Here is a 230,686-nt window from a genome sequence, read left to right on the forward strand (position 1 = left end):
GCCGTATAATGGACCTTTGAATTAAGTGAATGCTAGTTGATTCTAGTGGCTCTAAAAGCCAGATGATAGGCCTATTGCCACACAGTTTTTATTCCAGTGTTGGGATCGCGTACCTGTTTTAAAGCTAATTTTTCTGGGGGATGTCAGGGCCTCGCTCTCTATATTATCTAACAGTAGTCGTTCGGCATCTGAGTCAGACATATATTTGCTACTGTAGATAAAACCATTTCCTACCCTATGTTGTAGGGGGATTTTCCACTGCCAGCCACTTTTATGGGCGATCGACCGTGTGTAGGGCTTAGGATCTTCAGTGGACTTAGTTTGTACGGCAATTGCACTATCGTTAATTAACCATTGTGACCAATCTTGATAAGGCGTTTTTAATGCCTCTCCAATTAACAGTCCTCTTTGCCCTGTACAATCTATGTATAAGTCACCCGTGATCTCTTGACCTGATGTTAAGTGTAAACTGTCTATATTACCCGTTGTTTGAGAGACTTTTACATCAGATATCTTGCCTTCAATGCGCGAAAAGCTCGCATTTTTTTCACATAGCTTTCTTAGATATCGAGCATATTTTGTTGCGTCTAAATGATAAGCGTAATTAATACCTTTGTTCTTAACCCGAGCGAACTTACCCATTTTAGCTGCAACTTGTTCTACACAAAAATCGCCAAACTCATAACCAAACCCGAGTTGTTCGCCTCTAACCCAAAAGTGTTGGAAGTCTGCTGCCCAGCAGCCTTTGCCGGTTTCACCAAAAGCGTGGATGTACTTGTGGTTTGGTTTTCTCCAATTTTCAAAACTTATTCCTAGTTTAAAGGTGCCACAAGTTTCCCTTAGAAATTCAGCTTCGTTGATATTTAATATTTCGTGAAAAAATTGCAAGGTGGGAATGGTGGCTTCACCTACACCCACTGTCGCAATATCATCAGATTCTACTAACAATACTTGGGTGTTCTTAATTAATCGAGACATAGCTATTGCCGTCATCCAACCAGCTGTGCCACCTCCTGCGATTATTACTTTTGTTATTTTTTCTTGCACCATCTTCTCTACAAAACGAATGAATATTAGATTATTGTATAGACTATTTTTGTTAACAAAAAGGCCTAGTGAAAATCACTAGGCCTTTAATTTTATACTCTACAGCAAATGTTGTTTACTGAGGTACTGGGAACAACTTAACGTTGTCTATATAAAATGTTTGGTCACCTGGAATATCAATTTCCACGCGAACTTTTGCATTTTCCCAATCGAACTCAACATCGCTAGCATACTTGATACCGTTCCAATCAGTACCCAGAGATTGCGTATTTAAGTGGTAAGTATAGGTGTTCCATGCAGTTGTAGTTGGCTCCGCAAATGCTCCTTTGCGTACCCAGTTACCAGACTCTTCATCTACAATTCTTGCTAGCAGTGGAGAAGGGTCAGCTCCATTTGTTCCCGCATAAGTTGGGTTGCGTAAATCAAATTGCAAGATATAACGCATGCCTTTTTTGATCCCGCCTTGAATAAGGTTGTCGGAATCCAAATACAGCACCCCACCGGCGGCTCCACCTTCAGCGGCTAATCCATATTGTAAGTCATCAGTATTTTGCAAGCGGTTTGCATCTTCTGTAACAGCTAAAGTAACGTCACCAGATACTGCCCATCCACCTGCATTACCAGAAGTAAATACACCATCGGGGATCAAATCTCGTGATTTAGTATACTCGTACTTAACTAACGAGAAGTTATCATAGGTACCCGTACCTAAACGGAAGGTTACATCAAAGGTTGAGTCTTTCTGGAAAAACTCGTCAGCGTTCAAATAGGTTAAGGTATGTTCTACCCAATCTGTTGTACCGTTATTTGGTGACTCTTCAATTTGGAAGCTATCATTGGTGTCGCCACTTTTATTGAAAGTAACACGCACACCACCCCAAGCATTGCTTTGTTTACCGTAGAAGTTAATGTAATAATCATCACCTTCTTCTATTTTTCCTTGGTCAATACCGGTTTGATCAATTTCAAAGAAAGTACTGTCTGCAGAAACGTTGAGACCGTATCCACCGATCGCCGCAGCTTCAGATGCTACGCTTGCTGCACCATCTCCACCCATCCAAGCACTACCGTCAAGGCTACCCGTTTCAAATCCATTGTGGGCAGGTTCAGATTTATGTAAAAGGTTGTGGTTGGCACCCGTTAACGTAATGTTTAAGGTATGCTCGTCCGAAGTTAACGAGCCATCTGTCAACTTATAAGTGTAACTTAATACCTGTTCTTCACCTGGTGCTAAGTCTAAGAACCCGTATGGGTCAATTCTAACTACGTTAGGATTAGACAAATCGACACCATAACCATCACTACCAGCAGCGGCTACAAAATCAACCACTTCCATATTATCGCCATCAAGGTCAATTGCTCCAGATTTTAAATTAAATACAGTAGTAAATGCTGACGTTGACATTGAAAACTCTGTCGTGGGCTCATCGAACTCCGGAGGATTAACTAAATCTGCCCCTTTTATGTTGACAAAGAAACTACGGTCAACAGTGTTGTTTCCATCTGTAACTTGAAAAGTAAATTCTAAATCTACTTCTTCTCCACGACTTAACAAATCAGCGTAAGGCGCAGGATCTATTTCTACAGTATACTCCGTCACACCACGTTCTTCTGTCCATTTGGAAACTGAATTTACGTCGTTAAACACACCTGCAGGCATATCAGCTGGTCCCGTAACACCAATAATGCTTAGACGTTCTGCAGAATAGTGACCCGACTGATAGATTTCAGTTAAATCGCCTTTCTCAGCTATGAGTTCCTGAATATCTTCAATATCCTGATCATAGATACCGTGTGCAATATTGAATCGAACAGGTGCTGATTTTTCTGAAAGCGATATCGAAACTTCGCTTTGTGGGATGCTTTCTCCAGTATCTGGATCAATTACTACTTCGTCGCTGTCTATAAACCTTTGAAGGAATACAGGCGCAGCATCTTCACCGTCAATAACAACTTTAATACGTCTATCAATAGTGGATACGCCATCTGTCACTTTATAAATTAGATGAAGTTGAGATGTTTGTCCGTTCACCAAAATAGGCGCAAAAGCAGAAGGTGTTACCATTAATGAGGTTTCTTTGATTTGAAAACCATATATCACTTCGTTAGTAATAGGTAAGTTTTGATACTCACGTATTTCTTCTTCGTCTTCAAAAATGGTATTAACAATATTCCCGTCTGCATCAATAAAGCCCAATGCATCCAAAATAGGATTACAAATCTCAGGGTATTCTGGGGCTGTTGCAACGGTATTTGAACAATCTGGACCTTCCCATACGAATTGCACTTGTTTAATCGTCAAGTTAGAACCATTATCAGCATCGGTAATACCCGTTAATAAATCAATCTCGATATGGTCAACGGGTTCCGGGTTTCTTTGGTCATTACTTGGGAACTCTCTTGCGCTTTCTTTAAAACGGTATTCCCACTCCATTTTGCCATCGGCATTATCATAGGTAGAAGTCATCCAGCTTATTACACCATCTGCGTATGCGACAGCATCACTATTGCCTTCTACCAAAAGAGCTGATGTATCTAGCACTGGGGCTACTTTGTTTTCTATTTTTACGATGTCGTTATCACTCGAGCCGCTACCACAACCATAGAGTGCGGTCATTACAGCTGGAACCAATAGATTTTTATATTTAAATTTCATTTTAATCATCCTTCACTCTAGAAGTTAACACGTAGGTCTAAACGGTAAGTTCGGCCGCTAAACTGTAATAGCGAAGTTCTACTTGTATCTGCATTACCTTCAAGGGCATTACCTTCATCAAATAGAATTGGATTGCCTTGCGCATCTACATCACCTAAATCATGTTCGCGACTAGTGTAGTAACGTCTTACTTCTTCGTTAGTCAAGTTAATAGCTTGGAAAGAAACACGGATATCACTGGATATCTGATAACTTGCAGATAAATCAAACGTGCCTCGGCCCTCTTGCCATACAGAACCTTCACGGTTGAATCGCTGCACTAGCTCATCAGACTTTCCTCGATAAGCCAATCGAATTTGGTGGCCATCTTGCTCCCAAAATACCGTTGCATTGTAGCTATGCTTCGGTGTCCATGCTTGCGGGAATTCCGGTAAGATTTTACCTTCTTCTAGAGTAGATTCTTGTTCGTCTGACTTAGACTCTTGGTAGGTGTAGTTCATGGTTGTACCTAAACCACTCCATATCCCCGGTAAGAAATCATAAACTTGTGAATAAGAAAGTTCGATACCGGTAATGGTGGCACCCACACCGTTAATTTGCCTACGGGCATCATATCTAGCACAGTAGTTGATTAGGTCTGAGTCATCATAAAACCAATCATTACTCACTTGGTTTACCGCCGCCCTTGCTGGCATACAAGCAGCTTGCCCAATGTCTGTAAAACCTGTTGGGTTAGCGGCAAAGTATTCGCGGATCTGTGCTTCACTCAATATTAGCTGTCCCGCGTCATAATCGGTTAGATCTTTATCACGTAAATCATCCACGTAAACTACTGACGATTCTTGTTCAATAAAATCAGACATGTCCTTATTGAATATGGCCATCGATACCATACTGCTTGGGTTAAAGTACCATTCTATTGAAAGATCTAAATTGACGGATTCTTGTGGTAATAACTTAGGATTGTTTAGTGTGATATTAGAACCACGTGTGGTTAGACTAGGATCGCCCCAAATACCTTCGTTCAATTGGAAACCTGGTTTTAAACTGTCTATTGGTGGACGTGACATGGTTTTAGATACAGCAAAACGTGTAATTAAATCCTCACCTACTTGGTAATTTAAGTTTAAGCTAGGTAAATATAAGTCATAAACGTTAGTACCACGGGTTTTGAAAGTACGTAAACTGTTGTCTATGTTTGCATCTGGGTCATCGGTAAATATATCGTTTACTAATGTCGATGGATCACTATGACGCCAGTTCCACCACCAGCCGCCTTCGCTAGCGTTTTGAGTAGTACGCCAATCAAAACATGGGTATCCTGCAGGATCTTGAGGAATTCGTACTGGGTTATCAGGATCTGACCTATCCCAGCCTGTACCATCAATTCGGTTTTCGCGCCCTAATGCTTGACCATTGTAGTCAAACAAGTTGTCTGTGTTGCAACTTTCTAAATTTTCGTTACGTAACTGTTTCCAAACAAATGGGTCGAAGTAACGGTTTAAGTTGGTACTAGCAAACTTTGCCCCTGAGCTACCAAACGTTTCAAGCTCTGTTTTTACATAACGCAGACCAACATCACCAGTTAACTTACCATCTAAGTATGCAAAGTTAGCTTTAAAATACGCAGCGCTGTTCTCTAAAATTGCTTGGCGAGTAGCGGAGTCATTTACTTCAAGGTTATTGCCACTTAAACCATAAGCCATATCAATAAGCTTTTGGTCATCAACTAATGTCCAACCATCAGTGATATTGTTACGTGAAATCCCAAATGAAGACATGAAGTTATCTACTGGGAACTCTTCGTCTGATATGAAGTTAGCTGCGCTAATGGTATTGATACCGTCGCCAGAGACGATTCCTTTTACCCCTATTGCGTTACCTTCTGCATCATAACGAATTACTACAACAGGGTCTACTGTCGTACGGAATTGACCATTTTGATCATCGACATACTTATCACGTTCTGACCATTTCGCGCCAAATTCTAATTTAGTGATACCAGCGAAATCCACTTCATAGTCAAAATCAACAAAAGCTGTTTTTTGTGTGTCTTTAACTTCGCGTTCACTTAGCCCCATCCAATTTACTGATTGTGCAGCAATATCGTCTGGGTTAAAAGCTGAACGACCCATGTTATCGCCATTGGATTCAGGATCCATCAAAGATACAAAACCGTCACCAAATATCAATTCACAGACACCCGATGTACAATCGTAACCAGCTGGCTGGATGCCAGTATGTGGTGTACCGTATGCATCAGCTCGCGCTTTGACTTGCGATTGAACACCATAACCATTTAACAAATTCATTGATACTGTGTTGGTAGGCTCCAAGTGAGTTTCAGAATAATTTAGCCCTACTTCAACTTTTAAGTCTTCGGTTAGGTACTGCTCTATGTTTAAATTAGCAACTTTGTTGACAGTTGTGCCACCACCATTACGACGTTGCATTCCACCGTCACCGAAACGGTTGGCGTTTTTAACAAAGGTTCTTGATTGCGGGTCTATTACCCACCAATCTTCCTGCGGGTCAGTGTAAGTGGGATAGTTGTCAGTACCAGGGATCGCTGAACTAGGATTGTATACACCTTCTTCGTAGTTAAAAAGGTGATTATTGGCGCGAATGTTTACCCCATGATTGGTATCCACTACGTCTTGTTTGGCCCAGTTTAGACTTAACACTACATTTGTATCTTCCGTAGGTTGATATTGAATAGTTGTATCTAAGCCTTGACGGTTTCTTTCGTTAGTAAATAAAGAATATTCTACCGAGTTAGGGACCAAGCCCGTAACATCGTTTACTATATTGCCTTCTAGATCTCTTGCAATACGGCCATTTATCACATCATAACGGTTAATACTCATTTGATCACGACGAATAGATGAGGTTTCGTCAACTGCTGTGATCAATATTCCAAATGTTTCATCTAAGAATTTGTGTGAAAATGTACCGGACAGTTTGTGATCCGCTTCTTCTGAAAAGTCATTGTAACGACCTTGTAAGGTTAAACGGCGAACATTATTACTAATGTCTAAAGGCTTAACGGTGTTTAGCTGTATAGATGCACCCAGTGAGCCTTCATCGTGGTCGGCACTAGGAGTCTTAACAACATTGATACTTGATAATACGTCAGAAGAAAACGCACTCAAATCAACTGATTGGTTAAAATCAGCAGTTGTTAATGTAACACCATTTAAGCTAATAACGTTTTGGTTCGGGTTGGCACCACGAACCGTTACCATAGTTCCTTCACCATCGGTGCTTTGTACCGAAACACCGGTTACACGTGAAAGTGCGTCAGCTATGTTTTGGTCGGTAGATTTACCAATATCTTCAGCAAAAATTGAGTCAGAGACGTTTCCGCTTAACCGTTTTTGAGCCATTGACTTTAGCAGACTGCCTTTAAAGCCAGTTACTTCTATGATTTCTAGTTCATCGTCTTCACCTTTTGGTTTATCACTTTCGACCTGACTAGTATTAACACCTGCTACTTCAGTCTCTTGAGCTTGGGCGTTAGCTGTATAGGCTATTGAACTACTAGCTAACATAGCTATTGTCAAAGCGCTTAGCTTGAACTTTATTCGTGTATCATTCATGTATGCCTCCGATAGGACGGTTTTAACTCCGCTAGCAACTGACTATCTACTTGCTATTTTGGAGTTTCTCTTTGCTTTGTGTTTTTGTGATTATGTTTTTATATTTAAACCTAATAAGTCACATATAGATCATTGGGTAGGTGTTTTTTTTGCGAAAATGAAACGCCACCAATGATTGTTGACAATATACACCAGTGTTAACAAAGTCAACAATTCTTTTACAAAGTGTGTCTGTGTTAATATCTATTTCGGCAGGGAAAACAATGTTTATAACGTATTTTATCGGGGTTGTGTTGTTGTTAATTAAATGTTTTTAATGTGGTTTTTGGTATGTGCTAATCAGCAGGATTAACATTGTTAAAAACTAATGCTTTAGTAAGTTGAATTATATGAATATGTGTCCAGTATGATATTTCCTTATAAGGAAATGTTTGGATAACCTCAATCAAATGTGCTAATTAATATTTAAGACTAAAGTCTAGGTTGTGAAGCTGTTGACTTATTTGTATTTTATTGAGCTTCAAAGGTGTTAGGAGTACGCACTCTAATATTGAGTAGTCGCTCCCGCTGTGTATGCTTTACACAGTATTAATTTTACGTATTAAACATTTCGTTATTTAAGTTGAGAAAAGAACGGGGTAATGTTTTTAGGGCTAAATCCATTACATAAATTTAGGCGTGGTGTTATGGAACAAGTAAATTCTTCTCAAAGAAGCATTCTCATTGTTGGTGGTGGCACCGCAGGGTGGATGGCAGCTAACCTTTTTTCAAAATCACTCAGTCATTTAGGCTTTGATATTGCGTTATTGGAGTCAGCTAATATTCCTACTGTGGGGGTAGGGGAAGGCTCAACGCCTTATATTAGGCATTTGTTTTCAGCATTAGATCTTACTGAAGATGAATGGATGCCTGCATGTAGTGCCACTTATAAAGGAGGAATTACATTTGCAGATTGGTCGACAAAGAAAGGTTTCAATCAATATTTTCATCCTTTTTCAAGTTCTCTTGATCAACAAAGCTTTGACGTATTTAGGCAAGTTACTATGCTTAGGCATGGAAATTATCAAGTTGATGCTCACCCCAATAGTTACTTTTTACAGTCAGAGTTAGTTAAGCAAGGCCGTATACCAAAATCCAATGATACTAGTGTTGTAGATTCAATCTATGCGTATCACTTCGACGCTACAAAACTTGGACTATTTCTAAAGAGTCATGCAGAGCAGCTAGGTGTGCGGCATATTGTTGACGAGGTAATCGATGTCAAACTTTCCCATTCCGGAGATATTAGCTCGGTGCTGACTACATCCGGTCGAACTTTAACGGCAGATATTTTTGTTGATTGCACCGGTTTTAAAGCGTTGTTAATGGAAAAAACCTTGGGTGTGAAGTTTTGTTCTTTTAAAGATAACTTATTTAATGATTCGGCAGTGGCCATCCCTACGGCGAAAAAAGAGGGGTATGTACCGCAAACGATATCTACCGCGTTATCTAATGGTTGGAAGTGGGATATACCGCTGTCTTCGCGCACAGGTAATGGTTATGTCTATAGTAGTGATTTTTTAAGTGCGGACTTAGCCGAGAGAGAATTGAGACAGGCTATCAATGCTAATGACCCAAATATTGAGGCACGACATATAAAAATGAAAGTGGGGCGGTTGGAGAAACATTGGTATAAAAACTGTGTTGCCATTGGTTTGTCACAGGGATTTATTGAGCCTCTTGAAGCAACAGCCTTACATATTGTACAACTTAGCATTGAGCAGTTTGTAGAGCAGGTTAAGAGGGGAGACTACACTAATAAATACCAAGATTTTTATAATCATGGCGTCAATCACCTCTTTGAACATATTCGCGATTATATTGTGTTGCATTATTTAACGAATAGTAGAAGTGATACAGATTATTGGAAAGCGTGCCGTAATGACATAAAAATATCTGATCGTCTACAAGCCGTGATGGAAGTGTGGTGTAGTGGACAAGATTTAGAAAAAGAGTTAAATAGGCAACAAGTCACTCAGTATTATTCTTCAATGTCATGGCATGTTTTATTGGCAGGTATGGGCGTTTTTCCACAGATAAACTCTGCAGAATTAACCGAACATCAGCAGGCTCAACAAGCATTGAATCAAATAACACAATACATTGCTAAGCATACTAAATACTTTCCCATGAGTTAAGAGGCTTACTTGTTAAGGTTATTTATAAATATTCTGTGTTCTGGTAATTTGTCCACTTCACGTTTAATCGCATTGTGTACGTTAGTTAAAAACTGTACTGCTCCATTGGCTGGGATATCTGGTTGAGAAAACTTTTCATAACTCTTCAAGTATTTTTGACCAATTAATACTTGTATCCAACTTTCGTAACTAAACAATTCTCTTGAATCAATTTTTATAAAGCCTGTGTCACTGTATTCTTGCAGCCTTTGTTTTAGCGTTTCAGGTAAAATCATATTTTTGGCAATCTAGCCAAAATTTGCCGTCATCTCTTTGATTGATATGATAGTGTAATATTAAAAATCTCTAATTCTTTTGGTTTCGAAGGCAAATGTTTCATTAAAAAACGAGTTGTCTTGCCAATTATTATCATCTAATTGTTTACGCAATAACAAAGCAAATCGATAAATTAAATGAATACTTGTAGACTCCATGGGTCCCATAAATCCGCTTGATAAACCTATAGCAACACAGTTTTTGTGCCAAGGTGTAGTTAAGCAACCTGTGGTAAATGGTATGATTTTAGGTTCAGTGATAGGCTTGCCATCTAGGCTGGCCAAAAGCTCTTGTTTAGCCTCTTCATCAGAAATATATTTACTGCAATATACATAACCATTACCCGTTCTACTTTTTAGTGGAATTTGCCAACGCCAGCCGGCTTGCATGGCAATTGCTTTAGTATAGGAAGGAATGGAGTCTGAGACGTTTTCGGTTTGAATTGCTATTGCTTTGTCGCAAGGTAAGTACTTGCTCCACTCTTCAACTTCTTGGTTTAGCTCTTGTTTAATTAATCGTCCTACACTACCTGAGCAATCAATAAATAGGTCTCCGTCTACCTGTTGATTATTATCTAGTGTTAGGCTCGAAATATTGCCTGATTCCGCTAGTTGAACATGGGTGACTGTCGCCGTAATATGCTCGATGCCGTTCTTAACACTAAATTCACTTAGGTATTTTGCCATCAGACTCGCATCAAAATGCAGAGCAAAAGATAAACTGCATAGTGGATAAAAGTCTGTGGGCTTAGAGCCTTTAGGTCTTGGGGCTTGAGGGACAAATTTATGGTTATAGGCGGCCACAGCGGACGGGAAAAAAGGCGTAATACTCGTTGCGCCTGTTTGATGAGCCGTTTTAAACCAAAAATCTAAAAAGGGGATATTGTTAATCTCTGTACCTAGTTTACCGAAAGCATGCATGTACTGCTCACCAGTTTTAGACCAGTTTTCGAAATGAATGCCGTATTTAAATGTACCATCTACATTTGCCACTAAATCACTATCGTTTAATTCTAAGTATTCAATTAACGAATAAATAGGTGGAATGCTAGCTTCACCTACGCCAACAGGCTGAATGGTTTCAGATTCAATTAATGTGACGGTATAATTAGTTTGCGCTAAGTTTTTTGACAATATTGAGGCTGTCACCCAGCCCGCTGTACCGCCACCTAATATAACTATCTTTTTCTTTGTTCTAGCCAAGATTATTCCTTATTAATTCAATACCTTGTTGCTGATATTTAACTACTGTTGAATTTTAATTAGTGATTAATCGTTCAAAATTACTCATAAGCACTCATACTGCTTCAAATATCTGTTAGCTATAGAAAGCTTAGTTCAAGATAGAATAATTTAATTTTCATTAAATTAACTATTGAATAATAACGTTTTGTATTTATTTACTAAGCCAGTTTCTTTGTTTTTATATATGCTACCGATGTTTCGCATTTAATGGTTGTGGAGCGTTGTTGTTTTGTATTAATAAATTAGTGATGCTTTTTGGTTCATTTATTTTAAAAGTTAATACTTAGTAAATTATAAGAGATGATTAATTGTAAACAAAATGTCATAAACAAACCAATTTAAATATTTTCAAGTTTTAATCTCGTTCTAGTTGGTAATCTTTTGTTTAAAATCATATTTTATTTCTAATTGCAAATATTTGGGATAGAAAATGACTAACTGTAAAAATTATGACGATAGATAGACATTGATAACTGACCAATTCTATTGGAAAACTGTTCTCTTAAAAATCTGAAACTCTATGTTATAGACAATGGTTGTTTATATTTAAACTTCGTTTTTTCTTTGTGAAAACAAAGGTTGTTTTTTGGTAAGTGTACGTTTTTAATGATAATTTTTAATTTTGTTTTGTGCCAATTGTTAACAATGTTGTGTTGACAGTTAAAATTTTGAGGGGTAAAGTGTAAAAATCGAGTTATAGATTTTAGCTTATGCATTACGAAATCTTATTTTCGGTGACTCTCAACAACACAAAATCTGGGACAATGAAATGACACAGACCAAACACAATTTTAAACTAAGTACTATATGCGTAGCGGTTCTAGCCGCTACGAGTATTAGTGCTTTCGCTCAGCAAGAAGAAGATAAAGAAGATGGGCTTGAAGTAATTGAAATTACTGGTATCAAAAGTAGTTTGAAAAAGTCTATTAATGATAAACGTTTCGCTTCTGGTATTCGCGATACCATTAACGCTGAAGATATCGGTAAGTCTACAGATCAGAATATTGCCGATGCTCTAGGACGTGTGACAGGTGTAACAGTAGTTAGTGCCGATGGTGAAGGGACTCAAATCACTGTGCGTGGCGCCGATGCTAACCAAAATGCTATTACTCTTAATGGTCAAACCCTTACTTCTACCGATTTTTCACAAGCCGTTGATTTAAGTTCTTTTTCTGCAGATACCCTTTCTAAACTAGAAGTGGTTAAAACTGCGAGTGCTGATCATGATGAAGGGTCGTTAGGTGCGTCGGTTAACTTGGTGACGGTTAGGCCTTTGGATGTCAGTAAAGACGTTCGTTCGGCAACGGTGCAAGGGCGCTACAGTGATTTCTCTGAAAAAGCTAACCACAAAATTCAATTTTCAGTCAGTGAAAAATTCTTAGATGAAACGTTAGGTGTAGCATTGACCGTAGTCGATGAAACTAATGCCTATCGCCGAGATCAATATAGTGCAAATAATTATCAAGCGACGCCGACCTTAAGACAAGGGCTGGATCAAAACGGTAATGTTATTTCTAATTTTAGGGCAATTGAGCCTGCAAATACTCAATATGAATTGCATGAAAATGAAAGTAACCGTCAAGGTGTAAGTTTAGGTGTGCAATATTTGCCCACAGATAAATCTGAATTAATGTTTGATGTGAATTTTAGTAAGCAAGACTTAGTTCGTACATATGATTCTATTCAAGCCCGTGCAAATGCGGGAAAATTAAATCAAATTGAAGGCTTACCTTCTGCAGATAACCGTCCAGTTGCTCCGCAAACTGACCCATATGATTGGTATCAAGTAGATACCAGCACTAGTACTATGATGAAACGTCAGAATCGTTATGGCGCGGGCAACATGGCTCGTTCTGATGGTGGTACTGATAATGAAAACTTTAGTGCAACTTTGAACTTTAAAACTGAGTTGACTGATACCTTACGTATGTCTGCCTTAGTAGGTATGTCAAAAAGTACCTCTAATAGTAAACCAAGGTAATGCTTATACTGTTATGCAAAACTGGGCTCAAGTGACGCAGGGCATGTTATATGATGCGGGTGATGATGTTCAGCCTGTTGGTTACGATTGTACAACAGGTGTAACCTGCACCATGATCCATGGTGAAGATATTATAGACTTTGGTGATAACCTCGAAGATTACTATGATGAAGAAAATGTGCTTAGACCTGCTAATTGGGACAACACAGGTTTAACGGGATTTAATCCAGCGGATACAAAAAGCTTTTTCTTAGGTTATATTCGTGAAACAGATGTAACCGTTGAAGATGAAATTAAAAACGCACAAATCGATTTCGATTACGATTTAGATGCCTTTGGTATCACTTCGGTTGAGTTCGGTGTAAAAACATCTACCCGTACTAAGTTTGTTGATAATCAAGCGTATAATTATACGTCCGTAGCAGAAGGTTCGGTAGTTGAGCAACCTGATGGTACATTAGTGACCATTGTTAGCGGTACTATGATGGATATTACTGGTGACCTAATTGCCGGTGAGCCTATGGAATATGATAACTTCATGGAGTCTTTAGGGTACGCGGCTAGCAGTGCTACCAGTGGTTGGGCACCGATTGACATTAAAAAGGCGAGAGAATCATTATTAGGCGCAGATGACCTAGTCCGAGACGTCGACAATACAGAAACCCGTTCAGCTGACATAGATACTTCTGCAGCGTATCTAAAGTTTAATTTTGAAGCTTTAGATGGTGCATTAACCGGTGACATAGGTCTACGTTATGTGAAAACAGAAGTTGAAGCTAATGGTTACAATGGTTTCAGTTTTTATGGCGATCCTAACCGTCCTCAATTTGAGTTTGATTTTAACCGCGTAACGTTAAGAGATTTACGTAACACTGATTTGCCAGAATGTCGTCCATTTACGCCTAGTATGGAAGGAGGTGGATATAACAATAAATATCAACGTGTTGATGGCTTAGGCTGGGATACTAGCGCTGGTCCTGATCCTTCTACATGGGTACGAATTCCTGATCAAGGTGCTTGTCACGACCCTGAATATGCAACTTTTGCTCAAGCTTATGATGATTTCCTAAATGATGAAACAAACACGTTAACAAGGCCTGCTAACGCTGATTATGGTATCAATTGGTTTAACATGTGGATGTATACAGATGTTAGAGGAAGTCGTTTTTATGCCTATGATGAATTACCTACTTGGGATGGTGGTTTTGCACCAAATGATACAACACCATATGATACCACTCCGGTTAACAAGTCATTAAAGTCTACTCCTACTTCTGGTACGCATAGTTATTCGAATGTATTACCTAGCTTAAACCTAAATTATGCTTTTTCTGATGAGATGATTGGTCGTTTTGCTATTTCTAAGACAATGACTCGACCTGAAATTGACTTGCTTCGTCCTTATTATAAAGTGACAGAAGGCGGATATTGGGGGTCAGGTAATCCAAATGTGGGTTCCGTTAGGTCATATAATACTCAGTTAGAACCGCTTACATCGAATAACTTAGATCTATCCTTTGAATGGTATTTTTCTGAAACGGGTATGTTAAGTGTCGCTTTATATCGTAAAGACATGTCTAACTTTACTGATTTACAAACTTCCAATGAGTATATCTTAGACGTACGTGATGACAGTGTTAACCCTGCAAGTGTCAATGACCTTAGTGATGACAGTAGATGAAACTGATACTGCGTCAGAAAACTACGGTCTAGAAGGATGTCTTGGTTTAATGACCACCACTGATTTTGCTTGGTGGGCAACCGACCCAACTATCATGAGTAACGATTTACGTGATCTTTGTGCCAAGCCTAGTGTGACTAAAACAGTTAACGCTGAAGACGCAACAATTACCGGTCTTGAGATTGGTTATGTGCAAACTTATGATTTCTTAGCAGAAGAGTTTGGCTTGCCTGAGTGGACAAACGGTTTTGGTTTATCTGCCAACTATACATATCAAGATAGTAGTTACGATTCAGAGATTGATGACGCCAATCCATTTGCTTATCCGGTCGCCGATACGCCTGAACATAGTTATAACGCTTCGTTTTTCTGGGAGCAAGGCGGCCATTCTGTGAATTTAAGTTTCCGTGGTAGTTCAGACTCACTAGTAGGACGAGACTGGAATACTAACCAAGGGGGACGTTATTGGAATAATGGTTCGATCTGGAATGAAGGTAGACAAACCCTAGACTTGTCAGCGAATTGGCGGGTTATGGACAATGTGTCTGTTAGTTTCCAAGCTATCAACTTGACAGATGAGGCTTATCGAACCTATTTCACTAGTCGAACTTTACAAGTTGTATCAGATGGAAACGGAGGTTTTACTAATCTAGTGGAAGGTAATCCGTTAGAGGGGAGGCTCCTCAACATCGTACGTATACACGTTATAAAGTAGGTACCACATACCGCCTTGGTCTCCGTGTAAACTTCTAAGAATACTACGATATGTGCGGGCTACGGTCCGTGCATGGAATTGACAGATATTGGTAAATATAATTATGAAAAACATTTAAAAAATCTCATGCTTTATTAGCCGGCTCGGTGTTACTAGCTTTAACTGGTTGTAATACCCCTGATTATGAATATGAAGCAAAACCGAATACTAGTGCCCCTACTCATGGTGGTGATATTTACGTATCTTTACCTGAAAAATGGGAATTAAAAGTTGTTGATTTACTAGGTACAACCACTTCAGGTAATACAACCAACGATACTGTGGCTAAAGACGCAGATAAGGATTACTTGACGGTTAAAGACGTTGTATTGACTGCATCTATTAAAGATGCATCAGGAAATGTCATCACCAGTGATGTGGAACTGGCAGCGGGTGCGGCGGTTATTGATGGTAATTTTATCAATTATCGTCCTGTATTAGCTGAAGCTCAGGTTGATAGTGATCAAGTGTTATCAATTGTCGCAGAGTATAATATTTCTGATGGTGAACATAGTATTCCACGCAAAGTAACTGTTGAATTGGTAGGTGAAGACTTTGCGCCACAATTTGATGGTGGACTATCGGCTGGCGGCACGTTAGATAATGACACCGTTCGCTTGGAGTTATTAACCGGAGTGACAGATCAAGATGCGCAAGACGCGGTATTGTCTGCATCAAATATGGTTGCCAATACAGATAATCCATTTGAGCTAGCTTTTTCGATTGTGGATATTGAAAAAGTAAATGATATGGGGACACCTGACGATACAGAAGATGATGTGACATATACGACACAACAAGTGGAGTTTGACGTTACGTCAATTTCTGACGAATTAACCCGCGGGTTGAGTTATCAGTTTAATTACACATATGATGTTAACGACCATAATCATGCTATTCAACGTGATTTGTCATTTACTCTTTTAGCAGTTAAAGACATACCTGGTTCACCTAAAGTAGATGAATACTTCACAGATGAAATTGTTCCTGAAACTTCAGGCATTACTGTTGTTGATTTAAAACAGGGCATTGTTGAACGTGAAGGAGATGCAATTGTCATTAGTGATGTCAAAGTCAATGACAAAACTTCTGATTTAGACTTTGGCATTTTAGATATTGATGAAGCAGACGGTACTGTGACAATCGATTCTCATGCTTTTTTCACAGAAGCTAAAGTGGGTAAAACCTTCAAAGCCGCTGAGGTAACTTATACCGTTGCCGATGACAAAGGTAACGTAACGGATGGTAAGCGTACTTTATCTATCATGGTTCAAGGTGAACAAGTTAACTTAGGAGCGGTAGTCGCCCCCAATGTTGATTTGGAAGACCCTCTTTACGTTGGTCAGTTTACTCAAGCCAATCTTGCAACTTTTACATTTGGTTATGCTCACAATTGGAACTGTGGTGGCGATCAAGGGATCTTTATTTCTGAAGACGCCGCGCGTACAGGTAATTATGGCTTATTGTTGGATGGAGCAATTTGTTACATAGGGCTTGATGACATTGCCACGCTAGAAACGGGCCAGAAATACGCATTTTCTTATGGTTTAAGAAACCCGGAAGACTTGCCTAGTTCAGCTAATCCATTTTCACCGGTGTGGGTGACCAACACTACATTAAACAATAAGTTTTGGAGTGCATCGCGTCCTGCAGTACAACCTGCTGGTGAGTGGAAGGAAATAGTGACTTTGGTAGGAACCCATATGAGTGCTTGGGCTGGTTATGAAGGTTCAATGTTGCAATGGGATATTGGTCAGTACGATCCAAGAGCGGTACATCACTTCGATGACATTTCGGTGGTTGAATATGGGGCTATCGACACGTCTGTACATGACCTTTTAGTTGATAATGTTGGTTTGTTTGAAAATAACGAAGCGATTGCATCTAATGCAGGTTTAGTTGAAATTCGTGATGATGCAGGCGATAAAAAGCTATTTGTTGATGTTGGTGCTGAGTCATCTGTTACAGTGAGTTTACCTATTAAAGCGGGGGCGATTAAACCTAATGCGCGTTACGCTCTATCCATAGAAGGTCAACTGATCAATCATGCTGCTTTGGGTTTAGCTGATTCTGTTGGTTATAGCGTGAGTTTATCGAATGGTGTAGACAGTATTGCTGCTAGTAATAATCCAATTACTTGGGCTGCTAACGTAATGCCACAAGATGTGATTATTTCTGAGAACTACGGTAGAAGTGCAGAAATCGATTGGTCGCAAGAAACTATGACCCTTGATATCACTTTTACTCAAGTAAATGCTCAATATTACATTAATAATCTACGTTTGATTGCTATTCCAAACTAGATAATAATGAATACAATAAAAGCCCGATGATTCATTTCACCGGGCTTTTTTATTGGGTTTAGAATAGTGTCTTTAAATTTTAGTTTAATTCAGGTTATCTGCTAATAGACTTTAAATACTCACCATGAGTGGGGAGTTGTTGCACTTTTGTTTGAATATCACTTTCTATTTGTGTTAAAAAGCTTTGTAATTCACCTTCTGTTAATTCATCGGCTAAAGAATGATGTACATCTGGCACTAGACCTTGCCCTATCATTACTTGCAGCCAAGAGTCGACAAATATCTCATTTCTTTTTTGCACAAATCGGCCGGTGTTTTTAAATAACTCCATACGGGCTTTTAGCGTATCCGGTATATCCATACTTTTACAAAATTTCCAAAAGGTGAGTCTTCTCTTTCAGTTTGGCAATAGTGCAAAATAATAAAGTCTTTAATTTCATTGTAGTCTCGGCACATGTAATCATTGTATTCAGCCACTTCCAATTCGTTGATACCATTGCTTGGGAAGTACTGAATTAATTGCATGATCCCTTGTTGGATAATATGGATTGCAGTGGACTCCAAAGGTTCAATAAAGCCTCCAGCTAAGCCCATGGCAATACAGTTTTTGTTCCAAAGCTGTGTTCTATGTCCGGTTTTAAATTTGATGACTCTTGGCTCAGTCAGAGTTTCGCCTTCGATACTAGATAACAGTATACTTTGGGCTTCATCATCATTCATAAACTGACTAGAATAGACGATGCCATTGCCCATTCGGTGCTGTAAGGGGATGCGCCATTGCCAACCTGCATGATGAGCAATTGAGCGGGTGAAAGGCTCTGGGGATTGAGTTAATTTTGTTTGCACTGCTATGGCTCTATTCATAGGTAGCCAGTGCGACCAGTCAGTGAAAGGGGTATTTAAGGTTTCATCGATAAGTAGGCCCTTAAATCCAGAGCAATCAATAAATAAATCCCCTGCAATTATTTGACCGTCCTTTAATTCAAGACGGGTAATATTGCCGTTTATTGGTGCAGTGTGAACTTTACTGACCATACCCTCTATACGTGTTACACCATTTCTTAAGGATTCTTGCTTTAACATTTTAGCGTAAAGGCCAGCATCTAAATGATAAGCAAAATTTACCCCGTTTTCTTGATGGGCAAACTTATTGGAAAGTGCGGCCTGAGCTTCGAAATTATAATAACTAAAAGGTTTTGACATGCCTAAATCAAGGCCTCGTTTCCAGTATTCATGAAAACCTGCGGCCCACATTCCCAAACCAGTTGAACCAAAGCCATGGAAATAGCTTTCGCCTTGTTTATGCCAATTTTCAAACTGAATGCCTAGCTTAAAACTGCCAGACGTCTGTTCTACAAATTCGCTCGAGCGAATGCCCAAAATATCATTAAAAAAATGCAAGCTTGGGATGGTGGCTTCGCCGACACCTATTGTGCCAATTTGGTCTGACTCCACTAAGCTTATATCGAGTTTAGTCATTGTTTTAGAAAGCATTGCAGCCGTCATCCAACCAGCTGTTCCACCACCAAGAATTACCACTTTTTGTACTTTTGAGTTCATTTTGCTCTCACTCTTTCTAACGCATTATTCTCTCACTAGTTGTTAACAGAGAAGGTTATCACTAAATGCTATGTGAATTGTTAACAATACCTGAAGGTGTATGAAATTAGAATATCTAACGTTGGCTAAGTTGCGGCCTTACTTATCATTTGTTGTTAATTCTTTGAAAACGCTTTTATAGCGCAAGCCCTAACTATTTTTAGGTAAATCAATTGTTAACAATTGGTTTGGTTGGTGTTCTGCGATAAGATCTGTGTACAAGGTTATACGTTTTTCTTTGAGTACTCAAAGCATGCGTATGGCTAAAGCTTACAATAATAAAGCCCGTTATGGCAAAGCACATTTTAGAGAGGAATAAATGACAGGATCTACCAAGAGCACGATGGAGCTTTTAGATGGCAGAGTGCATAAAGATATCAAAATAGACACGAGTATTGTTGATACCTTGCAAAATAGAGTGAACGTGGCGACTGTGATAGCACAAGAGCTGAGCACCTTAGTGCATGAGTACAGTATTTTTATTACAAAGAGTCCCACATCCGGTGAATTCCAATTAACTGCTATTTTAGGGTTTAGCGACAAGCAGAATTTGTATCTAAGAGATAATAAGTGGCAAGCGACGTATATGCCTTTGGATATCATAAGACGACCATTTCAAGCTTATATGCCTGATAAAGACAATATGAATAAAGGTCACATTGCTATTGATGTTGCGGCAGAGCAGGTTAATAAGAAACAGGGCGCTGCATTATTTGATGAGGAAGGAAAAAAGACTGACTATTTAACAAAAATTGAAAGTACTTTTTCACAACTAATGGGGGCGTCAGTTATACCGCTAACTTACTCAAACAAGCCGATGAACTTAACCTGATTGAGCCAATCACTTTGGGGGTTGAAATTCCAAATAAAGGCAAAATTGAGTTAAATGGTTTATATGGATTCGATAAAAAAGCGGTCGATAAGTTGAGTGGGAAGTCGCTAAAACAAGCTCATGAATCGGGTATTTTACAAGTTATCCATTTGGTATTGAGTTCTAGTTTACATCTTCAAAAGTTAATTAATTGGGCGGCTGGGGGCAAGTCGTAGAAATTATATTGGGGTAACCTTTGTTACCCATAATTTGCTTTGCTTAATGGGCAAATTAGTTTATAGTTTTATCTATTGCACTAGTCGATATAAAAGCTAGGCAGGGGATCTAAAGAGGCGAACGCTAGTTCGTCTTTTTTTGTATCTATATAAAAAACATTTTTATTTTTATTTAGATCTGGCCAAACAAAGGGTTCTTTTGCGGCGGCAGATTTAGTTTTTTGTGGCTGTTGTTGGCTGTCGTCAGTGATTAATGAAATATACAGTTGCTCAACTTTTTCTCGTGCCCAAGGGGTTTTACGTAGAAATTTCAAGCTAGATTTAATCGACGGATCTTTAGTGAATGAGTTAATTTTAATGCGTTTCCCTAGTTCTTCCCAACCAAGGCTAGCTTCTAAATATTCGAGTATTTTTGCAAAGACATGCCGTGCAGTGGATCAGTACTTTGTGATTGATGCATTTAATTCGTTCTTATCTGTAACTTTGTCCTAAGATTACCAGAAAGTGGGATTATACCAACACCAGTATACAATTCGCGATGCAGGAAGTAGTGATTGGAATGGTTATTGGTTTATTTCTGGTTAATCAATGATCAAAAAAAGCCCCGACAAGCAGGGCTTCTAAAGGGTCTTTATACCGTCAGCGATTAAGCGAAGTTTGCAGATGCAAATTCCCAGTTAACCAAAGCCCAAAAACCTTCTAGGTATTTAGGACGAAGGTTACGATAATCGATGTAATAAGCATGTTCCCAAAGGTCTACAGTTAGTACTGGAGTTAGGCTTGCGTCGGTCAATGGAGTGGCAGCATTGCTTGTATTAACAATGTCTAGGCTACCGTCTGCAGTTTTAACTAACCAAGTCCAGCTAGAACCAAAGTTGTTTACCGCTTTGTCATTTAGTGCCACTTTGAAGTCTGCAAAAGAGCCCCATTTAGCATTAATGGCGTCAGCTAGTGCGCCTGTTGGCTCACCGCCGCCATTCGGGCTTAAGCTGTTCCAGTAGAAAGTGTGGTTCCAGATTTGTGCCGCGTTGTTAAATACGCCACCTTCAGAATTCTTAACGATTTCTTCAAGGCTTTTGCTCGCTAAGTCAGTACCTTCAACTAAACCGTTTAACTTAGTTACGTAAGTTGCGTGGTGTTTGCCGTAATGGTATTCCAATGTCTCTGCTGAGATATGTGGTTCTAAAGCGTTCTTTTCATAAGGAAGTGCTGGTAATTCAAAAGCCATGATGTTTCTCCATTAGATAGTTAAATGTGTGACACTACTCAAAACGAACTAAATGCTAATACTTTATGCTGCAATGTAAAAGTACTGACGAGTTAATTGTTTTGTTTTTTCAAACTAGAATAACTAAATTGAGTCATATTTGAATTTTTCAAGGCTAAGATTGGTATTCGTACTTGAAAAAGTTAAACTTGCCGCCAGATCAGCAGCAATTCAAATTTGAAAATGAGAGCCACTATGGAAACTATTGATAAAATTAAACAGCAAATCGAAGAGAACCCAATTCTTTTGTATATGAAGGGATCACCTAAGCTACCAAATTGTGGTTTTTCATCGCAGGCTTCACAAGCACTTATGCAGTGTGGCGAACAGTTTGCCTATGTAGACATTCTACAAAATCCTGATATTCGTGCAGAGCTACCTAAATATGCTAATTGGCCAACTTTTCCACAATTATGGGTTGATGGTGAACTTGTTGGTGGTTGCGATATTATCATGGAAATGTCTCAACAAGGTGAGTTGCAAGAATTGATTAAAGAGTCGGTAGCTAAACGCGCCGATGATGCTGCAGAGTAATATCGGTAGGTCGCTATAAGTGACACTGTTAATATGCAGACAAAAAAATAGAGCGTTAAACGTTCTATTTTTTTGTCTGTCTTTTTATCGCAATGGCTTTAATTTTACAACGCAGGGGCGGCACTCTTGCTGCCTGAGTTTATCGCAGTTTGTTTTTCGTTGGCTTTTAGGCGAGTGTCTAAGTCATCGATACGATTGGTTAAACTGTTATTGGCTAAAGCGGTAGAGATTAATTTTTCACGTAAGTTTGCTAATTGCTGTTCAACTTCTACGTCGCCCGCACTTATTTGTGTCAACTGATCTTGCATTTGTGTGATGACACTTTTTTGAGAACCTAACTGTTCTTTCATAAGGCCAATTTCAGTATCGTTCACTGAAGTAACTTCTTGGAGCGACTTAATGTCTACAGCATTCGAATTTTTAACTGATGCTAAAGAGGTGTTTAATGTTTTGATATCAGCTTGGTTACGCCGCCACGCTGAGGCCCAAAGTTTATCCATTTGGTCCCAAAGCTCTTTGGTTTTAGCGCTTAACTCTTTGACTTGTACGCCAAGAGCGACTGTCGATTGATCCATTTCTTCACCGGTAGCCGACAAGCGATTTTCAAGCTCGGTGATACGATCCTGAGCTTGTAGCAATACTTTGTGCTGTTCCATCGACCAATACACGCCGGCGCCAGCTATTAGGGCAATAAATAATAAAAATACAAACCAAGATGGTCCTTTAGCCGGTGCTACGGGGTCTTTGGGGGCGGGATTTTTTTATCGCCCGTTTTATTGGCTTGTGCTCGTGTACGCTGAAATGATTCAAGGTCATCTTTTTCTAAGGTGATCTTAGGCATGTCATCAAAAGGGTCGTTTGCCATTGTTACTTTTACTAATTATGAGGAGATATGACATTGATTATACATAGCTATTTTAATAATGGGATAGGGGGAACAAGGTTCAGGCAAAAAAATGAAGGATAAAGTCGCAGTTTACTCGCTTAGGGTAACGTTAATACATTTTATGTTTTAGAAATCATTGGAAAGGTTCGGTGAGAATAAGTCGACGTAGCTTAAGAACCTGCGTTTGAAAATGAAGGGCTCAAGCTAAAGCTCTTTTTAGCTGTTCTGTGTTGCTTAATAAAATAACGTGAAATTATGGTTATGGTTCAGTGAAAATGCCTAGGTTTGTTATTTAGTTCTTCTAGCAAGTGGCTTAGGTCGACTAATTTTCCGGCGATAACATGGATAACACCGCCATCTCCCTTTTCTAGTATGCCTTTTACCAGCAATATGGTTGATTTTAAATAGGCTTGCTTTTGTGCTCTGGAAGTGGCTAACCAAACCACAACGTTGATATTGCCTGTGTCATCTTCAAGCGTGATAAAGGTAACGCCTTTTGAGGTGCCGGGTCGTTGCCTGCCAGTTACCACGCCGACGACACTAACGGGACTTTGGTGGTGTTTTTCTTGTAACTCTGTCGCTAGAGTGTATTTAGGTAGTAGATTGGCTTCTTTTAATAAACGAATGGGATGGCTAGTCAAACTTAAGCTAGTGGCGTTGTAGTCTTCTATGAGTGTTTCGGTCTGGCTGGGGCTAGGAATATTAATCGTTGGATCGATAGGCTGGTGTTGTAATAGAGCGAGTTCACTTTGCTTATCCATTAGCTGCCAACGGCTTTCGAACCTATTGTCGCTAAGCGTATTAAACGCATTGGCACTGGCGAGGGCCTCTAAAAAGTGATGGCTGAGTGTGAGTTGTTTAACTTGCGCAATATTGGCAAAACCTAACTTGGGGCGTTGTTCCATTAATCTTTTCGTATCAGATCTGTTGATACCTTTCACTAGGCGAAGCCCTAGTCTGATGGCCCAATTTTTATTGTGATATTGTAAGCGGTGCTCATAAGTTGATTGGTTAATACAAATAGGCATAATCTCAATGTGGTGCCTCTGAGCATCTTGAATAAGCTGATTAGCCGAATAAAATCCCATGGGTAAGCTATTTAATAACCCTACATAAAACGCCGCGGGATAGTAGTATTTTAACCAACTTGATACATAAGCGAGTACAGCAAATGAAGCTGAATGAGATTCGGGAAAACCGTATTCACCAAAACCACAAATTTGTTGATAGATACGCTCGGCATAATCTAATGGGTAGTTTCTAGCGAGCATGCCTGATATTAACTTATCTTTAAAAAGGGTGAGTTCGCCATTTTTCTTCCAACTGCCCATAGCTCTGCGGAGTTGATCTGCTTCGCCACCGCTGAATCCCGCTGCGACCATGGCAATTTTGATTACTTGCTCTTGAAAAATAGGTACCCCAGATGTGCGTGATAAGACTGCTTTTAACTCTGCCGATGGGTACTGGATGAGTTGAGGGTTAGCCCTATGCTTTAGAAAAGGGTGTACCATCCCACCTTGGATTGGCCCTGGGCGTACAATGGCTATTTGGATCACTAAATCATAAAACGTAGAGGGCTTAAGCCTAGGTAGCATGCTCATTTGTGCTCTTGATTCTATTTGAAATACGCCTACTGTGTCGGCGGCTTGGATCATTTTGTATACTTGTGGATCATCCCCAAGGTAGGTGATGCCAGCCACACTATATTGTTGTTGATAATGTTGCTGGATTAAAGCAAATGTTTTACGGATAGCGGTTAACATGCCTAGGGCGAGTACGTCTACTTTGAGTAATCCTAAGCTTTCTAAATCGTCTTTGTCCCATTGGATCACACTTCGTTCTGCCATGGCTGCATTCTCTACTGGCACTAAATGGTAAAGGGGGCCTTGTGAGATAACAAAGCCGCCCACATGTTGCGATAAATGCCGAGGAAAGCCTCTAATTTCATCTACTAAAGCAGCAAACAATTGCCCTTGGTGAGAATGCGGGTCAAAACCCAATTCGCTAATTTGGCTACGCCAGCCTAATTCTCTGTCTCTGTGGTTCATGTTTTTAATAAAAAAATCGAGTTGGTGCTCACTCACTCCTAACGCTTTACCTACATCTCGAATAGCACTTTTATGGCGATAGGTGATGACAGTTGCGGCTATAGCGGTGCGTTCTCGGCCATATTTTTGATAGATGTACTGAATGATTTCTTCACGCCTTTCATGTTCAAAGTCTACGTCGATATCCGGCTCTTCTTGACGCTCTTTAGAAATAAAACGTTCAAACAATACCGATATTTGCCTAGGATCAACCGCTGTGATCTGTAAGCAATAGCATACAATCGAATTCGCTGCCGAGCCTCTGCCTTGATACAAAATTTGTTCTTGTTGAGCAAACTTCACTAGGTCGTGGATGGTCAGAAAAAAGTACTCGTACCCTAACTCTTTGATTAAAAATAGTTCTTTTATAATGATCCGCTTGATTGCGAAAGTTAACGCTTTACCTGTGGAAAAACGAATTGCCATACCTGCGATGACTAATTCTCGTAAATGTTGTGAGGGGGGTTTTCCTTTGGGGACCAGTTCACTTGGGTATTCGTAACGTAAACTACCCATATCGAATGTACATAGTTGCGCTATTTTGACTGACTCGACTAGTGTGGGTGTAGGGTATAGGGTTGATAATTTATGCAAAGGCCTAAGGTAACGTTCGCTGTTGGGTTGCAGTTGGCGACCCAACGCGGCCACTGTTTGTCCTTTGCGAATGGCGGTTAGTGTATGTTGTAACGGTAAACGTTGCGCAATATGCATGAGTACGCCACCACAAGCGCATAGGCTTATTTGATGCTGTGCTGCGAGGTGTTCTAGGTGGCGAAGATAGCGATGCTCGTTGGCGGTTAGGTGGCGCTGGTAACCTAACCATAGTTTATTTTTGTACTGTTTTTTTAGCCACGGGGCCCAGTGTTGGTCATGTTTGTTGTCACCATTGGGTAACCATATGACGATACAATGTTGAATACTGCGTAGATCCCATAAGTTTAGTTCATATTCTCCTTTAGGCGCGCGTTTGCGGGCGTTGGTAATGACGCGGCATAATTCTGCGTATGCTTGTCTGTTGGGGCACAGTAGTACTAGTTTTAACTCCTGCTGAAAACACAATAAGCTACCTACTATTAACTTAATATTGAGCTGCTGGTTTTTAATTGCGCTGTAGGCTCTAGCCACACCTGCCACTGAACACTCATCGGTAATGGCAATGGCCTGATAACCCAAAAAATCAGCTTGTTTGACTATTTCTTGGGGATGAGACGCGCCATATAAAAAGCTGAAGTTGGTCTGACAAAATAGTTCGGCGTATTGCAAAGAAACAGACATTAACTGAACACACCATGTAAAAACCATTCATTAGCTGGCGTTTTAAATACCCAATACCACTGGCCTTGTGCGTTGTGTGCAATAAAGTAGTCGCGAGTGATTTTATTCACTTCCCACCATGCGGTTTCTATTCGTTCGGGGCCATATATGATGTTGACTTTTTCTTTCAATGACTCAGGGTGGTGAAGTAACAGGCTAGGGCGCATTGCTTGTAATTTGACATTTTTTAATGATTTATGAGTACTTTGATTGACTTGGAGCATTGATTCAGGGCGAAAGTCATTTTGAATACTAGGAGTAAATACGGCCTGATCGCCTAGTTTGGCTTGTAATAGTGATAATAATTGTAAGCGTGAAAGGGTACCTTGCTTGGGGCTGAATAAGTCTTGTTTGTCGGGAGAGCGAACATAGGTATTGTGTACGCGCACGCCTATCGCAAATACGGGAGCGATTAGTCGAGTATTCTCAAATTGTAAACGTAGTAAGGCTAACCAACGTTGTGCTAAATATTCACCTTGGCGCGAATGCACCTCTAAGGCTAAAGGGGCCTGTTCTCGTTGATAAAGTTCAATATTCAAGGTTTGTGTGAGTAAATCACGGTTTTTTAAAAACCGCTCGACTAAGTCTAATATCTGGCCTAATGCTGGAAGCAATGCCTGTATATTTTCGAGGTCGTATAACAATTCAACATATCGCTCAAAGTTCTTCTTAGGATGAAAAAATTGAATAGGATGAGGGATTTGGTTTGTTAGTTTTCCAATGTAATTGGCTACGTCGGCATCAAAACGCTTGGCTAAATCGGCAAGGGGAATATTGAGCAGGCTTTGTACATCATAAATACCCACCCGCTCTAGCTTTTTAATTACTTGGGAAGAAAGTTCGGTATAGCTTAGCTTGATAGGTAAAATGGCTTGTTCAATCACTTGTGTGTTGTCAGTTATTTTATTCCAAGATGTGGCCGCAAGTATTTTAGCGGCGAAAGGCGAGTGCCCTGTTCCATAACTGAACGAGAGTCCTTGGTTATATAAACCATGACACAATTGCTGCTTAATTGTTTGCCAGTATGGCTTTATTCCCCCGTACATACTGAGCATGTTTTGTATTTGTAATAACAGCCCATGGGGTTTGTGAATGCTGATATCGCTGGTGAGTAAATATAAACTATTAGCAATATCGTGTAAGATTTCTTGGTTAATCCTTGTTTGATAAACGATGACCTGTAAATCACTTTTAAGCATCGCTGCTGTGCCTAACCCCATGCCCAAACGTATGCCCGCTTGGTAAGCGTTATGATCTAACTGGCATATTTGATTAGTACGCTCATCCAAAATGACATAGGCTTGATGAGCCGTTTTATTAGGCACATTTTGTTGCAGTAACGCGTCTAACTGTAATTGAGGAAAACATAAATATAGCCAAAGTTTTTGCATAACAGACCGGCTGACTATCCCGTTAAGCCATTACGAGCCGGAAAATACACAACTGTATTTGGACGGTGATGATATTGATTTTGCACGCTTAATTCAGGCCAATAGTGTACCATATTGATAGTAAGAGCTTGACTTGGCCATGCACCTTTACGCTTACTGATTTGTACTTGAATGCCCGCGTCGGCATGAGAAAGTGTTAACGCTAAAGTGACAGGTAAAGGAATATAATGTTGAGATCGAGCGCGAATAATAAATAGCAAAGCTCCGCCTTTTTCTGCCGCTAATTGCAGGCGCTTAACTTGGCATATAGTTAAGTTATTGCACCACAGTACCACGCTATGACAGCCTCCACTTTTCAAACTTTGCTCGGCGCTCCATAAAGCAAGGGCTGGTGCTTTGGGCTGTACCACAATTATTTGTTCTAAAGCAAACCCCAGCTCAGCGAGCATTTCGCTATTGATAGCTATAGGTGGGGCAATAAAGGCACTAATGTCTGCAGGTTTCTGCTGGTGGCGAGCCAAAATACTAGGCAATATTAAACGTAACTCTCCAATACCAATAGGGCTACGAAGCTCGATAACTCCATGCTCAGGAAACCCTCCTTGTAAGGCGTCATCTAATTCTTTGAAACCTGTTTGTTGTCTTGAGTGACATACTTGTGGCGATGTATTCCCCCGCCAGAGTAGGTTTTTGTTTTCTAGATAATGAATTGTTGGATGCATAATGAGATAAAATACACTGTGTTTTTATACAGTATATTTATCATGTAAATAGATGCAAGTGTTGTTTGATCTAGCTTGATCTGAAAAGTGCACTTATTGACATAAAAAAGCCGCTCCAATTAGAGCGGCTAGTTTGATTAATAGTTGATTACTAAGGTAATCAGTTAACTTTGTTTACGGACCCGTACCAAGCTTAACAGGCCAATAGCTAATAAGCTTAATGTTGCAGGAGCAGGTACGTCTTTAACAGTATCTACAATTTTGATATCAAATGAAGTATCAATGTTTGTGTCTAGCGTGAAATCCCAGAATAACAAGCCATTGAACGCGCTGGCATCACCAAATAGGGAAATGGTATCAGTGCCCACTGCATCTGCTGAAAAGGTTAAACTCGCGAGTTGTATACTTCCATTAACGACATCGAAAATGTCAAATAGGCTGCCGTCTACGTCATTGAGACCATCTTCAGCAAAAGATGAGTGAATAGTTGCGCTCAAAAAGAGCTGTTATTGGTTAGGCTTGTCAGGTCAAAACCAAAGCCAAATAAGTCATTAGCACCCAAATCAGTCATGACATTTACGGTAAAATTTCCACCCACAGTGACAGTGTCAGTGTAATCAAATGTGATAACTGAAGCCGAAACGTTTGCAGCTTGTAACAATAAGCTTAGGCTGGCAATAGCGATGGATAATGTTTTAAATAATTTTTTCATTTTATTACTTCTCATATTTTAAATAAATGATTAGGCGCCGATTAAACAGCGCCTAATTTTTAGTGATTAAGGTTGGTTTCTGTAAGCGATAGAGAGCAACCTGTAATCATTACGTGTGATACTGCCGTCGTTATCCATGTCAGCTGCAGCATTAAAGTTGTCGTCACCTGTCGTGCTACCTAAGATTGTTCTGAACTGTGTTACGTCATTTTCTCCTAATATTCCGTCACCATCTAAGTCACCCATAATAGTTTCTACAGGTTGCTCTGTGTTCGCGTCTGTAACGAGTAAATTAATAACTGAAAATTCACCATTAACCGGAGTTGAGCTTTTTACGATAACTTCTAATGAGTTACCTACTGCATCTGGTATTGATATTGATACTGGGTCAAATGGCCAAGTATTACGCTCTAATAGCACTGTGGCACCGTCAACTTTAAAGTACACATCTAGTCTAATACCATCAGTCAATGATGCATCACCTTGAGCCGCAGCTGTAATATTCACTTTATCTGCACATGAAATATCAATAGCGCCAGTTGTCCAGCGTCCACCAATTAGGTTGATTAACGGATTTTTGTACAATTCGCCACAGTTGGTATTGCTGCCGCCAGTATCACCACCAGTGTCTCCACCAGTGTCTCCGCCAGTATCACCGCCGCCTAATTCACCACTATAGCTACTGTCAGTAATAGCAACATTAGTGAATGCCATTGCGCCACCAGTATTTCCTGCCTTAATAATTACTACAAGGCTATCACCTACTACGTTATCAAACGTAATGGCGTTTGATGAAATAGGAGTGGTTAACTGTTCGTATCCGATACGAGTGCCATCTACATCAAAATATATTTCTAAAGCAGTGCCATCAGGTAATGATGCATCAGCAAAAGGTGTGTAACTAATATTTACTGAATCAGCACAAGTTAAGTCGTGTGTTTGCTCAGTACGAGCAGCTGTTAATGTTAGGTTTGTATTTTCGTATAATATGCCGCAGTTAGTATCGCCGCCATTATCACCACCAGTATCGCCACCGCCAGTATCACCACCGTCAATAGGTTGATAGTAACGAACATAATCAATCTTCATGCTAGTGCCATCGATTGCATCAGTTACTTGACCGGCAATATTCCATTTTAAAATAGCCTGACTTAGTAAAATGTTTGTTTCAGAGTGATTTAAGTCGTTCTCTTCGACACGGATTAATTCACCATCTAAATAGAATTCGTGTTTGTCTTCTGTCCATAGCAGTCCAAAGGTGTGATATTCAGTTGAGAAGTCATATTCAGGGAATTGACGTGGTTGAGGTGATTGAGGATGAGTTACTTTTCCTTCTTCATCGGTAAAAGTATCTGTCCAGTTATGAATGTTAGTGTTGATCTCATTCGGATAGTGACCTTCGTTAATATCTAATTCAAAGGCTTTTTCACCGGCAGGTACACCTGTTTTAGGCCATAACCAAAATGAGTTATTCGTCCCGGTTGCCCCTGAATATTTGTATTTTGCTTCATAGTAGCCGTATTTAAACTTTTCTTTTGTCCATACATTGCCACATGTCCAATCTTGTCCATCGCGAGTTTCTTTTTTCGCGGTTAATTCTAAAATACCATTATGAACAAATGCATTGTCTCTCCAGCGGCTACATAAAACAAACTCATTGCCCGTAGCACCATTTTGTGACACCCATTTATCTTCTAATTGGCTATCAGGGTAATCAAACTCGTCTTGCCAAACTAAATTATAGTTTTCTAAGTCTATGGTTTTATCGTATATAGGGAAGTCAGGTGCAGTAACGACTATAGTTGCATCAGCTTTGAATTGTCCTTCTGCCGTGACAGTTGAAATAGTTGCTGTACCTGGTCCGATAGCCGTTACCACACCACTACTATTTACTGTAGCGACAGAAGTATCGCTTGAGGTAAACCACACACCTTTGTTTGCCGAGTTTAATGGCAACACGCCACCAGTAACGTATTTGTCCTCACCTACTTTTGCAGATATCTCTTTAGGCGTAATTGTTGCTCCTGTAACTGCAGCATCTTGTGGACCACCAGTACCAACAATTAACGTCGCATCATCAGTAAAAAAGCCTTCAGCAGTCACGACAGAAATAGTGACTGTACCATCAGCAATTCCAGTTACTTCGCCATTTGATTTCACTGTCGCAATATTTGTATCGCTTGATGTAAACCACACACCTTTGTTCATGGCATTACTTGGTAGTGCTTTGCCAGTTACAAAAGTTTTTGCACCTACTTCTAGGTTTATATCTTTAGGTGTGATCGTAGCACCAGTTACTGCAGCATCTTGGGGCCCGCCATTACCAACAGTTAAGGTTGCTTCATCGGTAAAGAATCCTTCTGCCGTCACGACAGAAATAGTGACAGTGCCATCAGCCACCCCAGTCACTTCACCATTTGATTTTACTGTAGCAATATTTGTATCGCTTGATGTAAACCATAAACCTTTATTGTCGGCATCACTTGGTAATACACTACCCGTTACAAACGTTGTTCCGCCAACAGCAACATTTATAATTTTGGGTGTAATGGTCGCTCCTGTCACGGCACCATAAGTACAGGAGCTTCATCTTGCTCATTTTCACCTGCTATGATGTTGATCGGATGCACACCTGTAATTGGATAATTGTTTCCATCCGTAGATTCAAAGGTTGCATACAAAAAGTAAAAATTACCTTCCGGTAAATCAGCGGTTGGTGTTATTGATGCTAAAGAAATATTGGCAGTTGCTGTGCCAGATTCTGTTCCGATAACGCTGGAGTCTTCAGCAAACGTATCTTTAACTACTGCTCCCCAACCTGCGGTCATTTCGCGTAAAAAGAAACGAACGCCACCATAAGTATCAGTAACCGTATGTCCTGTACCTGCGTTGTAATCAGCGGTGACAACTATTTCGTTATCGGTAGAATAAGTTTGAGTGTAAATATTGACATCATCAAGCGCTAATGATGCTTCATCAGCTTGTGCGTATGAGCTGCTTGTAGACATGAACAACAAGCAGACGAGCGACGCCGCCATTTTTTTGTGATTTATTATTTTCATTCTATTTTTAACCCTTAGAGTAAAATATTTTTAACTGCTATTTATGCTTTATGTGCAAAGTTACCTTTGTAAACTCGATGTATGTATTTTGTAAACAATCAACATCTGGCGGCTAAGCTACATGAAATAAAAGTTGAAGTGAACGTTGTAAATAGATAAAGATAATATTGAAAACTTAGCTGATATGTATATTTGAAATATACAAGTGAAGTGAATTTAAATTAAATAATATACTATTAAAACAATGGTTTATGATTTATTTGTTCATGGGTTTATAATTATTAATTCATTTTTAATGATTTACTCTTCACATTATTTGAGGTTTTTGTTCGTGAATTTTGAGGTGGATTTTTCTGTTTTTTCAATAATTAAATATGCAATCTGTAAGGCGTGTTTGGGATATTTTTGCGAATGTGGTGGCAGGCTATGACAATTACATGTCATTTCTATTTTTAGATTTTTAAATGCTCTGAGTTAATGAAACCATAAAATTTAACCTGTAGACTTATATTGTTTACATTTTTTAATTTACAAATTAGTGGTTGTATAAAATGATTTCAATCCCATTAGACACGATACTGTATTTTATAGTGCCTATGATAACTGGGCAGTTATTATTACTAATATTGATATATTTTACTGTCGTCAGACGACGGATGATTGCCGAGTTTCCGTTACATGCTTGTTTTATTTTAAGCTTTGTAATTTATTTGTTAGCTGGTCCACTACAGTTTTATAGCTATCACGATACCGCTTCTCTTATTATTTATTCTCGATTTGCCATTTTATTTTCCATTGGTATTCCGTCAATGCTGATTGCTAACTTGCTCCGTTGCCGTGTTACAATAAGCCGATTGAGTTATGTTTTGCCCTATTTCATTGGGAGTGTGGGAGCGACTGTCTATGTGGTGGTGCGCGATGGGGCAACGGATCAAATTTTGGTTAGTGAAAAATATGGTCAAATTTTACCGACCATAATAAGTGATGCATCTTTCAGAGACGTACTTATCTTGGTGACTGCAATTTTATTAGTTTTGCCCAGCATCTATCTGATAGCTCGACAGGTTAAAAATAACGCCCGATCTCAAACTACTTTATTATTTTTATCTAGTTCTTTGCTCTTAGGATTGGCATTTATAGTGGGTGAAATTACTAATCAGTTTTGGTTATTGAATGCTGGTTCTTTTATTACTGTATTGTGTTGGTGTTGGGCCGTCTACCAAGATATTCAGGCCATGCAAATACAAGCCTGTAGTTTGAAAGAAGAGCTACAAGAATTGATTGATAGTGATGAGCAAAATATTCAGCCTGATGTGATTAAACTCATAGATAAGCTAGAAGTGAATCAAGACTGTGATATCGACGACTATAAACGTAAAATCAAAGACCTTTTGATATTACTTACTCAGTCTACTATTGAGCAGGGAAGAGATAATGAACAGTTGTTGCGTAATAGTTCTGACAAACTAAAAGTCATTCAATTGAGTGACAACAGCCATGACATTAAACAACTTGCTAAAGATGAAGCGATAGAATTGTCACGACTTTTAGCTAATCGCCCAACTAAAGGGAATCAAGAGTTAGTGGATAATGCCATAAATTATATAACTAAGAATTATAGTCGTGACATAGAGCTTATCGATATTGCTCAAAATTGTAATGTGAGTGATTCATATTTGAGCCGAATTTTCAAAAAAGTAACAGGCGAAACACCTAATCAATTTATTACTGATTATCGTATTCGGCAAGCTAAGCTCATACTAAAACAATATTCAGTGAATGAAACATCTGCAGCCGTTGGTTTTAAAAACCCTAGCTATTTTAGTACTGTATTCAAAAAAGTGACAGGTTTGAGTCCACTGCAGTATCAAAAACAGTTTATGAAAGCTAATACTAACCCTTAATAATAACACGCATATAGAAGTGGTCACTCAGCGATAGTTAAATGAATTTAATCAAGGCACTTGAATGAAAGAATAGTCGCGCTCATTTTAGTTCGAGCACCACGGCGTATTTGCAGTTGAAATAGATGCAAGTGTTGTTTGATCTAGCTTGATCTGAAAAGTGCACTTATTGACATAAAAAAGCCGCTCCAATTAGAGCGGCTAGTTTGATTAATAGTTGATTACTAAGGTAATCAGTTAACTTTGTTTACGCAGATGTACTAATGCCAATAAACCTAAAGCCAATAAGCTTAGCGCGGCTGGGGAGGGGACATCTTTGACAGCATCAATGATTTTGATGTCAAATGAGACATCTATGCTTGTGTCGTAAAACATATTCCAGAACACTAAACCTTCGAAGTTACTGGAGTCGCCAAATAAAGAAATAGTATCCGTACCCACATTATCTGCAGAAAAGGTTAATTCAGCCAGTTGTACATTACCATTAACCGCATCGAAAATGTCAACTAGGGAGCCGCCTACATCATTGATAAAGTCATCAGCAAAAGCAGAGTGAATGGTACCGCTAACAAAAGAGGTATTGTTGGTAAGGCTGGCTAAATCAAAACCAAAACCGAGCAAATCATTCGCTCCTAAATCAGCCATAACATTGACGGTAAAGCTATCGCCTACAGTAACAGTGTCGGTGTAATCAAAGGTAATCACTGATGCAGAAGCGCTAAACACTTGTAGGAACAAGCTTAAGCTAACAAGGGGAATAGATAATGTTTTTAATAATTTTTTCATAATATTACTTCTCATATTTATACAAAGGGTTAGGCGCTGAATGACAGCGCCAATTTTATTGATTATTGATTTCTGTAAGCGATAGCGAATAATCGATAATCGTTACGGGTGATACTGCCGTCGTTATCCAAATCGGCAGCGGTGTTGTAATTATCGTCACCTTGTGAGCTGCCTAAGGTCGCTCTAAACAATGACATATCCTCTTGGCTTAATATGCCATCTCCATCTAAGTCACCAATAACAGGCTCTGCGGCGGCAACTATGCTAATTGGTTGAACTCCACCAATTTTGTAAGTTGTGCCGTCTGTTGAATCAAAGACAGCGTAAAGGAAGTAAAAATTACCATCAGGTAAATCAGCGCTAGGAGTTAATCCAGTTAAAGATAAATTAGCTGAGGCCGTGCCTGATTCTTGACCAGTAGCACTAGGATCGTAAGCTAATACATCACTAACCACGGCTGACCAATCAGCCTTCATTTCGCGGAGGAAGAACTTCACCCCTCCTTGAGCACCTGTCACAGTGTGATTTGTTCCAGCATGGTAATTCGCTGTAACCGCAATACTCTCACCTACTGTATAGCTAGTAGATAAGTACTTACTGGCGTCATCTAAAGTGAGAGAGCCAAGCACTTCTACTTCTTCATCAGCCGTTTTAATGAGTGTGTATGAATCCGCGTTCCACTGCCAATATCCATCAGCTCCAACACTCTCGATGCGTAGGGTATAAAGCCCTGTTTCTGTGATCTCAATATCGTTGCCGATATTAAGAGGCGCGTAAGTCTCCCAGCCACCTGTAGCAGGGGCACTAATTGATTTGCTATACACAACTTGCTCACTTGCATCACGTAATGATACTTGTATACCCGCTGCATCACCTATAGTACGCCAAGTAAAGTTACTAATTGGTATGTACCTTTTGCTGCAAAATTCACTGGGTAATCTGCCCAATCACCGGTTTGGTTAAAGTTAATGCCGGTTTCAGTGGTTTGGAAACCATCATGGGGGCCGCCAGTTTCGGTAAAGCTTTCGGCCTCAATTACAACGGAATTATTTAGCATAGTTGGCGCTTGGTTGGCATTTGCTGGATCAATAGGATCGACAGGATCTGTTGGGTCTGTAGGATCTACTGCTGGCGCGAGTTCAGATAACAGCACAAAGCTCAGTTTGTCAGCATTCCATTGCCATTTACCTTCTTCCCCAATACTCATAACACGAATCGTATGAGTACCTGACGTAGGCACCAAAAGGTTATTGGTGATAACTGTACTTTGCATAACATCCCAATCACCAGTTGTTGGAATATTGGCACGACCGGCAGAGACACCGTTGATAAATATTTCAACACCGTTTACAGGATCTGTAGGTGTGCCGGCATCTATAGTTGCGCGATACACTCCGGCCTCAGCAAAATCAATACTAAAGTCAGCCCAGTCGCCAGATTGATTGTTATTAACTCCTTCAAGTCCAGTATCAAAACCACCAAAAGCACCACCTGTAGCAACCACAGTTTCAGCTTCAATATCCACAGGTGTCGCAGTGATCGCCGATTCTTGGATAACACTCACTACCATGGTTTTTGTAAAACCTCCGTCAGCAGAGGAAACGGTAATGGATGTATTACCTGCTGACACACCTGTGACTAAGCCTGTACTACTAACAGTGGCAATACTAGGAGCCGCAGAAACCCAAGTGACATTCTGGTTAGTTGCATTGCTAGGGGTAAAACTCACGTTAGCTTGATAGCTACCGGGTAATACAATAACAGCAGTGGACGCTAATTTTATATCGGTTAAAGGGATATTGGTGACATTAACAGTCACTGTATCACTGGCACCACCATCTACAGCAGCGGCTGTTATAATGGCACTACCGTCACCCACCGCAGTCACTAAACCACTAGTACTCACTGTCGCCACAGCTTCGTTTGAAGAGGACCAAGACAATGATTTGATGGTTGCGTTGAATGGTTCAATACTAGCGTTGAGTATTACTTCATCATTCACACCTAAATCAACATAATTTATACCTAATTCAACATTAGTTGGTTGAATCGTGGTGACTGTTACTTGTTGCTCTGCACTTACTTCGCCATCAGCTGTTGTTGCTGTGATAGTCACGGTGCCAGAACCCGTACCTGTGACCAAACCATTTTGATCTACCGCAGCAATAGTCACGTCTGAGCTTGACCAATTCACTAGTTTGTTATCTGCATTTAGTGGTGAAATATTAGCTACTAACGCGATAGACTCTTTAATGTTAACAGCACTTTCACCGGAAAGCGTAAGACCGTTTATTGCCGTACAAGGATCGCAATCGGCCCCTGAACTACGGCCTGGAGCTTGACTCATATCCCACACTGAAATACTGACAGTAGTAAACGCTTGAGCTAGATTAATACGAGCATTAATTTCGTTATTTTCTTGTAAATATTCTAATGGAATAGGTATTTCAATTAGATTTAATGCAACCCCTGACGCATCCACGTCTGGGCCCATAAAATCTAAATGTTCTACAGGCGTGCCACTTGCATTAGGGTTGGTTTCTTTACGCACAGACAACTTGTGACCGTTAATGGTAAAATTATTTAGCTCTTCTCGTACATTTGATGCATGGAATGGATACATTTTAGCGGCAATACGTAACGTCGCTTCACCAGTGGTCGGCACGTTTACACCATTTACATGGGCGGTGACTGTGTTACCCGTAACCCGGTGAATTTGACCTTTCGCTGCTGCACCTGTACCAGCGCCAGATAAACTTTCACTGTAGTATTTGTCTTCTTTAGAGGTTTCAGTGATCGCTACTTCATCATTAAACTCAATATCTAAGACTATCGTTGAAGCCAGGTTCTAGGGTGACAGCATCAGGTAGGTTATCTAACATGGCTTCGGCCAATACTCCGCGACCTAAATTAGTCGGGCTTAAACCTTCAGCTAGATATGAGTGTTTCATATTGACGCTGTTAACTGTGTTGCCATTTATCCCCATAAAAGATAAATCTACAGGAATGTCATACCATTCAAGATTATTTAATATTAGATAGGTGTGGTTGCCGTCAACATAGGCATCGACTTGGATGTCTGGATCATTTGAGTGAGTATCTACCCGCGTTCCCTTTACGTCAGACCATAGTGCATACCATTGAATTTTATCTGTCACATACCATTCTGATTCTTCAGTAAAAAATGTACTTGCATCCGCTTCAGAGTGCATTAAAGCCGGTTCATAACGTACCACCTCATCATTATGAGCGTAGGCCCCCATTTGGCTTTAATTGGCGCAAATGGCATAGACTTTTCAATTTGGTTGGGGCGTGTCAGAAGTTGCATAAACATTTGGTTAAAGCTGCGTACCTTTAGCCAATCTGCATAACGATAGTCTTCTTGTAAAAATGGAACGGTAGAATGGCCAGATGCAATGGCTCCGTATTCTGAAATCACCCAAGGTTTAACCTTGTCACGGCCATTAACTAAGGTGTCATAATGTTCCACCATGTCTAAAATGGCTTCGGTAGTCATACCACGGCGGAATGTGCCACCTTGTTTAGGATCGTTGCCCATGGGGGACCAGTCGTACAAATGAATTGAATAAAAATCCATATTCTCGCCAGCAGCATCCATGAAGCCTTTCCACAAGTAATCCCATTGATAGAAGTCATCAGTGCGAGCATCCCAATGTGTGGATGCGGCTATTTGTTGTAAAAAGTTTTCTAGATCACCTTCTTCGTATGAGTAACGTGCTCTAATAGCGCCTTCTTGATCTTTAAAGCGAGTAGATAAATCTCCTTTATCTAGGTCATGCAAACCCCAAGTCATGCCTCCAATAAGTGGGCGTTGATCTTCTGGAAGTTTATCTTTAATCTGTTCTGCCACTAAATTATGGTATTCAAAAACCTGCTCAAAACTTGATAGAACGAAATCGTGACCAACATTCAGGTCCATATCTGGCTCATTGATCACTTCCCAGTATTTAGGCATTAACACACCACTGGTTTCCCCTTCTTTACGCATAAATTTATCCAGATATTCACCCACCCATTCGGCACCATCTTCGATGTGACGCAACACATATTTACCTGCATCATCGTCTTTGCCGGCAAGGTGAGCTGGCCAATAAGACTGAGAGGGAAAGGGGCCATGTGGAGTAATCCCCATGATCATTTCATCACTGCGCGCTTCATAAGCTCGTAAAGACTCCGGCAAGCTGTCATACATATTGTCTTTATGCCATTGGCCAAAATTGGCTAGGTCATCTATGTCAGGTTTGCCAGGATTTTCTGGATCTTGCGCGGTGGCTTTAAATATCCATGAAGCCATACCATTGTCACGACCAAAATAAACATCTAAGTCGTTCATCAGATAATTCATGGTTTCAGCTTCACCATTCCAGTCACTCTCAGTAAGACTGGAGTGCACTGTGATATGCTTTTTACGGTTAAAGTCAGATACACCTTTCACTTCATGTTTCATATTTAAGTTGATGTCTACTTTTGCAGTGGCTGATAAGTAAGCTGGTTCAGTACTCCCTCCGCCAGTGTCGCCGCCTGTACTCCCTCCACCAGTGTCACCGCCTGTACTTGAGCCGTCAGGCTTACCATCCACTATGGCAGGCCCTTCATCAAATTCTTCTCCGCTGGAAGTTAAGGCGGTAAAAGTGACTGTATCTGCAGCCCAAGTCCAGTTGTTGCCCTCTGACTCTAAACGTACATTGTGCTCACCTGCTTCAATATAAATACCGTCTGTTATAGTAAGGTCGTGCCAGCCATTGTGACCAAATGTTTGTTCCGCAAGTTTGTTTTTACCTATATAAAGTAAGACTTTTGAAGTCGGGTTATTGTGGTGGTTGATTTGAGTTTCTACTCGGTAGTAACCTGTCGTTGGAAAGTTAATTGTGTAGTCAACCCAGTCCCCACCTTGATTATGGTAGGTAACGCCATCCCTACCAGCCCAAGCTTGGTTTATCATGCCTTGTAGGTGCACTTGTGGGACGATACCGCCCGTATCTTCGAAATTTTCTGCTTCAAAAGTAAATGCATCGCCATCGATAGCCAATGAAGGATCAAAAGGTACAGCATTGGCTGCACCTAAAGGTAGGCCTAATGTAATAGCTAGCGCTAGTTTCCTTAGTTTAAATTTGTTCATATAACACCATTTTTCTTAATGTAAACCTAATGTAGGGAAGGCAATACTTTGTTATGTACAATAAACAAATAGCGCTTTTGCCACTATGAGCATGCCAACCAAATTGTTGTCATTTGTTAACAATTTGTTGGATTGGGTTTAAATTACATGAATAAATTGGCGAAAGAAATAAGCCTCCTAGACGAAAATAATATCTAGTTATTGGCTGTTTTTTCATTTGGTTATATTTGCTGTCAAAAAAGCTGACACTGAAAATATCTATATAAAAAATAGTTAGTTACGGTATGCTTGCTCTATTCTTAGGTTCATTATTTTAAATGGTGATGTTCGATTTGATTTATAGCTGGTTCGTTTTATTGGATGCTTACTTCACTTTATTGCGAGTCGCATTCGGGATGTGTTTGTTTATTCTTTGTTAATGTTTTGGGTGTTTGAATAAGTTGAAGGGAAATTAATTAATTCATAAATAGGATGAATATGTAGACCTTTTATAATATTCTATTGTTAATTGTTTTCAATCTGAAGGTTTGGTCGTTTAGCGAGACGATATAATCTAAACGGTAATATATGTTTTTAATTCCATTTGAAACCATTTTTTATCACATTATTCCTACTATCACCGCCTTATTTTTATTCTTGGGTTTGGCTTATTTGATTGTTATTAAACAATATAAAAGCACCTATTTTTCTTATTACGTTTGTTTCTTAATTTGCTTTACTATTTTTCTTCTTGGTAGACCATTACAATTTTACAGCGGCCATATACTTGCTCATCTCATATTATATATTCGATTTTTAATATTGTTTTCTATTGGATTCCCATCTTTACTCATTGCAAATAAAATGCGCTGCGGCCTGACATTGAATCGTTGGGGGTATGTGCTTCCATACATTATGGGGGAGCTGGAGCGGTGGTTTTTGTGATGGTTCGCGACGGTTGTACCTATCAAATTCTCTTTGCTGAAGAGTTTGGGTACATATTGCCATTAATGTTTACTGAAGCTACGTACAGCGATATGTTGATTATTACCACTGCTATTTTAGTGGTGCTTCCTAGCTTGTATTTGGTTTTCTATCATCTGCGGCATAACTTACAGTTCGACACTTTATTCATACTAATTAGCTCTTTCAGTTTGGGCACCTCTTATATTGTCGGTGAATTTGTTGATGAGTATTGGTTGTTTTATTTTTGCGCATTTTTAATCTCTTCTATTTGGTTACGAATAGGCTATGAAGACATTCGGTCTTCAAATACTCAGTCACTGAAGTTGAAACAAGAATTAAAAGATATATCAATGACTTATATTAATGATGTATCCGGCAATGAGCGGTTTGCTGAAAGTGATCAGGCATTGGCTCCTTTGCTAGATAGTGAGTTGGAGCAAACTAAATCCTTGGCTATAGGTGGAGATAGCGATTCATTGGAAGGCAAACCTAGTAAACCGACAGTTAAAAATAGGGAATTGGTAGATAGAGCTATTAGCTTTATTAAAGCTAATTTTAATAGTGAGATTGAAATTGCAGAAATTGCAAACTACACAGGGGTGAGTGATTCATATTTAATTCGAACCTTTAAAAAAGTAAAAGGTAAAACCATTAATCAATATGTTACTTGTTACCGTGTTCAGCGTGCACAAAAACTATTAAAGAATCACACTGTAGTCGAAACTTCTCGCGCTGTAGGTTTTAAGAATCCAAGTTATTTTAGTACCGTTTTTAAGAAGCAAATTGGCATGAGTCCCTTGCATTATCAACAACAGTTATATGATTGATAGATAGGAAGTTATCATTGTTCTCAAAAGGGGAAATAGTATGAAAGTGCCTAAAATATTAACTCTGATCTAGGCACTTAGTTTTATCGCAGGAATTTAGTGAGTATGGCCGCAACCGTCTTCGCTGTGTGGGTGGCCGTGCTCTAATTCAGACTCTGTGGCCGCTCTTACTTCAAGTACTTCGACATCAAAGTTTAGGGTCAAGCCCGACAGAGGGTGGTTACCGTCGACTATTACTTCATCTTCCGTTACGTCTACTATCATGACTGACTGTTCGCCGTCGTCGGTGGTGGCTCTAAATGTCATGCCTGGATTGACTTCCATGTCTTCGAACATAGATTTAGGTACAGTTTGCACCAGTTCATCATGACGTTCACCATAGGCTTGTTCTGGTGGAATATCGATAACAAATTTGTCTCCTACTGCTTTGCCTTCTAGCTCATTTTCTAAACCTTGGATCAGATAATGGCTGCCTTGGAGAAACACCATAGGCTCACGTTCTTTTGATGAGTCAATTTGGGTGCCGTCTTCAGAACAAACGGTAAAGTGTATGGTAGCAACGGTTTTGTTAGTTATATTCATAGTGTTCCAAAATATTTAAAGTAATAGTATTGTTAAGTTAACCTGAGTTCTGGATAAGCAGTATCGTTTAAGCTAAACAATCCAACGCCGCTAGACACTAAACGAGGGCTATCGAGAGGTTCGGCTTATCCAGGATCCAGCTTAAGTTAGTGCATAGGGTAAAGCTTGGACGGTAAATAATACGTTAGTATTGGACTTGAGTCTAAATTCTGCGCGAGTTTCTGTGTCGTTGCTTAAAACAGCCAAGGCCCAGGTTAAGTCGTTATTTGTTGCGCTGCGTAGTATTTTTCCATCATGGCGCCAATTTCCATCAATTTGATATTCAAGTAGTTCGCCTTCAACTTGCGTGTTAGCTGTGCTTGACTGGAGCATAAAAGCCGCTTTTTTGTTACGTCCTAAGTACTTAGTTCGAGCAATCACTTCTTGGCCCATATAACAGCCTTTTTCAAAGTCAATTGCACCAAGTGTTTGTAAATTAAGCATTTGTGGCACAAATTCGTTTGAGCTTTGCGCTCGTACGTCAGCGAGCCCTGATTTTATTTCGTCGATTTCCCATAACTCTGCGCTATCACTAGCGTTAATTTCAATGGAGTGTGCGGCGTCTTTTGGTTGTAGCACTAAATACCGCTTGGCGAGTTTATCAACACATAACGCTAAACCATGTTCATTTGCAATGGTCGACATATTTTTGCTGGGAAGGGCGTCAAGCACATTGGAGATGTGTTGTTCAAATTCAACACCACAACCTGCGATGATATTCCAGTTATTCGTTTGGTCGTCAATATCCACTTTGGCAAATACACCGTATTTGTTTAGCTCGCTCAACGATTTTTCTAATACTGAATGGTGGGGTAGCAATAAAATTGAATCTTGCCAATCTAGCATATAAAACACACTCCACACCTTGCCTTTAAAATCACAATGGCAAGCAAGTAAAGCCTGTTCTTGACTGAGCTTGGTTACGTCAGCGGTGATTTGGCCCTGCAGGTATTTTACGCGTTCGTCACCACGCAATTGAATTACCCCTTTATTAGTTAACTGGGTTACGTATTCATGATTTGACGAGGACATATTGGTATCTCTAATTTGGGTTCAAGCAATACTTATTGATATGGGGTAATAGTTTGTTTTCCCAAGGAAAGAACTGAAAAGAACTGATTATACCTGCTATCATATTGGCATATAAAATATCTGAGACCTGATCCGTATCTCAGTTTGTTAATGTTTTGGGGTGTATGATGTTCGATAAGAAAAAGTATGGGCGGCTAAAATGGGCGTGTCGCCGTGGGATGTTAGAGCTAGATGTACTGTTTATACCTTTTGCTGAAACAGGTTTCTTAGAGCTTTCGGATGAAGAGCAGTTAGTTTTTGAACGTTTGTTAACCTTTGATGATCCCGATTTATACGCTTGGTTTATGGGGCATCAAGCCTGTGAAGATAGTGAAATTAGAGGCATGATTGAGCATATATTGAGTCGTGTCAAAGTATAGAGTTGTATTTAAACGATCACGTATCGAGCTGGCCATAGGCTGTATTATTGCTGGCTTGTTTGTGTTGTCTTTTTGGTGTTGGAAGGCGCAGATTTTACCTTTTCAATGGTTGATACAAAGTGTTTTATCTATTCTCGTGTGTGTTCATTTTTTTAAGTGGCTAAAGCAACAGCAAGCTCAGAAAGTTTCTCCCGTTATTTTTACTGTTGATGGTCAGTGGACCGAGTTAGAGCATGATAGCTGGTTGATTACGCAGCAGTCTCGGATCAGTCGTTTTGTCCTATTTATAAATTTATCGTCAGTGCTTAATGCTGCTCATTCAAAATGGTTTGTTGTGTATCATGATCAGGTGTCTGAACAGGAGTATCGACGGTTGTGTAGAGCGATTATTTTTCAACAACAAAAAACGGATGGTTAATGCCAAGTGGAGTCGACGACTAAGCAAACTTCGGAGCTAAAAAAAGTACCAAACATTAAAATGTTGATGTTTAAGTCCTTGTTTAAAAGAGCCTCAAAACAAAGCCCAAGCACTTTACCTCGTAGCGAATTCCGAATTACCAATATAGCAGGTAATCAACAGAGTAAAAAAATAGCGTTGTTTCATCAAGTCGTTGATTGGCCTGGTGAGTATTTACACCCTTGTTATATTCATAGCTTGGCTTTTCCTTTACATATGAAACTATTATTAACGCCAAGTTTTCCTTTTCCGCTATTGGGTTTAGTGCATATTGAAAACAAAATTTGTCAATATCGACCCATTTATAGAACAGAGAATTTAACGTTAACTTGTCGTTTGGCTGACTTAGTGGCTCATCCCAAAGGATGGTTGTTTTCGGTTATCACAGAATGTACAACCCAAGGTGAGTTGATTTGGTGTAGTGAGAGCATTAATTTATATCGCGTTAAGCATTCATTTGAAGTAGCGAGTCAAGCTAAACCGCCTGCAGTAAGTTTTAGCGAACATTCACGCTCAGTGCATTGGCGCTTAGCGTCCAACTTAGGGCGTTTATATGCTAACGCCTCTGGTGACTACAATCCGATACATTTAGCTAAATGGTCAGCAAGGTTATTTGGTTTTAAACGGCAGATTATTCATGGAATGTGGACTAAATCTCGTAGCTTGTCTGAATTGCAAAAGCAATATCCTGCTGCATTTGACCATGAATTTACCGTGCAAACTGCCTTTAAACTGCCACTATATTTACCGAGTAATGTGGTTATGTTGTCACAGCCGTTTGTTACAACGCCAGCCGTACCAGAAATAAAGGATAGAGTGAAGGCTTCTAACACGATAGCTTTCAAAGTAGAGACTCAACTAAATGACAGTGAAGTGAGCCCACATTTATTAGGCTCGTTTAGCTTTACTTAACATTGTTTAGTTTCTTTACTTTATTTTTCAAAATAGTGGGTTGTGAGTCTTCAATTTGATTAGGGTGATCAACGTTAAAGTGCAAACCTCTGCTTTCTTTACGTTTACGAGCGCACTTTACGATTAGTTCAGCCACAGTCAGTAAGTTACGTAGTTCTAGTAAGTTATTACTGACTTTAAAGTTAGAATAGTATTCGTTGACTTCTTGCTTGAGAAGTTTAATGCGGTGATGAGCTCGCTCTAATCTTTTGTTCGTGCGGACAATACCCACATAGTCCCACATGAATAATCTCAATTCGTGCCAATTATGTTGAATAATGACTTCCTCATCGGAATCACTTACCTATGCTTTCATCCCATTCATCAATCGGCTCTAGCTCATTATCTGCTGCGAGATTTTCTTTTATGTACTCTGCGGCTGAATGGGCATACACAATACATTCTAATAATGAGTTACTGGCCATCCTATTGGCGCCATGGAGGCCAGTGTATGCCACTTCACCAATTGCAAACATATTCTTCAAGTCGGTTTTCGCATGTTTGTCTGTCACTACTCCGCCACAGCTATAGTGTGCAGCGGGTACAACCGGGATTGGATCACGGGTGATGTCGATTCCCAAGGCGCGACATTTTCGATAAATATTTGGGAAGTGCTTAACAATAAAGTCGCTTGGTTTATGGCTAATGTCTAAATACATGCAATCTGCACCTAAACGTTTCATCTCAAAATCGATAGCTCTAGCGACAATATCACGAGGGGCTAAATCGCCTCTTTCATCAAATTTGTGCATGAAAGGGGTACCATCAGGGTGACAAAGTTTCGCGCCTTCACCTCTTAACGCTTCTGATATGAGAAAGTTTCTGGCTTCTGGGTGGTATAAACAAGTAGGATGGAACTGGTTAAATTCCATATTGCCTACTCTACAACCTGCTCGCCAAGCCATGGCAATACCATCGCCACTAGACACATCAGGGTTTGAAGTATACTGGTAAACTTTACTCGCGCCACCTGTGGCTAGGGTCAAAAATTGGCTGCGAATGATCTCGACTCTTTCTTTTTTTCTATTCCAAACGTAGGCACCGAGTAATACGTCTTTGTGGACTTTGCTCTTAATTAAATCGATGGCGTTGTAACGTTGAAACAAGTGAATATTCGGGTGCTGTTTAACGGCTTCAATTAGTGTTACTTGCACCGCAGCACCTGTGGCATCTGCCGAATGTAGTATGCGTCTGTGGCTGTGACCACCTTCTCGCGTCAGATGAAATCTAGGCTCGCCGCTATCATCTCGTTCTTGATCAAAAGGCATTCCAAAATCAATTAACCACTCCATGCAAGCTTTGGCTTGAGATGCGGTAAATCTAACCGCTTCTTCATCACACAAACCTGCCCCGGCTAATAGTGTGTCTGATACATGATATTCAATGGAGTCATTTTCATCAAAAACGGCGGCAATACCGCCTTGGGCATATTTGGTTGAGCCTTCGGAGAGTTCGCTCTTACTTAATACTATGACTTGGCAGTTATCGGCGATTTTCAGCGCATGGCTGAGTCCAGCAGCGCCGCTGCCAATGATAAGGACGTCACATTGGTGTTCAATAGTGGAATGCATAATGTAAACTAGCAAAATTATAAGTCGATTGTTTGGCCATACTAATTTACGCTACGCAAATATCAATGATTTTAATTGCTTATAATATGCGAAAAGCGATTGGGTTAGGGTGGTTAATTAACCGAATGATGGTTTTAGCTGAAAAAGATCGTATTTTTTGCGAACTTTTTTGAATATGGTTAGTCAATATTAGTGCTTGCATGAGCTGTAGTATATTTTCGTAAAGGAGTAGAAGCTCGAATGAGCGAGCAGATAACAGATCAACAAATTGTTGAAAGAGTACAAAGAGGTGATAAAAACGCATACGGGCTGTTAGTTACTAAGTATCAACATAAAGTAGCGTATTTAGTCTCTCGATATGTAAAAAACTCCGGCGATGTAGCCGATGTAGCGCAAGAAGCGTTTATCAAAGCATATAAAGCGTTACCTAATTTTAGAGGCGATAGTGCATTTTATACTTGGCTTTATAGAATTGCGGTAAATAGTGCAAAGAATTATTTGGTTTCTCAGGGGAGGAAACCACCGGCAAACGATATTGATGCCGATGAAGCGGATTTTTATGATGGTAGTGATGCCTTAAAAGAAAATAATTCGCCAGAAAAAAGTTTAATGTCAGAGCAGATGGAAAAGTTACTGTTTGAAGCAATGGATAGGCTCCCCGAAGACTTACGTATGGCTATTAGTCTACGAGAGTTGGAAGGCTTAAGTTATGAAGAGATTGCAGAAGTAATGGATTGCCCTGTAGGCACCGTTCGTTCAAGAATTTTTAGAGCGAGAGATGCGTTAGATAAAGTTATTCAACCTTTACTTATGAACGATTAAGTAAAAATGAGTGACAAATATTATTTTTGAATAAAAACTAAATTAGCGGGAACCATATTGTATGTCGCAAAAATTTGAAAATTTATCAGCTTTTATAGACGGTGAAACTGCTTCATCTGATAATGTTGTAGATGCTGTTAAACGTGATGCCGATTTGATGCAAAAATGGAAAAATTACCATCTTATCCGTGATGGCTTACGTCAAGAATTACCAACAGAGTTGAATTTTGATATTGCTGCAAAAGTGACTCAAGCTCTTGAGTCTGAACCTGCTATTTTAGCTCCGAAGAAAACATGGCGCGACATTCCTTTAGTGGGAAGTGTTATACCGTTTGCTAAGCAAGGTGGTCAAATGGCTGTGGCGGCTTCGGTTGCTGTTGCTATGATTTTAGGTGTACAACAAATGAACCAGACTGATGTTGAGCAACCTTATAGTCCTGCTAGCCCTATTTTAGGTGTTAACGGTGGTTTATCACCCGTTAGCTTTGATGTGACACGTACGTTACCTCAGGCTGATACAGGAGAGCAAAAGCGCCGTATTCATGCTTATTTACTTGATCACAAACAGCAAATGCGTTTTAAAGTCTTTCAAGTAGCAGAACCGATAAATGAAATTACCGTTAGTGAACAGCCTGAGTCAGAAATTGTTGAAAATATTCCAGAGTAAAAGAAGTAGCATAGCCTTACAGGCTGTGCTTTTTAGCCTGTTTTTTTCTGGTGTTTCCTTCGCTCAACAAGATCATCTTGACCCTGAGTCGCAATCCGAGCCAGCACAGTCATACCCTGCAGATAGCGCAAAAGCATGGCTCAGTAAAATGTCCCATGCGGTTCATTCTCTTAATTATTCCATATCCTTTGTATTGCTAAAACCATAGGTGTAGATTCTCAGCCTTATTTGTGGCGACACGCTAGGGACGATAATGGTCTGGAGATGGAGCAGCTAAATTTATTAAATGGGCCGGGTAAAGAGATTGTACGTATAGGTAATAGAGTAAGCTACTTCGAGCCTAACATGCCTCCTTATAGTTTGATTTCGTCGGCTATTAACGGTCCTTTTCCTAGTGAGTTTTTCCAAAATCCTGAGAAGCTATTTGCTGGCTATGATTTTGTCATGGTGGGCAGAAGCCGTGTTTCTGGACGAGCAGCGCAGCAAATTAGAATTATCAGTAAAGATCAAACTCGGTATGGGTTAAATGTGTGGTTAGACCAAGAAACAGGGTTGCTACTAAAATTAAACATGTTCAATCTTAATAATCAGTTGCTAGAGCAAATTCAGGTCACGGGATTTGAAGTCACTGAGCAGGCCGACCCGTTTTTTGCAAAGATTGAAACATCAATGTTGCCTGCTGTAGTGAGCATTGATCACAATAGCTTGAGCCGTTCACCTTGGGTGATTAATTATATTCCTTTAGGTATGACAATAGTTAAACGCGAACTCAGGCGGTTATCTATCACGGGGCAACTGGTCGAATATTTATTGTTAAGTGATGGCTTAGTCGATGTGTCCGTTTATTTAGAAGAGCGCGGTAACGATAACCCTATCGATAATTTAGTGGGTAAGAGCCATTCAGATACATTTTTCACTTTAAATAAAGGCCCATTAAATATTACCGTTATCGGAAAACTACCGGCGTCGACGGCTACTTCTATTGCCACCTCAATTCAAAGGGTAAACTAGTTTAACTATGCTCGAAGAAATGGGAACAGTGAAAGCTGTTGATAATAACGCTGGCAAACAAGTCATTTGGGTCGAAACTCAAATTAAGTCTACCTGTGGTAGTTGTGAAGCTCGCTCTAATTGTGGCACAGGTGCTATTGCTAAGGTGTTTGCAAATAAACGTGAATCGATCAAGTTTCAATACGACGGATTAGTAACCATCGGCCAACAAGTTAAATTAGGTATTGCTGAAGAGAGTGTACTTAAAGCCTCTATTATTGTTTATATATTACCTTTGCTGGTGTTGATACTTTCAGCGCTTATGGCTCAATCTATTTTTCCTTTATTTGGCTTAAATGCTGAAATTTGGATTATCCTTTTTGCATTTTGTGCTGCGGCAGCCGCTTATAAATTCATTCATCGATACTTGAATAAACAAAGTTGTGAGCATTTTACGCCCAAAATTCTTTCGGTTTACCCTGTTGAGCAGCAGAATATTCGTTTTAAACAACTGTAAATTTAAGTTTCTTTAAGAAAACCCGCAATCATTTGTATTGTATGTCGCAAAGTGATTGATAAAACTGTAAAATCGCCGCCTATTTAATCATTTTGTTCCCCGAGTTATTTGATCAGTAGGCGTTATTGGTTTCAGTTGTGGGAAAGCAAACATACTTGGTAATTTTCTAAAACTTTATGCAACATAAGCACATTCGAAATTTTTCTATCATTGCTCATATTGACCATGGTAAATCCACTCTTTCAGATCGACTAATACAACATTGTGGCGGCCTTGCCGACAGAGAAATGGCTGAGCAAGTTCTCGACTCTATGGATATAGAAAGAGAGCGTGGGATCACAATCAAAGCGCAAAGTGTCACCTTAGATTATAAAGCTAAAGATGGCGAAACTTACCAACTGAATTTTATCGATACCCCAGGACATGTCGATTTTACCTATGAGGTATCTAGATCGCTGGCTGCCTGTGAAGGTGCTCTGTTAGTGGTGGATGCTGGACAGGGAGTTGAAGCGCAAACCTTAGCAAACTGTTACACCGCCATTGATATGGACATGGAAGTGGTCCCCATTTTAAATAAAATTGATTTGCCTCAAGCTGAGCCCGACAGAGTCGCGGAAGAAATTGAAGACATTGTGGGAATTGATGCCATGGACGCTGTTCGATGTTCGGCTAAGACCGGTATTGGTATTGAAGACGTATTAGAAGTGATCGTACGCCAAGTTCCACCACCTGAAGGTGAGATTGATGCGCCGCTAAAAGCGCTTATCGTTGATTCTTGGTTTGATAATTATCAAGGGGTCGTGTCATTAGTACGTATCGTACAAGGCGAATTACGTAAGAACGATAAAATTAAAATCATGTCAACGGGCGTTGTTCACCAAGCAGATAACGTGGGTATTTTTACACCTAAAGTAAAAGATACAGGTGTTTTAAGAGCAGGTGAAGTAGGCTTTGTCATTGCTGGGATCAAAGAGATTCACGGCGCACCAGTAGGTGACACTATCACCTTGGCAAAAGATTCTGCAGTAGAGCCTCTACCAGGATTTAAGAAAGTCAAACCTCAAGTGTACGCTGGTATGTTCCCTATTAGTTCTGATGATTACGAAGATTTTCGTGATGCATTAGCTAAATTAAGTTTGAATGATGCATCATTGTTTTTTGAGCCAGAAAGTTCATCTGCATTAGGCTTTGGCTTTCGAATTGGTTTCTTAGGTATGTTACATATGGAAATCATTCAAGAACGTTTAGAGCGGGAATATGATTTAGACCTTATCACCACAGCCCCCACGGTTGTATATGAAGTAGAAACCAAAGCCGGTGAAGTGATATACGTGGATAATCCATCTAAATTACCAGCAGTCAATGATATCGAAGAAATTCGTGAACCTATTGTAGAAGCGCATATTTTGGTTCCTCAAGAGTTCTTAGGTAATGTCATTACCTTGTGCGTTGAAAAACGTGGCGTGCAAACCAACATGACATACCATGGTAAACAAGTGGCTGTCGTTTATGACATACCTATGGCTGAAGTGGTAATGGACTTCTTTGACCGATTAAAATCGACTAGTCGTGGTTTTGCATCTTTGGATTACAACTTCAAACGTTTTCAAGGGGCGGAAATGTCCCGTTTAGATATTTTGATTAATACTGAACGTGTAGACGCATTGGCAATGATCACTCATAAAGACAATGCCGTGACTCGTGGCCGACAATTAGTTGAAAAGTTGAAAGAACTTATTCCAAGACAAATGTTTGATATTGCAATTCAAGCAGCTATTGGTAATCAAATTATTGCCCGTAGCACCATCAAGCAGTTGCGTAAAAATGTAATCGCTAAGTGTTATGGTGGTGATATTAGCCGTAAGAAAAAGCTCTTACAGAAACAAAAGGATGGTAAAAAACGTATGAAATCTGTTGGTAATGTGGAGCTACCACAAGAAGCATTTTTAGCATTGCTGAAGGTAGGTAAATAAGTATGGCGAATTATTTTTCGATATTTTTAGTTATTTTAACGGTTGCTTCTGGTCTTATTTGGCTGATTGATAGTCTATTGTTCGCACAAAAACGCCGTGACCGAATGGCAATCGCGAGTGGCGATTCTGGGGCAACATCGACTTTAGAGCAAGACGCTGAACTACCATGGTTGGTTGATACCGCACAACAGATATTCCCTGTTATTGCATTTGTTTTAGTGCTGCGTTCATTTTTATACGAACCATTTCAAATTCCATCAGGATCTATGATGCCTACTTTACTAGTTGGCGACTTTATTTTGGTTGAAAAATACGCCTACGGTTTGAAAGATCCCGTTATGCGTAAGAAATTTGTGGATTTGGGGGCGCCAGAACGTGGCGATGTAGTAGTATTTAAATACCCAGTGAATCCAACTCTTGATTATATTAAACGTGTGGTGGGGTTGCTAGGTGACACTATCGTTTATCGTAACAAACAATTAAGTATTAAGCCTGCTTGTGATGCAGCCGAAGACTGCTTACCAATGAAAAAGGTTGATTTGAAATTCGAGAATAGCGGCGAAGTGTTTCAACAGTTTGAGCCACTAGAAAAATACACAGAGCAATTAGGTGAGGTAACTCATCAAATCTATAGAACAGCCAGCAGAGGTAATCATAGCAGTCGTTATTATCAGCAACCCGGTACTAAAATTGACGAATGGATTGTTCCTGAAGGGCATTATTTTGTTATGGGTGATAACCGTGATAACAGTGAAGACGGCCGTTTTTGGGGGTTCGTATCGGATGAGCATCTAGTAGGTAAAGCTGTGGCTATTTGGATCAGTTTCGAATTTGAGCGCGAGCAAGATAGTTGGTTACCGAGTTGGGTGCCTACAGGTGTACGTTTTGAACGAGTTGGCGGCATAGTGTAAATGCAAGTAATTGACCCTTATTTATCTTTATACAAGCGATTAGGTTATACCTTTGAACAAACTTCGAATTTAGTTCAAGCATTAACCCATAGAAGCGCCAATAAAGTACATAATGAGCGATTGGAGTTTTTGGGGGACGCCATTTTGGGAATGGTGATTGCTAAAGCGTTATATCAGCGTTTTCCTAAACAACCTGAAGGTAAGCTTACACGAATGCGCTCGAGTTTAGTCAAAGGCGATACGCTAGCCGAGGTTGCTCGCGAATTTGAACTCGGTGAGTTGTTGTTACTCGGCCCAGGAGAATTGAAGAGTGGCGGCTTCAGACGGGACTCTATTCTTGCCGATGCAGTAGAAGCCATAATTGGTGCTATTTACCTAGAAGCAGGAATGGAAACCAGCGAAGAACTCATTTTAGATTGGTTTGCGCAACGTATAGAAGCGTTAGATCCTGATGCCGTATCTAAAGATGATAAAACTCGCCTCCAAGAATTTTTACAAGGCAAAAAGCAACCTTTGCCCATTTATGAAGTAACTGACATTAAAGGTAAATCTCATGATCAAACTTTCTATGTTAGTTGCACAGCGCATGGCCTAAAAGAACCAATTACAGGTGTTGGCAATAGCCGCCGTAAAGCCGAACAGAAAGCGGCAAGACAAGCATATAAGAGACTAGCAAATGGAAAATAACACTCGCTGTGGCATGATTGCCATTGTTGGTCGCCCAAACGTTGGTAAATCAACGTTATTAAATAAATTGCTCGGACAAAAAGTGAGTATTACTTCTCGTAAGCCACAAACTACCCGTCACAGAATTATGGGCATCGACACAGAAGAACACCGTCAAGCAATTTATGTCGATACTCCGGGCTTACACATTGACGAAAAACGTGCAATTAATCGCTTTATGAATCGAGCCGCATCCAGTTCAATAGGTGATGTAGGTTTAGTTTTGTTTTTGGTTGAAGGTACCAAGTGGACCGAAGATGACCAAATGGTGTTGACTAAAATTCAGCAATCTGGGGTACCTTGCTGGTTGATCGTAAACAAGTCAGACAACGTAAAAGACAAAGAAACCATGCTACCCCACCTAAGATGGTTAGGTGAACAACATGATTTCCAACAAATCATGCCGATTTCGGCTAAAACAGGTAAAAACGTAGAAGAACTGCGCTCACTTGTATTAGGCACCTTGCCTGAGAGCGAGTTTTACTTTCCTGAAGATTACATTACCGATCGCTCAAGTCGATTTATGGCAGCAGAAATTGTACGTGAAAAACTGATGCGTTTTACAGGTGATGAGTTACCTTATTCTGTCACTGTTGAAATCGAACAATTCTTATTGGCTGAAAATGGCATTTATAGAATTAATGGCTTGATTTTAGTTGAGCGAGATACCCAGAAAAGTATGGTCATTGGTAAAGGGGGGCAACGCCTAAAGACCATTGGTGCCGAAGCTCGTAAAGATATGGAAGCTTTATTTGAAACCAAAGTGTATTTAGAACTTTGGGTCAAGGTTAAGTCTGGCTGGGCTGATGACGAACGCGCTTTGCGCAGTTTAGGTTACGGGTTAGATAATTAGTCGAAATGTGACTGAGTACATACATAGGAGAACGAAGTTTGTCATCTATTCGCGATATTCGTCGTCAATATTCAAGAGCAGGACTCAGTTCTTCTGACCTGACCGCAGAACCTTTTGCCCTATTTGAGCAGTGGCTACAAAACGCAGTGGATGCTGGTTTAACTGATCCTACTGCTATGACAGTGGCAACTGTGGACGCAAGTGGTCAACCATCTCAACGTATTGTGTTGCTTAAAGACTTTTCTACTAAGGGCTTTGTGTTTTACACCAATACCGAAAGTAAGAAAGCCGAAGACTTAAAGCATAATGCTAAAATTTCACTGCATTTTCCTTGGCATTCATTAGAAAGACAAGTCAAAGTGTGTGGTGTCGCGCAGTCTTTGGCCGCTTCTGAAGTGGCTAAATATTTTATGTCACGGCCCAAAGCTAGTCAATTGGCAGCTTGGGCGTCAGCACAAAGTCGACCCATCAACAGTCGACAATTACTGTTAGAAAAATTTGCTCAAGTTAAAGATAAGTTTGCCAAAGGTGAAATTCCACTTCCATCTTTTTGGGGGGATATCTTGTGGTTCCTCATAAAATTGAATTTTGGCAGGGCGGGGATGATCGATTGCATGATCGGTTTATGTACAGCAAAGACGGCCAAGGTGATTGGCATACAGAACGCCTGATGCCTTAATGGATAAAGTTCAGCCTGTTATAATCGATAGCCACTGTCATTTAGATTTTAGCTGTTTTGATCAAGACAGGTTAGCACTAATGCAAAGATGTCGACAATTGGCGATTACTCAATTTGTGATACCATGGTACTCAAGCTTCAGGTTGGCAAAAACAAATAGAATTGGCGCAGCAATACCCATCAATTAAATTCGCATTAGGTATCCACCCATACTTCTTAGCAGCCTACCAGAGCGCACATCTAGAACAATTAAAGCGACTTATCGAAATACATAACAACGATGTCGTCGCGGTAGGAGAGATTGGTCTCGACGCTGCTATTACTATAGATTGGCAGCTTCAAACTGAGGTATTTAGCAAACAGCTAAATTTAGCTAAAGAATTTGCTTTGCCAGTGATCTTGCACCATAGAAAAACTCATAATGAGTTACTGCGTATACTTAAAACTGAGCAGTTTCCAAATGGCGGGATTATTCATGCTTTTAGCGGCAGTTTACAACAGGCTGAAAGCTACATTCAGCTAGGATTTAAAATTGGTGTAGGTGGCAGTATTACTTATCCTAGAGCAAGTAAAACACGGCACACCATAAGTCAGATACCTTTATCTAGTTTAGTGCTAGAAACCGATGCCCCCGATATGCCTATTTCCGGCAGACAAGGGCAAAGAAACAGCCCTGAATACTTACCTGATATTGTCCAAAGCCTACAGCAAATAAGAGTTGAATCTGCAACTGAGTTAACTACTGCGTGCTTACAAAATACCATAGACATACTACCTAATGTCAAAGCTTAGGCATTACTTAACCTCTGCTAAAATGGAGTGTTATGGCAACCTCGGCCTACATCGTCCAGCAGCTTAAACGGCAACTGAGTGCGGCTAGCACGCCAGAAAAAGCCCAATCTGCAAGACGATACTTCCCTCGGGGTATTCACTGTCTTGGCGCTAACGCCTTGGACATTAAGCACGTTATTAGACAGTTTCATCTGGATAACCCTATGTTAAACCCTGAGCAAGTCTTAGCCATCAGTGAAGCTTTGTTGCGACAGGCTAAATATAGCGAAGAAGTAATGGTGGGCTATGGATTGATTAATAAGTTTGTCAGCAAATACTATGATGATGACTTATTGTTTAGGTTTGAATATTGGTTGGAGCATTATGCCAATAACTGGGCGTTAGTTGATGATTTGTGTATGAAGACCTTATACAAGTTCTTATTGGCTAGGCCTCATTTGATTGAGCACACAAAAAAGTGGGCTTATTCAAATGTGTCATGGTGTCGACGTGGCAGTAACGTAGCTTGGGTTAAGTTTATAAAGCGACCTATGGGCAAGTCCGTCTATTATTTAGATAAAAATTTAGTATTTAACAATTGTGATGTATTGATTGTTGATGCAGATGAATTTGTGCAAAAAAGTGTTGGTTGGTTACTGAAAGTGACGGCTGTTTATTATCCAGAGGATGTTGTCAATTATTTACAATTGAACCATCAAAATATGCAAAAGTCGACAATTCGTTACGCCCTAGAAAAAGTCGCACAACCCCAACGGAAAAGGTTACTAAAGGAGTTTAAGTGAACGCAAAATACGAATTTAGATTGGCTACTTTAGGTGACGCCGTTGTGATCGCAGAGTTGGTTTGTGCGCTTACCCAAGAGATCACGTCGGCAACGGGAGCTGATCTGGTGGATCAGCTGCCACAAACTAGTGAATTATGTAAAAGACTAATGGGGCAGGGGGAATATGCGGCTTTCTTAGCAATAGCTGAGCAAGAGGTGGTGGCGATTGCTACTTTTACTGAAACCTACGCTTTATATGCCGGCGGTAAAATGGGCGTGATCCAAGAATGTTATGTCCGACCTGAACATCGCGGCGAAAAAATTGGAGCTCGGCTTTTAGCCCACGTTAAACAATATGGTAAACATCAATCTTGGGCTTGTATTGAGTTATGTACCCCACCTTTACCGGCATATTCACGCACCTTAAATTTCTATCAGCAGAATGGCTTAGTACCGGTAGGTGGCCGAAAAATGCGAGAAATGCTCACTTAGCCCTTCAATCACCAAGGCTAAAGCATAGCTGCATACAATATGCCGTGATAATACGAGTCCATATTGATAAGTGGTCTTTTTGAATGTAACCAGTGGTTTTGGGGTCAGGCGGGGAAGGAATAGTTGTTCCCTTTCAAATACCAAGCGCGCAGGGCAAAAGCCGCTGGGCCATTCCTGTTAAGGGCGTTTTATATACACTTACTCTGTGTTGCTCGAACTCTAAAAATGTCAATAACGAGTTATTAATTCAAACAGCTTAGCCTTGATTCAGCGCTTGGAAACTCTGGCTGAACGGCTAATTAGCATATTATTAACGGTCAGCTTCTTTGCTTAAATGGGGAGTTATTATAGTTCGCCGCTTTGTTCGGGGGTTTTGTTTACTAATTTATATCTAAATTTGTAAAACACCCTAGCCACTAATATACCAGCGACTCCCGCTAATACCATTAACACGATTAATTGTTGATATAATTGCACTTGATATTCACTGTGATATTGCATGACTTTATCTTCTTTTAGCATAATGCGTAAGTAGCCAATAATGTTGCCTTGATATTGAATGCTTTGTACAAATACTAAAGGTGCATCATCATCCAATTTATAAGTCGCGACTACCGAAGCGCCAACCTTGTTGCCAGCTAATATTTTGCCTTTCTCATCATATACAGAGGCCGCTAGTACATGTTTATCTGCCAATATAAACGTTAACTGTTGATTCAATTTTTCGTTATTTTTATTTCTAATCGGATCGATTAAGGTATTGCCAGCAAAAGAAGTTAGACTCTTGCCTAATTGATTAGCCTGTTTTTATGCCAGTTGTTTGCCTGTTCAGAATTGATAAGCCAAAGGTTTGTACAAATTATGATGCCTAATAAGACTAACGACAAATTCGCTATTCTTTTAAACACAGAATACTTACTCTGTGCTTTTAAAGGGCTGATAAATAATGACGTTTTAATATTTTCCATAGGCCAACAATATGACAGAACTTAGGTTTTTCCAAGTAACAAATAGTCTTATCAGATTTTTATAAAGATTCTTGCTGACTTTTGATGCAAACTTAAACTGGACTGTGTTGAAAATAGTACGACTAACACCATATATTAACGGCGTGAATTTTGGTCATTATAGGATTGTCATGATCTCAGTAAAAAATTTATTTAAATCTTTTGGCGATTATACCGCCGTACAAGACCTTTCATTCGAAATAAGTCCCGGTGACGTTGTGGGCTTTTTAGGCCCCAATGGTGCGGGTAAATCTACCACTATGAAAATGTTGACGGGATTCCTTCCTCCCTCTCAAGGTGATATTCGAATATTCGAGCAAACCTTTGAAAAATCTGCAATTGAAATTAAGAAGAAAATTGGTTATTTACCTGAAGGAGCACCAGCGTATGGTGATATGACTCCGCTGCAGTTTTTGACGTTTATCGCACAGGTGCGTGGTTTTAAAGGTAAAGAAAAGGACTCAAAAATTGAGGCAGTGGTAAGTCAGGTAGAATTGCAAGAGGTATTAGATAAGCCTATTGATAATTTATCGAAAGGGTTTAAACGTAGGGTAGGGTTAGCCCAAGCCTTACTTCATGACCCTCAAATTCTAATTTTGGACGAACCTACCGATGGGCTGGATCCGAATCAAAAACATCAAGTGCGTGAATTAATCAAAAATCTCGCAAAAGATAAAATTGTCATCATTTCTACCCATATTTTAGAAGAAGTGGCAGCGGTATGTAATCGAGTGATGATCATTGCAAAGGGTAAATTGTTGTTCAATGATACGCCGGATGCCTTGAACAAATTGTCAAAATTCTACGGTGCCGTTACCTTGCATTTTAGTTACCCCGCTGATGCATCTGAACTGGGTGAATTGGAAGGTGTTGCTGAAATGGAGGAAGACTTTAAAACCGGTCGGGTCACTCTTTTTCCTAAACCCGGTGCAGAGATTTTACATTTAGTCACAGCCCACGCACAAAGATGCAAATTGCCTGTTGATAGCTTATTTGTAGAGCAAGGGCGATTAGATGAAGTGTTTAGACAAATTACTCAAGAGGTAGAAGTGTAATGGGCAATATTAGCATTTTATATAGGCGAGAATTCTCTAGTTTTTTTGCCTCCCCAGTCGCATACGTTTTCATTGGTATATTTTTAGTGCTGTCAGGTGTATTTGCGTTTTTTATCGGCGGATTTTATGAACGTGGTCAGGCAGACTTATTGCCATTTTTTAACTTTCATCCGTGGTTGTATCTATTTTTGGTTCCAGCGATAGCCATGCGTAGTTGGTCGGAAGAACGTAAAAGCGGTAGCATTGAATTGTTGATGACGTTACCTATTAGTACTTGGCAAGCGATGCTGGCTAAGCATTTAGCAGCATGGTCAGTATTAGGATTGTCATTACTGCTTACCTTTCCTTTGTGGGTAACAGTAAATTATTTAGGAGATCCCGATAATGGTATTATTGTTGCTGCGTACATCGGCAGTTGGTTAATGGCTGGCGCGTTTTTGTCTATCGGCTTATGTATGTCGGCTTTAACTAAAAATCAGGTTGTTGCCTTTATTTTATCGGTAGTGGTGTGCTTCTTATTTGTGGTAAGTGGCAGCAATATTGTATTAGACGCATTTAAAGCTTGGTCGCCTGCCTTGGTCATAGATACTGTAGCGTCATTTAGTTTTTTGACGCACTTTCAAGCAATGGCTAAAGGGGTCATTGCGCTGGACGATGTAGGTTACTTTTTGTTGGTCACAGTGTGCTGGTTATTTGCCGGCTTAGTGTTAATTGAACAAAAGAAGGCTGACTAGTTATGCACAATACTATGCAATCCAAACTCACTTCTTCACTGAGTTTATTTTTGGTAGCGGTTGTTTTTTTGTATTTGTTTTTATCAACAATCAGTTGCTATCGTCAGTGAGACTAGATCTTACTGAAAATCAGGTTTATTCATTGTCTGAGGGCAGTAAGCAAGTATTAAAAGAAATCGACGAGCCAATAAATCTGTATTTTTTCTTTTCTGATAAAGCCTCAAAAAACATTACAAGTATACGTAATTATGCCAATCGAGTAGAAAGTCTGTTGACCGAATATGAAACTTTGGCCGAAGGCAAATTGAAGTTGCAGGTACTAGACCCAGAAGCCTTTTCTGAGCAAGAAGATCAAGCCAATCAGTTTGGCTTAACAGCGGCAAATATTGGTACCGCTGGTGAGGCTATTTACATGGGCTTAGCAGCGACCAATGCGCTCGACGAGCAAGAGATTATTGCCTTTTTTGACCCGCAAAAGAGAGCTTTCTAGAATATGAAATTAGCAAAGTTATCCATCAACTGAGTAAGCCCGAGTCTGTTAAGGTAACCCTAATTACCGACTTACCAATTGCAGGGGGCAGAATCCTATGACCGGCCAGCCTCAACCCGCCTGGACGTTTTATAGCCAATTGCAGCAGCTTTATGCTGTGGAATATCTTGGAAGTGATACCCAGCATTTGCCAGAAAATACCGGCGTGTTGGTTTTGATTCATCCGCAAAATTACAATGAAAACTTGTTATACGAAATTGATCAATACGCATTACAGGGTGGAAAAGTCTTGCTGTTTGTTGACCCTCATAATGAATCAGATCAAATGGCCATGATGGCGGGCGCTATGTCTGGGGGAAATAGCTCTAGCTTAGAAAGGCTAACAGCTGCTTGGGGAATAGAGTTTGATACGAGTAAGGTGTTACTCGACGCTATGGCTGGATTGGATATTCGCACACAAACGGGGGATGTGGCTAGGCATTTTGGCTTTGTTGGTTTTAACGCTGAGCAATTAGATCGCGATGATATAGTCACGGCTAATTTAGAGCTGATTAACGGTGCATCTTTTGGTGTGTTAAGCAAAGCAAAAGGTAGCCGCTCAAATTGGCTACCAATTATTAAATCTACGGTGAATACCGATCTGCTTGATGTGGTTAGTTACGCCCAAACTACAGATCCCTTAACACTCTCCGGAAATATCAAAGTGATAATCAATCATATGTATTGGCTGCGCGAGTTTTAGGTAAGGCTAGTAGCGCATTCGATAAGGCGCCTGAAGGCAGTGAAGCTAGCTCTCATTTAAGTTCAACAGATAAATTGAATGTCATGGTTGTAGCGGATACGGATATGCTAGCCGATAGATTTTGGGTTCAACAATCCAATTTTTTGGTGAAATTATTACTACACCTTTTGCTAATAACGGTGACTTTGTGACTAATATCGTCGAGAACATGGGAGGAAGCGAGGCATTAATCAGTGTCAGAAGTAGAGGTACATTTGCTCGACCATTTACAAAGGTTGATGAGCTGACAGTGGTTGCAGAGCAAAAGTTTCGAGAACAAGAGCAATTGCTTGAGCATCAGCTAGCGCAGACTGAGCAACAATTAACCGAACTTCAAGGGCAGCATGGTGAAGATGGATCGTTGGCTATTAGTCCTCAACAACAAGCGGCAGTTGAAGAATTTATGCAAAAAAGACTATCTATACGTAAATCCTTACGTGAAGTAAGGCATCAATTAGACAAAGATATTGAACAGTTAGGAAATCGATTAAAAATATTGAATATTGCGGTCGCACCTTTGTGTCTGATTGTGGTTTTAGCTGGGCTGCGTGCTTTATTTAGAACTCGTCCGAAAAAGCTTAAGGCACATAATAAGGGGGCGAATGCATGAATAAGCAACTGGTAACATTGATGACTTTGCTTGTTGTGGGCATAGGTGTATGTGTTTGGATAATCCAAAAACCGTCACAAAGTGAGTTTGAACCTATAGGATTATTTGAAGACCTAAACTCAGTGGCAAGCCAGATTGACAGTGTGACAATTGAAAATAGTAGTGGAACACTATTCAAAGGTAAAAAGCACGGTGAACAATGGTTAGCTGAAGTGGGACATACTGGTAAAACTTACCCAATTGAAAAGAGTAAAGTAGCCAACTTAATTAACAGTCTCTTGCAAGGGAAGTTAATTGAAGCGAAGACAAGTAGAAAAGCCAACCTTGAACGTTTGGGATTGAAGGCTATCGATCAAGAAGATAGCTTAGCGCGGTTAATTACAATTACCGTGGGAAATAAAGCTTGGCAAGTGTTGGTGGGTAATCAAGCGAGTGTTGGTGAAGGGAGTTATGTGCGTTTTGTCAAACAACCTCAAAGTTGGCGCCTTGATAGAAGGATTGAATTGCCGGTGGGGCATTTTAGTTGGTTGCAACATCCTATTTTGCCTTTTGAGGTGAAAGACATTTTAACCGTCACTCGGGTAGGAAATGATAATTGGAGTATGACTAAATACACCGATGAGATTGATTTCGCAATGGAAAATATGCCTGAAGACCGTCTACTGGCGTATGATGGGGTGTTAACGGGATTTGTCGAAAATTTAGTAGCGTTGGATTATGAGGAGCTGATTTCGATAGATGATAATGTTGTTAATTCTCTAAACCTAGTGACCAAGCTAAATGTTGTGACGCAACAGTATCAAGAGTTTACGGTTATACTGTCGCAAGCAAATGGTGCTTACTATGTTAATTTTAATATCAATGGTGCAGAGCAATATTGGCAAAATTGGTATTATCAAATTTCAGGTTTTACCGCACAACAGCTAAACAAAGTTACGGAAGATTTTTTGCAGAAAATTGATGAGGAGGAAAAATCTACGTTCAAACCCATTAGCAACGAGGAGAGTTCTTAAACTTATGAAACGTTAGTGGGCAGCTAAAGTGAACGATAACCACCTATCTTAGGTGGTTTTTTTCTGTAGCATGCTTTTCAATTTTTCAGAGCCCATTGCTCGTGCTTTAGCGATATTGTTGTCAGGAATGTTTTGTGGATCTGGATAACGCTTTAACACCTGTTCAATGCTTGATTCACGTAAAATATGTAAAATCGGATAAGGGGAGCGGTTGGTGTAGTTAGCTGGATCGTCTTGTGCTTCGCCAGCAAAGCAATAATCTGGATGAAATGTTGCCAGTTGGTATATGCCTGAATACCCGCCTTGTTCAATGATGCCACTCGCGTATTCGACTAACTCTAAATATTCTTCAAATGCAATAAAGCCTTTTGAAAAAATTAATAAGCTGGTTTGAATTTCAGTATGTTGATCTAACACACACAACTGTTCGATTAGTTGCTCTAATGATTCATTGATATTTAGGTTATGGCTAACGAGATAAGAGACCGTTTCTTGCTGCATCTCTTTTTTGGCGAAGGGACAAAAATTAAGGCCGATAACTACATTGTCGATCCAGTCTTTAACTGAATCGATAATGTGCTGATCATTGGTTACTAAGTCAGTCGTCATGATTGAAACGGTTGCTTCGTTGCAGGCATTTTTATATTGGCTAATTTCATCAGCGCTATAGGCAAGTTAAGAGTGATACTTGACGTAAGCTTCTAAGGTATTTTCGATTAAGCTTGCCACTGTCATCGGGCCAACACCTCCGGGAACAGGCGTGATCCAGCCTGCGCGTTGTGAAGCCGTTTCAAAGTCTACATCGCCACTTAGCGTGCCATCACTATTTCGGTTGATACCTACATCGATTACTATAGCCCCGTCTTTTATCCATTCACTAGGAATAAAGTTTGCTTTACCAACAGCAACGACTAATAACTCAGCTCGTCCAACGTGAGCCTTTAAATCTTGTGTAAATTTGTGGCAATTAGTCACTGTGCAGCCGGCCAGTAATAATTCTAAAAACATAGGACGCCCAACAATATTTGAAGCGCCCACTATTACTGCATCTAAACCTTTTATCGGACGTTTACTCGACTCGATAAGTGTCATGATACCTTTAGGAGTACAGGGACGCAGTGCTGGGATGCGCTGTGCCAAACGGCCAATGTTATAAGGATGGAAACCGTCAACATCTTTTTTAGGGTCTATTTTTTCAAGTATTTCTTCTTTGTCCAATCCAGCGGGTAATGGAAGTTGAACCAAAATGCCGTCTACCTCGTTGTCGGCATTGAGTTCTTCTATCACTGATAGCAATGCTTGTTGTGTGGTGTGGGCGGGCAAATCAAAAGACTTAGATACAAACCCTACTTCTTCGCAAGCTTTACGTTTTTTATTTACATAAACATGTGACGCTGCATCGCTGCCCACTAATACCACAGCTAACCCCGGCGCTCTTTTTCCTGAAGAAACGATGGCATTTACCTGAGAAGCCACATTTTGTCGAATTTGTTTAGCGACTAAAGCGCCGTCAATAATCTGTGCTGGCATGAACTTATAAACCTGAATTTGAATAGTGACATTGTCCCATAAGCGAGGGACTTATCGCAATTAAGGAAACGCAAAAATTGTCCTATCAATAATAATTCTTAAGCCATTTCATTCACTTAATGTTATAAGGTAGATAATCAATTAACTTTTCTTCTAAGTTGATTGAATGAAGTGACTATCATAACAAACGTAATTTAGAGGGAGTCATAAATTGAAGAAACTGGCAAATGAAACGCAATTGCTTAAAAAAGCATTGGTAGTTGGTGAAGCCTATGCAAAAAACCGTGGATTTAAAACATTTTCAGCAACAGACTCATCAAAACAAAAAGTAGAATGTATCTATCGATTGTTGGTGAATGACAAATTAATCACGCCTTTACCTGCTGACGCTGAAGATTTGTTGAGCATGAAGCATAAATTAGCCGTTTGGCTTAAAAACAAATTACCCAAAGATCATGCTCTACTTAAGTAAGTACTGGTGAATTTATCATCTATTTGATTCGATAATGCACAGATTGTTTTATAAATGAGCAAGCAAAACATTTTTTTAAAAAAGTATTTGACGAGGTGGGGGGGCAACTGTAATATGCGCATCCTCGAAACGCGATAGAGAAAAACGTTTCGGGTTAAGTCGGTGAGTAGCGCAGCTTGGTAGCGCACTTGGTTTGGGTCCAAGGGGTCGTAGGTTCGAATCCTATCTCACCGACCATTTTCTCTACTAATACCTTAGGTTCCATAGCTCAGCTGGATAGAGCAACGCCCTTCTAAGGCGTGGGTCGAAGGTTCGAATCCTTCTGGGACCACCACTTAGTTCGTATGTTGTCGAGTTGAATGTGTGAACTATGGGATGAGAAACTTGGGTAGAGAAAGTAAAGTTTAAGTGTTACTGCAGTTTACTGTGGTGAGCGTAGCTCAGTTGGTAGAGCCCCGGATTGTGATTCCGGTTGTCGTGGGTTCGAGCCCCATCGTTCACCCCACTCGCGGGAGTGGTGGAATTGGTAGACACGCTGGATTTAGGTTCCAGTGCTTCACGGCGTGAGAGTTCGAGTCTCTCCTTCCGCACCATTATTTAATATCTTTTAGTATTCATAACCTCTATTTTTATATTCTTACTCTAGGTAGAAATATTTATTTAGATTACTTGTGCTCATATCATTCATATGGCCATCAGTGTGTTACTGATACAACTTTGCCTTTCCCCTTCTAATAAAGACACCCATAATAAAACTATGCAAACTTCAGCAGTATTTGAAGGCGCTTGGATCACTTAAGTGCTCAGCTTTTTTATTCTACTAATAACGCCAAAACAACAAGTTCTATGTCTGTCGTATAAGTATGGTGGCTAATCTCTTTTTTGGGGGGAGTCTCAATATACTGATTTTCGATTCAAATGTGGTTAAGTAGCATTAACTCTCCGGGGTAGGGAGACATGTAATACGATTGGGTAATATAGTCGTTTGGGTGTTTTCTAAAGTGATGTCTTAACAATGTAATAGGAACAATCAAGGGCAGCAATCCATTTTTATAATCAGTAAATGTACTGCACAACTCGGCTTTATCATCCTTATCTATATCATTTTTTAAGTAGCCTTGAATATGTTGTAGAGTATTGGCGTGGTTTTCCCTAGTTGCGATTTTCTTTAGGGTAGCCATCATTTTTTCTAGGTAAATCTCAGTGAGTTGAGAAATGGATAGATTTTGGCTTTGAGCTAATAACCCACCTAGGTTTTTAACTTGTTTTTGATCGTGACTCATTAATATGTATTTGTGCTGAGCATGAAATTTTTGCAGCTCTTTGAGTGAATTACCTTGGCTAACCATCTCTTGCCACCGTTTATATATATAGACTCGCTGAATAAAGTTCTCTCTCAATTTTGCGTCGAGTAAGCGGCCTTCTTCTTCAATAGGAAGGTGTGGAAAGTTCTCCATTAGTTTGTTGGCATAAATGCCAACACCTATACGATCTGCAGCATTTTTTCTATAGACTTTTACCCTCTCCATACCACAACTAGGAGAGTCTTTTTTAGAATGTAACCAGAGAGCTGTCGATGCCAATGGCTTTGTTCATCTGCAGCAATGGTTAATTTATCAGTGACATCTAACAATGAGTTTTTTGTACCAACACAGCGGATTTTGTCATCAACGAGTGTTAACCGTATTGTCTCTCGAGGCACACCAAGGCCTATATGAATTTCTGGACAAAACGGTAAAAATTTAAAATAGTCTTTTAACACTCCAGTGATAAATGCATTTCTTTTATGACCTGCGTCAAAACGCACATTTTCACCTAATAAACAACTACTTACGCCAATTATAATGTCTGCTGATGTCTTTGAATTCATGGGAAGTTGGCTCATTCATTGTTACGGATAAAAATCTTGGTATGTAAGTAAGGCACGCGCTTTATGGTAGGTGTTACTGCCTCGCTAATACCGATAATATATGAGTTACACAATTAATCCATTAAAACTAGTTCGTATCAACAACTCCCTCAATCAAGACACCCATAACCAATCCACCCATGACAAAATCGAGCTTTAAACCATCTTAGCTCCCGCTTTTCTAATCCATTCGGTTTAAATTATGCGCCAGACAACCCAATTGACGATGTTAGCGGGCATGATGACGTGATTTTGTGGTGTGTGGTGAATGCTAGGCGTGCTAATTCTCAACAGTCATGTTGATGCTTGCAAAGTTAGAAAAAGGGCTAAGCGTGTTTGAGTAGGGTTTTGGCTTTACCTATGCCTCGTATTTTTTGATGTTGGGTGTGTAGGCTGAAGTTTCGCATTAAATGTTCACTGCCTACAGCGTAACAAAAGTGCTTTTCGAATTCGGTGGTTAAGGTCAACCATTGTTCGTTGTTTAGGCCTAGCCTTTGTAGAATGTGCTGTTGCTGTGTATCGATTAATCCTGACTTATCATCTCTGATAACACGACCTGTGGTGTCGATGAGGTCGCAGTAATCTTTTAGTGAAAAAGCGATGCCTCTCGGCATGTTTTGCCTGAGGTTGCCAACAAATGGCATTAAACCTCTGGGTTGCTGGTGGTGTCTCAAAGCTTGTATCCGTGTTTGAATACTGGTGTGGTCAGAGTCCTCAGGTGTGTTGGCCATATTGGCGCGAATGGGGTTTAAGTCCACGTAAGCCATGCAGGCCAGTAGGGCTGATTTATCGAGTAGTGCTTGAGACTTAAACCGCCCTTCCCAGAATCTGCCAGTGCAGGCATCTTCTTTGTTGGCTTCTCGGGCTATGTACTCATTGAGATTACGCATCAACCAACTGATGTCATACAAACGCAGCCGGTAAATTTCAACGGTTTCTAGAAGGGTGTGCCGCTCACTCTTGCTCAACGTGTCATCTCGCATAAACCGCTGCGACAACAAGGTGCCTTTATGCAGTTGATGCCAGCGAACGAGCACTTGTTTCACCGTCCAGCGCTCAGCCAAAGGTTTGTTCACGCACAGCACCACATGAGTGTGATTGCTCATCACCGCATAGGCGCAAATGTCGATAGCAAAGATGCGGCTTAAATGAAGCAAGCGTGTTTCAACCCAAGCCCGCCTATGTTCATAGCTCTGGCCTGTCAACGTATCTTCACCACACAAAAATGAACGGCGAACACAGCGTGAAACACAATGATAATAAGGGGTGTCGACTAAACTGATTTGGCTTTTACGAGACTGAGGCATCATGGCCATCCTTGGTTGAATCACTACCATTAGTCTAGTTCAAATTGCGGATTCGTCGAATTTAATTATGGGTGTCTTGATTGGGGGATTATTTAATTGGTATAACTGGTGGCGTGTGCATAAGTGTATGCTTTTTGCACCTATTTATATTTCAATGAGCTACTGATTATTTTTATATCAATATTTTGCGGGTTTATTCTCGACTTGAGCTATTGCTATCGCTATACTACTGCGTCTTTTTTAACAGGTAATTCTGATGTGGCTTGCTAAATTAAAGTTCACAGAGGTCGTCTGGCGTAAATTAAGTGTTGTTATTTTAATCTGTTTACGTCCTTTATTTACCTATTAGTAATCATAAAATAAGCGCAAGTTAGCGCATAGTTGAGGTAGAAGAATGCAAGTTTCCGTTGAGACGTCTACAGGTTTAGAACGCCGTCTTACAATTACCGTTCCTGCAGAGTCAATTGACACAGCAGTAAAGTCTCGTTTACAGCAACTGGCTAAAACCCAGAGAATTAATGGTTTCCGTCCAGGTAAAGTGCCTGTTACCGTAATCAAAAAACGTTATGGTCAGGCTGTACGTCAGGAAATTGCTGGTGAAGTGATGCAACAGAACTTCTATCAAGCTATTACTCAAGAGAAAATTACCCCAGCAGGTATGCCTTCTTTTGAAATGAAAACGGATGAAGACGGTAAAGATTTAGAATTCGTTGCAGCTTTCGAGGTTTATCCTGAAGTGGAAGTGCAAGGTATTGAAAAAATTGAAGTAGAACAGCCAGTTGTAGAAATCACAGATGCTGATTTAAGCGACATGATAGATACATTGCGCAAACAACATGCTGACTATAAAGAAGTAAAGCGTAAAATTAAGAAAGACGACAAAGTTACTATGGATTTTGTCGGTACCATTGATGGTGAAGAATTCGAAGGTGGAAAAGCTGAAGATTTCGAACTAGAAATGGGTAAAGATCGGATGATCCCTAGATTTGAAAAGCCTATAGTTGGCGCGAAAACAGGTGAAGAAGTGATTGCTGACGTGACCTTCCCTGAAGACTATCATGCAGAAGCGTTGAAAGGAAAAGCAGCGCAGTTCACTATTAAAATTAAGAAAACTGAGCAACTTAATCTACCTAAAGTAGATGAAGAATTTGCTAAGTTGTTCGGAATCGAAGATGGTGACATCGACGCTTTAAACGCTGAAGTACGTAAAAATATGCAGCGCGAACTTGATCAAACTCTTAAAGCATCAGTGAAAGAGCAAGTTATTAATGGTTTACTTGAGAATAACCAAATTGATTTGCCTAAAGCGTTGGTAGAGCAAGAAGTGAATGTACTTCGAGAACAAGCAAAACAACGTTTTAGTCAACAACAAGGTGGTAAGGTAGATAATATGCCTGAACTGCCAGCTAACTTGTTTGAAGAGAATGCGCGTAAGCGTGTGAGCATTGGCTTGTTGTTAGGAGAAGTGATTAAGTCGAATGATTTAAAAGTAGACCCTGCTAAAGTAGATGCGTTGATCGAAACGGCTGCTTCAGCTTACGAAGATCCGCAAGAAGTGATTGAGTATTACAAGTCTAATGATGAGTTAACTCAACAAATGAATAATGTAGCTTTAGAAGAACAAGCTGTTGAAGTATTGCTTAAACAGGCTGTTGTTAAAGAAGTTAACAAGAAATTTGATGAGATCATGAACAAACAGGCGTAATTTGCCTTTTGTTAATTGACTTAACTAGTCTGCAACTGCTTAAATGCTCGGTAAATACCGAGCATTTTTATTTGTGAAGAAATTATTATTATGATGAATACCCCATTTGACCCGACAAGCGCTTTAGTTCCAATGGTAGTTGAACAGACTGCAAAAGGTGAGCGCTCTTATGACATATACTCTCGTTTATTAAAAGAAAACGTAATTTTCTTAGTTGGCCAAGTTGAAGATCATATGGCTAATCTAATTGTGGCCCAAATGCTTTTCTTAGAAGCTGAAAACCCAGAGAAAGATATATTTTTGTATATCAATTCTCCAGGTGGTTCAGTGACTGCAGGCATGGCTATTTACGATACCATGAACTTTATTAAACCCAATGTTAGCACCGTGTGTATTGGCCAAGCGGCTAGTATGGGGGCTTTTCTATTGTCTGCTGGAGAAAAAGGAAAACGTTATTGTTTACCTAATTCTCGAGTGATGATCCACCAACCTTTAGGTGGTTTCCAAGGTCAAGCGTCAGATTTTGAAATTCATGCGAAGGAAATCCTGTCTATTAAAGAGAAGATGAATCGTTTGATGGCTGATCACACTGGGCAAGAGTATGAAAAGGTAGCTAAAGATACCGATAGAGATAACTTTTTAAGTGCTACAGAAGCAATGGAATATGGTTTAATTGACCAAGTCTTATCGAGTAGACCTGATACCGCAAACGATAAGTGATAAGTAAATTACTCTAAGGTTTTTCTGAGATAACGCGCAATTAATCAATATTTCGCTAAACTAAGAGTCGGTAGAAAAAAAGGAAAAGTGCGTAAATGAGTGATGATAAAAACAGTGATGGCGATAATAAACTTTTGTATTGTTCGTTTTGTGGAAAAAGCCAACACGAAGTAAGAAAGCTGATAGCGGGTCCTTCAGTTTTTATATGCGATGAATGTGTTGATTTATGTAACGATATTATTCGTGAAGAAATAAAAGAAATTTCACCGCAGAAAAAACAAGACGCGTTGCCCACTCCTAAAGAAATTCATAACCATTTAGATGATTATGTAATTGGCCAAGAGCACGCTAAAAAGGTGTTGTCTGTGGCTGTGTATAACCATTATAAACGTTTAAGAAATGGTGACACACATGAAGGTGTAGAATTAGGTAAGAGTAACATTTTACTTATGGGCCCTACTGGTAGCGGTAAAACCCTATTGGCTGAAACCCTTGCCCGTTTACTTGATGTGCCTTTTACTATGGCTGACGCGACTACGTTGACCGAAGCGGGTTATGTTGGGGAAGATGTAGAAAACATTATCCAAAAGCTTTTGCAAAAGTGTGATTACGACGTAGAAAAAGCTCAACGAGGTATAGTCTATATCGATGAGATAGATAAAATTTCACGTAAATCAGATAATCCATCTATTACCCGAGATGTATCAGGTGAAGGAGTGCAACAGGCATTGCTTAAGTTGATTGAAGGAACCATTGCTTCGGTTCCACCACAAGGTGGTCGTAAACACCCTCAGCAAGAGTTTTTACAAGTTGATACTTCCAAGATCCTGTTTATCTGTGGAGGAGCGTTTGCTGGCTTGGACAAGGTGATTGAACAAAGAGCCCACACTGGAACAGGTATAGGTTTTGGGTCTGCCATTAAGAATACTGAGAGCAAAGCGAAAGAAGGTGAGTTGCTTAAGAAAGTTGAGCCAGAAGATTTAGTGAAATATGGTCTTATCCCCGAATTTATCGGTCGTTTACCAGTGTTGACTAGCTTAGAAGAACTCAGTGAAGATGCATTAATTGAAATATTACGCGAACCTAAGAATGCGATAACCAAGCAGTATTCAGCGTTATTTGACATGGAAGACACAGAACTAGAGTTTCGAGAAGATGCGTTGCAAGCCATTGCCAAAAAAGCCATGCAACGTAAAACTGGCGCGCGAGGTCTACGTTCAATTGTTGAAGCGGTACTACTTGATACTATGTATGATTTACCGTCTATGACTGATGTGAGTAAAGTTGTTATTGATGAAGCTGTTATAAGAGGTGAGTCTAAGCCCATCTTAATTTATGACAATAATGTCGACAAAAAGGCCGTGTCAGAATAAAAATTATGAGTTTTTAAAAAGGTTCTTTTAAGAACCTTTTTTTATGCCTGTAGGTTTTTGAATGTTTATGCATCAATTAACCCCCAATCTAATATTTATTTAGGTAGTTTTAGCGTTTTTGTTTGAACTTTCCTTGCGTAGCCCCATATAGTTTGACATGAGAATATAATAATTGACCGAGTACGAGACTGAGTATGACTGAAGAGCGAGAAAATCACGTAGAAATTCCAGTGTTGGCATTACGTGATGTGGTGGTTTATCCACATATGGTAATTCCATTGTTTGTCGGCAGAGAGAAATCAATTCGTTGTTTAGAAGCATCAATGGAAAAGGATAAGCAAATATTTTTAGTTGCACAAAAGGATGCGAGTATCGATGAACCTTCTTCTGAAGATGTATTTTCGGTTGGTACACTTGCTACTATTTTACAGCTCCTCAAATTGCCAGACGGTACAGTTAAAGTATTAGTCGAAGGCAACAAGCGTGGATCGATCATAGACTTTGTTAATACAGAAGACTTTTTTATTGCTAATGTTGAAAGTACTGAAGATAAAGAGTTACCGGAAGCTGAGCAAGAAATACTAATTCGCTCTGCGATTTCTCAGTTTGAAGGGTATGTAAAATTAAATAAAAAGATACCGCCAGAAGTATTAACATCACTGAATGGTATAGATGATGCTGCCCGTCTAGCAGATACTATGGCTGCACATATGCCATTAAAACTTGCAGAAAAGCAAAAAGTATTAGAGATGCTCAGTATTAATGAGCGTTTAGAATATTTGATGGCATTGATGGAAAGTGAAATCGACTTATTGCAAGTTGAAAAGAAAATTCGTACTCGTGTTAAAAAGCAAATGGAAAAGAGCCAACGAGAGTACTATTTGAATGAGCAAATGAAGGCCATTCAAAAAGAGTTAGGTGATGGTGAAGATGCGAGTGATGAGTTTGAAGGATTAAACCAGAAAATTATTGATGCCAAGATGCCCGAAGAGGCAGCAAAGAAAGCCACGGCCGAACTGAATAAATTAAAGATGATGTCACCCATGTCTGCAGAGGCCACTGTGGTGCGCAGTTATATTGATTGGCTAACCAATGTTCCTTGGGTAAAACGCAGTGCAGTGAAGAAAAACCTAGCGTTGGCAGACGAAATACTTAACTCCGATCATTATGGTTTGGACAAAGTAAAAGAGCGTATTATTGAATATCTTGCTGTTCAACAAAGAGTTAAAAAATTAAAAGGACCTATCCTATGTCTTGTGGGTCCTCCTGGTGTGGGGAAAACATCTTTAGGTCAATCTATTGCTAAAGCTACGGGTAGAAAATATGTAAGAATGGCTTTAGGTGGGGTTAGGGACGAAGCTGAGATCAGAGGACATAGGCGTACATATATTGGTTCTATGCTAAAGGTAAAATGATCCAAAAAATGGCCAAAGTAGGGGTGAAAAATCCACTATTTTTATTAGACGAAATAGACAAAATGTCTTCGGATATGCGCGGTGACCCATCATCTGCATTATTAGAAGTGCTAGATCCTGAACAGAATAGTAGCTTTAGTGACCATTATCTTGAAGTTGACTATGACCTGTCAGATGTCATGTTTGTTGCCACATCTAACAGTATGGACATTCCCGGTCCGCTGCTAGACAGAATGGAAGTTATTCGTTTATCTGGATATACCGAAGACGAAAAGTTGAACATAGCGACTCAGCATCTAATGGACAAGCAAATGTCCCGTAATGGCTTAAAAGATGGGGAGTTGATCATCGAAGAAAGTGCTGTTATTGGGATTATCCGTTATTACACGAGAGAAGCGGGTGTTCGGAGTCTTGAGCGAGAAATATCAAAAATTTGTCGTAAAGCGGTGAAGAATATTTTATTAGACAAGTCGTTAAAACAAGTCATCGTGGATCAAGATAACTTAAAAGAGTACTTAGGTGTACAACGTTTTGATTATGGTAAAGCCGATAAGCAAAACCAAGTGGGACAAGTTACAGGTCTTGCTTGGACGCAGGTAGGTGGAGAGTTATTAACCATAGAAGCAACGTCCGTAGTAGGGAAAGGTAAAACAACCTTTACCGGGTCTCTTGGCGATGTAATGCAAGAATCTATTCAGACCGCATTAACAGTGGTTCGCAGTAGGGCAGAAAAGTTACGCATAAATGAAGATTTCCATGAAAAACGTGATATTCATGTGCACGTACCAGAAGGAGCGACACCGAAGGATGGTCCTAGTGCTGGAATTGGCATGTGTACAGCGCTTATTTCAGCTTTAACAGGTAACGCTGTTAACTGTGAAGTAGCCATGACTGGAGAAATTACCCTAAGAGGTGAAGTGTTACCTATTGGCGGTTTAAAAGAAAAATTGTTAGCTGCGCACAGAGGGGGTATCAAAACTGTTATCATTCCAAAAGATAATGAAAGAGACTTAGAAGAGATCCCTGAAAACGTAAAACAGGATTTAAGTATTCATCCGGTTCAATGGATTGATGAGGTTTTAGAGTTGGCTTTAGCTGAACATCCGGAGAAATTTACTCCAATTTCGATTGAAAAGGCGAAAAATTAGACTGTTTTGGTTTTTTTTTATGTTTTTTCAATTTTAGGGCTTCCCAATGTAAAAAGATATGGTAGCCTTTGTACTCAGAATCGCTTAAGGCCTTGTCGCAAAAGGGATTTAGACGACTCATTAATGTTTCATTTAAGTAAACTGCTTGAAGTTACTATTCAAGCTTGATATAACATTCCGGTTTCGCATTTTGCGAACCATAAATATAAAAAATAACATAACGAAGGGGTTCATATTGTGAATAAGTCAGAACTTATTGATTCTATCGCTGCAAGTGCAGATATTTCTAAAGCAGCAGCGGGTCGTGCATTAGACGGTTTTACGTCTGCAGTTACTTCAGCACTTAAAGATGGGGATCAAGTTGCATTAGTTGGCTTTGGAACTTTCTCAGTACGTGAACGCGCTGCTCGTAGTGGACGTAATCCACAAACTGGTGAAACTATCCAGATTTCAGCAGCTAAAGTACCTTCTTTTAAAGCTGGTAAAGCATTAAAAGACTCGTGCAATTAAGTTTTTAGTTTATTTTCAAAAGGCGATGATTTTTCATCGCCTTTTGTTTTTGTGAAGACTAATTTTATTGTTTACATTGTTGAAAGACTTACCAGAATTCCTCATTCACTAAACACTTTTTATTTCGTGACGAACATTCTTAATAATATAACTTGTTTAGTATATAATCTCGCCCGTTTATGGCAGAGGTAACCTCTCAGCTAATCGAATAACCGCTCATTTGGAGTTTGGACTTTAGTATGTTGGAAAGAATTAGAGAAGGATCGCAAGGCGTTTGGGCTATGGCGATCTTAGGATTAGTAATTTTAAGTTTCGTTTTTGCTGGTGTAGGCAGCTATATAAACTCTTCAGGGGTAGGTGTTGCAGCCAATGTAAATGGTGAAGAAATCACCTTAGATGAACTTGAGAAGGCTTATCAAAACGAACGCGCGCGCATGGAACAGCAGTATGGTGATTCATTTGCCACATTAGCCAGTGATGCGGGCTACTTGCAGAATTTTAGAAGTAGCATACTTGACCGATTAATCGGCGAAAAATTGATGGATCAAGCTGCCGCTGAACTTGGTTTGAGAGTCAGTGATGAGCAAATCAAGAGCGCTATCGTAACAATGACCGAGTTTCAAATCGATGGTAAATTTGACAATGAGCGTTATTTAGCTATTTTGCGTCAGGCAGGTTACCAACCAACTTCGTTTAGAGACTATATGCGTGTTGATATGGTGCGTAGACAGTTGTCTCAGTCTTTACTCGGTACAGAATTCGCTTTAGAAAATGAAGCACAATCAGCGCACTTGATGCAACAGCAAACTCGTGATCTTCGATATGCTACTTTGTCTTCAGATAAGTTTACTGATCAAGTGGATGTAACTGAACAACAAATTTCCAGCTATTACCAAGCTAATATTAGTCAGTTTGATACGGAAGAAAAGGTAAGCTTAGAATATGTAGAAATGACGTTAGATGATGTGATGTCTAATATTACTGTTACGGAGCAGGAATTAGCCGAATACTATCAGCAGAATATTGACGACTATCGTACTGCTGAAGAACGTCAAGCTTCGCATATTTTATTTGAAAGTGCAGATGAAGACGAAAGTGTATTGGCCTTGGCTGAATCAGTACTTGATAAAGTGCAAGCTGGCGGTGACTTTGCGGAACTAGCGAAAGAATATTCTTCAGACACATTTAGTGCAGAAAATGGTGGTGATTTAGGGTGGTTTGGTGCTGGTATTATGGATCCAGCATTTGAAGAAGCAGCGTTTGCTTTAGCGGCTAAAGGTGATGTTAGTGCGGTGGTCAAAAGTGAATTTGGTTATCACATTATTAAGTTAACAGATATCAAGCCAGAGCAAGTTACCGCTTATGCAGATGTGCAAGATGAAGTAAGCACTAAGCTTAAGACATTCAAAGCAGAAGAAGAATTTTATGGTATTCAACAACGAATTGCTGAAGTCGCATTTGAATTACCTGACTCACTTGAAGAAGTGGCCGCAGAAGCTAACAAGCCAATTCTAACAACAGAGCCTTTCACTCGTCTTGCTCCTCCTGAAGTTGTGGCTAGCCCAAATGTATTGAGTAGCGCCTTTAGCGATGAATTGATTGTCGAAGGTGTAAATAGTGAAGTATTAGAGCTAGGTAGAAATCATATTATGGTTGTTCGAGTGGCTTCTCATGAAGAAGAGCGCACTAAAGCATTAGATGAAGTGAGTGAGCAAATTAAGTCGATTTTACTGGCCGAAGCTTCTCAGCAGGCCGCACGAGATTGGATTGCTGAAGTCAAATCTAAGTTAGTTAATGGCGAAGACACCAGTGCAGAATTTGAGTCGATGAACCTGACTTGGCAGGATAAATCTGCTGTCACTCGTAATGATGGCACTGTTTCAAGAACGATTGTTGAAGCTGCTTTTAAACTGGCTGAAGGCAATGTTGATGTGGTTGATCTGGTAACTGGCGACGTAAGCTTAGTGCAATTGATTAAAGTGAATTCTGGTGAAGCGGCGGACGATACACTAGTGGCAAGCTTGCAAAATCAGTTAGCATCACTTAAAACGCAAAACCTATATGCAGCGGTTATTCAGTCGTTAAGGGCTGAAGCTGATATTGATATATTGCAACAATAGTTAATTTATATTGATAAAAAAAGAGCGATATAATCGCTCTTTTTTTTGCGCTAATCATGACCTTAGGCGTTAGGATTATTGCATGTGTGTTAACCACAGAATTATCGCGTAAAATACTGCGATTACGGTGGAAAATATCAATATATACACATACCCTTGTTTGCCCTGACCAAGGTTGTACCCCCTACTTTTTAAATATACGGTCCAAAGTAAGCACAAAATTAATGGAACCAAAAACAATATTCTAAACATTAAACGCCTCGTGACAAACCAAATTATTCTTATTAGGGGGGATAATTGTTGGAGCAATTACCCGTTCCATTAAAGCACTAAGCACTCAAAACGAAGCAGTGCTTTTTGAGCAAGGTGACGGCGTGCAGGAATGTCCTTTGAAATACCGTTAACCTAGTGCAAAACCCGCAGAGAATTTCTCGTGGCGAGTTTTAAAAGCTGATACTTTTTGTCGCTAACTCGCCAAAGAATGCCGTTATCCTGTCATTGTCGCGTCAAAAATAATGTATATTTATATTCTCGCTGAGCGTACATTGGATTCTTGCGGTAGGCACAAATACTCTGCTCGACTCCCACCATATTTTAATCACGATCTTGAATTGTAGGTGATATTTCCAATTTACAACCAAGATTGAGTGATAGCAATTAGCTAATACACTACAGCTTCAAAAGCTGTTGGGTATATCAACCACTTTAATTAAGCAGAATAACAACACTCGTTTTGTGCTGTAGAGCTGCATTCTGTTTAGTTTACAGGTAACACAAAGCGCAGCATAAATAACCACAAAAAGTAGCTTCCCTATAAAGCTTAACAGAAAATACCTAGCCATGTGTAGATGACATCTAAGTGTAATCAAATTGTCAATCTGCTGTCACTTTATAGACTCATTATTACGATTTTTAAATCACTGTAAAATGGATGAATAATGACGTTTAAAGCAACTCCAATTTTTTGGGCGATCGCTGCTTCTTTAGGCTTAGCTGGATGTGCCGATGACGGCGATACTGGGCCTGCGGGCACTGATGGTACAAAGGGGGCTGATGGCTTAGCCAGTATAGTCAGGCATACCGCTATTTACTCTGGTAACGACAACTGTTTTGCTGGCGGTACAGCGATAGAGTCTGGATTAGATGTTAATGCCGATGGGATCTTGGCTGATGCCGAGGTTGCAAATGCGTCTTATATTTGTGCATCGACGCAATTAAGTCACAAGCGTTTTAATCGGGTGGCTTCATTCCCAGTATGTTCTCAAATTGATATTCATTGTGACGATGACACCGAAACTTCTGCCGAAATAGTGTCTGCTAGTGCTGACGGCTTGACATTGGTTTATACCGACAGCCCGAATGAACAACTGGGTTTTATCAATATCACAGACCCCAGTAATCCGCTGGCAGCGGGCACGTTAGCATTAGCTGGAGAGCCAACCTCAGTATCAGTTGTGGGGGACTACGCTTTAGTCGGCTTAAACACTTCTACTAACTATGTAGATGTCTCTGGTGCTTTAGTGGTGATTAATATCGACACGCAAGCAGTGGTGGCCACTATCGATTTAGGCGGTCAACCTGACTCTGTTGCCATTAGTCCCGATGGAATGTACGCCGCAATTGCTATAGAAAATGAGCGTGATGAAGATTTAGCTGATGGCGCTCCGCCACAAGCTCCCGCTGGTTACTTGTCTATTGTCAATCTAGCTGGGGAGCCTAGTACATGGACTGCTTCAAAAGTAGATTTGGTCGGGTTAGCTGATTTATATGGTGATGATCCTGAGCCTGAGTATGTAGATATTAATAGTGACAACATTGCGGTCGTGACCTTGCAAGAGAATAACCATATTGTATTGGTTGATTTAACTGATGGAACTGTGCTCAATGATTTCTCAGCGGGATCGGTAGACTTAGCTCAAGTAGATGCAACTGAAGAGAAAGCGCTGATTTCACAAACCGAATCTTTGGATGCTGTGTTGCGCGAACCTGATGGGGTGACTTGGCTAGGAAATCATTATTTTGCCACAGCTGACGAAGGGGATTTAGATGGCGGCTCTCGTGGTTTTACCGTATTTAATAAAAGTGGTGAGGTCGTTTATGCCGCCGGTTCAAGTATGGAACATATGGTAGCTAGTGTTGGCCATTATCCAGATGCTCGCTCTGAGAATAAAGGTAACGAGCCAGAGAACGCTGAATATGGAGTATTTGGTGATGAGCGTTACTTATTTGTCAACTCAGAGCGTTCGAGTCTAGTATTTGTGTATGATGTGGCTGATTTTACTAAGCCCGTTTTTAAACAAGTTTTACCTGCGGGTGTAGCGCCAGAAGGGGCATTAGCTATTCCAAGTCGCAACTTACTAGTGGTCGCAAGCGAAGCAGATGATCGAGGGGCAAAGATCCGTTCAGTGGTCAATATATACAATTATTCAGCTAACGATCAGCAATATCCAACTATTCAATCTACCTATCGTGTCGATGGTTCACCTATCCCTTTTGGTGCGCTATCGGGTTTAAGTGCCGATCCTACAAACACAAGCCTATTGTATTCTGTAGAAGATAGTTTTTATAAAAGTAATCGTATTTTCACCATTGATACCTCACTTAGCCCCGCAGCGTTAGTGGCAGAAACGACTATTAAAGATACAAACGATGTTTTTGCTGCTATTTCAGCAGCTACTTTGGCTGATGATACTGTCGATGCTGATGATGTCAGACGTGTTAGTGTGTTTGATGAGGCGGATTTAGCGGCTATGATTAATGCGGACAAAACCGTTAATATCGACCCCGAAGGTGTAGCTAAGGCGAGTGATGGCGGATTTTGGATTGCGTCCGAAGGTTCGGGCACTATGGGCGATACCAGTCGTCCAATAAATAGCCTTAACTTTATATTTAAAACAGATATGTCTGGGATCATTGAAGAAGTCATCACATTACCTGACACGGTAAACAGTAATCAGTTACGCTTTGGTTTTGAGGGCGTGGCTGAATATTCGGATAATGTCTATGTTGCATTCCAACGTGTTTGGGCTGGTGATCCTAATGTTCGTATAGGGGTTTACCACACAACTACTAAAACGTGGAGCTTTTTGTACTATCCATTGGACGGTGCTGAGTCACAAAATGGTGGTTGGGTAGGATTATCTGACCTTACATCCTTAGGCAACGGAAAGTTCTTAGTTTTAGAGCGCGACAACCAAGGCGGCCCTGATGCTGCCATTAAGCGTATTTACCAAGTTGATACCAATGGTTTAGGGGATGGTGAAACCTTGACGAAAGTGCTAGTTAAGGATGTATTACCAGATATGCAATCTGCTCACGGTCTACCCGCTGAAAAAGTAGAAGGTATGGCAATAATGGCGAATGGTGATGTTTACATTGTTAATGATAATGACGGTGTTGATGACAACAGTGGCGAAATTCAACTGATTAACTTAGGTAAAATTACCCAATAGGCTAATCAGTCATGAGCTAAAAAGGGTAGCCAAAGCTACCCTTTTTATCTAGTTCGATACTAGTTGAATATCTTTTGTTGCAATTAATTATTTCGTTTTATTAGGTTTTTTCGTGTTTATTGCATATAATCCGCGCGAAATTTTTATTGGCCCTCAGTAGGCTTTACACAGTATTTATAATTGGAGTGAAAAACATGGCTTTAGAGCGCACTTTTTCTATTATCAAACCTGATGCCGTTGCGAAAAACGTTATCGGTGCTATCTACAATCGTTTTGAGTCTGCAGGCTTAAAAATTGTTGCTTCTAAAATGGTTCATTTAAGCCAAGAAAAAGCTGAAGGGTTTTATGCTGAGCACAGTGAACGTCCTTTTTTCCCTGCTTTAGTTGCATTTATGACATCTGGCCCAGTTATGGTTCAAGTGTTAGAAGGCGAAAATGCGGTATTGAAAAATCGTGAGATCATGGGCGCAACTAACCCAGCTGAAGCTTTAGCTGGTACATTACGTGCAGATTACGCAGAATCAATTGACGAAAACGCTTGTCATGGTTCAGATGCTCCTGAATCGGCAGCACGTGAAATCGCTTATTTCTTTGCCGACGAAGAAATCTGCCCACGTACACGCTAAGTTAGTTAGTAGAATAAGCAAAAGGGAGCTTCGGCTCCCTTTTTGCGTTATCAGCTATTTGAAATATTTTCTAAGATCATTCTGCTTTCAAGCCGTATATCGGTTAAAATAAAAGCAGTTTTATCTGAGCATTGAGGTTTATTGTGACGTCCAAAGAAGTATCGACCCAACCAGCAAAAATAAATTTACTTGATTTTAATCGAGCAGGTTTACGTGCCTATTTTAGTGAAATAGGTGAAAAACCGTTTCGAGCAGATCAAATCATGAAGTGGATTTATCAGCAGGGAGTGTCTGACTTTGAACAAATGACGAACCTAAACAAAGTACTCAGGGCTAAGTTAATTGCTAACTGCGAAGTTAAAGCGCCTGAAATTGCTTATCAACAAAATGCGACTGACGGCACTATAAAGTTTGCCTTGCGCCTTGAAGGTGGTCAAGAAGTCGAAACGGTTTGGATCCCTGACGGTGACAGAGCCACGTTATGTGTATCGTCACAAGTCGGTTGTGCATTAGAGTGCACTTTTTGTTCTACCGCTCAACAAGGTTTTAACCGCAACTTAAAAGTATCAGAGATTATTGGTCAGGTATGGCGGGTGGCTACCACAATTGGGTTAAATAATGACACAGCCAGACGGCCTATTACTAATGTTGTGATGATGGGCATGGGCGAGCCACTGCTTAATGTTAAAAATGTCGTGCCAGCTATGGATTTAATGATGGACGATCTAGCCTTTGGCTTGTCTAAACGCCGCGTCACATTAAGTACCTCCGGCGTTGTGCCTGCGCTAGATAAGTTGGCTGATCAAATTGACGTTGCCTTGGCTATTTCACTACATGCACCAGATGATGCTTTACGCAACGAAATTGTGCCTATCAATAAGAAGTATCCTATCGAAGTATTCTTAGCCAGCGTACGCGGCTATTTAGCAAAATCTAATGCTAACTCAGGTAAAGTCACGGTTGAATATGTCATGTTAAACGGTATCAATGACAGTACTGATCAAGCGCACCAGTTAGCTAAAGTCTTAGCGAAAACCCCTGCAAAATTAACCTTATTCCCTTCAACCCTTATCCAGAGTTCGCCTTATACTTGTTCCAGCAACTCGCGAATTGATCGCTTTGCCAAAGTGCTTATTGAATATGGTTTGGTTGTTGTTGTGCGTCGTACTCGAGGTGATGACATCGACGCAGCTTGTGGCCAATTAGTAGGTGATGTAGTCGACAGAACGAAAAGAATGATGAAAAAGCAGCTTAAAGGCGAAAATATTTCAGTGAAAATGGCACAATAGCTTTTTCAATTAGGTAACTGAATATTATGTTTAAATTGAATGGCATATTTTGTTTACTTGCCTTGTTGTTTCATGGTTGCAGTAGTCAAAATAGCTGGTACTCAGCCGCTAATGAGTTTGACCAAGTTAAAGCTGCTGAAACTCGCGTGTCATTAGGACTTTCTTACCTAAAAGCTGGACAATATAGTCAGGCCAAATTTAATCTAGACAAAGCGTTTGAATTTGCCCCTAGTTCGGCTGAAGTTAATTATGCATTGGCGTATTATTATCAACAAGTCGAAGAACGTGAACAGGCGGAGTCGAAGTATCGATTGGCTATGGACCTTGACCCGGAAAATGCCAACATCAGCAACAGTTATGGAGCATTTTTGTGCGCGCAAGGACAATATCAAGCAGCCAAACCTTACTTTTTAAAGGCGATAAATAGTCGACAATATACTGCCAGCGCAGAAACCTACGAAAACCTCGCTTTGTGTAGTCAAAGTGCAGGGTACCCTAATGAAATGATTGGTTACTTACACAGTGCAGTCAATCATGATCCTAGTAGAAGCCAGAGTGTCATCTTGTTAGTTGAGGCGTTAATTGACGCACAGCAATGGCAAGAAGCCAGAGATGTTTTAAGACGCTATGAGAAAGTAGCCCAAGTTAGCCCGCAAAGTTTGTTATTGGCCATTGAGATCGAGAAAAGTAGTGGTAATAAAAGTGCTGAAAAAGATTATACCGATATGTTGATTAAGGTGTATCCTTTGCACCCTGAGGTTATTGCATTAGTTAAAGAGAACAAGACCCAAATTCAACAGTCGAGAAGACTAAAGAAACAGGTTAATGTCCAACAGACACACGAAAACGAAGTTCAACAAGCACTAACGCCTAGCTCAAAAAACGCAAGCGCAATTGATGACGTTTCCGCGGCAGAAGAAAATAGTTCGTCGTTAGCATCAATTAATGGTTCTAAAAGTCAATTGCCACGTTATCATGTTGTTAGTGAAGGAGAAAATTTGTTCCGTATTTCTCTAATGTATAATATAAAATTGCAACGCTTGCGGGATTGGAATAATTTATCTAATTCTTCAGCAATTTATAACGGCATGAAGTTGACACTTAATCCCCTAATTCTGACGAGTAAAGTAAAAGTATGAGTGAAGAGCAAGAAGTAGTAGTCATTGTGGGGCCCGGTGAAATATTAAAAAAAGCTAGGGAATCTGCAAAATTATCAATCGATGATATAGCCAATAAAATTCGATTGAAAAAAACCTTAATAGAAGATCTGGAAAGCGATAATTATGATATCAATATTTCCCTCACCTTTATTAAGGGGTATTTGAAACTCTACGCTAAACAAGTATCTGTGCCAGAAGCCGAGATAGTGGCTGCTTTTGAAGGTTTAAATACGCAAAAGAAAGAGCCCGCAAAGTTACAAAGTTTTTCTCGTAGATTTAATCACCAAGCGAATGATGACAAACTCATGCTGGTCACCTATTTGATCGTTGGAGTAGTGATAGCCTTAGCGGTGGTTTGGTGGTTTCAACAAAGTGACACGGGGCAAAGTTTATTTTCAGAACAGAGCATAGATAGTTCGCAAACTAGTGAAACGGTGTCTTTGCAACCCTACTCTGACGAGCCAGTGGTTCAAGTGCCTAATGTTGCAGCGGGGGCTTCGGAGCCATCTTTAACAGACGTCGGTGCGACGGATGAAATACCTGAGCCTATTGAAAGTGTCGAACAAGCCACGACTGAAAGCAGTACTGATAGTGAAACTAATTTCGACCAGAATATTGTCGAGACGCCAGATGAAGTTGCTACGGTCATCGAAGATGCCAGTGCAACTACAACGGCGGCGCTAGAATCGGCGCAGACTAGCTCAACAACTGATGAGTCACAAACAACTGCTACATCTGATGCCGCGCCAGTAGAGCTGGTGTTTGAATTTTTAGACAACTGCTGGACCAATATTTCAGATGCGACAGGTGAAGATATCGCCTATGGTGTGAAAACAAAAGGAAGAGTCATGACCATTGCGGGTATTCCACCTTTTGTTGTGACCTTAGGCGCACCAGAATTTGTGAAAATTTCTTATGCGGGTGAGCCTGTAGATATGTCGTTCGTTGTGCTCAGGCCGTAGTGCAAAATTTTCATTACCCTTAGCTGAATAATTAAGAGTGTAAATATTACCATGTTTTCTGATTCTCCAATTAAGCGTCGTGCCTCAAAACGTATTTATGTGGGCAATGTTCCGATAGGTGATGGTGCTCCCATTGCTGTGCAATCGATGACAAATACTTTGACCACGGATGTTGAGGCAACGGTTGCGCAAATTAAAAAAATTCAAGCGGTAGGTGGCGAGATTGTCAGAGTATCTGTACCCACTATGGATGCGGCTGAAGCGTTTAAATTGATAAAGCAGCAAGTTACAATTCCGTTAATTGCAGATATTCATTTTGATTATCGTATTGCTTTGAAAGTTGCAGGTTACGGAGTGGATTGTTTGCGCATCAACCCGGGCAATATTGGATCAATGGAAAGGGTCAAAGCGGTAGTTGACTGTGCGCGTGACAAGAATATTCCGATTCGAATTGGGGTCAATGGTGGTTCGTTAGAAAAAGAAATCCAAGAAAAATACACAGAGCCTACGCCTGCCGCATTAGTTGAGTCGGCTATGCGTCATGTTGATATTTTAGATAAACTTAACTTTGATCAATTTAAAGTCAGTGTGAAAGCTTCTGATGTGTTTCTGGCCGTTGGTGCATATCGAGAATTAGCCAAGCAGATCGATCAACCATTGCATTTAGGAATTACCGAAGCCGGTGGTATTCGCGCTGGTGCAGTGAAAAGCTCAGTAGGTTTGGGCATGTTATTAGCTGAAGGCATTGGTGATACTATCCGTATTTCGCTAGCGGCTGATCCCGTTGAGGAAATTAAAGTAGGTTTTGATATTTTAAAGTCTTTAAGAATTCGCTCGAGAGGGATTAATTTTATCGCCTGCCCAAGTTGCTCTCGCCAAGAGTTCGACGTTATCAATACAGTTAATGCTTTAGAACAACGCTTAGAAGATTTACTTACGCCCATGGACGTATCAATAATTGGTTGTGTCGTTAACGGCCCAAGTGAAGCAGAAGTGTCAGACTTAGGGCTCACTGGCGCCAGAAATATGAGCGGTTTTTATCTAGATGGTAAACGTCAAAAAGAACGATTATCGAATGACGACTTGATTGATCAGTTAGAAAAACGAATTAGAGCAAAAGCCAGTCAAATTGACGAGGGTAATAAAATATCCGTGAAGCAAGTAAGTTAAGACTTTCCGCTGCTTTACTCGGTTATTTTCTCCACAACATTTTACGTTTAAGCTCAAAGCCCCTATAATGCGGGGCTTTTTTTAATTATTGCAATAAGAGAATACAGTTAGTGTCTAAACAAATTCAGGCAATTCGAGGAATGAACGACTGCTTACCAACAGAGACCGCTCTGTGGCAGTACGTTGAATCAACCGTGCGCCAAGTCGTGGCCAGCTATGGTTATCAAGAAATACGTACCCCAATTGTTGAAAGTACCGATTTATTTAAACGCTCAATTGGTGAAGTGACCGATATTGTAGAAAAAGAAATGTACACATTCGCTGATCGCAATTCAGATAGTTTAACTTTGCGTCCAGAGGGAACCGCAAGTGTGGTGCGTGCCGGTAATGAGCATGGTTTGTTATATAATCAACAACAACGCCTTTGGTATATGGGACAAATGTTTCGCCACGAACGTCCACAAAAAGGCCGTTACAGGCAGTTTCATCAATTTGGTGTTGAAGTTTTTGGCTTAGAAGGCCCAGACATTGATGCCGAAGTTATCCTGTTAAGTGCTCGACTATGGAAAATGTTTGGTATTACTGAACATGTCACCTTAGAAATCAACTCATTGGGTTCTGCTGCAGCTAGAGTGGCTTACAAAGAGCAACTTGTTGCGTTCTTAAAAACCAAAGAGTCTGCGCTTGATGAAGATAGTTTACGACGTTTAGAGTCAAATCCATTGCGGGTTTTAGATAGCAAAAATCCTCAGGTTCAGGCAGCAATTGCTGGTGCGCCGAAACTAATTGATTGCTTAGACGAAGAGTCAGCAAAACATTTTCAAGGTTTATGTGAACGATTAGATGACTTAGGTATCCAATACCGAGTTAACCCGTCGTTAGTGCGTGGTTTGGACTATTACAATCGTACTGTGTTTGAATGGGTCACCGAGAGTTTAGGTGCGCAAGGTACAGTGTGTGCAGGCGGTCGGTATGACGGTTTGGTTCAGCAACTTGGTGGCAAAGGTACCCAAGGCGTTGGTTTTGCCATGGGGCTAGAGCGTTTAGTGCTGATGCTGCAAACCTTAGAGCTGGATAAAAACGTCGAGTCGCCAGTCGATGTATATATTACCGCTATGGATGAATCAGTAGAACTTTATGCACGACAAATAAGTGAAATGTTACGAGATGGTGCGCCTCAACTCAGAATTATGAATCACTGCGGTGGTGGTAATGTTAAGAAACAGATGAAGCGAGCTGATAATAGCGGGGCACGTATTGCACTGATTATTGGCCAGAATGAAGCAGAACATCAGCAAGTTGCGGTTAAGTATTTACGTGACCAGCAGGCGCAGCAGACGGTGGCCAAAAGTGAGCTTGGCGAATTTATAACAAATATATTTGCCAAATAAAACGGCAAAACCAAACAATAATATGAGTGTTATCTTTTACGGTAGCCATGTAGTAAGAGGAATATACGATGGAACAGTTTGAAACTGAAGAACAACAAGTTGAAGCAATTAAACGTTTTTGGAAAGAGAATGGCACAGCGTTAATCGTCGGGGCCGTGTTGGGTCTGGGCGGCTTATATGGATGGCGTTATTACAACGACAGCCAAATTGAAAACAAAGAGCAAGCTTCTATTGCGTTCGAGAAAGCGTCAACCGAATTATTAGATAGCGAACAAGGTTTCAGTCAAGCTAAAACGTATATCGACACTCATTCTGATACCGGCTATTCATTGTTGATGGCGTTAGAGTTAGCCAAAAAAGCAATTGATAGCAAAGACCTACCAGAAGCAGCTAAACAATTAGAGTTTGTTGCAGCGAATACGCAAGTCTCTGCTGTTAAATCAGTGGCGCAAGTGCGTTTGGCCCGTGTACAGTTAGAGCAAGGTGATCTGGATGCAGCCCTAGCGACCGCTGAAAAAATTGAAGACGAAGCGTTTAGTGGTGCATCTCATGAAATTAAAGGTGATGTTTACCAAGCACAAGAATTATTCGATAAAGCCCGTGCTGCTTATAGCGCAGCGTTAGAAGGCAATGAACGCAACCCTGTTTTGAAAATGAAACTAGATAACTTAGCCATTTTGGCAAATGGATAGGTGATAATCGTGAAGCGAATTGTAGTCCCTTTGGTCGTTTCTGGTTCTTTATTATTATCAGGCTGTACCACTATCGCAAATTGGTTTTATGATGAAGAAGAGCTTGAAATTCGTCGCTTAAAACCGATTGAGTTAACATTTACTCCTGTTGAAAAGTGGTCTGTTGATTTGGGAAAAGGCGTTGGAAAATATTTTTCAAAGTTAAGTCCCACCGTTAACTATGGCAAAGTGTTTGCCGCAGACCGACATGGTGTTGTCGCTGCCTATGATCAAGAAACAGGAAAGCAAGTTTGGCGTATTAACTTGGCAACATATGAAGGTGAGGGTTTAACCGCCAGCGTGAGCAAATTGTGGTCAAGCGGTATTCCTGCAAAAATATCGGGTGGCGTAAGTGTTGCCTATGAAACTGTCTTCTTTGGGACCGAAAACGGCGAAGTGATCGCTCTTGATGCTAACACCGGTGAGCAAAAATGGGTAACGATCGTTAAAGGCGAAGTATTGGCTCCGCCGGCAATTGATTCAGGTGTCTTAGTCGTTAATACAGGGTCAGGTTTTGCATTTGCTTTAGATGCCTCAACGGGTGAAGAACTGTGGTCTCACGAATCAGATGTGCCACCTCTCTCTTGCGAGGTGTATCAGCGCCAGCAGCCTCTAGCGGTGGTGCGATTATTGGCACTGCAACTGGGAAATTAGTCGTTAACGTAATTGAAACTGGGCAAACTGCATGGGAACAAGTTATTTCCTCAGCAACAGGTGTAACTGAGTTAGAGCGAATAGTCGATATCGACAGTGAGCCTCTGGTGGCAAGTGGTATTATTTATACTATTTCTTATGACGGTACGTTAGCCGCAGTAGAAATGCGTTCAGGTCGAGTGATTTGGAAACGAGAATATAAGTCATATCGAAGTCTGAGCATTTCGGGGTCAACGCTGTTTTTAGTCGACGTAAATAGTTACGTATATGCTTTAGATAGTAGAAACGGTGTCGAGCTTTGGAGTCAAGGCGCACTGAAAAAACGTTTATTGACAGGCGTCACGCCAGTAGGCGAGTATTTAGTTGCTGGTGATGAATACGGGTATTTACATTGGTTTAATCAAAGTGATGGTGCTTTAGTGTCACGTTTGGAAGTTGGCGATGATGATGATGATGAGAGTATTTATGCCGCACCTGTAGTTGATGGTGCAGTGATTTATACTCAAACTCGAGATGGTCAATTAGTGGCAATCGAAACCCCGTAAGTTTAAAAAGTATTGGGCTAAACCCAATAACTATGAAGTTTAATACGGCTAAGAATTATCTTAGCCGTTTTTGTCTACAGGATATGTATTTATGTTACCCGTCGTTGCCTTAGTTGGTCGTCCAAATGTTGGAAAGTCTACTTTATTTAACCGCTTAACTCGCACACGAGATGCGTTAGTAGCAGATTTCCTGGATTAACGAGGGACAGAAAATACGGTAAAGCCGAATACGAAGGTTTGCAATTTATCGTAGTTGATACTGGTGGTATCAGCGGTGATGAAAAAGGTATTGATATGGCAATGGCAGAACAATCGTTGCTAGCTATTATTGAGGCCGATATCGTTTTATTTTTGGTTGATGCGCGGGTAGGTATGACCGCTGCCGATCAAGGTATAGCTGAGCACCTTCGTCGTCAAGAAAAGCCCGTTTATGTCGTGGCCAACAAAGTTGATGGTATTGATGGTGATAGTGAAAGCGCGGACTTTTTTGCTCTGGGCTTAGGTGAAGTCAATCAAATTGCCGCTGCTCATGGTCGAGGCGTGACACAATTACTACAGAGCTCATTGGCTCCACTTGCCGCGCAATTTCCTGATATGCACGTTCCTGAAGAAGACGAGCAAGAACTGCTAGAAGAAGATGCCGAAGAACAATTAGCTCGTTTGCAAGCGCTACCTATTAAGTTAGCGATTGTTGGTAAACCTAATGTAGGTAAATCAACGTTAACTAACCGTATTCTAGGTGAAGAAAGAGTGGTGGTTTATGACCAACCTATAGGACTACCCGAGATAGTGTTTTTATCCCTATGGAGCGGGATGAAAGAGAATACATCTTAATTGATACAGCGGGAGTTAGGCGCCGAAGAAATATTTCTGAAGCGGTAGAAAAGTTCTCGATTGTGAAAACTCTGCAAGCGATAGAAGAATCTAATGTGGTATTGTTTATCGTTGATGCACAAGAGGGGATTACCGATCAAGATCTAAGTTTGTTGGGCTTTATTCTTAATGCTGGTCGTTCGTTAGTGGTGGCGGTCAACAAATGGGATGGTTTAGACAAAGACATAAAAGATGAAATTAAGCGTGAATTAGATGGACGTCTCGGTTTTATTGATTTCGCTCGGCTACATTTTATCTCAGCTTTACATGGAACCGGTGTAGGCCATTTATTTGAATCTGTGCAAGAGGCCTATGCGTCGGCAACAAAACGTATTACTACCTCAATGCTAACGCGAATTATGGATATGGCTCAAGAGGATCACCAACCCCTATGGTTCGTGGTCGTAGGGTGAAAATGAAATACGCCCATGCTGGTGGTTATAACCCGCCTATTATCGTTATCCATGGAAATCAGCTAAAAGACCTGCCAGATTCTTACAAACGTTATTTAATGAATTACTTTAGGAAATCTCTACAGGTAATGGGCACTCCTATCAAAATTGAATTTAGAGAAGGGGCTAACCCATTCGAAACTGACCATAGCAGTTTAAATGATTCGCAACGACGTAAACGTAGACAATTGATGCGTATGCACAAAAAGGCTAAATAACCTGAATCTTGGATAAGCCAGAACCTCTGGCTAACGCTCTTTCTATGTCTAGCGGCGTTGGATTGTTTAGCAATAACACGTTATTAGGTACAACAATCCGTCTTGCGATACACCAAAAATTTCGTTACCGAGTGAACCTTTAGCTGAGGTTATGTAGACAGATACATATTAAACCATTGAATTATATTGATATTGCTTAGCTTAAACGATACTTCTTATCCAAAACTCTGGTTAAGTAAAGCACCATAACATTATCTACAAAAATCAGGTTTAGGCCTGATTTTTTGTTTTCTTTAAGTGAATAATCACTCCCTACTCATAGCACAGCTCAACCCGTGCCTCGGCGACTATAAACTAGGTAGCGAAGGCCTCGAAATTAAGTAAATCTACTGAAGCTAAGCTCACCAACTTACTCTAACCTTCACAGACTGTAGTATTTCAATATAAACGGTTGAGGGATCGAAAATGAATAAAACCATGTTGATAGGGAGCATATTTAGCGGGTTATTTACGCTTACTGCCGGAAGCGTTAACGCAACCTTGTTACTGCCATGGAGAGTATTTCTCTTTCAGGTACAACCTTCGCGTTGCAACCTGAATTGGTCGGTCTTGTTCTGCAAGATGATTCAATTGATGACATTATATTTCCCAGTGGTGGCGGTTTCTTTGGGGTCGGTGTAAGCGTTACCAATCGAGTTATTCGTTCAGATCTTGACTCAAGTGTAATTTTTGCGCCAAGGATAGTTCCGTTTTTAAATAATACCGGTGCCAACTTTTTAATTGATAGGGTGGTAATGGATGGGTATACGGATTTTCTGTTAGATGTAAATTATCGTACCGATGGCTTGGGGGATAGAGGTCCTACAGCAGCTGGCCGTTCAGCCGATGGTAACGAACTCAGTTTTGATTTCTTATTTCCACTAGCAATATCAAATTTATTCCCTAATCCCCAAGAACAAAGTTACTTTTTTTCTATAAAATCAGATGCTAACGCTTATGTAAACACTGGCAGTATGCGTATCTTTGGACGACATCTGGATTATCCTGATGAAACGTTTGAGCTTAACTACTCCGGCTTAGCTGTGCCTGCTATAGGTGGGATAAGTGCAATTGCAGAGCCAGAAGGAGTGATTTACTTGGCTTTTATAGTAAGCTTAGTTGCCAGCTCGAGAGCTCGTAGAAAAAAGCTAATCAGTCAATTTAGCGATTAACAATTTGAGGGCTTAACGCCCTCTTTAAGCCAAGTTAATTCAGTCCTTGGTCAACGACTCACGGTAAACTCACTGACTAATTGTTGCAGTTTACTCGCCGTGGCATCGACTTGATTTGAACTGTTGGCTAGCTCTTGGATCGTGTTGGCCATTCTTGCGGATACTGCAGTTACTTCCTTGACGGTTTGGCCATTTTTAGCACTATTTTGTTCAATTACACTTATTGTTTCGAACATTTTTTGCACTATGTCATGAAGCTCTGCGTTTCCGTTTGAGTTAGCTTCGGTCAGCTTTAAGCTCTCATCTACTTCTTTGACGCCTGATTCCATAAACTGTACAGCTTGCTGAGTTTCACTTTGTAAGCCTTGGATCATGTTTTGAATATCAGTGGCTGCGACCGCTGTTCTTGCTGCTAAATTTCTAACTTCATCAGCAACCACCGAAAACCCTCTACCATGTTGACCTGCTCTTGCTGCTTCGATGGCCGCATTTAATGCAAGCAAATTAGTCTGATTGGTAATGTCTGTTATGACCGAAATAATATTTCCTATCTCGTTCATCCTTGAGTCTATGGAATGCACACTTTTGGCTGTATTATCAACGATATCCCGTATAGCTTGTGTACCTGAACGAGCGTCTTGATAACTTTCCTCTGCTTTGGTGACTACCGCCGCCATAGTCATTTTTAAATTTTCGGCGGTTTCAGCGGCATGTAAGATCTCATTTCCTTGATTGGCTATCAGGTCTTGCATATGCTGCATGGATTGGTGTACTTGGGTCGAGCTGACCAACGCATCTTGGTTGTGATTTAACATATTTTCATTTGTGCGCTTCACATCATGTGAAGCGTAAATAACTTGGCCGACTATTCCATCTAAATTATCAATAAAGCTGTTTATCCAACGACTCATATCGCCAGTTTCGTCATGTTTTATTGCGTCGGTTTCTAGGCGTTGAGTTAAGTTTCCACCGCCTTCGGCAATCGTTCGAATAACAGCTGTCATCTCACTCAAACGAGTAGACACTTTATTGGTGCCAATGCTAGAAAATAATAGGCAACTTATTACTCCTACTGCGGCAGTAATGCCATTGACCGATAGCGTGGTTAGATCAGTGAAGTGAAACAGGCTGGAATTGATGCCTATGGTCGTGGCCATTAATAACAGATACATTTTCATTAAACTGAGATTAATTGAGCGGCGACGGTAGACTTCTTCTAAGTCTCCTTCACACATCATGCCCCATTTATCAAGAGAAGCCAGGAAGACTAAAAGTGACACCCTTCCCAATAACCGGAATATGACGATAATCTGAATACCCTGGATAAGTGACAAATAAATTCTCACCATTTTTGATTGTTTCTCTCACGCCTGGGTGTAGTTCATTAGTAGCGGGATCGGTAAACCGTATTTCAAACTCAGTATGTTTATCTATCTTAACTATGCCGAATTTAGTGTTGACTCCAGATTTCAAATTCTCGCCATGGCTAAAGGCATCGTCTTCAAATCGTGAGCGAGACAAGGCTATACCTGTACTGAATATTGGGATCAAATTTAGCGTCAACCATAAATAGATAGTTGTCACCTGATTCAGAATATATGTGGCCAGCCTCACGTTGAATAATATCACCTAGTACATCATTGGGCACACGGCCACACAAAAATAGACTGGATTGGTTTGCCAATTCAATTGGCAAATAGAACATTAGTGTCACTTCATCATGAAACTTAGAGCTGGATGGACCAATATTTAAAGTGTCCCTATCAATATAAGGACCATGTAAAAAGCGTTTTGAATTTGTGGCTTGTTTTATCGCACTGTGTTGATCGTGTATTTTGCCAATTCTTGGCTCATAGCTAGACGCGAGAATATAGCCTTTGTCATCAATGACAAATAGTTCAGAAAAATCTGCCAGCTCATTACACTTACTATTTAAGCAGTATTTTAGGCCTGAGGATTCATATTGCACCAAGATTGATTTTATTGCACCAAGATGATCCCATTGGCTATTTGCCCATACTTTCAGTAACTGCACCCTAGTCGCAGCTATTCCCTCGAAAGTCTGCTCAATAACGGGGTAAATACTCTTATTTAGGTAACATGAACGCCCGAGAGATAGTTTTCCGTTTTCACCAAACCAAGGTAACCAAGCACGTTCCTTTGAGGTTAACTGCATAGATGAACTTTTTAAATTCATTAGCTTAAGTCCTTTACTATTCAAATCAAAATTAGACGTAATTTTTTAGCAAGATTTGCACCAAAATGGTAAATATATTTCAGGGTAACGAAGATTTTGCTATGAATAGGTGCAAGCCTTATTTATGTTAAAGAAAATGACCTAAATTAACAAAGGTCTTTTTTACAAAAAGTGCAATGAATACTGCCAGTTATCGATTACTAGAGAATGAGGGAGCGGTTGGGCGTAACAGTTATAGAGATGTTGTTACGCCCTTAATGTTAGAGTGCTAGAGCTGTAGTGATATCGGCAATTAGCGCTTTGTCCGAAGGTTTCACTTTAGAAGGATAGACATTGACAACTGTGCCAGTCTTGTCCATTAAGTATTTATAAAAATTCCATTTAGGCGCTTGCCCAGCTTTCTTCGCTAACATTCGGTATAAGGGGTCAACATTGTCGCCTTTGACTGAGGTGGTCTCAAACATAGGAAATTTCACGCCATAAGTAAGTTGACAAATTTCCCCTGTTTTTACTTCGCTGTCGGCTTCTTGATTAAAGTCGTGTGAAGGAAACCCTAAGACCACTAAGCCATCATCTTTATATTCATTATACAACGCCTCCAAGCCTTCAAATTGAGGGGTAAAGCCACAATAACTAGCCGTATTCACAAATAATACAGTTTTACCTCGGTAAGCTTCACATAAGTTAACCGTATCTTGGGAGTTAAGTTTACGTTTAACAAAAGTGAGTAAGTCGGGGCAACTATTCGCCGCCATAGCTGTTGTTGTAAATCCGGCTAAAACAAGCAATGTTGCGCTAAGTACGATTTTTTAAAGGGGTGGGTGATTTCATTTGCAGTGCCTATTAGGTCATTTGGGAGTTTTCAGTGTATGCCAATAGTGGCATTCGTATCTATCAGACTATTAAATTTTTGCATACCAACCTTGCAGATACAACAAATCCTTAAAGTATCACTATGTCAATTATTTTATTTTACTCGTGAAATAATGGTCTCGTAAATGAAAAAGTATTTGGGTCCTACGTTGTTGTGATTACTCTTATGAAACAGAGGTATAGGCAAATAAAGTTGTTTGTTAACAATGTAAAGTTTTCAATTTATTGTTTGTAACAGGCTTTTTCTTTGAGATCTTACGTGATATTGTGTGTATAAGGTTGTATTTGTACTCTAAATTGTATGGTTTGTTGTTTTTTTGTAATTTTGAGTATCTTGTATGGCTGCAGTTCTTATTTCGGTTTTGCTGATATTGATTCTTATAGAGAGTCTTTCGGTATCATTGATTTGAGTCGATAACTATAAATCTAATTTTTACTCTGAATATTGTGATTGTGTATATGAAAAATAGGGGTGTATGCCCTCAATCACAATAGAGAGAATTAACACGATACAACATGCAATGGAGGCTACTCAATGGTAAGTCATTTTAAGGTTAAGCCATTAGTACTAGCGATAACGACACTTTTAACTGTAAATCACACGGTATATTCAGCAGAAGATAAGACTGAAAAGGGTGATGAAACAGAAGTAATTGAAGTCACGGGATATAGAGGTAGTGTACTTAAATCTATCTCTGATAAACGTAATCAAGGCACTATAGTTGACTCTATATTTGCTGAGGATATTGGTAAGAACACCGACCAAAATATTGCTGACGCTTTATCTAGGGTGACAGGGGTGTCAATTCAAACCGAAGACGGTGAAGGGACGAAGATTTCTGTACGTGAGAACCGAGTCTAGCTTTAATAATATTAGCTTGAACGGGGTTCAGCTAACTAGTAATGATGGGTCCTCTTCTGTTGATTTGAGTAGTTTCTCATCTGATATTCTTGCATCTATCCAAGTTTACAAAACTTCTAGTGCAGACCATGACGAAGGGGCGTTGGGGGCCAACGTTGTATTGAAAACGCCAAGCCCGTTAAGTTTTGCAAAAGATAAACGTAGTCTTGAAGTGCAATATCGAAATAATGAATTTTCTGATAAAGAAAACTACAAAGTTGCCGGTACTTTTTCCCATAAATTTAATGATAAATTTGCCGCAATGTTTACTGCTGCAAAAGAAACTCAAGACATTAGGCGTGACCAATTTCAAGCTTCTCCAGACGAAATTTTTGCCTAGGCAGGCCGCTATTCAACAACAGATAACAGTGACACTAGTGTTGGTGTAGGCGGTCTTGTATACAAAGATATGAAGTATCAAATGTTTCGCAACGCCAGAGACAGAGATTCACTTAATGCGATATTTCAATTTGTACCAAATGAAAATACCGAAGTGAAGTTGAGCCTTAGCGCCTTTAACCAAATTGTTGCTAACAATAACCAAGAAATAATGGTTTCCCCGTTATATGCCAATGGCTACTCACGAGATTTAGACGAAAGTTCAGGTAATGTTGACGGTGACAATTATTATGATCCTACACCCGGTTCAGATACCAGTGATAGGGTACTCGATCCACAAGAAGATTGGTGGACTTATAATCCACAGAGTCGACGTTTTGATAAATTTTTGAATCGTCAATCGTTCGGCCGAAACAACGAATCAGTAAGTAATACAGAAACAAAGAATAAAGTAGCAACCCTAGCATTAAAGCACTACTTTACCGACGATTTTAAAATGGATCTAAATCTAGGTTACGCAAAAACAAATTTAGATTTACTGCTAGTGTCGGGAAATACTTTGGGTATCAGTACTAGAAGGTTGACTAACAATCAAAAATTTGAAATTCCATCAGATCAAATAATCCCCAATGGTTACGATTGTACGCTAGAAAAATGCCAAATGGTGGTAGTGCCACCTGAATTAACTTTAGGGTCTCAACCAGATGGCGTGGCGGGTGATTCTGCTAGTGCTTATGGCGGATTTTCACCCACAGATCCTTACGCTAATACTGTGCAACAAATCACCCAAACTCAAAGGCGAACTCAAGACACCAACAAGTCAGTGTATCTAGATTTTGATTGGGATTTGGAATTCGAACACGTAGAAAAAGTTGAGTTTGGTGCTAAGTGGTCAAAACGAGTTAAAGAATTTGAGTCGCAGTGGATCCAAATTACCAGTAACACAACCACACATTACAACACTGCGCAAGTGGATGAGAATGGTGATTATCAACAATTAACCCCTGTCAATACGTGGCAAGTATTCTCACAAATACCCATTGCTGACGTGGCGAGTGAAACGCCTTTTGTGCCTGATGGGTTTATGAACGGCTTAGTCGGTAATAACTCCGCTTACTCAAGTGATTTTTTAAATGGTTGGACCCTCATTGATACTCAAAAAGCAGCGTTAAAACTATACGAAGAATACAATGATGGGCAAGATATTCGTTTTGACGATCTATTATGGGTGCCTGACAATACAACCCGCGCCGATGTTGAGCAAGAAACTGCTTCATTGTATGCAAAAGCTAACTTTTCGTTTTTAGATGGGCGTTTAAGCGGCGACTTTGGTTTACGGTATGTAGAAACCGAAGTTGAAGTCATTCAAGATCAGACTTCTGTCAGCTACCACGGCAGTCCAAATATGTGGACTTGGCACGAAATGAGAGATTCGGGCCTATTTGGAAATGCGGCTGATGAATGTAGTACATTCCAGCGGGATCCATACAATGAAGGACAAGTTGTTCGAATCGATCAAGGTCCAGCTGGCAATCCTTTTACTTGGACTGATTCCTTTGACGGCAGTTTCCAGACGGTTAATCGTTACGATGCAAATGGTAATCCTATTATCTTGCCGGACAAGGAGTTTGTCGAAGGCGGCGTAATATATAGTGATGTGGTCAGAGGCGGTGATACGAGAGTGGCGGGTGATGTTGTTGAAGCGCAATACTCAATAGATCCCAATAGTACACTAAAGTGTTATGACCAGAGCTTTTCTGGTTTAGCCAATGCGTGGACTAGTGCTGCAGCACCGACTGCTAGACCTGACACCTTTTCAGATATTTCAACCTCTGGTGAGGCAGGTCAGAAAAACCGACAATACGCTGCGACATTAATGCACAAATATACCAACTTGTTACCCAGCTTGAACGTTAATTATATTTTCAATAATGATTTGATTGGTCGTTTTGCTGTGTCAAAAACGATGGCTCGCCCTAGGTTTGAAGATGTCAGAGCGGGTTTCTCATTTAGAGAGACTGAAGAATCTGATAGACATAGTATTACCGGCGCCAGTGATCCTGAAATAGAAGCAATGGTATCAACGAACTTAGATCTATCATTGGAGTGGTACTTCAATAAAACAAGTCAGGTTTCTATTGCTTACTTCAGAAAAGATATTGACGACTATGTCGATAGAATCAATACCGACGTTTACGTAGCAGATATTCGTAGAGACTACGGTATTGAGGGGTTAAGTCTTGACGAGTTCATCATTCCAATTGTTGAATCGGAAAGATTGAAAAGTGAAGAAAACATGCTTAGGCCAGGTGAAACCCTAGCTTCTAGAGGATTAGGTGATGATCAACGGATGTGTCATCCCGATCGTATTACTAACTTAACTTGGGATAATCAATCTGAGTGGGTAAATAACTGCGCTATTGTTAATCTGCAATATAAAACGAATGGTGCACAAGCCAAAGTCGAAGGATTAGAGTTTACTTATCGCCAGACCTATGACTTCTTGCCTGGCATTTGGTCTGGTTTAGGCTCAAATGTTAACTATACCTACGCTAAATCTAATTCAGATCCTGTTTCGTTAGCACTGACCGGTCAGTCAGATATTTCATCTGTCCCTCAATCGTTTACGCCCAAACACACTTTGAATACTTCGTTGTATTGGGACAAGTTTGGTCACTCTGTTCGACTTACTCATCGTTATAATTCAGTACAGTTCGTCAGTAGACAATTTACCGACTATTTGGAGTGGGAAGACTCTAAAGAAAGTTTAGACTTAGCTGTTAATTATAAGATCAATAAGAATCTGACACTTCGTTTTGATGCTCTTAACTTAGGGGACGTAAAAGTACGCCGATTCTTAACGGCAGATGGCGTATTACTTGATCAAGTTGATGCTAATGGCGAGCGCTACTTAGCAGAATACACCCAAGGCAACCCAATGAATGATTCTTCAGTTGATACTGACTTTACTCGTACAGAGTACCGTACAGGTAGACATTATAGACTGAGCATGCGGATGAATTTCTAGTATTGCAAAGAATCGAGATAGTTTCGAAATAAGAGTTCGCTCGATTAACTTCGAGCAATAAGGATAAATTAGGTACTAATTATGAAATTTAAAATCATTTTTTTATTGGTTTCATCTGCTCTGCTAGGCGCATGCGGCAGTGACAATGATGACGATGGTGGGGTGAGCCCGAAAGCGATTGTGCCAGCAGATAGTAATGGCGATACGACGCTTTATCTAGAGTTTGTAGAGGAAGATCCTGTTGCCAGTATTGATTTGTTAGAAGGAGTCGATCTACAAGGGAAACAAGGGTTCGCAACGAATATCGTCTGTCAACTTGATCCAGAAACAGGAGAGACGAAGTTAGATGAGGAAGATAAGGAAATTTTGATCCCCGAAGGTGGTTTGTTTACGCGAGCCCAGTTTATGGAGATTGATCCTTCAGTGTGGGCTAACGAAGTTAAATACACCTTAGATGGGCCAGAGGAAATTATCTACACCTGTACTTATTCAATTGAAAACTTCGCGTTTGAAGAAGTTGAAACTGAGACAGACGAGGGGACAGTAACGGAAGTACTACCGGTTTCTGTAGACCGAAATGTAGAAATCAAAATTATTGCTAAAGAGCATTTAGCAGAAGAAATAGTGGCGTCCCACTCTGAACAAATTGAAGTGCCACTTTCGTTGTCACAATTTCAATTTAAAACCATTAAAGTGTTACCTGTTGAAGCATCTATTAAGAATGTCGAATTTAGCAGTGATAATACAGACGTGCTTGAAATTGATGAGGTAACCGGGATTGCTACACTCAAATCAGAGGGAACGGCCACTGTCACAATTGCGACAATGTCGATGGATAATCCTATCGCTGTTACTAGAATTGTGAATGTTGTTGGGTCAACCAGCAAGCCTATTGGTGTGCAATTTTTAAATTCTGCCAATGAGCCTACATCTACTTATCAAATACAAGAAAACACGAGCTCTCAACTCAATGTTGAAGTGTTGTTTCAAGAAGGGGTTGATACCTCTTCTTCAAACAAAACATACCGCTTTGAATCGTTAGACGAAAATATGCTAACTATCGACGAAAATGGTTTGTTAACTGCAGCTTATACAGTGGGTACTGGTAAAATCGCAGTGTTTACAGATGAGCAAGAGTTTGTCACATTTTTGACCGTGGAAGTCATAGGCGACCCAAGTGTCATTAAGTTACATAACTCGGATTTTGAGTCGGGTATTTTTGGAGAGGCAGGAGACTGGCAAACCTATGAGCAAGTAGTTGGTGGTTCTCCACAAGAACAAAGCAAGAGTGTTGAAATTAATGCTATTGAGCCTTTAGATGGAAACTATGACGTAAAAGTTATTTCAGAAAACGTACTTCGGTATAGACAATCAGGCATTGTGCTGAGATTTTATGATAGTGAAGAGCGCGATGAAGAGGAGCACCTGTTATTCACGCCAACTCTCCACCATTTATCGGTGAATTCGGCAAAGATACTACCTATGTATTTGAATATCGTACAAGTGTTGAGTCTGATAAAGCTAACAATAGTGCCCATGTAAGAATATGGCATCAAGGTACGGGAGCGGTAACGCCAACTAGTGCTGACGACCCTTATTTCAATACAGGGCAATCGGCTGCAAAAATACTTTGGGGAGCGTTAGGGCCTCAGGTCAATAAGCTCAAGCAGCATGAGTTTACGATCAGTGGCCGTAAAAAGTTATATCAAATTGTATTGTTTGCCAATAATACCAGCGCAGGAATTGATAGCCTTGAGTGGAACATTGATAACATTCGATTCTATAAGAAGGAAGAGCAGTAGATTGTTATTAGGTGTAAATACCCCATAAAAATTATGCTATTGCTACTCATGCCGTTCATTTAAGGTGAGCGGCATTTTTTTACATACAACGAGCTAGTAATTGCCAATTTTTGTTGTTTTCGCTTTGTGCTAACCGAAGAGTTGTCTAGTCGGCACGGCTCTCACTAAACTGTTTACCTACTGCTAATGTTAGTGACGCTGTTCGTAGTTAACCTGAGTTCTGGTCTCATGCCAGTTTTACTAAATTCTCGCTGAGTGTACATTCTCTATTGGAGTGGGTATAAGGCTCAAATCGTTGCTCAATTCTAGAATTTGCGAGACAAACATAAAAAAATCCGATAAACCATGTTTATCGGATTTTTACTTATTCAGCAGAGTGTTGAATGGCACTTAAAACGTATACTTCGCTATAAGTACTAGACACTGCTTAAGGGCGGAGCTCATAAGCTTACGTCTATAAAGCCTATTCGCCGCTTTCTTGAAAGATATGCACATCTCGTTGTGGGAACGGAATAGTCAGACCTTTGGCTTCAACCGCTGCTTTCAGTGCAGGGCGAATATCAAAAAACAAGGCCCAGTAATCGTCTGTTTTAACAAATGCTCTAACTAAAAAGTCTACCGAACTATTGCCCAAATCTACCACAGCAACCACGTTGCCTTCTTCTTGCAATACGCGAGGATCATTTTTAAGCACCTCTTCCATGGCAGCCTTGCCTTCTGCAATGTCGTCAGAGTACGAAATACCGATAGACACTTCTACTGCGCGAACTTCGCTTTTTGTGTAGTTGGTAATGTTACCATTTGCTAGGGGACCATTTGGAATAATCAAAATTCGTTTGTCGAAGGTTTCAAACGTTGTGACAAAAATACCTATATCAACAACTACGCCTTCAATTCCTTGTGCGCCCACGTAGTCTCCAACTTTAAATGGACGAAATATTAACACCATCACCCCACCGGCAAAGTTAGACAAACTACCTTGAAGTGCCAAGCCCACAGCTAAACCGGCTGCACCTATAATGGCAACAAAAGAAGTCGTCTGAATGCCGACCATAGAGGCAACACTAATGACTAATAGTACTTTTAAAATGACTTCAAAAATATTGGTTAAGAATTTAGCGAGGGTTTCGTCGGGTAGGCCTTTTACTGCGTATGAGCGTACGGCGTCGCTAATTTTGCCTATTACCCATAAACCAATAATGAGGACGAGTATTGCTGAAATTAACTGGGCACCATATTCGGTGCCCATAGCAATGGCTTTATCGTAAAAAGTTTGCAATTGTTGTTCAAATGATTCCATTTTATGTTCCTTGTCTAAATTTACCAAAAACTGTTTTTATGCATAAGACACTATTTTTTAATGGCTTAAACATTGAACTAATAGTACCTACTAGTTCAATGAAATGACAACTTTGAGCTATAGCTGTTGCCAATTTAAGACTAAAGTTTAAGAGAAGCTAAACCTTGTTGTAATAGCGCTTTTACTTGCTTGCCTTGTTCCGTATCTAAATAACGGTAAGCGCTTTGAATGACTTGGCTTATCATGTTCTGTGTCTAGGCCCAATGATTCAAATTGTTGTTGTAAACCTGCGATAGCACTTAAAGAATCACTGTATTCAGCTGCTTTACCTAATAATCCGCCTAAACTATTTGCGTTATCAGCGCTAGATGATCCGCTTAACGAAGGAGCAGCACTTAATAGTGAATCTAGCCCGGGTAAAGAATTGCTCAGTGAAGATACTTGTTCTTCAGTGATGTTGTTTTTTGCATACTCAAAAATAGACCCCAAGCTACCCGTTGCTTGTGACTGTGTAATCCCTAAAAGATTCAGCAACTGCCCCCACCATTCCGGTTACATTTAGGCCTGAATTTGCAGCAGAACTATCGGCCAACAAATTTTTGGCTGAATTAAGAAGGTCACCAGCCAAACTGACATTTGTGAAAGTAAGCGTGCTTAAAAGTAAGATTATCCGTGAAGTTTTCATATATATATTCCTAAATAGAGATTAAGTTTGCGGGGATTGTAATCACATTTTACGACAAATAAACTATCAATTAGTTTAATAGCCAATAAAAAAGCTGGTGTGCTTTACACAAGCACTTGTGGTTATGGCTGTATATCGTTTGAAAAATACCAGATGGCAGGCTTTAGTTTTGCTGAAGTAATAGGCAATTTCTTGGTAACACTGCTTTATATTCTCCCAGAATGACCAGTTATCACTGTGGATTGGTTTTGGCGCTTGCCAACATGATGTTTCGGTAGGTATCGACCCAATATTTATCTTGGTTCGCGACCAAATAATCAAGAAATTTTACATGTTCATCCGTTTTTGTGGCTAAATGATCACCGCCGATCCCATGAAATAACACATTGATAAGTTTGATATTCTTCGGTTGTTTTTGAATAAACTGGATGATGTCTTGTGCACCGATATTATTGGAAGATAGCAACACTCGCAAAGTTAGGCGCTTCTAGACCTTTAATACCGACAAATTGGTTTTTTACTGCTTCAATATAATTACCATCTTTTGCCATTTGGTCGAAACAAGGTGGGGTCATGGTGCGAATTTGTTGGCCGTCAATTGCGGTGAGGAGTGTATTGGCTACTGTCACTTCATTAATCATGGCTTTTACTGACTTTTCGTTCAATGCCTTCTCTGGTGTAACCCAATCTCGACCAGGGCTTGGAGCGGTCACAAGCATGGAACAAGGTGTGATTACCTAGTTCGTGGCCTTGAGCCGGCAAGGCTGCCCATTCAGCCAACCTATTTTTAAAGGCCTCAGATAGGGGGACTACATAAAAGAAGCTTTTAAGCCTCTTTTATTTAGAGCAGGCAGGGCGTTATCTAGTTGGCTGTTTAGGGCATCGTCATAGGAAATGCTAACAGCGACTTTATTGTTTGCTGGCCACGGGGAGTCGCCTGCAACTGCAGACACGTTTGATATAATTAGAGCTTGCAGTAAGTAATAAAAACCTTTTTGAATAACGAACCCATTGCATATTCAAGGTCATCCTAGAAGTCGGTAATAAAAATACTAGTGTGCCGTATTAGTGAGGCCGGGAGTAGTACTGATTTGTTTTGACTCTATGTTAATCTTAATCTTGGATAAGCCGAACCTCTCGATAACGCATTTTTTGTGTCTAGCGGCGTTGGATGGTTTAGCAATAACACGTTATGACCTACAACAATCCGCCTTGCTATACACGAGAAATTTCGTTACCGAGTAATATTTAGCTGAGGTTATGTTAACCATCAATATGGCTTAGAACAGGTGTAAATAAAAATGTATTAGTTGTTTGTTTATAGCATTAATATTGTATATTATGAATATACGATATGTGTAACTACTACATGACAGACTATTGAGGCTTAGATGGAGCATAACTTTGTACACGCCTTTATTGGCGGCATGTTAATCGGACTAGGCGCCGTTCTACTAATGTTAACCAACGGCCGAATTGCAGGAATATCAGGCATAGTAAATAGGGCTATTAGTTCACATTCTATTGCTGGCTTATGGCGATGGGGATTTATTTTAGGACTGATTGTAGCGCCATTCGTGACGTCCTTATGGGGCTTTAAATTACCAGAGAGTTTACCTCTGGATTTTTTCACTTTAGCTATATCTGGCTTAATCGTAGGTATTGGTACACAAATTGGTTCTGGCTGTACCAGTGGGCATGGTATTTGTGGTATTGGCCGTTTATCTAAACGCTCGATAGTGGCAACCATGACCTTTATGTTTAGCGCTATGGCAGTGGTGACTATAACCCGCCACGTTTTGTAAGGAAGCAGTATGAAATTGATTGTCAGTGCTATGTTGGCCGGCTTGGTATTTGGTTCAGGACTAACCGTTTCGGGTATGGTTGATCCTATCCGCGTCTTAAACTTTTTAGATATTTTAGGGACTTGGGATCCCACTTTGGTATTCGTTATCGGCGGCGGTTTGTCTGTTTATTTGCCCGTATATTATTTTATGGTGAAGCCAAAAGGTAAAACGATATTTGGCGCGGATTGCCAATTGCCTACTAATAGTAAAATCGACAAGCAACTACTCATTGGTTCAGGACTCTTTGGTTTAGGTTGGGGACTCAGTGGCATCTGCCCTGGACCGGCAATGACTAACCTTAGTGCAGCCCAGCCTGAGCTCATAGCATTTGTTGTATCTATGTTGCTTGGAATGTTTATTGCCAATAAACTTGTGGGCCGCTGATCTTATGAAGCAATCTGAAATGTTAGAGAATGCAGCTCAAGCTGCAGACTTGCTTAAGGTGATGGCAAATAAACACAGGTTAATTATTTTATGTGTGTTGAATGATAGGGAGCTTTCGGTTTCTGAAATTAATCAACAAATTGCCATACCGCAGTCTACTCTGTCGCAACACTTAGCTGTGTTGCGTAAAGATGGACTAGTGCAAACTCGCAGAGAAGCACAGTCTATATTTTACTCCTTAAGTAGTGACCAAGTTAAAACAATCATTGCTACGCTACACCACTTGTACTGTGCAGACTACATTCCATAAACTAATTGTCATTGAAATACGCTGGAGAATATTATGCTTAAATCAGTTGCTGATCTAATTGCTGAAGTTAAACAGAGCATTCGTTGTACGGACGCGCAAACGGCCACTCGTGAACGAGCTGAAAATAAGGGCTGGTTAATTGATGTGCGAGAGCCATCTGAACATTTAGCCACGCCAGCCGAAGGGGCAATTAATATTCCTCGTGGTTTGCTGGAAATGAAAATGATGGAGCTAGAAAAAGACGCTAAGCGGGCTATCTATTTGCATTGTGCTACCTCAGCTCGTGCGGCATTAGGGGCAGAACAGTTGCAAAGGGTGGGTTATAAAAACGTGTCTGTCATAACCTGTAATATGGATGAAATTCAGCGTTGTTGTACACTGTGAAGTGTAGTTAAGTGAATGACATGGGGTTAAGGCAAATTTAATATTTGTACTTGATCACCTTGTTTAATTCGCCCGTCAGCCAATACTTGACAGCATACACCGCCGCGCCAATTTGGTGTCAAGGCTTGGCTTAACCCTGATGCTGTTCATCCATACGAGGGCAGGGGTCGGTTTCTCTGGTTATCAGCAATAGCAACTGGCCTATTTTGATCTGTTTACCTACATAACTCCCATCGAAATTTATACCAGTTATTAACAGATTGGCTCGGCGAAGAGTCCAAGGCAATTCGACCTGTAGTTCATCACAGGCCTGTTGCCATTGTTCTTGGCTTAACACGGTAACTTGGCGTTTACTGGGTTTGCCTCGAAAATCACCATCCACACCGGCGACCTTGCTCACCATAGTGGATGGTTTAGTTTGTATTGTGGCTCGTGAGTGGGGCCGATAAGCGATGTCGAGTAAACGCATGTTATGTCTTTTGTAGCAATTGAATATGGTAATTTTGAATGTATCGTAAGCGAATGCCTAACAGCACTGCCGCACACGTTAAGCCACAAATAAAGCCAATCCAAAATCCTGATGCTGCCATTTTAGGCACTATCCAGTCGGTTAATCCCAAAATACAGCCTATGCTCAGACCTACTATCCAGTAGGAAACAAAACTCAAGTAAAACATCGCGGCCGTGTCTTTGTAGCCTCTCAATGCAGTACCAGAGATCACTTGGATCGCATCAGAAAACTGAAACAATGCGGCTAGCAATAATAGGCTTGAAGCTAATTCGATTACCGGTGGGTCAATACTATAGAGCTCTGCGATATAGGTTCGAAAAAGGATAGTAAAACCAGCGGTGAAAGAGGCAATACTGATCCCCACCAAAAAGGAGCAGCGAGTGGTGATTTTGGCTTGTTCTGGCCTTTTCTCTCCCAATAAATAACCAATACGAATACTGGTTGCCATACCAATACTCAAGGGGATCATAAACATCAAAGCAGAAAAGTTAAGTGCAACCTGATGGGATGCCACTACTATGGAACCAAATGGTGCTAATAAAAGTGCGACCACCGCAAACAATGTTACCTCAAATAATATGGTCATAGCGATAGGTAAACCTAGTTTGAGACATTCTTTGATCACCGCGAAATCAGGCAAATATAGCTGACTGTATAAATCGTACTTAGCCAACATTTTTGATTTTAGGGTATATAACAACGTGGCAATAAACATAGCCACAAAGACTAGAGCCGTCGCCACACCACAACCGGCTCCGCCCATTTCAGGTAAACCAAATTTGCCATAGATAAGAATATAATTAGCCGGAATGTTCACGAGTAAACCAATCCCCATGATCACCATACTGGGCTTGGTGATGGACAAACCCTCACAATAGTTTCGTAACACTTGATACAGCGCAAAGGCAGGCATTGAAAACAGAATATACTGAATATAGTCAATGGCTATTTTACCCATGTCGGCTTCCATTTGAATATATTGAGTGATGGATTCAAAACTAAAGCCAAACATTACCGCGAGTACTGAAAACGTCAACGCCAACCAGACCATTTGTTGCGTGTAGTTCGCGACTTTAGTGGAGTCATTCGCCCCATTTAAATGAGAAAGAATTGGGGGAAGCGCTAAGGTAATACCCTGGATAAACACAATTATAGGCAAGGTAAAGCTAAAGCCAATGGCTACTGCAGCCATGTCGGTAGCCGAGTAACGCCCCGCCATTATGGTGTCTGATACGCCCATCAAGGTTTGAGTGATTTGCGCTATAAGTAAAGGCCATGCTAGATGTGCAATGGTTTTCAATTCTTTTTTAAATGCCACTTAGGATCTCGAATGTAAATGTTAAAAGCAGCTAGAAGTGTTTATCTTCTCGCTACAAACTAATAGGTTTTAAGTAATTTAATGACTCACACGGAGTACTACTCGTTACTTGAAGCATGCGCTTTGGGTAAAGCATCTGTATTTCTCTTTATGCCTGATATCGATAATCGCTTCATGCGTAATTTTGTAGACAGCGATCCCGCGGCCCGACTGATATTCCTTATGAAATACCTCGGCGTAATACCCTTTTGAAGCCGAACGACAGTGCATTACATATTTATCCCATCAATTGAGTGAATAGATGTGAGCAAGAGTAGCCAGTTTTCAGCTTAATTATATTACCTATACGACTTGATTAATAAAGCTGAAGTCATGATAGTAGTGTTAAGTTTTATGTCTCCATATACCGTGCATGCTGTTTGACATTCAATCTCGATATGCCGTTGCTTTACTCAAGCCACTGGCGCTACGTTCGCTAAATAACCAGCGCTCACTCACATTATTCTGCCGATGTTGGCCAACACCACTTGGCAATATTAGAAAGTGGTAAAGTAACATTGGGGCTTCACACATAACGCATTTACTTTGTCACGAGAGGTGAGCGTCAATTTTAAGAGACTGATAATACAAGTGTTATTTTGAACACGATACTACACATGAAATTCACTTAGGACAATCTAATGTAACAGTGGCTAGAAGAGACAACCGGTGACTATCATTATTGTTTTTTGTCATTGCCCGAAATTTCAATACAGCGCGCAGTGTCAACAACAACTGAAAACTGATCCACAAGAGCAATTGAAAAGTGATCCACTATTTTATTGTAGCTTCCATAAAACCAGCTTGTTTTTTCTCTTACCCAATAACGAGCCTATTAATACACCCATAAAAAGAGATTTTATAAATATTGTCACCGCGTTTAAACATGGCTGTCTCAATAGGCTATTCTCTTAGATCTTTAAATATGAGGTAGTAAAGTTGGATTCCTGCTAATGGCAGGCAGGAATGATGAGCTTTGAGGCCTATCTACATTTCTGATAGTTCAAGCGGCCTATCTATGTTTCAATTAGGCGCAGGTGTTAGCGCTAAGGGGAATGAAAGTTGTGCATGTCGATTATAGAATTAATGAAAAGATTAACGTTAACCAATTTTATGACTTACTAGTCAACTCTACCTTAGGTGAGCGTCGTCCGGTAGATGATGTAGAGTGTCTTGCAGGTATGCTGTTAAATAGCAATTTAACGGTAAGTGCATGGGTAGAAGGGAAATTAGTGGGTTTAGCTCGTTCAATGACTGACTTTAATTATGCATGTTATTTATCTGATTTAGCTGTCAATCGAATCTATCAAAATCGCGGTATTGGTAAGCAATTGCAAATTTTAACTCAAGCTCAGTTAAATAAGCGCTGTAAACTAATACTCATTTCAGCCCCAACTGCTAATGGGTATTACGATAAGATTGGTTTCACTAACAATCCTAGGTGCTGGGTTCTAGAGCGAGACTCAGATATTTCCATCTAATTTGAGCATCAGAGATGTCTACTTCCCCAGCCCCTTGTTTGGAAATGGGAGGAGAAGATGGTTTTATCGAAATAGTCAAAGCTGTGAGCCGTGATTGATACGCCGAATAATACCCGCAAGGGGTTACGGTGAGCGTAACGAATAAGTGCGACGCGCATGCTCTAGATTTTATGCTTGTCGAATCGCCTTAGAACGGTTGTATCTTGACGTCTTGCCCTTGGTGAATATTGCCAGAGTCTTGCGGCAATAGCATATAGCAATTTGAATTGGCAATTGAACTCATGATTCCTGAGCCTTGTTTGCCATTGGCTTTAACCCACAATTCGCCTGCATCGTCGCGGTAAAATATGCCTCTTTGATAATCAGCACGACCAGGGCGTTTTCGAATGGTTTCAGCAGCTTTGGCAATAAAGTAAGCAGGCGTGAAAGGGCGTTGGCCTGTCAATTTTTCAATTAGTGGTGTCACTAGTTGTTCAAAGGTTACATAAGAAGATACAGGATTGCCTGAGTAACCCACAAAACCAAGCGTGTTCAAGTTTGCCAAACGCAAAGGGTTTGCCGGGTTTAATGGCCACTTTCCAAAAATTGATATGCCCCAATTCGTCTAAAATCTCTTTAACGTAATCAGCATCACCTACAGACACGCCACCACATGATATTAGCAAATCGCACTCTTCATTCGCTAAGGTAAAGGCTTTTATTAAAGAGGTTTTGTCATCTTTAACAATGCCATAATCCTTAACCTTAACAGGGTGCTGCTCTAAGCGCGCTATTAATGCATATCGGTTACTTTCATAAATAGCACCTATGGTGCTAAATCGTAGTATGGAGCAGTAAGTTCATCACCGGTGGCAATTAAACCTACTGTTAATTTTGAGGTTACCTCGACCTCGGCTATGCCGACCGAGGCAATTAATGCTAGGTGTGCCGCAGTGAGTTTAGTGCCTTTGGCAACGACTATTTGGCCAATCTGAATATCTTCTCCGGCTTTTCTTACGCTATTCCCCCGATTTGGGATCTGCTTAAAGGTAACTGTTTTGGCACTTGCTTCGGTATTTTCTTGCATGACGACAGAGTCTGCGCCATTCGGTATCACTGCACCCGTCATGATCCTCACACATTCGCCAGCGTTCACTCTCTCGGTAAAGGGCTGTCCCGCTAATGCCGTACCGACTAATTTTAATGTGTCTGTATCGGCTAAGTCTTCGCAGCGCAGCGCATAACCATCCATCGCAGAGTTGTCTGCTGGCGGCACATTGATACCTGATTGTAGATCAACAGCTAAGACTCTACCGTGAGCTGATATTAAGTTGACTTTTTCGAAATGGGTGAGAGCTGATACCTCTGATAACATGGCAGTTAATGCCTGTGTAATCGGCTTCAGACTTGTAGTATCGCAGGTTTGGATCATAGAGGTATCATTCGCTTAACTTATTGAGTGGTTGTCTATTTTTGGCAGTCAACACTATGGCAAAAAAGAACCAAAAGAGAAAGGACGAAAATAGCTATTTTCGCCCTTATCGGCGGTTGCCTAACTTACAGTGATTTTACAATTTTTCTATCTTGTAACCCTTAGCTTTTAATTTTTCTAAAACACTGTCTGGACCTGCTAAATGCAATGCCCCCACCAAAATTAACTCGGTAGCAGGGGTATTTAACATTTGTACTATTTGTGGCAACCAGTTGTTGTTTCTTTTCACCAATAAGTCTTGATAAATTTCTGGGTAATCCGCTCTGAATTCTTTGATGCTGACATTGGCCATTGCTTGCATATCACCTTCACGCCAAGTTTTACGCAGGGTTTCTATCATAGTAGGCATTTTTTTTATGTCTTTTAAGGTGTAGTCAATCATCGCGTTTTCATCGTTTTGACCCATACTCATAAGAAATTGTATTTGTTGTTCTGGGGTTTCTAGCCAAAGCTGCTCTTTCTTATGTTCGCTAGCCATTTTGGAATAGTAAAGATCGACTCCTTCACTGGTTAAGCCCAACATTTTTAGTTCTATCATACTCAAGGTTATGGCTAACAAGCTAGGTTTGAAAGTGGCAAAGTTCTGAATCGGAATACCTCTTAGACTCAAGTGCTGTTGCAATGCGTTATACGTATCAGGTTTAAGCACTTTATCGATAGTGGTGCCGTCTTGATAGGTCATTTGGCTCATTATCATATTGCCGAACTCAGGGCTGTTGACCACAGACATGTCTGTTTCAAACACCAATTTATCGGCAGCAGAATAAGCTTGGGCATACTCTTTAGGCAGTGGGTAATCTTCGGCGGTTAACACGTGCATGGTGCCACCTATAAAAAGTTGATTGCTGTCTGTAGATACTTTCCACACCGAAGCCGCTTGGCTTTGTAAAGCAATCAATGTACTCGCTATTAATGAAGCATTTTTAAGTAACGCCATGTTTTGTCTCAATCCTTTTTAATATTGGCAATAAATCTCTCTCAGCATACCGTTAGTTATTTCATTTAAGCAATCGTTAAATTGGAATAATGTAACTCAATCTCAAGTTGCTGAATCAAATTGGTGCACTTGCCCCATCTAAATGCGTGAAATGTAGACCAAGTGAAACCCAAAAGAATTAACCATTTGAATTATAAGGAATTAAAAATTGGCATTAAATGTGTATAAATAAAATCACTAAACAAGTTAAATTGTTTGATACAACTTATTGTCCAATGGTTTACAACAGTGTAAACCAATGGTTTGGCAAGAAGCCCGCACTAATTAATTGTGATTATTTAGTGCGGGCTTTTTTGTTTTCAAAGCACTTATAGAGGTGAAAATGTCAAGCTCGGTAGATAGTCTTAACACAAAAAAATACGTATAGTAGTGGTTGGTAACGGTATGGTGGGCCACCACTTTGTTGACCAGTTAATTCAAGAAAATGCAGCAGACAATAATACTCAGTTGGAAGTAGTAGTATTGTCTGCAGAGCCTCGTCTAGCTTATGACAGGGTACATTTATCTGAGTATTTTTCTGGTAAAACGGCAGAAGAATTAGCCTTAACTACCCCAGAATATTATCAACAGCATAATATTAATTTCGCTTTAAATGCCAAAGTCGTCAACATCAACAAGTTGGCTAAAACTGTTAGCACAGAGTCGGGCGACGTTTACGAATACGATAAATTAGTACTATCAACGGGGTCATATCCATTCGTGCCTCCTATTCCGGGCAACGACCAACCTCATTGTTTGGTTTACCGAACCATTGAAGATTTAGAAGCTATAAATGCTTCCTCTAAAGTCAGTAAAGTTGGAGTCGTAGTAGGTGGTGGTTTGCTAGGTTTAGAAGCCGCAAATGCGTTAAAAGAAGCCGGCCTACAAACTCATGTTGTCGAATTTGCACCACAACTTATGGCAGTACAAGTAGATGGCGGTGGTGGCCGCCTATTACGTAGTAAAATTGAAGCACTAGGCGTGCAAGTTCACACACAAAAAGCGACGCAAAGCATAGAGGCAGGCGATACCTGTCGTTATAAAATGTGCTTTGCCGATGGCGAAGAATTAGAAACCGATATGATTTTGTTTTCGGCGGGTATTCGCCCCTCAGATGCATTAGCCAGAGAGTTTGACTTAGCAATTGGCCAGCGCGGCGGAATAGTGGTAAATGATCATTGTTTAACCAGTGATGCAGATATTTATGCAATTGGTGAGTGTGCCCTTTGGAATAACTTTATATACGGACTCGTTGCGCCTGAGTACACAATGGCTAGGGTGGCGGCCAGCCATATCATAGGTGGTGACTTAACATTCCAAGGTGCCGATATGAGTACCAAACTAAAACTGATGGGTGTAGAAGTTGGGTCCATCGGCGATGCTCATGCTCGTACCGAAGGCGCGCTTTGTTACACCTACGAGAATCAACCAGCAGAAGTCTACAAGAAGATTGTGGTAGATGCGCAGCAGAAAAAACTGATTGGTGCGGTATTAATTGGTGATACCAGTGATTACGATACGTTATTGCAATACGCGTTAAACGATATTGAACTACCAGCAAGTCCAGAAGGACTTATTTTACCTGCAGGTTCGGGTGATGCGCCTGCTTTGGGAGCTGACGCACTGCCAGACACCGCGACGATTTGTTCATGTCACAATGTATCCAAAGGCGACATCATAGAAGCGGTTGACCAAGGTGCTTGTGATGTAGGCACAGTGAAAGGTTGCACAAAAGCTGCGACCGGCTGCGGTGGTTGTGCGGCATTGCTCAAATCTGTGGTTGACAGCGAGCTTACCAAGCGAGGTGTCGAGGTAAAAAAGGATATATGTGAACATTTCGCTTATTCTCGCCAAGAACTGTTTCACTTAGTAAAAGTCGGCAAAATCAAAACATTTGATGAATTAGTAGAGAAACACGGTAAAGGGTTAGGCTGTGAAATTTGTAAACCAGCGGTTGGTTCAATTTTAGCCTCTGTTTGGAATGATTTTATCTTGACCCCAGACCACGTCAGTTTGCAAGACACAAATGATACTTACCTAGGTAATATGCAAAAAGATGGGACGTATTCTGTTGTACCCCGTATGCCCGGTGGTGAAGTGACGCCTGAAAAGTTGATCGCCCTAGGTGAAATTGCCAAAGAATATAAGCTGTATACAAAAGTAACCGGCGGAACTCGTATCGATTTATTTGGTGCCCGTGTTGAACAGTTGCCTGATATTTGGGAAAAGTTAGTTAAGGCTGGATTCGAAACCGGTCATGCGTATGCAAAAGCACTGAGAACCGTAAAGTCTTGTGTGGGCAGCACTTGGTGTCGTTATGGCGTACAAGATTCTGTTGGTACAGCGGTAGACTTAGAAAACCGCTATAAAGGTCTACGTGCACCTCACAAAATTAAATTTGGGGTCTCTGGTTGTACTCGCGAATGTGCTGAAGCTCAAGGTAAAGACATTGGTATCATTGCTACTGAAAACGGTTGGAATTTATATGTGTGTGGTAACGGTGGTATGAAACCACGACATGCAGATTTGTTCGCTACAGATTTAGATACTCAAACCTTAGTCAAGTATATCGACCGTGTATTGATGTTTTATGTTCGTACCGCAGACCGTTTACAACGAACTTCTGTTTGGATGGAAAATCTTGAAGGCGGCTTAGACTATTTAAAACAAGTGGTGATAGAAGATTCACTTGGCTTAGGTGCAGAGTTAGAAGCGCAAATGCAAAATGTAGTCGATACCTATCAGTGTGAGTGGAAGACCGCGATTGAAGATGAGCAATCGTTAAAACGGTTCCGTCAATTTGTAAATAGTGACAAGTCAGACTTAAACATAGTGTTTGTTGAAGAAAGAGAGCAAATTCGTCCTGCTACCGAAGCAGAAAAAGCAACACTGCACGCAAGCAAAGCTGAAGAGCTTGCTGTTGAACTTGTTTAAGGAAATTACCATGACGACTCAAAACAATTGGATAAACGTGTGTACATCTGCTGATTTAGTGACTAATTCTGGTGTATGTGCCTTAGTTGAAGAACAGCAAATCGCCTTGTTTAAAATGACAGTGGCTGGCGAAGAGCAAATTTTGCCGTCAGCAATTGGTGCCCGTTTGGCAAAGCCAACGTGTTGTATCGTGGATTATTAGGTTCGGTTGACGACAGAAAAGTCGTTATTTCTCCTCTTTATAAACAGCGATTTTGTTTAGAGTCGGGAGTGTGTTTAGAAGACGAACAGGTTAAGTTAACGGTTTATCCGGTTCGTATCGAACAAAATCAAGTGCAATTACAGCTGGTTGGCTAATATATGGTTACTATCAGCAACATTGCTGACAAACACAAAGATGACACAACATTAGCATGCAACGCTTCTTTGGTTAACACAACCTGTCCCTATTGTGGGGTCGGGTGTGGTGTTGAAGTGACGGTTGATAAAAATCGTCAACTGACTGCCTTGCAAGGTAGTTCTGATCATCCTGCTAATTTTGGTCGCCTGTGTGTTAAAGGCAGTAAATTACTAAACACCAACTCGATTAATGGTCGTTTGTTGTCACCAAGGATCAAAGGTGAAAAGGCCAGTTGGGAGCAGGCTATCGGTAAGGTTGCCAATAAATTTAAGCAGGTGATCGAACAGCATGGCCCAGAAGCGGTGGCATTTTATGTGTCGGGCCAGTTATTGACCGAGGATTACTACGTAGCCAATAAATTAATGAAAGGCTACATCGGTAGCGCCAATATCGATACCAACTCTAGATTGTGTATGTCATCAGCCGTTGCTGCTTATAAGCGTGCTTTTGGCGCTGACGCTGTACCTTGTTGTTACGAAGATTTGGAAGAAACAGAGCTGTTAGTGTTGGTGGGTTCAAACGCAGCTTGGACACACCCTGTCTTGTTTCAACGCATTGAGCGGGCAAAAAAGCTCAATCCTAATTTTAAAGTGATTAGTATTGATCCAAGGCGTACGGCAACAGCCGAAATTGCTGAGTTACATTTGCCAATCAAGCTAAGGTACAGATGTCGCATTATTCAATGGTTTACTAAACTATTTAGTTAATCATGACGGCTTAGATGCGGATTACGTCGAGTCTTATACCCAAGGTTTTGAGCAAGTACTTGCCGAGACTAATAGCTGGACAATAGAAAAAGTAGCAGACATTTGTGAGCTTGAGCAAACCGTGCTGGTGGATTTTTACCAGCTATTTTGTCAAACCAAAAAAGTCGTGACCGCTTACTGCATGGGGGTGAACCAATCCACCTCTGGAACCGACAAAGCCAATGGCATTATTAACGCGCATTTGGCTTCAGGCAAAATCGGCAAAGTGGGTTGCGGACCTTTTTCTCTTACGGGTCAGCCTAATGCAATGGGCGGCCGTGAAGTAGGTGGCTTAGCCAATATGCTGGCAAACCATATGGATATTGGAAATCCTAAGCATAGAAAGCTAGTGCAAGATTATTGGCAGTCTCCCACTATCCCAAGCGAGCTTGGATTGAAAGCCGTAGATATGTTTGATGCTATTGAGCAAGGCAAAGTTAAAGCGGTATGGATTATGGCTACTAACCCCATGGTAAGTATGCCGAACCGAGAAAAAATTGCTGCTGCTCTCAAGCAATGTGAATTAGTGGTAGTGTCGGACTGTGTCGATAAAAACGACACCTTGGCATTTGCAGATGTGTCGTTTCCAGCGACCGGTTGGTCTGAAAAAGATGGCACAGTCACTAATTCAGAAAGACGCATTTCTCGGCAGCGTGGGATGATGGCAGCAAGTGGTGAAGCTAAGCATGATTGGCAGATCATCTGTGATGTAGCCAAGGCGATGGGCTATGTCGAAGGTTTTAATTTTGATCATCCCAGCGAAATATTTGCCGAATATGTTGGTCTAACGGCTACAGGAAATACCGGTAAAGGCAGGCGAGACCTTGACTTATCGGGCCTGAAAAACCTATCAGTCGAAGAATACAACCGACTGAAACCTATTCAATGGCCCGTGAATAAACACGCGCCTGATGGTACTAAGCGGTTATTTACCGACGGAGAGTTTTATACTGAAAGTGGCAAAGCGCAATTTGTCGTGACCGAGTTTAATCAACCAGAGCAGCGCACCAGCAAGGCTTTTCCTTTGGTGTTGAACAGTGGGCGACTACGTGACCAGTGGCACACCATGACACGTACCGGTAAAACCTCAGAGTTAACCTCGCATATCAGTCGGCCATTCTTAGCGGTGCACCCTGCTGATGGTGAGAAGTTTGCACTGAGTGACAACGATTTTGTTCGTTTAACCGCTAGCCATTTTAGCGGTGAGCAATCGGCAGTCTGTTTGCCAGTTGTGCTCGATGACAAGCAACGAAAAGGCGAAGTGTTTGCGCCAATTCACTGGAGTGCCACTAATACCTCTAGTTCAAATATTGCTGCCTTGTACACTGACGCCAACGATGTTGTTTCTGGTCAACCTGAACTTAAGCATGCTGCTGTAGCCGTTGCCAAAGCGACGTTTCCGTTGCAGGGCAAAATCTTTGTTAAACAGCCCCTAGCAATAGAATTGCTGCGTGAAAAATTCAGCTACTTTGTGCTTAGCCCAGTTGCGCAAGGAACCTTGATTTACTTTGCAACCGAGCATAACGAAGCTGAGGTTAAGTTATGGCTACAACTTAATTTACCTCTGTATGACGAATGGGTCAGTGTGTCTGGTGGAGAGGTACATAGTACCTTTGCTTTACGAGACGGTGACTTATCACTTAGTTTAATCATGGGGCAGCAGCACATAGAGGTTGATGGCGCATGGATTAATAGCCTGTTTGCTGCTGGAAATCTTACCCCTGAGCAAATGCATGGTTTGTTAAATGTACAGCCAGATGAAGAATTCAAGCAAGGAAAGCTAATTTGTAGTTGTTTCAAAGTCGGCGAGAACAGCATCATAGACGCGATTCAACAAGGGTGCGATTCTGTTGATAAATTAGGAGCAGAGCTTAAATGCGGTACTAATTGTGGTTCATGTAAATCAGAACTAAGCCAGCTGGTAAATCAATACAAAGGCCTTTCAGCAATCACGCCAAATAAAGATTCAGCGTTACTAAAAATGCTGATCCCTGTTGCTGAAGTGGATTAGTTGTATGCTTGAAAAAATATCCGAGTAACCACTGAGGCTACTCGGTTTTGCCTGAGTTCATCAAGTAAGGTTGCCAGTCATCATAAACAAAGCTTAACTTAGTTGACAGGGGCTTGATTTCACCCCTTGCTCTTAATATGTTCATGCCGATCCGCAGTTTTTCATTTATTTCATCACCAATCTGCCCTTTCGGTACGATAAATTTGACAGGAAAGGTTCCATACAAGGTTCTTCTAATATTAACCAAGTTGTATTGAATAATGGTATCGTCTATCACCGTATCAGCAAAGATTAAGCCGTCGATGCGGTTTTTATCGACCATTTGAATTGCCCCTTCAATATGGCCTATAGGGAATACTTTGAATGGAAACAAATGAGTATGTGCGCGATCGGTATATAATGTGAGCGCCGATAATTCATTTAGGTTGATGATTGTGTCTTTATGACTATAAATCACGAAGTTTACATTCCAAAGCGCAATATCAGAAAATTGGTAAGTTAGCGCTTCTTTATCAATAAACGGGCTCTCTATCATAGGCAAGTGAATATCAATTTTTTGTCTATTCAAATAATCAATTGAGCGAGGAAATGGATAAATGTTGATGTCCATTGGAACGTCACTCACGTCCGCTAAACGCTGCATAAATACAGGTAATGGATCTGATTTTTTTGCCGCTATATTTGGCAGATAGGCAATACCGACACGCAATGTATTGACACTGTTTGATTTTGCAAAAGCATGGAGCGCAAGTATTAAATAAATTGTCAGGATAGCGACTATCTTCATGAATGATGCCTATTCTCTGTCCATGTTTAAGCTTTAACAATAAATAGGAGAATAGCAAGGCGGATTGTTTAGTAATAACCTGTTATTGCTAAACAATCCAACGCCGCTAGATACACAAAGAGGGTTATCGAGAGGTTCAGCTTATCCAGGATTCAGGTTACTTACAGATCCTTTTGGCCCAGTGTTTGTTATAGCGGTACTGGAATTTGTCATCATTCGTTGCAGCGGTATTAGCACAAAGAGCAGAATATTACTTGAATTCGAGGAAAGCGTACTAGTTGTAACTTGATGTTGATTATCTCAGTCGTCAACCATTGCGATAACCAATAAAAAAGCGCGAGCTAGGCTAGTTAGGTCGCGCTTTTAACTGGATGTGTTTAGTTGAACTAGAGGGCTTTATACATAGCGGTTAAGTCCATGCTGTCTTGCAAGCTTGTTTGCAATTGAATTAGCTCTGCAAATAGTGCGCTGACTTTTGACTTGTATTGGCTTTGCCCCGCTAAATTTATCACTTCATCTGGATCAGCCGCTAAATCAAATAGTTTAATGGTATTGGCTTTTGGATAAACCAACAGTTTAAAACCGTCTTTTTTGATCATACGCTGGCTGTCGACATACGCGCCATAAATAGCGTCGTAATGACTCTTAGTGGTTTGTCCTTTAGCTAAATCAATTACTGAATTGAAGAACACATACTCTGGCTTTTCGGCGCCAGCTAATTCTAAGCTGGTGGCCATAGCGTCTTGCAAATAAATATTGGCATCGATGGTTCGGCCACCTTCAATACCTTGGTCCCCAAATAATGAAAGGGGCGCGCACACTCTCTTCATACATATTTTGTTTACCGAACAAGCCACGCTCGCCAACCGACAAACCATGGTCTGCAGTATAGATCACATAAGTATTATCCATTTTCCCACTGGCTTTTAAGGCCGCTAGAATATCGCCAATTTGCGTATCCATATGGCTGATTAACGCATAGTATTCTTTTAAATGCACTTTAGTGGCGTATTCAGTGCGAGGGAAGGGGGCTAGTGCGGCATCTCGTAACCTTGGGCTATTACCAATCAAGTCTTTCTCTTTGTAGTTATCGGCCCAGTTTGCAGGTAATGGTATTGCCTCTTCATCATACAAGTCTTGATAAGCCTGTGGCGCTTGCCTAGGATCATGGCCAGCATTAAAAGCTAAGTACATGAAAAATGGGGTGTCTTTCTGCTTAGCTTGTTCGATAAACGCTAACGCATCATCTTTGAGAACTTCACTCCAATGAGTGCCGCCTTCGTAGTAACCGCCGAATTTAGGGTCGGTAGGCGACCAAGAATGATCGTCCTTGCCTAGCGGGCGATTATAACCTATAGGCATAAATTCTGCGGTGTCTTTATATTGGGTTTTCCCAGCTATAAAGTCGTCATAGGTTTTTTGCATGGTGGCGTGATCCCAAGAGTCTTCGGGCATGCCAGCTCGTACATGGTTTGTCACGTTGAATACATTTTGGGGTTTTGCAGCAACATGCCATTTACCGGTCATGTAAGTGTCGTAACCCTCTTTTTCCATTAATTTAGCCCAAGTGGTGTTGATATCCTTACCTTGTCTAAATCTGTGGTCTATTTTTTGTGCTTGCCATACGGCTAGCCCAGAGTTCAACATGGCGCGCGATGCCTGACAAACTGCACCATTCCACGCCCCCATGTTGTAGGCATTACTAAAGTTGACACCGCTGTTGGCCAACTTGTCCAAATTAGGGGTTATTATTTGTTTATTACCGTATGCGGCGATGGTTTTAGGCGCTTGGTCATCGGCAAATATAAAGACTATATTCGGTTTTTGATGAGGAGCGTTGCTGGTTGCCTTAGCCGCGGTGGGTTTTACGGCTGTTTCTTGTTGAGGGCCCGAACAACCGGCTAACGATATTACTGCCATTGCCAAAATGGGGAAAAATATGGAAATCGCTGTCTTTTTCAAAATTTAATTCCTTATACACAAGGTTAAAGTCATGCCTTTATACCAATACAGATTGGTATCTGTTGTCGTTATTTGGCGCTAATTACAATTGGCTCATTACTAAGCTGGTCTGAATAGGCTCTGACATTTATTTTTCCAGCTACGCCATGTTTACTTTTGACTATCAACATCGCTTTTCCGTTAAATGCGCGGCGATAGTCAGCCTTAAATGGGGCGATAGTTGAGGAGTTACCATTCCCAACCGCAGCGATTTCGCCAGCACCTTCCACAAAGAAGCGAATGTGGTTGTCGGCAGTTGGACAAATATTGCCATCTTTGTCCTTCACAAGCACGGTTATGTAGGACAAATCTTGTCCGTCTGCATCAATTTCTGTGCGATCAGCGATTAACTCGACTTTAGCCGGTAAGCCAGCTGTTTTGACTATTTCCTCGGCAACCACTTTTCCGTCGGTATAGGCTACAACTTTAATTTCACCTGGTTGGTACTTAACGTCCCAGCGCAAACGGTAGCCAGACTTCCAATTCTTTTGACCTAAAGTATCCCAGCGAATAAAGTTTACCGGTAACTCTGCTTTATCTACGCCTTTCACTTTTCGGCCCATTGATGTGCCATTGACAAACAATTCTACTTCTTCGGCGTTGGTATACGCCATCACAGGGATTTCTTTACCGACCATATTGGGCCAGTTCCAATGAGGCAGGACGTGAACCATAGGTTTGCTAGTCCATTGGCTTTGGTATAGAAAATATCTGTCTTTAGGGAAGCCGACTAAATCAACTGCACCAAACGAGGAACTGCGAACTGGCCAGTCGGCGTTCCAGTAGCCGTCACCACTGTGATCTTTGCCGCCGTAGGGCGTGGGTTCGCCCAAGTAGTCAAAACCTGTCCACATATATTCACCCATCACTGCTGGGGTTTTCGCTAGGTATTCGAACTCAATTTCTGGTGGATAGGCCCAAGGAGGACCAATGATGTCGTAACTGGTCACATGACGTGAATCATGCACTTTATATTTGTCGATTGGGAAGTGGTAAATGCCACGTGTGCTGGTGATAGACGAGGTTTCACTACCCAACAAAATCCAGTCGGGGTGATCTTTGTGCACTTGCTCATAGTTTAATGGCTTGTAGTTAAAACCTTGAATATCGGTTTCGTGAGCTAGTTTATTCTTAATTGCGCCACCTATATTGTTAAATCCTGCCGCGGTAAAGCGTGATGGATCTTCATCGTGGGCAATTTCCATTAAATGTCTAGCTTCTTTCCATCCATCCTTTTGCGCTTGTTCCATAATTTCATTACCAATACTCCACATAATGACCGATGGGTTATTGCGATGTTGAATGATCATATCGCGTAGATCTCGCTCATGCCATTCATCATAAAATACTTGGTAACCATTGTGCACAGATTGCTTTTGTATTTTCCAAACGTCGAAGGCTTCAACCTGCAATAAAATTCCCATTTCATCGGCCAGTTCAACTAACTCTGGAGAAGGTGGATTATGGGAAGTACGTATCGAGTTTACGCCCATCGACTGCATGATTTCTAATTTACGCTGGATAGCACGTCGATTAGCGATAGTACCAATTGGACCGTTATCATGATGTAAACATACACCATTAATTTGTACGCGACGCCAGTTTAACCAAAAGCCGTCATCGGCTTTAAATTCGATGTGGCGCACACCCAGTGGCGTTGTGTGTTTATCTACCACTTTGCCATTGCGAATCACTTTAGTTAGTACTTTATATTGGTATGGGTTGTCTGTGTCCCAAAGAATGGGATCCTCGAGAGTGAAGCTTTGATTAACTGTTTTGGTGCCCGTTGCGAGTTTGCCTAAGTCGATGGACTTTTTCAAAACAACTGAGCCGTCAGCTCTAACTATTTGCGTTTGCAGGCTAGCGTTGGTTTGGTCCCCTTGATTATTTATTTTCGTTTCTAAGGCGATAGTTGCACGTTCAGGTGTTACTTCAGGCGTGGTGACGTAGGTCCCCCATTTGGCCACGTGAACTGGGTCATTAATTTCTAACCAAGTATGGCGATACAAACCGGCTCCGGGATACCAGCGAGTTGATAAATCTTTCGGGGCAAGCGAAACGGCGATGACGTTTTTTGTATTTCCAAAATTCAAGTGAGGTGTTAGATCGTAATTCACGGATAAATAGCCAAATGGACGACGGCCTAAAAAATGTCCGTTGATGTACACATGAGCATCGTACATGGCACCATCGAAGGTTACGGATACAACTTTACCTTTGTCAGCTTCTGCGACAGTAAAGGTTTTTCTGTACCATCCATCACCATGAAAAGGTAAGCCACCATTTCGGGCATTATACTTTTCATCAAATGGGCCTTCTATCGCCCAATCATGAGGTAAGGTGACACGTTGCCAATTACTGTCGTCAAAGTTAGCTTGTTCGGCGCCAACTTGTTTACCTTTACTGAATAACCAGTCGTTGTTGAAACTTTGTTTTTCGCCAAGTTTAGTCGCCTGATATTGAGTTGATGCGACAACGTGGGACGTGACAAAGGCTAGAATGCAGCACAACATAAACGAAGGTAAATTCATGTTTCGATGGGTTCGAAGAATACTCATATTTGGAAGCCTCATAGTTAGAGTTGAGTAGCGTGTTTATATATGATTTATTGTTGTCGTATATGATAAATTTGTTGCATTTAATAGCAAGTGATTTAACAAATTTATGACCTTGTTTACAGACATTCTGCCTACAGTAAGCCGATGTATTGACATGTTCTTAACACGTTAATAGTTGTTATCCTGAAAAAAATAGCCAAAAACCAATATTTAGCTGATCAATGTGTTTTTATCGTGGATAAATTTTCTCGCTAGTTGACTATATTTGCCTGCTCTTTAGTATGAGCGGCAGGAATTTCCGCAGAATAGGCCACCTTTATTTTATGTTTCAACTCTTTGATTATTCCTTGGCATATCAAACTATTGGTTTTGTGTTTTTGGTCGCTTTCTTTGTGGGGATGGCAAAAACGGGCGTGCATGGTATTTCTCTTTTAGCCGTGCCGTTACTAGCGGTCATTTTTGGCGGTAAGGCATCATCTGGTTTAATGCTACCCATGTTAGTGGTAGCAGATTTATTTGCCGTGAAGTATTACCACAGACACGCCAATTGGAGTTATTTAGTTAAGTTATTTCCTTCGGCCATTGTGGGAGTATTAATTGGCACTTGGCTTGGTAATATAGTTGATGATGAGATATTTAGAGTCATCATGAGTGTTATCATCTTCGTTAGTTTGGGGATAATGTTATGGATGGAAAAAGCGGATAAAAAGTCGGTCCCAGATTATTTGTGGTTTGCCATATTAATGGGGTTAGTGGGAGGTGTTAGCACCATGATTGGCAATTTGGCCGGGCCGATTATGGGTTTATACTTACTCAGTATGCGGTTACCAAAGAACGAATACATTGGCACCGCAGCATGGTTCTTTTTAGTGATCAATGTGTTTAAAGTACCATTCCATATTTATAGTTGGCAGAGCATAGATAGTAATTCACTTTTGTTGAATCTCATCAGCTTACCTTTTATCGCAATAGGTGCTGTGTGTGGCGTATATATTGTAAAGCGTATTCCCGATAGACAATACCGATGGTTTGTTATAGGTATGACAGCAATTGCAGCAATTCTCATGAATATTTAACTGAGGTCGATAATCATATAAATATGTTTTAGTTATTGTATTTCAGTTTTAATCCAAAGCTAATTGGTATAATACTTTAAGCTAGTTTCTCAATGCTCACCGATACCTATGGGCGCATAATTTATTGTTTTAAAAGGTTGCCGTATATGATAAAACACCAAAAAACTACCATTAATCAAGAGGTTAATGTTCTAGAAAATGATGAGTTAGTATCTGTTACAGATACTCAAGGTGTTATTCAATATGCGAATGAAACATTCTGTCGAGTTGCAGGTTTTACGTTAGAAGAACTTCAAGGACAACATCACAATATAGTTAGGCACCCTGATATGCCTAAAGCCGCTTTTACTGATCTCTGGGTTAAACTAAAAGCACATGAATCCTAGCGTGGTGCGGTCAAAAATCGTTGCAAGAATGGTGAGTATTACTGGGTCGATGCTTTTGTTACTCCTCTATATCAAAATGGAAAATTGTCGGGTTATCAATCTGTTAGGACAAAGTTAAAACCAGAATTTCGCAATCGAGCGGAAAATCTCTATGCTAAATTAAATGCGGGTAAGTCTCCCTTTTCGGTTTTTCATAGTCGTGCTGCTATGGACTTTATATTTATTGGTACAGGTGCCGTCATTGCAGCAGCTGCCTTGTATTATCCTTGGCTGGCATTTGCCCTTATTGCCTTGCCTTATGTAATTTTTAAAGCTGAATTGCTCTCATTGCGCAAGTATATCAGTGCGCAACAACAACGTTATGACAGTGTCTCCCGTCTTGTTTATTCAGGAACCGGCGCCAGTAGTGTGGTCGATTTTATGAAGAAAATGTTAGAAGGGAAAATTAAAACCATCATTGGTCGTGTTGTTGATAGTACTTCAACCTTGAAAGATGGGGGGCAGCGATTAAGAGATATCTCTCAACAAGCCAAAGAAGGGGTTAAAGAAGAGGCTAACCAGTTACACCAAGTTTCGGTCGCGATAGAAGAGATGGTGGCAACCAATACCGATGTTGCGAGTAATACGTCTGTTGCTTCATCAAAAGTAGAGTCGGTATATTTAGATTGTAAACGAGCAACAGACTCCATGACACAAACAATGACTAAGGTCGCGAGTTTAGCCAAAGATGTCGCAGACTCTGCCAATACGGCGAGTAACTTGGCTTCTGAAGCGGAAAAAATTGATGGTATTATGCAAGAGATCCAAGGTATAGCGGATCAAACCAATTTATTGGCGCTGAATGCGGCAATTGAAGCCGCAAGAGCTGGCACCCATGGCAGAGGGTTTTCTGTGGTAGCCGATGAAGTACGAGCGCTTTCTAGTCGTACGCATTTAGCGACCGAACAAATACAGTCTTCTGTAGGCGAAATTCAATCCACCTTAGTGAATTGGTCGAAAGTGTTGCTAGAGGGTAAAGAAGCCGCAGACGAATGTGTCTCTGACACAGAAAATACTAAAGACATAGTTAATCAAGTGTATTCAGTGGTCTCTGAAATAGCCGACATTACGACCCAAATTTCAGTCGCATCTGAACAACAAAGTACAGTGTCCCAAGAGATCAGCCGCAATATTTTGAATGTGAATGAAATTTCTCAAAACAATCTACGTCAAGCTGAAACTGTTGAAGAGGAGTCTGAAAAAATTGAGCAAAGGTCTGAAGTCTTAGCTGGTCTAGGTAAAACATTTGGTTAACATTTGATTTAGACTAACGCCACTGCAACATGTTGGTTGCAGTGGTTTGGGTGAATTAAACACATTGGTTGTGCATTATTCTTGGTCTGCTATTCCTTTTTTGTTCAATATTTGTTGTTTGGCTGGCCAGCTCAAGTGGCGATCAAATAACTGGCCATATTCCGCATATTCATTGTACTTAACACTATGTTGTTGCCAGTGATTAATTTGCTGGTCGTATACAGCACGCATATTTTCTAAAGTACTGGCATAACGAATATCAGACACGACATTTGTTAATTCGTAAGGATCGTTTGCTAGATCATATAGCTCTTCGGTAGGCACTAGATCTTGTTGTTCGTCTTGATAGTACCAATAAATATACTTAAAGCGCTGGTCGAGTACGGTTAGGTTACGTGTTTCTTCTAAACCCCACACTTGAATGTGCGGCATGGTTTTTCTAACTCTTTGATTACTATCATTTAAAATCGGCACTAAACTAACGCCATCCCACGAAATCGGTTTGCTTACGCCAGCAAAATCTAAAATAGTTGCGCTTATATCAACCCCAGCCGTTAAGGAGGTAGTGGTACGCATTTTACCACTTTGTTGATTGCGAGGGTCGTAAATAATAAGCGGCACTCTAGCCCCTTCTTCGTAGGGTAAAACTTTACTACCCAAACCGTGAGAACCATTGAAGTAGCCGTTGTCAGAGGCAAAAATAATGACAGTGTTGTCGGCAATACCAAGTGTTTCTAGTTCGGTTAATACCATGCCGATGGATTGGTCTATTCCATGGATCAACTGGTGATATTTTCTTAAGGCTTGTTGATAAGTTTGCGCTTCTGAATATCCCCATTCTTCAAACCTAGGGTATTGACGACCTTTTTGAGAATGTTTCGAAAAGTGCTTACCTGCATCACGGCCGTAATTGGGCAGCTTTCTGAATTCAGTATTTTTATATACGTCATCAAATTTACGATCCGGTGTTACAGGTCGATGCGGTGCTTTGTAAAAAACGCTCATGGCAAAGGGGGTGTTATCCTTGACCGCATCACGAATAAAATCAACACTTACAGCGCCATATGCCAAGCTGCTGTGAGGGTAATCTTGGGCGTATTTTTTAATGGACTCGTTCTGCGCTGTTTTATAACTTGTTTGTCCTGGGCCTCCTGCCCAAAAGTCAAAATCGTGTTGGGCTACTTTACCTTCTTCTTTGTTTAATTCGCTTGCTGACATGTTGGATACAGGAAAACCAAATTTTCCGGCAAATCCTGTACGGTAGCCCGCTTGTTTTAACAGAAGTGGATAAGATTGCTGCCAAATCGTCTCGGCCATAGGGCCATGTTGAAAATTCGTACCATTTTTATATTCGTACATGCCAGACATTACACTTGCGCGACTCGCCATACAAATAGATGTGGTGTTGTAGTGACGACTGAAAACCACGCCATTGTTAGCTAACTTGTCTATGTTGGGTGTGACGGCATCTGGATTACCGAAGGCACGAATGGTGTCGTAGGCTTGATCGTCGGTGAAAAAGAAAATGATATTAGGTTTTTCGCTGCTGGCGTAATGAGCTGGTTTGGTGAGTGGCTTATTATCATTGGCGCAACTGGATAAAACTAAAGCGGCCGATAAAGAGAGGGTGATGAGAAAAACACTATTTCCTGCTTTTTTAATTGTTCTAAACATAATATTCCTAAAGCCAAGTAAATTAGTGTCATGGTATTGTAATTTAAATATTAAAGCTAACGTTCGCATGTAAAGTAATTGTAAGTAAGGTAGACTAAGATAAAGCTTTAGATCATCCTTTGCTGATTTAGTTTACTAATCAAGAGTGCCTAACAGGCATCAGCCTGCATCTATTCTCACATAGCGATAAATATTAATTATGAAAAATACAATTCTCTCATTATGTTTAATACCACTCATTAGTTTAAGCGCTTGTGGGTTAGAGCCATCAGCCAGTGAAAGGCCATCAGCCGGTGAAAGGCCATCGACGGTAAAAACAACCGCAGTCCACAGCCAAAAACCGAATGTTGTCATTTTTTACGTGGATGACCTAGGCTATGGCGACTTAGGCGTATATGGTGCCAAAGGTGTGCAAACCCCAAATGTTGACGCCCTTGCGCATAACGGTATTCGCTTCACCGATGCCCATACTTCAGCTGCGACTTGTACCCCGTCTCGCTATTCTTTACTCGCTGGTGAACATGCTTTTCGTAAAAACGCGCGTATCTTAAAAGGAGACGCGCCTTTATTAATTGGTACAGATCAACCGACTTTACCTCGCATGCTGAAAAAAGCCGGTTACCAAACCGCTGTTGTGGGTAAATGGCATTTAGGCTTAGGTAATGGCAATGTCGATTGGAATCAAGCGATCAAGCCTGGGCCGTTAGAAATCGGTTTTGATTACAGCTTTTTGTTACCAGCTACAGGTGACAGAGTGCCAACAGTTTATATGGAGAATCACCATATATTGAATTTGTCGAAAGATGATCCTATTAGTGTGAATTACAAGAAGAAAATTGGTCATCGTCCAACAGGCAATGAGAATCCAGAGCTAGTACGTTACCAACCTTCAGACGACGGTCACAGCAAAACGATTATCAATGGTATCAGTCGTATGGGTTGGATGGCTGGCGGTAAAAGCGCAGAATGGGTAGACGAAGATTTCTATCAAGTGTTCACTGATAAGGCCAACCACTTTATCGCTAAAAATAAAAATGAGCCTTTCTTTTTATTCTTCTCGTTTCACGATATTCATGTGCCACGTTTACCGAATAAACGCTTCCAAGGTAAAAGTGAAATGGGCTTACGAGGTGATGCAATTGTACAAATGGATTGGATTACGGGGCAGGTGGTTAAACAGCTGAAAACTCAGGGCGTGTTCGACAATACTATCATTATTTTTACCAGTGACAACGGTGCGGTATTATCCGATGGCTATGAAGACAAAGCGATTGAGTTGGTGGGTGAACATAAAGAAAATGGTATTTATCGTGGTGGAAAATACAGTGCGTTTGAAGCTGGAACCCGAGTCCCGACTATTTTGCATTTTCCCAATCGAGTAAAACCTGGGGTAAGTGATGCATTAATGAGTCAAATCGACATCTATGCCTCGTTGGCGCAATACCTTGGTATTGAATTAGCAGCAGATGAAGCCATCGATAGCGAAGTGCACCTTGATGCTTGGTTGAACGCCGATAAATCTGGCCGTACCGAGTTAGCGGAAGAGTCTTCGACCTTGAGTCTTCGTGTTGATCAGTGGAAATATATTCGTCCTTCTAATGACGGTAAAAAGCGAGCTGATTATACTTGGCAAAGAAAACGCATTGAAACTGGCACGTCTACTAAAGCACAGTTGTACAATTTAGCTGACGATCCTAGCGAACAACGAGATATCGCGGCTAAATTTCCAGAACGCCTTACAGCCATGGAAGCTAAATTAGTCGCTTTAGAGGCCAAAACTACAAGATAAAAAAGCTGGCAATACTGTTCGCGTAGGCATGCACTTAGTGCAAGGTGCATGCCCTTTGCAAGTGCCCGAACTGTTCAAGTATTATCAACGATATCTATAAAGTCTTTTTTCTACTTGGCTTATTATCAATTAAGTGAATAAAGAATACACTTCCTTTCAACTATTTAAACTCTTTTGCCACAAGCAACTGACTCAGTTCAAAGGAAGTATTATGTCTCATCAAATTATCAAAGATTTAAGCACTCGTTATACAGCTAAAAAATATGACGCTAGTAAACGCATATCAGCAGAAGATATTGACGTCATCAAGCAAGCGATACGTTTATCTGCTTCGTCAATTAATTCTCAACCTTGGAAGTTCATACTAGTAGAAAGTGATGAAGGGAAACAACGTCTACACGATACATTTGCTAACAAGTTCCAATTTAATCAACAGCACGCGAAAGAGGCCTCACATACGCTTTTGCTAGCTTTTGACCCTAAATTTACTAAAGAAAAATTCACTAAGCGAGTTGATGCAGAAGTTAGCTCTGGTCATCTTCCGGCTGAAAAGTATGACAGTTTTCTAGGCGCCTATGCTTTTGCAGAAATGAACACCGACGAAAATGGTAGCAATGCTACTTGGACCAAAGCGCAAGTATATTTAGCCTTAGGCAATATTTTGCACACTCTAGCGCGTTTAGGCATCGCTTCAACTCCAATGGAAGGGGTTGACCACGAGTTAATCGGCGAAATATTTAAAGCAGAACTCGACGGGCATGTGTGTGAAGTTGCGCTCGCGATGGGCTATCAAGATGAAAAAGAAGATTGGAATTTTGGTTTACCTAAAGCGCGTTTAGCCTTGAATGAGGTGATTGAAGTTGTCTAGAATCGGCGTGAATCTATAATTATCTGAGTCTCTCGTCGAAGCTCTTCTTGTTTGTAGATGCAATGAGCAGGCTTATGTAGATGCTTTGCGTCATTCATTGAGCTTAGCTTACGTTCGTAGCCGAGAATTTTCTCGGCTTTTTCTATTTCAGACATAAAGTCGCTGCAAAAGTAGAAATTTCATTTGTATTGGCTATATTCTAATTTATGAAATATAAACATATTTTACTGCTATTTTACTTCTTGGCTATGTGCTTGCACTTAGTCGGAGTTAACGCCAAAACTTTGTCAATTGGTATCGCTCATTTTCCACCTTATAGCATTGTGGATGGCGATAATATCTCTGGTGCAGAAATAGAAATCATTCAACGGAGCCTGTCTGGCAAAGATTACCAAATCAAATTTTTAAACTATCCGTTTGGCAGACTTCCTAATGTATTTAGCCATAAAAAGTTGGATGGAATTATTGTCACCTTAAAAAATATTGCGGTTGAAAAAGTGTATTATTCAGACATTGTTTTACCAGAATACCAAACAGTTGCTGTTCACCTTAAAGAGAACGGCCTACAAATCATGTCTATAAAAGATTTAGCTGGAAAGTCGATAATCGCTCATCAACAAGCCAGTCAATTTTATGGTGAAGAATACAAACGGATTTCCGATGTGGGAAGAAGCATCTTAGAATATACAGAGACGATAAGGCAGGGCGCGCAAGTCTCAATGTTGTACAAAAATCGTGTAGATATCATTATTTTGGCTAGAGAAATATTTCAATATTACAGGTCTCGCTTAACCGCTAAAGTGGCTGCGAGAGAGGTGGTGATCTCGGAAATATTTGGCGATAAGATTGGTTTTCACAATGCGTTTGCAGACGAGAAAGTCCGAGATGCTTTTGACCAAGGTCTAGCTGAAATTAAGAAAAACGGCCAGTATAAAATGATACTTAAAAAATACCTGAAATTTTATCAACCCAATCTTTAAGCAGAGCAAGGCGTTTAGTCGTAAGGGGGAAACTCACCCAATCCATTACGCCCTGCTTCACACTTTGTCAGGCTTTCTTATTCCTCATTTATATTCCATCAAATCATGTATTTGTTGTTGCATAGCTTCAGCCCAGACCTGATATTGCGCTGGGGCTAAGTGCAGGAAATCAGGCATGACCGTGTCTAGCACAGTACCATCATCAGTTAAAAAATGCTGGCCAATATCCAACCAAAATATATATTGTTGGTCGGCTAGCCTTTCACACAATTTATTGGCCGCATTAACCCGTTTACGCATAGGCGCTTTGAGACTTTTGCTGCGAGGGAAAGTCGCCAACAGCAGTATTTTACTGGCGGCTAAGGATGAACGTAATGTCTGTAAAATAGCCTCCACACCGGCAGCAGTATCTTCAGCAGACTCAACTCTGTGGCCTGCGTTATTGGTACCAATTAACAAAACAATCAACTTAGGAGACAAACCATCGATTTCACCGTTTTGAAGTCGCCACAATAGGTGCTCTGTACGGTCGCCCGAATATCCTAAATTAAAGGGTTTTAGGTTGGCGTAATACTTGTTCCAAACCGCTAAGCCAGTGTCTTCCCATGAATGGGTAATTGAGTCGCCTAAAAATAATAAATCAACATCATTATCTAGGGCGCGCTTTTCGGCTAACTTTTGTTGATGGCGTTGTTGCCACCAAGCTTCGGTACGAGCAACAGCGGTGGTTGCTAAGGTTTTATTTACATGGCTCATTGTTGGCTAGCTATCCAATCGTTAACGACCTCTTCTAACACCGCAATAGGCAAAGAACCTTGACCAATAACGGTATCGTGAAAAAGCCTAATATTAAATTTAGTGCCCAAAGTGGTTTCGGCTTTTTGGCGTAGGTGGCGGATCTTAATTTCGCCCATTTTGTAAGATAATGCTTGGCCGGGCCAAGAGATGTATCTATCTATTTGATCTTCTACCGACTTTGTTGTCAGAGCCGTATGGCTTGCTAGATAATCAATAGCTTGCTGGCGAGTCCAGCCAAATGCATGAATGCCCGTATCAACAACTAAACGCACGGCACGCCACATTTCATAGCCTAAGCGACCAAAGTCAGAATAGGGATCTTGATAGAATCCTGCCTCTTTACCCAGGCGCTCAGAATACAGTGCCCAACCTTCGGTAAAGGCAGAATGACTTAAAGTGCGACGAAATTGTGGTAAATCGAGTTCCATGGCCAGGGCATTCTGTAAATGATGTCCTGGTATGGCTTCGTGAAGGCTTAGGGCTTCTAAATTGTACAGCGGTTGTTGTGCTGGATCTGTGGCGATAAAATATGTGCCCGGTGTACGGTTATCTGGTGGCGGCATGTAAAAAGCACCGCGGCTTGCTGAGCCTTTAATTGCAAAGGTATTGCGGGGCAAGTTGTTAAAGTAAGTAGGTAATTTGCCGTACATTTTCTGGGTTATAAAAGCGGTTTTCTCTAAAACATCTTGAGGATCTTTGGCATAAAATTGCGGGTCGCTGGCTAAAAATTGCAAAAATTCGCTATAGCTACCCTTAAAGCCAACCTGGCTAATGATGTGCTGCATTTGTTGCTTAATACGTTTTACTTCAGTTAACCCTAATTCGTGGATCTGTTGGGGCGTATCATTGGTGGTAGTGTAATAATTTGTTGTATAAGCGTAATATTCTGCTCCCCCTTTCAGGCTAGAGATGCCGGCTTTTTTACGGCATTGAGGCATGTACTCTTGATTGAAAAAATCATAGAACTTTTGATAAGCAGGTACTATTGCGGTGTGAATCAACGCTTTGGCTTTTTCTGTGTAAGTTTGTTTTTGTTGTTGAGTAAATTGTGCGGGATATCGACTGAAAGGTTCGAAGAGTGCGCTGTCAGCCGCATTTTTTACGATATGAACGCTTATGCTTTTATGGTAATCCTTGAAACTCTGGCAACTGTGTACAAAGCCAGCCCTTATGCCTGCTTTGAGTAAATTGATGTTTTCTTGATTGAAGCGTGGATAATCGGCCAAACTAACTAAAAAATTGTCATAGTCTTGTGTGCTCAAAAAAGCCATATTGGCTGGCGCTTCGGCAAAGTAAGTATGCCAACCACTTAAAAAGTTTACTGGAAAATATTGGTCTTGATAGAGGTAGCTTTGTTGCTCGGTCTCTCGTTCGTATTTAAACAATCGGTAATTCATCAATTGCGCTTTATTGAGCTCACTTGGGGCAATATGCTTGAGTTTTTGTAGTACTTTTTGGTTGTATTTTTGACGCCGTTCCATTGCCTCTGGCGTAAACTCAGCTAATTTTCCGTTTGGTTTCCAGCCGTCTGGATCGGTACGAAAGAATACTTTTTCCCTTGTTGCATGTTGCCAGTGTTGTTCGATAATTTGATTCAGGTCAGCGTTTGCATCGGCGAATACCTTGCCTGAAATAAATAATGGCAGGACTGAAAGTGCCACCGCTGATAAAATAGTGTTGCGCATAAAACGTCTCTTTTAAATGGCCGACTAGGGGCTTAGTTCTTAAGGGTACCAATTTACCTATAGGCGATGCTAGTGATTCTGCTGGTGAGGTAAACCATTACCCCCCTTGTTCATTCATAAAAACACAATCTTCTAATCGTACGCCAAATTCGCCAGGAATATAAATGCCGGGCTCGTTTCGTTAAGTCATACACATATTCCATGTATTGCTGCCGCCAAGCTGTTTTTGCGCTTGCTCCATCATGGCCTTTATCAAATATAGGCCGAAATGGGCGCTACATCTTCAGTGAGATTTTTTAATCTGGGCTGTTTAGACTGAATGAGTGGCTGATGCTTCGCTATCCATGACTTTGATTGGAAGTGGGCAACTAAAGGAAGGTTTGATAACAAAGCGCCGATGGCTTTTAGACATGTCCTTTTACTCACTGTCATTTTTTACACCTTAAAAAATGCTCGCTGCATTGCGACTAGATGATTGACAAAATACTACAGCAGCGGCAGATAATAACTCAAAAATTTTTGCTGTTGATAGCCTAGAGTTTGGTAAAGGTTTTGTGCATGGAAGTTGGATTTACCAGTGACTAACGAAATTCCCTTCGCCTGTGTCTGTTGAGCAAATACTTTAGCTCGCTCTAATAGTTGTGTGGCTATACCTTGTTGTCGGGCGCTTTGGATGACAAACAGGTCGTTAAGTATCCAAGTCGCTTGCGCTGAAATAGATGAAAAGCTCGGATATAGTTGACAAAGCCCTAAGGTGTCGTTGGCCCTATTCTTGGCCACGAGTATTACTGAATCTTGTTTTTCTAACCTTGCAGTTAAAAACGCTTGAGCTAATTTCAAGTCACTTGGCTGTTGATAGAATATTCGATAATCATTAAACAACTTGCCGATCACTTGAACATCTTCCAGCTTGGCTTTTTCGATACTGACTATTGCCTGCTTTTTCATTATTTTAGATCCTTTGTTGTAAGTATTACTTATAGTTCGACATGTCTTGGGTATGTAGTGCTTTGCCTATTTTTGTCAATAACGCAGCAACCTTTTCCATTAAGTTAGCTTTGCTGTGTTGCTGGTGTTCTACTTTTTTAGCCAATTTTTTGTCTGGTGTGCCGTGCATGATGTCTCTCACATATGTTGAGGATAAGTCATTTAGGCTGTATTTTTTAACGATTTTGCTTACAATGCGAACTATGATTTTTTGAGTTAAATATAAGTAAAACTTATGGATAGGCGTTTGCGGCATTTACCACTATTACGTTGTTTTGAAGCGGCTGCTAGACATCAAAGCTACAGTTTGGCCGCTGACGAGTTATCCATTACTCAAGCAGCGGTGAGTCAACAAATACGAAACTTAGAACAACATTTAGCAGTAAAGTTGTTTATGCGCGAAGGTCGGGGCATGTTATTGACCAAGCAGGGCAAAGTGTTTGCAGAGTCTGTGCAAAAAGCCTTTATTGAGTTGTCCCATGGCTTTGATCGAATTCAGCTTGAAGGAGAAGCCGGGGTGTTAACCGTCACTGCAACACCGTCTTTTTGTTCTAGGTGGTTAATGCCAAGGTTATGGAAGTTTTCGCAACAATATCCGACTATTCAAGTACGAGCCATCGCGTCAACTCAATACGAAGATGTCCGTCATTCTGAAATCGACGTGGCTATTCGGCAAGGCGAGGTGAATCATCAAAAGGTACATCAAGAAGTTTTATTGCGTGATCCGTTGTTTCCGGTTTGTTCCCCTAGGGTAATGGCCGAAATCCCACTAAGCAGTCCAGAACAAGTTAAACAATGCTGGTTAGTTGAGGCAATTGGCAGTGGTGCAACGGGGTTAACTTGGCATGACTGGTTTACATTGGCCAATGTGCCTTTGCAACAACAGCAAATGAAATGGACCGAGGTGACCACTTGGGAAATGGGGATTAATGCAGTCATGAGTGGTCATGGTGTATTCTTAACCTCTGCTTGCATGGTGCAAGATTTACTTGAATCTGGCAGATTAGTTAAACCCTTCGATATACAAATAGAACCTGGCTTAGTGTTTTCAATGCTGTACGACCATGAATCACCTAGACTGGCCAGAATCAGCCTGTTTACTGATTGGCTTAAACAGGAAATTAACGAAGGGGAAGCCCTAAGTTTGCGCTAATTGATGCTATAAATTAATGATAGAGATTAGGTAACATTAATGAAACAATGGTTGACAAAATTACCCTGTTAAGTGAGTAAACAATCTCGTAAATTTAAGTGGGTTAATCAAAATTCGATTGTCTAGGACGTTTTATCACTTTTAATGGAGCACTACCCATGAGCAAAAAGTTTATCTCGTTATGCTATGCCATAACACTTCTCATTTTTTCATTACATACATTGGCGCAAGAAGAGTTTTCATCAAGCCAAATTAAGCAACTCAAGAATGGCATTTTTGAAGTGGTGACGTTGAAACTAGAAGATAACACTGTTTACAAAGAGCCATTTCCTTTCGAACTGCTGCCGTTTCAGACTAGAAATGATAAGTATCATAGTTTAGGAACGGCTTTTTTAATTAAAGACAATGTTTTTGCATCAGCAGCACATGTGTTTGATATTGGTAGTTATTCTTTGTTGGCAAAAAATTATGCGCTACGGGACGGCAAAGGAAATATTTTTAAAATTACCAATGTCGAAAAGTACTCTAATTACAGAGATTTGATTCAATTCACTGTGCAAGGAGATACATCGAAATACCATAAGTTCAAATTTGCAGATGAGTACGAAGAAGGCGATGTTATCTATGCTGCGGGCAACGCTCATGGCGAAGGTGTTATTTTCAGAAAAGGTATTTTGACCTCTTTTACTTATGAACCTATTGATGGTAAGTGGAAGAACATTCGTTTTTCAGCGGCCGCTTCGCCAGGAAATAGCGGTGGGCCGTTATTAAATTTAGCCGGTGAAGTGGTGGGTATTGTTACCCGAAAATCCAGTAATGAGAATTTGAATTTTGCCTTTCCTATTAAAGAATTTAACACGTTTTCATCTAAGCAAGCTGAGTTTTATGAGACTAAAATGGGCGAGTTTGAGTCAACAAAAAGTCTACGCTATAAATGGGAGTTTAGCGCTGATTTACCTCAAGACATGTTGGCGTTAAGGGCCTTGGCCGAAAAAAGTTTTTACCAACGATTTATTAGCGGTCGAGATGAATTTGTCGAAAAATTCAAAGATGATTTATTTCCCAATCATACAAAAGTAAAAAAATATCTTAAAAATCAATCTAGTAGCACTAGCCTATCGATTATTGATATTAATGGAAATGGCGAGTGGTCCCTTATCGAGCCGGATAATCAGAAAAAGATTAAAATTGGCAAGGAGCAATCCCTATGGTTTGGTCAGAGTGACAGCATGCTTGGCAATTATCAATTTTTTATGGAGAAACCTGAAGAACAAAAGTTGGCGGATTTTGTGGCTAACAAGAATAAAATACTAGAGACTTTCTTAACATCTGTGCAATGGAATAGGCCAATCGAAGGGACCAAGGTTTATATTAATTCTTATGGCGAGCCTATTTTTGAAGAACACTACACTGATAATTTTGGCCGAGTGTGGCAAATGGCATTGTGGAACGATCAATATTCGAATCGAGGGATCATGATTTACTGTTTGCCCATCCCACAAGGAATCAATTGTGAGTTAGTCGAATCGCCAGTGGCTTGGTTAGAATTTCAAAAGCAAAGCTATAAAGCTAATTTACATCGAATGATGCTCTCTTACTCAGCTAAGTTAAACCAGTGGACCGAGTTTCTGCAATTACCTACAGACGCCATTCCCCAATTTCTGCAAGACGCTAAGTTACTCTTGTCTGATGATAAGGTTAATTTCGAGGTCGGATCATTTTCCGGAAGTTTGGACAATATGAAATTGACAGGTGATAGTAATTTTCATGTCACTGTAGAAATTAACCCCGATGATGTAAATGAGTTAATTGTTGGCAATATTAGTTTTCAACCCAACTTAAATGAAGACGGTATTTACTATGTATCTAAGTACTACGATTTGGGCAATGATGCCTCAGATAACTACAATGACTTTTGGCATAAATTTACTACTTTGAAATCGCCTTATAACTTTGAGGTGATTAATGAGGGGAAAATTAATAGTAAGTATATTAATTTAGGTGCGAATGGTAAGAGTCCTAAAGTCGTCGGAAACCAACCACAGGGTGTGGCCTATTTAGCGGCGTGTAAATTGCAGTCTGAGGTAAAGTTAGCTGAATTTAATGCTGCTTGCGATTCATTTGTAAATGGCCTGCATTGAAGGATATGACTTGGCTGCGAAGTGACGATTTAACAAGCCTAAAAATGCATGTCTGAATAAATGAGCAACCCATCTTTACTTTTGTTTAGTCGCTAGGCAGCGCCTTGGATAAACCACGGGTGTCGCAAGGGATTTTTTTGCCTAATCGAGCGGCTTTTACTCAACACAGCAGATTGATGTGTATTCGTAAACAGCTGAGTTTTATTTTACATTCAGTTGTTTACGGCAAGTTTGAGACAAAGACCCAATTAACAAATAGTTTCAATACTGCTGCGAATATAGAGTCAGTTTTTGATATACTGCCGTTTCTCTAACCTTTTGAAATTAAGGAATAAGTGTGCATATCCAAGTACCAGACAACCTTTTGTCTTTAGATAATATTTTACCCGATGAACCGTTACTCATGATGGGAGCAGGTCCGGTGCCTATTCCTGCTAAAGTGGCGGCAGCAAACGGTATTGTTATCAATCACTTGGGCGATACTATGGCACAAATTATCGAGCAAGTTAAATTGATGTCTCGGTATGTGTTTCAAACGGAGACTGGGCATATCCTTGGTGTAGCTGGACCGGGGTCGGCTGCGATGGAAATGGCGGTGACTAACTTAGTGGTACTCAGGCAGTAAAGTATTAAGTATTTGTAATGGTTTTTTTAGTAGCCGTTTGGCAGAAATGGCCCAGCGAGTGGATGCAGAGGTTGTGCGTTTACAAGTCACCGAAGGATTAAGCGCCGATCCTCAAGTGGTTGAAGAATACATCATTAAGCATCAACCTCGAGTGTTGACAGTGGTGCAAGGTGAAACCTCAAATACTGTTTGCAATCGACAGTTAGCAGAGATAGCAGCAATTGCTAAGCAGCATGATTGTTTAGTGATTGTTGACGCAGTTTGTACCCTTAGTACCATGCCATTTAATATGGACGAGTGGGGGATTGACGCGGTCATTACCGGCGGACAAAAAGGCTTGTCGTGTATTCCTGGTGTATCGTTAATTGGCTTTTCGAGCAAGGCATGGCAGTTTATTCAAGGCCGTAGTGATCAACTTCGCCACTGGTGTTTAGACGCTAAATTAGCCGACCAATTTTGGTATAAAAAGTCGTATCACTATACCGCCCCTGTTTCTGGGATATTGGCGATTCATGAAGCTTTACGCTTAGTATGCACCGAAACACTTGAGGTTAGGTTTGCCCGTCATTTACGAAGCTCACAAGCATTGCAAGCAGGAATCGAAGGTATGGGCTTAGATTTGTATGTTAAACCCGAAGACAGACTAAATTCTGTCGTTGGCATCAGTGTGCCAAAGGGTATAGAAGGCAAACAATTGCTGAATACAATGTCCAAACGCTATAAGGTCGAAATCTCGGGATCATTTGGGGCCAATATTGTAAGAATAGGACAAATGGGCGAGCAATGTCGCACACATAATTTATTTAGGACCTTACATGCCTTTGGCGCTAGTTTAAATTTGTTAGGACAAAAACTCGACTTACCTGCAGGAATGGCAGCGCTAGAAACAACATTGGATTTGAACGGATACGCTGACGAAATCTAAAACATCAGGGATGCCAACGTGCTTGACTCACTCGGATTGCCATTAGTCAAATTTGGCTTAGGTGATTGATTTCTTAAGATTTAACTGCTTGGTTGCTTAGGTAACTAACTAATATTTGCCCCGCTTTTTGTATATGCTCTGTCAGTATTGCTTGTGCCGCTTCTATTTGTTTTTCTTTAATGGCCGCGATTAGCGCTATGTGCTCGTTATGGGCCGTGTCTACATAATCTAGCTGCATAGCGTGAAACCCGATATACCGTGAGCATAATTGGTGTAGATTGTGGATAGTGTTCTGTAAGGTGGGACGATTAGCGGCTTGGCATAAGCAGGTATGAAATTGCCAATTTAGTTCACCATGTTGCTGTGCGTTCAGATCTTTTGATGTTAATTGTTCTAATATATCAATAGCTTCACCGAGCCGTTTATTGCTAATGTGGGGGATAGCATAGCCTAGCAGCAATGGCTCCAAACGCATGCGCATTAAGTATAAATCTTCAGCCTCAGCGGCGGTCAGCGGGTTGACCATAACCCCACATTTTCCAGACGGTATTAGCCATCCTTCACTTTTTAATCTTTGTAATACATCACGAATAGGGATCCTGCTGACGCCATATCGAGTTGACAGTTCTTCTTGTTTAAGTACTGAGCCATGCGCTATGTTTTGCTCAAGAATATCTTGTCTAAGTTGGTGATACAGGGTGTCAGATGTGAGGTTAGCCATTGTTTTTATTCTCACTCATACCTTTGTTGACGCGACTAGCCGCGAGCGCAATCAGTCCAATCACTATGCCCCAAAATGCAGAGGCGATGTTAAAGAATGATACGCCAGAAGCGGTAACTAAAAAGGTAATCAATGCGGACTCTCGATAATCTGGCGCTTGAAAAGCAGACACCAAACTACCGCTAATTGTACCGAGTAATGCTAAACCGGCTAGAGCCGCTACCATTGCCCCATGAAATGCCGCAAATAATCCCACGACAGCCGAGCCACACACGCCAGCTACTATATTAAACACCCCACAAAATACTCCCGCAATATAGCGTTTTTGCGGATCGGGATGAGATTCTTCACTAGCACATAAGGCGGCGGTTATGGCTGCATAGCCAAGCGCAAATGCGCCGAACGGGGCAAACAGTATATTTAATCCTCCACACCAACTTATTAATGAAGACACCGGTAGCTTCTCTTTGCTGGTGGAACGTAAAATGGCGATACCAGGTAAAGTTTGTGAGGTGATAGTGACAATGAATAATGGTAAGCCCACTCCTATTAACAAGCTAATGTCAAATTCTGGCCATACCCAAACAGGCGTGGCGAGTGACCAAGAGACGTGTTCTAGCTTAATGAGATCTAACCAATAGGCGCTAATGAAACCAGCAATTAAGACGGCTACTACTGAGTATCTTGGCAGTAACCGTTTGGCGACTAAGTAGGTGATAAACATGATGCCAACCATTAAAGGTTCTGTTTGCATCGAGCCAAAAATATTAAAGCCAAATTGGATTAAAATGCCCGCCAACATGGCCGAAGCTAGTGGTAACGGTATACGTTTGGTGATGGTGTCAAACCAACCAGAGACACCAGTAAGTAGGGTTAAGGCGCCAACAAATACAAATATACCTATGGCTTGCTCAATACTATTACCCGTTAAACTGGTTATGAGAAGGGCTGCCCCATGAGTTGACCAAGCTACAATAATAGGTCGTTTATAGTAAAGGGATAACCCGATACAGCCTATGCCCATCCCAACACCTAAGGCCCAAACCCAAGATTCGAGCATATCGGTACTGGCTCCAGAAGCGCTAGCAGCCTGTAAAACAATGACTAATGTACTGGCATAACCAACTAGTACTGAAATAAACCCTGCGCTAACGGCCGATAAACTCAGATCGGATAAAAAAGACTGGTTTTTCATAAATGTATACAAATTTAAAAATGTATACATTTTATAGCAAATTTTGCTGGCAAATGGTAATAATTCTATCGTAATTTGTTAGAATCAATTTTGAAAAGTTAATTTACCTTCAATGGTAGGCACACTCCCAATAAGGAATTTTATGTTTAGTCACATTATGATTGGCGCCAATGATATACAAGCTTCAAAGAAGTTCTATGATGCTGTATTAGGTGTAATGGGCCATAAGCCTGAGTGTATTCGATGAACTAGGTCGCTGCTTTTATTTTACTGATACCGGTATTTTTGCTTTAACTAAGCCTATTAATGGTGAACAAGCTAGTCATGGCAATGGCACTACCATTGGCTTTAGTGCTAAAAATGAAGCGAATGCTGATGAATGGCATAAAGTTGGCTTAGAAAATGGCGGTGTGACTTGTGAAGAGCCACCTGGTTTGAGAGTAAGAGGTGAGAAAAAATTATACTTAGCTTACTTACTTGATCCATCTGGTAATAAGATTTGTGCGTTATACCGACCTAAGTAACCTGAATCCTGGATAAGCCGGATCTCTTGATATTGCTTAGCGTCAACTAGTGTTTAGCTTGAACGATACTTCTTATTCAGAACTCAGGTTAAGTAGTCAGGCATGATTTCTTTGAATGCATCCAGCGGTTTTTGAGTAAGGCGACGAAGTGCAGGAACGAATACCGTTGATATCTTAGTCGTCATTTCTAGCAGTATAATGGCGGGATAATTTCTGCCATTACAACTGCCAATCCGCGCCCATCACTAAATAACCATCAAGTAGACATTAATAAATGTCACTTTAAAAAGTATGGTCTGACATACCTAAGTATCGCAGTGTAGATTTTTTAATCAGCAAAATAGGTGTTTAATACATCCATCGAAACACGAAGACCTCAACAGATTCGCGTTTCACTTAACTAACACTAATTTACTGAGGGTTTAACCATGTTGAAAATTGTTAAAACATCTATCGCTATCGCTACCACTTCTTTAATCTTTGCTGGCAACGCACAAGCCGATGTAGGCGAAGCACTACAAAATATCTGCACTATTGTGAAAGCTGACGACAAAGGCGAACTACGTAAAAAAATGAAACGTGTTCAAACTGATTTCAGCTTACGAATTAAAGATTATTACTCAGGTGTGTCATGTGGCGGCAACAGCTTAATTCGTACAGCTATGCTAAACAACGCCATTGAGACAGGTACATTAATGGTTAAGAAAATGCCTAAAAGTGACCTAAGCGCACCAGAGAAAGACGGTAAGACTGTACAGGCATGGGCTGCTGAAAACGGTTTAGCTGACTCGCCAATCGTTGCTGTTTTAAAAGACCGCATCTAATTCACCCTAGTCATTATCAAGAATAACTGGCCTAGCGGTAATGCTTATTGGCAACATGCCGATACTGCAAACATCCGCTAGGTTTCAAAACGTTCAACATGGTAGGTTGGTAACGTGCAAACTTTGTATTGCATCGACCTTAAAAAACGGCCTCAGGAGAGGCCGTTTTTTTTGCTTATTTGGGGCCTACACCTTCAGCAGCAAATCTAGCTTGAAGGCGTTGTTGAATTTTGGGTCCTAAGGACGCCCCATGCTTTTGGCCTTCCATCATGCTTTGTTGTGTTATCTCAGGCAATAATGACGCCATTTTACTCCCCGTCTTCGTTTTATAAAAATCCACAATTTCTTTTAACTCTTGAAGGCTAAAATGTTTGTGATAAATTTTGTAAGACATTTGATTTACAAAGCCGTTGGCAATAAATTCGTCGTGCATTATGGCATTCATTTCGTCTTTAATTATGCCTTCTACTTTAGGGTCAATATCTTTATTTTGCTGGCGCATCATGGCGATCATCTGATTTGAGGCGGCTTGCCCCATCATTTCACCAATCTTAAGCGCTCCAGTTATATCCAGCATTTCATCGATGACTTGTTTTTTCTCTTCTGTTAACTCGTCTGCAAGTGTGACCTGCGAAAACAATAGTGCAGAGCTCATCAAAATGACTTTAAGCATTTGTAATCCTTTAATATTTTAGGTGGGTAGTATGTTAATTGCTAATTTGCAATAACCAAAAAGTTGCAGGCATAGTAAAACAACTTATACAAGGAAGCTAGTTCGCTATTACATCAGCAAAGCTAAACCATCATTTCTAATAACGTATTTAAATATCGTCTGCCAAGCGTTGTGACTTGCCAATGAGTGCTGGTTTCGGTAATCAAGCCTTTGCTTATTGCACTTTGTAAATTGCTTAAGGTTTGTTTATCGAGCGTCAAGCCCGTGAACATTGGGTAATCAGCTTTGGGGCAGGGCTCAACTAATCGAAAGCGATTCATGAAAAATTCGAAGGGCAAATCTTCTGCTTTAACACATATTAATTCGTTGTTGTAAGGCTTTGTAAAGTCCATATAGCCTTTCGGATGCTTTACTTTAACAGTACGCATAATTTGGTTTTGGTTACTATGAGGTTGTGAAGCAAGCTGAGTGATTTTCCCATGGGCACCACATCCAATACCTAGATAGTCACCGAAACGCCAATAATTCAAATTATGTTGGCACTGATTATTGGCCAAACTATAGGCTGAGATTTCATATTGTACGTAGCCCGCTGCACGCAGTACTTGGTCGCCTTTTTGTTGTATATCCCATAACAATTCGTCTTCGGGCAATTGGGGTGGCTTGGAGTGAAATTGGGTATTCGGTTCTATGGTAAGTTGATACCAAGATAAATGGGGCGGTGATAAATCGATGGCTTGCTGTAAGTCAAACATCGCATCACCAATAGACTGATCAGGTAAACCATGCATCAAGTCGAGGTTAAAACTGCTTAAGCCTATTTCTTTAGCTGTGCTTGCAGCCGCTATTGCTTGACTATCATCATGAATACGCCCTAATTTTTTCAGCTTGTCTGTTTGAAAGCTCTGAACGCCAATAGACAAACGAGTAATACCGGCCGTAACATAGTCAGCAAATTTTTGGCTTTCAAAAGTACCAGGGTTGGCTTCCATAGTGATTTCGGCATCTGCAGTTACATCAACTCGCTGTTTTACGCCGTCTAATAGGCGCTTGATTGATCCTGCGCTAAACAAACTTGGTGTGCCTCCGCCAATGAAAATACTATGAATAGGTCTGTCTGCTACTAGCTTAGCATCTTCGCTTAGATCATCTAACAAATGACCTATGTATTCTGCCTCGGGTAATGTCTGTTGTTTTTGTCCATGAGAATTAAAATCGCAGTACGGGCACTTTTGCACACACCAAGGAATATGAATATACAAGGATAGCGGCGGCAGGGTTAAGGCTGAGGGTAATGGCACCTTTCTATCCAATTACATTTTTTAATTGGAGCACTAATTGCTGTAATGCTTGGCCACGATGACTTAAGGCATTTTTTTGCTGCTTGCTTAATTGCGCTGAGCTACAGTTTTTTTCGGCTACCCAAAATACTGGGTCATAACCGAAACCATTTTCGCCATGTGGTTGTGTGGTGATTTCGCCTGCCCATTCGCCTTGGCAAATTATGGGGGTTGGATCGTCTGCATGGCGCATAAACACTAATACACACAAGAACTTAGCTTTACGGTTGCCAACAGGAACATCTGCCAGTTCATTTAACAATTTGACAATATTCGTTTGGTCTGTGGCATTGTCGCCAGAATAACGGGCTGAGTATACTCCATAGTGCGCCACCTAATGCGTCAACGGCTAAGCCTGAATCGTCAGCAATAGCGGGTAGACCGGTAATACTTGCTGCATGGCGTGCTTTTATGATTGCGTTTTCGACAAAAGTGGTGCCAGTTTCAGCGACACCCCCAACGTTAAATTCACTTTGCGCCAGCACATTTAAGCCTAGGCCCGCTAACATTTCGCCTAACTCTTTAACTTTACCTTGATTGCCAGTGGCCAGAACTATTTTTTTTAGATCTTGTCGTGCTGTCATGTGAGTTGCCATTATGCCTTTTTACCTCTACCTTTTTTCTTCTTTTTGCTACTGGCTGTGCGTTTAGCTTTTAGCATGGCTTTTTTGGTTTTAGTACTAATTTTCTTTTTGGTAGGCGGCTTCGCTTCTTTGTTTTGTGGGCGTAAATCTGCAATCACTCGGCGTTTTAGTACCTGTTTAGTATAACGTTCAATTTTAGGTACTATGGCAATATCATGTGCTTCGACGATAGAAATTGCTGTACCTTTGTTACCAGCGCGGCCTGTACGACCAATTCTGTGGACATAGACATCCGCTGTGCGAGGCATGTCATAGTTGATAACGTGGCTGATATTATCAACATCTATTCCTCTAGCGGCCACATCGGTTGCCACTAAAATCTTCACTTCACCGCTCCTAAAACGTTCCATTGCCGCATTACGTTTGTCTTGAGGCATTTCACCTTGCAACCAGCCGCACGGGATGTCAGCAGAGTTTAGCTGGCCTACTAAAGTTGCCAATCGTTCGCGGGTTTTCACAAAGACAATAGCGGTTTCTACCTGATTGGTCAGGATGTGGGTCAATAGCGCGAGTTTATGATTGGCATTGTCGGCTAAGTGGATCCATTGGTGGATCACGCCTTTTTCCTTGCGACTCGAATCGGCTTCTAGTTCGACAGGCTCATTTAATAACTCACTAGAAAAACGAGTAATGCCTGTACCTTCAAGAGTGGCCGAAAATAACATAGTCTGCTTACGCCATCTGGCTTCACCAGCAATTTGATTCACGATAGCTGAAAAGCCCATGTCTAGCATGCGGTCTGCTTCGTCTAAAATAAGGCACTCGATGTCGCGACAGTCAAAGCTTTCGGTTTCGATGTGCTCAAATAAACGACCAGGGGTAGCGACCAAAATATCCAGATTTTTTTCCAATAAGTCACGATCCGTGCCGTAATTGATCCCGCCTGTAATGACGCCACAATTAATGTGTGGCAAATACTTACATAAGGCTTTAGCTTGTTCAAAAATTTGTAAGGCCAGTTCACGAGTGGGCGTTAATATTAATATTCGCGTTGCACCAGATTGGCGTCTTGGATAGTCCAATAAGAACTGGCAAGCGGGAAGCAAAAACGCCGCCGTTTTACCCGTACCCGTTGGTGCTGAGGCGAGAATATCTCTACCGTTCATGGCTTCTGGTATGACTAACGATTGGATGCTGGTGGGGGTTTTGTAACCCATGTCTGCGACTGCATGGATCAAGTCATCGTCTAATTCTAATTTTTCGAACATGTAAACTGCCTAAGCGTTATTTATGGAGCATTCTATTGGTGCGGATTATAAAGGAGATAGTAGATAGTAGATAGAGGATAGTGATTCTGAGACTTGAAATATAGAAAAATATAACCCCATAAGGCACCGAAAACACAGTGTTTTGGTTGGTTATTTTATTGTTTTCTTCCTCTTCTCGCTCCAGACAGTATGTCGCTTCGGTGCCATGAGCAGTCATGGGGTAGAAGTTCTCTGACTGGCTAAGGGGCGTGCCGATACCTTAAGTATTTCATCTCGCATCCATCGGACTTATTGCTCCAGATTTATGCTTACCTAAAACGTGAGTGTAAATTTGCGTGGTTTCTACATCATCATGCCCTAGTAACTCTTGCACGACTCTGATGTCATGCCCTGTTTCAAGTAATTGAGTTGCACAAATTTGTCTGGAACTCAATTTGAACATCCGCAGGATGGCCAGAATGGAAAAATGCATGGACGCATTTTTTAAAACTATGGCGCAAAGGTATGTAATGTAACCCGTTTTAAAATACCAGCTTCTTGCACTGCTTTCTTTAAGGCCTTTCGAAACCCTGTTTGGTGAAGGTGATGACGGCATACATAGCCACCGTAAGGGTCAACACATCATGTCGTTGAAGGAAATATATATTGCCAAGATTGCTTCCTATTATGTAAATTCTTCAAGTCTCACTTTGCTTTTCATAAAACCGATAAGTTATTAGTTTAACTATGGAAAATATTCTTCACATAGTTTTTAATAGAAAGCATAAAAGTCGCGTTAAAGTCAGGCTCCTTTTGTTTTTTAGTTCTGCGGCAGATTTGGTTGAATGGAAGTAGAAAATACGTAATAAAATCATAAGGTAAGCACTAAAAATGACAGAATTAATAATCAAGTCGAGAAGTTACATATACGACATGCTCGATAATAAGGGTTATGCGTAAAGGGACGTTTTGTGTATTTAAGATTTGTGGTAAATGAGTTCAATGAAGAATCAAACCAACGGCTTGGTATTTTCCATGCGATTCGTTATTTGAAAGATGATGGCGAATTTTTACCTTACGAGTTGGCTCAAGCTGAAAGTGTGATGAATTGGTTCAGTAACCATTTGGAATCACCATTAGACTATTTGAATAAGCAGAAGTCTAAAAAATCTGATGTTTTTATAAGCTGGTTCAAGGTTTCAGCTAGACTACATATTCAAAAAGTTAGAGAGTTTGCGATAATACTTGAGGGTAAGGGCGTTATTGTCGAGCAATTGAAAACTGATAACCCTGTAGAAATTGTATACGAAGATGACCATCAGGTGTTTGCGAGACCATATGAGCGGTACTAAATTCACGTATAACAAGAAATTTGAAGACGGACAAAATACAAGAGCGGTATTTCGCCGCTTAAATTGGTGTTAGGTATTTATCATACATGAGTGAATATTTCCGAGTTGTTCTAGTCATTGTGTTACACGCTTCTTGCTTCTTTATTGGCATGTCACTCTTTAACTTGACTGGACTAAGTGTGATAAATCAGGAGATATCACTAATTAAAGAATTTTTTATAATTGCTCTTGGGCTCGTTGGTATTTTATTGGTTTCTTACCAATCTGGGGAGCCTTTTACTCATACTTTCTTAAAGTTAATTTTGCAAAGTTTAGAGTGGTTGTTTTTATTATTGTCACTGGTATCGCTTACATCGTTCGTTAGCGAAGACAACGCTAAAGTCTGGTTTATTGCATTTGTAGCATCAGCTATAACAACATATGGTCTTCATAAGTTTAAAAATAGTATGGTCTTAAACAATACCTATTAAATAAGGATAGGTCGCCCGCAGCCGCGACTTAATCCTATTGTTGGACAAGCCCGGAGTTGAAGTTTTCTGCTTATATAGTAGATATATCGATGAGGGGTAAAGGATTGTTTTATATTGCCTTTTTTCTGGCCGAGTGTGGCTGAGGCTGCTTGTATTACTACTTTAGCAGCCTGTTTTATCTTTTCTTTTCATACATAGTAATTCTAATTTCTCCTGCGTTATTTAAGTGCCTAATGGTGTGGGCGCATCTTGTGCCTAGGCGCATTCCATTGCTGTAATGGCTCGCACTTTGGGCTTGAATATGGAATGGCGTTTACACCAAACAATATGCAGTAGGCCTTGGCAGTGGGGGCAGCACTTTTTGGTGCGTTGACGCATTGGTGGCGATGTCAGTTTGACCTTTAGCATCAACTGAATGCGCTGCAAGGTAGATTTTGCGTTGCCATGTAAAAAACCATAATCTCGGGTACGCCTAAAGCCTTTGGGCAGAGTGCTCCAATTAAGACACCCATAACTAAATTTGATGACAATCTTTATGAGATTCACTTTTATGGGGGTCTCGATAAGAATGTCTTCGGGGTTTTAGAGGATAAATGTTGGATCCCTGCTAACAACATGCAGGGATGACGGGCTTTGACGGCAAGCGCAGAAGCAGCGGACTAGGTTAGTTCAAGATTGAGCTGCATTGTTGGTTTAGAATTAACATGGGTGTCCTGATAAGCGTTGGTTTAGAATTAACATGGGTGTCCTGATAAGTGCTCTGATAAGTGCTGTTGTAGAGCCGGTGTTTGGCAACATAGGAACCAACAAAAAGCTCAACCGATTTAGCCTACGAGGTAAAAGTAAAGTGCAAGGCCAATGGTATTGGTTCTGTTTGATACATAATCTGGAGAAACTCAATAATTATGGACAGTTAGCGGCGTAATGGGTCAAGTAACCACTCCAAATAACGCGCCCCAAGTATGGTAATAGTGTGACTTCGGTTGGACAAAAGCGAATATCTAGAAAATCGAAGTGTAGAGTAAAAAATTTTGCAAAATCAAATCATCCAAGGCAAAGTTTATTAATTATAAAAATTAAAGAAAGGTGAGGAAATGGTCTGTCACAATCGACTTTTTCTACAGCCTCGTTAGGTTTACTGGGAGAGTTTTGTCTGTATGGAAAATTGGTTGATAGGTATCGTTGGGGCTCTCTTAAGTGCAGCATGTGGTGGTTATGTTGGGCATAAATTAACGGTAAAATTATTCAACGAGCGCTCCAAGCTTCAAAAGCAGGCATTTTGGGGAGAGTTTACCCTCTTGAAGGAAAGATATAGTTCGTGTGTTCCAGCGTTAATTGATGATTATAAAAAGCCATTAAAAAACTCATACTCTAGAGTTCCTGCGTTTGATATGTCACTTATTGATAGCTTAAGTACTGAGCTTTGCGCATCAACGGAGCTGCTAAACTTTGATCAACGTGATTTGATAATTGGGTTGAAAGTAATCTTTCCCAAAATTAAGACGGCGAACTTGAAGAGAGATGAATTACTCCAAGAATGGTTCACGAAAGAGAACAAAGCTGAAGTATATGATCCAATTCGCTTTTATACTGCTCAGTTGCTGCTTGATGTTATTCAAGTCATTTTTTATACATGTAAGATCGCAGAAGAAAAGCAAAATTTCACTTTTGGTAAATATGCTGTGCAGGACTATGCGGAAGTAGCATGTCGTATTTGTGGTATTGAGTATGATAAAAATTTCTGGATTTGTATTAAGAAAAGGTTAGCCCCTGCGGAGTAAGCCTAACAAATTTAGCCAGAGCGACAATTATGTCGTCGCTTGAAAAGCAGCAACAACAAAATTGCGCCTGCTAAATGCGTAAGCCCTTTAATTTCCTGTTTAGCGAAAAGGCAAATTTCTTCCGTATTTTTCCGACTAATCTACTGCTAGTCTCGTTCCGCTGCAATATAGCGCTCTACCTTGGCTTCCAACACCGCCAGCGGTTTTGAACCGTCAGATAAGACAATATCGTGGAACTCCCGAATATCAAACTTATCGCCCAGGCTTGCTTCAGCATGTCTGCGAAGCTCCCAGATTTTTTCGTAGCCGATACGATAGGCAAGAGCCTGGGCCGGCATACTGGTTGAATAGCGTAAAGTCTCAGAAGCAATTTCAGATTCCGACTGGATAACGTATTTCGCCATGTATTCACGGGCTTCTTCTAGTGACCAACCGAGCGCATTCATGCCGGTGTCAACAACAAGGCGAGCGGCCAAAAACATTTCCCCAATGTAACGGCCATACAATTCTTCAGGGGTCGCATAAAGGTCCATTTCTATTGCCAGTACTGGCTGCGTATTCTGCCCAGCCTTCGGTATACGCATTATCCAAGGAGTTCTGGCGAAACTTTTGCAGTGCTTTATTTTCAGCCTGCGTAGCAATGTGAAAATGGTGGCCGGGTAACAGTTCATGGTATATAAGAGAGCCTGCCCAAACCAAGCTTCGATCCGGAAGGTTCGAAGCGTTGTAATAATAGTAGCCAACAGGATTTGCTGAGTTGGGTTCATCGTAATAGCCATAAGTCATCCCAGCTTCGGCCTCCGGTGGTAGTCGCTTAACGCCATAAGGCGCTTTAGGTAATGACTTGAAATATTCTCCCAACTTCGGCTCAATCCGGTGTATGTAATCTAAGTATCTGGTTTCCACTTCAGCAGCGTCAGCCGCTATAAATCTAGGGTCATTTTTTAGATGTTGCAGGAATTTCTGCGCGGTTCCTTCAAATCCAAGTTGCACTCGAATGGCTTCCATGCGCCGCGAAATCTCCTCAACAGCTGCTTTTCCACGTTGATGTATATCTTCTGGGGATAGGTTAAGTGTTGTCATTTTTCTCACTAACCTTTTGTAAACCTGAAGACCATTTGGATATTGAGCTAGACCTACACTTTCAGGTGCGTTGGCTTCGTATTCTTCTCCCAAAACAACCAATAGTCTGTCGAATCCACTGACAATACGGGTTTCAATTAACGATTCAAGTGCTTTATTGAACTGGGCTTTCTCTTTCGCAGAAAGCTCGTTAAGTCGCTTTTCGTCAACTCTAATGGCTGAAGGTAACCCACTTTGCATACCTTCCCACGTCAGCCGGGTTGAAGGTAGGGCCGGCTTTGGTAAATAAATACCACGCTCAACCTGCCCTTCGACCTTGGCAACAAGCTGGTCGATCATATCTGCCAGTTCGCCCACCAGTTTTAGGTAATGTTGTGCTTCAGATTCGTTGTCGAGGGACTGCATCTGCAGGGCTTGCTGGCTAGTTCGGAACGAATAGGGGGCCTGGTAGGCTGTTATGTCAAACAACAACCAGTAATCGTCGTCATTTGAGCCATCTTCCTGATTTTGGAAGGCCAGTATTTCGTAAGTGATCAGATCATCCTCCGACAAGGCTTGGCTGTTAATCTTTTCTAATTTTTCACGGTATTTTTGGATCTGTAGTAATTCCTTGCGGTATTCCTGCAAGGTGAGGTCCTCGAATCGCTCTATAGGCAATCCTTCCTGTAAACGATAGTAAGTATACTGCTCTAGGTAATCGGCCCAGATGTCGTCGGCCAAGGTGCGTAAAGCTTTAGCAGCGTGCAACTTGTCGGAGTCTGAGATTTTTACTTCGCTGGCGAGTGAAGCTGGGCTTTCCTGTTTTTGGGCGCAGGCGGCCAGAAAAAGCGATACAAATAGGGCAAAACAAAGAAAAACGTGGCGATTGATGTACATGTGTGGCTCCATTTTCGGGGTTGGGTTGATTTGTAGGGTTTCGACAGAATTTTAAGCTGAAGGCCCTTTTTACTATTTACCGCTTTTGGGCAGTAAAGCTCCCTATATACTGCAGTGGTAAATACCCAAATGCAGAGTATAGGAACAATTAAAGCTATTTACTAGCCCCTGTGACAGAGCCCGTTTTGGCTTGTTTTTTGAACCCTGTTCGAGGCGACCGTAACAAAATAGTCGCGGAGTATGCTTTAAGAAACAATGTAAATCCTATCAGCATTGCTGAGAACACAATAAACGATAAGCTACCAAAAGAAATCGAAGAACAGTTGCCGGCTATTGAACCGCTCCAATTAAGACAGCCATAACTAAATTTGATGACAATCTTTATGAGATTCACTTTTATGGGTGTCTCGATAAGAATGATTAAGACAGCCATAACTAAATTTGATGACAATCTTTATGAGATTCACTTTTATGGGTGTCTCGATAAGAATGTCTTCGGGGTTTTAGCGGATAAGTGTTGGATCCCTGCTAACAACATGCAGGGATGACGGGCTTTGACGGCAAGCGTAGAACCAGAGCGCTCCAATTAAGACACCCATAACTAAATTTGATGACAATCTTTATAAGGCTCACTTTTATGGGTGTCTCGATAAGAATGCTATGCTAATCTTCTACTCATAGAAACCTCACACTAAAGTTTTAAGCTTTAACAACTGCTTCTCTCGGTGCTTCTATTTGACAAGCTTTTAGTCTTTAGCGGCTCCACTTTGCGCCATTCTGGTTTACTCTGCTTCATGCTGCTTTTGTGCGGCAATGACTGATATTTCCACTAACAAGGCAGGCCTTGCCATAGCAGCTTGTACGCAAGCTCTTGCTGGAGCATGACCTGTTGGTACCCAGTTGTCCCATATTTCATTCATGGCAGCAAAATCATCCATGGTTTTGAGGTAAATAGTGGCTGATAAAATATGTTCACGGTCGCTTCCAGCATCGCTCAATAACCCATCTACTTTGTCTAACATGGTTTGAGTCTGATGTTCTATGCCTTTGCTGGCATCGGCAGCGACTTGGCCACATAAATAAACCGTGCCTTGATGGATCACAATACGGCTCATGCGTTGTTTGGTTTCTTGGCGTTGAATATCGGTCACGTTAATTCCTCAATAAATTTTGCCAGCATGATATCAAGAGTGTTTTTAATCGTCTTGTAAAAGTCTTTAATTTTATTTTACCCGGGTTTTATTGTTTTTTATTTTTATCTGGGTAATAATTGGCGTCGGCAACAAATAAGGGGATGTTATGGATACTCAATACTTAGCGATTTATCAGCAAAAATTTTTAGTGAAGGGCAAGCTGCAAGAGGTAGTACAAGAGGTAAAAGCGAGGGAGCAGGAGCTGGGTTTTGCCATCGAGCCTATCGTCATCGAGGTAGAAAACTGCCAACGCATTGACTTTAGTTGGCATGGTAATACACAACAAGTATTGGCCAATTTACCTAATGCACAACCAAAGCAACAGGCCAAGCGAGGTCGGCCTAAATTAGGGGTTAAGTCCAAAGAAGTGACCTTGTTGCCAAGACATTGGGAGTGGCTAGCAAGCCAAAGAGGTGGGGCTTCGGCCACATTGAGGCGACTAGTTGAAGAAGCGCAGAAGAATCCTTCAATTGAACAACAAATTTTGCTGAAGCAGCAACAGTTAGATAAATTTATGTTGCTTTTTCTAGCGGATGAGCAAGGTTATGAAGAAGCAAGTCGAGCTTTGTATCGCAATAGCCGTGTTGGTTTAGAGTCTGCAATAGTCACTTGGCCTCGAGAAATAAAAGACTTTGTATTAGATAAGTTTGTTGAGATAGCTGTTTTGCATAACGGAGCTGCATAATATGCCACACGATACAAAAGGTCTTACCGATAACCGGTATGTAAATGGCTCCTTGGGTAAGGTCTTCTTTAAGACCGCAGCTCCCATTATTTTTATGATGTTGGTCAATGGGTCGTTTAACTTAGTGGACGCATATTTTTTAGGTGTGTTTGTCGGCGCTGACGCGTTAGTGGCAGTCACCTCTATGTTTCCGGTTTTTATCTTTTTAATTGCCATGTCTACTTTAGTGTCTAGCGGTTTTTCAAGTGTGATGGCAAGACTGCTCGGTGCGGATAAAATCAGTGATGCCAAACAAGTATTTTCCCAAGCGGTGAGTTTATCTTTGTTGGTGGCTATGGCTTTGATTATTATGTTCTTGTTGTTAGGTGAATGGTTAACCATTGCTTTAAATAATCAAGATATTCCGCTGGCTAGTATGAGTTACACCTACATCACTATTATGTTGTTAGGCTCGCCTGTCATGTTTTTGCTCACGTTAAATAGCGATAGCTTACGTTGCGAAGGGCTAATTCCGGTTATGGCCAGTGCTTCTCTAGTGGCTGTGTTGCTAAATGGTGTATATAACTACTTGCTAATTGTGCAGTGTAACTTAGGGGTGGCAGGCTCCGCTTTAGGTACTTTGCTTGCGCAAATAAGTGCGTCATTGTTGATTATTATTTACCGAGCCAAAGTCAATACCAGATTAAACTTACCCTTCATCAGTTTGTCTAGGTCACGTGAGCACTGGAAGGCGTTTTTAGTCATAGGCGCGCCAGCCAGTTTAACCCATTTGGGCTTTGCTTTATCGTCTGGGGCCATTTTTTACAATCTACAAATTTGGAGTGACGGCAATTACGCTGATACTGTTGGAGCTTACGGTATTTTAACGCGCTTAATGACCTTTATCTTTTTACCAATTTTAGGTTTGAGCCTAGCTTTTCAAACTATTGTTGGTAACAATTTAGGGGCCGAAAAGTTTCAGCGAGTGAATAAATGTATCAAAATTGCTTTGTGGGCATCACTAATTTATTCAGTATTTTGGCAAGGGGTGATTTACTTTTTGCATCATAAAATTGGTGCTGTATTTGTTAATGATATTGGGATCATTAATGAAGTGAGTCGTATTTTTCCTACCGCTACCTTTGCATTATGTTTATTGGGGCCGCTGATGATAGTCACTATGTATTTTCAAGCTATAGGTGATGCAAGGCGAGCAGGTTTGCTGAGTTTGGCAAAGACATACGCGTTTTTATTGCCTTTGCTATTTATCTTGCCTTTGGAGTTTTCTGAGTGGGGAATTTGGTATGCCAGCCCTGTCGCTGAAGTGTTAGCCCTCCTACTGACGTTGGCCGTTTTGTACCACAGGCAGCGCTGTGCTAACTATAGGTGGGGACTTTACAAAATTACTTAACTTAAACTCGATGTATGGACTTAGGGTGCTAAGTACTAAAATAGCCTATGCTCCCTGCATAATCGTAGGGTGTGTTAGTCAGCTATGTGTCACTGACGCGGATTGATAGGCTAGGGTTGGTATCAGTGCTTATGTTTGAGATGGTGTTCTTTTAATAGGTCTCTACCAAAGTCGTTTTTAAAATCACGCCAGACGGTATGAATATGGTTGCCATTTTGCTGTGCATTATCATATTCAATTAAGAACGTTTCGCCTTGAATACGGTAGTAATGTTGGTTGTTCACTTTCGCGCTTCCAGCCCAGAGCAAATTGTATGTTGTTAAGGTTATGCTGTTGGATCGCTAGATATCGAGACTGGGCTATTTCGATTGGCATGTTGTTAAGATAAACCGAAATTAAATTAAGCAGTTGTTGTTTTTGGCTTGTGCTTAGCTGCTGGTACAAAATCCCTTTTTTTCTAACGGTTTGACCACGCTTTTATTTTTGCTGAGAATATCGTTGTAAGCCTTATCAGAAATAATCGCCTGCGCTTTCTGTGTGGCCGATAAACTTTCCAACAGGGCTCTAGCGAGATCTTCCTCTTGCCGTAAAACCCTTAGTCCTTGTTTTTCTCCTGAGGCTACAATAGCGGGATTCGCTCCCCAGAAATTTGGAGTGACAGCTGATAAGTGACCATCTTTAACGGTGAAATTTAGCGACAAGTGATGGCCTTCAAACCGCCAGCCCCAGATTGGGTCTTGCTGTGGGTTGCCAAAGATACTGACGTAGTATAATTGGTTATCTCTAAATGCTTTTCCGCTCAATAAAAATAACACTTGCTCCAGCCCAATAATGTTGGTGGCCTTTTGATAACCTTGTTGGCTAAGACTCGACTGCAGGATAGTAAGTGCTAGCTTTTTTTGTTGTTCGTTTAATTGTTTTAAAGGCAACCCTTCACGTGCGGTTGGGATAAATTTCCAGTCATATCTTTGCTCATCTAGAAATTCAAATAATGCTTGAGTTCGTTGATGTTTAGACAGGCTATCTATGAAACTTTGCGCGTCTTTGTTTATCTGGCTGGCACTAGCAAACGAAGAAAATCCTGTTAGAAAAACGGTACATAAAACGAATATAAAATGAGGCATTGGTAGCATGTAGTGAATTAGGAATATCACATGTTAACGGGAATATGAGTGGTTTTATAGTGTTAATATTTTGTTGGTGTTTTGTTGATGAGGTAGGGCCTAATCGCCACTTAAATTATTGCCAAAGGCATTGCCGCTAAACTTAAAATGACTATTTGCTGTTAGATGCTCTTTAAATTTGTTGAAGGGTACGGCTTTACTGTAATACCAACCTTGACCATATTTAATGTTCATTTTTAGTAATTCGGTAACTTGTAGCTGGTTTTCTATACCTTCGGCAATAATGGTTGCTTCTAATTTATCTGCAATCGCTACAATATTAGGAATAAGTGTTGAGCGAATAGAGCCGGTTTCTACTTCATCTACAAAGGACTTGTCTATTTTAAGGGTGTGAATATCTAGTAATTTTAGTTGTGACAAATTGGAGTAACCGGTGCCAAAGTCATCTATAGAAATTTGAACTGGGCTGTTGGACAATGCCTCCAGCGTTTTACCAACTTCGTCATACAATAACTCTTCATCTTCGGTAATTTCAAAAGCAACATTTAGAGCAGGCGGGAGATCTTGTAATCGCGCTAGTCCTTTCAATATATCTTGATTATTGATGTCTTTCGGAAAAATGTTAATAGACAAATAAAATGGCTCATCAGGGCTTTGTATATGTTTAAAGTCTTGTAAAGCGGTCGATATAAGATACTCGGTCAATTGCCAAGAAAGATTTAATTTACCGACCACGGGTATAAATTGGTCGGGGTAAAGTGGTCCCATTTTATCTTTAAAACGGGCGAGTAATTCGCAGCCAACCACTTTGTTTGTTTCTAGATCAACAATCGCTTGATAATACGGAGTAAAACGCTTGGCCTTTAAGCCTGATGTCACTCTTCGATTGATACCGAACAAATAACGACATACTTGGTCGTAGACATACAAAGCGCTGATGCCAGAAAACAAAGCAACTAGAAAAGCAAAAAATATAAGTGAAGAGCTTTCAAATTCTGAAAAGTTATCTTGCTGCATCGCGACACATAACACACCACTTGCACTGCAAAACTCTACTGAGTGAGAGAGTAAGTGAACACTAAAATATTTTTTGCTATCGCTGGCTCGACTTTTAAAAATGCCATTGTCACCGTATAAGTGAAGCCATTGATTGTCTACTCTCGCACCTATTTCATAGTGTTTAAAGACAGTGTATTCACCTAATAACCCTTGAAAGGTCAGTATGACATTGTACTCGTTTTTCCTAATGACAATCCCAGTGATTGATTCATCAAAGGTTTCTAATACATGATCAAACCAGATTTTGTTGCCATCTATTTGAATATTTTCTGGGGAGTCCGTAATTGGATTGGCTAGTTTGCCGCTGCCAGTGGTGCAAGTCAGTTGTCCATTTTGATAAAAACCGATATCTCTAATGTCATTGGACTTAAATTGCGCCTTGCGCATTTGCATAAGGTTTTGCTGAGAACATTGAGTAAAGCCTTTTTCATGTAAACTGTTGATAACCTTAAAACCGTTGCTTAAACCATTCTGTATATTCTGAAAAATTTTCTCAGTTTGTTCTGCCAATTGTCTTTGCAGGATATGAGAATAGGAAAAAAAGAACAAACTAAAACCAATACAAATCCCAATTGTCGATACAGCAATTTTGTGTGGTAGATATGGTTTATGCATGTAAAACTACCCTCAAGTCACTCGTCGTAATTTGTCATTAGCATCAGTATAGTGCCAATGGCATTTTAGTGTATTTATTGTCAATTCAATATAAATTGTTTAGGTTACAGGTGGATTTGTAAATTTTTTGTTATCGTTAAACTTGTTTGAGGCAAAACTCCAGACACTCGCAGTAAACTTATATTCGTTTTAACGTAGAACCCTCTAATAAGGATCACCCATGAAATTAGTTTATAGGAATGAAAACAATATCTTAGTCAATCATGCGAAGAACTTACTAGAAAATGCCGGGATTGAGGTTCTGCTAAAAAATGAATATGTCTCTACAGGTTCGCACCCGCACTTTGTTTTTCTCGAACTTTGGATCGTAAATGATTTGGATGAAGATAAAGCATTGGGTGAATTATCTTCCCTGCAAAGTAATGAGGCATCAGAAGAATGGCTATGCCCTGATTGCGGAGAATCGAACGATGCCTCATTTGAAATATGTTGGAATTGTAAGCATGAAAGGAATGCGCAGGGTGAGTAGCCTTGTTTGGTCAATCGCGTCGTTAGTCATGCCGTCACTCAGCCCATATTGTGCGGGCTTGTGAGCGACGGTTTTAAAATGCTGATGTCGATCAAAGGATGAACATTTTTACAGTATCAGGGCTGTTATGACACTACTCCGACAATATATCTACCAATTCCCTAACGTCTGCTAATTGCTGGGTTAAGTCTGCCACTTGTTGCTCTAGCTGAGTAATACGTTGTAATGCGTCACTTTCTTGAGGGGTATGGCTGGTCAATGTGGGCTGGCTATAAGCAGGCGTATTGTTTTCAACGTTTTCGGCGGCAATTTTTACTTCGCCACTGAATAAATGAGCATAACGGCAATCACGTTTACCAGCCTCTCTTGCAAGTTTAACCACTAAACATTCGCCATTTAAGTCTGCGAGTTGCTGTAACACTTGCTCCACTTCACCTACATTGTCAAATTCTGCTAAGCGGTTAGTGCGTGTTCTTAATTCGCCAGATGTTTGTGGGCCACGTAGTAACATCACGCAGACTAATGCCAGTTGTTGGCGGCTAAATTTTAAATCGCTAAATTCGGTATTGCAGAATCTATGTTTATATTTGACAACCCGACTTCCAATGCCTGTGTATTCTAACGTGAGCTTTTTGTCTTTTAGCTCATCTAGTACATTTTGGACCTCTGATTCAGTCAGGCTCATCACCGGGTCGCGATTACTTTTTTGATTACAACCTAGGGTTAAGGCATTCAGTGAAAGGGGATACTGATCTGGGGTGGTGACTTCTTTTTCTAACAATACAGCTATGACTCTGGCTTGCTCTGGCGTTAATTGTACTAACATTCATTCTTCCTATTTTACTGCAGAAAGAAAGATTAATGCATTTGTAACGAATTACAAAGTGTTGGCTTGTAATCTAAGGTAGCTGTATGCAGGTATTTTGTGATGTTTTTCTTTTGATTTTTAAATATAGATTTACGATTTTGCATTTAAATGTTATTTATGAGTGAATTTATTTAATATTGTTAACAATTTTAGGTTGTTCAACGTGGTACTACACTCTATGTCATATAATAAAATATTACCTACAACGGCTATTCTTCTATTGGCTAGTTGCTCCTATACCCCGGAAACCCACATACCGCAGACTGATTGGCATAACATTCCTTTGCCCGAAACATTGCGCGCTGAAAGCCAATGGCTGCCATTGCAGGATGTTAGTGACAGTTTTTCTTATCCGGCTAAGTCAGCTGAATTTTATGACAAATGGCACGATAACCATATACGAGGCTGGAAAGGCCCTGGAGCGACCTACTTTAGTGCTTCCCATAGTAACCTGATTGATGGAAAACTGGTATTACATGCGTCCCCTGTTCCTGATAAAGAGCAGGGACAAACAAAAAACTATGGCAACTTTAAATCTAAGAAAACAATCTATACAGGGTTTGTTACAGCGAAACAGAATATCGAATATCCCATTTTTGTTGAAGCCAGTATGAAAATTTCTGGCTTAGCGCTGGCCAGTAATTTTTGGATGTTAAGTGACGATGACAAATATGAAATAGACGTGACAGAAACATACGGAGACACGGTACATAATGCTATGCAGATGTCTACGAACTATCACATTTTTAAACGTGATCCGGTGACCAATGATTATTTAGAAGACTATGGACATAAACCGAAACACACGACAACCGAAAACAAAGATTTGCTGAACCAAGATTTTCATCGCTTTGGCTTTTACTGGAAAAATCCTAAGCACATGGAGTTTTATTTAGACGGAAAGTTAGTGCGTACTTTGTCTGTTGATACCGATTTGACTGACCCAGATGGGCACTTTTTCGACCGGCCTATGCGCCTGATTTTTGATATGGAAGATCATGTGTGGCGTGCACAAAAGGGCATCACACCGAGTACCGAACAATTGAATGATAAAGCTAACAATAAAATGTATGTGGATTGGATCAGGGCTTATCGACCAGCAAATGCTACGAATTAATAGCTTGTAAAATTTTCGCAAGCTTATGAACTGCACTAATCAGTCACAAGAATTTCAGGAGGTCCTATGACGCAGAATAAATTTAACCGTATCACTTTCCTTATATTGCTTATTTTATTAGGTAAGGTAAGTAATGCTTTAGCTGATACTGAAGTAGAAATATCTGGGGAGCTACGTAAATGGCATGGCGTATCACTGACTTTTGATGGGCCCGACGTTTCAGAGAATGATGAATATAACCCTTTTGTGAACTATCGACTGAATGTGGAATTTACTCATAAACCATCTGGCTCCCAATATTTGGTACCCGGCTATTTTGCCGCCGATGGTGACGCAGGCAATACGAGTGCGTCATCGGGAAATAAGTGGCGGGTAAACTTTTCAGCTGATCAAGAAGGTCAATGGACATGGCACGCAACCTTTAGAAAAGGGGCATTTGTAGCCGTGTCAAACCAGCCTAATTCTGGTGTCTCGGCTGGGTTCATGGATAACCAAAAGGGGGCGTTTGAAATAAAGCCTAGTAACAAGTCTTATCCTGATTTTCGTGCAAGAGGTAGGTTGGAATATATCAATCAACCATACTTACGTTTTGCCCAAACCGGGGAGTATTTTATTAAAGCTGGCCCCGATGCCCCTGAAAATCTGCTTTCGTATGCAGATTTTGATGGTACGTTTCATGATGACGGACACAAAGATAATTTGGTTAAAACTTGGCAGCCACACCTGAAAGATTGGAAAAAAGGTGATCCAACATGGAAGCAGGGCAAAGGTAAGGCACTAATTGGAGCGCTTAATTACCTGTCGCAAAAAGGCATGAATTCTATTTCTTTTTTAACGCTGAATATTGGCGGTGATGACCAAAATGTTTTCCCTTATATTGATTACGACACTTACGATCGGATGGATATTTCTAAATTAGAACAGTGGAATGTCATATTCACCCATGCGCAACAGCAAGGTTTGTTCTTACACTTCAAAACGTCCGAAGTTGAAAACCAGGGCTTACTAGATAACGGTGGATTAGGATTACATCGTCAATTGTACTATCGAGAATTAATTGCACGATTTGGTCACCACTTGGCATTAAATTGGAATATGGGGGAAGAAAATGGCGAGTGGGTCGCTAACCATAAAACCATGCCACAATCGACTATTCAACGTTTAGCAATGGCCAAATATTTTTACAACAACGACCCATACCACCATCACGTAGTGATTCATAATGGCAATGATTACGATGATTTAACTGGGCCTGACAGTTATTATACGGGGGCTTCTGTACAAACGGGGCGCAAAGATTTTGCTAATGTACACGGCGCGGTTAAGCGGCTGCGTGAGTGGCCGCTAACAAATGGTCGACCTTTTGCCGTGTCTGTAGATGAACCCGGAGATGCACAAGATAGTCTATTGCCCGACAGTGTTAATGCTAAACATGATAATGCCAGAATGAATGGTCTATGGGGCGCGTTAACAGCAGGAGCTTGGGGCACAGAGTGGTATTTTGGTTATGCGCACCCTCACTCTGATTTAACGGCACAAGATTGGCGCTCCCGCGATTTATTTTGGGAGCAAGCCAAACATGCGTTAGATTTCTTTAAAATGGCTGATGTGCCTTATCATAAAGCTAAAAACTTGGATAATTTGTCGAATGGCCATTGGGTGTTAGGTGAAGAAGGACAGTTTTATATCGTGTTTGTTAAACATGCCAAAAAGTCGATTTCGCTAAACTTTTATTTAGGGATGGCCGACTATTCCGTGCAGTGGTACAACCCTCGAACAGGTGGCAAATTACAAACTGGCAGTATTGACAAGGTTTACGTGACGAAGCCAAGAGCAGGCTACAAAAAATATGAACGTCATGAGTTAGGCACTCCACCTTCTGACGACAATCAAGATTGGGTGATCCTAGTTAAACGTAATTAATTTACTATTGGCAGCCGCTTTGGCTGCCAAATATAGACTTATCAAGATGTTCGATTAATACCTATTGATGTTCTCATCTACATTTCAAAAAAAAGATGTAATCAAAATGATTGCATTTTAAAGTGAACTCAATTAGTATTTTTACATCGAATCATTTTGAGTATATCAATTTATGTCTAAACCTTCGGATCAGCAAACAAAATCAATTACTTCTCAATTTAAGCAGCAAGCGTTAGCAGAGTTAACCCATGCTCAAAAAGATCGATTAGCCTTTATCGATTTTAGTTTGCAGTATTTTGGACATGTGGCAAGAGCAGATTTAATTGATAGATTTAGAACAGGCTTGGCTGCGAGCACCCGCGATTTTAGTACTTATAAAGAATTAGCACCTAATAATCTGGTATTGAAACATCAAACTAAGAATTATCATCGCACCGCTTCGTTTACTCCTTTATTCAATCATGATCCAGAGGTTATCCTAACGTCTCTTAGCCGTGGCTTTGGCAATGGAATTTCCAATGGAATTCAGCCGTCAGAACAATGTTTTGATGCCGTGCGCTTGATCCACCCAGACCCTACTGTTATTGCTGGGATCATGCGGGCTATCCATAGTAATAAAGCGATTAAGGCGTCATACGTGTCAATTTCTTCTGGTGAGTCTGAAAGAGCGCTAGTTCCCCATTCTATCGTTAATAATGGCCACCGCTGGCACGTGCGTGCCTATGATCGCAAACATAATAGTTTTAGAGACTTTGTCTGTACACGCTTTACTAAGGTTGAAGTAATGCTAGAAGATATTCATGTACATGAAGGGTGTCATTATGATGAACAATGGCAGAAAATTGTTGAAATTACGCTTATTCCTCATCCCAATATATCGCAACCTAAGGCTATCGAAATGGACTATGCCATGGTTGACGGTAAGTTGAGCCTACAATTGCGGGCGGCTGTGGCGGCTTATGTGTTGCGTCAATGGCAGGTTGATTGTTCTGCTGGATACAACGCCACAAACATAGGGTGCCAGCTCGCCTTGGCTAATCAGCAAATTGTTGAGCAAATTGACAATGCGGGATTACTACTACATTAAAGGCTTTGAATTGAGCATGAGTCGCTCGGTATTCTGTGTCAATGTGCGCATGATAAATGGGCTATTCACTCTATCATTAATATGAATAGTGGATATTCATTTTATTTATGAACAAAAAATTAAAAATCAGGTAAACTACCACAAAAATTTATCCATGCTAATTATAATGTTATTAGCTAATTTTAGCCCCAGAGAGAGGTATGTATGAGTTTGTTTTTAGAATACATAAAAGAAATTGAAACCCGCAAAAAAGACCTAGACTTAGCCCCAAAACCAATCGATAGCGCTGAATTATTAGCCGAAATTATTGAACAAATAAAAGATCCTGGGCATGCCCACCGCGAAGATTCACTTAACTTCTTTATTTATAATACTTTACCTGGCACAACTAGCGCAGCCGGCGAAAAAGCTAAATTCTTAAAAGAAATCATTTTAGGTGAAGCTGTGGTTGCAGAAATTTCTGTGCAGTTTGCTTTTGAGTTACTTTCGCATATGAAAGGAGGGCCTTCAGTCGCAGTATTACTAGATTTAGCGCTTTCTGATAATACTGATGTTGCAGCCCCTGCTGCTGAAGTACTTAAAACTCAAGTATTCTTATATGAAGCAGATACCGAACGTCTTGAAAACGCACTTAAGGCCGGTAATGTCATTGCCAAAGACATTCTGGAAAGTTATGCTCGAGCAGAATTCTTTACCAAACTCCCTGATATTCCAGAAGAAATAGATGTAGTAACTTATATTGCTGGTGAAGGTGATATATCCACCGATTTGCTTTCTCCTAGCAATCAAGCTCACTCTCGTTCAGATCGTGAGTTACATGGTAAGTGCATGATCACCCCTGAAGCTCAAGTAGAAATTCAAGCGCTACAAAAGCAGCATCCAGGCAAAAAAGTTATGTTAATCGCTGAAAAAGGCACTATGGGTGTTGGTTCATCTCGTATGTCTGGCGTTAACAACGTAGCATTGTGGGCAGGTGAGCAAGCGAGTCCTTATATTCCATTTGTGAACTTTGCACCGGTTGTTGCCGGTACTAACGGTATTTCTCCTATTTTCTTGACGACTGTTGGTGTAACCGGTGGTATTGGTCTTGATCTTAAAAACTGGGTTAAGAAAGTAGATGCGGCTGGTAATACAGTACTGAATGATAATGGTGACCCAGTACTTGAGCAGGTTTATTCTGTTGCAACGGGTACTGTACTAACAATTAATACCAAACAGAAAAAACTATACAACGGCGATAAAGAGCTGGTAGACGTGTCTTCTGCTTTCACTCCGCAATCAGTTGAGTTTATGAAAGCCGGTGGTTCTTACGCTATTGTATTTGGTAAGAAACTACAAAACTTTGCTGCCGAAGCCCTTGGCATAGAAGCACCAGTAGTGTTTGCTCCTTCAAAAGAAATTTCCAATGCTGATCAAGGTTTAACTGCAGTAGAAAAAATCTTTAACCAAAATGCAGTAGGTGTGGCATCTAAAGCTGCACTTCACGCCGGCTCTGACGTACGTGTAAAAGTGAACATTGTTGGTTCGCAAGACACCACAGGTTTAATGACGTCGCAAGAGCTAGAATCTATGGCTGCTACGGTTATTTCGCCAAGTGTTGATGGTGCTTATCAATCAGGTTGTCACACTGCTTCGGTTTGGGATAGTAAAGCACAAGCTAACATTCCTAAGCTGATGTCTTTCATGAATAAGTTTGGCCTTATCACAGCGCGTGATCCTAAAGGCGTCTATCCAGCTATGACTGACGTTATTCATAAAGTATTGAATGACCTGACGGTTGATGATCGCGCTATTATTATTGGTGGTGATTCTCATACGCGTATGTCTAAAGGTGTAGCCTTTGGTGCCGATTCAGGTACGGTTGCGTTGGCGTTAGCCACAGGTGAAGCGACTATGCCAATCCCTGAGTCAGTCAAAGTGACCTTTAAAGGTGAAATGAAAGGCTACATGGATTTCCGTGATGTGGTACATGCTACTCAAGCACAAATGCTTAAGCAGTTTGGAGACAATGTATTCCAAGGGCGTGTTATCGAAGTGCATATCGGAACTTTACTCGCTGACCAAGCCTTTACTTTTACCGACTGGACTGCTGAGATGAAGGCCAAGGCCTCTATCTGTATTTCAGAAGATGATACCTTGATTGGTTCACTTGAACTGGCGAAAAGCCGTATTCAAATAATGATCAACAAAGGTATGGATAACCAAGCCGAAACCCTTAAAGGTCTTATTGCTCTTGCTGATAAACGTATCGAAGAAATTAAGTCTGGTACAGTGCCGGCTCTTACGCCTGACAGCAATGCTAAGTACTTCGCAGAAGTGGTCATTGATTTAGATCAAATCGATGAACCTATGATTGCCGATCCTGATGTAAACAATGATGATGTATCTAAGCGTTATACCCATGACGTTATTCGTCCTGTTTCATTCTATAAAGGTAAACCAGTTGATTTAGGGTTTGTTGGTTCTTGTATGGTGCATAAAGGTGATATGCAAATTATCGCGCAAATGTTCCGTAACATTGAAAAACAAAACGGAAAAATTGAATTTAAAGCCCCACTAGTTGTGGCACCACCTACATATAATATTGTTGATGAACTAAAAGCCGAGGGCGATTGGGAAATTCTACAAAAATATTCAGGCTTTGAATTTGATGATGCTGCACCTAAAAATACCGCACGTACTAAATATGAAAATATCATGTATTTGGAACGCCCTGGTTGTAACTTATGTATGGGTAACTAGGAAAAAGCTGAACTACAGGTGACACCGTTATTGCCACCTCAACTCGCTTGTTCCAAGGTCGCGTAGTTGCGGACTCGGCAGAGAAAAAAGGTGAGTCACTATTAGGCTCTACACCATTAGTGGTACTTTCCACTATGTTAGGTCGTTTCCCTACTATGGATGAATACAAAGCTGCGGTTGATGGTATTAACTTAACGGATTTTGCACCACCTACACATTCTTTAACGTCAGCGCCAGTTGAAGCTGTGAAGATTGCTGATCCTAGCTAGGTTGATTTGAATCATTAGGCTGAAGCTTAATTACAAAAACCGGAATAGAGCAATCTACTCCGGTTTTTTTGTACCTGCTATTTATCACTTGAAAATGATAGCCAGTTAGATGAATAGGCATGGCGACAATTGGTTTGAACTTTTCGTCATCATTTCGCTCAGATTATTAACCTGAATATGAGAACAATAAGCGATGTATAAATTAATCTTTTCAAGTGTTCTATGTCTGAGCTTTGCTTTTTTAAGTGCATGCACCACAAAACAGGCCAAGCACTTTGTTGGTGGAGCGATTGCCAGTGGTGCTGATACGGAAGTACGATACAGCCCGTCACAGTGCCGGACTTTGCGTGCACAATGTGTGCAGGGCGACTTTCAAGAATGGGAAACCAGTGAAAAAGAAATGGGCTGCTCTTGTAAAAAACTGTAACCTTAGCTTTTTGGTATTGGGATCAGTGACGAGATATGTTTAATAAAATGAGCGTTCGCGCTTTTGTTGTATTTGTTTGGCTAATGATGCTTGTTTTGCCTGTTAGGGCAGGCGGTGTGGTTTTTTCTGACGTTAAAGTCGCGGTTAATCAACAAACCTATTTGCTAGAGTATGCCACTTCTTTTGAGCAAAGAGCGCAAGGTTTAATGCATAGAGAGTCCCTGTGTAACAGCTGTGGTATGTTGTTTAACTTTCAAAAAACTCGTGCGGTCAATATGTGGATGAAAAATACATTGGTCCCATTAGACGTGGCATTTATTCGTGCGGATGGATTTATCGTCAATATTGAAGCCATGCAACCTCATGATCTTGCCACTACGAGTTCTTCTGGTGACGTACTGTATGCGTGGGAAATGAACCAAGGCTGGTTCGCAAAAAATGGAATTGCTGTTGGAGATAGCATCACAATTATAGAAAAATAATCGAATAGCAACGAGTATTCGCGGTTAGGGTTTTATTTTTGTTAAAGGATTTTCGTACAGTCTAATGAAAGCAGTAATAGGAGAGTTTATGAGGGCAATGAGTACCGTATTCAGTGTCGTCTTTGTGTTAGTTGTTTTAAACGCTTGCCAGCAACCAGCAGGAGAAAACACCACACAAGATGACTTCAATGAGGTTACGTTTGCATGTGAGCGCGGAAAATCTATCGTTGTGCGATTCTCCCTGAACAGTGAATTAGCCATGTTGTTTGACAATAATCAAGTGGCCGAACTGACTCAGAAACCCTCGGCTTCTGGCTATTTTTATACCAATAATAAAATAAGTATCAGAGGTAAAGGTGACGCCCTTCAGTTAGAAATAGGTCGGATGGCTGCGCTTAAATGCCATGCCCAATAGTGTGTTATTTTCTCTCTGTATTCACTTCATATGTAAATGCCAGTTTTTAAAATTAGTTACTTAGAGTTTCTAATTATTCGTTATATTCCTATCAACTTGTCTCAGCGCGATTCTGTATACATTATATCCAAGTTCGAGTTAGATTGTTTTTCTTTACTAAACCGGGTTAGTTCCGGCTTTTGTAGGCTAAATGCCGTAAATTAGGCAAAGCTTGTTATGTAAGCAAAAATAATCAATATGAAAGCTTAAGCAAGAACGTAGAAAACTTTGTTGTTCAGCAATGTGTGTAGACTATGTGAAAGCGGCTGAAGTCCGAACAGTTAAGCATGAGAGATTGTTGTCCTAAAATGAGTCGTTAGTGGATTGGCGCTCACGTTAAATGCATGATTTTAAATTTATAATGGATTGGTTTACTGGAGGTTTTAATGACAAATTTAGTTGATTTAGTCCCACCTGGGGTTGTTAGTGGTAAAGATTTAGATACTTTGTACCGTGTCGCTCGTGAAAATAAATTCGCTTATCCCGGCGTGAACGTGGTAGGTACCAACTCGGTAAATGCCGCTTTAGAAGCCGCATACCAGATCCAATCGCCGATTATTATTCAATTGTCTTATAGTGGATCAGCTTTTTTCTGTGGCAAAGGCGCAAACTTATCTGGGCATCAGCCTGCCATCGTGGGGGCAATTGCTGCTGCTCATTACATTCACAATGTGGCGAAACACTATGGCATTCCTGTTATTTTGCATACAGATCACGCTGCGAAAAAATTGCTTCCTTGGATTGATGGATTACTAGAAGAAAGTGAAGAGCTCTATGCCAGAACTGGCAAGCCATTGTTTAGTTCTCACATGCTAGATCTGTCGGAAGAGCCGTTAGAAGAGAACATTGCAACGTGCAAAGACTATCTAAAACGCATGTCAAAAATGGAAATGTCTATTGAAATTGAGCTAGGTTGTACAGGTGGCGAAGAGGATGGGGTAGATAATACTGACATTGATAACTCTCTACTTTATACGCAGCCTGAAGATGTCGCTTACGCCTATGAGCAATTAAGTGAAGTCTGCGAACAATTTACTATTGCGGCTTCTTTTGGCAATGTGCACGGTGTATACAAACCAGGTAATGTTAATTTGACGCCGGTGATCCTTAAAAACTCACAAGCCTATGTGTCGAAAAAATATAACTTACCAGACAACTCGTTAAACTTTGTCTTCCATGGTGGTTCTGGCTCTACTCCTGCAGAAATAGAAGAGGGAATTAGTTATGGGGTAATTAAGATGAATATAGATACTGACACCCAATGGGCTTGTTGGCATGGCGTTCTTAATTATTACCAAGAGAACAAAGATTGTTTGCATACCCAAATTGGTAATAGTCAAGACGCTGACGCGCCAAATAAAAAGTATTACGATCCACGGGTGTGGTTACGTAAACTTGAAGTATCTATGGCTGATCGCCTGCAGTTGGCCTTTAAAGAGCTTAACTGTGTGGAACGTTATAAAACAAGATAATACCAATCCGACATTTTAAGTCACCACTCAGTGATAGTTTACATGCACTTAATCAAGCCGCTTGAATGAGCGCTTTGAATTAACAACTGGTTACTAAAAAGCAGCCTTTGCTTTTTTAGTAACCAGCAACTCAGAGTAAGCGCATTTACCACTCGCCTGAATGGAATGCCTCTGTGGTTTTGCTCTGCGCTGCTGGTATGTAAATGGTAACAACCATTCAAACACCGACGTCTTGTTCAAAAAAACGCTGAGTGATTTTTGAGAGAGCATTTATCAATGTGGATTGGTATAACTAACCTAAATCCTGAACAAGGCGAACCTCTCGATAACGCTCTTTTTGTGTCTAGCGGCGTTGGATTGTTTAGCAATATCACGTTATTAGGTGCAACAATCTGCTATTTCAACTGGTTGCTTATTTTTGAGCCTTGGCGTTTTTTGCTGAGGAATATTTACTTGTTCTAAGGAAGGTGTTTTTACAAGATAGGGATGAAAAATGGTGGCCCTTCCCTGACTCGAACAGGGGACCTGACGATTATGAGTCGTAGAATAAATGTGTTTAGTTGTATAGATTAACGTCCCTAAAACCCTTTATAAATAAGGATGTTAGTTTTTTTAGTTATCTGGCGTATTGTTCCGTATTGATGTATATTTACTCAATACCGATCCGCTACCGATCCGCTACCGATCCGCAGTCAATAAAAAGCCCCAACAGTGCGCCAACACCATTAGGGCTACCATAAGAACCATAAGGGGGGTCACATGGCTAAATCAAATAGTACCACGAGTAAGGTTAATTTTACCGCTGATAGAGTTAGAAGCTTTAAGTGTGCCAACGACAAGAAAGAATCTTTTATATGGGATAAAGGTTGTACTGGTTTAGGTATTAGAGCTTTTGGCTCAGGAAGAAAAACCTACATTTTCCAAAAATGGATAAATGGTAAATCAAGGCGGGCAGTAATTGGCCCTGTAGATTCTTTTGATATTGAACAAGCAAGAGCAAAGGCTAAAGAGTTACAAGTTAAGGCTAGTGATTATATAAGCCCTGCTAAGGTAAAAGAGAACAAGCAGCTAAAGAAGCAGCCGAAGAACAAGAATTAATACGCTCCAATGTAATGCTAGGCGATATTTGGAAGGAATATATTGAAAGTAATAAATCAATCTGGGGGGATAAACATCTAAAAGATCATGTTAAGGCAGTACAAGAGGCGGGCTTACCTTGGGCACGTGGGAAAAATCGAGTAACTAAAGCAGGTTGTTTATATCCATTAGTAAATGAAACTCTAGCCTCATTATCAGCGCAGAAGATAAAACAATGGTTAGATAATGAAAATAAAACTCGTTCAGGAGTGGCGGCACAAACATATAGGCTGTTATTTGCTTGTCTTAGTTGGGTAAGTGAACAAGAAAAATACAAGGGGCTAGTTGACCCACAAAAACTAAAAACTAAAGCAGTCAAAAAAACAGTAGTTAAACTAAACCCTAAATCAGATGTACTGCAAAAAGAACAACTCTATTCATTCTTTTACTATGTTAGAAGTATTCAAAATCCTGTCATTTCAGCTTTTGTACAAACCTTATTATTAACTGGCGCTCGTAGGGGGAGCTAAATGGCCTTAAATGGACTGATGTTGATTTTCAATGGAACAGCTTAACCATTAGAGATAAAGACAATAGTAAGGGCGGTATTGACGGTGTACGAGTTATCCCACTAACGCCATATGTCGCTAATTTACTTTATCAATTGCCTAGGCGCAATCAATGGGTTTTTTCAAGTCCTACAGGGAAAACAGGTAAGCTGGTTGAGCCTAGAAAAAGTGTTCTTCCAGCCTTGGAAGCAGCAGGAATCGAAGGGTTAACTTTGCATGGCTTAAGGCGTAGTTTTGCCACACTTTCTGAATGGGTAGAAGTACCAACAGGTGTAGTCGCTCAAATTATGGGGCATAAGCCAAGCGCAACAGCAGAAAAACACTACAAACAAAGACCACTGGATTTATTAAGAAAATGGCACACAACCTTAGAGGCTTGGATATTAGAACAGGCTAACGTTTCTATACCTACAGAAAAAGTAAAATGCTTAACGCTGGTTAATGTAACACTATGAAAACAACACATTGGGCTGATGCCCCGCAAAGGTTTAAAGATTTATGGCCATGGGTGATAGCTTTAGACTCTTGGCTTTACCGTGATGAGGCTCCGCTTGCAGAACTTATAGAAAAAGAAGATATACCAAAAGAGTTTAAAAGCACTATTGCTCAAATAATCAGTGGGAAAAGAAAGCAAAATAAAAAAACGAAAATTCCTGCTAATGAACGCATGAAAATAGCAGAAGCAATAGACTTTAATTTATATCTTATAGATACTTTTTGTCACGCAAAAGTAGATAAAGGGCAGCCTGATGAGGCTGATGAGGCTGATGAGGCTGATGAGGCTGAACTTTCTTTATGTGCCCACATTGCAGATAGAGATGGAGTTGAGCCATATGAAGTAATGAAATATTTATATAGACAGCATCAAGAGGTATTAAAAAATGCTGCAAGTCAATTGGATGTCAGTGTAGAGACAATAAAAAATTTACTACGTGATATGCGGTCATACATAAAAAATTGGCCCCCCGTGTAAAGTAAACGGCATTATATTACACGAGCTGTTTTTTAGTTTTTTTTAATCACAGGCAAACTGAAGCTAATACAAACCAACACATGAGTATTAGCATGAATATATCCAGTACAACAAACCAAAGATTAACCACTGAACAACTTGCTTTAGCATTACACGGCAAGCCCAGCACAATAAGAACCCGCCTATGTAAAACAGGTAGTTATTACGGTATCAAACCAATCAAGTTACCCTCAGGGCGTTTATTATGGCCTGCCGAAGATGTACAGGCTTTATTAGCTGGCGAGGGGCTTGAGAATGAAGAACCCAAACGATTTAAATATATCACTCACCTTAATTTCTAAAGATGTTTCACCTGAATACATACCACCAGTAAGTACTCGTGCTTATAAGTTATTGTCGGTTTTAGCTGATGGCAAAACTCACAAACGTTCTGACTTAGCTATCAAGCATGGTTTTGGTGAGACCTTACGTTCACCACTTGAACTATTAAAAGCTGATAAGTACGGGAATTGGAAGATTGATTCAATCGATGCCTATACAGAAGATTCAGCTTTGCAACTAGACCATAGGCATTTGTCTGGAGACCCAGCACAAGATCGAGAAGCACGGCGTGAGCGAAAAAAGGTGTATAAGGAACGTTCAGCTAAAGATGCTGTTCAAGGAAAAGCCAGATTGCAGATTGCAATATCGGAAATGAATGAAGCGCAGATCGCTTATTTAATGTCGTTGGGCGATGCCGCAAACGACGAACAATAAAAAAGCCACTGTGAAAATTAATTCCAAGCGGCTCCCTTAAAAATTAGCTGGTGGATTGAGTTTGGCGACCGTCCACTAGCACAACATGAGTATAAATCATGCTTAAGTTTTTATATGGTACAAACCATTCTAACACTACTTCTTTTCATTATATAGATTGGAATAAGCTAGTAACTAACGTCGAAACGCCTCCCAATTTAGGCACGATAAGCCCCAAAGAAGCTAAAGAACAATCAGCGTTTATAGCAGCTACAGACGCGCCCAATAAGACCAAAGATACTATCATGAGTCATAATAATTTTACGCTGTTAAGGCTCGATATAGACGAAACAGAACTGAATTTAGACACAATAGCAGACACATTAGAAAGCCTGTTTATTGAGTCCTTTCTTATTCACACTACAGCAAGCCACCAGCAGAATGAGAACGGCAACCGCTACAGGGTTTATATAGAATTAGCCGTGTCTATTCCTTATGGAGTATGGGCAGCGCTAGAAAGCTATTTGAGTTATATATTCAAGGCTGATGATTGCGCCACACGACCACAACAAATTATGTATTTACCTGTAAAGCTTGATGGTGATAAATACGCCTATAAAGTGGCAGTTGGTAAAGCGTTAACCGTTGAAGGCTCGCAACTGCTAGAAGATGCTAAGGCATTTGAGCAGGCACAACTTGAAGAACAAGAAGCGGCTAACACTAAACCTATTAAGCCAACCTATAAACCCGACCTTATAGGGCAGCAGGTTTCTATTATCGACTTGGTTAATGAAGCGTACACTTGGGACGACTTATTATTAAGTTATGGGTATAAGACACAGGGCAAAGCGTATTTACCACCAGAGTCCACCAGCGCCAAAGCAGGGGCTTATATACTCACCAGTAATACAGACGGCAAGGAACGTTATTACTCGCACCATGAAAGCGACCCATGCGCCACAGGTCAAAGCTTAGATAAGTTTGATTTTATTTGTATACGAGGGTTTAGAGGCAATACAAGCGAGGCATTGAAACAGATAGCCGCGCGGTATTTTCCAGACGTAGACAGACACAACAAAGAAGAATGGAAAATCCACCAGTACAACCAAAAAGCGCAAAAGCTATTTAAGGCGGTGAGCTAATGAACTTACCAGCCCCCAATAATGTACTTAATGTGGAATTACCTAGTAACACAGAGAAAGACCAGCCTAATTTTGTTGATTTTATAGAGGATAATAAAGGCAAATTACGTTTAGTGAATACCGATTCAAATTTAGTTGCGTTAGGTGAACATCATGGCGTTGAATTTGTTTTCAATCAAATGACGTTCCAGCCTGAACTTTGCAATATGTTTGGTGATTCACTCACAGACAATTTTGATCAAGCCAGAAGTAAGTTAATCAGTGCCGCTAGTCGTTATGGTTTACCTAAAAGCGCGATAGATGACCACATGAGCGCGGTATGTATTGAAAACCCTTACCACCCAGTAAAGCAATATCTGGACAGTGGGCAATGGGACGGTAAAGAGCGCGTTAACAGCGTCATAAGGTGTTTAAATGCCAAGCATGAGCAGTTAGCTTTGCAAGTGTTAAAGCGTTGGTTGGTGGCGTGTGTGGCTAGTCTGTATGAGCCAAACTTCAAAAGTAAATTAGTGCCAGTGTTACAAGGTGAGCAGTCATTCAGAAAGACGGCATTTGTTGAGCGCATCGCTTTTGTTTTGCCTCATGCCTTTTTGGAGGGCGCAGAACTTAACCCTGATAATAAAGATAGTGTTTTATCTTGTATCAAAGCTTGGATTGTTGAGCTTGGAGAATTAGAGCGCACCAATAAAAATTCACAGGGCAGCTTAAAAGCATTTATTACTAAATCAATTGATACGGTAAGACCACCATACGCTAGAGCCGACATAAAAAAGCACAGACAAACCAATTATATTGCCACGGTTAACGGTAGCGACTTTTTAAAGGATGAGACAGGCTCAACACGTTTTGCAGTAATTGAAATGAAGAAAGCCGCTGATATGAGCAGACTTAATAAGTTATTAGGCTGGCATTATGACGGCACAGGCTCAATTAAGCAGGTAAAGCCCGAAGAACTTAAACAGTTTTGGCTTGAAGTTAAACAACTGTATCAAAGCGGTTACGGATGGGCGTTGACTGATAGCGAAGTAAAACATGCGGCAACCATTAATGATAACTATCAAGACAAGGGTTTTGCTTATGGTTATATCTTTGATAAATACATAAATCCTTCTACTGATTTTATAGATACCACTTCAATACATACGCCTTCATGTTTTGTGCAAAACTGGTTTACCGCTGGGCAGCTAATTAGCGAAGATACAAAGCTACAAGCGCATAATTCAGGCTTTATCGGCAAGGCATTGACACAACTTGCAAAGGAGGGGTATTTAGTAACTAAGAAAGGCAGGGCAAATAGTAAAAATTATAAAATAGCTAAATTCTAGCCGTTTCTTGTTCATGGTTAGGTGGTTAAGGATGGTTAAGGATGGTTAAGGAAATTAAAATCATCCTAACCACTCTTAATCCCTTTATTTATATGGTCTGTAGTTGATTTTGGTTAGGTGGTTAAGTAAAAACTCTTTAAAGTTATTTTATTAATAATAGAAGATAGGAAGAACGGCACAAGGATACACAGAAGCGGCTACATTTCCTAAAGTAGTGAAAGTTACCTAACCATCCTAACCAAATACTACGAAGCCTTGTTTTATATAGGTTATAGCTTGGTTAGATAAGCGGTTAAGTGATTCGTTAGGTAACCAGTTAGTTTTCGGCTGTATAATTTAGGTACGATTAAGGTAATATTATTTATATGTTAATGTGTTAGCTTAATTTTAAAAGGTTGTTATAGGGAAATATCATGTACAAATTTACTAAAATAATAAAGTATTGCTTTCTGTTGGCTTGTCTATTTTTTGCTTATGGGTGTAAAAAAACAGGAACAAAAGCACATCTTTATGAGACTTGTGTAGATACAGTTAGATCACGGCTAAAAGCTCCTGCTACAGCTATATTTAGTTCTATGTCTGAAAGTTATATAAATCAAAAAATAAAAACTTACCCTAATGATGGTGTCTTACGTGCAAGTTGGACTGTAAGCGGAGTTGTAGATTCTCAAAATAGTTTCGGAGCGTTAATTAGGAGTGATTTTTCTTGTACATTTAAGCAATGGAAAAAAGAAATTAAATTAGAAAAAGTTAACATTTAAACAATAAACTCTAATAGTGCTATATGAAAAATGAGTTTAGAGGGGCAGTGCCAAACTACGTAGTTATCTATTATGGGAGCTATACCGCCTAAAACTAATAACTGTAAGATTGCGCCTGTTTTTCGTAATAGAAAGTTATAAGGTTGAATAATGGCGACAAGTTCTCATGTAAGTCATCCGTAAACGCACAACTCTATTGATTCATATCAAAGACTTAAAGCAAGCTTATTTAAGAAGATACTTGATGCCAAGGTAGAACCATCCTTACCAGCACTAATTAAAACGCTCTGTTTTCGGACACCCTAGAAAGTGTTAAAATACAGCAAAAGTAATGAGATGATTTATTATGGCAGCAGGTGTTAAAACAGGTGGACGCAAAGCGGGAACACCCAACAAGCTTACCTTGAAACAAGGCAGGTACTTGTTAACGTATTGGCGGCTGAATTTGACAACTTACCAGCGTTGTTTGAGCAGCTAACACCAGAAGCGCGTATTGATGCGATATGCAAATTATCAAAGTATGTCTTACCTACATTAGCGAGCGTTTCAAGTGGTGTAATTATGAGACAAGAAAAACCAGAAACAGATATGTTTATTATTCCTGGACTCTAAAGTAGACGGTTTTAGACGCGCCCACCTATGAGAACTGACTCGAAAAACGTTAATAAAAGTTAACATCGGCATAGGTTTTCTTACCCATAAAAAAGCAAAACCTGTTAAAACCTTACATTCATTCCTAGTCGGAACTATCTTGTAAATAAATAATTGCTATCTCAAGACTTCCGAAAACTCTTATTATTTTCCTTTCTACTTCAATTTTAGCTTCCTGCTCGATATCGGATTGAAGTATTTGAAGCCAAGTTTTTACGAGTATGGCTGGTGGTGTTTGCATGATCCTTGTCCCTAAGTACCGTTTTATAAAAATGTAGTACAGGGATAAAAACATTCAAGTTACCCGATTAATAAAATCCTAAGATAACCTAGTGTTTATTATTTGATGATGTGTAGGGGGAAATTGATATCTAAATTACTAAGCTTTTAATTGAGAAAATTATTTTATATTTGCTAACTCTATTCAATATTGTTCCATATCCGATCCGCTACCGTTCCGAAAATGAAATATTAAAAATTAGTTAGTGAATACTATCGCGGTGAGGTTTTTGAAAAATGGTGGCCCTTCCCTGACTCGAACAGGGGACCTGACGATTATGAGTCGTATGCTCTAACCAACTGAGCTAAAGGGCCATTTTTAACTATTTTGAACAGGTCCAGAACGGAGCAACTTCAAAACGAGGCGCAGTATAAGCAGTTTTTATTGTCTTGTCATCACTTTGACACATAAGAATTATCAAATTTTGCTTGTTTGCTTAATTATTGCTCATTAGGAGACTTTGTATACCACTTATGTCGCATAAATACACGAAAGGAGTGCAAGCCTAAAAAAACTCTGTTATCTTTTATCCATAATAAGTTCGTTGGTTTCGTTATTAGCATTGGAGATAATAATGACTGAAAAGCCCTTTTTGGTTAGCGGTCGCAATACCTTGATTCATAAGATAAGAAAGTTAGATCTACTTGTTATTAATGGCGATGATCAACCACCAGTGCTGGTGACGCACAAAGGCATTAAGGAATATACTGGCGTTGTTCCTGATAATAAACGTGATGCTAAGCTATTAGATATGGAAATGTTAGATGTGACTAATATTGATATTTTTGGCGAAGAAAAGACATTACTGTTCGTTCAGACTATTAACGGCAAAGAATATAAAATTGATTACAGTAAACACGGTACGCCGTTATTTATCAAAATCCATCAGGAAAATGCCTTTTAATATAGGGTTAATTATTACCAAAATAAGCCCTAGTTATTAGGGCTTTTTTATTAAAGTCGTTTTTTCTGTCAGAATGCGCACTTTTTGGTTCAATCTGCATGGAATCATGAGTAAAACAAACTATTCATTTATAGTTTTAAATCCTTAACACCTATTCAGTACTCATTCCTAACATTCATTTTATATTAACCTGAATCCCAGATAAGCCGCTCCTCTCGATAACGCTCTTTTTGTGTCTAGTGGCGTTGGTTTATTTAGCTTAAACGATACTTCTTATCCAGAACTCAGGTTATATTAGTATATTGTCAGTGATGATGATTTTGCTTAGCGTCGTTTATCCTCAGATTGAGTGGCTTATAAGGATTGATGTTAATCTATGTTATAGAATTTTCTCACATGTTGATAAAGAACGCCTAAACCGTCTTTGCTTTTAAAGGTCTTGAATTTTTAGCAAAACCCCTCATCATTGAGAGTAAAGACTTGTTATTCTATTTCAACAAAGGAAATACCATTGAGCATTAAACTCGGCATAGTGATGGATCCCATCCAATCGATAAATATTAAAAAAGACACTAGTTTTGCGATGTTGCTAGATGCGCAGTCTCGTGGCTACGAATTATATTATTTGGAAATGGGTGACTTATATTTGCAAAATGGTAAACCGATGGCCCGTATGAGAAATTTGTCGGTTCAACAAGATCCAAATAGCTGGTTCGAACTACAGAATGAACAACATCAATGCTTGGCCAATTTAGATGTGATTTTAATGCGTAAAGATCCGCCAGTGGATAATGAGTTTATTTACGCTACGCATATGTTTGAGTTGGCTGAACAAGCGGGGACTTTAGTCGTTAACAAGGCACAGAGTTTACGAGACTTTAACGAGAAGTTATTTACTTCTTGGTTTCCTGATTTGGTGGCAGATACTCTAGTGACGCGTGATGCCAGTTTAATTCGAGAGTTTCACAAAACTCATCAGGATATTATTTGTAAACCATTGGATGGAATGGGCGGTACATCCATTTTCAGAGTGAAAGAAGATGGCAACAATTTAGGTGTAATCATTGAAACCCTAACTGAGTTAGGCTCTCGTTACGCAATGTTTCAGCGCTTTTTACCGGAGATTAAAGACGGCGATAAACGTATTCTAATTATTGATGGGCAAGTCGTGCCGTATGCCCTTGCAAGGCTGCCTACTAAAGGTGAAAACCGTGGAAATTTAGCAGCCGGTGGCACAGGACGTCCTCAGCCTTTAAGTGCGTCTGACCTAAAAATAGCTGAAACGATTGCGCCATTGTTAGTTGAAAAAGGTTTGTTATTTGTTGGACTAGATGTGATAGGTGACAGAGTGACAGAAATTAATGTCACTAGTCCTACTTGCGTACGAGAAATTGAAGCGGCCTATGATGTGAATATTACCGGAATGTTATTTGATGCAATTGAAAAACGTTTAACTGAAAAACGTGCAAGTGGCCCCAAAGGCGTGTAATGGCAAATATACAAAGTCTACAAAATTACTTACTGATTGCGTCACCAAGTATGGACGATCCTTATTTTTCCCGTACTGTAGTGTACATTTGTGAACACAATGAGCAAGGAACGATGGGATTGGTGATTAATCAACCTGTTGGTATGACCCTTAAAGAACTTGTGTCGCAAGCTGATGAAAATGCCCAAGTGATGGATGACAAAGCTGAAGGGATTGTGCTGGCTGGTGGGCCAGTCAGCCAAGATCGAGGTTTCATTTTACACACTACCCAAGAGGGATGGAGCTCAAGTTTGGCTATGACCTCTGAGATCATGATAACTACTTCTAAAGACATTTTATCTAGTTTGGGTAATGCTTCTTCACCTGAGAAATCACTCGTTATTTTAGGTTATGCCGGTTGGTCAGCGGGGCAACTTGAAGAAGAAATTCAAAGTAACGCTTGGTTAATGGTAGAGGCAGATAGTGCTGTACTGTTTGATGTGCCGATCCATAAAAAATGGGAATCGGCGGTACAAATGTTGGGCATAGATGTCTGGCAGCTCGGCCCAGACGTGGGGCATGCATAGATGTCAAAACAAGGACAACGCACAGTACTTGCCTTTGATTTTGGTACTAAGAGTATTGGGGTGGCAGTAGGACAAGAAATTACGGGGACAGCTTCCCCGTTGGATGCGCTTAAAGCGGTAGACGGTATTCCTAATTGGGATATTGTGGCTAAATTATTTGCTGAATGGCGCCCCCAACTTGCGGTAGTTGGTTTACCTCTGAATATGGATGGTAGTCATCAACAGGTAACGTTTTCAGCAAAAAAATTTGCTAACCGATTGAATGCGAAATATAAAGTAGCAGTTGAAAGCTATGATGAAAGGCTTACCACGGTTGATGCCAAGGCTCGTTTATTTGAATTGGGCGGTTATAAAAAGCTGGATAAACAGAAAGTAGATAGTGTATCTGCTTGTTTGATTTTTGAAAGTTGGATGGAGCGCCAATACTAATTCATCAATTTTAGGTTCGAAAAATCAACATACTCACTGTTGGCTTCTGTGGTTGCTTGCTGCCATAGAAGTGAACTTTTATTTGTTATTGCGGATTCATACCAAAAAATTCGTTAAAAGGAGTTAGTTATGTATAACACGATATTGTGTCCAATTGAGGTATCACCTGAAGGTCAAAAAGTACTGACAAAGGCAGCAGAATTAGATGGGTTCTACAATGCAAAGTTAATAGCCATTAACGTTATTCCTCATCACATGCTACCTAAAGATTACCAGAAAGAATTGATCGAAAATGTGATCCCTAAGATGGAAAGCATTTGTGCGGAATTTTCTATAGCCAAAAAGAATCGGTTTGTAAAAGTAGGCAAACCCTATGAACACATTTGTACACTGGCGCAGAAAAAAGATGCGGATTTGATTGTAATAGGTACCCATTCCAAAAAAGGTTTAAAAGCGCTTCTAGGCTCAACCGCAAATAGTGTGGTTAACTATGCAGAATGTGATGTGCTGCTAGTGAAAGTATAGTTTCGTTGACGTTTTAGAATTAATTCGAGGTGAATCTGTTGGTTTTTTTAAATAGGTATGAGTGAATTTTATGAAATTATTGATTAGTGTTGTTCTTTGTTTAGCGGCACTGAGTGTGTCAGCTAGCCAAAAAGCGATGACCGAAGAAGGAGAAGTGGTCATTTTACATGACGATGGAACATGGAGCTATGAAAGTAGTCATGCCGCTAGTGACACTGAAATTCCGCTTAACCCTGCAATATTCAGTAAAGATAGTCGTGCTAGTTTTGAATTAAAAAGTACTAAAACTAATTCTGTTTTTGCAATTGATCCGAAAAAAATGGAAATTCAAAAAGAACGAAAATGGCCATGAGGATGCAGAATATACCTTTCAGTTAAAAGAAGGGGATTTGTATGGCATGGTGATTTCCGAACAAGTCGAAATTGATGTTGAAGCATTAACCGATATTGCTTTTGAGAATGCAAAAGGGGCCGCACCTGATGCGAAAGTAGTGAAGAAAGAATACCGTATGGTAAACGGTCATAAAGTGATATACATGGAAATTGTGGGGACAATTCAAAGCATTAAATTTAAATATCTCGGTTATTATTTCTCAAACTCTACAGGTTCAACCCAGTATCTAACTTATACAGGCACTAATTTAGAACAAAAATATAAAGATGATATCAATATGTTTCTGAATGGTTTTTCTACTTATTAGTGGGGGGCTAGTTGAGCTATTGACCTGTTTATAGCGCTAGTTAATCTGAATCCTGGGCCGAACTTCTTTTCCAGAACACAGGCTAATTATTATTGGCGATCAGCCACACACTGCTTGAGTCATAGGATCATAGTGATTTCAAGATTAATTGGTTAGGTGGGGAGTACGGTACATCTACCCTAGCGTGGACCGTAGCCCTGGTTCATGACATTCTGATGGCGGTGGCTTATTTGCTTACTGTGTTAACAGTACTGCTAATTTCACCATCTGCAAATCGGGAGGTGATGTCGTCACCCGTAGCGAGTTGCTTAACACTTTTTACCACTTTGCCTTGCTTGAAACTTATATTGTAGCCTCTAGACAATGTTGATAATGGACTCACTGTGTCTAATAGATGGCTGTTGTTGGCTAGACGTTGTTGCTTGTTTTGTAGCAATAACTGACAATTTCTCTGTAGTTTTGATTGTAACTCAAGTAGCTTTTGTTGATAGTTTTGAATTTGCTTTACCGGTGAGGAAAGCTGTAGTCTGTTGGCTAAATGTAGCTGTTGTTGCTTAGTTTGCGCAAAATTACGGTGAAATACTATGCTCAGTTTATCTTGCAATTGATCTAAATATTGGTGCTGTTGTTGTAATTGCTTTTGCGGATGATTTTTTAATAAAGCTTGAGACAGTACATAATGTTGATGAGTTAAGGTTTGCTGATTAGCTTTGTATGCTTTAATTAATTTGTGCTCTAAGATCGCCACCTTATTGCTCAAATCAGTTTGATCCTGGCTGATCAACTCGGCCGCTGCTGATGGGGTAGGCGCACGTAGGTCAGCGACAAAATCAGCAATACTGACATCTACTTCATGGCCAACTGCACTGACAATGGGCAAACCAGAGGCAAAAATTGTTCGGGCTACAGTTTCATCATTAAAGCACCATAAATCTTCTAAAGAACCGCCCCCCTGCCAACAATCAGTACATCGACTTCTTTACGATGATTGGCTGTGGCTATTGCTTGACAGATTTGCCTTGGCGCTAATTCACCTTGCACTTGGGTGGGGTAAATGATCGCGTTAATTGCCGGATTACGCCTTTTTAATACTGTGAGTATATCGTGTAATGCTGCTCCTGTTGCTGAAGTAATAATACCTACACTTAATACTTGAGAGGGAATAGTTTGCTTGTGCTCGATAGCAAACAGACCTTCATGGGCGAGCTGTTGTTTCAGTTTTTCAAACTGTACTTTTAATTGTCCTTCACCTGCAGGTTCGAGGTGTTCCACTATTAACTGATAGTCTCCCCTTGGTTCATACAAACCAATGTTGGCTCTAACCAGCACTTTGTCTCCCGCTTTGGGTTTATTGATGACCCTGCGGTTTGCACCTTTGAACATTGCCGCTTTTACCTGAGCTCGGTTGTCTTTCAGTGTGAAGTACCAATGGCCAGAAGACGCTGCGACAAAATTAGATATTTCGGCTGACAACCAAATTTGGCCAATTTCAGCTTCAAGTACTGACCGTGCCAGACTATTCAATTTGCTAACGGTGAGTATGCTTCTTGTGGGAGTTTGGGTGTTAAACATTGACGAACAGAATATAAATAAAATGTAATAATCAGTAGTTTACCCGATTTAATCGTGCTCTAGTGAAATATCTGTGTGTTTAAAGCGATAAAAACTAGACTGAAAAGAGGAATTCCTCTAGAATTGCGCCGCAATTAAAACCCCATTTAAAGGTGATATTGCATGTTAAGGATCGCTAAAGAAGCCCTTACGTTTGATGATGTATTGTTGGTGCCCGGACACTCTACTGTTCTCCCTCATACCGCTAATCTAAATACTAGATTAACGCGCGGTGTTACGCTTAATATCCCTCTTATTTCTGCTGCTATGGATACTGTTTCTGAGGCTCGCTTGGCTATAGCCCTGGCTCAAGAAGGCGGAATAGGTTTTATTCACAAAAACATGACCCCAGAACAACAAGCGGCGCATGTTCGTATTGTTAAAAAGTATGAAAGCGGTGTGGTATCCGATCCAGTTACTGTGTTGCCAGATGCGACAATCGGCGAAATTAACACATTAAGTAAAAAGCATGGTTTTTCTGGATTCCCAGTGGTTGATGAAGATAACAACTTAGTGGGTATTGTTACTGGTCGAGACTTACGTTTTGAAAATAGTTTAGAGAAACCTATTTCGACAGTCATGACGACCAAAGAAGATTTGGTTACTGTCAAAGCTGGCGCCCCGTCAGAGCAAGTTTTGGATTTGATGCACGAACATCGAATTGAGAAAATTCTTGTGGTTGATGATAACTTTAAACTAACAGGCATGATTACGGTTAAAGACTTTCAAAAAGCAGAAAGCAAACCTAATGCCTGTAAAGATGAACTGGGTCGGTTGCGTGTTGGTGCTGCGGTAAGTGTTGGTGCCGGTACAGACGAGCGGATCCAGGCTTTGATTGAAGCAGGGGTGGATGTTTTGCTAATTGACACCTCACATGGCCATTCCCAAGGCGTGATCGATAGAGTTAAGAAAGTGCGTGCTGATTATCCCGATATCCAGCTTATTGCGGGGAACGTTGCGACAGGCGCAGGCGCTAAAGCCCTTGCAGATGCAGGCGTAGACGCCGTAAAAGTAGGAATTGGCCCATGGCTCAATTTGTACTACTCGTATCGTAACAGGTTGTGGTGTACCACAAATTACCGCTATTTCTGATGCCGTTGAAGCACTTGAAGGTACGGGGATCCCTGTGATTGCTGATGGCGGAATTCGTTTCTCTGGAGACATTGCTAAGGCATTAGTTGCAGGTGCCAGTTCAGTGATGGTGGGTAGTATGTTAGCGGGAACTGAAGAGGCGCTAGGGGAAGTTGAATTATATCAAGGACGTTATTATAAGTCATACCGAGGCATGGGATCTCTAGGTGCGATGGATCAAAATAATGGCTCGTCAGATCGTTATTTTCAAGACAGCAAAAGCGCTGAAAAATTAGTCCCAGAAGGTATTGAAGGTCGTGTTGCCTATAAAGGGCCAATTGCTAATATTATTCATCAACAAATGGGTGGACTACGTTCTGCTATGGGGTTGACTGGCTCAGCCACTATTGATGAACTGCGCACTAAACCGCAATTTGTAAAAGTGACTGCAGCAGGCATGGGTGAATCCCATGTACATGACGTAAGTATCACTAAAGAAGCACCTAACTATAGACTTGGCTAAATGCGCCTTTAGTTTAATGTAGTATTTCATTTTCTGGCTTAGGGGTTCAACCTAAGCCAATCATTCCAATTGATAAGAGTAACCAGATGAGCATAGATATTCATGACCAACGTATTTTGATCCTAGATTTTGGATCTCAATATACCCAACTGATCGCACGTCGTATTAGAGAAATTGGGGTGTACTGTGAATTGTGGGCGTGGGATGTTAGCGAAGAGCAAATTCGTGCCTTTAATCCTAATGGAATTATCTTGTCTGGTGGTCCTGAATCTGTGCATGCAGAGGACTCGCCTAGAGCGCCACAGTATGTGTTTGATGCTGGTGTACCGGTTTTAGGTATTTGTTACGGTATGCAAACCATGGCTGAGCAATTGGGAGGAGCCGTGCAAAGCTCTAACTTAAAAGAGTTTGGTTATGCGCAAGTCGAAATCATCGACGATATGGCGTTGTTCACTAATATCGAAGACCACATTGCTGATAATGGCAATGGGTTATTGGACGTGTGGATGAGTCATGGGGATAAGGTTAGCGCTGCTCCTGCTGGATTTAGAACCACAGCGCAAACAGAAAGTTGTCCGTTTGCGGCATTTGCCAATGATGAAAAGAAATTTTACGGTGTGCAATTTCATCCAGAAGTTACCCATACCAAGCAAGGTCAACGTATTTTATCGCAGTTTGTACTGGATATATGTGGTTGTGAAAAGCTTTGGACACCTGCGGCAATTATTGAAGATGCCGTAGCGAAAATGAAAAAACAAATCGGTGATGACCATGGTTATTTTAGGTCTGTCAGGTGGTGTAGATTCATCTGTAGTAGCGATGCTGTTACATCGTGCTATCGGCAAGAATTTGACTTGTGTCTTTGTGGATAATGGCCTTTTGCGCTTAAATGAAGGCCAGCAAGTAATGGACATGTTTGGCGATCATTTTGGACTAAACATTCGTAAAATAGAAGCGGAAGACAGATTCTTGGCCGCTATGGCTGGTGAGTCAGAGCCAGAAGCTAAACGTAAAATAATTGGCCGTGTTTTTGTTGAAGTGTTCGATGAAGAGTCCAAAAAGTTAGTCGACGCAAAATGGTTAGCGCAAGGTACTATTTATCCAGATGTGATTGAGTCTGCTGCATCGGCAACTGGTAAAGCGCATGTCATTAAATCTCATCACAATGTGGGCGGTTTACCTGATGATATGCAAATGGGCTTAGTTGAACCTTTACGGGAATTATTCAAAGACGAAGTACGCAAAATTGGTCTTGAATTAGGGTTGCCATATGACATGTTATATCGTCATCCGTTCCCAGGCTCTGGATTAGGTGTGCGTGTTTTAGGTGAAGTAAAGAAAGAATATTGTGATTTATTGCGCCGAGCAGATCATATTTTTATCGAAGAATTACACGCTGCTGATTTATATCATAAAGTCAGCCAAGCCTTTACCGTATTTTTACCGGTTAAGTCTGTTGGTGTTATGGGTGATATGCGAAAGTATGATTGGGTAGTGTCACTTCGAGCGGTGGAGACCATTGACTTTATGACAGCTCACTGGGCACATTTACCTTATGATTTCTTAGGTAAAGTGTCGAATCGAATTATTAATGAAATCGATGGTATTTCTCGAGTGGTTTATGATATTTCAGGTAAACCACCTGCAACCATAGAGTGGGAATAAGTACTCGCTTAAGGAAATAAATAAACGAGGGCCGAATACCCCCATGAGTGAAATATTGATAAGACCTGCCGAAAGAGCAGACTTGCCGTTATTAAAAGATTTTGAGCAAGCGATTATTAAAACGGAACGTCCTTTTAATAATTGCTTGAAGGCAGATCACTTTTGCTACTACGATATTGGCGCGTTAATTGATTCATCACGCTCAACTGTAATGGTAGCCGAGTCTGATGGCAAAATTATTGGTTCTGGTTATGCTCGAATACGTGACTCGAAGGCGCATTTAGTGCATGACCAACATATTTATCTTGGTTTTATGTATGTGGCTGAATCGGTCCGTGGCCAAGGGATCAATCAATTGGTGATTAATGCGTTGATTGCTTGGGGCCAAGAGCGAGGTTTTAGAGACTTTTATCTCGAAGCCTATGCGCAAAACGCGCCTGCTTTGAGCGCTTATAAAAAGATTGGCTTTGAACCTTCAATTGTCGAACTGAAGTTATCTTTGTAGGCCCCATTTTATTATTTTAGGTGCGCAAATAATATGGCTCTTAAGCCAACTATATATAAATTCAAAATTTCGTTGTCTGATCTAAATAATGATCATTTTGACAGTCTTAATTTAACCATCGCACAACATCCTTCTGAAACGTTGGCACGTATGATGGCTCGCGTGATGGCCTTTTGTTTACATGCTCATCAAGACAAAGAGCAGTTGCTCACTTTTACAAAGGGGCTAAGTGCTGTCGAGGAGCCGGATATTTGGCTTAAAGGTTTAGATGATCAATTGCACATGTGGATTGATATAGGCGAACCAGCTTTCGAGCGTATGAAAAAGGCCACGCGTCTAGCCAAGTCTACTTACGTTTATAGTTTTAATGCTAAGTCAGATGTTTGGTGGAAACAGGCACAAGCTCAATTTGATGGATTGGACATATCAGTCGTGAGGTTTAATTGGGATGAAGTGCAAGGGTTAAGCGCATTAGTTAGCAGAACTGTTGAATTATCAGTGACCATAAGTGGTGAATCGGCTTACGTGGCTGGTCCTGTCGATCAGGTTGAGGTTAATTGGCAAGTTTTGCAATCAAACTGAGCTGACCTTTGCTAAAGGGTTTGCTGAAACCGCCAATTATCGGCACAATAATAGGCCGTGATTTTTGATTAGATAATTTACCTCTCCTAATGGCAAGCAAGTTTGATTCTATCCGTCCATACGAAGACGCTGATTTACCCGTTGTTCTAAATAAACTTTTTAATAATAAAGAATTTATTTCTAGTTTGGTGGCCTTTAAGTTTCCATCTTGGCCGCGCTTTATGCGGCCCGTTTTAGGGTTTATTACGCGCCAATATATTTTGAAACAAATGGCTGGGGTGAAAACCCTAGGTGACTTTCAGAACTTGGTCGGTCCTTATATGGAAAGAATGATTAACACCACGACCGAATCATTTACTGTCAGCGGTTTAGATAATTTAGATCCTACCCAAGCCTGTCTTTTCATCAGTAATCATCGAGATATCGCCTTAGATCCGGCTTTCGTAAATTGGGCTTTGTACGTAAAAGGACATGATACGGTAAGGATTGCAGTGGGGGACAACTTGCTACAGAAAGAGTGGGTGGCAGATCTTATTCGTTTGAACAAGTGTTTTATAGTTAAGCGTTCAGCCACAGATAGACGTGAAAAGTTATCGGCAGCTAAACTTTTAAGTGAATATATAGAATTTACTTTGAATACCGATAGGCAACATATTTGGATCGCCCAAAAGAAGGACGAGCTAAAGACGGAAATGACCAAACAAATCCCGCAATTATTTCTATGCTAACGTTAAATAAACCCAAAAACCTTACGCTTTCTGAATATTTACAGTCATTGTGTTTGGTCTCCGGTGTCTATTTCCTATGAATTTGATCCTTGTGATATTAGTAAAGCCAGAGAATTACAACAACTCGAAGTTGAGGGAAGTTACGATAAGCCTGACAACGAAGATGTGCGTAGTATTGTGAATGGTATTACGGGGCGAAAAGGGCGAGTGCATTTGCATTTTGGAGAACCGTTAACGGGTGAGTTCGAAAATGCAAAAGAAGTTGCTGAACACTTAGATGTTGCGATACTGTCTGGTTATAAGAGTTTTGCTACTGGTCCGGTGGCAGCACATTTGCTTGATAAAAGTGTCGATATTGATATGGACAAAGCAGAAAACAAAACCGCGATGGAATACCTTAAATCGCGCTTGGTTGGATTGTCTCAGCAAGAACAAGATAAATTGTTATCTATGTACGCTACCGCTTATCTCAATCAACAAGCTAGTGTGAATGGATAAACGGTCGGCAAATAAATGAGGTTAACAACCTCATTTTTAGGTGCAGTATGTTGGCGGTTTAATTAGGCAACTTTGTCTTTCTTTAAGTCTTCAAACTGACGGTGAAGATCATATTTTTTATCTGTGACAATTTTTTCTAACACTTCAACACGCTCTTTAAGGGCGGCAACTTCTTTTTCTAAGTCACTAGTAAGGTTTGTTTTTTCAGCTTCTCTTTTCGCTCTTTTTTTCCCTTTTGGGCCATTTACTAATTCTACAATTGCCCAGCACGATATAGCGACAATGGCGATGGCTGTCATGTTCATTTTTGTTTTCCTCTTGTTCTTGTCACAAATTATAAAAAGTTTATGCTTATGTTTCCTAATTATCAAATAGCAAATACCCTACCAGATATTAAAATATATATTTATCAAACGGTTATGGTTTTTTGTTCGTCAAATGTTTTAATGATTTAGTTAAATTGACGAATTATTTGATGATTTTCACCAAATAATTGAATAGTAGTACAACGTATTGAATAGTGAACAAGATGAAAAGTGGATGCGCCATGCGCTTACATTGGCTAATAACGCTGAGCAGCAAGGCGAAATCCCAGTGGGTGCGGTGCTGATCAAAGACGGACAAGTACTAGGCGAAGGTTGGAACCAATCAATTAGTAAGCACGATCCCTCTGCTCATGCAGAAATGATGGCGATTCGCCAAGCGGGGTTGCAAATTGAAAACTATCGACTGGTTGATACTACGCTGTATGTGACGTTAGAGCCTTGCCCTATGTGCGCGGGGCTTTTAGTACATAGTAGAATTAGTCGTATCGTTTATGGCGCTGCAGATACAAAAACGGGTGCTGCCGGTAGTGTGATGAATTTACTCAACAATGATAGCCTTAACCATCAGGTACAAATTTATGCTGGCGTATTGGCTGATGAATGTGGGCAGAGGTTGTCGGATTTTTTAAAAGGCGTAGAGCGGAAAAAAGCTGCTGAAGCAGCAGAAAAGGGCGATGTGATTTTTAACCCGCTTCCGCTAGACTTTCAACTAACTCTATACCCTGATATTGCTGTCTGCGGGTAATGACTCTTTGATGTACTCGTTTTAAAAGCTGACGTCTGCGACAATTGTTGCTTAAAGACTTCCTCGCAGACATTGTGTTTCTTCTTTTCATATTAAATCTCCTAAATAATTTATATAGAGTGACATACTTATCTAAAGTTTCACCTTAGCCAAAATAAAGTAGCAGTATTACGAGATTGTGACAATTTGGTAAAATGGCGGTTTATTTTTGAACGATTTTGGCCAGTAAAGTAAATAATTAAGGTATAACCTAGGCGACAATTAGTCTAGCAACAAAGCGAAGGGCGAAGAGATGATAGGGCACTACTCCAGAGCGTACGGAATTTTTGTTGTAGCCTAGGGCAGGGAGCTAACTTCGGCTTTAGGCTCGCGTTTAGCTTCGGCTGTAGACTCGGGGTTAGCGTCAGTTTTGGGCTCGGGTTTAGCTTCGGCTGTAGGCTCGGGTGTAGCGTCAGATTTGGGCTCGGGCTTAGCTTCGGCTGTAGACTCGGGTTTAGCTTCGGCTTTAGGCTCGGGTTTGGCTTCGGCTTTAGACTCGGGTTTAACTTCGGCTTTAGGCTCGGGTTTGGCTTCGGCTTTAGACTCGGGTTTAACTTCGGCTTTAGGCTCGGGTTTAGCTTCGGCTTTAGACTCGGGTTTAACTTCGGCTATAGACTCGGGTTTAGCTTCGGCTTTAGTATCAGCTTGGGGGGCAGACTTAGTGTCCGCCTCGGCTTCGAGTTTGGTGTCGGCTGCAGGGGCTGCTTCGGTTTTTGCCTCAATGCTTGGATTTTGTTCTTTTAACCATACAAGTGTGTCGTAATATCGGCGTATATTATCTACATAGGCTACAGCTTCATGGCCTCTGGCGTAACCATACCGTGTGGTTTTGTAATACTTTTTCTGCCGTAGTTGCAAAAGCCTTAGCTTAACATCTACCCACATATCAGGGTTTGCGCCTTGGCGGTCGGTGAGGACTCGCGCATCTTCTAAGTGACCTAAACCAATATTGTAAGAAGCTAACGCTAGCCAAATACGATCGGGGGCCTGAATACGATCAGGAATACGACGGAGTATGTTGGCGATATATTCCGCCCCCTTTAATGCTTTGTTCAGGATCGGTTCTAGATTCAATCCCTAAATCCTTTGCTGTGCCTAGGGTTAACATCATCATGCCACGAACCCCCGTGACTGACTTTGCATTTGGCTTCCAATGACTTTCTTGGTAACTCATTGCAGCGAGCAATCGCCAGTCCATATCACCAGCATATTGTTCAAACCAAGCCTGGTATTTAGGTAACACGGTTTCAACGGCTTTAATAAACTCGCGAGTGTCTACATAATTGAATTTTCTGACGTGACCAAAGTACCTATCTTCCAGAGCGGTTAGCATGCCGTTACTCTGAATAATACCAAAGTATTCAATTAACGCAGCCAGTAAGGAATCATCTTGATCTTTATTTACCGCCCACGCAATATTTTGCTCGGGGCTAACCGAAAAACCTATGGCTAAGTTAGGGCTGCGGCGACGCATTAGGGCTAAAACGTTTGAATCGGCGATGGTGTAATCAAGTTCATCATTTAATACTTGCTCAAGTAATTCTTCTACGTCCTTATCGTCGGTTTCTTGCCAAGACAGTTGCGGATGATTTTTTTGTAAATTAAGTAGTGTTTCGTTATGACTACTGCCAGAAACAATTACTAAATCTCCGTCCAAATCGTCGATTTTTCTGGGCCATGTGTTGCCTTGTTTGAATACTAATTTTTGGCTTGCCTTTTGATAAGCGGGACCAAATTTGTATGAATTCGCTCGCTCTGGACTAACACTAATGCCAGCAGCGATTAAGTCTAAGTGGTTGTTTTTTAGTTGAGGAAATAACTCGTTGAGGTTGTAATAAGGAAAAACTTCAAGCTTGACACCTAGATAATCGGCGAAGCCACTGGCTAATTCATATTCGAATCCCATAGGTCCAGCGGCACCGTTATAATAGGTTGTGACGCCATAAGTGGTCCCTACTTTTAACACGCCTGACTCTAAAACATCCCCTAAACTAGTGGATTGCTGGGTATCGTTACAACCAGTAAAAAATAGAAACAGGGAAGTTAATGCCCCAACTAAAATTCGGATAATGCTTACCTCTTGAATTTGTCACTGTTAATCGTGACTAAAATAACCGAGTTCTTCCAGTTTACATCAAATAAAACTCATTTTTATAAATATCTATGCTTATCAATTTGATCAAATTGCCCTATAATTCGCGCCTCAAATTCCCCCGAATAATTGATTGGTTAATGCTACGGCATGTAATCAATTCTGCTACAAGGTGATGACATAATGTTAGTGCTTCGCGGTACGCCAGCTTTATCTGATTTTCGTGTAAAAAAATGCCTCGCTCAATTTGCTGAGAATGGTCTTCCTGTCACTGGTATTTATGCCGAGTACGTACATTTTGCAAAAGTTGAAGGTACTTTAACTGAAGTGCAAAGTGATGTGCTAGCAAAATTACTGACCTATGGACCCTCTATCCAAGAACATAAACCCGAAGGCTTGCTGTTATTAGTCACACCAAGGCCGGGTACAATTTCTCCTTGGTCTTCTAAGTCTACTGATATTGCTCACAATTGTGGTTTGACGGCGGTGCAGCGTTTAGAGCGCGGAGTGGCATACTATATACAAAGTGAAGCCCTAAATGACCTACAAATTGCACAGGTAAGCGGCTTGTTGCATGACCGTATGACCGAAGTGGTGTTGGCAGAATTTGATCAAGCCGAAAGTTTGTTTGTGCAAGGTGAGCCTAGCCCATTGACGTCGGTAAAAATGCTTGAGCAAGGTAAGCAAGCGCTAGAACAAGCTAATGCACGATTAGGTTTAGCTTTGGCAGAAGATGAAGTCGATTATTTATTTGAAAACTTTACTCGCTTAGGACGAAATCCTAATGACGTTGAGTTGTACATGTTTGCTCAAGCTAACTCCGAACATTGTCGTCATAAAATATTCAATGCCGATTGGACAATTGATGGTCAAGCTCAGCCTAAGTCATTGTTCAAAATGATTAAGAACACTTACGAACAGTGTGGCGAAAATGTTCATTCTGCATATAAGGATAATGCTGCAGTAATGGAAGGGAGTTTTGCTGGGCGTTTTTTCCCGACAACTGATGGGAATGAATACAGCTACCACCATGAAGATATTGATATTTTAATGAAGGTAGAAACCCACAATCACCCAACGGCTATCGCGCCATTTTCTGGCGCCGCTACTGGCTCTGGTGGAGAAATTCGTGACGAAGGGGCTACGGGGCGAGGTTCTAAACCTAAAGCTGGGTTAGTTGGTTTTTCTGTGTCAAATCTGCGTATTCCGGGCTTTCAGCAACCTTGGGAAACAGATTTCGGTAAACCTGCTCGCATCGTCAGTGCTTATGACATTATGGTTGACGGTCCTCTTGGTGGGGCGGCGTTTAACAATGAATTTGGTCGACCTAGTATTCTTGGTTATTTCCGTACCTATGAGCAAAAAGTGAATAGTTTTAATGGCGAAGAAGTGCGTGGCTATCATAAGCCTATTATGCTGGCGGGTGGTCTAGGTAATATTCGCAAGCAACACATTCAAAAGGGTGACATTACGGTTGGGGCAAAACTCATCGCCCTTGGTGGCCCTGCTATGAATATAGGGTTAGGTGGCGGTGCCGCTTCTTCTATGGCATCAGGGCAATCCAATGAAGATCTAGATTTTGCCTCAGTGCAGCGTGGCAATCCAGAAATGGAACGACGTTGCCAAGAAGTTATCGATAAATGCTGGCAAATGGGTGAGAACAACCCTATCCAGTTTATTCATGACGTTGGGGCAGGCGGTTTGTCGAATGCTTTTCCTGAGTTAGTCAGTGATGCTGGTCGAGGTGGACGTTTTGAGTTACGAAAAGTGGCTAATGATGAGCCCGGTATGTCGCCTCTTGAAGTATGGTGTAATGAGTCGCAAGAACGCTATGTGATGTCTGTGGCGCCAGAAAACCTAGCTGTGTTTGAAGAAATTTGTCGCCGAGAAAGGGCGTTGTTTGCAGTTGTTGGTGAAGCAACCGAAGCAGAACACTTGACCCTTAGTGATAGTCATTTTGGTAATAATCCAATCGACATGCCATTGGATGTATTGCTAGGTAAAACCCCTAAAATGCATCGCGATGTTGCGTCTAAACAGTTGGATGCAGCACCAGTTGACACCAGTAAAATGGAACTTTCAGAAGCCGCGGAGCGAATTTTAAGCCTGCCAACGGTTGCTGAAAAAACGTTCTTAATTACTATAGGTGATCGCTCTGTAACCGGCATGGTGTGCCGCGATCAAATGGTAGGACCTTGGCAAGTACCTGTCGCAGACGTTGCTGTGACAGCCAGTGCTTTTGATACTTACCAAGGTGAGGCGATGGCTCTAGGTGAACGCACGCCTATTGCGCTGATCAATTATGCTGCTTCGGCGCGTATGGCGGTGGGGGAGTCGTTAACCAATATCGCAGCAGCGGATATTGGTGATTTGAAACGAATTAATTTGTCGGCCAACTGGATGTCAGCTGCGGGTCACCCCGGCGAAGATGCTGGTTTATATGAAGCCGTTAAAGCGGTGGGGGAAGAGTTATGCCCAGCGTTAGATTTGACTATCCCTGTGGGCAAAGACTCAATGTCGATGAAAACCACTTGGCAAGATGAAGAGGGCGATAAATCAGTTACCTCACCTTTATCTTTAGTCATAACCGCATTTGGCGCAGTGAAAGATATTCGTAAAACACTGACGCCTGAATTAAACACTAAAGTGCAAGACAGCGAGTTATTGCTAGTTGATTTAGGCCAAGGTAAAAATCGTTTGGGCGCTTCTTGTTTAGCACAGGTATATCAGCAGTTGGGCAATCAAGCTCCGGATGTTGATTCAGCGCCTTTGTTGAAAGGATTCTTCTTGGCAATTCAGCAGTTAGTTAACGAAAAATTACTGTTGGCTTACCATGATCGCTCTGATGGCGGCCTATTTACCACCTTAGTGGAAATGGCATTTGCTGGTAAAACTGGATTGGATATCAACCTTGACGCACTAACCGGTCAACCTATTGACGTGTTATTCAATGAAGAGTTGGGTGCGGTAGTACAAATTGCAGATCAAGACAAACAAGCCGTGTTAGCTATTCTAGCTGAGCATGGGTTGCAAGATATCGCTCACAGTATTGGTCGTTTGAATGCAACCGACCAAATCGTGTTTAGGCAAAATGAGCAAGTGATCTTGGAAAATAGTCGCGTACATTATCGTCAAACATGGGCACAAACGACCCGTCATATGCAGAAGTTGCGAGATAATCCTGAGTGTGCTGAGCAAGAATTTGCTGCTAAAGCGGATGCGGCTGACCCCGGTTTACATTCTGCATTAAGTTTTGATGTGACAGAAGATATAGCTGCGCCGTACATTGCAAAAGGTGTGGCTCCTAAAATGGCCATTTTGCGAGAGCAAGGTGTTAACTCTCATGTAGAAATGGCCGCTGCCTTTGACCGATCTGGTTTCTTGGCTATCGATGTTCATATGAGTGACATTCTGTCGGGTAAACAGTCTTTAGAAGAATTTAAAGGTTTAGTTGCTTGTGGTGGTTTCTCATATGGTGATGTTTTAGGTGCGGGAGAAGGTTGGGCAAAGTCTATTTTATTTAACGCGCAAGCACGAGAGCAATTTGCTGAGTTTTTTGCTCGCAAAGATTCGTTTTCATTAGGTGTGTGTAATGGCTGCCAAATGTTGTCTAATCTTAAATCTCTGATCCTTACGCTGATTTGTGGCCTCATTTTGTGACTAATCAGTCTGAGCGCTTTGAAGCGCGTGTCGCTATGCTAGAAGTGAAAGAGTCGAAGTCGATATTCTTTGACGGTATGCAAGGATCGCGTATGCCTATTGCTGTGTCACACGGCGAGGGGCGAGCAGAGTTTAGCGCAGAGTTAGGTGCTGAAAATGCACTGCAAAGTGCTGCTGTTGCCTTACAGTATGTTGATAATTACGGCAAGGTGACGCAACAGTATCCAGCAAATCCAAATGGCTCACCTCTTGGAATTGCGGGTTTAACCAGCGCTGATGGTCGGGCGACAATTATGATGCCACATCCTGAAAGGGTGTTCAGAACGGTCGCTAACTCTTGGCATCCGAATGACTGGCAAGAAGACGGTGCCTGGATGAGAATGTTCAGGAATGCGCGCGCTTATTTAGGTTAGCCAAAGGTAAGTTTGAACAGCGATTTAATGGCGGAGACCAACAAGTTCTCCGCCTTTTATTACGTCGAATAGTTATTGACCGCCTTGAATTTTTACCATTTTTTAGTTTGTCAATACACAGAATCATATTTTTTTATTTATATCAAATAAACCCCTTGTATATCAGATAAATAGAGACTAATATTTATTTGCAGGTTGACAGGGAGTTATTCTTCTGCATTTTAGACTTTTAGGGACTGATTCTAATTAATACTGAAACAACAAAAACAATAAGAGATACAAATGAATCGTTCTAGTAAAGGCTTTGGATTAACAGGGGTATTGGTGACCGTGATATTTCTTATTGTGGCTGCAATTATAAGTGCCTCAGCGACATCTTCTGATTTACCACCACAAACCAGTACAGCTCAACAAAGTAGTCAAAATAGCTAATCTTTCTTATTTGCCGTTGTTATCACTACAAATTTAATTAACTGCAATCATCGAAGCCCCCTCGGTACTGATTATCTTTTACTATGTATTTCTCGATTATGGGATTTCTGTTGCTGGTTCTTCTTCAGTAAAGCATAAACCGCACTATTGCCGCCGTGCTGAGGTAAAGCTGTATGAAAAGCAATAATTTCAGGCATTTGAGTCAACCATTGATTGACATAGCTTTTCAAAAAAGCTGCAAAAGGTTTACTATGCAAGCCTAAACCATGTTTAACTAGAATTGTTCTGTCACCTCGTTGATGGCTATTCATAATGTGAATAAACAATTGACTTCTGGCTTGTTCAAACTTAAGACTCTGTAAATTGGCCACTGAATCTATTTTATATTTACCTAGTCTTAAGTTCTTAAATACCCCGTCTTGTACTCCATCTTGTTTAAAACTCAAGTGGTCGTATGGGTCGACAGGCTCAACCTTCTCAACACTTAAATAATTATTAGTGAGATTTTGCTCAACAGCGATAGCTTTTCTTTTCAGTTGTTTCGCTAGACTGTCTCCATTTCTTGCTGTTTGAACTACATTCGCATTTTTGATCGGAGTGACATCTTTAAACTCATTGAAAAAATCGTCGAAATCACTGGGATATGTATTACTGTTCATTGGTCGCTCCTACTGTCTCTAAATATAGTAAAAGATTTTACGTCCATAAAAGGTAACTGGGTTGAGTATATATTCTAAGTCGAGTAAAAAGTGTGACTCCTTATGTAGAATGTTGTTCGTCATGTGGCACAATAGTTAATCCATTATCCTCATAGGATCTAAAATGACAATAAAAAAATATTTAGCTGTCTGACTACATTGTTACTTGTCAGTGCATGCTCGGATAATACACCAATAAAACAGCAAAATACTGGGGTGTTCGCTACACAATCGGTGCCTGCAAATCAGCTTGAACAAATTGAGCAAGGTGTGGATTATCATTCTTTTTCTAATCCAGATTCCATCATCGTGACACACTTAAACTTAGATGTAGACGTAAACTTTGCGCAGAAAGTGTTACAAGGTACTGCAATCTTAGATTTTGAAAAAGTAGATCCGTTAGCTGATGAATTAATATTGGATACGCGAGAATTAAGCATTAAACAAATTACAGCGAATGGGACACCCCTTGAATATAAGTTAGCTTCACAAGACTCTTTTCTGGGAGCCGCTTTAAGCATTAATGTGCCTGAGGGCGTAAATAGGGTGACTATTGAGTATCATACTTCGCCTAACGCATCAGGCGTGCAATGGCTCACTCCAGCGCAAACCGCAGGTAAAAAACAGCCGTTTTTATTTACTCAGTCGCAAGCAATTCACGCGCGAAGTTTTATTCCTTTACAGGACTCTCCAAAAGTCAGAGTGACTTACGAGGCCACTATCCGAACCCCAAAAACGTTGTTGGCAGTGATGAGTGCGGCGAACGATCCTGAAACTGCTAGAGATGGCGTCTATGAATTTTCAATGCCTCAGCCTATTCCTTCGTATTTGATTGCATTGGCGGTAGGAGATTTGCATTTTAAAGCGATGGGCGAAAGAACGGGGGTGTACGCCGAATCTGGTATTTTAGATGCTGCAGCCAAAGAGTTTGAAGACACCGAAGCAATGTTGATCGCGACAGAAGAAACATTTGGTCCTTATAGTTGGGACCGTTATGATTTACTTATTTTACCGCCGTCTTTTCCTTTTGGTGGGATGGAAAATCCGCGCCTATCCTTTATCACTCCCACTGTTATTGCGGGCGACAAAAGTTTAGTGTCGCTGATTGCTCACGAACTTGCCCACTCATGGTCGGGTAACACAGTAACCAATGCAACGTGGCGTGACTTATGGTTAAACGAAGGTTTTACCACGTATTTAACGTATCGAATTATGCAGATGGTGTATGGTGACCAACGCTTTGCAATGGAAGCCGTCTTGGGCAGACAAGATTTACAAGCCGATATTGATAGGTTACCCAGTGCTGATCAAGTGCTAGCTATCGACTTAAGAGGAAGAGATCCCGATGATGTATTTAGCAATATACCCTACGAGAAAGGCGCGTTGTTCTTACGGGAGTTAGAGCAAAAAGTGGGGCGTGACAACTTTGACCAATTTCTACTTGGCTACTTTAAGGAGTTTGCCTTCCAAAGTATTACTACCGATCAGTTTATTGCGTACTTAGACAAAACGTTAGTCAAAGAGTATCCAGAACAGTTGTCTAAAACTCGTATCGAACAATGGATTTTCCAACCCGGTATACCGCAGAATGCGCCCGTTTCAGAGTCTGATGCTTTTTCTGTCGTAGATCAGGCACGCAGCGCTTGGTTAGCGGGTAAGTTAGCAGCAAAGGACATTGAAATGGATAGTTGGGCTACTCATCAATGGTTATATTTTCTGAACAATATGCCTGAAATATTGAGCCAAAAGCAGCTTGCAGAATTGGATGCTACCTTTGGCTTAACAAAAAGTTATAATAATGAAATTGCACATAGTTGGTTGTTGCTCAGTATTGAAAATTGGTATGAGCCTGCATTTGGGCGTTTGCATGATTACTTGGTTTCTATTGGTCGAAACAAGTTAGTCAAACCATTGTACAAAGCCTTGTCACAAACAGCTGAAGGTAAAGCGTTAGCGCAAAAGGCGTTCGCTGAAGCTAAAGCTGGATATCATCCGTTAACTGTAAAAGCCAATGAAGGGTTTATTCGGTAGGCTGAATGTTTACTTTAAAAAGGAGATACGTTTGAATACAGCTATAAATTTGGCGAGTGATAGGGCTCGATTGAATAGAGGGTTTACTCTAATTGAGCTTATTATTGTTATAGTGATCCTAGGTATATTAGCGGTTACCGCAGTGCCAAAGTTTATTGATATCTCGTCCGATGCCGAAGCTGGGGTGCTGAAGAACATTGCAGGTCAACTTAAGTCTGCAAATGATCTTATATACGCAAAATCGGTAATCACAGGTCAAAACAACAAAGAAAGAGATAATGACTCTACTGATGAGGTCACTGGTGTAACAGTTGGCGGAACTTTTATCGCCACTGTTTATGGTACTCCTTGGTTATACTCTGGGGCAGCCGTAAAGAACATTATTGATATTGATATATTGGATGAAGGCTTTAATGATCAAAATAAATCATGCGAATATAATGGCGATTTTTGTTTTATGATTTTTAATTCTTCTAGCGCTCCAACAGTATTGGGGCTAAGTTTCTCGCCGGGTGCAGCAAGTGTGATTTATCCTAAGTCGAGAAGCGTAAGTGATAATTGTTATGCTTATCATATATTTGATAGAACAGATAATACGGCTTGGACTGGCTCGGTAACGACTGGATGTTGAATGTCTTTGTGGTTGATACAAAAACGCCCACTTAATAAAGTGGGCGTTTTTTTGTAAAAATAGTTTTAGCAAACTTCTTTGAATAAGGATTCATCGAATATAGTGGTGTCAATAATAGTTTGTGCTAGTTGCACACACTTGCCACATTGGGAGCCTACGCCTAATTTGCTTTTTAACTCACGCATATTACCCACACCGTCTTCTAAGACAGTCTGTTTAATCATTTTATCTGTGATGCCGTGGCATAAACAAACGTACATAAATAACCTTAGTAATATTGATGTGAATAAGAATAATTGTTATTCACATAAAGATCAAGCCTTTGTTTGAGGTAATTTTGTACAGTTCTACATTTTTATAGAATTATTTCTCACACAAGCATTGTTTTTTGCTTATCTGTACTTATATGTCTAGATTGTTGTTGAGTAAATTTAATTACATGGCAGTGGGAGCTCTCGTTGCCAACCTTAATCAAAAACGAACCGGAGAAGTTTATGAGTGTATTAGTAAGTCGTCCCGCGCCAGATTTTACTGCAGCTGCAGTACTAGGAAGTGGTGAGATTGTAGATAGTTTTACCCTAAGTGAAGCTATTAAAGGTAAAGCCGCAGTATTGTTTTTCTATCCTCTAGATTTCACGTTTGTATGTCCTTCAGAACTTATCGCCTTTGATAAACGTTATGCTGAATTCCAAAAACGTGGTGTTGAAGTGATTGGTGTATCTATTGACTCTCAGTTCAGCCATAACGCGTGGCGCAACACTCCTATTAACGACGGTGGTATTGGTCCAGTTAAATACACGTTAGTTGCGGATGTTAAACACGATATTTGTCAGGCGTATGATGTTGAACATCCAGATGCTGGCGTTGCTTTCCGTGGTTCATTCTTAATTGATGCTAACGGTATTGTTCGTCATCAGGTGGTTAATGATCTTCCTCTTGGCCGAAATATTGACGAAATGTTGCGTATGGTTGATGCACTAAACTTCCACGAAGAGCATGGTGAAGTGTGTCCAGCTGGTTGGCAAGAAGGTTCTAAAGGTATGGATGCTAGCCCACAAGGCGTAGCAAGTTACCTTGCTGAGAACGCTGACAAATTATAATAAGTCATTTAGTGAACACTAAATACTGATATTCAAAAAACCGCTTCATGCAGATGAAGCGGTTTTTTTATACCTGCTATAGATTGAGGTCGCACTGTCTATGCTACTAATTAAAAGTTAACTCGTGATAGTAGACTAGCCTTAATTATGTCCGTCAAGGCCGCCCAAGCTTTGCCACTTATTCAAAATATAGCAAAATAACTCTGCGGTTTTTTCGGTATCGTATAAAGCTGAATGGGCTTCATTTTGATCAAATTGAATACCTGCAGCCATACACGCTTTAACTAACACGGTTTGTCCTAAAGCCAAGCCCGACAACGTTGTGGTATCAAAAGATACAAACGGATGAAAAGGGCTGCGCTTGATATGACTGCGCTCTATTGCAGCATTTACAAAGCTTTGATCAAATGCTGCATTATGGGCCACAATCACCGAACGCTGGCAGTCAGCTTCTTTTTGTTCTTTACGAATTTTTTTACAAAGATCTTTCATGACTTCAGTTTCATCTAATGCGCCACGCAGCGCGCAATAGGGATCAATGCCATTAAAATCCAAAGCTGACTTTTCTAAATTCGCACCTTCAAATGGATTAACATGATAATGAAAGGTTTTATCAGGAAAAAAGAAACCATTATCATCCATTCTGGTAGTGATAGCGGCAATTTCTAAAAGTGCATCTTGTTGCGCATTAAAACCTGCGGTTTCAACATCGATAATGACAGGAAAATACCCTCTAAAACGATTTTTTATTTTAAATAACTCGGACATAGAAACCTAATAACTATTCAATTAGGGCAATTATCGCAAGGTTCTATTGTAGTAGCTAGGACAAAAATGCGGTTATGGCTTGTTTTTATACCTATCCGAATTAATAGGCTATCTAAAAGGAATGTTCAGTGGCGCTTGTCCAGAATTTATCGTTTTAGCAGGAGAAACATCTACTTCTGCATAGTGATGCCTAGCGCAGGAAACATCTCATGCATTGCAGCACTCATTGACTAATGCCAAACGATATTCACCTCCTTAGCAAATATTGCTGCATTTGGATCCAATCTGATGTTAAGTTATTGCAAGCGCTTGTCGATATAGACAAAGAAGCGAGGGTTCTATTTTTATGTATAAACGTATTTTCAAATATTTTACGTATTTGGTGTTAGTTACCATGTCATTTACTAGTGGGGCAGCGTTGCGTCAGTATGTTGCGAAAGTTGAGGATTCAAATTGGCAATTACAAGATGAAAACCGTTTGCAGTGTACCCTAAGTCATTCTTTGCCTAGCTATGGTACGGCGATGTTTACGAGTTTTGCATCGAAACAATTGAACATGGAATTTGAATTAGACATGTTACGACTGCCTAAAACTTACGGAATGGCTGCAGTCTATTCTGTGCCGCCTAAGTGGATGCCAGGTCAAGTACAACGTGCTATTGCAGATATGACCATACGTAAGCAATATAATGGTGATTTACCCGAACAGGCCGCGTGGACTATGTTGTCTGAACTTGAGAAAGGTTTCTGGCCTACTATTTACTATCAAGATTGGTATAACCGGTACGACCGTATATCGGTAGGCTTGAATGCCAGCAATTTCGCCCAGCCTTATGCACAGTTCGCAGAATGTGTCGCTAACCTGTTACCTTTTAGCTTTGAAGATATTGCTTATACCGTTTTGACTTATCAATTTAACAGTACAGTGCTGACAAAATACTCGCAAAAACGTCTGACCATGATTGGCGAGTACCTGAAAGAAGACACCGATTTAGAATTGATCTTATTAGACGGGTACACAGATAGTTATGGCAGCCGTTCAGTTAATAAACAAATCTCAATTCGCAGGGCAACTGAAATAAAAGACTTCTTTAGCTCTATGGGGGTATCTCCAGAACGTATTGACGTGACGGGGCATGGTGAGCGCCGCCATATCTCGCCTAATACCAATGACTCTACAAGAACTAAAAACCGTAGAGTGGTCATTCGCATGTCTAAACCTTAGACTAATGGCAATGGGTAAGCCCTTGAGGGGCAATTGACGTTACACTGATGGACCTAGCATCCTAAATATTTCTTGCTTATTATTAAAGAATTACAGCTGATAGAGGTAAACGCTGTCAGCCGTGAATGGTTAACTCGACATAAGATTATGGAATTTAGATCATTTCTACTAGAAGACAAAAAGCCCCATTTACAGATTTCGCATACGTCAGAAATGCCAACTTACTTATCGAGCAAAATACCTTTTCCTTATTCCTCTTAATATGCTGATTGTTGGCTACATACGGGCTGCAAGTTTGGGGTTGTACGCGTGATTGCAGTAGGTGGGCTGTTAGTTGGCTGTATTGGTATTCAACTGAGAGAGTTCGAGTACCAATGGTGATGTGAAATTAGGTGACTGGTTAGCTAAAGAATGTTGAGGGCAGTTTACCATAGCAAACGTTTTTCGCCAGGCAAGTATTGTCAGAGTGATCGGGTCGGTATTTTCTAGCAATCAACCTTGGATGAAAGTGCTAGAAAGAGGATTTACGTTAGAAGTCATGCTTAAAGATGCAATTTACAACAACAATAAGTTTGACGATAATCATCTTTTTATTACGCATGAATAATACAACAAGTATATGGGGCAAATTTTATGAAAGCAGTGTTAAGTCGATTTTTTGAGCCTTTGCTGAGACGTTTTGAAACAGGGCAAGCGCCAGCCAATTATAAAGAATCACATAGAAAGGCCTTATTAGCTATGGGTATTTTGTTTTTAATTCTAGCCTGTGTGTCAGTTGTCACAGCGTTTTATGCGGGCAGCGCATTTGGTGCGCTTATTCCCGCCTTAGCTTTTTTCTGCGTTGGTTTGGTGGCGTTGGTGATTGGCTCGCTTGGCTCAAATGCCGCGGTGGCCAAAATATGGGGCACTAAGTAATGGGATTAAAACAACCATCCCATTAAATTAGCCTTGGACCGAGCCAAACATATCTTATTTTACGGCTGTTTGAAGTGAATCTGACTGCAAATATTTAACCACAGTATCTGGAAAATCACTAAATACGCCGTCTACTCTTAGTTGTTTAAATAACAAATCCAATGTTTGTTGCGCACTCACACCTTTGGGTAAATCATCTTGTCTAAATGTATAGGGATGAACAGATAAGCCTGCTGCGTGAGCATTTTTTACAAGGCCCTTAGGTTGCATGGTTTGCATATCGATAAGTTGTGGGATCCACGGACCAATACCTTGCGCTACCTTGGCTATTTCTGCTAACCCATCAGTTGATTTTAGCAATTCATAATCTGTGGGGGCTTCGTGCCAGTCGTTTTCAGCAATTAACTGTACTAATTTTACTTTAGCGCCCAGCTCATTGCGTAGTCTTTTGGTTTCAGAAAAATCAAAACACTGAACATAGATAGCTTTGTTAGGATCATCTAGCTCATGTTTGCGCAATGTTTGTAATACTAACTGGCTTATATCTACACCTTGCTCTTTGTGCCAGGCTGGATATTTTATTTCCGGGTACAAACCTACGTTTTTGGACAATTGTCGATTTAGTTGTTGGATCAGCTCGATATGTTGCTCGAAGGTGGCAATTTTGAAATCGCCACTGCCCTGATATCGGTGACTAAAAACTTGCTTTCCATCTAGGTCTTGCCTTTCATGTACGTTTAATGTTTTTAGTTCACTTAAGGTGAAATCTATCGCGTAAAAGCGTCCGTCGTCTCGTTTTCTATGCGGATATTTTTGTTCAACGTTTGTCACTGTATCGAGGTGAATATCATGTAACACGATTAAGTGGCCATCTTTAGAAGCTACTAAATCTTGTTCGACAAAATCAGCGCCTTGGCCATAAGCTAGCACGGCTGATTCAACCGTGTGCTCTGGTAAATAGCCGGGGGCTCCTCTATGGGCAATGACTAGTGGTTTAGCTAATATCGTTTGAGTCATAGACATGACTAGAACTAGTCCAAAAATACCTTTACGCATAGTTGTCTCATTTTTCAGATTGAATAAGTTCAATAGCATAGCCATCAGGATCTCTAACAAATGCGATGATTGTGTCACCACCCAATACAGGCCCAGGTTTACGGTAAACGTCACCCCCTTGCTGTTCGATTTTTTCACATACACTGTAAATATCATCTGCACCAATCGCTAAATGTCCAAAGGCGGTGCCCATTTCGTAGTCTGATGTGCCCCAGTTGTGAGTCAGTTCAATCACGGTGTTATTTTCTTCATCTCCGTAACCCACGAACGCAAGGGTGTACTCATATTCGGTATTCTCACTTTGTCTCAAAAGGGTCATCCCCATGATTTCGGTATAAAAGTGAAGTGACTTTTGTAGATCTCTAACTCTAAGCATTGTGTGTAATAAACGCATAAACGGTATCCTCGTAGAAATGAATTCTTATGTTGATTAATTTTGCAGACGAGCATAATACATCAAGATTAGAATAAGTTTATGACAACATAATTAACAACAGTGATAATTTGCTAAATTCTACGCGCTACTAGAGCGACAAAAACGCTGCCTTTCATTATTCATCTTGTAGATTTGATTAATCTTCTTGCCAATGCTGAAAACCAGCATTGGGCCATTCCAATTGATGGTACAATTGGTGTAATCTACTACCTAGCTTAAGGTCAGAAACGGCTTACAATTGAGCCAATACATAGCTATCATTTTTAATTTAATAAATGTTTTGAGAGAAAATATGCACAGTCAAACTGTAATTGAAGAAATGCGTGTGTTACCGGAAATTGATCTGGAATTTGAAGTGTCACGCAGAGTTGATTTTATTAAATCTCAATTGCTAAAAAGTAATATGAAAACCTTAGTGCTAGGTATTAGTGGTGGTATTGATTCATGTACTTTGGGCCGTCTGGCCCAGCTTGCTGTGAACCAGCTGAATCAGGAAGAGCAAGGAGGGTACCAATTTATTGCAGTTCGCTTGCCTTACAATGTTCAAGCTGACGAAGTTGATGCTCAAGCCTCCATCGATTTTATTCAACCTAGTCAAAGTTTAACCGTGAATGTGCAACCCGGTGCAGACGCCATTGATCAACAAACTGTAGCTGCGGTGAATAGTGCAGGACTGTTACCTAGTAGTGCTAGCAAGCAAGACTTTGTGAAAGGCAATGTAAAAGCCAGAACGCGTATGGTTATTCAATACCAAGTAGCGGGTTTACTTGATGGGCTAGTCTTAGGGACAGATCATTCTGCCGAAAATATTACAGGCTTTTATACTAAATATGGTGACGGTGCGTGTGATTTAGCCCCGTTGTTTGGCTTAAATAAACGTCAAGTTAGACAAATAGCCAGTCATTTGGGAGCACCATCACATGTTGTGCATAAAGCCCCAACCGCAGATCTAGAATCCTTAGCCCCACAAAAAACTGATGAGTCTGCTTTAGGTTTAAGTTACGACCAAATCGATGATTTTTTAGAAGGAAAAACTGTCGCGAATGAGGTGTCTACTAAATTAGTGGATATTTTTGTGAAGACTCAACATAAACGTGTACCAATTCCGACTATTTACGATTGATATTCAATAGGATTATTTAAAGGACAATATATGAAAAAAATTGAAGCGATAATTAAACCATTCAAAATAGATGACGTTAGAGAAGCCTTGTCAGAAATAGGCATTAGTGGCTTAACTGTGACAGAAGTGAAAGGTTTTGGTCGCCAAAAAGGTCACACTGAATTGTATCGCGGTGCTGAATACTCAGGTGGACTTTTTGCCTAAAGTCAAAATTGAAATAGTGGTTACCGATGACCAGCTAGAGAGAAGTGTTGAAGTGATCCAGAGTACTGCAAAGACAGGAAAAATTGGTGACGGTAAGATATTTGTATGTGACGTTGAGCGAGTTATTCGGATCCGCACTGGCGAAGAGAACGAAGATGCAATTTAATGACTATTGTGTTGAACCTTCCTAGGGCGATAATTTTTTCGCCCTTTCGTTTCGACAAACCAGCGGATAGCTGCAGGTATTATCTAGCCAATTAGGCAGGAATTGCTCAGCAAAGTTTTGATCATCAATTCGGCCAATGAAGTTGTTGTCATAAAAAATAGCGGCTGTTATTTTGCTCTATTCTTTTAAGCCGAGTATCACCATTATCAATCACAAGAAAAATATCCATTCACGATACTAACCACTGTTTTGTTTGGGGCGCGGTTAGGCCTAAACTCTTCCATTCTTATTGGCTTCGCTCAATCAATTCATATTTGTTATGGCGAGATGAGTAGGCTTATGTACCAAAATGAAAAACGCGCAATAAAGCGCGTTTTTAACATGCTTTCATTTATCTATAGTTTGATTTAGCTAATAAAACTGCTGTTTGGATAATTCAGTTTAAGGGTTTTCATCGCGTTATTTTTTAACTCATCTAGATCCAATTGGTCGTAACATTCCACCATGATCTCCAGTGCTTCTTGTACGTGATTAGTATCAAAATAATTTTCGATTACATACCTACCTCTATTGGCAGCTGCGACATATGCCTCTCTGCGCATGTAAAATCTGGCAATGGCTATTTCGTACTTGGCTAGGCGACTTTTGATAAACAACATACGTTTTTGTGCATCGGCAGCGTACTTACTATTAGGGTACTTTTCGATTAGCCGACGAAAATCATTAAAGGCTTCTCTTGAATTGCTAGGATCTCGATCGGAGCGATCAATGCCAACTAGCTCTTGGAAAATATTATTATCTACTTCCATATTGGTTAGTCCACGCATATACATTGCGTAGTCAACATCTGAGTGATTAGGGTTTAGGCGCACAAAACGATCAATTGTCGCTAGGCTCTCTTGGGTTTTGCCTGTTTTGTAGTAGCTATAAATCAGATCAAGTTGCACTTGGTGAGACAAAGGTCCAAAAGGGAAACGAGAATCCAACGCACTTAGTACTTCACTAGCGGCATTAAAATTACCGAGTTTCATTTTTTCTTTTGCGTCTTCGTACAGTCCTTCAGCACCACGATTTTTAAGGATCAAATCCGTATCGCTGTCTGTTGGACCTGATGCACAACCCACTAGGGCAACTAATGCGCTGCCAATGATAATGTCTCTTAGTTTGATTTTATTGATCATATTACTCTTAATTTCTCTCATTTCTGAATTCGATTGGCTTTGTATGATTCATTAGACTCAAAAATCCGTTAGAATACTGTTTTACCTAATCGATAATTGCAAAGCATTCTACCCTAGCATATGGGGGATGCACATATAAATCGTCGCGAAACTCATTCAGGATGTTGTTAGCATGTCTACCCCACATGAAAAAATACAGTTACAGGCAAATGTGCCAGAAAATTTACTTGGTAAGAGGTTAGATCAAGCTTTAGCCGAAATGTTCCCCGATTATTCAAGATCTCGCATAAAAGAGTGGATTTTAGCTGATTACGTTAAAGTGGATGGTGAAGTTTTAAATAAACCCCGTGAAAAACTGGTGGGTGATGAGCTAATTGAAATCAATGCTGAAATCGAAATTCAGGTTCAGCACCAAGCACAATCCATTGCCTTAAATATAGTGTATGAAGATGAGCATATTATGGTCATCAATAAACCTACCAACTTAGTAGTGCATCCAGGTGCAGGCAATGGTGATGGTACGGTATTAAATGCGCTATTAAACCACGCTCCAGAAATTGCTAATGTGCCAAGAGCAGGTATTGTTCATCGTTTAGATAAAGACACAACGGGTTTAATGGTCGTGGCTAAAACTATCCCTGCTCAGACCCATTTGGTTGAACAGTTACAAGCAAGAGAAATTAGCCGCGAATATGAAGCGGTTGTAATTGGCACTATGGTAGCCGGTGGTACAGTCGATGCTCCAATCGGTCGGCATCCAACTAAACGCACAAATATGGCTGTAAGGGAGTCAGGTAAACCTGCGGTGACACACTATCGGGTAAAAGAAAAATTTCGTGCTCACACTTACTTACGTTTAAAACTAGAATCCGGTAGAACCCATCAAATTCGAGTACATATGTCGCACCTGAGATATCCACTGGTAGGCGACCCTGCATATGGCGGCAGACCTAAACTGCCTAAAGCCTGTAGTGAAGAAATGGTCAATATGTTGCGAACCTTTAGACGACAAGCTTTACATGCGATTCAATTGGAACTTACCCATCCAGTCAGCGGTGAATGGATGAGTTGGAAAGCGCCATTACCAGAAGACTTTACAGCGTTATTACAGGTGTTGCGTGACGACAAGAGCATTCATGGAACTGGTGAAGTTTAAGCATGCTAACGTTGGGCGCAATGCATCAATCCCAATTTATTCTTCCAACTTGGAATGCTCCGAGCAATGTTATCGCTTATACCACAACGCGGGCAGGAGGCTTTAGTGGTCATCCTTTCGCGAGCCTCAATTTAGCGCAGCACGTAGGAGATGACCCTGCTACTGTCGAAAAAAATAGAGGGTTGTTGCCCAATTCAGCACATTTTTTTGGCTCAATCAAACTCACAGTACAATGTGTTTAGGAATCGACGGAATCGATTCAAGGTTGAGTGGCACACTTGAAGGCGATGCCAGTTTTTCTAAAACCCAAGAACGAGTATGTGCTGTAATGACAGCAGATTGTTTGCCGATCTTGTTATGTGACCGCTATGGCACCACTGTTGCTGCTGTGCATGCTGGTTGGCGTGGCTTAGCCGATGGTGTGATTGAAAACACAGTAGGTAAAATGGGCGTCCCCGCGGATAACCTACTGGCTTGGCTAGGTCCTGCAATTAGCCAAGCAAATTTTGAAGTGGGTGAAGACGTAAAACAACGTTTTGCTCAATACCCTCAAGCATTTACCGCTTCGGCGAATAAGCATAAATACTTTGCTGATTTGTATTTTATTGCCCGTCAAATCTTAATTGGTTTAGGAATCAACACTGTATCGGGGGAGATTATTGCACCTATCAAGAGGAGATACAGTTTTTCTCACACCGCCGTGCATGTCATCAACGCGGTCCGTTAGAACAGCAGCCAGCCACTACTGGTCGTATGGTCAGTGCAATTTATTTGAGCAAATAACAGCATAAAATAACCTAAGTTTATACAATGACTTTGGCTTTGCTATTGATTCGTATAAAAAACGTTCCCATATCTGAGTTATTGAAGTAATTAATTTAGGTGACATCATGCGATTAGATAGTTTTACAAGCAAATTTCAAATGGCACTTTCTGACGCTCAATCTTTAGCTTTAGGTCGTGACCATCAATATATTGAGCCTGTACATTTAATGACGGCTCTACTTAATCAAGAAGGGGATCGGTTAGGCCGCTTTTTGACCAAACCAATCTTAATGTTAATAGCTTACGTTCGGCATTGGCCGAAGCGGTAGAGCGAATTCCGCGAGTTTCTGGCACAGGTGGCGACATCCAACTGGGTAAAAACACGGTCGTTTTATTGAATCTAAGTGATAAGTTGGCGCAGAAACGTAAAGACGAATACATCACTTCTGAAGTCTTTGTATTAGCAGCGCTACAAGATAAGGGAACATTGGGAGATATTCTTAAACAGTTAGGGGCTGATGAGAAAAAAATCGAAACGGCGATCGAAAAAATGCGTGGCGGTCAAAAAGTGACAGATCAAAATGCCGAAGATGTTCGCCAAGCCCTAGACAAATTTACTACTGATTTAACAGAGCGAGCAGAGCAGGGAAAACTTGACCCTGTGATTGGCCGTGATGATGAAATTCGTCGAACTATCCAAGTCTTGCAACGCCGTACTAAAAATAACCCTGTATTAATTGGTGAGCCGGGCGTCGGCAAAACCGCAATCGCCGAAGGACTTGCCCAGCGTATCATTAATTCTGAAGTCCCAGAAGGTCTTAAAAATAAACGTGTATTGTCTTTGGATATGGGCGCTCTCGTGGCCGGTGCAAAATTTAGAGGGGAATTTGAAGAGCGCCTCAAGGCGGTTTTGAATGAACTGAGCAAGGAAGAAGGCCGAGTTATTTTGTTTATCGATGAGCTTCATACTATGGTAGGCGCGGGTAAAGGTGAGGGGGCAATGGACGCCGGCAATATGCTAAAACCAGCGCTGGCAAGAGGAGAGTTGCATTGTGTTGGGGCCACCACGTTAGATGAATATCGCCAATTTATTGAGAAAGATGCGGCGTTAGAACGACGCTTTCAAAAAGTGTTGGTTGACCAGCCCAGCGTTGAAGACACTATCGCTATTTTACGCGGTTTAAAAGAGCGTTATGAATTACATCATTCTGTGGAGATTACTGACCCTGCTATTGTTGCCGCTGCATCGCTATCGCACCGCTATATAAGTGATAGACAGCTACCCGATAAAGCGATTGATTTAATTGATGAAGCTGCGTCCAGTATTCGTTTGCAAATGGACTCTAAGCCCGAAGAAATGGACAAACTGGAACGTAGGATTATCCAGCTCAAGTTAGAAGAGCAAGCATTGGCTAAGGAAAAAGACGAGGCGAGTCATAAGCGCTTAGAAGCAATAGAGCTTGAGCGAGAACAAGCTGAACTCAAGTTCTCAGATTTTGAAAAAATTTGGAATGCTGAAAAGTCTGCGGTCCAAGGTACACAAAGCATACGTTCAGAACTGGAGCAAGCGAAGTTAGACTTGGAAATTGCTCGCAGAGCGTCTGATTTGAGTCGTATGTCTGAATTACAATATGGCCGTATTCCAGAGCTAGAAGCGAAACTAGAACTAGCTTCTGAATCAGAAACCCAAGAGACAACGCTCTTAAAAAGCCGAGTTACTGAAAATGAAATTGCCGATGTATTGTCCCGTTGGACCGGTATTCCAGTGGCAAAAATGTTAGAGGGTGAAAAAGCCAAGCTATTGTCTATGGAGGGGGCATTGCACAAAAGAGTGGTAGGTCAAAGTGAGGCGGTTACGGCAGTGTCAAATGCTATTCGCCGCTCTCGGGCTGGATTGTCTGACCCAAATCGTCCAATTGGTTCGTTTCTGTTCCTTGGACCAACAGGTGTGGGTAAAACTGAATTGTGTAAAACCTTAGCCAACTTTTTGTTTGATACTCAAGATGCAATTGTGCGCATTGATATGTCTGAGTTCATGGAGAAACATTCGGTTTCTCGCTTAGTGGGCGCACCTCCTGGGTACGTAGGGTATGAAGAAGGCGGCTATTTAACAGAAGCCGTAAGACGTAAACCCTATTCCGTTGTTCTTTTAGATGAGGTTGAAAAAGCGCATCCCGATGTGTTCAATATTCTTTTACAAGTGTTAGATGATGGCCGCTTAACAGACGGGCAGGGGAGAACGGTTGATTTTAAGAATACAGTGATAATCATGACATCGAATTTGGGGTCAGATATTATTCAAGAAACGAGTCAGCAAAATGATTATCAACAAATGAAAAACTTGGTAATGGGGGTGGTTGGTGAACACTTTAGACCAGAATTTTTAAATAGAGTTGATGATATTGTGGTGTTCCATCCTTTAGGAAAAGAGCAAATAACCTCTATTGCCAAAATTCAATTGGCGACGTTGCGAGACCGTTTAGCAGATAAAGGCTATACCCTAAAAATGAGCCTAGCGGCTTTAGACAAACTAGCCGATGCTGGATTTGATCCCGTGTACGGTGCTAGACCGTTAAAACGGGCGATTCAAACTGAGATAGAAAATCCGTTAGCACAAAAAATATTGGCGGGAGATATAGCAACAAGTAGTACGATTAATATTGATGCTGATGAAAATGGCTTGTTGATTTCTTAACGCAAGCCAAGTAAAAATACCGCATTGGATGCGGTATTTTTTATCCGTATTGTTTTCTGTGGTATTCGCTTTTCTCAATTATGCCACTTATTGAGTGGCTACTTAACCTGAGTTCTGGATAAGAAGTATCGTTTAGGCTAAACAATCCGACGCCGCTAGATACAAAAGAGCGTTATTCAGAGGTTCGGTTTATCTAGGATTAAGGTTAAGCAAAACGGTTCCGTTTTTACTCCATACATCGATCATATTACGTATGACTAAACTAGGTACTTTGTAAGTCTCGGCTTCAATATATGCCCAGTGACTTTCGCCTAAGGTAATATCAGTCATCCAAGGCAATGGATGCAAACCTCGGCGTCCACCTTGTTCAAAATCAGGCACACTTAATGACATAGGTATGTCGTTATGTTTATGTACTGAGACTACCTGCTGGTTTGTTTGTTGAGGATGAGCTATCCTGCGCGCAGATTAATCAAATGGCATAACTTGTCTGTGCTTGGCTCATGTTGGCCTTGTTTACATTAGCAACCAGTGACAAAGCCTCTCAGCACTTGCCTCCACCAACCGGTAAGCCCAATTGATTGTGCTAAACGGGCCTAGAACTAGGCCACGCTTACTGATTTATAAGGATTGTTGCAATGATTTCGCTGCTTCGGCTTCAATGAAAGGGATGTTTAAATCAAAAGCTTGTTCTAATGTGAGTTTAGCTTCGTTAACGCGGCCAAGCTTATTCAGGGTGTAAGCTATATGGTAACGAATACTTGGGTCGTTTGAGTCAGTGGAATAGGCTTGGCGAAGTAATTCTAAGGCTTGATCATACTGCCCTTGTTGCGCAGTAATCCATCCTTTGGTATCTAATAGACTAGCTGATTTGGGCGCTATAGCTAAACCTTGGTTGACCAAATCTAAGGCTTTGCTAAGGTCTTGATCTATCGCCATAAAAGCCAAATTATTAAGTACCGCCGCAGCATTGGGATAATGCTTAAGTTGCTGCAGTTTCTGATAATGAAAGATAGCTTTATCTCTTTGTCCATTTTGTAGGTAAGTGTCCGCTAATAGGTTTCGCATTGTAGAGCGATCTGGTTGGGCTATCAGTATTTTTTCTACATGGTTGACAAATTTTTCTGTACCAAAACCTTGGTTACTTAATTGATATAGTTGTGAATATGCGGGTAAATAATTGGTGTCTAAATTAAGTACTGACCACAGCAAGGTTACAGCGTCTTGATTTTTTCCTTTGATAATATCTAACTTAGCTTGGGTGACTAACACTGCCTGTGGTATTAGGATAATAATTGTTGGCTAGTGTTAAGTGCTTTTGTGCCTGGACGACACGATATGTGTCGATATACAAGGTACTTAGTTGAACTAGAGCGGCTAGGTGCTTGTTTTTTTCTAATGACAAAACCTTCAAAAGAGTGGTCTCTACACCTTGTAGATCTTTTGTCTTTTGCTGAACATTGCTTAACTGCATTAATTTTTGTGGCTGGTTTGCCCATTGTTCACGCAATTGGTTAAGTAAGTGCTTGGCCTCTTCGACTTTGCCTAATTTGTATATTAACTCTGCTTTAGTCAATACATACTTCTCATCTGAGCGGGTTACTTTGGCGTATTTTTCTACTTCACGTAGGGCTTCTTGATATCTTTCTGTACGGATATACAAGCCGATTAATTTGTCAATGATAGGCGTTGATTCTTTATTCAATTTAGCGGCATGTTTGAGCTTGTCGATGGCTGTGGATAAGTCGCCAGAAGAAATAAGTAAGTCTGCATACAACAGGTAAGAGCCAGCTTGCAGCGCTGAAGTGTCTTCAAGGTTTGCCATGATACTTATGGCATCGGCGTATTTGTGTAACGCGCCGTATAAATTGGCCTGATTATAAAGTGCGGGGCCATAGTCTGCTTGTATAGAAAATATTCTATTAAGTAGTTTTTGGGCTGCAGACCAATCTTGTTTTTTAATCAATAAGGCGACATTTAAATTTAATATGTCGATATTCTCTGGTAAATCTATCAATAAAGCTTGGGCAATTTGATAGGCATCCTGATAGTTTTCTGATTGAAAATATAAATGGGCAATGGCTAATTTTTTTTGATTTTGAAAGGCTGGATCTTGTATCGACTCCAATATGGCTATTGCTTGCGTTATTTTTCCTCTAGCCACTAATGTCTTAGCTTTGACGAAGTCTATTTTTGGATGATTTGGATACTTTTCTCTCAAAGTATCTGACAATGACTCACATTTGAAAGCCCGATTTGACCTTAAATATAGGTCGCATAATTGTAGCGAGATATTTAAATTTTGAATGACTAAGTCTTCATTTGACTCTAGTAATTTCAGGGCGCTACGCTCTTGTTTTAGTTTAATATAGGTGTCAGCTAGAATGCCTAATGTATGGATCTCTAAACTAGAATTATTTGTGTAATAGATCATATCTGACAAAGCTTGTTCATAGTTTTTCGTCAGATAGGCGGTCATTCCGCTAGCAAAGCGCAGAGATATATTAGAAGAGGCACTTTGCGCATCGATCAGGCTCAAATCCTGAGCTAATTTATTTAGCAGTTGTTGTGCTTCTTCGGTTTTATCGGTAACCGACAATATTTGGCTTTTTAACAGTAGGGCGTATGCGTCGTCAGGGGTTTGTTCCAGTATCTGGTCAATAATATTTTCGGCTTTAGCTGTTTCTTTTGCTTCCCATAAACTATCCGCATAAGCTCTTAACATAAATGGGTCGGTTGGATCTAACTGATAGGCTTTTTCGAATGACATAAGCGCCTGACTGTTATTCTTTTGTTGCTTCTCTAACATGCCCTTTAAGCGCCAGGTACTCGGATGTTGGTCATCAACTTTTAAAGATAGCGCTAGGTATTGCGCACTCTGTGATAGTTTTTCTTGTTTCAAGTACAGGGTAGTCAAACTATTCAAGGTTCTAATATTGTTGGGCTTAAGCGCATAGGCCAATAGGTAGCTTTTTTCACCGTTTAGCGGATCATTCAAACTTGCATAAGCCGTTGCCTTAAGTAGGTGGAGTTCGAATTTATTGTTATTGCTTAAGTTGTCGAACCCGAGTCGCAATATTTGTTCATAATTTTGCGTTAGAATCAGAGATTTTCCATATGGCTTTAACACTAAATTTGCATCAGCGCCCATATCTAAAGCTTCTTCTAGCTCGGTAACGGCTTCATTGAAGTAGCCGTTTATCAACAACATTTCACCCATCAATATCTTAGCAGCGAGATCTGAGGGATTGTCTTTTAGCGCATTCTTTAGATGAACATATGATTCGTTGAAGTCCTTGTTCATATACGCCTGTAAAGCTTTTTCGTAGTGTGAATCAGAATCTGCAATGGCAAGAATTGGCGTAAAAATAAGGATAAAAGCAATAATGTAATTTCTAAAACTTTGCATGGGAAGGTTGGATTTCTTTTTTGCAGCAGACAGATACTAAATGATATCAATCTGACCAATATTTTAAAACAATAAAAAAGCGGCCTAAGCCGCTTTTATATATGATGAGCAGTAGTGACAGGCTATCTTCTAGCGCGTCTTACAGCAAATAACAATGCGATAGCAAAAATACTCAATGTTGTTGGAGCCGGTACATCTGTTGTTCGATACACTAAATTATCGATTGCACCTGAACCTGGTAGGTTTAAGACAAGACGTTGAACGCCGTTAATTTCGATATCTTGGCGCTTAAACCCTCCATCTACCATGGCAGAGAAAACATATCCTGTTGATATTTCATTGTCATCTGCATCAAAAAATTGAGCAGTAAGCAAGTTTGACTCTTCAAAATCAAAGGTGTCTAAGGAAATGATGTCGACTAAGAAATCAAATGTAAATTCAAAGTACCCTGCAGGATTGCCATTTTCATCATCTGGGTTTGTACAGCTTGTTGTTGTACAACCAGATTGTCGATTGGCATTTTGCAAGATAAGTATATTACCTGGATCTCGGACCAAAATTATGTCCGTCGATTTCTAAAGCGGTGTAGCTAAATGCACTGTTATAATTTGCTAGATCTGTACCCGTTCTAGTTAATTCACTATTGTAGTCATTATCGGTACGATTGAATTCGAGATCATTGTCTTGCACACTGTTATGTAAAGTGTCAAACGTGACTTGTCTATTTTCGATACTACCTCTGTTAATAAAACTGGTAATTGCAACGCCGTTATATTCGTCATCAACTATTTGCCCGTTGGTAATAGTTGAGCCGTTACTCGCGGTATCAAAATCAATGACTTGAATACCTGCGTTAGCCTGAGATAAGAATAAAGTAGACATGGCTACCGATAAGATTTTTGTTATATTTTTCATGGTTAATCCTACAGCAATTAACGTATATTAATTATGGTGAGTTTATAATGCAATTACCATTCCGTATGTAAAATTGGTATTGTTTTCAATGCCTTGCGTTTATGTTGAGTGCTTTTAATGTCGTTGTTGTAAAATATTCTGACAGAATTTTATGGTGGCGTTGCTTGATTGGTGCAATTATTTAACCGGAAGGATTTTCCTTTCCTTTTCAATATATTAGCTTGTTTTTTGTACTCGGTTGGATAACGGACTGAGATTATGCTTCATTTGTCATGAAGCATAATCTTTTTGCATTTCCGTTTATTTATTATTTCGAATTACTATTGATTTGGTCCAGAAGAGCTTGGGCTTTAGCTCGATTGTAAAAAGGTCGTTGCATATTCACAGCTTGGGTGAGTTCAACTTTGGCGTCTTCGATTCTACCGAGCTTTGCCAAACTAAAGCCTAGATGGTATTTAATTTCAGGCTCATTTGAGTTGCGGGCATAGGCTTTTCTTAAGTACCCTAAGCCTTCTTCATATTTGCCTTGTAAATTTAAAATCCAACCGAAGGTATCTAACACTTTTGCGCTATTTTCATCTAATGCTAACGCTTGTTGAATGTAACTTGCACTCTTATCTAAGTCGCTCTCAATGCTCATAATCGCTAACTTATTAAATATTTCAGAACGATTGAATAACCTGTCAGAGTCCAGCAATGCTAAATAAAGTTGAGTAGCTTGTTCAAAATTTTGTTGGATATAGAAATACTGGGCTAATAGATTTTTAGCCAGTACATTATTCGGATTGCTCTCAATTACTTTTTCTGCCGCAGGCACAAAGTTTGACTCAGCTACTCCTTGTAGACTCATGTCATACAATGTCACCAAAGCTTGATGAAAATTAGGATTAAGGCTGAGAGATTGGTTTAGATCTTTGACCGCTTGAGCAGCAAGGTTTTGACTACTCGCATACGAAGCACGTATTAGCCAGAAATTTGGGTTTGCTAAATTATTAGGTTGAAGCCCGTCCAATGTTGTTTTCGCTTGGCTAAAGTCTTGTTTTCTGAGAAGTAGTTTGACTCGATCCAAAGTAATAAAGCTATTTTCTGGGGCTATTTCTTCAGCTTTTTGCAAAGATAGAATAGCGTCATCAAGTTGGTCAATATCTCGTTGCAACTGACTAAGTATGATCAGTGAGTCTAACGATAAGTCGCCAAAACGTTTGATTGTATTTAGGGTTATTTTTAGCTCTTCGGTGTTTTTTTGCTTCGCTAGTATCTGTGCTTTTAATAAAAGGTACTGAGCGTTATCGAAATTATCAGATAGCAATCGATCAATTTGGTAGAGCGCATCATCATAGTTACCTAGAATGAAGTGCAGTTTAGCCAACTGCGCTTTAGCATATTGATTGTTAGGATTCATAACTATGATATCAGAATATAACTCGAGGGCATTTTCAATATCTTTGATGACGACTAAGTTATGTGCTTTTAACAATAAAGTTTCGGTATGTTTTGCTGAGGTTTCCAATAAACTTTCGATAAGTTGATTAGACTTTTCCATATCACCTTTACGACTGTAGATGGACGCTAAATTAAATTTAGCCGGAAATAAAGTCGGCTCGAGTTTTAAGGACTCTTCTGCAAACTCTTTTGCTTCATCTAATTTATCAAGGCGTATCAAAATACCCGCTTTGAGGTTAAGAAATGACGGCTCTTGAGGGTGTAACGCTAAAAGGTAGTTCGCCCCTTTTAACGCGTCGCTATGAAATCCTGCTTGAAGTTTTAACATGCTGTATGTAAACAAAAAAGTGGGATTGCGCTTATTTTGCTCTAGGTTAGCATCTAACATGGCTAACGCTTCTGTTTGCTTTCCTCTAACCGTCATGAGTTTTATTTTAAACAATGCTAATCGTGGATCGTCGGCATAACGTTTATCTAAATCACTGACTAGCCTTTGAGCTTTGAAAGACTGATTTAATTTTATGAATAAGTCACCTAACATCAGTGCCGAGTCTAGGTTTTCAATTAATTTCTCTTGCCTTTTTTCCAGTAAACTAAGCGCTTTCTTGTTTTGCTGCGTTAATAAATAAGTACGAGCCAGTAACATAGCTGCTTGCATATCTGTTGGCACCTTGAATAAGTACTTCTGTAAGTGACTGCTAGCTTGCTCGGTATTACCATCAAAGAACGCCGTTAGGCCACTTATGTAGAGCAATTCTGGGTGTGCCGCGATAAATTCTGGTGATAAACTTGCCATGATTGTATTGAGTTTATCTAGACCATCATTTTTGACTAATTTAGTTTTATTTTTACTTTCAATCCAAGTGCTCAATAAAATCGCCAAGGGATCATCTGGGGTTTGCTCTATGATTTCTTCAACGAAAGCACTAGCACTATCTAAATCATTGGTTTGCAAGTAGATGTCGGCTAGTTTTCGTAAGGTGACTGTATCATCACGCTTTATTCTAAGTGACTGTTGTAAGTATTCTATGGCTTGCTCAAGATCTCCTTCTGCTTGTGCCAATTGACCTTTAAGCCGCAAAGTAGTGGGATTATTAGTTGAAATCGCCATAGCTTGACTTAAGTATTGTTCGGCGGTACTTAATTGCTTTGAAAATAGTGCTAATGAAGCCAGACCATTTAGCGACAATTGATGATTGGGAGAGATGGTCAAACTATCTTGATAAGCTTTTTCAGCGCAGTCGTACTTTTTTAATCTAAGACACGCGCTAGCTTGAATTTGTAACCATTTGATTTTATCTTTGCCGATGAGCTTATCAACATAATCGAGGTCCAAAACCTCTTGATATTTATTTTGAAAAAGAAGCGCATTACCTAAAGGTTCTGCTACTAGATTAATATCTGCACCTTGTTGTAATGCTTCATAAAACTCAACTTCAGCTGCCGATAAATATCCTTTTACCAGCAACATTTTTCCCATTAATACTTTAGACGCTAAGTTATCGGGGTCAGCTTTTAAGCTATTTTTTAAATGAATGAACGCTTCATCATATGCCTCAGCATTATAAGATGTTAACGCCTTCTCATAGTCGCTTTGTGAGTCAGCCAAACCAGTGAGAGGATAAAACGCAGTTAAAAAAGCAAGGGGAAGTAATTTAATTAACATACTAAACCATTTTATGTTGAATACTGTTTTGCTATCTAGTGTGTATAAAAAAGGTGGCATATGCCACCTTTTTACTTTTAATGAATCTAATTTTTTTGTGAGTAACTACTTAGACTTGCGTTGACGCCAAGCAACTAATCCACCACTTAACAGTAATAAGGCTAATGAACTAGGACCATTGACGCCTGTAGGTGGTGTAACTGGTGACACTTGTTTACTAAAGCCGATTGTGGCCAATTTGAAAGCATCATTGTTTTCACTGAAATTACTGACATAACCAAATACAGAGTTGTAAGCACCGACTAACCAATATTGTGCTGCTTTAGTCGTTGTAAAATCAGACACGTAGACGTCGTTATACTCTTCAATTTGAAACGAGCCTGAATCAACGGCTGAGTTAGCAATATTGCTCCAAGTAGAGCGCTCACTGGTTAAATCACTTATGTCGTTGAGACCAACAGCAGATACTTGTTGAGTTGACGCGCTGCCACCTAACCAACTAAATGTTGCGCCCGACAATGACACTTCCTCAGAAAAAGAAAACAAGATCATATCGTAATCTGCCCAACTTCCTTTATTGTCGATTGCATGGGCACTTGAGTGGTTGTCAAAACTTGCTTCGTCGGTGTTTATAATGCCGTAGCCCGTTTCTGAACCCGATCTCCATGGGCCTGCGATTGAAGCTTCTTCAACAATATCGTCATTATTACCTAAAGTATCTGACCAAGCTGAGACTTTTATCGTAACCCCATCGACAACAACGGTTCCGCTAGACGCGTTGGTACCTTGATCAATGTTCTTACCTGTACCTTCAATATACATATCGTATATTTCTGCACCAGCCCACGTGTCGCAAGTTGCAGTTGATGAACTACTACCACTACTTGAGTGGCCACAGCTTGCAACAGAGACGTTAGAAAAAATTCCGCATAATAAACCTAAGAATAGAACTTTATTAATACCGTAAGACTTCATATTTTGTATACCTTTACAGTTGATGATATTTACGGTTATGCATTACCCGTGCCAAAATAAAAATACAATAAAATCAAATGTCTATATATTTGTCTTTGAATTATCATATGTTTCTGTAAAAAAACTGACTGAGCCAATTCAATTAGTTTTTAATTTCAGACAGGATAATAATGTAAACTTTTAGCAAGTGCGGTATTCAATACATACCTTGGGTATTTAAAATCATCCCTTTTAGGTGTATCTCTCGTTGCCGCTGAGTCTATTTAACCTGAGTTCTGGGTAAAAAGTATCGTTAGAATTTAATTTGTTATTATAATTCAATGGCTTAAAGTCATTCATTCATTCATTCATTCATTCATTCATTCATTCACATCACTTTACTTAATGGCTTACTCGGTGACGAAATTTTTCGTGTATAGCAAGGCGGATTGTCGTACGTCATAACGTGTTATTGCTAGCCAATCCAACGCTGCTAGACACAAAAAGAGCGTTATCGAGAGGTTCGGCTTATCCAGGATTCAGGTTATTTATGAATAATAGAAATGTAGATTGTTTAAAAAAAGCCCTCTGCTATCATTGTCCCAACCCGGTGTTTCCCTCTGAAACACGCATTTTAAGTGGCAGGGGTATGTGTTATATTGACCTCAAACTTTAGGAGGACTTAAATGACTGATCAAAAACGCCGTGGTATTTATTTATTACCCAATCTATTAACTACGGCAGGGCTATTTTCTGGTTTTTTTGCTGTTGTTTCTTCAATGAATGGTAGGTTCGAAGCTGCGGCTATCGCAATCTTTGTGGCCATGATTTTTGATGGTCTTGATGGTCGTGTTGCGCGAATGACCAATACCCAAAGTGAATTTGGGGCAGAGTACGACTCTATGGCTGATATGGTGTCATTTGGTGTAGCGCCTGCTTTAGTCGCTTACAACTGGGGCTTGTCTGGTCTTGGTAAAATCGGTTGGTTAGCCGCGTTTATTTATGTTGCTGGTGCGGCACTTAGGTTGGCTAGGTTCAATACTCAAGTCGGTATTGCTGATAATAGGTTTTTCCAAGGCTTAGCGAGTCCAGCTGCTGCAGCCTTAGTGGCAGGACTAATTTGGGTTGGAGTGGAATATGATGTGAATGGCGATGATTATGGGATAATTGTTGCCCTAATCACTGGATTAGCTGGGTTGTTGATGGTCAGTAACTTTAAGTACAATTCATTTAAAGAAATTAACTTGAGTGGTAAGGTGCCTTTTGTGGCTTTGCTGTTGATCATGTTAGTATTTGTGGTAGTCGCAACTGAACCAGCATTAGTGCTATTCATTGTCTTTGCTTTATATGCGCTAGCGGGGCCTATCAATACGTTTAGAACGGTTGATAAAGTGAAATTGGAGCACGTAGTAGGAGATGCCGACGAAAATGACGCAGACTTTTCTAAAGGTGCGACAAACGCTGAAGAGACTGAAGCTAAAGATGACATTAAATAGTTATATTTAAGCTGAATCCTAGATAAGCCATTGAGTTATATTGATATTGCTTAGCGTAAACTAGTGTTTAGGTTAAATGATACTTTTTATCCAGAACTCAGGTTATTTATACTAATCAGCCTGGGATTAACAACGCGTTTTTAAATTAAAAGAAAGCCGATACTTAATATCGGCTTTTTAATCCCTACCTCTTTGTATTATTTTTATATGGTTCGAGTGCTAAGCGGCGTTAACCTTGTTCGTTTCCGACTTAACCAATGCTTGATCCGTATCAAGTAATTCTAAGTCGAATGTGAATTCGTCAACTCGTACGGCCAACTTACGTTTATCATTGTAATCAATGACCAAGGCAACTTCTTCGGCTGTTAACTCACCAGCTTCTTGTAATTTATTTATTGCATGCTCAAAAGATATGAAAGGCACTACGGGCGTTTTGCGTAGGGCTTTTTGGATCTTCTTAAGCTGTGGTAAGACTTTATGTTTTGCCATGAAAGCTTGTTGATTGATGTCATTCCCATCACCAGTAACCGGTTTTACCAAGTGAGTTAACTCAGACATAATGGAGCTCTGTGTCATACTGGCGTTTGATAGCGCTAACTTTAACTGATCCGGGATAGCTTTTACCGAGCGAGTATAAGTGTTGGTTAATACACGCATTAATCCTCTGGCGGCTATATTTGGAAAGTTATCGATAAAGTCGACTAACGCCTGCTCTCCTTGTTGCAAACACCATTGAATTGCGTATTCAAAGAAAGGTTTCGCTTCGTTCCTGTCAGACACTTTTTGTTCGTAGAAACGAATGACAGCCATAGAAGCATACAAATAGCTCATTACATCGCCTAAGCGGGCGGATAACATTTCCGCTTTTTTTAGATCGCCACCCAAAACTAGCAACGATAGGTCCGCCAAGGGGGCGAGCTTAGCTGACAAGGCATTCATTCGTTTTTCGTATTTAGCCACTTCAGGTAGAGCCGTTTCAGCGCCACGAACAAAAGGTAAGTAACTTTTTGCTACACTGCGAAAAGCGTTTTTGACGCTAAAGGCGATAGTTTTACCTAGTACTTTATTAAACTTACCGTCAGCCGCTTGGTCTTCACTATGGATTAGGTCAACCATTTCTTTTAAATGAGGGTGGCAGCGCATGGTGCCTTGACCAAATATCATCAAACTTCGGGTTAAAATATTAGCACCTTCAACTGTAATACCAATAGGTTGAGACATATAGCCACTGGCCAAGGTATTTTGTGGACCACGCTGAATGGCTTTTCCTGCCTGAATATCCATAGCCATACTATTCACTTCTCGACCCAACTCGGTCATATGGTATTTAGCCATAGCGGTGACTACTGATGGTTTTAGACCTAAGCCTAGCCCTTCTGTGGTTAATACGCGCATCGCTTCTGTGACGAATGTTTTGCCTGCCATATCGGCAAGTTTTTCCTGTATACCTTCAAAACGGCCAATTGGCACACCAAATTGTTCACGTACAAATGAGTATTGGGCAGTAGATTTAAACGCAGATTGTGCGCTAGCCGTGCCCATAGCAGGGAGAGATATGCCGCGTCCCGCGCCTAAACAGCTGACTAACATCTGCCAACCACGGCCAATATTTTTTGGCCGCCGATTATGAAATCCATTGGAATAAAGACGTTTTCACCACGAGTGGTGCCGTTATAAAACCTAGCACCCATAGGATCGTGGCGATTACCAAGCTGCACTCCGGGATGAGATTTAGGGATAAGCGCGCAAGTAATACCTAACTCTAATTCTTCGCCTAATAAATGCTCAGGATCAAATACTTTAAACGCTAAGCCCAATACTGTGGCGATGGGGGCTAGGGTAATATATCGTTTGTCCCATGTAACAGACAAGCCAATGACCTCTTCGCCGTTCCATTTACCTTTGGTGACTATAGCCGCATCTGGAATAGCACCTGCATCCGAACCTGCTTCGGGACTAGTTAAGGCAAAGCAGGGAATTTCTTTTCCTATAGATAGATCTGGTAACCATTGCTGTTGTTGCTCTGGGGTACCATAGTGCATTAATAACTCCCCCGGCCCTAAAGAATTAGGGACCATTACTGTGACGGCTAGCGCACTACTTTTTACCGCAATTGTGGCCACAATGGTTGAGTTCGCATAGGCTGAGAAAGCTAAGCCGCCAAACGCTTTAGGAATGATTAAGGCAAAAAATTTGTTCGCAGCTAAAAAATCCAATAAGTGCTTTGGAATATGTTTACTGTTGTGCAAATCAAAATCGTCAATCATGGTTAGTAACGTTGCCAGAGGACCGTCCATGAAAGCTTGTTCGTCAGCAGTCAACGTGGCTTTAGGGATAGCCCTAAGCGCTTGCATGTCAGGTTTACCCTGATAAATCGACGATTCTAACCATACATCTCCCGCTTCCAATGCTTCTTGTTCTGTAATTGAAATAGGAGGTAATACTTTTTTAAGACTTGTTCTAATACTCATTTTCTCATCCGCTCATCTGACCAGTTACTGTCTATCATACTGCTTTTCTTTCTTAGGTCAAAACTCTTTATTCATTTTGTTAATTAAATGTACCGAAATTTTAATGGAAAATTGTTAAACCATTGTTTATTCAATACGATAGGAATTATTGTCGGTAAATAGTATGCTGTTACCTATGTTTATATTGAATTGGCAAATTCATAAACGTCTTAAAATTTGGAGTATATAGTGAGCGGATCTTGGTTAAGTATGGCAATTGGACGTCCGAAAACTGTGTTATTTATTGGTTTTCTGCTTATTTTGACTTCCGCCTTTGGGGCGAAAAACCTTTACTTTAGAGGGGATTATAAAGTTTTCTTTGAAGACAATAATCCACAGCTAATGGCGTTCAACCAAATGCAAGACATGTTTAGCAAGAATGATGGTGTCAGTATTATTGTTGCACCTAAGTCTGGTAATGTGTTTTCAGTTGAATCGTTATCCTTAATAAAATCGTTAACAGAGCAAGCCGAGCAAACCCCATTCTCAAGTCGAATCGATTCAATCAGTAATTTTCAACATACTTGGTCTGAATTTGATGATTTGATAGTAGAGGATTTAGTTGAAGATCCTAGTAATCTGGAAGCTGACGACCTTACCAATATTCGAGAGATTGCCCTGAATGAACCTAACTTGGTTAATCGCTTGGTTTCATCAAAAGGTAACGTTGCCGTTATCAATATTTCAGTAAACTTACCTGACGGTGATCAAACCGCAGAAGTTACAACAATCGCGCATTACGTTGAAGAGATGACCGCGCAGTATAAAGCAGAGCATCCCGATTATGAATTCCATCATACTGGCATGGTATTCATGAACTATTCTTTTTCATCATTTGCCGAACATGACTTTAAAACCATAGTGCCATTAATGTTTCTCGCCATCATTATCATTATGTGGATTTTGCTTAGAACGATAATTGGTACCATCACAACGTTGATTATTATTATTGCTAGTATTGCTGCCACTATGGGACTAGCGGGATGGGCGGGCATGTATTTGAGTACTGCAACAGTGAATGTTCCGACTATGGTAATGACACTAGCTGTAGCAGATTGTGTGCATGTTATTTCCTCCATGCTATACAGTATGCGACAAGGTAAAACTAAAAAAGACGCGCTGCTAGAAAGTTTACAATTAAATTGGTTACCGATAATAATAACCAGTGTAACAACCGGTATTGGATTTTTAACACTAAACTTTGCCGCGGTGCCAATATTAGCAGATTTGGGGAACTTAACGGCGATTGGGGTAGTATTTGCCTGTTTGTTTTCGCTAACACTTTTGCCCGCTATGATTATGCTACTGCCTTTGTCGGTTCGACCGAAACAACAAGTTGAGCAAATCGGAATGATAGAAAAGCTTGGTGAATGGGTGATTGCGCATCATAAGCCCATTTTACCGCTTACTGCTGTTGTGACCCTTTTAGCCGTAGGGTTTTCTTTTAAAAATCAGCTTGATGATGTCCCCACTGCCTATTTTCATGAAAGTACCTCTTTTAGACAAGCTACCGATTTTCAGCAAGAAAATGTGAGTGGTATGATAAATATTGATTTTGCTATTTTTACCAATCAAGATTCAGGGGTGAATGACCCAGAGAATTTACTCATTATCGAGCAGTTCAGCAATTGGTTGTTAGAGCAGCCAGAGGTCGATCATGTTTCTACTGTGACAGACGTTTATAAGCGTTTAAATAAAAATATGCATGAAGACGATGCAAGCTTCTATACCTTGCCCACTAACAAAGAAATGGCTGCTCAATTGATGTTGTTGTACGAGATGTCTCTGCCATATGGTTTGGATTTGAATAATCAACTTGATCTGAATAAATCCGCAACGCGGATAGTTGTTATGGTGCAAAATCTTGGCAGCAGAGAGCTCACTTCGTTAGAAACCAGAGCACAAGATTGGTTTAGTGCCAATGCTGGACATCTTCGCCTTACCGCTGCCAGTCCTGGGTTGATGTTTGCCCACATCAGTGAGATGAATATGGCTAGCATGCTAGAAGGTACAGTCATTGCATTATTGTTGATTTCGATTTTACTTATTTTTGCTTTAAAATCGTTAAAGCTAGGGGTGATTAGTTTATTACCCAACTTATTGCCGGCATGTATAGGTTTTGGGATTTGGGGAATTTACTCTGGGCAAGTTAATCTAGGGTTGTCAATTGTGTTAAGTATGACACTTGGCATTATTGTTGATGATACGGTTCATTTTTTGAGTAAGTATCGTCATGCTCGTTCCAAAGGTGAAGATGCAGAGGGCAGTGTACGCTATGCCTTTGCAAGTGTCGGGCGAGCGCTTTGGGTAACAACATTAGTATTGGCTACTGGATTTTCTATTCTGATGCTGTCACCATTTGCCCTTAACTCAGAAATGGGTATGTTAACCAGTATTATCATTTTGGTGGCATTAGCCGTTGATTTCTTCTTTTTACCACCATTTTTAATGGTGTTTGATAAAAAAACTAAGCAGGAATAGTGAAATGGAACAGACAAATTTGACCTCATGTAAGCTTCGTAAAGTCGTGCTTCAATTATTTTCTGCAATGTTAGCATGTAGTTTAACCGTTGGTTATGCCTATGGCCAAGAGTCTGCCGAAAGAGGCTTAGAAATAGCCAAAGAGCGCAAGGCTCGAGACAAGGGGTGGGGTGATACGACTGCTAAAATGAGCATGATTTTACGCAATGCTAGTGGCGATGAGGTTGAACGAAAAATGCGTATGGAATCTTTAGAAATACAAGATGATGGCGATAAAGCGCTGACCATATTTGATCAACCTTTGGATGTTAAAGGCACAGTGTTCTTAACGTTTTCTCATGCTTTAGAACCCGATGATCAGTGGATGTATCTTCCTAAGTTGAGTCGAGTGAAACGTATTCGCTCGAAAAATAAGTCTGGGCCTTTTATGGGCAGTGAGTTTTCCTTTGAAGATATGAGTTCATTTGAGCTAGAAAAATATGAATTTAAGTATCTACGAGATGAAGAATACGACGGACAAAGTTGTTTTGTATTAGAACAAATACCTACAGATGAAAACTCTGGTTATTCAAAACAAATTTTATGGGTGGATAAAGTACATTATAGAGCCCTTAAAATAGAGTTCTATGATCGTAAAAATAGTTTGTTGAAGGAACTTATTAATTACGACTATAAATTATATTTAGATAAGTTTTGGCGACCAATGCGAGTTGAAGTTGTCAATAAACAAAACGGTAAAAGTACTGCTTTGCTTACGCAAGAATTACAATTTAAAACAGGCCTTGATGAAAGTGATTTTAAGCAAAATAGTATGAAGAATCGTCGATAGTAAGATGTGCTCTGTGGGTTATTTGTTGCGGTGCTGTAAGGAAATAAATTGAAAAAAATAATTGCAATTATCGCGTTAGTGCCTAGTTTTGTATTGGCTCAGGTTCAGTTCAATGGTACGGCTGGTATTGAAATGCGGGACTTTTTACAAGAACCTTTAGATACCCCACAACAAAGTAATAATACCTCGGTTTATTTTTCACCAGAATTATTTCATGCCTTTAACGATGGCGATGACAGTATTTTATTTAAAGGTTTTTACCGAATTGATCAAAGCGATAATGAACGTACCCATGGCGATATTAGAGAGTTTAAGTGGACTCATTTAGGAGATGATTGGGAAATTCAAGCGGGCATAGGTAAGGTTTTTTGGGGGCAGACAGAATCTGTACATTTAGTTGATATTATTAATCAAACAGACGGAATTGAAGCCATAGATGGCGAAGACAAGCTAGGCCAGCCTATGGTCTCTTTCTCAATGTATAAAGATTGGGGAACGACAACTTTTTTTGCTCTGCCTTATTTTCGTGAAAGAACACTGCCCGGAGAGCTAAGGTCGCTTTCGGGCGGCAGTAGCCGCAGATACCGAAAACCCGATCTACGAGTCTAAAGATAAAGAAAAGCATCTAGATTGGGCTGTTAGATGGCAACATTCAATTGATGATTGGGAGGTAGGGCTGTCGTATTTTGACGGTACCTCACGGGAGCCTCTTTATGTGCCTCTAGCCAATACGGAGGGTGAACTGAGTATTCGACCCTTCTATCCTCAAATGACACAGATTGGTGTTGACTTGCTAGTGTTGGTAGAGGACTGGATTGTTAAATTTGAAGGTGTGCAAAAAACAGTACTGGCGAATAACTATTCAGCGACAGTAGAAGGTAACCCTGTATTTTTTGCACAAGATGACTACTTTGCACTAGTGGCTGGTTTTGAATATCCGTTGGTGGGTGTGTTTGACAGCGTGTTTGATGTCAATGTATTGCTCGAGTATCAATTTGATGATCGCGATGAATTGGCCACCACCACGGCACAAAATGATTTAATGGCCGGCACGCGCATTGTGTTTAATGATATGGACGGTACGGAAATACTAGTCGGCGTCGTGCAAGACTTGGATCACTCAAATGTACGTTCAGGCTTTATAGAAGCCTCCAGTCGTTTATCTGACCATTGGAAGTGGTATATTGACGCTTGGTATTTTTCTAGCGATGAACCGCTTGAACCCTCATATTTAGTGCGTCGAGATGATTATATTCAATTCAGTTTAGAGTATTATTTTTAATGTTTGCTAGGTAGTGGCCGTTTTTTGCATCAGGTATAAGGCTCATTCTTACTGAAAGATGCTAGACTAACGGTTGCAGCGTGTATTGATAAATGGAGATTTTTGCAAAGTTAGCTGACACTTACGGATAATAATAAACGAAGGGTGTATTGATTCATCCATATCTTTTTATTTTTACTAACGATTATGTTGGTCTGTTAAATGAGTAAAATGTCTATCGCTAAAGGGCTTTATGTTGGTATCAATGTTGTTGAGGCCAAATTAGCGAAGTTATCCAAACATCAAATATTGGTTGATGGCTTAGCGGTTACCTATTTAAGCAATGTCAAAACCTTTAATACAGACAAACCCATATTACTCTTACTCCATGGATTTAGCGGGGATAAGTATGTATGGAACAAGTTAGCTAAATATTTATCGTCTAAACACCAATTACTTATCCCCGATCTAAAAGGCCATGGTGAAACGCCTTATCGTGAAAATGATTATTATTCCGTGCCTTCACAATGTGTAATGGTGATTAAGTTCTTAGATTTACTTAATGTCCACCAGTTCAGTGTGATAGGAAATTCAATGGGCGGAATGATAGCGGCAAAATTGATTGAGAGCATTCCCCAGAGGATCCATAAATGTGTTTTGATGGACCCCGCTGGCGCTAGATCTACCTATGTTATGCAAGAGCTGGACAAGCATATTAATATGTTTGAACAGTGTAGCGAAAAAGATTTTATGGCGTTTTATAAGCTCTTAATGGCAAGGCCACCTTTTATTCCAAAGTTCATTTTGCGGGTACTGGCACAAGAATACATCCGAAAAAGTGTTCAGCATGCGCGTATGTTTGAACAATTCTATACCCTTGATGATTTTTTCCCGGCCTGTCACAGGTTCGTGTTTTCGAATACTATGTTGATTTGGG

The 230,686-nt window shown here is 40.5% G+C and carries 195 protein-coding genes, 5 tRNA genes and 27 pseudogenes (2 of these 227 running past the window's edge); 137 read left to right on the forward strand and 90 right to left on the reverse strand.

Annotated elements, in window-relative coordinates; all coding sequences use genetic code 11:
• From RS130_RS10750 to RS130_RS10760, 3 genes and pseudogenes are all read right to left on the reverse strand, one after another.
• A pseudogene (locus RS130_RS10750) lies at positions 1-1,050 on the reverse strand (tryptophan halogenase family protein); it reaches 434 nt to the left of the window's first position.
• A gap of 112 nt (positions 1,051-1,162) precedes the next feature.
• Complete coding sequence (locus tag RS130_RS10755; RefSeq protein ID WP_316025952.1) at positions 1,163-3,703, reverse strand: hypothetical protein; 2,541 nt, start codon at positions 3,701-3,703, stop codon at positions 1,163-1,165.
• Between the two features lie 17 nt (positions 3,704-3,720).
• Entirely contained in the window at positions 3,721-7,302 is a 3,582-nt protein-coding gene (locus tag RS130_RS10760; RefSeq protein ID WP_316025953.1) for a TonB-dependent receptor, read from the reverse strand.
• Positions 7,303-7,988: 686 nt separating this feature from the next.
• On the opposite strand from RS130_RS10760, the gene RS130_RS10765 reads away from it, so the two are divergent.
• Positions 7,989-9,479 carry a tryptophan halogenase family protein gene (locus tag RS130_RS10765; protein ID WP_316025954.1) on the forward strand — a complete coding sequence of 497 codons (1,491 nt, stop codon included), beginning with the start codon at positions 7,989-7,991 and terminating at the stop codon, positions 9,477-9,479.
• A 5-nt stretch (positions 9,480-9,484) separates the two neighbouring features.
• On the opposite strand, the gene RS130_RS10770 is transcribed toward RS130_RS10765, so the two are convergent.
• Both RS130_RS10770 and RS130_RS10775 read right to left on the reverse strand, forming a co-directional pair.
• Positions 9,485-9,754 carry a hypothetical protein gene (locus tag RS130_RS10770; RefSeq protein WP_316025955.1) on the reverse strand — a complete coding sequence of 90 codons (270 nt, stop codon included), beginning with the start codon at positions 9,752-9,754 and terminating at the stop codon, positions 9,485-9,487.
• Positions 9,741-10,942: pseudogene (locus RS130_RS10775) on the reverse strand (tryptophan halogenase family protein). The gene RS130_RS10770 and the pseudogene RS130_RS10775 overlap by 14 nt, the downstream one beginning before the upstream one ends.
• Before the next feature lie 865 nt (positions 10,943-11,807).
• Between RS130_RS10775 and RS130_RS10780 the strand changes: the two are divergent.
• The 4 genes from RS130_RS10780 (at position 11,808) to RS130_RS10795 (ending at position 17,757) form a co-directional block, all read left to right on the forward strand.
• Positions 11,808-13,019, forward strand: a complete 1,212-nt coding sequence (locus tag RS130_RS10780) for a TonB-dependent receptor plug domain-containing protein (protein ID WP_316025957.1) — start codon at positions 11,808-11,810, stop codon at positions 13,017-13,019.
• Positions 13,020-13,032: 13 nt separating this feature from the next.
• Positions 13,033-14,700, forward strand: coding sequence for a TonB-dependent receptor domain-containing protein (locus RS130_RS10785; protein WP_316025958.1), 1,668 nt, complete (start codon positions 13,033-13,035; stop codon positions 14,698-14,700).
• Positions 14,648-15,415 carry a TonB-dependent receptor domain-containing protein gene (locus RS130_RS10790; RefSeq protein ID WP_316025959.1) on the forward strand — a complete coding sequence of 256 codons (768 nt, stop codon included), beginning with the start codon at positions 14,648-14,650 and terminating at the stop codon, positions 15,413-15,415. The genes RS130_RS10785 and RS130_RS10790 overlap by 53 nt, the downstream gene beginning before the upstream one ends.
• A gap of 146 nt (positions 15,416-15,561) precedes the next feature.
• A complete protein-coding gene (locus tag RS130_RS10795; RefSeq protein ID WP_316025960.1) occupies positions 15,562-17,757 on the forward strand; it encodes a hypothetical protein in 2,196 nt (731 codons plus the stop codon).
• A 94-nt stretch (positions 17,758-17,851) separates the two neighbouring features.
• On the opposite strand, the pseudogene RS130_RS10805 reads toward RS130_RS10795, so the two are convergent.
• Positions 17,852-19,317 (reverse strand): annotated as a pseudogene (locus RS130_RS10805) (tryptophan halogenase family protein).
• A gap of 358 nt (positions 19,318-19,675) precedes the next feature.
• On the opposite strand from RS130_RS10805, the gene RS130_RS10810 reads away from it, so the two are divergent.
• Together RS130_RS10810 and RS130_RS10815 are read left to right on the forward strand one after the other, a co-directional pair.
• Positions 19,676-20,188: a SapC family protein gene (locus RS130_RS10810; protein WP_316025963.1), complete on the forward strand. Its 513-nt coding sequence runs from the start codon at positions 19,676-19,678 to the stop codon at positions 20,186-20,188.
• A gap of 14 nt (positions 20,189-20,202) precedes the next feature.
• On the forward strand, positions 20,203-20,403 hold the full coding sequence (locus RS130_RS10815) for a SapC family protein (protein ID WP_316025964.1): 201 nt from the start codon (positions 20,203-20,205) through the stop codon (positions 20,401-20,403).
• Between the two features lie 80 nt (positions 20,404-20,483).
• Here RS130_RS10815 and RS130_RS23740 read toward each other — a convergent pair whose 3' ends face one another.
• The 3 genes and pseudogenes from RS130_RS23740 to RS130_RS10825 form a co-directional block, all read right to left on the reverse strand.
• A complete protein-coding gene (locus RS130_RS23740; RefSeq protein ID WP_428982762.1) occupies positions 20,484-20,717 on the reverse strand; it encodes a VF530 family DNA-binding protein in 234 nt (77 codons plus the stop codon).
• 3 nt (positions 20,718-20,720) lie between these two features.
• Positions 20,721-20,813: pseudogene (locus tag RS130_RS23745) on the reverse strand (VF530 family DNA-binding protein); the annotation flags it as partial.
• A 236-nt stretch (positions 20,814-21,049) separates the two neighbouring features.
• Positions 21,050-21,631, reverse strand: coding sequence for a Fe-Mn family superoxide dismutase (locus tag RS130_RS10825; protein ID WP_316025965.1), 582 nt, complete (start codon positions 21,629-21,631; stop codon positions 21,050-21,052).
• 234 nt (positions 21,632-21,865) lie between these two features.
• Between RS130_RS10825 and RS130_RS10830 the strand changes: the two genes are divergently transcribed.
• A complete protein-coding gene (locus tag RS130_RS10830) occupies positions 21,866-22,204 on the forward strand; it encodes a Grx4 family monothiol glutaredoxin (protein WP_316025966.1) in 339 nt (112 codons plus the stop codon).
• A gap of 104 nt (positions 22,205-22,308) precedes the next feature.
• Here RS130_RS10830 and RS130_RS10835 read toward each other — a convergent pair whose 3' ends face one another.
• From RS130_RS10835 to RS130_RS10875, 9 genes are all read right to left on the reverse strand, one after another.
• Positions 22,309-22,872 carry a hypothetical protein gene (locus tag RS130_RS10835; protein ID WP_316025967.1) on the reverse strand — a complete coding sequence of 188 codons (564 nt, stop codon included), beginning with the start codon at positions 22,870-22,872 and terminating at the stop codon, positions 22,309-22,311.
• A gap of 65 nt (positions 22,873-22,937) precedes the next feature.
• Complete coding sequence (locus RS130_RS10840; RefSeq protein ID WP_316025968.1) at positions 22,938-23,069, reverse strand: hypothetical protein; 132 nt, start codon at positions 23,067-23,069, stop codon at positions 22,938-22,940.
• Positions 23,070-23,356: 287 nt separating this feature from the next.
• Positions 23,357-26,452, reverse strand: coding sequence for an error-prone DNA polymerase (locus tag RS130_RS10845; protein WP_316025969.1), 3,096 nt, complete (start codon positions 26,450-26,452; stop codon positions 23,357-23,359).
• Positions 26,452-27,882 (reverse strand): Y-family DNA polymerase, encoded by a 1,431-nt coding sequence (locus RS130_RS10850; RefSeq protein ID WP_316025970.1) that lies wholly within the window; start codon positions 27,880-27,882, stop codon positions 26,452-26,454. The genes RS130_RS10845 and RS130_RS10850 overlap by 1 nt, the downstream gene beginning before the upstream one ends.
• A 14-nt stretch (positions 27,883-27,896) precedes the next feature.
• Complete coding sequence (gene imuA / locus RS130_RS10855; RefSeq protein ID WP_316025971.1) at positions 27,897-28,604, reverse strand: translesion DNA synthesis-associated protein ImuA; 708 nt, start codon at positions 28,602-28,604, stop codon at positions 27,897-27,899.
• Positions 28,605-28,768: 164 nt separating this feature from the next.
• Positions 28,769-29,101: a PEP-CTERM sorting domain-containing protein gene (locus tag RS130_RS10860; protein ID WP_316025972.1), complete on the reverse strand. Its 333-nt coding sequence runs from the start codon at positions 29,099-29,101 to the stop codon at positions 28,769-28,771.
• Positions 29,098-29,316, reverse strand: a complete 219-nt coding sequence (locus tag RS130_RS10865) for a hypothetical protein (RefSeq protein WP_316025973.1) — start codon at positions 29,314-29,316, stop codon at positions 29,098-29,100. The genes RS130_RS10860 and RS130_RS10865 overlap by 4 nt, the downstream gene beginning before the upstream one ends.
• Positions 29,317-29,382: 66 nt before the next feature.
• Positions 29,383-31,881, reverse strand: a complete 2,499-nt coding sequence (locus tag RS130_RS10870) for an Ig-like domain-containing protein (RefSeq protein ID WP_316025974.1) — start codon at positions 31,879-31,881, stop codon at positions 29,383-29,385.
• Positions 31,878-32,378, reverse strand: a complete 501-nt coding sequence (locus tag RS130_RS10875; protein WP_316025975.1) for a hypothetical protein — start codon at positions 32,376-32,378, stop codon at positions 31,878-31,880. Before RS130_RS10875 ends, RS130_RS10870 begins: the two co-directional genes overlap by 4 nt.
• 551 nt (positions 32,379-32,929) lie before the next feature.
• On the opposite strand from RS130_RS10875, the gene RS130_RS10880 reads away from it, so the two are divergent.
• Entirely contained in the window at positions 32,930-34,282 is a 1,353-nt protein-coding gene (locus RS130_RS10880) for an AraC family transcriptional regulator (protein ID WP_316025976.1), read from the forward strand.
• A 237-nt stretch (positions 34,283-34,519) separates the two neighbouring features.
• Here the strand turns inward: RS130_RS10880 and RS130_RS10885 are convergent, their stop codons facing one another.
• From RS130_RS10885 to RS130_RS10905, 5 genes are all read right to left on the reverse strand, one after another.
• Positions 34,520-35,068: a hypothetical protein gene (locus tag RS130_RS10885; protein WP_316025977.1), complete on the reverse strand. Its 549-nt coding sequence runs from the start codon at positions 35,066-35,068 to the stop codon at positions 34,520-34,522.
• 62 nt (positions 35,069-35,130) lie between these two features.
• Complete coding sequence (locus RS130_RS10890; protein ID WP_316025978.1) at positions 35,131-36,015, reverse strand: dockerin type I domain-containing protein; 885 nt, start codon at positions 36,013-36,015, stop codon at positions 35,131-35,133.
• Positions 35,943-37,733 carry an Ig-like domain-containing protein gene (locus tag RS130_RS10895; RefSeq protein ID WP_428982763.1) on the reverse strand — a complete coding sequence of 597 codons (1,791 nt, stop codon included), beginning with the start codon at positions 37,731-37,733 and terminating at the stop codon, positions 35,943-35,945. Before RS130_RS10895 ends, RS130_RS10890 begins: the two co-directional genes overlap by 73 nt.
• A 151-nt stretch (positions 37,734-37,884) precedes the next feature.
• Positions 37,885-38,280 carry a hypothetical protein gene (locus RS130_RS10900; protein ID WP_316025979.1) on the reverse strand — a complete coding sequence of 132 codons (396 nt, stop codon included), beginning with the start codon at positions 38,278-38,280 and terminating at the stop codon, positions 37,885-37,887.
• Positions 38,280-40,208: a hypothetical protein gene (locus RS130_RS10905; RefSeq protein ID WP_316025980.1), complete on the reverse strand. Its 1,929-nt coding sequence runs from the start codon at positions 40,206-40,208 to the stop codon at positions 38,280-38,282. Before RS130_RS10905 ends, RS130_RS10900 begins: the two co-directional genes overlap by 1 nt.
• A 923-nt stretch (positions 40,209-41,131) precedes the next feature.
• On the opposite strand from RS130_RS10905, the gene RS130_RS10910 reads away from it, so the two are divergent.
• The gene (locus tag RS130_RS10910) at positions 41,132-41,980 is read left to right on the forward strand and encodes an AraC family transcriptional regulator (RefSeq protein ID WP_316028029.1); all 849 of its coding nucleotides are present in this window, start codon (positions 41,132-41,134) and stop codon (positions 41,978-41,980) included.
• Positions 41,981-42,076: 96 nt separating this feature from the next.
• Here the strand turns inward: RS130_RS10910 and RS130_RS10915 are convergent, their stop codons facing one another.
• Together RS130_RS10915 and ygfZ are read right to left on the reverse strand one after the other, a co-directional pair.
• The gene (locus tag RS130_RS10915) at positions 42,077-42,562 is read right to left on the reverse strand and encodes an FKBP-type peptidyl-prolyl cis-trans isomerase (RefSeq protein ID WP_316025981.1); all 486 of its coding nucleotides are present in this window, start codon (positions 42,560-42,562) and stop codon (positions 42,077-42,079) included.
• A 141-nt stretch (positions 42,563-42,703) separates the two neighbouring features.
• Positions 42,704-43,633: a tRNA-modifying protein YgfZ gene (gene ygfZ, locus RS130_RS10920; protein ID WP_316025982.1), complete on the reverse strand. Its 930-nt coding sequence runs from the start codon at positions 43,631-43,633 to the stop codon at positions 42,704-42,706.
• A gap of 167 nt (positions 43,634-43,800) precedes the next feature.
• On the opposite strand from ygfZ, the gene RS130_RS10925 reads away from it, so the two are divergent.
• Genes RS130_RS10925 through RS130_RS10935 form a run of 3 tightly spaced genes read left to right on the forward strand, consistent with a single transcriptional unit; the run spans position 43,801 to position 45,421 of the window.
• Entirely contained in the window at positions 43,801-44,052 is a 252-nt protein-coding gene (locus RS130_RS10925; RefSeq protein ID WP_316028030.1) for an FAD assembly factor SdhE, read from the forward strand.
• On the forward strand, positions 44,039-44,470 hold the full coding sequence (locus tag RS130_RS10930) for a protein YgfX (RefSeq protein WP_316025983.1): 432 nt from the start codon (positions 44,039-44,041) through the stop codon (positions 44,468-44,470). Before RS130_RS10925 ends, RS130_RS10930 begins: the two co-directional genes overlap by 14 nt.
• Positions 44,471-44,476: 6 nt before the next feature.
• Positions 44,477-45,421 (forward strand): MaoC/PaaZ C-terminal domain-containing protein, encoded by a 945-nt coding sequence (locus RS130_RS10935; RefSeq protein ID WP_316025984.1) that lies wholly within the window; start codon positions 44,477-44,479, stop codon positions 45,419-45,421.
• On the opposite strand, the pseudogene nadB reads toward RS130_RS10935, so the two are convergent.
• Positions 45,414-47,031, reverse strand: a pseudogene (gene nadB, locus RS130_RS10940) (L-aspartate oxidase). The gene RS130_RS10935 and the pseudogene nadB overlap by 8 nt on opposite strands.
• A gap of 240 nt (positions 47,032-47,271) precedes the next feature.
• On the opposite strand from nadB, the gene rpoE reads away from it, so the two are divergent.
• From rpoE to RS130_RS11000, 12 genes and pseudogenes are all read left to right on the forward strand, one after another.
• Entirely contained in the window at positions 47,272-47,853 is a 582-nt protein-coding gene (gene rpoE, locus RS130_RS10945; RefSeq protein WP_316025985.1) for an RNA polymerase sigma factor RpoE, read from the forward strand.
• A 61-nt stretch (positions 47,854-47,914) separates the two neighbouring features.
• Positions 47,915-48,520 carry a sigma-E factor negative regulatory protein gene (locus RS130_RS10950; protein WP_316025986.1) on the forward strand — a complete coding sequence of 202 codons (606 nt, stop codon included), beginning with the start codon at positions 47,915-47,917 and terminating at the stop codon, positions 48,518-48,520.
• A gap of 264 nt (positions 48,521-48,784) precedes the next feature.
• Positions 48,785-49,531 (forward strand): MucB/RseB C-terminal domain-containing protein, encoded by a 747-nt coding sequence (locus tag RS130_RS10955; protein ID WP_316025987.1) that lies wholly within the window; start codon positions 48,785-48,787, stop codon positions 49,529-49,531.
• Positions 49,532-49,538: 7 nt separating this feature from the next.
• Positions 49,539-50,027: a SoxR reducing system RseC family protein gene (locus RS130_RS10960; protein ID WP_316025988.1), complete on the forward strand. Its 489-nt coding sequence runs from the start codon at positions 49,539-49,541 to the stop codon at positions 50,025-50,027.
• 176 nt (positions 50,028-50,203) lie between these two features.
• A complete protein-coding gene (gene lepA, locus RS130_RS10965) occupies positions 50,204-52,000 on the forward strand; it encodes a translation elongation factor 4 (RefSeq protein ID WP_316025989.1) in 1,797 nt (598 codons plus the stop codon).
• 2 nt (positions 52,001-52,002) lie between these two features.
• Entirely contained in the window at positions 52,003-52,911 is a 909-nt protein-coding gene (gene lepB / locus RS130_RS10970; protein ID WP_316025990.1) for a signal peptidase I, read from the forward strand.
• Complete coding sequence (gene rnc / locus RS130_RS10975) at positions 52,912-53,598, forward strand: ribonuclease III (protein ID WP_316025991.1); 687 nt, start codon at positions 52,912-52,914, stop codon at positions 53,596-53,598.
• Entirely contained in the window at positions 53,588-54,490 is a 903-nt protein-coding gene (gene era / locus RS130_RS10980; RefSeq protein WP_316025992.1) for a GTPase Era, read from the forward strand. The genes rnc and era overlap by 11 nt, the downstream gene beginning before the upstream one ends.
• A gap of 38 nt (positions 54,491-54,528) precedes the next feature.
• Positions 54,529-55,169 (forward strand): annotated as a pseudogene (gene pdxH / locus RS130_RS10985) (pyridoxamine 5'-phosphate oxidase).
• Positions 55,170-55,331: 162 nt separating this feature from the next.
• The gene (locus RS130_RS10990) at positions 55,332-55,961 is read left to right on the forward strand and encodes a TatD family hydrolase (protein WP_316025993.1); all 630 of its coding nucleotides are present in this window, start codon (positions 55,332-55,334) and stop codon (positions 55,959-55,961) included.
• Positions 55,962-55,993: 32 nt separating this feature from the next.
• The gene (locus tag RS130_RS10995; RefSeq protein ID WP_316025994.1) at positions 55,994-56,743 is read left to right on the forward strand and encodes a DNA alkylation repair protein; all 750 of its coding nucleotides are present in this window, start codon (positions 55,994-55,996) and stop codon (positions 56,741-56,743) included.
• A complete protein-coding gene (locus RS130_RS11000) occupies positions 56,740-57,216 on the forward strand; it encodes a GNAT family N-acetyltransferase (protein WP_316025995.1) in 477 nt (158 codons plus the stop codon). Before RS130_RS10995 ends, RS130_RS11000 begins: the two co-directional genes overlap by 4 nt.
• Positions 57,217-57,561: 345 nt before the next feature.
• Here RS130_RS11000 and RS130_RS11005 read toward each other — a convergent pair whose 3' ends face one another.
• A complete protein-coding gene (locus RS130_RS11005; protein ID WP_316028031.1) occupies positions 57,562-57,969 on the reverse strand; it encodes an AhpA/YtjB family protein in 408 nt (135 codons plus the stop codon).
• 385 nt (positions 57,970-58,354) lie between these two features.
• Here RS130_RS11005 and RS130_RS11010 point away from each other — a divergent pair, with 385 nt between their 5' ends.
• From RS130_RS11010 to RS130_RS11025, 7 genes are all read left to right on the forward strand, one after another.
• Positions 58,355-59,278 carry an ABC transporter ATP-binding protein gene (locus RS130_RS11010; protein WP_316025996.1) on the forward strand — a complete coding sequence of 308 codons (924 nt, stop codon included), beginning with the start codon at positions 58,355-58,357 and terminating at the stop codon, positions 59,276-59,278.
• Positions 59,278-60,012, forward strand: a complete 735-nt coding sequence (locus RS130_RS11015) for an ABC transporter permease subunit (protein ID WP_316025997.1) — start codon at positions 59,278-59,280, stop codon at positions 60,010-60,012. Before RS130_RS11010 ends, RS130_RS11015 begins: the two co-directional genes overlap by 1 nt.
• 106 nt (positions 60,013-60,118) lie before the next feature.
• Complete coding sequence (locus tag RS130_RS23750) at positions 60,119-60,502, forward strand: GldG family protein (RefSeq protein ID WP_428982765.1); 384 nt, start codon at positions 60,119-60,121, stop codon at positions 60,500-60,502.
• 97 nt (positions 60,503-60,599) lie between these two features.
• Entirely contained in the window at positions 60,600-61,244 is a 645-nt protein-coding gene (locus tag RS130_RS23755; protein ID WP_428982766.1) for a Gldg family protein, read from the forward strand.
• Positions 61,226-61,435, forward strand: a complete 210-nt coding sequence (locus RS130_RS23760; RefSeq protein WP_428982767.1) for a hypothetical protein — start codon at positions 61,226-61,228, stop codon at positions 61,433-61,435. Before RS130_RS23755 ends, RS130_RS23760 begins: the two co-directional genes overlap by 19 nt.
• Positions 61,366-61,893, forward strand: coding sequence for a hypothetical protein (locus RS130_RS23765; protein ID WP_428982884.1), 528 nt, complete (start codon positions 61,366-61,368; stop codon positions 61,891-61,893). Before RS130_RS23760 ends, RS130_RS23765 begins: the two co-directional genes overlap by 70 nt.
• Positions 61,890-62,906: a DUF4340 domain-containing protein gene (locus RS130_RS11025; protein ID WP_316025998.1), complete on the forward strand. Its 1,017-nt coding sequence runs from the start codon at positions 61,890-61,892 to the stop codon at positions 62,904-62,906. The genes RS130_RS23765 and RS130_RS11025 overlap by 4 nt, the downstream gene beginning before the upstream one ends.
• A gap of 48 nt (positions 62,907-62,954) precedes the next feature.
• Here the strand turns inward: RS130_RS11025 and RS130_RS11030 are convergent, their stop codons facing one another.
• Together RS130_RS11030 and folD are read right to left on the reverse strand one after the other, a co-directional pair.
• Positions 62,955-63,515, reverse strand: a complete 561-nt coding sequence (locus RS130_RS11030) for a DUF1415 domain-containing protein (protein WP_316025999.1) — start codon at positions 63,513-63,515, stop codon at positions 62,955-62,957.
• Positions 63,516-63,581: 66 nt separating this feature from the next.
• A complete protein-coding gene (gene folD / locus RS130_RS11035; RefSeq protein ID WP_316026000.1) occupies positions 63,582-64,436 on the reverse strand; it encodes a bifunctional methylenetetrahydrofolate dehydrogenase/methenyltetrahydrofolate cyclohydrolase FolD in 855 nt (284 codons plus the stop codon).
• A 211-nt stretch (positions 64,437-64,647) separates the two neighbouring features.
• On the opposite strand from folD, the gene RS130_RS11040 reads away from it, so the two are divergent.
• The 5 genes from RS130_RS11040 (at position 64,648) to RS130_RS11060 (ending at position 65,501) form a co-directional block, all read left to right on the forward strand.
• A complete protein-coding gene (locus RS130_RS11040) occupies positions 64,648-64,908 on the forward strand; it encodes a DUF5062 family protein (RefSeq protein ID WP_316026001.1) in 261 nt (86 codons plus the stop codon).
• 160 nt (positions 64,909-65,068) lie between these two features.
• A tRNA-Pro gene (locus RS130_RS11045) sits at positions 65,069-65,145 on the forward strand.
• A gap of 20 nt (positions 65,146-65,165) precedes the next feature.
• Positions 65,166-65,242: transfer RNA gene (locus tag RS130_RS11050), tRNA-Arg, on the forward strand.
• A gap of 95 nt (positions 65,243-65,337) precedes the next feature.
• Positions 65,338-65,413 (forward strand) — tRNA-His (locus tag RS130_RS11055).
• Between the two features lie 3 nt (positions 65,414-65,416).
• A tRNA-Leu gene (locus RS130_RS11060) sits at positions 65,417-65,501 on the forward strand.
• A gap of 321 nt (positions 65,502-65,822) precedes the next feature.
• On the opposite strand, the gene RS130_RS11065 is transcribed toward RS130_RS11060, so the two are convergent.
• The 3 genes from RS130_RS11065 to RS130_RS11075 form a co-directional block, all read right to left on the reverse strand.
• Positions 65,823-66,437: a YbgA family protein gene (locus RS130_RS11065; protein ID WP_316026002.1), complete on the reverse strand. Its 615-nt coding sequence runs from the start codon at positions 66,435-66,437 to the stop codon at positions 65,823-65,825.
• Entirely contained in the window at positions 66,425-66,778 is a 354-nt protein-coding gene (locus RS130_RS11070) for a 2-thiouracil desulfurase family protein (protein WP_316026003.1), read from the reverse strand. Before RS130_RS11070 ends, RS130_RS11065 begins: the two co-directional genes overlap by 13 nt.
• A 365-nt stretch (positions 66,779-67,143) precedes the next feature.
• Positions 67,144-68,124, reverse strand: a complete 981-nt coding sequence (locus tag RS130_RS11075) for a transposase (RefSeq protein ID WP_316028032.1) — start codon at positions 68,122-68,124, stop codon at positions 67,144-67,146.
• 394 nt (positions 68,125-68,518) lie between these two features.
• Here RS130_RS11075 and tig point away from each other — a divergent pair, with 394 nt between their 5' ends.
• The 19 genes and pseudogenes from tig to RS130_RS11180 all read left to right on the forward strand — a co-directional run bounded on the left by tig (position 68,519) and on the right by RS130_RS11180 (position 91,849).
• Positions 68,519-69,829, forward strand: coding sequence for a trigger factor (gene tig, locus RS130_RS11080; protein ID WP_316026004.1), 1,311 nt, complete (start codon positions 68,519-68,521; stop codon positions 69,827-69,829).
• A 90-nt stretch (positions 69,830-69,919) separates the two neighbouring features.
• Positions 69,920-70,549: an ATP-dependent Clp endopeptidase proteolytic subunit ClpP gene (gene clpP / locus RS130_RS11085; RefSeq protein WP_316026005.1), complete on the forward strand. Its 630-nt coding sequence runs from the start codon at positions 69,920-69,922 to the stop codon at positions 70,547-70,549.
• A 95-nt stretch (positions 70,550-70,644) separates the two neighbouring features.
• A complete protein-coding gene (gene clpX / locus RS130_RS11090; protein ID WP_316026006.1) occupies positions 70,645-71,922 on the forward strand; it encodes an ATP-dependent protease ATP-binding subunit ClpX in 1,278 nt (425 codons plus the stop codon).
• A 194-nt stretch (positions 71,923-72,116) separates the two neighbouring features.
• A pseudogene (lon, locus tag RS130_RS11095) lies at positions 72,117-74,485 on the forward strand (endopeptidase La).
• 237 nt (positions 74,486-74,722) lie between these two features.
• A complete protein-coding gene (locus RS130_RS11100) occupies positions 74,723-74,995 on the forward strand; it encodes an HU family DNA-binding protein (RefSeq protein WP_316026007.1) in 273 nt (90 codons plus the stop codon).
• Between the two features lie 239 nt (positions 74,996-75,234).
• Entirely contained in the window at positions 75,235-77,115 is a 1,881-nt protein-coding gene (locus tag RS130_RS11105) for a SurA N-terminal domain-containing protein (protein ID WP_316026008.1), read from the forward strand.
• A 938-nt stretch (positions 77,116-78,053) separates the two neighbouring features.
• The gene (locus RS130_RS11110; protein WP_316026009.1) at positions 78,054-80,567 is read left to right on the forward strand and encodes an esterase-like activity of phytase family protein; all 2,514 of its coding nucleotides are present in this window, start codon (positions 78,054-78,056) and stop codon (positions 80,565-80,567) included.
• 194 nt (positions 80,568-80,761) lie between these two features.
• Positions 80,762-81,193: a nucleoside-diphosphate kinase gene (gene ndk / locus RS130_RS11115; protein ID WP_316026010.1), complete on the forward strand. Its 432-nt coding sequence runs from the start codon at positions 80,762-80,764 to the stop codon at positions 81,191-81,193.
• 143 nt (positions 81,194-81,336) lie between these two features.
• The gene (rlmN, locus tag RS130_RS11120) at positions 81,337-82,482 is read left to right on the forward strand and encodes a dual-specificity RNA methyltransferase RlmN (protein WP_316026011.1); all 1,146 of its coding nucleotides are present in this window, start codon (positions 81,337-81,339) and stop codon (positions 82,480-82,482) included.
• Positions 82,483-82,508: 26 nt separating this feature from the next.
• Positions 82,509-83,621 carry a type IV pilus biogenesis/stability protein PilW gene (gene pilW / locus RS130_RS11125; RefSeq protein ID WP_316026012.1) on the forward strand — a complete coding sequence of 371 codons (1,113 nt, stop codon included), beginning with the start codon at positions 82,509-82,511 and terminating at the stop codon, positions 83,619-83,621.
• Complete coding sequence (locus tag RS130_RS11130; RefSeq protein ID WP_316026013.1) at positions 83,618-84,604, forward strand: RodZ domain-containing protein; 987 nt, start codon at positions 83,618-83,620, stop codon at positions 84,602-84,604. The genes pilW and RS130_RS11130 overlap by 4 nt, the downstream gene beginning before the upstream one ends.
• A gap of 51 nt (positions 84,605-84,655) precedes the next feature.
• On the forward strand, positions 84,656-85,774 hold the full coding sequence (gene ispG / locus RS130_RS11135) for a flavodoxin-dependent (E)-4-hydroxy-3-methylbut-2-enyl-diphosphate synthase (protein ID WP_316026014.1): 1,119 nt from the start codon (positions 84,656-84,658) through the stop codon (positions 85,772-85,774).
• A gap of 110 nt (positions 85,775-85,884) precedes the next feature.
• Positions 85,885-87,165, forward strand: coding sequence for a histidine--tRNA ligase (gene hisS / locus RS130_RS11140; protein WP_316026015.1), 1,281 nt, complete (start codon positions 85,885-85,887; stop codon positions 87,163-87,165).
• A 68-nt stretch (positions 87,166-87,233) separates the two neighbouring features.
• Entirely contained in the window at positions 87,234-87,857 is a 624-nt protein-coding gene (locus RS130_RS11145) for a YfgM family protein (protein ID WP_316026016.1), read from the forward strand.
• A 9-nt stretch (positions 87,858-87,866) separates the two neighbouring features.
• Positions 87,867-89,095, forward strand: a pseudogene (gene bamB, locus RS130_RS11150) (outer membrane protein assembly factor BamB).
• A gap of 87 nt (positions 89,096-89,182) precedes the next feature.
• A pseudogene (locus RS130_RS23770) lies at positions 89,183-89,926 on the forward strand (GTPase); the annotation flags it as partial.
• The gene (locus RS130_RS11170) at positions 89,899-90,381 is read left to right on the forward strand and encodes a GTPase (protein WP_316026017.1); all 483 of its coding nucleotides are present in this window, start codon (positions 89,899-89,901) and stop codon (positions 90,379-90,381) included. The pseudogene RS130_RS23770 and the gene RS130_RS11170, both read left to right, overlap by 28 nt.
• A 2-nt stretch (positions 90,382-90,383) precedes the next feature.
• Complete coding sequence (locus tag RS130_RS11175) at positions 90,384-90,638, forward strand: hypothetical protein (RefSeq protein WP_316026018.1); 255 nt, start codon at positions 90,384-90,386, stop codon at positions 90,636-90,638.
• A 551-nt stretch (positions 90,639-91,189) separates the two neighbouring features.
• Positions 91,190-91,849: a hypothetical protein gene (locus RS130_RS11180; protein WP_316026019.1), complete on the forward strand. Its 660-nt coding sequence runs from the start codon at positions 91,190-91,192 to the stop codon at positions 91,847-91,849.
• Positions 91,850-91,899: 50 nt separating this feature from the next.
• On the opposite strand, the gene RS130_RS11185 is transcribed toward RS130_RS11180, so the two are convergent.
• The 4 genes from RS130_RS11185 to RS130_RS11200 form a co-directional block, all read right to left on the reverse strand.
• On the reverse strand, positions 91,900-93,087 hold the full coding sequence (locus tag RS130_RS11185; protein WP_316026020.1) for a methyl-accepting chemotaxis protein: 1,188 nt from the start codon (positions 93,085-93,087) through the stop codon (positions 91,900-91,902).
• Positions 93,088-93,097: 10 nt separating this feature from the next.
• Entirely contained in the window at positions 93,098-93,370 is a 273-nt protein-coding gene (locus tag RS130_RS11190) for a hypothetical protein (RefSeq protein ID WP_316026021.1), read from the reverse strand.
• A complete protein-coding gene (locus tag RS130_RS11195) occupies positions 93,351-94,046 on the reverse strand; it encodes a hypothetical protein (RefSeq protein WP_316026022.1) in 696 nt (231 codons plus the stop codon). The genes RS130_RS11190 and RS130_RS11195 overlap by 20 nt, the downstream gene beginning before the upstream one ends.
• 260 nt (positions 94,047-94,306) lie before the next feature.
• Entirely contained in the window at positions 94,307-94,801 is a 495-nt protein-coding gene (locus tag RS130_RS11200) for a glutathione peroxidase (RefSeq protein WP_316028034.1), read from the reverse strand.
• Between the two features lie 653 nt (positions 94,802-95,454).
• On the opposite strand from RS130_RS11200, the gene RS130_RS11205 reads away from it, so the two are divergent.
• The 4 genes from RS130_RS11205 (at position 95,455) to RS130_RS11220 (ending at position 100,729) form a co-directional block, all read left to right on the forward strand.
• Positions 95,455-95,781: a TonB-dependent receptor plug domain-containing protein gene (locus tag RS130_RS11205; RefSeq protein ID WP_316026023.1), complete on the forward strand. Its 327-nt coding sequence runs from the start codon at positions 95,455-95,457 to the stop codon at positions 95,779-95,781.
• Positions 95,765-96,160, forward strand: coding sequence for a hypothetical protein (locus RS130_RS11210; protein ID WP_316026024.1), 396 nt, complete (start codon positions 95,765-95,767; stop codon positions 96,158-96,160). Before RS130_RS11205 ends, RS130_RS11210 begins: the two co-directional genes overlap by 17 nt.
• 69 nt (positions 96,161-96,229) lie before the next feature.
• Complete coding sequence (locus tag RS130_RS11215) at positions 96,230-99,187, forward strand: TonB-dependent receptor domain-containing protein (protein ID WP_316026025.1); 2,958 nt, start codon at positions 96,230-96,232, stop codon at positions 99,185-99,187.
• Positions 99,188-99,268: 81 nt separating this feature from the next.
• Entirely contained in the window at positions 99,269-100,729 is a 1,461-nt protein-coding gene (locus RS130_RS11220) for a hypothetical protein (protein WP_316026026.1), read from the forward strand.
• Positions 100,730-101,452: 723 nt separating this feature from the next.
• Here the strand turns inward: RS130_RS11220 and RS130_RS11225 are convergent.
• The 4 genes from RS130_RS11225 to RS130_RS11240 all read right to left on the reverse strand — a co-directional run bounded on the left by RS130_RS11225 (position 101,453) and on the right by RS130_RS11240 (position 103,693).
• Positions 101,453-102,289 (reverse strand): mechanosensitive ion channel family protein, encoded by an 837-nt coding sequence (locus tag RS130_RS11225; RefSeq protein ID WP_316026027.1) that lies wholly within the window; start codon positions 102,287-102,289, stop codon positions 101,453-101,455.
• A gap of 147 nt (positions 102,290-102,436) precedes the next feature.
• Positions 102,437-102,823: a DUF2780 domain-containing protein gene (locus tag RS130_RS11230; RefSeq protein WP_316026028.1), complete on the reverse strand. Its 387-nt coding sequence runs from the start codon at positions 102,821-102,823 to the stop codon at positions 102,437-102,439.
• A gap of 383 nt (positions 102,824-103,206) precedes the next feature.
• A complete protein-coding gene (locus RS130_RS11235) occupies positions 103,207-103,443 on the reverse strand; it encodes a hypothetical protein (protein WP_316026029.1) in 237 nt (78 codons plus the stop codon).
• Entirely contained in the window at positions 103,424-103,693 is a 270-nt protein-coding gene (locus RS130_RS11240) for a hypothetical protein (RefSeq protein ID WP_316026030.1), read from the reverse strand. Before RS130_RS11240 ends, RS130_RS11235 begins: the two co-directional genes overlap by 20 nt.
• Positions 103,694-104,365: 672 nt before the next feature.
• On the opposite strand from RS130_RS11240, the gene RS130_RS11245 reads away from it, so the two are divergent.
• The 4 genes from RS130_RS11245 to RS130_RS11260 are packed head-to-tail and all read left to right on the forward strand — an operon-like array spanning position 104,366 to position 105,899.
• Entirely contained in the window at positions 104,366-104,779 is a 414-nt protein-coding gene (locus RS130_RS11245) for a YeeE/YedE family protein (protein ID WP_316026031.1), read from the forward strand.
• 9 nt (positions 104,780-104,788) lie between these two features.
• The gene (locus RS130_RS11250) at positions 104,789-105,205 is read left to right on the forward strand and encodes a DUF6691 family protein (protein ID WP_316026032.1); all 417 of its coding nucleotides are present in this window, start codon (positions 104,789-104,791) and stop codon (positions 105,203-105,205) included.
• Between the two features lie 4 nt (positions 105,206-105,209).
• Positions 105,210-105,515, forward strand: a complete 306-nt coding sequence (locus RS130_RS11255; protein ID WP_316026033.1) for a metalloregulator ArsR/SmtB family transcription factor — start codon at positions 105,210-105,212, stop codon at positions 105,513-105,515.
• 33 nt (positions 105,516-105,548) lie between these two features.
• Positions 105,549-105,899 (forward strand): rhodanese-like domain-containing protein, encoded by a 351-nt coding sequence (locus RS130_RS11260; protein ID WP_316026034.1) that lies wholly within the window; start codon positions 105,549-105,551, stop codon positions 105,897-105,899.
• Between the two features lie 130 nt (positions 105,900-106,029).
• Here RS130_RS11260 and RS130_RS11265 read toward each other — a convergent pair whose 3' ends face one another.
• The 3 genes from RS130_RS11265 to RS130_RS11275 form a co-directional block, all read right to left on the reverse strand.
• A complete protein-coding gene (locus tag RS130_RS11265) occupies positions 106,030-106,368 on the reverse strand; it encodes an MOSC domain-containing protein (RefSeq protein ID WP_316026035.1) in 339 nt (112 codons plus the stop codon).
• Between the two features lies 1 nt (position 106,369).
• Positions 106,370-107,728 carry an MATE family efflux transporter gene (locus tag RS130_RS11270; protein WP_316026036.1) on the reverse strand — a complete coding sequence of 453 codons (1,359 nt, stop codon included), beginning with the start codon at positions 107,726-107,728 and terminating at the stop codon, positions 106,370-106,372.
• 426 nt (positions 107,729-108,154) lie between these two features.
• Positions 108,155-108,301 (reverse strand): hypothetical protein, encoded by a 147-nt coding sequence (locus RS130_RS11275; protein ID WP_316026037.1) that lies wholly within the window; start codon positions 108,299-108,301, stop codon positions 108,155-108,157.
• A gap of 521 nt (positions 108,302-108,822) precedes the next feature.
• Between RS130_RS11275 and RS130_RS11280 the strand changes: the two genes are divergently transcribed.
• Positions 108,823-109,248: a GNAT family N-acetyltransferase gene (locus tag RS130_RS11280; protein WP_316026038.1), complete on the forward strand. Its 426-nt coding sequence runs from the start codon at positions 108,823-108,825 to the stop codon at positions 109,246-109,248.
• A gap of 187 nt (positions 109,249-109,435) precedes the next feature.
• On the opposite strand, the gene RS130_RS11285 is transcribed toward RS130_RS11280, so the two are convergent.
• The 4 genes from RS130_RS11285 to RS130_RS11300 all read right to left on the reverse strand — a co-directional run bounded on the left by RS130_RS11285 (position 109,436) and on the right by RS130_RS11300 (position 111,656).
• The gene (locus tag RS130_RS11285; protein ID WP_316026039.1) at positions 109,436-109,798 is read right to left on the reverse strand and encodes a MoeA family protein; all 363 of its coding nucleotides are present in this window, start codon (positions 109,796-109,798) and stop codon (positions 109,436-109,438) included.
• Positions 109,722-110,075 carry a molybdopterin-binding protein gene (locus tag RS130_RS11290; RefSeq protein ID WP_316028035.1) on the reverse strand — a complete coding sequence of 118 codons (354 nt, stop codon included), beginning with the start codon at positions 110,073-110,075 and terminating at the stop codon, positions 109,722-109,724. The genes RS130_RS11285 and RS130_RS11290 overlap by 77 nt, the downstream gene beginning before the upstream one ends.
• The gene (locus RS130_RS11295) at positions 110,054-110,659 is read right to left on the reverse strand and encodes a molybdopterin molybdotransferase MoeA (protein ID WP_316026040.1); all 606 of its coding nucleotides are present in this window, start codon (positions 110,657-110,659) and stop codon (positions 110,054-110,056) included. Before RS130_RS11295 ends, RS130_RS11290 begins: the two co-directional genes overlap by 22 nt.
• A gap of 136 nt (positions 110,660-110,795) precedes the next feature.
• The gene (locus RS130_RS11300; RefSeq protein WP_316026041.1) at positions 110,796-111,656 is read right to left on the reverse strand and encodes a TraB/GumN family protein; all 861 of its coding nucleotides are present in this window, start codon (positions 111,654-111,656) and stop codon (positions 110,796-110,798) included.
• Positions 111,657-112,073: 417 nt separating this feature from the next.
• Between RS130_RS11300 and nirB the strand changes: the two genes are divergently transcribed.
• From nirB to RS130_RS23525, 4 genes and pseudogenes are all read left to right on the forward strand, one after another.
• Positions 112,074-114,629 (forward strand): nitrite reductase large subunit NirB, encoded by a 2,556-nt coding sequence (nirB, locus tag RS130_RS11305; RefSeq protein ID WP_316028036.1) that lies wholly within the window; start codon positions 112,074-112,076, stop codon positions 114,627-114,629.
• Between the two features lie 10 nt (positions 114,630-114,639).
• Positions 114,640-114,986 (forward strand): annotated as a pseudogene (gene nirD / locus RS130_RS11310) (nitrite reductase small subunit NirD).
• Between the two features lie 3 nt (positions 114,987-114,989).
• Positions 114,990-115,736 (forward strand): molybdopterin-dependent oxidoreductase, encoded by a 747-nt coding sequence (locus tag RS130_RS11315; RefSeq protein ID WP_316026042.1) that lies wholly within the window; start codon positions 114,990-114,992, stop codon positions 115,734-115,736.
• A 127-nt stretch (positions 115,737-115,863) separates the two neighbouring features.
• The gene (locus RS130_RS23525) at positions 115,864-117,786 is read left to right on the forward strand and encodes a nitrate reductase (RefSeq protein ID WP_346433326.1); all 1,923 of its coding nucleotides are present in this window, start codon (positions 115,864-115,866) and stop codon (positions 117,784-117,786) included.
• A gap of 37 nt (positions 117,787-117,823) precedes the next feature.
• Here RS130_RS23525 and RS130_RS11330 read toward each other — a convergent pair whose 3' ends face one another.
• The 4 genes from RS130_RS11330 to RS130_RS11345 form a co-directional block, all read right to left on the reverse strand.
• Positions 117,824-118,573 carry a hypothetical protein gene (locus RS130_RS11330; protein ID WP_316026043.1) on the reverse strand — a complete coding sequence of 250 codons (750 nt, stop codon included), beginning with the start codon at positions 118,571-118,573 and terminating at the stop codon, positions 117,824-117,826.
• A 386-nt stretch (positions 118,574-118,959) separates the two neighbouring features.
• Entirely contained in the window at positions 118,960-119,403 is a 444-nt protein-coding gene (locus tag RS130_RS11335) for a sulfatase/phosphatase domain-containing protein (RefSeq protein WP_316026044.1), read from the reverse strand.
• A complete protein-coding gene (locus RS130_RS11340) occupies positions 119,354-120,535 on the reverse strand; it encodes a sulfatase-like hydrolase/transferase (RefSeq protein WP_316026045.1) in 1,182 nt (393 codons plus the stop codon). The genes RS130_RS11335 and RS130_RS11340 overlap by 50 nt, the downstream gene beginning before the upstream one ends.
• 68 nt (positions 120,536-120,603) lie before the next feature.
• Positions 120,604-123,132 (reverse strand): DUF4982 domain-containing protein, encoded by a 2,529-nt coding sequence (locus RS130_RS11345; protein WP_316026046.1) that lies wholly within the window; start codon positions 123,130-123,132, stop codon positions 120,604-120,606.
• Between the two features lie 323 nt (positions 123,133-123,455).
• Here RS130_RS11345 and RS130_RS11350 point away from each other — a divergent pair, with 323 nt between their 5' ends.
• The 3 genes from RS130_RS11350 to RS130_RS11360 all read left to right on the forward strand — a co-directional run bounded on the left by RS130_RS11350 (position 123,456) and on the right by RS130_RS11360 (position 125,887).
• Complete coding sequence (locus RS130_RS11350; protein WP_316026047.1) at positions 123,456-124,208, forward strand: sulfite exporter TauE/SafE family protein; 753 nt, start codon at positions 123,456-123,458, stop codon at positions 124,206-124,208.
• A gap of 146 nt (positions 124,209-124,354) precedes the next feature.
• Entirely contained in the window at positions 124,355-124,594 is a 240-nt protein-coding gene (locus RS130_RS11355; RefSeq protein WP_316026048.1) for a PAS domain S-box protein, read from the forward strand.
• A gap of 84 nt (positions 124,595-124,678) precedes the next feature.
• On the forward strand, positions 124,679-125,887 hold the full coding sequence (locus tag RS130_RS11360; protein ID WP_316026049.1) for a methyl-accepting chemotaxis protein: 1,209 nt from the start codon (positions 124,679-124,681) through the stop codon (positions 125,885-125,887).
• Positions 125,888-125,962: 75 nt separating this feature from the next.
• Here RS130_RS11360 and RS130_RS11365 read toward each other — a convergent pair whose 3' ends face one another.
• Positions 125,963-127,561 (reverse strand): sulfatase family protein, encoded by a 1,599-nt coding sequence (locus RS130_RS11365; RefSeq protein ID WP_316026050.1) that lies wholly within the window; start codon positions 127,559-127,561, stop codon positions 125,963-125,965.
• Between the two features lie 199 nt (positions 127,562-127,760).
• Here RS130_RS11365 and RS130_RS11370 point away from each other — a divergent pair, with 199 nt between their 5' ends.
• From RS130_RS11370 to RS130_RS11380, 3 genes are all read left to right on the forward strand, one after another.
• Positions 127,761-129,350: a sulfatase family protein gene (locus RS130_RS11370; RefSeq protein ID WP_316026051.1), complete on the forward strand. Its 1,590-nt coding sequence runs from the start codon at positions 127,761-127,763 to the stop codon at positions 129,348-129,350.
• A gap of 211 nt (positions 129,351-129,561) precedes the next feature.
• A complete protein-coding gene (locus RS130_RS11375) occupies positions 129,562-130,218 on the forward strand; it encodes a nitroreductase family protein (protein WP_316026052.1) in 657 nt (218 codons plus the stop codon).
• Positions 130,219-130,424: 206 nt separating this feature from the next.
• Complete coding sequence (locus RS130_RS11380; RefSeq protein ID WP_316026053.1) at positions 130,425-131,198, forward strand: substrate-binding periplasmic protein; 774 nt, start codon at positions 130,425-130,427, stop codon at positions 131,196-131,198.
• A gap of 84 nt (positions 131,199-131,282) precedes the next feature.
• Here RS130_RS11380 and RS130_RS11385 read toward each other — a convergent pair whose 3' ends face one another.
• From RS130_RS11385 to RS130_RS11400, 4 genes are all read right to left on the reverse strand, one after another.
• A complete protein-coding gene (locus RS130_RS11385; RefSeq protein ID WP_316026054.1) occupies positions 131,283-131,954 on the reverse strand; it encodes a platelet-activating factor acetylhydrolase IB subunit in 672 nt (223 codons plus the stop codon).
• A complete protein-coding gene (locus RS130_RS11390; protein WP_316026055.1) occupies positions 131,951-133,681 on the reverse strand; it encodes a DUF885 domain-containing protein in 1,731 nt (576 codons plus the stop codon). The genes RS130_RS11385 and RS130_RS11390 overlap by 4 nt, the downstream gene beginning before the upstream one ends.
• A gap of 486 nt (positions 133,682-134,167) precedes the next feature.
• On the reverse strand, positions 134,168-134,629 hold the full coding sequence (locus RS130_RS11395) for a GNAT family N-acetyltransferase (RefSeq protein WP_316026056.1): 462 nt from the start codon (positions 134,627-134,629) through the stop codon (positions 134,168-134,170).
• 25 nt (positions 134,630-134,654) lie between these two features.
• Positions 134,655-134,798, reverse strand: a complete 144-nt coding sequence (locus RS130_RS11400; RefSeq protein ID WP_316026057.1) for a hypothetical protein — start codon at positions 134,796-134,798, stop codon at positions 134,655-134,657.
• 105 nt (positions 134,799-134,903) lie between these two features.
• Between RS130_RS11400 and RS130_RS11405 the strand changes: the two genes are divergently transcribed.
• From RS130_RS11405 to RS130_RS11415, 3 genes and pseudogenes are all read left to right on the forward strand, one after another.
• Positions 134,904-135,821 carry a LysR substrate-binding domain-containing protein gene (locus RS130_RS11405; RefSeq protein ID WP_316026058.1) on the forward strand — a complete coding sequence of 306 codons (918 nt, stop codon included), beginning with the start codon at positions 134,904-134,906 and terminating at the stop codon, positions 135,819-135,821.
• 158 nt (positions 135,822-135,979) lie between these two features.
• Complete coding sequence (locus tag RS130_RS11410; protein ID WP_316026059.1) at positions 135,980-137,962, forward strand: S1 family peptidase; 1,983 nt, start codon at positions 135,980-135,982, stop codon at positions 137,960-137,962.
• 337 nt (positions 137,963-138,299) lie between these two features.
• Positions 138,300-139,512, forward strand: a pseudogene (locus RS130_RS11415) (pyridoxal-phosphate-dependent aminotransferase family protein).
• Positions 139,513-139,585: 73 nt separating this feature from the next.
• Here the strand turns inward: RS130_RS11415 and RS130_RS11420 are convergent.
• Together RS130_RS11420 and RS130_RS11425 are read right to left on the reverse strand one after the other, a co-directional pair.
• On the reverse strand, positions 139,586-140,233 hold the full coding sequence (locus RS130_RS11420; RefSeq protein ID WP_316026060.1) for a GntR family transcriptional regulator: 648 nt from the start codon (positions 140,231-140,233) through the stop codon (positions 139,586-139,588).
• Positions 140,226-141,428, reverse strand: coding sequence for a benzoate/H(+) symporter BenE family transporter (locus RS130_RS11425; protein WP_316026061.1), 1,203 nt, complete (start codon positions 141,426-141,428; stop codon positions 140,226-140,228). The genes RS130_RS11420 and RS130_RS11425 overlap by 8 nt, the downstream gene beginning before the upstream one ends.
• Before the next feature lie 142 nt (positions 141,429-141,570).
• On the opposite strand from RS130_RS11425, the pseudogene RS130_RS11430 reads away from it, so the two are divergent.
• Positions 141,571-141,952: pseudogene (locus RS130_RS11430) on the forward strand (VOC family protein).
• A 428-nt stretch (positions 141,953-142,380) separates the two neighbouring features.
• A complete protein-coding gene (locus tag RS130_RS11435; protein ID WP_316026062.1) occupies positions 142,381-142,776 on the forward strand; it encodes a DUF3718 domain-containing protein in 396 nt (131 codons plus the stop codon).
• 175 nt (positions 142,777-142,951) lie between these two features.
• Here the strand turns inward: RS130_RS11435 and RS130_RS11440 are convergent, their stop codons facing one another.
• The 5 genes and pseudogenes from RS130_RS11440 to RS130_RS23775 form a co-directional block, all read right to left on the reverse strand.
• Positions 142,952-143,449 (reverse strand): DUF2059 domain-containing protein, encoded by a 498-nt coding sequence (locus RS130_RS11440; protein WP_316026063.1) that lies wholly within the window; start codon positions 143,447-143,449, stop codon positions 142,952-142,954.
• A 122-nt stretch (positions 143,450-143,571) separates the two neighbouring features.
• The gene (gene hemW, locus RS130_RS11445; protein WP_316026064.1) at positions 143,572-144,750 is read right to left on the reverse strand and encodes a radical SAM family heme chaperone HemW; all 1,179 of its coding nucleotides are present in this window, start codon (positions 144,748-144,750) and stop codon (positions 143,572-143,574) included.
• Positions 144,751-144,754: 4 nt separating this feature from the next.
• Positions 144,755-145,373, reverse strand: a pseudogene (gene rdgB, locus RS130_RS11450) (RdgB/HAM1 family non-canonical purine NTP pyrophosphatase).
• 11 nt (positions 145,374-145,384) lie between these two features.
• Entirely contained in the window at positions 145,385-146,641 is a 1,257-nt protein-coding gene (gene srmB / locus RS130_RS11455; protein WP_316026065.1) for an ATP-dependent RNA helicase SrmB, read from the reverse strand.
• Positions 146,642-146,909: 268 nt separating this feature from the next.
• A pseudogene (locus RS130_RS23775) lies at positions 146,910-147,304 on the reverse strand (tyrosine-type recombinase/integrase); the annotation flags it as partial.
• A gap of 287 nt (positions 147,305-147,591) precedes the next feature.
• Here RS130_RS23775 and RS130_RS11465 point away from each other — a divergent pair.
• Positions 147,592-147,972, forward strand: coding sequence for a hypothetical protein (locus RS130_RS11465; RefSeq protein ID WP_316026066.1), 381 nt, complete (start codon positions 147,592-147,594; stop codon positions 147,970-147,972).
• 725 nt (positions 147,973-148,697) lie between these two features.
• Here the strand turns inward: RS130_RS11465 and RS130_RS23780 are convergent.
• A pseudogene (locus RS130_RS23780) lies at positions 148,698-148,931 on the reverse strand (IS91 family transposase); the annotation flags it as partial.
• A 280-nt stretch (positions 148,932-149,211) separates the two neighbouring features.
• Here RS130_RS23780 and RS130_RS11470 point away from each other — a divergent pair.
• Positions 149,212-149,367: pseudogene (locus RS130_RS11470) on the forward strand (transposase); the annotation flags it as partial.
• A 232-nt stretch (positions 149,368-149,599) separates the two neighbouring features.
• Positions 149,600-150,223: a hypothetical protein gene (locus RS130_RS11475; protein WP_316026068.1), complete on the forward strand. Its 624-nt coding sequence runs from the start codon at positions 149,600-149,602 to the stop codon at positions 150,221-150,223.
• A gap of 146 nt (positions 150,224-150,369) precedes the next feature.
• Here RS130_RS11475 and RS130_RS11480 read toward each other — a convergent pair whose 3' ends face one another.
• From RS130_RS11480 to RS130_RS11490, 3 genes are all read right to left on the reverse strand, one after another.
• Positions 150,370-150,756 carry a DUF885 family protein gene (locus RS130_RS11480; RefSeq protein WP_316026069.1) on the reverse strand — a complete coding sequence of 129 codons (387 nt, stop codon included), beginning with the start codon at positions 150,754-150,756 and terminating at the stop codon, positions 150,370-150,372.
• The gene (locus RS130_RS11485; RefSeq protein WP_316026070.1) at positions 150,734-152,182 is read right to left on the reverse strand and encodes a DUF885 domain-containing protein; all 1,449 of its coding nucleotides are present in this window, start codon (positions 152,180-152,182) and stop codon (positions 150,734-150,736) included. The genes RS130_RS11480 and RS130_RS11485 overlap by 23 nt, the downstream gene beginning before the upstream one ends.
• Before the next feature lie 782 nt (positions 152,183-152,964).
• A complete protein-coding gene (locus RS130_RS11490) occupies positions 152,965-153,333 on the reverse strand; it encodes a RidA family protein (protein ID WP_316026071.1) in 369 nt (122 codons plus the stop codon).
• Positions 153,334-153,481: 148 nt separating this feature from the next.
• Between RS130_RS11490 and RS130_RS11495 the strand changes: the two genes are divergently transcribed.
• Positions 153,482-154,060 (forward strand): DUF2239 family protein, encoded by a 579-nt coding sequence (locus RS130_RS11495; RefSeq protein WP_316026072.1) that lies wholly within the window; start codon positions 153,482-153,484, stop codon positions 154,058-154,060.
• A 1-nt stretch (position 154,061) separates the two neighbouring features.
• On the forward strand, positions 154,062-155,450 hold the full coding sequence (locus RS130_RS11500) for an MATE family efflux transporter (RefSeq protein WP_316026073.1): 1,389 nt from the start codon (positions 154,062-154,064) through the stop codon (positions 155,448-155,450).
• 122 nt (positions 155,451-155,572) lie between these two features.
• Here RS130_RS11500 and RS130_RS23540 read toward each other — a convergent pair whose 3' ends face one another.
• The 4 genes from RS130_RS23540 to RS130_RS11510 all read right to left on the reverse strand — a co-directional run bounded on the left by RS130_RS23540 (position 155,573) and on the right by RS130_RS11510 (position 158,248).
• Positions 155,573-155,758 (reverse strand): DUF3500 domain-containing protein, encoded by a 186-nt coding sequence (locus RS130_RS23540; RefSeq protein WP_346433328.1) that lies wholly within the window; start codon positions 155,756-155,758, stop codon positions 155,573-155,575.
• Entirely contained in the window at positions 155,685-155,894 is a 210-nt protein-coding gene (locus tag RS130_RS23785; RefSeq protein WP_428982770.1) for a hypothetical protein, read from the reverse strand. The genes RS130_RS23540 and RS130_RS23785 overlap by 74 nt, the downstream gene beginning before the upstream one ends.
• Entirely contained in the window at positions 155,879-156,574 is a 696-nt protein-coding gene (locus RS130_RS11505; protein WP_346433329.1) for a DUF3500 domain-containing protein, read from the reverse strand. The genes RS130_RS23785 and RS130_RS11505 overlap by 16 nt, the downstream gene beginning before the upstream one ends.
• Positions 156,575-156,673: 99 nt before the next feature.
• Positions 156,674-158,248, reverse strand: a complete 1,575-nt coding sequence (locus RS130_RS11510; protein WP_316026074.1) for an EAL domain-containing protein — start codon at positions 158,246-158,248, stop codon at positions 156,674-156,676.
• Between the two features lie 220 nt (positions 158,249-158,468).
• Here RS130_RS11510 and RS130_RS11515 point away from each other — a divergent pair, with 220 nt between their 5' ends.
• Complete coding sequence (locus RS130_RS11515) at positions 158,469-158,777, forward strand: putative signal transducing protein (protein WP_316026075.1); 309 nt, start codon at positions 158,469-158,471, stop codon at positions 158,775-158,777.
• Positions 158,778-158,910: 133 nt separating this feature from the next.
• Here RS130_RS11515 and RS130_RS11520 read toward each other — a convergent pair whose 3' ends face one another.
• Entirely contained in the window at positions 158,911-159,603 is a 693-nt protein-coding gene (locus RS130_RS11520; RefSeq protein ID WP_316026076.1) for a YceH family protein, read from the reverse strand.
• Between the two features lie 220 nt (positions 159,604-159,823).
• Here RS130_RS11520 and RS130_RS11525 point away from each other — a divergent pair, with 220 nt between their 5' ends.
• The 18 genes and pseudogenes from RS130_RS11525 (at position 159,824) to RS130_RS11610 (ending at position 176,812) form a co-directional block, all read left to right on the forward strand.
• The gene (locus RS130_RS11525; protein WP_316026077.1) at positions 159,824-160,762 is read left to right on the forward strand and encodes a family 16 glycosylhydrolase; all 939 of its coding nucleotides are present in this window, start codon (positions 159,824-159,826) and stop codon (positions 160,760-160,762) included.
• 66 nt (positions 160,763-160,828) lie between these two features.
• On the forward strand, positions 160,829-162,685 hold the full coding sequence (locus RS130_RS11530; protein WP_316026078.1) for a DUF5060 domain-containing protein: 1,857 nt from the start codon (positions 160,829-160,831) through the stop codon (positions 162,683-162,685).
• Positions 162,686-162,857: 172 nt separating this feature from the next.
• Positions 162,858-163,772: a WYL domain-containing protein gene (locus tag RS130_RS11535; RefSeq protein ID WP_316026079.1), complete on the forward strand. Its 915-nt coding sequence runs from the start codon at positions 162,858-162,860 to the stop codon at positions 163,770-163,772.
• A 204-nt stretch (positions 163,773-163,976) separates the two neighbouring features.
• A pseudogene (locus RS130_RS11540) lies at positions 163,977-166,783 on the forward strand (bifunctional aconitate hydratase 2/2-methylisocitrate dehydratase).
• 193 nt (positions 166,784-166,976) lie between these two features.
• Positions 166,977-167,210 carry a hypothetical protein gene (locus RS130_RS11545; RefSeq protein ID WP_316026080.1) on the forward strand — a complete coding sequence of 78 codons (234 nt, stop codon included), beginning with the start codon at positions 166,977-166,979 and terminating at the stop codon, positions 167,208-167,210.
• Positions 167,211-167,245: 35 nt separating this feature from the next.
• Positions 167,246-167,692: a DUF192 domain-containing protein gene (locus RS130_RS11550; protein WP_316026081.1), complete on the forward strand. Its 447-nt coding sequence runs from the start codon at positions 167,246-167,248 to the stop codon at positions 167,690-167,692.
• A gap of 97 nt (positions 167,693-167,789) precedes the next feature.
• Positions 167,790-168,107 carry an MliC family protein gene (locus tag RS130_RS11555; RefSeq protein WP_316026082.1) on the forward strand — a complete coding sequence of 106 codons (318 nt, stop codon included), beginning with the start codon at positions 167,790-167,792 and terminating at the stop codon, positions 168,105-168,107.
• A 425-nt stretch (positions 168,108-168,532) separates the two neighbouring features.
• Positions 168,533-169,618, forward strand: coding sequence for a class II fructose-bisphosphate aldolase (gene fbaA, locus RS130_RS11560; RefSeq protein WP_316026083.1), 1,086 nt, complete (start codon positions 168,533-168,535; stop codon positions 169,616-169,618).
• Between the two features lie 759 nt (positions 169,619-170,377).
• A complete protein-coding gene (locus RS130_RS11565) occupies positions 170,378-170,716 on the forward strand; it encodes an Arm DNA-binding domain-containing protein (protein WP_316026084.1) in 339 nt (112 codons plus the stop codon).
• 14 nt (positions 170,717-170,730) lie between these two features.
• Positions 170,731-171,225 (forward strand): hypothetical protein, encoded by a 495-nt coding sequence (locus RS130_RS11570; RefSeq protein WP_316026085.1) that lies wholly within the window; start codon positions 170,731-170,733, stop codon positions 171,223-171,225.
• 47 nt (positions 171,226-171,272) lie between these two features.
• Positions 171,273-171,719: a tyrosine-type recombinase/integrase gene (locus RS130_RS11575; RefSeq protein WP_316028038.1), complete on the forward strand. Its 447-nt coding sequence runs from the start codon at positions 171,273-171,275 to the stop codon at positions 171,717-171,719.
• Positions 171,716-172,237, forward strand: a complete 522-nt coding sequence (locus RS130_RS11580) for a hypothetical protein (protein ID WP_316026086.1) — start codon at positions 171,716-171,718, stop codon at positions 172,235-172,237. The genes RS130_RS11575 and RS130_RS11580 overlap by 4 nt, the downstream gene beginning before the upstream one ends.
• Before the next feature lie 92 nt (positions 172,238-172,329).
• A complete protein-coding gene (locus RS130_RS11585; protein ID WP_316026087.1) occupies positions 172,330-172,578 on the forward strand; it encodes a helix-turn-helix transcriptional regulator in 249 nt (82 codons plus the stop codon).
• Complete coding sequence (locus RS130_RS11590; protein WP_316026088.1) at positions 172,532-172,993, forward strand: hypothetical protein; 462 nt, start codon at positions 172,532-172,534, stop codon at positions 172,991-172,993. The genes RS130_RS11585 and RS130_RS11590 overlap by 47 nt, the downstream gene beginning before the upstream one ends.
• A 98-nt stretch (positions 172,994-173,091) precedes the next feature.
• A complete protein-coding gene (locus tag RS130_RS11595; RefSeq protein ID WP_316026089.1) occupies positions 173,092-174,114 on the forward strand; it encodes a hypothetical protein in 1,023 nt (340 codons plus the stop codon).
• On the forward strand, positions 174,114-175,439 hold the full coding sequence (locus RS130_RS11600; protein ID WP_316026090.1) for a VapE domain-containing protein: 1,326 nt from the start codon (positions 174,114-174,116) through the stop codon (positions 175,437-175,439). The genes RS130_RS11595 and RS130_RS11600 overlap by 1 nt, the downstream gene beginning before the upstream one ends.
• A gap of 413 nt (positions 175,440-175,852) precedes the next feature.
• Positions 175,853-176,200, forward strand: a complete 348-nt coding sequence (locus RS130_RS11605; RefSeq protein ID WP_316026091.1) for a hypothetical protein — start codon at positions 175,853-175,855, stop codon at positions 176,198-176,200.
• Positions 176,201-176,632: 432 nt separating this feature from the next.
• Positions 176,633-176,812, forward strand: coding sequence for a hypothetical protein (locus RS130_RS11610; protein WP_316026092.1), 180 nt, complete (start codon positions 176,633-176,635; stop codon positions 176,810-176,812).
• A gap of 556 nt (positions 176,813-177,368) precedes the next feature.
• On the opposite strand, the gene RS130_RS11615 is transcribed toward RS130_RS11610, so the two are convergent.
• Positions 177,369-177,445, reverse strand: a tRNA-Ile gene (locus RS130_RS11615).
• Positions 177,446-177,705: 260 nt separating this feature from the next.
• Between RS130_RS11615 and RS130_RS11620 the strand changes: the two genes are divergently transcribed.
• The 7 genes from RS130_RS11620 (at position 177,706) to RS130_RS11650 (ending at position 181,745) form a co-directional block, all read left to right on the forward strand.
• A complete protein-coding gene (locus RS130_RS11620) occupies positions 177,706-178,035 on the forward strand; it encodes a hypothetical protein (protein ID WP_316026093.1) in 330 nt (109 codons plus the stop codon).
• 511 nt (positions 178,036-178,546) lie between these two features.
• Complete coding sequence (gene gshB / locus RS130_RS11625; RefSeq protein ID WP_316026094.1) at positions 178,547-179,524, forward strand: glutathione synthase; 978 nt, start codon at positions 178,547-178,549, stop codon at positions 179,522-179,524.
• Positions 179,525-179,532: 8 nt separating this feature from the next.
• On the forward strand, positions 179,533-180,090 hold the full coding sequence (locus RS130_RS11630; RefSeq protein ID WP_316028039.1) for a YqgE/AlgH family protein: 558 nt from the start codon (positions 179,533-179,535) through the stop codon (positions 180,088-180,090).
• Positions 180,091-180,519 carry a Holliday junction resolvase RuvX gene (gene ruvX / locus RS130_RS11635; protein ID WP_316026095.1) on the forward strand — a complete coding sequence of 143 codons (429 nt, stop codon included), beginning with the start codon at positions 180,091-180,093 and terminating at the stop codon, positions 180,517-180,519.
• 129 nt (positions 180,520-180,648) lie between these two features.
• Positions 180,649-181,044, forward strand: coding sequence for a universal stress protein (locus tag RS130_RS11640; protein ID WP_316026096.1), 396 nt, complete (start codon positions 180,649-180,651; stop codon positions 181,042-181,044).
• 70 nt (positions 181,045-181,114) lie between these two features.
• The gene (locus tag RS130_RS11645) at positions 181,115-181,396 is read left to right on the forward strand and encodes a hypothetical protein (RefSeq protein WP_316026097.1); all 282 of its coding nucleotides are present in this window, start codon (positions 181,115-181,117) and stop codon (positions 181,394-181,396) included.
• Positions 181,350-181,745: a hypothetical protein gene (locus tag RS130_RS11650; RefSeq protein WP_316026098.1), complete on the forward strand. Its 396-nt coding sequence runs from the start codon at positions 181,350-181,352 to the stop codon at positions 181,743-181,745. The genes RS130_RS11645 and RS130_RS11650 overlap by 47 nt, the downstream gene beginning before the upstream one ends.
• Positions 181,746-181,971: 226 nt before the next feature.
• Here RS130_RS11650 and xseA read toward each other — a convergent pair.
• A pseudogene (xseA, locus tag RS130_RS11655) lies at positions 181,972-183,317 on the reverse strand (exodeoxyribonuclease VII large subunit).
• A gap of 162 nt (positions 183,318-183,479) precedes the next feature.
• On the opposite strand from xseA, the pseudogene guaB reads away from it, so the two are divergent.
• From guaB to RS130_RS23790, 5 genes and pseudogenes are all read left to right on the forward strand, one after another.
• A pseudogene (gene guaB, locus RS130_RS11660) lies at positions 183,480-184,950 on the forward strand (IMP dehydrogenase).
• Positions 184,951-185,036: 86 nt separating this feature from the next.
• Positions 185,037-186,615, forward strand: a pseudogene (guaA, locus tag RS130_RS11665) (glutamine-hydrolyzing GMP synthase).
• A gap of 43 nt (positions 186,616-186,658) precedes the next feature.
• Positions 186,659-187,120, forward strand: a complete 462-nt coding sequence (locus RS130_RS11670; RefSeq protein WP_316026099.1) for a GNAT family N-acetyltransferase — start codon at positions 186,659-186,661, stop codon at positions 187,118-187,120.
• 33 nt (positions 187,121-187,153) lie between these two features.
• Complete coding sequence (locus tag RS130_RS11675) at positions 187,154-187,702, forward strand: YaeQ family protein (protein WP_316026100.1); 549 nt, start codon at positions 187,154-187,156, stop codon at positions 187,700-187,702.
• Positions 187,703-187,791: 89 nt separating this feature from the next.
• Positions 187,792-188,928, forward strand: a pseudogene (locus tag RS130_RS23790) (1-acyl-sn-glycerol-3-phosphate acyltransferase).
• Between the two features lie 62 nt (positions 188,929-188,990).
• Here RS130_RS23790 and RS130_RS11690 read toward each other — a convergent pair.
• Positions 188,991-189,233: a hypothetical protein gene (locus tag RS130_RS11690; protein WP_316026103.1), complete on the reverse strand. Its 243-nt coding sequence runs from the start codon at positions 189,231-189,233 to the stop codon at positions 188,991-188,993.
• A gap of 235 nt (positions 189,234-189,468) precedes the next feature.
• On the opposite strand from RS130_RS11690, the gene tadA reads away from it, so the two are divergent.
• Positions 189,469-189,999, forward strand: a complete 531-nt coding sequence (gene tadA, locus RS130_RS11695) for a tRNA adenosine(34) deaminase TadA (RefSeq protein ID WP_428982854.1) — start codon at positions 189,469-189,471, stop codon at positions 189,997-189,999.
• A 759-nt stretch (positions 190,000-190,758) separates the two neighbouring features.
• Here tadA and mltF read toward each other — a convergent pair.
• Positions 190,759-192,076: pseudogene (gene mltF, locus RS130_RS11705) on the reverse strand (membrane-bound lytic murein transglycosylase MltF); the annotation flags it as partial.
• Positions 192,077-192,313: 237 nt separating this feature from the next.
• Here mltF and purL point away from each other — a divergent pair.
• Positions 192,314-196,203: pseudogene (purL, locus tag RS130_RS11710) on the forward strand (phosphoribosylformylglycinamidine synthase).
• Positions 196,204-196,485: 282 nt separating this feature from the next.
• A complete protein-coding gene (locus RS130_RS11715; protein WP_316026106.1) occupies positions 196,486-196,635 on the forward strand; it encodes a hypothetical protein in 150 nt (49 codons plus the stop codon).
• Positions 196,636-196,706: 71 nt separating this feature from the next.
• Here RS130_RS11715 and smrA read toward each other — a convergent pair whose 3' ends face one another.
• Positions 196,707-197,294, reverse strand: a complete 588-nt coding sequence (smrA, locus tag RS130_RS11720) for a DNA endonuclease SmrA (protein ID WP_316026107.1) — start codon at positions 197,292-197,294, stop codon at positions 196,707-196,709.
• 255 nt (positions 197,295-197,549) lie between these two features.
• Here smrA and RS130_RS11725 point away from each other — a divergent pair, with 255 nt between their 5' ends.
• Both RS130_RS11725 and RS130_RS11730 read left to right on the forward strand, forming a co-directional pair.
• Complete coding sequence (locus RS130_RS11725) at positions 197,550-199,364, forward strand: M1 family metallopeptidase (RefSeq protein WP_316026108.1); 1,815 nt, start codon at positions 197,550-197,552, stop codon at positions 199,362-199,364.
• A gap of 31 nt (positions 199,365-199,395) precedes the next feature.
• Entirely contained in the window at positions 199,396-199,995 is a 600-nt protein-coding gene (locus RS130_RS11730; protein WP_316026109.1) for a prepilin-type N-terminal cleavage/methylation domain-containing protein, read from the forward strand.
• 65 nt (positions 199,996-200,060) lie between these two features.
• On the opposite strand, the gene RS130_RS11735 is transcribed toward RS130_RS11730, so the two are convergent.
• Positions 200,061-200,255, reverse strand: a complete 195-nt coding sequence (locus tag RS130_RS11735; protein WP_316026110.1) for a (2Fe-2S)-binding protein — start codon at positions 200,253-200,255, stop codon at positions 200,061-200,063.
• 234 nt (positions 200,256-200,489) lie between these two features.
• Here RS130_RS11735 and RS130_RS11740 point away from each other — a divergent pair, with 234 nt between their 5' ends.
• Positions 200,490-201,095, forward strand: coding sequence for a peroxiredoxin C (locus RS130_RS11740; RefSeq protein WP_316026111.1), 606 nt, complete (start codon positions 200,490-200,492; stop codon positions 201,093-201,095).
• Positions 201,096-201,236: 141 nt separating this feature from the next.
• Here RS130_RS11740 and rnt read toward each other — a convergent pair whose 3' ends face one another.
• Complete coding sequence (gene rnt / locus RS130_RS11745; protein ID WP_316026112.1) at positions 201,237-201,863, reverse strand: ribonuclease T; 627 nt, start codon at positions 201,861-201,863, stop codon at positions 201,237-201,239.
• Between the two features lie 394 nt (positions 201,864-202,257).
• Here rnt and RS130_RS11750 point away from each other — a divergent pair, with 394 nt between their 5' ends.
• The 3 genes from RS130_RS11750 (at position 202,258) to RS130_RS11760 (ending at position 204,003) form a co-directional block, all read left to right on the forward strand.
• A complete protein-coding gene (locus RS130_RS11750; protein WP_428982772.1) occupies positions 202,258-203,088 on the forward strand; it encodes a flagellar protein MotY in 831 nt (276 codons plus the stop codon).
• Positions 203,089-203,554: 466 nt separating this feature from the next.
• A complete protein-coding gene (locus RS130_RS11755) occupies positions 203,555-203,695 on the forward strand; it encodes a hypothetical protein (RefSeq protein ID WP_316026114.1) in 141 nt (46 codons plus the stop codon).
• A 26-nt stretch (positions 203,696-203,721) separates the two neighbouring features.
• Positions 203,722-204,003, forward strand: a complete 282-nt coding sequence (locus RS130_RS11760) for a hypothetical protein (RefSeq protein WP_316026115.1) — start codon at positions 203,722-203,724, stop codon at positions 204,001-204,003.
• Between the two features lie 54 nt (positions 204,004-204,057).
• Here the strand turns inward: RS130_RS11760 and glpQ are convergent, their stop codons facing one another.
• A complete protein-coding gene (glpQ, locus tag RS130_RS11765) occupies positions 204,058-205,059 on the reverse strand; it encodes a glycerophosphodiester phosphodiesterase (RefSeq protein ID WP_316026116.1) in 1,002 nt (333 codons plus the stop codon).
• A 7-nt stretch (positions 205,060-205,066) separates the two neighbouring features.
• The gene (gene gloA / locus RS130_RS11770; RefSeq protein ID WP_316026117.1) at positions 205,067-205,453 is read right to left on the reverse strand and encodes a lactoylglutathione lyase; all 387 of its coding nucleotides are present in this window, start codon (positions 205,451-205,453) and stop codon (positions 205,067-205,069) included.
• Positions 205,454-205,787: 334 nt separating this feature from the next.
• On the opposite strand from gloA, the gene nadE reads away from it, so the two are divergent.
• A complete protein-coding gene (gene nadE, locus RS130_RS11775; RefSeq protein WP_316026118.1) occupies positions 205,788-206,618 on the forward strand; it encodes an NAD(+) synthase in 831 nt (276 codons plus the stop codon).
• 30 nt (positions 206,619-206,648) lie between these two features.
• Positions 206,649-206,988 (forward strand): annotated as a pseudogene (gene glnK / locus RS130_RS11780) (P-II family nitrogen regulator).
• A 407-nt stretch (positions 206,989-207,395) separates the two neighbouring features.
• On the opposite strand, the gene RS130_RS11785 reads toward glnK, so the two are convergent.
• Positions 207,396-208,169 (reverse strand): outer membrane protein assembly factor BamD, encoded by a 774-nt coding sequence (locus RS130_RS11785; protein ID WP_316026119.1) that lies wholly within the window; start codon positions 208,167-208,169, stop codon positions 207,396-207,398.
• A 172-nt stretch (positions 208,170-208,341) separates the two neighbouring features.
• Between RS130_RS11785 and rluD the strand changes: the two genes are divergently transcribed.
• From rluD to clpB, 4 genes and pseudogenes are all read left to right on the forward strand, one after another.
• On the forward strand, positions 208,342-209,325 hold the full coding sequence (gene rluD / locus RS130_RS11790) for a 23S rRNA pseudouridine(1911/1915/1917) synthase RluD (RefSeq protein WP_316026120.1): 984 nt from the start codon (positions 208,342-208,344) through the stop codon (positions 209,323-209,325).
• Positions 209,326-209,345: 20 nt separating this feature from the next.
• Positions 209,346-210,052 (forward strand): annotated as a pseudogene (gene pgeF, locus RS130_RS11795) (peptidoglycan editing factor PgeF).
• Positions 210,004-210,108, forward strand: a complete 105-nt coding sequence (locus RS130_RS11800) for a hypothetical protein (protein WP_316028041.1) — start codon at positions 210,004-210,006, stop codon at positions 210,106-210,108. Before pgeF ends, RS130_RS11800 begins: the two are co-directional and overlap by 49 nt.
• A 107-nt stretch (positions 210,109-210,215) precedes the next feature.
• A pseudogene (clpB, locus tag RS130_RS11805) lies at positions 210,216-212,785 on the forward strand (ATP-dependent chaperone ClpB).
• 189 nt (positions 212,786-212,974) lie between these two features.
• Here clpB and RS130_RS11810 read toward each other — a convergent pair.
• The 7 genes from RS130_RS11810 to xdp1 all read right to left on the reverse strand — a co-directional run bounded on the left by RS130_RS11810 (position 212,975) and on the right by xdp1 (position 221,193).
• Positions 212,975-213,241: an alpha-L-fucosidase gene (locus RS130_RS11810; protein ID WP_316028042.1), complete on the reverse strand. Its 267-nt coding sequence runs from the start codon at positions 213,239-213,241 to the stop codon at positions 212,975-212,977.
• 165 nt (positions 213,242-213,406) lie between these two features.
• Positions 213,407-214,057, reverse strand: coding sequence for a tetratricopeptide repeat protein (locus RS130_RS11815; RefSeq protein ID WP_316026121.1), 651 nt, complete (start codon positions 214,055-214,057; stop codon positions 213,407-213,409).
• Positions 214,038-216,194, reverse strand: a complete 2,157-nt coding sequence (locus tag RS130_RS11820) for a tetratricopeptide repeat protein (RefSeq protein ID WP_316026122.1) — start codon at positions 216,192-216,194, stop codon at positions 214,038-214,040. Before RS130_RS11820 ends, RS130_RS11815 begins: the two co-directional genes overlap by 20 nt.
• Before the next feature lie 122 nt (positions 216,195-216,316).
• Positions 216,317-216,721 carry a hypothetical protein gene (locus RS130_RS11825; RefSeq protein ID WP_316026123.1) on the reverse strand — a complete coding sequence of 135 codons (405 nt, stop codon included), beginning with the start codon at positions 216,719-216,721 and terminating at the stop codon, positions 216,317-216,319.
• A 10-nt stretch (positions 216,722-216,731) separates the two neighbouring features.
• The gene (locus tag RS130_RS11830) at positions 216,732-217,109 is read right to left on the reverse strand and encodes a hypothetical protein (protein ID WP_316026124.1); all 378 of its coding nucleotides are present in this window, start codon (positions 217,107-217,109) and stop codon (positions 216,732-216,734) included.
• A 307-nt stretch (positions 217,110-217,416) separates the two neighbouring features.
• Positions 217,417-220,278 carry an XrtA/PEP-CTERM system TPR-repeat protein PrsT gene (gene prsT / locus RS130_RS11835; protein WP_316026125.1) on the reverse strand — a complete coding sequence of 954 codons (2,862 nt, stop codon included), beginning with the start codon at positions 220,276-220,278 and terminating at the stop codon, positions 217,417-217,419.
• A 45-nt stretch (positions 220,279-220,323) separates the two neighbouring features.
• The gene (xdp1, locus tag RS130_RS11840; RefSeq protein ID WP_316026126.1) at positions 220,324-221,193 is read right to left on the reverse strand and encodes an exosortase-dependent surface protein XDP1; all 870 of its coding nucleotides are present in this window, start codon (positions 221,191-221,193) and stop codon (positions 220,324-220,326) included.
• A 665-nt stretch (positions 221,194-221,858) separates the two neighbouring features.
• On the opposite strand from xdp1, the gene pssA reads away from it, so the two are divergent.
• Entirely contained in the window at positions 221,859-222,668 is an 810-nt protein-coding gene (pssA, locus tag RS130_RS11845) for a CDP-diacylglycerol--serine O-phosphatidyltransferase (RefSeq protein WP_316026127.1), read from the forward strand.
• A gap of 219 nt (positions 222,669-222,887) precedes the next feature.
• Here the strand turns inward: pssA and RS130_RS11850 are convergent.
• Positions 222,888-225,139, reverse strand: a pseudogene (locus RS130_RS11850) (acyl-CoA dehydrogenase).
• Positions 225,140-225,367: 228 nt separating this feature from the next.
• Here RS130_RS11850 and RS130_RS11855 point away from each other — a divergent pair.
• The 5 genes from RS130_RS11855 to RS130_RS11875 all read left to right on the forward strand — a co-directional run.
• Positions 225,368-227,659 carry an efflux RND transporter permease subunit gene (locus RS130_RS11855; protein WP_316026128.1) on the forward strand — a complete coding sequence of 764 codons (2,292 nt, stop codon included), beginning with the start codon at positions 225,368-225,370 and terminating at the stop codon, positions 227,657-227,659.
• A 67-nt stretch (positions 227,660-227,726) separates the two neighbouring features.
• On the forward strand, positions 227,727-228,488 hold the full coding sequence (locus RS130_RS11860; protein WP_428982855.1) for an outer membrane lipoprotein-sorting protein: 762 nt from the start codon (positions 227,727-227,729) through the stop codon (positions 228,486-228,488).
• Between the two features lie 48 nt (positions 228,489-228,536).
• Positions 228,537-229,097, forward strand: a complete 561-nt coding sequence (locus RS130_RS11865; RefSeq protein ID WP_316026130.1) for a hypothetical protein — start codon at positions 228,537-228,539, stop codon at positions 229,095-229,097.
• A gap of 106 nt (positions 229,098-229,203) precedes the next feature.
• Positions 229,204-229,770 (forward strand): hypothetical protein, encoded by a 567-nt coding sequence (locus tag RS130_RS11870; RefSeq protein WP_316026131.1) that lies wholly within the window; start codon positions 229,204-229,206, stop codon positions 229,768-229,770.
• Positions 229,771-229,971: 201 nt separating this feature from the next.
• Positions 229,972-230,686, forward strand: partial view of an alpha/beta fold hydrolase gene (locus RS130_RS11875; RefSeq protein WP_316026132.1) — the 5' portion only. It continues 170 nt past the right edge of the window; the window shows 715 of its 885 coding nt (coding positions 1-715); its start codon is at positions 229,972-229,974; the stop codon falls past the right edge of the window.

The sequence above is a fragment of the Paraglaciecola aquimarina genome, assembly GCF_032464635.1.
Taxonomy (GTDB): domain Bacteria; phylum Pseudomonadota; class Gammaproteobacteria; order Enterobacterales; family Alteromonadaceae; genus Paraglaciecola; species Paraglaciecola aquimarina.

Excerpts from the sequence above, each read along its gene's own strand:
- RS130_RS11335 (WP_316026044.1), bottom strand. The coding sequence starts at position 119,403 with ATGAAGAGAGTGTGCGCGCCCCTTTCATTATTTGGGGACCAAGGTATT.
- RS130_RS11390 (WP_316026055.1), bottom strand. The coding sequence starts at position 133,681 with ATGCGCAACACTATTTTATCAGCGGTGGCACTTTCAGTCCTGCCATTA.
- RS130_RS11860 (WP_428982855.1), top strand. The coding sequence starts at position 227,727 with ATGTTAGCATGTAGTTTAACCGTTGGTTATGCCTATGGCCAAGAGTCT.
- RS130_RS11830 (WP_316026124.1), bottom strand. The coding sequence starts at position 217,109 with ATGAAAAATATAACAAAAATCTTATCGGTAGCCATGTCTACTTTATTC.
- RS130_RS11595 (WP_316026089.1), top strand. The coding sequence starts at position 173,092 with ATGCTTAAGTTTTTATATGGTACAAACCATTCTAACACTACTTCTTTT.
- RS130_RS10955 (WP_316025987.1), top strand. The coding sequence starts at position 48,785 with ATGGAGCAGCTAAATTTATTAAATGGGCCGGGTAAAGAGATTGTACGT.
- RS130_RS11315 (WP_316026042.1), top strand. The coding sequence starts at position 114,990 with ATGGTTACTATCAGCAACATTGCTGACAAACACAAAGATGACACAACA.
- RS130_RS11480 (WP_316026069.1), bottom strand. The coding sequence starts at position 150,756 with ATGGACCTTTATGCGACCCCTGAAGAATTGTATGGCCGTTACATTGGG.
- RS130_RS11400 (WP_316026057.1), bottom strand. The coding sequence starts at position 134,798 with ATGCACGGCACACCAGACAAAAAATTGGCTAAAAAAGTAGAACACCAG.
- RS130_RS11110 (WP_316026009.1), top strand. The coding sequence starts at position 78,054 with ATGACGTTTAAAGCAACTCCAATTTTTTGGGCGATCGCTGCTTCTTTA.
- RS130_RS11225 (WP_316026027.1), bottom strand. The coding sequence starts at position 102,289 with ATGGAATCATTTGAACAACAATTGCAAACTTTTTACGATAAAGCCATT.
- RS130_RS11385 (WP_316026054.1), bottom strand. The coding sequence starts at position 131,954 with ATGAGCCATGTAAATAAAACCTTAGCAACCACCGCTGTTGCTCGTACC.
- RS130_RS11565 (WP_316026084.1), top strand. The coding sequence starts at position 170,378 with ATGGCTAAATCAAATAGTACCACGAGTAAGGTTAATTTTACCGCTGAT.
- RS130_RS11380 (WP_316026053.1), top strand. The coding sequence starts at position 130,425 with ATGAAATATAAACATATTTTACTGCTATTTTACTTCTTGGCTATGTGC.
- RS130_RS11065 (WP_316026002.1), bottom strand. The coding sequence starts at position 66,437 with ATGGAGAGGGTAAAAGTCTATAGAAAAAATGCTGCAGATCGTATAGGT.
- RS130_RS11590 (WP_316026088.1), top strand. The coding sequence starts at position 172,532 with ATGAAGAACCCAAACGATTTAAATATATCACTCACCTTAATTTCTAAA.
- RS130_RS11675 (WP_316026100.1), top strand. The coding sequence starts at position 187,154 with ATGGCTCTTAAGCCAACTATATATAAATTCAAAATTTCGTTGTCTGAT.
- RS130_RS10845 (WP_316025969.1), bottom strand. The coding sequence starts at position 26,452 with ATGTCTGTTTCTTTGCAATACGCCGAACTATTTTGTCAGACCAACTTC.
- RS130_RS11645 (WP_316026097.1), top strand. The coding sequence starts at position 181,115 with ATGAAATTATTGATTAGTGTTGTTCTTTGTTTAGCGGCACTGAGTGTG.
- RS130_RS11550 (WP_316026081.1), top strand. The coding sequence starts at position 167,246 with ATGTTTAATAAAATGAGCGTTCGCGCTTTTGTTGTATTTGTTTGGCTA.
- glpQ (WP_316026116.1), bottom strand. The coding sequence starts at position 205,059 with ATGCGTAAAGGTATTTTTGGACTAGTTCTAGTCATGTCTATGACTCAA.
- RS130_RS11440 (WP_316026063.1), bottom strand. The coding sequence starts at position 143,449 with ATGCTTAAAGTCATTTTGATGAGCTCTGCACTATTGTTTTCGCAGGTC.
- RS130_RS11820 (WP_316026122.1), bottom strand. The coding sequence starts at position 216,194 with ATGCAAAGTTTTAGAAATTACATTATTGCTTTTATCCTTATTTTTACG.
- RS130_RS10780 (WP_316025957.1), top strand. The coding sequence starts at position 11,808 with ATGACACAGACCAAACACAATTTTAAACTAAGTACTATATGCGTAGCG.
- RS130_RS10865 (WP_316025973.1), bottom strand. The coding sequence starts at position 29,316 with ATGAAAAAATTATTTAAAACATTATCCATCGCTATTGCCAGCCTAAGC.
- RS130_RS11530 (WP_316026078.1), top strand. The coding sequence starts at position 160,829 with ATGACGCAGAATAAATTTAACCGTATCACTTTCCTTATATTGCTTATT.
- RS130_RS10950 (WP_316025986.1), top strand. The coding sequence starts at position 47,915 with ATGTCGCAAAAATTTGAAAATTTATCAGCTTTTATAGACGGTGAAACT.
- RS130_RS11520 (WP_316026076.1), bottom strand. The coding sequence starts at position 159,603 with ATGTTAGTACAATTAACGCCAGAGCAAGCCAGAGTCATAGCTGTATTG.
- RS130_RS11785 (WP_316026119.1), bottom strand. The coding sequence starts at position 208,169 with ATGATCAATAAAATCAAACTAAGAGACATTATCATTGGCAGCGCATTA.
- RS130_RS11500 (WP_316026073.1), top strand. The coding sequence starts at position 154,062 with ATGCCACACGATACAAAAGGTCTTACCGATAACCGGTATGTAAATGGC.
- RS130_RS10910 (WP_316028029.1), top strand. The coding sequence starts at position 41,132 with ATGGTTCGCGACGGTTGTACCTATCAAATTCTCTTTGCTGAAGAGTTT.
- smrA (WP_316026107.1), bottom strand. The coding sequence starts at position 197,294 with ATGAACAGTAATACATATCCCAGTGATTTCGACGATTTTTTCAATGAG.
- RS130_RS11535 (WP_316026079.1), top strand. The coding sequence starts at position 162,858 with ATGTCTAAACCTTCGGATCAGCAAACAAAATCAATTACTTCTCAATTT.
- RS130_RS11690 (WP_316026103.1), bottom strand. The coding sequence starts at position 189,233 with ATGAACATGACAGCCATCGCCATTGTCGCTATATCGTGCTGGGCAATT.
- RS130_RS11195 (WP_316026022.1), bottom strand. The coding sequence starts at position 94,046 with ATGAATTTAAAAAGTTCATCTATGCAGTTAACCTCAAAGGAACGTGCT.
- RS130_RS11640 (WP_316026096.1), top strand. The coding sequence starts at position 180,649 with ATGTATAACACGATATTGTGTCCAATTGAGGTATCACCTGAAGGTCAA.
- folD (WP_316026000.1), bottom strand. The coding sequence starts at position 64,436 with ATGCCAGCACAGATTATTGACGGCGCTTTAGTCGCTAAACAAATTCGA.
- ndk (WP_316026010.1), top strand. The coding sequence starts at position 80,762 with ATGGCTTTAGAGCGCACTTTTTCTATTATCAAACCTGATGCCGTTGCG.
- RS130_RS11515 (WP_316026075.1), top strand. The coding sequence starts at position 158,469 with ATGAAATTAGTTTATAGGAATGAAAACAATATCTTAGTCAATCATGCG.
- RS130_RS11250 (WP_316026032.1), top strand. The coding sequence starts at position 104,789 with ATGAAATTGATTGTCAGTGCTATGTTGGCCGGCTTGGTATTTGGTTCA.
- RS130_RS11240 (WP_316026030.1), bottom strand. The coding sequence starts at position 103,693 with ATGCTTGTGACCGCTCCAAGCCCTGGTCGAGATTGGGTTACACCAGAG.
- RS130_RS11750 (WP_428982772.1), top strand. The coding sequence starts at position 202,258 with ATGTCATTTACTAGTGGGGCAGCGTTGCGTCAGTATGTTGCGAAAGTT.
- gloA (WP_316026117.1), bottom strand. The coding sequence starts at position 205,453 with ATGCGTTTATTACACACAATGCTTAGAGTTAGAGATCTACAAAAGTCA.
- imuA (WP_316025971.1), bottom strand. The coding sequence starts at position 28,604 with ATGCATCCAACAATTCATTATCTAGAAAACAAAAACCTACTCTGGCGG.
- RS130_RS11510 (WP_316026074.1), bottom strand. The coding sequence starts at position 158,248 with ATGCATAAACCATATCTACCACACAAAATTGCTGTATCGACAATTGGG.
- prsT (WP_316026125.1), bottom strand. The coding sequence starts at position 220,278 with ATGCCACCTTTTTTATACACACTAGATAGCAAAACAGTATTCAACATA.
- RS130_RS11300 (WP_316026041.1), bottom strand. The coding sequence starts at position 111,656 with ATGGCGTTACTTAAAAATGCTTCATTAATAGCGAGTACATTGATTGCT.
- RS130_RS11580 (WP_316026086.1), top strand. The coding sequence starts at position 171,716 with ATGAAAACAACACATTGGGCTGATGCCCCGCAAAGGTTTAAAGATTTA.
- RS130_RS11395 (WP_316026056.1), bottom strand. The coding sequence starts at position 134,629 with ATGAAAAAGCAGGCAATAGTCAGTATCGAAAAAGCCAAGCTGGAAGAT.
- RS130_RS11010 (WP_316025996.1), top strand. The coding sequence starts at position 58,355 with ATGATCTCAGTAAAAAATTTATTTAAATCTTTTGGCGATTATACCGCC.
- rnt (WP_316026112.1), bottom strand. The coding sequence starts at position 201,863 with ATGTCCGAGTTATTTAAAATAAAAAATCGTTTTAGAGGGTATTTTCCT.
- RS130_RS10765 (WP_316025954.1), top strand. The coding sequence starts at position 7,989 with ATGGAACAAGTAAATTCTTCTCAAAGAAGCATTCTCATTGTTGGTGGT.
- RS130_RS10900 (WP_316025979.1), bottom strand. The coding sequence starts at position 38,280 with ATGCACTCTGAAGCGGATGCAAGTACATTTTTTACTGAAGAATCAGAA.
- tadA (WP_428982854.1), top strand. The coding sequence starts at position 189,469 with ATGCGCCATGCGCTTACATTGGCTAATAACGCTGAGCAGCAAGGCGAA.
- RS130_RS11185 (WP_316026020.1), bottom strand. The coding sequence starts at position 93,087 with ATGATGTGTGAAGGAGACTTAGAAGAAGTCTACCGTCGCCGCTCAATT.
- RS130_RS11025 (WP_316025998.1), top strand. The coding sequence starts at position 61,890 with ATGAATAAGCAACTGGTAACATTGATGACTTTGCTTGTTGTGGGCATA.
- RS130_RS11170 (WP_316026017.1), top strand. The coding sequence starts at position 89,899 with ATGGAGCGGGATGAAAGAGAATACATCTTAATTGATACAGCGGGAGTT.
- ispG (WP_316026014.1), top strand. The coding sequence starts at position 84,656 with ATGTTTTCTGATTCTCCAATTAAGCGTCGTGCCTCAAAACGTATTTAT.
- RS130_RS11145 (WP_316026016.1), top strand. The coding sequence starts at position 87,234 with ATGGAACAGTTTGAAACTGAAGAACAACAAGTTGAAGCAATTAAACGT.
- RS130_RS11350 (WP_316026047.1), top strand. The coding sequence starts at position 123,456 with ATGTTTCAACTCTTTGATTATTCCTTGGCATATCAAACTATTGGTTTT.
- clpP (WP_316026005.1), top strand. The coding sequence starts at position 69,920 with ATGATGAATACCCCATTTGACCCGACAAGCGCTTTAGTTCCAATGGTA.
- RS130_RS11545 (WP_316026080.1), top strand. The coding sequence starts at position 166,977 with ATGTATAAATTAATCTTTTCAAGTGTTCTATGTCTGAGCTTTGCTTTT.
- RS130_RS11345 (WP_316026046.1), bottom strand. The coding sequence starts at position 123,132 with ATGAGTATTCTTCGAACCCATCGAAACATGAATTTACCTTCGTTTATG.
- RS130_RS11420 (WP_316026060.1), bottom strand. The coding sequence starts at position 140,233 with ATGGCTAACCTCACATCTGACACCCTGTATCACCAACTTAGACAAGAT.
- fbaA (WP_316026083.1), top strand. The coding sequence starts at position 168,533 with ATGACAAATTTAGTTGATTTAGTCCCACCTGGGGTTGTTAGTGGTAAA.
- lepA (WP_316025989.1), top strand. The coding sequence starts at position 50,204 with ATGCAACATAAGCACATTCGAAATTTTTCTATCATTGCTCATATTGAC.
- RS130_RS11495 (WP_316026072.1), top strand. The coding sequence starts at position 153,482 with ATGGATACTCAATACTTAGCGATTTATCAGCAAAAATTTTTAGTGAAG.
- RS130_RS11130 (WP_316026013.1), top strand. The coding sequence starts at position 83,618 with ATGAGTGAAGAGCAAGAAGTAGTAGTCATTGTGGGGCCCGGTGAAATA.
- RS130_RS11205 (WP_316026023.1), top strand. The coding sequence starts at position 95,455 with ATGGTAAGTCATTTTAAGGTTAAGCCATTAGTACTAGCGATAACGACA.
- rluD (WP_316026120.1), top strand. The coding sequence starts at position 208,342 with ATGTCTACCCCACATGAAAAAATACAGTTACAGGCAAATGTGCCAGAA.
- RS130_RS10830 (WP_316025966.1), top strand. The coding sequence starts at position 21,866 with ATGGAAACTATTGATAAAATTAAACAGCAAATCGAAGAGAACCCAATT.
- RS130_RS11735 (WP_316026110.1), bottom strand. The coding sequence starts at position 200,255 with ATGTACGTTTGTTTATGCCACGGCATCACAGATAAAATGATTAAACAG.
- RS130_RS10995 (WP_316025994.1), top strand. The coding sequence starts at position 55,994 with ATGGCAACCTCGGCCTACATCGTCCAGCAGCTTAAACGGCAACTGAGT.
- RS130_RS11175 (WP_316026018.1), top strand. The coding sequence starts at position 90,384 with ATGAAATACGCCCATGCTGGTGGTTATAACCCGCCTATTATCGTTATC.
- RS130_RS11365 (WP_316026050.1), bottom strand. The coding sequence starts at position 127,561 with ATGTTTAGAACAATTAAAAAAGCAGGAAATAGTGTTTTTCTCATCACC.
- RS130_RS11255 (WP_316026033.1), top strand. The coding sequence starts at position 105,210 with ATGAAGCAATCTGAAATGTTAGAGAATGCAGCTCAAGCTGCAGACTTG.
- RS130_RS10875 (WP_316025975.1), bottom strand. The coding sequence starts at position 32,378 with ATGAAAATAATAAATCACAAAAAAATGGCGGCGTCGCTCGTCTGCTTG.
- RS130_RS11760 (WP_316026115.1), top strand. The coding sequence starts at position 203,722 with ATGAAAGCAGTGTTAAGTCGATTTTTTGAGCCTTTGCTGAGACGTTTT.
- RS130_RS10960 (WP_316025988.1), top strand. The coding sequence starts at position 49,539 with ATGCTCGAAGAAATGGGAACAGTGAAAGCTGTTGATAATAACGCTGGC.
- RS130_RS11295 (WP_316026040.1), bottom strand. The coding sequence starts at position 110,659 with ATGATCCAAACCTGCGATACTACAAGTCTGAAGCCGATTACACAGGCA.
- RS130_RS10770 (WP_316025955.1), bottom strand. The coding sequence starts at position 9,754 with ATGATTTTACCTGAAACGCTAAAACAAAGGCTGCAAGAATACAGTGAC.
- clpX (WP_316026006.1), top strand. The coding sequence starts at position 70,645 with ATGAGTGATGATAAAAACAGTGATGGCGATAATAAACTTTTGTATTGT.
- tig (WP_316026004.1), top strand. The coding sequence starts at position 68,519 with ATGCAAGTTTCCGTTGAGACGTCTACAGGTTTAGAACGCCGTCTTACA.
- RS130_RS11245 (WP_316026031.1), top strand. The coding sequence starts at position 104,366 with ATGGAGCATAACTTTGTACACGCCTTTATTGGCGGCATGTTAATCGGA.
- RS130_RS11570 (WP_316026085.1), top strand. The coding sequence starts at position 170,731 with ATGCTAGGCGATATTTGGAAGGAATATATTGAAAGTAATAAATCAATC.
- RS130_RS11585 (WP_316026087.1), top strand. The coding sequence starts at position 172,330 with ATGAATATATCCAGTACAACAAACCAAAGATTAACCACTGAACAACTT.
- RS130_RS11525 (WP_316026077.1), top strand. The coding sequence starts at position 159,824 with ATGTCATATAATAAAATATTACCTACAACGGCTATTCTTCTATTGGCT.
- RS130_RS11505 (WP_346433329.1), bottom strand. The coding sequence starts at position 156,574 with ATGCCTCATTTTATATTCGTTTTATGTACCGTTTTTCTAACAGGATTT.
- RS130_RS10810 (WP_316025963.1), top strand. The coding sequence starts at position 19,676 with ATGACAGGATCTACCAAGAGCACGATGGAGCTTTTAGATGGCAGAGTG.
- RS130_RS11715 (WP_316026106.1), top strand. The coding sequence starts at position 196,486 with ATGAATCGTTCTAGTAAAGGCTTTGGATTAACAGGGGTATTGGTGACC.
- RS130_RS10850 (WP_316025970.1), bottom strand. The coding sequence starts at position 27,882 with ATGCAAAAACTTTGGCTATATTTATGTTTTCCTCAATTACAGTTAGAC.
- RS130_RS11410 (WP_316026059.1), top strand. The coding sequence starts at position 135,980 with ATGAGCAAAAAGTTTATCTCGTTATGCTATGCCATAACACTTCTCATT.
- rpoE (WP_316025985.1), top strand. The coding sequence starts at position 47,272 with ATGAGCGAGCAGATAACAGATCAACAAATTGTTGAAAGAGTACAAAGA.
- RS130_RS11600 (WP_316026090.1), top strand. The coding sequence starts at position 174,114 with ATGAACTTACCAGCCCCCAATAATGTACTTAATGTGGAATTACCTAGT.
- RS130_RS11030 (WP_316025999.1), bottom strand. The coding sequence starts at position 63,515 with ATGACGACTGACTTAGTAACCAATGATCAGCACATTATCGATTCAGTT.
- srmB (WP_316026065.1), bottom strand. The coding sequence starts at position 146,641 with ATGTTCGAAAAATTAGAATTAGACGATGACTTGATCCATGCAGTCGCA.
- RS130_RS10840 (WP_316025968.1), bottom strand. The coding sequence starts at position 23,069 with ATGGCAAACGACCCTTTTGATGACATGCCTAAGATCACCTTAGAAAAA.
- RS130_RS11355 (WP_316026048.1), top strand. The coding sequence starts at position 124,355 with ATGATAAAACACCAAAAAACTACCATTAATCAAGAGGTTAATGTTCTA.
- RS130_RS11425 (WP_316026061.1), bottom strand. The coding sequence starts at position 141,428 with ATGAAAAACCAGTCTTTTTTATCCGATCTGAGTTTATCGGCCGTTAGC.
- RS130_RS10790 (WP_316025959.1), top strand. The coding sequence starts at position 14,648 with ATGACAGTGTTAACCCTGCAAGTGTCAATGACCTTAGTGATGACAGTA.
- RS130_RS10915 (WP_316025981.1), bottom strand. The coding sequence starts at position 42,562 with ATGAATATAACTAACAAAACCGTTGCTACCATACACTTTACCGTTTGT.
- RS130_RS11280 (WP_316026038.1), top strand. The coding sequence starts at position 108,823 with ATGAAAGTTGTGCATGTCGATTATAGAATTAATGAAAAGATTAACGTT.
- RS130_RS11605 (WP_316026091.1), top strand. The coding sequence starts at position 175,853 with ATGTACAAATTTACTAAAATAATAAAGTATTGCTTTCTGTTGGCTTGT.
- lepB (WP_316025990.1), top strand. The coding sequence starts at position 52,003 with ATGGCGAATTATTTTTCGATATTTTTAGTTATTTTAACGGTTGCTTCT.
- pilW (WP_316026012.1), top strand. The coding sequence starts at position 82,509 with ATGTTTAAATTGAATGGCATATTTTGTTTACTTGCCTTGTTGTTTCAT.
- RS130_RS10825 (WP_316025965.1), bottom strand. The coding sequence starts at position 21,631 with ATGGCTTTTGAATTACCAGCACTTCCTTATGAAAAGAACGCTTTAGAA.
- RS130_RS10880 (WP_316025976.1), top strand. The coding sequence starts at position 32,930 with ATGATTTCAATCCCATTAGACACGATACTGTATTTTATAGTGCCTATG.
- RS130_RS11555 (WP_316026082.1), top strand. The coding sequence starts at position 167,790 with ATGAGTACCGTATTCAGTGTCGTCTTTGTGTTAGTTGTTTTAAACGCT.
- rnc (WP_316025991.1), top strand. The coding sequence starts at position 52,912 with ATGCAAGTAATTGACCCTTATTTATCTTTATACAAGCGATTAGGTTAT.
- RS130_RS10785 (WP_316025958.1), top strand. The coding sequence starts at position 13,033 with ATGCAAAACTGGGCTCAAGTGACGCAGGGCATGTTATATGATGCGGGT.
- RS130_RS11260 (WP_316026034.1), top strand. The coding sequence starts at position 105,549 with ATGCTTAAATCAGTTGCTGATCTAATTGCTGAAGTTAAACAGAGCATT.
- RS130_RS11370 (WP_316026051.1), top strand. The coding sequence starts at position 127,761 with ATGAAAAATACAATTCTCTCATTATGTTTAATACCACTCATTAGTTTA.
- RS130_RS23755 (WP_428982766.1), top strand. The coding sequence starts at position 60,600 with ATGACCGGCCAGCCTCAACCCGCCTGGACGTTTTATAGCCAATTGCAG.
- RS130_RS10925 (WP_316028030.1), top strand. The coding sequence starts at position 43,801 with ATGTTCGATAAGAAAAAGTATGGGCGGCTAAAATGGGCGTGTCGCCGT.
- RS130_RS11220 (WP_316026026.1), top strand. The coding sequence starts at position 99,269 with ATGAAATTTAAAATCATTTTTTTATTGGTTTCATCTGCTCTGCTAGGC.
- RS130_RS11435 (WP_316026062.1), top strand. The coding sequence starts at position 142,381 with ATGTTGAAAATTGTTAAAACATCTATCGCTATCGCTACCACTTCTTTA.
- RS130_RS10905 (WP_316025980.1), bottom strand. The coding sequence starts at position 40,208 with ATGAACAAATTTAAACTAAGGAAACTAGCGCTAGCTATTACATTAGGC.
- RS130_RS11275 (WP_316026037.1), bottom strand. The coding sequence starts at position 108,301 with ATGTGTGAAGCCCCAATGTTACTTTACCACTTTCTAATATTGCCAAGT.
- RS130_RS11740 (WP_316026111.1), top strand. The coding sequence starts at position 200,490 with ATGAGTGTATTAGTAAGTCGTCCCGCGCCAGATTTTACTGCAGCTGCA.
- RS130_RS11375 (WP_316026052.1), top strand. The coding sequence starts at position 129,562 with ATGTCTCATCAAATTATCAAAGATTTAAGCACTCGTTATACAGCTAAA.
- ygfZ (WP_316025982.1), bottom strand. The coding sequence starts at position 43,633 with ATGTCCTCGTCAAATCATGAATACGTAACCCAGTTAACTAATAAAGGG.
- RS130_RS11070 (WP_316026003.1), bottom strand. The coding sequence starts at position 66,778 with ATGAATTCAAAGACATCAGCAGACATTATAATTGGCGTAAGTAGTTGT.
- RS130_RS11215 (WP_316026025.1), top strand. The coding sequence starts at position 96,230 with ATGAAGTATCAAATGTTTCGCAACGCCAGAGACAGAGATTCACTTAAT.
- RS130_RS11265 (WP_316026035.1), bottom strand. The coding sequence starts at position 106,368 with ATGCGTTTACTCGACATCGCTTATCGGCCCCACTCACGAGCCACAATA.
- RS130_RS11620 (WP_316026093.1), top strand. The coding sequence starts at position 177,706 with ATGACTGAAAAGCCCTTTTTGGTTAGCGGTCGCAATACCTTGATTCAT.
- era (WP_316025992.1), top strand. The coding sequence starts at position 53,588 with ATGGAAAATAACACTCGCTGTGGCATGATTGCCATTGTTGGTCGCCCA.
- RS130_RS11670 (WP_316026099.1), top strand. The coding sequence starts at position 186,659 with ATGAGTGAAATATTGATAAGACCTGCCGAAAGAGCAGACTTGCCGTTA.
- RS130_RS11180 (WP_316026019.1), top strand. The coding sequence starts at position 91,190 with ATGGAGAGTATTTCTCTTTCAGGTACAACCTTCGCGTTGCAACCTGAA.
- RS130_RS11200 (WP_316028034.1), bottom strand. The coding sequence starts at position 94,801 with ATGGCGGCGAATAGTTGCCCCGACTTACTCACTTTTGTTAAACGTAAA.
- ruvX (WP_316026095.1), top strand. The coding sequence starts at position 180,091 with ATGTCAAAACAAGGACAACGCACAGTACTTGCCTTTGATTTTGGTACT.
- pssA (WP_316026127.1), top strand. The coding sequence starts at position 221,859 with ATGACTGATCAAAAACGCCGTGGTATTTATTTATTACCCAATCTATTA.
- RS130_RS11405 (WP_316026058.1), top strand. The coding sequence starts at position 134,904 with ATGGATAGGCGTTTGCGGCATTTACCACTATTACGTTGTTTTGAAGCG.
- RS130_RS11075 (WP_316028032.1), bottom strand. The coding sequence starts at position 68,124 with ATGCCTCAGTCTCGTAAAAGCCAAATCAGTTTAGTCGACACCCCTTAT.
- RS130_RS10760 (WP_316025953.1), bottom strand. The coding sequence starts at position 7,302 with ATGAATGATACACGAATAAAGTTCAAGCTAAGCGCTTTGACAATAGCT.
- RS130_RS11105 (WP_316026008.1), top strand. The coding sequence starts at position 75,235 with ATGTTGGAAAGAATTAGAGAAGGATCGCAAGGCGTTTGGGCTATGGCG.
- RS130_RS10885 (WP_316025977.1), bottom strand. The coding sequence starts at position 35,068 with ATGAAAAAATTATTAAAAACATTATCTATTCCCCTTGTTAGCTTAAGC.
- RS130_RS11485 (WP_316026070.1), bottom strand. The coding sequence starts at position 152,182 with ATGTACATCAATCGCCACGTTTTTCTTTGTTTTGCCCTATTTGTATCG.
- RS130_RS11330 (WP_316026043.1), bottom strand. The coding sequence starts at position 118,573 with ATGAAGATAGTCGCTATCCTGACAATTTATTTAATACTTGCGCTCCAT.
- nadE (WP_316026118.1), top strand. The coding sequence starts at position 205,788 with ATGCACAGTCAAACTGTAATTGAAGAAATGCGTGTGTTACCGGAAATT.
- RS130_RS10755 (WP_316025952.1), bottom strand. The coding sequence starts at position 3,703 with ATGAAATTTAAATATAAAAATCTATTGGTTCCAGCTGTAATGACCGCA.
- xdp1 (WP_316026126.1), bottom strand. The coding sequence starts at position 221,193 with ATGAAGTCTTACGGTATTAATAAAGTTCTATTCTTAGGTTTATTATGC.
- RS130_RS11015 (WP_316025997.1), top strand. The coding sequence starts at position 59,278 with ATGGGCAATATTAGCATTTTATATAGGCGAGAATTCTCTAGTTTTTTT.
- RS130_RS11475 (WP_316026068.1), top strand. The coding sequence starts at position 149,600 with ATGGAAAATTGGTTGATAGGTATCGTTGGGGCTCTCTTAAGTGCAGCA.